Origin of the sequence: Roseovarius nubinhibens ISM (genome assembly GCF_000152625.1) — a bacterium.
Taxonomy (GTDB): Bacteria; Pseudomonadota; Alphaproteobacteria; order Rhodobacterales; family Rhodobacteraceae; genus Roseovarius; species Roseovarius nubinhibens.
Genome location: NZ_CH724156.1, coordinates 1,960,060 through 2,183,904 on the forward strand (window position 1 = coordinate 1,960,060; position 223,845 = coordinate 2,183,904).

Below are 223,845 nucleotides of genomic sequence, written 5' to 3' on the forward strand. Positions count from 1 at the left end.
CGATGCGCAGGGCTGGGCGGCGCGGGCGCAGGCGGCGCTGGCCAAGCTGCCGGCGCATCCGGTGCGCGATATGCTCGGCGATCTGTCGGATTACGTGGTGGCGCGGGTCAGCTAGGCCGGTGGGTTAGCTGGCCTTGTCCTGACGGTCGAGCCAGGCGCGCATCGCGGCCTCGAACTCGCGCGGTTTGTCGGCGTGGAGCCAATGGCCGGCTTCGGGGATTTTCACGAAACGCGCCTGCGGGAAGAGCGCGGTGATGCGCGGCCGATCTTCGCGGCTGACATAGTCGGAGGCGGCCCCGGTGAGGAAAAGCGTCGGACCGGAGAAGCTGCCGCTCATCTCGGGAAACTCCATGATCTTGGGCATTTCACGGGCCAGCGTGTCGAGGTTGAGCACCCAGGATTTCGTTTTCACATCCACCGATTGCAGAAAGAACGGCACCAGCGCCGGATCGTCGATGACCGGCTCGAGGAGCGCCTGCACGTCCGAGCGGCGTTCGATCCCCGACAGGTCAATCCCGCGCATCGCCTCGGCATATTTGAGCTGCGAATGGCCATAGGCCACCGGCGCGATATCGGCGACCGTGAGGCTCGCGATCAGCTCGGGCCGGGTCAGGGCCAGTACCATCGCCGCCTTGCCGCCCATGGAATGGCCCATCACATGCATCGGCGCGCCATGGGCCTCGATCACCTCGGCGAGATCGGCCGCCATGTCCGGATAGCTGTGGCTCTCGGTGCGGGGGCTGGCGCCGTGGTTGCGCTGATCCACCGCCACCACCTGTCGGGCATCCGACAGCCGTTTGGCGATCACGCCCCAATTGCGGGCGGAACCGTAGAGCCCGTGAACGATTAGGAGGGGGCGGGCGGCGGTCGGGGTGCCATGTGTGATCTGGTTCAACATGGGCCCAGCTTTACCGTGTGTCGCAAATCGCGTAAATCGCGGAATATGCGTGGAAGGGATGCAAGATGATCGATCAGGCCGTGTTTGATGCCAGGGTGTCGCGCCTCGAAGACGCGCTGCATAAGAAATGCGGCGTGGGCGGGCGTGATCTGCGGGCCAAGCTGCGGCGGGCGGGTCGGCGGCTGCCGAAACGGGTGCAAAAGGCGGGGCGGATGCTCACCGAGGCGCAGGCGCGGCGCGGCATCCCCAAGCTCTGGCTGCAGGTCGATGGCGAGGAGACGGACCGCGCCTTTGACACGTTTGACCGCCATCTTGAGACGGTGAACCCGGTGGAGCGGCGCAAGGGGCTGGCCCTCGCGCTCACCGGGACGATCGTGTTCAACCTGTTGCTGGTGCTCGGCTTTCTGATCTTTGTTCTGAAGTGGCAAGATCTGATCTGAGCAGCGGCTGGCGGCTCAGCGGGCGGCGGACGACGAAGGTCACCGTGACGAAGGCCACATAGAGCAGCAGATACCACGAGCCGAGTTTGCCCAGGCTCACCAGTTCGAGCCGCGCCTGACCGGAATAGACCCAAGTGCCGGTCATCGTGCCGATATTCTCGGCGATCCAGAGGAAGATGGCCGAGAGAAACGCGGCGAGCGGCAGCGGCATCCAGTAGAGATTGTCGCCGATCCGGTACCAGATCCGCGTCCGCAGAAAGAGCAGCACCGTGGCGGCAAACAGCCCCAACCGGATGTCGGGCAGGAAATGGTGCGAGAAGAAATTCACATAGATCGCCACCGCGAGGACGAGCGTTGTCCAGAACGGCGGGAAGGGGGCGAAGCGCATGTCGAAGACGCGGATCGTCCGGGCCATGAAGCTGCCGACGCTGGCGTACATGAAGCCCGAGAAGAGCGGCACGCCATAGAGCTTCAAAAGCCCCGGTTCGGGATAGGACCAGGACCCGGCATGGACCTTGAAGATTTCCATTGCAGTTCCGGTGAGGTGAAAGAGCAAGATCACCCGCGCCTCTTCCCAGGTTTCGAGCCCGAGCCAGAGAAAGGCCGCCTGAAGCCCGACCGCCACGACGACGAGTAGGTCGTAGCGATAGACCGGCATCGCATCGGACCAGATCGCGCGGGTGCCGATGATGGCGAGCAGCAGGCATATCCCGAAGATCGCCGACCAGCCCATCTTGAGCGCAAACATCACAAGTTCTGCGGCCCAGCCGGGAAGCCGGGCGCGCATCCAGTCGCCGAGCTGGCGTTCTATCCGGCGTGTCGTACTCATGTTCCGGATATGACAAGGGCGGCGCCGGTCTGTCCAGCGCCGCCCTCAAGATCAGGTCGATCTGTGGCCTAACTGTGGCTTAGTGGTTCGGGTAGAGCGGGAAGCGGGCGCACAATTCGGCCACTTCCGCACGGACCTTGGCCTCGACCTCGTCATTGCCATCGGGACCGTTGGCGGCAAGCCCGTCCACCACTTCGACGATCCAGTCGGCGATCTGGCGGAACTCGGCCTCTTTGAAGCCACGGGTGGTGCCGGCGGGGGTGCCGAGACGGATGCCCGAGGTCACCGTGGGCTTTTCCGGGTCGAACGGGATACCGTTCTTGTTGGTGGTGATATGGGCGCGACCGAGGGCCGCGTCGGTGATGTTGCCGGTCACCTTCTTGGGGCGCAGGTCGACGAGCATGACATGGGTGTCTGTGCCGCCGGTGACGATGTCGAGACCGCCCTTGATCAGCTGATCGGCGAGCGCGTCGGCATTGGCGCGCACCTGTTTCATGTATTGTTTGAACTCGGGGCGCAGCGCCTCGCCAAAGGCCACGGCCTTGGCGGCGATCACATGCATCAGGGGGCCGCCCTGGATGCCCGGGAAAATGGCCGAGTTGACCTTTTTGGCGATTGCCTCGTCATTGGTGAGGATCATGCCGCCACGGGGGCCGCGCAGCGTCTTGTGCGTGGTGGTGGTGGCCACATGGGCATGCGGGAAGGGCGAGGGATGTTCGCCTGCCGCGACGAGACCGGCGAAATGCGCCATGTCGACATGCAACAGCGCGCCGACGCTGTCGGCGATCTCGCGCATCTTGGCAAAGTCGATGACGCGCGGGATGGCAGAGCCGCCGGCGATGATCAGCTTGGGCTGGTGTTCTTTGGCCAGCGCTTCGACCTCGTCATAGTCGATCAGATTGTCCTGTTTGCGCACGCCATATTGCACGGCGTTGAACCATTTGCCCGACTGGTTGGGGGCCGCGCCATGGGTCAGGTGACCGCCCGAGGCGAGGTTCATGCCGAGGATCGTGTCGCCGGGCTGCAGCAGCGCCTGGAACACGCCCTGGTTGGCCTGGCTGCCCGAGTTGGGTTGCACGTTGGCAAATTCGCAGCCGAAGAGCTGTTTGGCGCGGTCGATGGCGAGGTTCTCGGCCACGTCGACATATTGGCAGCCACCATAGTAGCGGCGGCCCGGATAGCCTTCGGCGTATTTGTTGGTCATGACAGAGCCCTGGGCCTCCATCACGGCGGCCGAGACGATGTTCTCGCTCGCGATCAGCTCGATCTCGTCGCGCTGACGGCCCAGTTCTTGGGTGATGGCGTCATGCAGCTCGGGGTCGCGCTGGCTCAGGGATTCGGTGAAGAAACCGGAATCGGACATCTGTTATTGCTCCGTCTAACAAGTGCAGTCAGGCGATTTCCTATCGGAAACCACCCGGCCTGTAAGCCTTTATTTCGACAATTGTGCTTGCGACAACGACACTGATGGTGCAGGTCGAGGGGAAGTGGCGCTAATCCGCCCCGGATTGTGCCTATGGGAAACAGGAGCCATGGCCCAATGACCGATCGGATCGCCTTTGTTGCCAGCGATGTCACGAGCGCCAAGCGCGCCCGCACGGTGCTGGCCAAGCGCTATGGCGATGTGCCCGAGGCAGAGGCGGATGTGATCGTGGCGCTGGGGGGCGATGGGTTCATGCTGGCGACGCTGCATCGGACCCAGAGCCTCGATGTGCCGGTCTATGGGATGAACCGGGGCACCGTTGGTTTCCTGATGAATGAATATGGCGCCGAGGACCTTCCGGCGCGGCTCGCGGTGGCGGGGGAAGAGGTCATCAACCCGTTGCGGATGCGGGCGCGGACGACCGATGGGCGCGACTATGAGGCCTTGGCGATCAACGAGGTGTCGCTGTTGCGGGGCGGGCCGCAGGCGGCCAAGCTCAGGATCACCGTGGATGGGCACACGCGGCTCGATGAGCTTGTCTGTGACGGGGCGCTTTTGGCCACGCCCGCAGGCTCAACCGCCTATAATTACAGTGCCCACGGGCCTATCCTGCCTATCGGGTCGGATGTGCTGGCGCTGACCGCGGTGGCGGCGTTTCGGCCGCGGCGGTGGCGGGGGGCTTTGCTGCCGAAAGCGGCCAAGGTGCGGTTCGATGTGATCGAGCCCGACAAGCGCCCGGTGATGGCCGATGCCGACAGCCGGCATGTGGAAAACGTGCTCTGGGTCGAGGTGGCGTCAGAGCCGAAAATCGCCCATCGCATTCTCTTTGATCCCGGTCATGGGCTCGAAGAGCGGCTGCTGCGCGAGCAGTTCGTCTGAGGCATAACCCCCTCGAAAACAGCGCAAAACGGCCTGTCGGTAATGCGTCGGTATTTCGACGGTAAAGCGACAGTGCGCAAAATGGCGCTAATTTAGCCTGAAATCGCGCCATCGGGCCGTGCAGTCCCGCCAATCATCGACGCAGCTTTTCGCCGATCCCCTGCCAAGCCCGGAACTTGCCGAGGGGCTCCGGGTTGATCCCCCGAGAGCATGACGGCTCTCGCGACAAAGTATGATTTTGGAAACGTGTGAAGGAGAGCACCATGAATTGGGATCAAGTCAAAGGCAACTGGAAGCAGATGACCGGTCAGGCCCGTGAACAATGGGGCAAGCTGACCGATGACGACCTGCAAGAGGCCGCGGGCGAGCGCGAGCAGCTCATCGGCAAGCTGCAGGAGAAATACGGCATGGCCAAGGAAGAGGCCGAGCGCGAGGTCGATGACTTCGCATCGCGGATGTAAGTCAAGCCGACCGGCCAAGCCGAGCTGTCCCGCCGAGTGACGCCGTTTTGACACGCAGGCCCGCCCTTTTCGGGGCGGGCCGTTGAATTTCTTTAAAGAAGTGCTAACATCCCTAAAGCCGAGGTGAGGCGCGGCTGTGTATTTTATGAGTGTCGAGCAGCGGAAAAATCCGCCCGTTAAAATCAAAAACAAAAGAACATGCCCGGCCCCGGCGCGCGGAAGATGTGCGAGGGACGTGCTGCAAGGGTAAGAGGCAGAGATGCCGGCATATTTTAGCTACGACAACACGATCCGGGGCACGCAGAGCACCGTGAACGGCAATTCCTTTGCCTATAACGTGGCGCCTGCCAACGGGTCGACATGGCAATGGTCGGGCTCGAGCTTTACCCATACGGTCTACGAACAAGACCCCAACGCCAGCTATTACAACGGCGACCCGACCAACGAAGAGACCCAATCCACCATGCGCGTCGGGCAATCCGGCGAGCAATCGGTCGAGATCGATGGCACGGCGCGGGCGGTCATCTATGATTATACCTTCCGGGTGCGCGATGCGTCCGGCAACACCTATGACGTCGCGGTGATCGACGTCGATCTCAACAATGATGGCGATCTGAATGATACGGGCGAGGACGGGTATTATCTCTTGTTCCTCGGCACGCCGCCGCCGGCCAACACGCCGCTGACCTCGCAGGGCATTGTCGACAACAGCGACAACCGCACCCATGCCAGCATGGGCGGGCAGGCGGTCTGTTTCGCGGCGGGCACGCTGATCCAGACCATCGACGGGCCACGGGCCATCGAGACGCTGCAACCGGGCGACATGATCTTTACCCGCGACGAGGGCTATCAGCCGCTGCGCTGGCTCGGGCAGCGCACGGTGGTCGGCCACGGCAATTTTGCGCCGGTGCTGATCCGCGAAGGCGCGCTGGGCAACAGCCGCGATCTCTGGGTGTCGCCGCAGCACCGGATGCTCATTGCCGACTGGCGGGCCGAGCTCTGGTCCGGCGAGCCGGAGGTTCTGGTGGCGGCCAAGCGATTGGTCAATGACCGCACGATCCTGCGCCAGCCGGTGGCACGGGTCACCTATTGTCACATGCTTTTCGACAAGCATCAGATCGTCATGGCCGAAGGCTGTGCCTCGGAGAGCCTGCACCCGGGGCGTCAGGCGATCCTTGGCCTCTCGGACGAAAGCCGGGCCGAGCTCTTGGCGCTGTTTCCCGAGCTTGATCCAGAGCGCATGGGGCAGGGCGAGCGCGAGACTGCGCGGCCGGTGATCCGTGGGGCGCTGGCCGAGATGATGGGCCAACAGGCGGCCTGAGCGGCGGCGCAAACGGCCAAGACGCGCCCATTGCCGCCGTTTGTAGAAGAACGAGCAGACCGTTCGTGGGGAAACGAGCGGGCGATCTGCGGTGCCTGAGTGCGCCATTTTCACCTTATTTCCGACATTTTTTTGGGCTAGTCAGCTCTGGTAGGCGCTGCTGTTTCCGGCGCTAGGTAACGTGTGAGTGACGATGGCAATCTTTTTTTCCTATTCCCAGGTGATCCGGGGAACCCAATCGACCGTAAACGGGTCGTCGTTTAACTATAGCAACGCTCCGCCAAGCGGCGGGACATGGTCCTATAGCGGCAGCATGTTTCAGACCAATGTCCGCGAGGAGCGCAATGACGCGACTCAGTTCAACGGCGACGCCGACAATGATAACGAAGGCTTTAGCGCCCAGCATAATATCGGCGGCAACAGCCAGCAGACGATGAACATCAACGGTGTCGACCGCGCCGCTATCTATGATTTCAGCTTCACCGTCAGCGATGGCACGACCAGCTATGAGGTGGCGGTCATCGACATCGACCTCGATGGGGATAGCCGATCTGACAGCGCGGGCGAGGATGGCTATTACCTCATTTTCATCGGCACCCCGCCGCCGCCCAATACCAATCTGAACGTGACGCAGTCGATCACGGACAACACCAGCACCCGGGCGCATAGCAATATGGGCGGGCAGGTTGTCTGTTTCCTCAGCGGCACCTTGATCCACACGGCCAAAGGGCCGCGCCCGATTGAAACGCTGCGGCCCGGTGATCTCGTCCAGACCTATGACAATGGCTATCAGCCGCTGATGATGATGGCGATGCGTCGGGTGCCGGGGCGCGGTGCCTTTGCGCCGGTGCGCATCCGCGAAGGCGCTTTGGGCAACAGTCGCGATCTCTGGGTCTCGCCGCAGCACCGCATGCTCTTGTCCGATTGGCAGGTCGAGCTGGCCTTTGGCGAAAGGGAGGTGATCCTGCCCGCGACCTCGCTCGTCGGGCGCAACGGGATCACCCGGCAACCGATGCCCGAGGTTCTCTATTGTCACATGCTGTTCGAGGCGCATCAGATCGTCTTTGCCGAAGGCGCCCCGTCGGAGAGCCTGCATCCCGGGCCGCAGGCGATGGCCGGCATGGCCAAGGAGAGCGTCGCCGAGCTGCGCCGCTTGTTTCAGGATCTCGATCCCAATGATCCGCTCTGTGGCGAACGCTATGGGCCCTTGGCCCGGATGGCGCCGCGAGCGCATGAGGCGCGGGTTTTGCGCTTCAGCTAATCGAATTTTAAGCTAAACATGGTGACCTGTCCCCGATCAGTCGGAGGCAGGCCACCATGCCCATCTATTTCAGCTATGCGCAGACGATTCGCGGCACCCAGACCACCTTGAACGGTGGGTCGGCCAATTATGGGCTCTTTGCGAATGTCGGGGATACCTGGTCCTGGACCGGGAGCATGACCCGAACCAATGTCCGCGAAGAGCGCACTGATGCGACCCAGTTCAATGGCGATCCTGACGCCGATAACGAAGGGTTCGCCGCCCAGCATGACATTGGCGGCAACAGCCAGCAGACGATGAATATCGCCGGTGTCGACCGCGCGGTGATCTATGATTACAGCTTTTCGGTCACCGATGGCACCAACACCTATGAGATCGCCGTGATCGATGCCGATCTCGATGGCGACAGCCGCGCCGACAGCGCTGGTGAGGATGGCTATTACCTGATCTTCATCGGCACGCCGCCGCCGCCCGATACGGTGCTGACCGTCGCTAACGCGCAGGTCCACAACAGCGACACGCGCGCCCATTCCGAGATGGGGGCGCAGGCGGTCTGTTTCATGGCGGGCACCCTGATCGCGACGGATCGCGGGCCGCGCCGGATCGAGACGCTGCAGCCCGGGGACCGGCTGCGCACGCTGGACCATGGCTGGCAACCGCTGCGCTGGCTGGGGCAGATGGAGGTGCTCGGCGTCGGGCGGCTTGCCCCGGTGCGGATCGCGCGCGGGGCGCTGGGCAATGACCGGACGCTCTGGGTGTCGCCGCAGCACCGGATGCTGGTGTCGGATTGGCGGGCCGAGCTGCTGTTCGGCGCGTCAGAGGTGCTGGTGCCCGCCATCGCGCTGGTGGACGGGCAGCAGATCACCCGCGTGTCGCGGCGGGGGGTGAGCTATTGCCATCTTCTCTTCGACCGCCACCAGATCATTCATGCCGAAGGCTGCCTGTCGGAAAGCCTCTACCCCGGCGAGATTGCCCGGGGCGCGCTTGGGCTGGCGGGGCAGCTGGCGCTGCGGCAGGCGCTGCCGGGGCGGGATCTGAGCCCCGAGGCCTATGGCCCGCTGGCGCGCCCGACCCTGCGGGTGCGGGAGGGCGCGCTGCTGCGGCTGCGTGGCTATGCGGCACATGGCAGGGATCGCCGCGGCTGTGCCGCGTAGGCCGGGCCGCTGGGAGGGCCAGGATCAGCCGCGCGGATAGCCGATGGTTTTGAGCGCCTCGGTGATCTCGTCGAGAATGGCGGGATCGTCGATGGTGGCGGGCTGCTTGTAGGGTTTGCCGTCGGCGATGCTCACCATCGTGGCGCGCAGGATCTTGCCCGAGCGGGTTTTCGGCAGCCGGTCGACCACGCAGGCCAGTTTGAACGCCGCCACCGGGCCGATCTTTTGTCGCACGCGCTGTACCACCTCGGCGCAGATCTCTTGCGGATCGCGGTCGCAGCCGGAGTTGAGGCAGAGAAAGCCCACGGGCATCTGCCCCTTGAGATCGTCCGAGACGCCGATCACCGCACATTCGGCCACGTCCGGGTGACCCGCGAGCACCTCTTCCATGCCGCCGGTCGAGAGCCGGTGCCCGGCCACGTTGATCACGTCATCGGTGCGCGCCATGATGTAGAGATAGCCGTCCTCGTCGATCATCCCGGCATCGCCCGTCTCGTAATAGCCGGGGAAGGTGGTGAGATAGCTTTTGCGAAAGCGGTCCTCGGCGTTCCACAGCGTCGGCAGCGTGCCCGGCGGCAGCGGCAGTTTGATCGCGATGGCGCCGAGCGTGCCGGGCGCGACCGGATGGCCGGCCTCGTCGAGAATTTGCACGTCATAGCCGGGCATCGCCACGGTGGGCGAGCCGAGCTTGACCGGCAGCGCCTCGATCCCGGCCGGGTTGCCAGCGATGGTCCAGCCGGTTTCGGTCTGCCACCAATGGTCATAGACCGGTTTGCCGGTCATCTTCTGCGTCCATTCGATCGTATCGGGATCGGCGCGTTCGCCCGCGAGATAGATCGCGCCTAGGGCCGAAAGATCGTATTTGTGCAAGAGCTCGCCTTTGGGGTCGTCGCGTTTCACGGCGCGAAAGGCGGTGGGGGCGGTGAAGAAGCTCTTGACCTTATGCTCGGAAATGACCCGCCAAAAGGTGCCGGCATCGGGGGTGCCGACGGGCTTGCCCTCGAAAACGATGGTGGTGTTGCCATGAATCAGCGGCCCGTAGCAGATGTAGCTGTGGCCCACGACCCAACCGACATCGGAGGCGGCCCAGAACACATCGCCGGGATCGACATTGTAGATGTTCTTCATCGACCAGTTGAGCGCCACCAGATGGCCCGCGGTGGGGCGTACCACGCCCTTGGGCGCGCCGGTGGTGCCGGAGGTGTAGAGGATATAGGCCGGGTGATCGCCCTCGACCGGCACGCAATCGGCGGGGATCACGTCGCGCTGAATTTCGTCCCAGTCGAAATCGCGGCCCTCGACCAGATCGGCGGTCTCGGGTTCGCGTTGAAAGATCACGGTGAACTCGGGCTTGTGCCGGGCCTCGTCGATGGCCCCGTCGAGCAGCGGTTTATAGGGCACGACGCGCCCCGGTTCGAGCCCGCAAGAGCCGGCGATGACCGCCTTGGGCTTTGCGTCGTCGAGCCGCACGGCGAGCTCGGAGGCGGCAAAACCGCCGAAGACCACGGAATGGATCGCGCCGAGCCGGGCACAGGCCAGCATGGCGACCAGCGCCTCGGGCACCATCGGCATGTAGATCACCACGCGGTCGCCCTTGGTCACGCCCTTGTCGCGCAGCGCGCCTGCGAGGCTGGCGGTGCGCGATTGCAGCTCGGCAAAGGTGATCTTGGCCTTGGTGCCGGTGATCGGGCTGTCGTGGATGATCGCCACCCGGTCGCCATGGCCTGCGTGCACATGCCGGTCGGCGGCGTTGTAGCAGGTGTTGACCCGCGCGTCGGCGAACCAGTCATAGAGGTGATCGCCACGCTCGAAGAGCGCCCGTGTCGGTGCGCGATCCCAGTCGATTGCCTCGGCGGCCTGCATCCAGAACGCCTCGGGGTCGGATTTCCACCCGTCGTAAACAGCCTTGTAGCCCATGTCTTTCTCCTCGCTCCCGGCCCAATAGGTAGGGGAGAAGCGCCGCCAACAGCAAGCCCGTTCCGGGTCAGACCGGCGGCAGCGGCGGATTAATTCAGCGCGGGCCGGGGTTTGGGCGGTGCCGCTTTGCAAAGGGCGGGCGGCGGTGTCTTGTCGTTGCAAAGGGGGCGGAGAGCTTGCAAAGTTGCAAAATGATCTGGGCGCGGGAGGGGCCATGATCGACAGTCTCTATGTGGTTCTCGCGATGGCCTTTGCCCTCGGTCTGGCGCTGCGCGCCGGGTCGGTCTGTCTGGTGGCGGCGACCGAGGCGCTGCTGCGGCGGCGCAACCCGGATCGGATGCTGCTGATCCTCGAGGGCACGGGCTGGGCGCTGGTGGCGCTGGTGCTGCTTGGCGCCTATCCCATCGGCATGAGTTTCAGCCAGCCGGTGGTGATCGGGCTTTTGGGCGCCTTTGTCTTTGGGGTCGGCGCGGCGGTGAACGGGGCCTGTGCCTTTGGCGTGATCGCGCAGATCGGCACCGGGCGGTTCGAATATTTCCTGACCGGGCTTGGCCTCTGGATCGCGATGCAGGGGGCGGTATTTCTCGACCTTGAGGCGGCGGCGATGCGCGCGGGGCCGGTGCTGCCATGGTCGCTGGCGCTCTGGGCGATTGCGGCGCTGTTTCTCGGGCGGCTGGTGCTGCTCCATCTGCGCGGCGCGGTCAATCTGGGTCGGGCGGTGACGGGAAGTCTGGCGATTGCGGTGGCGGCGGGATGTTTCACCTCGCTCGCGGTGCTGCATCGGGAGTTTCCGTGGATCACCCTGCTTGCCGATCTGTCGATGGCCGATCTGTTGTCGGTGCTGATCGCTGCGCTGGTGGTGGCGGGGGCGATTGTGGCGGGGCTTTTGATCCCCGACGGGTTCGAGCTGCGCTGGCCCGGCTGGCGGCGGTTGGCCAAGCGCTTTGCCGGCGGGTTCCTGATGGGGCTCGGCGGTGTTCTCTTGCCGGGGGGCAATGACAGCCTGCTGTTTTTCGGCCTCACCACCGGCGCGCCGATGGCGGTTCTGGGGCTCTGCGCGGTGATCGCGGGGATTGTCGCGACGAGCCTGATCAGCGGGCGGCGGCTCTCGCCCTTTTTGCGGCGGGCGGCGGAAATCTGCGGCCTGGCAGACCGTCGCTAGCCCGCCTGTTTTCGACATTTCCGAGGTCGAAAATGCACCAGAGCAGAGGGTGATTCCATGGTAGTTCTGAAGGCAGGGTGCGGCGCGGTGCCGCCCCGTTTTTGCACAGGGTGCAGTTGCCATGGGCGACAAAAAGGCAAAGCCGGCGAAACCCGGCACAAAACCGACCAAGAAGTGATTCAGAGTGTGTGTAGCAGAGAGCGCCCGTTTTTAGGAGAGACCCGGCCGCCTCTCTTTATGTGTTCAGCCGTATTCGGCACCGGTGTCCCGGCGATGGCCGACATGTTCAGAAGGCCGCGCGCGGTGACGCCCGGGGTGACGATGTTGGCGCGGTTGCCCATGCCCATCAGGATCGGCCCGACTTCGAGCCCGCCGGCCTTCATCTTGAGAATGTTGCGCACGCCCGAGGCCGCGTCGGCATTCGAGAAGATGAGCACATTGGCGGCGCCCTCCATCCGGTTGTCGGGCAAGAGCCGCGCACGCAGATCGGCGTCGAGCGCGGCGTCGATATTCATCTCGCCCTCATAGCAGAAATCGCGGGGTTTCGCGTCCAGCAGCGCAATGGCGGCGCGCAGGCGCTTGCCGGAATCGCTGCCTTGGTTGCCGAATTGCGATTGCGAGCAGAAGGCGATCTTGGGCTCGATCCCGAAGCGGCGGACATGGCGGGCGGCGCCGATGGCGGTTTCGGCCAGTTCCTCGGGCGTCGGGAAGACGCGGACATGGGTGTCGGCGATGAAGAGCGGCCCGTCCTCGAGGATCATCAGCGACAGCGCGCCATGCGGGTGGTGATGGGCGTCGCCGAGCACCTGGGTCACATAGTTGAGATGCCAGCGATATTCGCCGAATGTGCCGCAGATCATGCTGTCGGCCTCTTCGCGGTGGACCATGACGGCGGCGATGGCGGTGGTGTTGGTGCGCATCACCGCGCGGGCGAGATCGGGGGTGACGCCGCGGCGCTGCATGATGGCGTGGTAGCTGCCCCAATAGTCGCGGTAGCGCGGGTCGTTTTCGGGGTTCACCACGGTGATAGCGCCGGGGCGGATGACGAGGCCGAGCCGTTCGCAGCGGGTTTCGATCACCTCGGGGCGGCCGATGAGGATGGGCTGTTCGCTGGTTTCCTCGAGCATCGCCTGAGCGGCGCGCAGCACGCGTTCATCCTCGCCCTCGGCAAAGACGATGCGGCGGCTTTCATGGCGGGCGGCCTCGAAGACCGGGCGCATGAGCAGGGCCGATTTGAACACCGAGGCGTTGAGCTTGGCCTTGTAGGCGGCGATGTCCTCGATCGGTCGCGTGGCGACGCCGGTTTCCATGGCGGCGCGGGCGACGGCGGTCGAGACGATGCCGACGAGGCGCGGGTCGAACGGTTTCGGGATCAGGTAATCGGCGCCGAAGGTGAGCTGTTCGCCCTTGTAGGCGGCGGCGGCTTCGGCGGAGGTGGTGGCGCGGGCCAGTTCGGCGATGCCCTCGACACAGGCGAGCTGCATCGCGTCGTTGATCTCGGTCGCGCCGACGTCGAGCGCGCCGCGGAAGATGAACGGGAAGCAGAGCACGTTGTTCACCTGATTGGGGAAATCGCTGCGCCCGGTGGCGATGATCGCATCGGGGGCCACGGCGCGGGCGGCGTCGGGCATGATTTCCGGCGTCGGGTTGGCGAGGGCGAAGATGATCGGCTTGGGCGCCATTTTCGCGACCAGTTCGGGGCTCAGCACATTGGGGCCGGAGAGGCCGAGAAAGAGATCGGCCCCGTCCATCACATCCGCGAGGGTCCGTTTGTCGGTCTTTTGGGCAAAGCAGGATTTCTGCGGGTTCATATCCTCGGTGCGGCCTTCATAGACCAGCCCGTGAATGTCGCAGAGCCAGATGTTGTCGCGTTTCACCCCGAGCTTGAGCAGCAGGTTGAGACAGGCGATGCCCGCCGCGCCGCCCCCGGTCGAGACGATCTTGATGTCCTCGAACCGTTTGCCCGCCACATGCAGCGCGTTGGTGGCCGCCGCGCCGACGACGATGGCGGTGCCGTGCTGATCGTCGTGAAAGACCGGGATGCCCATCCGTTCGCGGCAGAGTTTTTCGACCACGAAGCAATCGGGGGCCTTGATGTCCTCGAGATTGATCGCGCCAAAGCTCGGCTCGAGCGCGCAGACGATATCGGCGAGCTTTTCCGGATCGCTTTCGTTCACCTCGATGTCGAAACAGTCGATGCCGGCGAATTTCTTGAAGAGCACGGCCTTGCCCTCCATCACCGGTTTGGAGGCCAGCGCGCCGATATTGCCGAGACCGAGCACGGCAGAGCCATTGGTGACGACGGCCACCAGATTGCCGCGCGCGGTATAGCGCGAGGCGGTGGTGGGATCGGCCTTGATCTCAAGGCAGGCCTCGGCCACGCCGGGGGAATAGGCGCGGCTCAGATCGCGCCCATTGGCCATCGGTTTGGTGGCGCGGATCTCGAGTTTGCCGGGGGTCGGAAACTCGTGATAATCGAGCGCCGCTTGGCGGGCAGGATCACGGGGAATGTCATCACGGGGCGTGTCGGTCATGGGGCCTCCTCGGGCGGAACTGAAACTTGGTTTAACATTAAACCATTTTTTGGCACATGCAATTTTTGCCGTGATGGTTGCCGCGAGATTGCCCGAAGGCGGGCGTGGGCGCAATCGCGCAGAGGCGGCGTGGGCGGTATCCGGAGGCGCAGGGAGGACGCAACGGCGCTGCAATCGTCATGTTGCCCTTTGCCCGCGCATCTGGGTAAGAGGGGGAAGCGCCAGTTTTCTACCGGAGGGGTTTCATGGACCAGCATCTGACCGTCGTTGAGCATCCGCTCGTGCAGCACAAGCTCACCCTGATGCGGGACAAGCACACATCGACCGCGGTGTTCCGGCAGCTTCTGCGCGAGATCAGCCAGCTTCTTGCCTATGAGGTGACCCGCAATCTCGACACCGAGATGCGCCGCATCGAGACGCCGATGGTGGAAATGGACGCGCCGGTCGTGGCCGGGCGCAAGCTGGCGCTGATTTCGATCCTGCGGGCGGGCAATGGTCTTTTGGACGGGATGCTCGAGCTGATCCCCTCGGCGCGGGTCGGCTTTGTCGGTCTTTACCGTGATGAAGAGACGCTGCAGCCGGTCGAGTATTATTTCAAAGTGCCCGAGCGGCTCGACGAGCGGCTGGTGATCCTGGTCGATCCGATGCTCGCCACCGGCAATTCGAGCGTGGCGGCGGTGGACATGGTCAAGAAGGCCGGGGCCAAGGATATTCGCTTTTTGTGCCTGTTGGCAGCGCCTGAGGGCGTGCAGCGCATGAAAGAGGCGCATCCCGATGTGCCGGTGGTGACCGCGTCGCTGGACGATGGGCTCAATGAGCAAGGCTATATCCTGCCGGGTCTGGGCGATGCCGGGGACCGGATGTTCGGCACGAAATAGCCGATGGCGGGGGCTCTGACCCCCGTGATTTATAGTTTACGGCGTCCGCTTTTTAAGGCAAGCTACCCCTACATCTTGTGGGGGCAATATGAAACTGACCAGAGTGATTGCGATTGCCGTGATCGCCGCATCCGGAGTCCTGAGCGTTGCTCAGGCGAAATCCATCCGCGAAGTGGGCGAGCCGGCCGAGTTTCCGCCAAGTTCCTATACGGGACGGCAATATGTCGACAGCAATGGCTGCGTGTTCATCCGCGCGGGCATTGATGGCAACGTCACCTGGGTGCCGCGCGTGGCGCGAAGCCGACAGGTGGTCTGTGGATATCAACCGACATTTGCGAAGGCACCGGCCCAGAACGTGCCGGTGATCGCCGATGCGCCGACGCCGCAACCGGCCCCGGCGCCCAAGCGGGTGGTCAAGGCCAAGCCCGCGCCGCAGAAAACCGTCGTTCAAGCCGCACCGCGTGCCAAGCCCGCGCCCCAGCCGGTGCGCCGTGTTGCCCCGGCCCAGACACAGACCCGCGTAGTGCAGACGCGCCGCGTGGCGGTGGCCCCGGTTCTGGTGCGTCCCACAGCCCCGGCCGAGCCGAAGCCGCAGGTGCAGGTCGCACCCGTCGCCAAGAAAACCGTCACGCCCACCGCGACCCGTCGCGTGGTCTCGAGCTGCCCCGGTCTGAGCGCCACCTCGGCGCGCTATATGGCCTCTTCGGGCCGTGCGGTGCGCTGTGGCCCGCAGGCCGAAGCGCCGCATAATGGCGTGGTGCGCGGCAAGACGGTCGTGCAAGCGGCGCCGGTTCAATCTGGGCAGGTCCGGTCGGTGCCGGTGCGTGAAGCCCGCGGCCAGCAGCCCTATTACCCCGGTCGTCAGGTATTGGTCGGCGGGTCGGGCTATAATATCGCGCCGCAGCCCTATCAGCCCGCCGACAGCGCCTATACCCAGCGTCTGCCGGGGCGTCAGGTGATGGTAGGTGGCACCAGCTATGGCGATGCCGCCGCCGTGCAGAGCCCGCCGGTGCGGGTGGTGCCGCGTCACGTCTATGCGCAGCAGCGCGTCGCGCGTCAGGGCCTCTATGTGCCGCAGGGCTATGAGCCGGTGTGGGAAGATGACCGTCTCAACCCCTATCGCGCCCAGCAGTATTTCCAGGGCAAGCGCCAGATGGAGCTGATCTGGACCAAGACCGTGCCGCGCAAGCTTGTCGTGCGGCAGACGGGTCGCGTGGTGACCGAGGCCTATCCCGGGCTGCAGTATCCCTATACGAGCTATGCCCAGATGGAGGCGGCGGGCGTGCAGGTGGTGTCGACCCGCAACACGCGCAGCAAATCCCGGAGCGCGCCCGTGGTGTCGAGCCGTGGCGGCATCCGGCCCAAGGCGGGCGGGTCTGCCAGCCTCGGGGTGAGCGCCGTGGTTCCGGCCCGGGTGAGCACCAAACAGGCCAACGTGCAGAGCAGCGAGCCGATCGCCAAGAGCTATGTTCAGGCCGGTGTCTTTGCCAGCCGCGATGCGGCCAAGGAGGCGGCGCGTCAGGTGGTTCTGAGCGGCGAACAGGCGCGGCTCGGGACGCTGACCAAGGGCGGGCAATCCTATGCCATCGTTCTGGCGGGGCCCTATACCGATCAGGCCCGGCTCAGCACCGCGCTGACCCGCATCCGCAACGCCGGGTTCGGCAATGCGAAAGTGCGCCGCTGAGGCGGGGCACGGGTGTCTAAAACAGGCGAGGGGCGTCCCGGTGGGGCGCCCTTTTTCTATGGTGGGGGTTACTGGCCGCAGATGCCCTGCAGGCGGATCCAGTCGCCATCGTCGAGCACCGGTTCCAGCGATTGCCCGGCGAAAGGATCGGCCTCGATCAGCGACAGGGTGGATTCGCCAGAGATGTCGCGGGCATAGGCATAGGGGCTTGAGCGGACGGAGCGGGATTTGAACGTCTCGAGCAGCAGGGTCGCGTCGAGATTGGCGGTGGGGCGCGACAGGATATCCTTGGCATAGTCGCGCAGGCTGCCCTCGGGCATGTCGCCGGTGGTCAAGAGATGCGCGGTCGAGAGCGGGCCGGTGGCGAGGAGCATCCGGTTGAGCGCGTCCTCTTTCTGGCTGCGCAGGCTTTCGGCGATGATGAACCCGGCGAGCACGTCGGGATCCTCGTAATCCTCGACCAACGCGCGGCTGATCAGGATGATGCCGCCCGGCAGGCTCACCGTGTCGCGCACCCCGTCGGGCAGCACCAATAGCCGCGGCGGCCCGTTCGGACCGGCGAGGCGCAGGGCGAGCCGGGCGAGGGCGGCCTGACCCGAGGGGTCGTCGCAGGCGGGGCCGGTGATGCCGCGCATCGCGTCGACCAAGAGATCGCCGATCTCTTCGCGTTTGACATCGGGCACCACGGTGACGGCATGGCGGCGCAGCTGTCCGGGCAGCCAGAACAGGATGAGCGCGGTGACCGAGGCGAACATGCCGAGCATGATCAGCCGGCGCAGGCGGCCCGGCTGAGGGCGGGCGCGGCCGATGGCGCTGCGCAGTTTCTCGATGGCGGCGACCATTTCGGTCTCGTTCTCGGCCAGTTCCAGTGTTTCGCCGGGGTCGCCATCGGGATGGTAGAGCGCCGGGGTGTCGCCGGGATTGGCGCGGTGCAGCGCGGGCAGCGACCAATGGGTCAGCGGCCGGTCGTTCATATCGCTGATGACGAGGGTGGCATCGCCGATCGACACGATCACCTCGAGCCGTTGCGCGCCGGGCTTGGCGCGCCAGAGGCCCGAGGCCTCAAGCCGTTGGTATTCGCGAAATGCCGTCATATGCCCTGGGCCTGCTCTGCCTCATTGGCGGTGACTGTAGCAGGGGCGGCGCGCAGCGGCAATTGTTTCGGCACGGGTGCGAGGCCGCTTGCCCTTGGGCGTGACGCGGCCTAACACCGTGACATGAGACTTTTATTCTTGGGCGATGTGATGGGGCGGGCCGGCCGCAAGGCGGTCTCCGAACAGCTGGGGCGGCTGCGCGCGGCGTGGCGGCTCGATTTCGTGGTGGTCAATGGCGAGAACGCGACCAATGGCATGGGGCTTAGCGCCGGTCATGCCACTGCGCTGTTCGAGGCGGGGGCGGATGTGGTCACGCTCGGCGATCATGCCTTTGACCAGAAGGACATGCCGCAGCATATCGGCCAAGAGACCCGGATCATCCGGCCGATCAATTTCGCCCCGGCCGCGCCGGGACAGGGCGCGCGGGTGTTCCAGGATGGGCGCGGGCGCAAGATCCTCGTGGCGCAGGTGCTGGGCCAGGTGTTCATGAAGCGGCCCTTCGACAACCCGTTCGCGGCGCTCGATGGCGCGCTCAACACCCATCGTCTCGGCGGTGGGGTGCAGGCGGCGATTGTCGATATCCATTGCGAGGCAACCAGCGAAAAGATGGCCGTTGGTCAATATTGCGATGGCCGGGCGAGCCTTGTGGTGGGCACCCATACCCATGTGCCGACGGCGGATGCGATGATCCTGCCCAAGGGCACCGCCTATCTCAGCGATGCCGGCATGTGCGGCGATTACAACAGCATCATCGGCATGGACAAGGCCGAACCGATGCGCCGCTTTGTCACCGGCATGCCGAAGGCCCGGTTCGAGCCGGCGCTTGGCGAGGCGACGCTGTCGGGGGTCTATGTCGAGACCGATGACAAGACCGGGCTGGCCACGCGGATCGAGATGGTCCGGCAGGGCGGACGGTTGCAGCAGGCGGGGCCGTCCCCGGTCGAGTGAAGGAAGGGCGCATGTCCGAGAAACTGTGGCTCTATGCGATGCTTGTGGCCATGGGGGCGGGCTGGGGCGCATCGATCCCGCTGGCCAAGATCGCGGTCAGCACCGGGCATCAGGCTTTTGGCCTTATCTTCTGGCAGATGGTCATCGTGTTGATGATCAGCGGCGGCATCATGATGCTGCGCGGCAAGCGGCCGGTGATCGGGCGGGCGCATCTGCGGCTGTTTCTCATGGTGGCGGTGTTTGGCACGGTGATGCCGGATATCTTCTACTATAGCGCCGCGCGGGAATTGCCCGGCGGGATCATGTCGATCGTCACCTCGTCGGTGCCGATGTTTTCGCTGCCCATCGCGATCCTCATGGGCAATGAGCGGTTCAGGCCAAAGCGCCTCTTGGGGCTGATCTTTGGCATGGTGGGGATCGTGCTGTTGATCGGGCCGCAGGCGAGCCTGCCGGGCGGTTGGGCGGCGGGCTTCGTCCTCCTCGCGCTTGGCGCGCCGCTGTTTTACGCGACCGAGGGCAATCTCGTGTCGAAATGGGGCACTGGCGGGCTCGACCCGTTGCAGGTGGTGTTTGGCGCGTCGCTTCTGGGGCTGCCGATTTGCCTCATGCTGGCGCTCGGCACCGGGCAGTGGATCGACCCGACAGCGGGGCTTGGCCGGGCGGAGGGCGCGCTCATCCTGTCGGCGAGCATTCACGCGCTGGTCTATGCCGCCTATGTCTGGCTCGTCGGGCGGGCGGGGTCGGTGTTTGCGGCGCAGACCTCTTATGTGGTGACCGCCACCGGGGTGCTGTGGTCGATCTACCTGTTGCAGGAGAGCTATTCCGGCTGGGTCTGGCTGGCGCTGGCGGTGATGATGCTCGGTATGTTTCTCGTGCAACCACGTGCGCCGAGAGTTCTTGTGCCGGGGCGGGCCATGGAGGATGATGGTTCGAACCAAGAAGGGGCTGTTGCCAAGTGATTGCTTATCTAGACCTGTCCCAGACCACCGTGGCGTTGATGACGCTGGGCGTGGTGGCCGTGATGTTTTTCCTGTTCATCCGCGAGATCTACCCGACCGAAGTGGTGGCGCTTGGCGGCGCGGCGGCGCTCTTGCTGATGGGGGTTCTGCCCTATGATGCGGCGCTGGAGGTGTTGTCGAACCCGGCGCCCTGGACCATTGCGGTGATGTTCGTGATCATGGGAGCGATGGTGCGCACCGGTGCGCTCGAAGCCTTTACCGCGCTGGCCGAGACCCAGGCCAAGAGCAACCCCAAGCTGGCGGTGGCGATGCTGCTCACCCTGGTGGTGTTGGGGTCGGCGGTGATGAACAACACGCCCGTGGTGGTGGTGATGATCCCGGTGTTCGTCCAGATCGCGCGGACCATGGGCATTCCGGCGTCGAAAATGCTCATCCCGCTGAGCTATGCGGCGATCCTTGGCGGCACGCTCACCCTGATCGGGACCTCGACCAACCTGCTGGTCGATGGTGTGGCGCGGGCCGAGGGGCTCGAGCCGTTCACCATCTTTGAGGTGACGCCGCTGGCCGTGGTGCTGGTGATCTGGGGCATGGTCTATCTGCGGTTCATCGGGCCCTATCTGCTGCCGCATCGCGACAGTATGGCGGATATGCTGTCGGATCGGTCGAAGATGAAATTCTTTACCGAGGCGGTGATCCCGCCAGATTCGAACCTGATCGGGCGCGAGGTTCTGGGGGTGCAGCTCTTTAAGCGCGAGGGGGTGCGGCTCATCGACGTGGTGCGCGGCGATCAGTCGTTGCGGCGCAATCTCGAAGGGGTGGAATTGCAGGTCGGCGACCGGGTGGTTCTGCGGACGCAGATCACCGAGCTTTTGAGCCTGCAGACCAACAAGAGCCTTAAGCGCGTCGATCAGGTGTCGGCGGTGGAGACCAAGACGGTGGAGGTGCTGATCACGCCGGGCTGCAAGATGGTGGGGCGGTCGCTCGGCTCGCTGCGGCTGCGGCGGCGGTTCGGGGTCTATCCGCTGGCGGTGCATCGGCGCAACCAGAACATCGGGCGGCAGCTTGATGATCTGGTGGTGCGGGTCGGTGATACGCTGCTGCTGGAAGGGGCGCCGGATGACATCATGCGGCTCGCCAATGAGATGGATCTTGTCGATGTCTCGCAGCCCTCGGCGCGGGCGTTTCGCCGGGGTCATGCGCCACTGGCGATCCTTGCCCTTCTCGGCATCGTGGTGCTGGCCGGGCTTGGCGTGGCGCCGATCCTTCTCTTGGCGGTGATTGCCATGGCCTTTGTCCTGCTGGCGCGCTGTATTGATGCCGATGAGGCGTTTTCCTTTGTCGAGGGTCAGCTCTTGGTGCTGATCTTTTCGATGCTGGCGGTGGGGGCGGCGTTGCAGGAAAGCGGCGCGGTGGCGCTTATCGTCAATGCGATTGCGCCCTATCTCATGCTGTTGCCGGGGTTCCTGGTGATCTGGGCGATCTACCTGCTCACCTCGCTCTTGACCGAGATGGTGAGCAACAACGCGGTGGCGGTGGTGGTGACGCCGATCGCCATTGGCCTCGCCGAGGCGATGGGGATCGATCCGCGGGCCTTGGTGGTGGCGGTGATGGTGGCGGCGAGCGCCAGTTTCGCCACGCCCATTGGCTATCAGACCAACACGCTGGTCTATGGGCCGGGGGGCTATCGGTTTACGGATTTCCTGAAAATCGGCGTGCCGCTCAACCTCAGCATCGGGGTGCTGGCCTCGGCGTTGATCCCGGTGTTCTGGCCCCTCTGAGAGAGGCCAGAACGGGAGGGATCAGAGACCGATCCACATCACATAGCCGAGCGCGATGCCCAAGAGGAACAGCGTCTCGATCACCAGGATCGCGCCATAGCTCGGCTTGACCCCGACGATGGTGGCGAGGTTGGTTTTCATGCCGAGCGCCGAGATCGCGATGACGAGGAACCAGCGCGACGCCTCTTTGATCAGCTCGCTCACCGCCTGCGGAATGAGGCCGGTGTTGGCCAGCACCGCCAGCGCGATGAACATCACGAGGAACCACGGCAGCGTCACCTTCTGGTTCTGTGCGCCCCGGAAGGAGAGCATGACGATGATCATCACCACCGGCAGCAGCGCCACGCGCAGCATCTTGACGAAAGTGGCGATGACGCCCGCCTCGTCGCTGATCGAGTAGCCCGCGCCGACCACCTGCGCCACGTCGTGGATCGTGGCCCCGATGAGAAAGCCGCTTTCGAGATCGGACAGCCCGAGCCCCTGAAAGAGCACCGGATAGGCAATCATCGCGATGGTCGAGAGCGCGGTGACGCCGATGACCACGAAGAGCACATCCTGATCACGGCCAGCGCGTTGCGGCAGCACCGAGGTAATGGCCAGCGCCGCCGAGGCCCCGCAGATCGCCACCGAGCCCCCCGCGAGGAGGCCAAAGGCCATGCGCCGCCCGAAGATAAAGGACAGCAGCGCCCCGCAGGCGAGCGTCGCGAGGGTAAAGCCCACGACGGCGGCAACGGCGGTGAAACCGATGCTTTCGACATCGCCGATGGAGAGGCGCAGGCCGAGAAGGCCGACGCCGAAACGCAGCAAGGTCTTGGCCGAGAACTCGATCCCTTTGGCGCAGGATTCATGCGTCGAGAGAAAGTTGAACGCCATGCCGATGAGCAGGGCAAAGAGCATCACGGGCGCGCCGTAATGCTCGGAGAGGAACGTCGCCGAAGCGGCGATCACACAGGCGAGAAAAATCCCGCCGGAATGGCTTTCCCAGCGGGATTTGAAAGAGGTCAGCATCAATTCTGCCTTGAAAATGGGGCCGGAGCGGCCTCAGCCGACCCAGCGGGACGAGAAATCAAACGCGCCATCATAGCCGAACAGGGCTGCGGCCCCGCCGGTGTGGAGGAACACGACGCGCTCGCCCTTCTTGAAATGCCCTTTGCGGATCAAGTCAATAAAGCCTGCCGCGCCTTTTGCGGAATAAACCGGATCGAGCAGGATCGATTCCAGCTCGGCGAACATCTTGATCGCTTCCATGCCGCTTTCGGTCGGGATGCCATAGCCCTGGCCGACGTAATCGGTGTTGGCGACAACATCTTCGCGGGCGACGACGCCGGGGCAGCCGAGCTTTTCAGCCGTGGCGCAGGCGAGGTTGTAGACGTTTTCTTCCTGCTTCGGTTTGGGGGCGCGCACGCCGATGCCGAGCAGCGGGATTTGCGCATTCATCGCCTTGAGGCCGGTGATCAGACCGGCCTGCGTGCCGGCGCTGCCGGTGGCATGCACGATATGGTCGATCTTGAGACCGCCATCATTGGCCTGGGCCAGCAGTTCGAAGGCGCAGTTGACATAGCCGAGCGCGCCGGTCGGGTTCGAGCCGCCGCCGGGGATCGTGTAGACTTTCTTGCCGTCGGCACGCCATTCATCGGCGAGCTTTTCCATCTCGGCATTCATGTCACCGCCGCCGGGGCGCTTTTCGGTGGTCGCGCCGTGCAGATGGTCGAGCAGCACGTTGCCATTGTGGTTGTAGTTCGCCTCGTTCGAGCCGGTGCGGTCCTCGAGCAGGATGTGGCATTTCATGCCGAGCTTGGCGGCGAACGCGGCGGTCTGACGGGCGTGGTTCGACTGGGTCGCGCCTTGGGTCATGACGATCTCGGCGCCTTGCAGTTCCGCCTCGGCCATGAGGAATTCCAGCTTGCGGGTCTTGTTGCCGCCGGTCGAGAGGCCGGTGCAATCGTCGCGCTTGATCCAGATTTCCGGGCCGCCGAGTTCGGCGCTCAGACGGTCGAGACGTTCGAGCGGGGTGGGCAGGTGGGCGATGAAGCGGCGGGGGAAACGGGCGAGATGCATTGGAAGCTCCTGATAAGGCGTTTTCGGCAACTTACAGTGCCGAGACCGGCTGATCCAATGCGAAATGGGTGGTCTAAATTGCAGGAATTGCATTTTAGGGCGCGACACGCCATGATCGCGCCATGCAGTTGGATTGGATCGACGATATTCTTGCGGTGATCGACACCGGATCGCTGGCGCAGGCGGCCGAGCGGCGGTTTCTCACGCAATCGGCCTTTACCCGGCGGGTGCGGGCGATCGAGGAAAAGCTCGGGACGCGGCTCTTTGATCGGTCGCGCAAGCCGGTGGTGGCGCTGCCGGGTGTGCGCGCGCTCGAGCCGGAGCTGCGCGAGATGAGCGCCCGGCTGCGGCGGTTGCAGCTCAACCTGCGGGTCTCGGACAGTCAGGCGGGCGAGGCCTTCACGCTGGTCTGCCAGCACGCGATCACCGCGACCATTTCGCCCTGGGTGGTGCGGCAATTGACGGCGCGCGGCGAGGCCTCGGTGCGGGTGCGGTCGGGCAACCGCGATGAATGTCTGATGATGCTGCTGTCCGGCGAAGTTGAATTTGCCATGGCCTATGAGGCCCCTGACGAGCGGCGTCAGACCTTGGTGCGGGGGCTGGAGGCGACGGCGCTTGGCGCGGATCAGCTGGTGCCGGTGGCGGCGCCGGAGCTCGCGGCGCAGGCGGCGACGGGAGGGGCGGATCACCTGCCGCTCATTGGCTATCCGCCGGATGTGTTTCTGGGCCGAGTCTTTGGGCAATATATCGTGCCGCGGCTGCCCGAGACCATGGTGCTGTCGCTCAAGGCGGAAACGGCGCTCACTCTTGCGGCGCTCGAATATGCGCTGAGCGGGATCGGGGTCGCCTGGCTGCCGCGCACGCTGGTGGCGGGGCATCTGACGGCGGGGCGGCTGCGGCATCTGGACGGGTTGCCCGAGCAGGAGCTCAGCATCACGCTCACCCGGCTGGCGGGTCCGCAACATGCCCATCACGATGCGCTCTGGCGCGATTTGGCGGCGCATCCCGAATTCCCGGGCGTCTTGCCGGGCTGAGCCCGGGGATCTGGGTATTTGCCACCAGAAAGAGCGGCAAAAGACTGCGCCCCGCAGCCGGAAGGCCACGGGGCGCGAGAGGGGTGAGGCGGCGAGCCCGCCTCGGTCCGGATCAGTTCACGGCCTTGGCGTCGACCACGTCCTTGTCGGTCGCGCTGTCGACGCTGGTGATCGCGATGCGGCGCGGTTTGAGCGCTTCGGGCACTTCGCGGACCAGATCGATATGCAGCATACCGTCGGTATGGCTGGCCCCGGTCACGCGCACATGATCAGCCAGCTGGAAGCGGCGCTCAAAGGCGCGGGTGGCGATGCCACGGTGCAGATAGGTGCGCTCGCCCTCTTCTTCGGATTTGCGGGCCGAGACGATCAGCGCGCCATCCTTCACCTCGACGGCGAGATCGGCATCGGAAAATCCGGCGACCGCGACCGAGATGCGATAGGCGTCATCGGCGGTTTTCTCGATATTGTAAGGGGGGTAGCTGGGCGTAGAGACGTCATTGGTCAGGGCACGGTCCATCAGATCCGCGATCTGATCAAAGCCGATGCTGGCCCGGTAAAGCGGTGCGAAATCAAGGTTACGCATGGGTTATCCTCCGTTGAGCGATACCAATATGTGAAGCCTTCCCATCCGGGACAGGCCGAGAGTGTTCCGGCCCGCATTGGGCACCGGAACAGGCTTGATTTGGGCAATCGCGCGGCGATTTCAAGAGGTCATGGGCGGGCGAATTTCGCGCTGGTGCCGGAACGGTCCTGTCCGACGCGCAGCCGTTTGACCGTGGCGGGGGCCGGGGCCATGGCGGTGGTGCCAGCGCGCCGCAGATCGGCCTTGAGCCGGTCCACCACCTCGGGCAGGTCCATGCCGTAGGAAATCCGGCGGCCCTCATATTGGCCGCCGCCGCTGATCAGCGACAGGATGCGCGGCCGCCCGTTTTCGCGCAAGAAGACCGGGGCGCCGGACGAGCCGAAGGTGACATTGCAATCAAAGGCCATCCAGCCGTCGCGGGCGGCGAGCACGCCGCAATCACGCTGCCACGAGAGGCTGGTGTCGCGGCCACGGCCGAAGGAGACCACGCTCACCCTCTGGTCACTCGCGTCCGAGCGGGCGAGGGCAAAGGGGCTTGCCGTGGCGCTGGGGATCGGGGTGGCGAGACGCAGAAGGGCGACATCATGGCGGATGTTTTCGGCATCGAGCGCCTTGGTCGGTTGGTAATTCGCATGGGCGGCCACGGCGGCGACGCCGCTTTCCGAGATGAAGTGATCGCCGCGCAGACCGGCGCGAAAGGTGAACTCGGCGACCGCATGGCGATTGCCCTCGTCGTCATAGACGCAATGCGCCGCCGTCAGCACGAGATCGGGGGCGATAAGCGCACCGGTGCAATAGCTCGCCTCGCCGACCATCACCTTGCCCACAGCCTCCCAGCCGAAGATATCGTCGCGCTCGGTCAGGCTGACCAGCCCGCTGCCCGCTGTGGCGGCGAGCGGCAGCGTCGCGATCAGGCTGGCAAGCAAAAGATATGCGGCGCGGAGCCTCATGGCTTGGCGAATTTGGCCGAGGTCGACCGCTTGCTGGTCACCGGTGAGATCATCGGGCTGCTGCTCGGCAAGAGCCCCTCGCCCTGATCGAGCATCACCCGCAAGAGGCCCAGCGGGGTTTCGAGATCGGTGCCGAGCGAGACCTTCTGGCCGTCGACCTGGGCCTTGGCGGAAACCACCGAAACGACACGGGGCAGGCCGCCGTCGTCAAAGCTAAAGATCGGCGCGCCGGAGGCCCCGAAATCCACGTCACAGGACATCACCAGCACGCCATGTTGGCGCGCGATGACTTCGCAGACCTCCTGCAGGGAAGGCGCATCTTCGCGCCCCCGCGCGTAGGAGACGACGCCGATGCGCTGGCCGGCGCGGGGCTGATGGTCGGTGGTGAAGGGGATCACGCGGGTGTTGCGGATCGGGTGGTGCAGCTCCAGCAGGGCGAGATCATGGCGCACGCGCAGCGCGGTGGTTTTCTCGTCAAAGCGGTAGTCGGGATGCAGCACGGCGCGGCGCACCCAGCGATAGGCCTGCGCCCGGCCATTGCGCCATCCGGCGAGAAACTCGATCCGGGCGGGATCAATGCGCGCGCCGCTTTCCTTGTCATAGAGGCAATGCGCTGCGGTCAGGACCAGATCGGGGGCGATGAGCGCCCCGGTGCAAAACCCGCGCCCGTCGAGATCGAGCCGGCCCACGGCCTCCCAGCCCCGGCTGTCGTCGCCGGTCTCAAGACGTTTGAGCGCCGTGGCTTGCGCCTGCGCAGACCCAGAGACACCGATCAGACACAGGCCCAGAAGAGCCAGAATGGCGAGACGCATGGAATTTCCTCAAGTGACAGAAATCCCGGCTATCAAGGTAATTTGTCAGAAATTTGGCGAGACTCTGAAAATCAGGCGCGGGGCCTGCGCTCTTTCTGGGTCAAAATACCCAAAATCCGCGCTCACCGCCCGCGCCGCGCCTGCAGATTGTCCCAGCCATCCACCCAGGTGCGATACCACAGATCCGCCGCCTTGAGGAAATGCGGCTTTTCCATGACATGGAGCGCGTGACGGCGCAGCGGCGTGGCGGCATAGGCGGTTTTGCCGCGCGCGTCGCCCAGCGCCCGATAGGCCGCCTTGGCCCCGAGATAGGGCGCCATGACCGTGCCAGAGCCGGAAAAGCCCAGCGCGTAATGCAGCCCGTCCTCTTCGCCGACATGGGGCATATGGGTGAAGGAATAGCCGGTGTAGCCGGTCCAGACATGGCTCAGCCGGACATCGGCGAGCTCGGGCCAGATCTCGGCCATGGTGGCCTGTTGGCGGCGTGCGGCGCGGTCGAGCGGGATGTCCCGCATCGCGGCGCGGCCCCCAAAGAGGATGCGCTTGCCATCGGGCGAGAGCCGGAAATAGCTGTGGCGGGCGCGGGTTTCGACCATCATGCGCCGCCCCGGTGCGAGCTGACCCAAGAGGTTTTCCGACAGCTCTTCGGTGGCGATGAGAAAGGACGGTAGCGGGAACACCCGCGCCATGTGCCAGCGGAAGGGCCGGGTGGTATAGCCATTGGTGGCGAGCACGACCTTGGCGGCGCGGATGGTGCCGCGCGGGGTGGTGGCGACAAAGCCCGCGCCGTCGCGGTCGAGCGCGGTGACCGGGGCGTTGGCGCTCACCGGGATGCCGCGCGACAGGGCGGCGGTCCAGAGGCCCCGGTGAAACTTGGCCGGATGGATCGCGCCATGATCGGGAAAGAGCAGCCCGCCATAATAGCGCTCGGTGCCGATCTCGCGCCGCATGGCGGTTTCATCGACGGTCTCAATGCGCACGTCGCTCTTGCTGCGGACGCTTGCGGCGAGGGTTTTCTGGCTCTCGGCATGGGCGGGGGTCCAGGCGAGCTGAATACGCCCGGTCGCCTGATAATCGCAGTCGATCTCTTCGCGCTGCATCAGGTCACGGACAAAGGCAAAGGCCGGGCCGGCCTCGGCAAAGAGCGCATCGGCCGTCTCTTCGCCAAAGAGCGCGGTGAGTTTCGGATGGCTGAGCCGTGGGTGCGCGCCGAACATGCCGCCGTTGCGGGTCGAGGCGCCACAGCCGGGATTGCCCGCATCGACCACCGCGACGCGGGCGCCTGTATCATGGGCGGCGATCGCCGCCGAAAGCCCGGTGAACCCGGCGCCGATGATTAGCAGATCGACCTTGGCGGGGGGCGCGGCATCCTCGGGGTCGGGCGTGTTCTTGAACGCCTCCCACCAATAGGGAAATCCCTGCGGCGCCTCGCCTGTCCAGCTTACCATTTACCTTGCCCTTCAGTCCGGGCGGTCTTGCGTCACATCACGTTGGCAAAGGACGTCTCGACCGCGTGCAGGAATGACTGTGCCGAGGAGCTTGCCGAGAGCAAGCGGAAACTGTCCGTATCGGTGCGAATTACGATCACGCCGAGATGTTCCATCGTGGTGCGCGCCAGACTGCCTATTGTGAAGGCATCGGGATGCAGGTCGATGGGGCAGATCCGCTCCAGCGCGCGGCGGCAATCGGGGCCGGTCACATCGAGGGCGCACCAGACATCGGTCTGATCCGTGGTATAGGCCGCGCCGCCGAGCTTGGCCGCGACAACGCGTTCGGCATCGGGCGTGGCATGGGTGAACATCACAAAGCCCTGATCAATACCCAGCCGCAGGAGCGTGGTGCTCCCATCGCTGGCCGCGGCGCTCTGGCCGATGTCGGGCAGGGCGGTGCCAAAGGCCTTGGCGATGGCCTTTTGCGCCGCGTCTTCGCCGCCGAGCGGCAGGGCGAGCGACACAAGGGCCAGATCGGCGGGCGCGGTGATCCGGCACGTGCCAAAGCGCAGGTCGGTCCCGGCCAGAGGCGGGGTGGAGATGAGCGAATAATCAGCCACGGAGCCGGTCTCCTTCGGGGTCGATGAAATGGGCCGAGACGATCTCGACCTCCATCTCGGTGTCATGGACGGGGCTCATGGCGCGGACGATTTCGCCCATCCGCTCATGGCCGCGTTTGATAAAGCCGAGGCCGATGGAATGGCCGAGGCTTGGCGAATAGGCGACCGAGCTCATCCAGCCCTGATCATTGTCCATGATCGCCTCGTCGCCCTTGGTGATGAAATGCGAGCCTGCGATGAGCTTCTTGCTGCGGTCCACCGGGCGGAAGCCCACCAGCCGGATCGCGTCGTCGCGGTTCATCTCGGGGCGTTTCGACAGGGTTTGGCCGATGCAGTCCTTTTTCTGGCTGACCATGCCGCCGAGCCCGAGGTTGAGCGCGGTGGTCTGACCGTTGAGCTCATTGCCTGCGGCGTGGCCCTTTTCGATCCGCATCACGCCCAGCGCCTCGGTGCCATAGGGCACAGCGTCAAATTCGCGCCCGGCCTCCATCAGCACATCCATCATCGAATTGCCGTAACGCGCCGGCACCGCCACCTCATAGGCCAATTCGCCCGAGAAGGAGATGCGGAAGAGCCGCGCGGGCATGCCGCCACAGACCGTGACTTCGCCACAGGCCATGAAGGGGAAGCCCTCGTTCGAGAGGTCATGCGCCTCATCCACCACCTTGCGCAGCAGGTTGCGGGCGTTGGGACCGGCCACGGCGAACTGTGCCCAGCCATCGGTGGTCGAGATCAGGTGCACGTCGAGACCGGGCCAGAGGCATTGCCGGGCAAATTCGAGCCGCCGGAAGACCAGCACCGCATTGGCGGTGGTGGTGGTCATCACATAGTGGTTCTCGCTCATCCGGGCGGTGGTGCCATCGTCATAGGCGATGCCGTCTTCGCGCAGCATGAGACCGTAGCGGACCTTGCCCACCGGCAGCTTCAGGAAGGCGTTGGAATAGACGCGGTTGAGGAATTCAGCGGCGTCGCGGCCCTGAATGTCGATCTTGCCCAGCGTGGTCACGTCGCAGATGCCGACCGATTGCCGGGTCTGCAGCGCCTCGCGGTCCACCGAATCGCGCCAGCCCTGTTCGCCGGGACGGGCATACCATTGGGCGCGGAGCCAATTGCCGACCTCGACAAAGGTCGCGCCATTCTCGGACGCCCATTTATGCGAGGGGGTGAGGCGATAGGGGCGGAAATCCTTGCCCCGTGCGCGCCCGGCCAGCGCCCCGATCGGGATCGGCGTATAGGGCGGGCGGAAGATCGTGGTGCCGACCTCGGGGATCGGCTTGCCCGCGTCCTCGGCGAGGATGGCGAGCCCGGCGATATTCGAGGTTTTGCCCTGATCGGTGGCCATGCCCATGGTGGTATAGCGCTTGAGCAGTTCGACCGAGCGGAAGCCTTCGCGGTTGGCCTGTTTGATGTCCTTGACGGTCACGTCGTTCTGTAGATCGACCCAGGCACGCTTGGCGCTCTCCTTCACATGCCAGAACCCGGCGCAGTCGCGCGGCTCGTCCTCGGCCTGCGGGGCGCTGCCCTTGGCGGTGAGGCCGAGCGCGTCGAGCTGACGGGCGGCTTGTGCATGGCCTTCGGCCAGAGCCGCGCCCAGCGTCATCGCGCCATTGGCGGCCCCGGCCACCTGCATGCCGACGGGCAGGCTGTCGCCCGGCACGAAGGCCTGCAGATCGTCGCGCCAGTTCGGGCGGCCGCGCTGGTGGCAGGTCAGGTGGACGTTGGGGTTCCAGCCGCCCGAGACCGCGAGGCAATCGGTGGGGATCACCTGTCCGTCGGTGAGGGTGACGGATTTGAGCGCCTTGCGCCCGACCGTGTCCTTGACCGCCGCGCCGCGGATATGGCGGGCGCCGGGCACGTCGCAGACGGCGGGCTTGTCGCGGCTGTCGATGATCGCCACGACGCTCACCCCACGGGCGGCGAGATCGGCGGCGGTGCGCCAGCCGTCGTCATTGTTGGTGAACACCGCCACCTGCTTGCCCGGTGCCACGCCGAAACGGTTCACATAGGTCCGCACGGCGCTTGCCATCATCACGCCGGGGCGGTCGTTATTGCCAAAGGCGATGGGGCGCTCGGTGGCCCCGGCCGCCAGCACGGCGCGTTTGGAATAGATCCGCCACAGTACCTGACGTGGCTTGCCGCCACTGTCGGCGAGGTGATCGGTGCAGCGTTCGAGCGCGCCATAGGTGCCGTGATCATAGGCCCCATAGACCGTGGTGCGGGTCATCAGCCGCACATTGGGCAGGCTGGCAAGCTCTGCCACCGCCATGCGCGCCCAATCGGCCCCGGCCATGTTGTCGACCGACAGGGTTTCCGAATTGAGCCGCCCGCCGGGGGTGAAATCCTCATCCGCGAGGATGACCCGTGCGCCCGAGCGTGCCGCCGTCAGCGCTGCTGCCAGCCCCGAAGGCCCGGCCCCGATGACCAGAAGATCGCAATGCAGGAAGCCCTTGTCATAGTGATCCGGGTCGTCCTGCATCGAGAGCCGCCCAAGACCGGCGGACGAGCGGATCGCGGGCTCGTAGAGCTTTTCCCAGAAGGCGCGGGGCCACATGAATGTCTTGTAATAGAAGCCTGCCGAAAGGAACGGCGAGGCGAAATCCGTCACCGCCATCAGATCGAATTCGAGCGGGCCGCGGTGGTTCTGACTGGTGGCGGTCAGGCCATCGAACAGCTCGGTCACCGTGGCGCGGGTGTTGGGCTCTTGCCGGGCACCGCTGCGCAGCTGTACCAGCGCGTTGGGCTCTTCCGAACCGGCGGTCAGGATGCCGCGCGGACGGTGGTATTTGAACGAGCGCCCGACGAGGATCTGGCCATTGGCCAGCAGCGCGGAGGCGAGCGTGTCGCCCGGGTGGCCGTGCATTTCACGCCCGTTGAAGGTGAAGCTCAGCAGTTTGGAGCGGTCGATCTGGCCGCCGTCGATCCGGTTGATCTGGCTCATTTGTCGCGTCCCCGTGCCTTGGCCACGTCGCGGGCCAGTTCCACCTTGGTAATTTCATGGCTCAGCGTGTCGCGGGTCACCACGAGCCAAGACCGATCGCCCTGTTCGTGATACCAGAGCTCCTGATGCTGGCCCGCAGGATTGTCGCGCAAATAGCCGTATTCATAGAATTTCTCAGCCGCGTCCGGGTCTTGCCAATCGGGGCGGTCGATGAGGCTCGCATCGCCGAGATAGACGAATTCCGCCGCGTCGCGGGGGCCGAGCAAAGGGTGATTGATGATCATCTGCTGGCGCTCCTCAATGCAGGTTGGGCTGATTGCCCTGACCTTTTTCGTCGATCAGGTGGCCGCGTTTGAACCGGTCGAGCCGCATCTCGGTGGCCACCGGGTGCGGCACGTCGCGGGCGAGAAGATGCGCGTAGCAATAGCCCGAGGCGGGCGTCGCCTTGAACCCGCCGTAGCACCAACCGCCGTTGAAATAGAGACCGTCGATATGGGTCTTGTCGATGAAGGGCGAGCCGTCCATCGACATGTCCATGACGCCGCCCCAGCTGCGCAGGAGGCGGGCGCGTCCGATGATCGGCATGATCGCCATGCCGCCTTCGGCCACGTCTTCGACCACCGGCAGGTTGCCGCGCTGGGCATAAGTATTATAGCCGTCGATGTCGCCACCGAAGACCAGCCCGCCCTTGTCGGACTGGCTCACATAGAAATGGCCCGCGCCAAAGGTGATGACGCCGGGCAGCACGGGTTTGAGACCTTCGCTGACAAAGGCCTGCAGCACGTGGGATTCGATCGGCAGGCGCATCCCGGCCAGGGCCGCCACCCGCCCCGACGAGCCGGCGACGCACATCGCCACCTTGCGGGCGCGGATCGGCCCGCGCGAGGTCTGCACGCCGCGCACCACGCCGTTTTCGACGTCGATGCCGGTGACTTCGCAATTCTGGATGATGTCGACGCCACGGCTGTCGGCGCCACGGGCATAGCCCCAGGCAACCGCGTCATGGCGCACGGTGCCGCCGCGCCGCTGATAGAGACCGCCCTTGATCGGAAAGCGGGCATTGTCGAAATCGAGGAAGGGCAGTTCGCGGCGCAGCTGGGCCTCGTCGGCGAGCTCGGCATCGGCCCCGGCGAGGAACATCGCGTTGCCGCGCCGCACAAAGGCGTCGCGCTGTGCGTCCGAGTGAAACAGGTTCAGGATCGAGCGCTGCGACACCATGGCGTTATAGTTGAAATCCTGCTCGAGACCTTCCCAGAGCTTGAGCGACATTTCATAGAAATGCTCGTTGCCGGGCAGCATGTAGTTCGAGCGGATGATCGTCGTGTTGCGCCCGACATTGCCCGAGCCAATCCAGCCCTTTTCCAGCACCGCCACATTGCGCACGCCAAATTCCTTGGCGAGGTAATAGGCCGTGGCGAGCCCGTGACCGCCGCCGCCGATGATGATCACGTCATAATCGGGTTTGGGATCGGGCTCGCGCCAGACCGGTTTCCAGCCTTTGTTGCCGGTCAGCCCTTCGCGGAGAATCCGGAGTGCAGAATAGCGCATGATGCGGTGCCCCTGTGTTTGATCGCGCCTAGCATCGTGGAAAATCCCGGAATGGACTTTTCCAATATGGTCGATTATTTGTCCGATATGGACATGTCCGCCCTTCCTTCCCGGCCCGCACTACGGATCGGCATTCTGCCGCTGCCGGGGTTTGCCATCCTCTCCTATGCCGCCACGGCCGAGATGCTGCGCGCCGCGAACCTGCAGGCGCGCGCGCCACTCTATGATGTGGTCAATATCGCGGTCACCTTGGGCGAGGCGGCGCAGAGTTCCGGGGCGGCGCAGGTCACCTGTCAGGCGCAGGTGGGCGAGGATCTCGACCTCGAATATCTCTTTGTCATCGCCGGCGGTGACCCGGTGAGCTTCGACGACAGACGGGTTCTGTCATGGCTGTCGCGCATGGCCCGCAAGGGCACCAAGATGGGCGGCGTGTCGGGCGGGCCGGTGATCCTCGCCAAGGCGGGGCTCATGGAGGGGCGGCGGATGACGGTTCATTGGGAACATGCCGAGGCGCTGGCCGAGATGTCGCCGCATCTGATGATCGAACGTTCGCTCTATGTGATCGACCGCGACCGGGTGACCTGTGCTGGGGGCACGGCGCCGATGGATCTCATGCATGCGCTGATCGCGAGCCATCATGGCGCGCAATTCGCCCGGATGGTCAGCGACTGGTTCATGCATACCGAAGTGCGCCCCTCGGCCGGGCCGCAGCGCGCCGGGCTGGTGGAACGGGTCGGCAGCCGGGTGCCCGCCATTCTCGACGCGGTGGAGATGATGGAAAGCCATGTGGCCGATCCGGTGACGCTTGCCGATCTGGCGGGGATCGCGGGCGTGTCGCCGCGTCAGCTCAACCGGCTGTTTCGTGACAAGCTCGGCCAGAGCACGATGGTCTATTACCGCGACCTGCGGCTGCGCACGGCGCAGGCACTTTTGCGCAACACGCCGCTCAGCCTGACGCAGGTGGCGCTGGCCACCGGGTTTGCCAATTCGGCGCATTTCTCCCGCGCCTATGCCCAGAGCTTTGGCGAGCCGCCCTCGGCCTATCGCTGATCGGCGATGACCCGTGCGGCGCGGCCTGCGATGGCCGCTGCGCCCTTGACCGAGGGGTGGATCATGTCGGGGGCGTGAAAGCTCGCATCGCCATGGGGCACGAGATCGGCAATCGAGACAAAGGTCACGCCCGGGTCGCGGCTGGCCATCAGCGACACGCGGCCTTCGAGCGCGTCGGCTTCATTCTTGCAATGCTCGATGGGCGAGCCGCGCCCGGGGCTGCGCAGATAGCCGAGATAGATCACCCGCGCGCCGCTCTGGCGCAGTTTGCGCACGAGATCGGGGATATGGCCGCGTTCGCCATCGGGGGTGATCAGGCGGCTGAGCCGAGGTCCGCAGCGCCCGCACCCACAGCCGAACCACAGGTCATTGCCACCACCGTTGAGCACCACCCAGTCCCAGGGCCCGGGGCGGTACTGGCTGGCGATCTTGACGCCGAGGCTGCCGGAAATCGGCAGGTTGTAGATATAGCGCGCCCCATAGACCGACCGGTCGGTGACGGTTTCGCCCAATTGCCGTTCAAGGACGTGACCGATCGAGCGCCCCGACATCTGATGGGTGGCAAGCATACTGTCGCCCATCACCAGAATGCGGGATTTGCCCGCGCTCGGGACGGCTTCGGTACAGGCGGCGAGGCCCAGACAAGTGATCAGAATAAGGAAAAAGCGCATCAGTCTCTGTTTTACGGGGAAAATTGCGGGCTAGCGGCGGCTGGCTGGCGCGAACAACAGGAACTGATCACAATACACGGCCTTTTTGCTCGATCTGGAGGGGTTTGTCTGCTAAAAAATGTAGCATAGCCAAGATGGGGCGGTCCTAGCGGACCAGCCCCTTGATCGCGGCAGCATGGGCGTGGCTGGCCGAGAGCGTGTCCTGGGCCAGCTCATGCGCTATGTCGATCTGTGTGCCCGGTGTCACGATCCGGTCGACCAGACCCCAGTCATAGGCGGTGGCGGTGTCGATCTTTTGCCCGGCCATCAGGATCATCTTGGCCCGCGCGGGGCCGACCAGCGCGGCGAGCCGGGCCGGGTCAGACGGCTGGGGCAGAAAGCCGAGCTTCATCACCGGGTAAAAGAACTTGGCCCCTTCGGCCGCGATGCGGATGTCGCAGGCGAGCACCATGCCCATGGCGCCGCCCGCCACCGTGCCATTGAGCGCGGCGATGGTCAGGCAGGGCAACGCGGCGAGCGCAGCGGAGAGCCGTTCCCAGACCGCGCTCGTGGCAAGCCCGGCGCGGGCGGCCTCGAGATCGGCCCCGGCGCTGAACACCTTGCCGGCACCGGTCAGGATCAGAACGCGGGCCGCGTCTGGCGCGGCGGCGGCCTCGGCGATATCGGCCAGCTCCGAGAGCATCGCCTCGGTGAGCGAATTGGCCTTGTCCTGCCGGTCGATGGTGGCGGTCCAGATGCCGCCCGTTTTGTCGAGTGTGATCATGTCAGCCCCACGGTTTTGCGAATGTCGGGATCGCGCAGTGAAATTTCTTGTCCCAGCCAGGCATCCGCCTCTGGGCCGCACATCCATAGAAGCGCGCGGGCGGGCCAGTCGGGCGGCACGTGATCCGACCAGTCGAGTGTGCTCACCGGGTTGAGACCGCTGGCCTTGATCGCCACCTGCATATCGGTGGCCACCGTGCCGGGCGAGAGCGCCAGGATGCGCAGGCCCTGACCTGCGGTTTCGAGATGCGCCGCCTCGGTGAGCATCGCGGCCCCGGCCTTGGAGGCGCAATAATGGCTCCAACCTTCGAGCGCGCGATGGGCCGCACCCGAGGAGATCGTGATGATCGTGCCACCGCCGGAGTTGAGCATCACCGGCATGGCGGCGCGCATCCCGTGGTAGATCCCCTTGAGATTGATATCGATGGCACGACCCCAGCCCGCCGGGTCGCTCTCGGCCAGGGGCGCGATCGGGTCGATCACCCCGGCATTGCCGATGAGCACATCGAGCCCGCCAAAATGCGCCACGACCTTTTGAATGGCCGCCTCGTAATCGGCGTAATCCGCCACGTCGCAGGGCAGGGCCAGCGCTGCGTCGCCGATTTCCTGCGAAAGCTCGGCGAGCTGATCGGTGCTGCGCGCCAAGAGGGCGACATTGGCCCCTTGGGCGGCGAAAATCCGCGCGGCTGCGGCCCCGATCCCACGGCTTGCGCCGGTGATCAGAACCGTTTTTCCTTCAACTGTCATGGATTGCCCCCATATTGTGTTTGCAAATTGGTATCGTGTGCAGGCATCGAAGGTCCAGCAGGAACCGCCTGGTTCCAGACGCGAGGGATGGCCGCGCCCAAACTGGATTTGGCGCCGCGAATTGGTGAACGAAAGGATTAGGTCATGAGTTTTCAGAAGGTTATTGGTGGAGGGGCGATGATTTTGGCCCTGTCGGGTCAGGCAAGCTGGGCCGAGGTGAGCCCGCGGGACGTCTGGGCCGATTGGACCACCTATATGGAAGCCTATGGCTATCGGGTGAGCGCGACAGAGACCGACCGGGGCGACCGATTGGTGCTCAGCGATATCGAATTGCAGGTCGAACTGCCCGAAGGCGAGACCGAGGGCGGCGTCACCATCGCGCTTGGTGATATCACGTTGGTGGGCATGGCGGGCGGCACGGTCAGTGTCGATATTCCCGACCGGATGCCCATTCTCGTCACGTTCACCGGCGAGGATGGCAGCGGCGAGGCCAAGCTCGACTATACCACCGAAGGCTATGAGATGATCGTCTCGGGCGCGCCGGAAAAGATGGTCTATGATTACAAAGCCAGCTCCGTTGGTCTGGCATTGACCGAGTTGACCGGCGCGGAAGACGCGCTCGAGATCGCCACGGCCAGCGTGACGGTGGCCGATGTTGTCGGGCAGTCGCGCTCGGAAACCGGTGATCTGCACCGCATGACGCAAGAGATGACCACCGGTGCCGTGCGCTATGCGGCGGATTTCAAAAGCGCCGAGAAGAGCGAGCGATTCGTCTGGGACGGCGAAAGCGCCTCGATGACGTTCAACAGCCGCTCGGACGTGCCGCAATCGCCGGATTGGTCGGATATGCCTGCCCTGTTAAAAGGCGGTTTTGCCGTCTCGGGCGATTTTGGCTTTGGGGCCGGCCGGAGCAATTTCACCGTCACCGAGGACGGCGAGACCGTGCAGGGCAAATCGAGCAGCCAGGGCGGTACTCTGGCGATGCGGATGAATGGCGAGCGACTTGGCTATGAAGGCCGGTTCGACAGTCTCGCGATGGAGATCGTCGGTGGCGACCTGCCGTTCCCGGTGGCCTTTGATGCGGCGAAGGCGGGGTTCAACCTCGGCATGCCGCTGAGCAAGCAGGACGCGCCGCAGAAGTTTGATCTGGGCCTGCTGCTGGGCGATTTCACCATGTCGGATTTCATCTGGGGCCTGTTTGATCCGGCGGCCAAGCTGCCGCGCGATCCGGCCACGCTCGCGATTGATCTGAGCGGCACGATGACGGTGCTGACCGACCTTCTCAGCGAAGAGAATATCGCCAGCGACGATGTGCCCGGCGAATTCAACTCGGTAAGCCTGAACGAGTTCCGGCTGAGCCTTGCCGGGACCGAGCTGACCGGGCGGGGCGCGGTTGAGATCGATAACAGCGACCTGAGCAGCTATGACGGCATGCCGAAACCGGTGGGCGATGTCGAGCTGACGCTCAAGGGCGGCAATGCGCTGCTCGACAGCCTTGTCGAGATCGGGCTCATCCCGCAGGAGCAGGCGCTTGGCGCGCGTCTCATGATGGGCATGTTCACCGTGCCGGTGAGCGGGCCGGATGACCTGAAATCGCGTATCGAATTCACCGAGAACGGCCAGGTTCTGGCGAATGGCCAGCGCATCAAGTGACAGGCCAAGTCAGCGCGCCTTCGGCGTCTGAATGACCTGACGATGACCCCGGAAGGGCCGCCCGATCCCGGCGGCCCTTGCTCCTTTGGGGGCGAGGGGCTACCTCCGTGGTGAGCAATCTGGAAAGGCCCGAGATGAGCGTGACCCCCGATCTATTGACCGAACACTTGTTGGACGCGGCCCGGCGGGCCGGTGCGGATGCGGCGGATGCCATGGCCATCGCCGGTCAGTCGCTGGCCATCGATGTGCGGGCCGGACAACTGGAACAGGCCGAGCGGGCCGAAGGCGTCGACATCGGGTTGCGGGTGTTGGTGGGGCAGCGGCAGGCGAGCGTGTCGGCCTCGGATATTTCAGCCTCGACAATCACGGCGCTGGCAGAGCGGGCCGTTGCCATGGCCCGCGAAGCCCCCGAAGACCCCTATATCGGGCTGGCCTCCGACGATTTGCTTGCCAAGGATTGGGACATCGCGGCGCTCGACCTCTGCGAGGACGCGCCCGAGCCCGAGCCCGCCGCGCTGCAAGAGGCGGCACGGGCGGCGGAGGCCGCGGCACAGGCGGTGGCCGGTGTGACCCAGGTGCAATCGGCAAGTGCGGTCTATGACCGGCGGCAGATTGCGCTGGCCACCAGCGCCGGCTTTGCGGGGGGCTATACGCTCACCGATCATGGGCTGTCTTGCGTGGCGATTGCCGGGCAGGGCGCGGGGATGGAGCGCGATCACGACGGCGATGGCCGGGTCTATCACGCCGATCTGCGCAGCCCCGAAGAGATCGGCCGCCTCGCGGGCGAACGGGCGGTCGAGCGGCTTGGCGCGCGCAAACCGCCGACCGGGGCCTATCCGGTGCTCTTTGACGAGCGCGTGGCGCGGTCGCTCATCGGGCATCTGCTGGGCGCGGCCAATGGGGCCTCGGTGGCGCGCGGCGCGTCCTGGCTGCGCGACCGTCTGGGCGAGCAGGTGCTGCCCGAGGGGATGGATATCGTCGAAGATCCGCATCGGCCCCGGGTCATGGGCTCGCGCCCCTTTGATGCCGAAGGCCTGCCGACGCGGCGGCGGTCCTTGGTGGAAAACGGCGTGCTCACGGGCTGGATTCTCGATCTGGCCAATGCCCGCAAGCTCGGGTTGGAGCCCACCGCCAATGCCAAGCGCGGCGTCGGCAGCCCGCCGAGCCCCGGCAGCTGGAACATCGCCCTGACGCAAGGCACGAAGAGCCGCGACGAATTGCTTCGGGACATGGGCACAGGGCTCTTGGTGACCTCGATGATCGGTTCGACCATCAACCCCAACACGGGCGATTATTCGCGCGGCGTATCGGGCTTCTGGGTCGAGAATGGCGAGATTTCTCATGCCATCAACGAGGGCACGATTGCGGGCAGCCTGCCCGAGTTTCTGCGCCGCATGACCCCGGCCAATGACGCGCGCACGCATCTGTCGCATGTGGTGCCGTCGCTTCTGGTGGAGGGGCTGACCCTTGCCGGGGCGTGATCTCGACCTGCTGAGCGAGGCGGCGCGCGAGGCCGGCGCCATTGCGCGGCGGTTCTTTGAGGCGGGCACGGCCGAAAGCTGGGACAAGCCCGATGCGGCGGGTCCGGTGACCGATGCCGATCTGGCGGTGAACGGGATGCTCAGCGCCGAGCTGCGCCGCGCCCGGCCCGACTATGGCTGGCTCTCGGAAGAGAGCGAGGATGGCGCGTCGCGTCTCGCAGATGAGCGGGTGTTCATCGTCGATCCCATCGACGGCACCCGCAGTTTCATCGCGGGCGAAAAGGCCTGGGCGCATTCGCTGGCGGTGGTCGAGCGGGGCGAAGTGGTGGCGGGGGTCGTCTACCTGCCGATGATGGACAAGCTCTATGCCGCAGAGCGGGGCGGTGGCGCGACGCTCAACGGGGCAGCGATAAAGGTGGCACGGACCAAGGATCTGTCAAAAGCGACGGTGCTTTCGGCCAAGCCGAATTTCGCAGACAAACATTGGAAGAAGGGTCAGGCGCCCGAGGTAAAGCGCGCCTATCGCCCGTCGCTCGCCTATCGGCTGTGCCTCGTGGCGGAGGGGCAGTTCGACGCGATGCTGACCCTGCGCCCCACGTGGGAATGGGATATCGCCGCCGGCGATCTCATCCTGCGCGAGGCGGGGGCGGTGACGGGCGACCGGACGGGGCGTGATCTGCGGTACAACAACCGTCTGCCACAGGTCGATGGTGTGGTGGCGGGCAACGCGGCGCTGCATGCCGCACTCACCAAAGCGCTGGCCTAACTCAGCGGCGCACTTCGGGATCAGGTCGCAGGGCGAGCACGAAATCGACCACCTTCTGCGCGGGCATCTCGCAGGGTTTGAGCCGCGCGCCGCTCGCCAGCCGGTAGAGGTTGAGCGAAATGTAATCCGTGCCGCCCAGCTCTTCGGCCACCAGTTTCTGTACCTTGTCGCCGGAAAACCCGCTGCGCGTCACCACATAGCGCCGCCCATCGGCCGTGCCGGTAAAGCTTCCCTCCGGCAGCGCGTCGAACGCGGCAAGGAAGGCTTCGATCATTTCTTGCCGATCTTGGGCTCGGTCCCGGCGCGTAGCCGCGCGATATTGTCCTTGTGCCGCCAGAAGATGATGCCGCCGAGGATCAGGCTGAGGATGAGCATCTCGCCATGACCGAGGACCATGATCCAGACCGGGGCGAGCGCCGCCGCCATCAGTGCCGAGAGTGACGAGATGCGCGCGATAAGTGCTGTCACCAGCCATGTGGCGCAGGCCGCGATCCCGACGGGCCAGGCCAGCGCCAGCAAGAGGCCGAGAAATGTCGCCACGCCTTTGCCGCCACGAAAGCCGAGCCAGACAGGGAAGCAATGCCCGGCAAAGGCCATCAGCCCCGCGATCTGGGCCGCGTCTTCGCCCGCCATGGCCCGCGCCAAAAGCGCCGCCACCGCGCCCTTGGCCCCGTCGAGCACCAGCGTTGCAAGCGCCGCCCCCTTTGAGCCGGTGCGCAGCACATTGGTCGTGCCGATATTGCCAGAGCCGATTTCGCGCAGATTGCCGAGCCCCATGGCGCGGGTGATGACGATGCCAAAGGGGATCGAGCCCAGCAAATAGCCGAGCATGGCCCAGAGCAGCAGCATGAGCGGAGCGGTGTCGATGGGGGGCATCAGGAGGCCTCGAATACAGGGGTGCCAGCCACATAGGTCGCGAGAACCTTACCCTGCATGCGCGCGCCGTCAAAGGGCGTGTTCTTGGATTTGGAGTTGAGCTTCCAGCGGTCGAGAACAAAGGGCGCGTCCGGGTCGAAGAGCACCAGATCGGCCGGCGCGCCTTCGGTCAGCCGTCCGCTGGCCAGCCCGAGCCGCTTGGCCGGGTTGAGCGACATCGCCCGGAAAAGTTCGGCCAGCGTCAGATCGCCGGAATGGTAGAGCCGGAGCGCGGCAGGCAAGAGCGTCTCGAGCCCGACCGCGCCGCTCGCGGCCTCCTCGAAAGGCAGCCGTTTGCTTTCCTCATCCTGCGGGGTGTGCATCGACGAGATGATGTCGATGAGCCCGTCGCGCAGCGCTTCGATCACCGCCTGCCGGTCCTCTTCCGAACGCAGCGGCGGCTTGACCTTGAAGAAGGTGCGATAGTCGGCGATGTCGAGCTCGTTCAACGTCAGGTGATGGATCGACGTGCCCGCCGTGATGTCGAGCCTGTTGCGCTTGGCCCGGGCCAGCGCGGGCAGGGCGCGGGCGGTGGTGATCTGATCCGCGTGATAGCGCGCGCCGGTCATCTCGAGCAGCGCGATATCGCGGTCGAGCCCCATCCGTTCCGCCATCGGCGTCACCGCCGGAAGGCCGCGCAGCGAGGCGAACTTGCCCGAACTCGCGGCAGCCCCTTGCGACAGGCCCGGCTCTTGCGGATGCGCGATGACCAGCGCGCCACAGGCGCGGGCATAGGTGAGCGCGCGGGAAAATACCTTGCTCGAGGTGATCACATGATCGCAATCGGTGAAGGCCACCGCGCCCGCATCCATGAGAAACCCGATCTCGGTCATCTCGCGGCCCTCACGCCCCTTGGTCAGCGCCGCCATCGGCAGCACGTTGACCGGCGCGGCCTCATTGGCGCGGCGCGCCACAAATTCGAGCGTTTCGGGGTTGTCGATTGCAGGCAGCGTGTCGGGACGGGTGACCATGGTGGTGACCCCGCCCGCCGCTGCCGCCCGCCCGGCAGAGCGATAGCTCTCCTTGTGCCGCTCGCCCGGCTCGCAGACCTTGACGCCGATGTCGACAATCCCCGGCGCGAGGCATTTGCCACGACAATCGACCGTTCTGTCAGCCTTGGGCGGCGCGTCTTGCCCCGTGGCCGCGATACGCCCCTGATCGATCAAGAGCCAGCCTTGCGCCTCCTCGGCGCTGTCCGGATTGATCAGGCGGGCATTGGTCAAAAGGGTCGTGGTCATGCGGGCATCCCCTTGCTGAATGGCTCGCGGGCCGTAATGCAACGTTTTCGCGCCAAGAGCCAGACGCCTTTGCGCCTAACCCGCATCGGAGGTTTGGGCGTCGCGCTGCACCTGCCGCATCAGGTGATTGATCCGTCAGGCGATCCAGACCATCAGCGCCGTCAGCGCAAAGAGCACCAAAAGCGCCACCATGGCGACCCGGCCCAGAATGGCGTTGTTTGAGGGTGTCTTGACCGGGGCGGTGTGCACCGCGCCCTGTGCGCCACCGGCGGGCAGGGGCGTGAACTCGACCGCTTGGCCCGCTTCGCGCCAGGTCCCGACCCAGCGCAGCGGCGCGCGCGGGCGCAGCGTCTCGGCCCGGCCCTCGAAAGCGCCCGAACTCAGCACCAGAACATGGCCATCGACCGCGTCGATCATCGCACGGTCCTGCGCCAGATCCTCGGGCGCCACGCCCAGCCCTTCGGTGAGATAACCCACGAGCCCCAGCCCGGTGAGATCGCTCACCGGAAAGACTTCGACATATTCGGGATCGAGCCTGTCGACCCCAAGTGCGGCTGCGAGCGCCGGGCCCTCGCCCGCCAACCCGGCAAATTCGGCGATCTCCTCGGGCGGCAATTGCACCCGAAACAGACGGATGACGCCATGTTCCTCGGCCGGGATCTGGATCGTGTCGCTCATACCATCACCTCCTTGGGGCGGGCGCGCAGGTTGCGGGCCAGCAGGTCCATCGCGGCCATGCGTACGGCCACGCCCATCTCGACCTGCTCCTGAATAACGGAACGGTTGATGTCGTCGGCAAGTTCCCCATCGATTTCCACGCCCCGGTTCATCGGCCCCGGATGCATGATGATCGCATCCTCCTTGGCGTGGCTGAGCTTTTCGGCATCAAGCCCGTAGCGGTGGTAATATTCGCGCTCCGACGGGATGAACCCGCCATCCATCCGCTCGCGTTGCAGACGCAGCATCATCACCACATCCACATCTTTGAGCCCCTCTTTCATGTCGTCGAACACTTCGACGCCAAATTCGCCGATCCCCGACGGCATGAGCGTCGGCGGCCCGATGAGACGCACGCGGTTCTCCATCTTGCCCAGTAGCAGGATGTTCGACCGTGCCACCCGGCTATGGGCGATGTCGCCGCAAATGGCGATCGACAGACGATGCAGCCGGCCCTTGGCGCGCCGGATCGTCAGCGCATCGAGAAGCGCCTGCGTCGGATGCTCATGCCGCCCGTCGCCCGCGTTAAGCACCGCGCAATTCACCTTCTGCGCCAGCAGATCCACCGCCCCGGAATGCGGATGCCGCACCACCAGAAGATCGGGATGCATCGCATTGAGGGTGAGCGCCGTATCGATGAGCGTCTCGCCTTTCTTGATCGAACTGGCCTGCATCGCCATGTTCATCACATCCGCACCAAGCCGCTTGCCCGCCAGCTCGAAACTGGCCTGGGTGCGGGTCGAGTTCTCAAAGAACATGTTGATCTGGGTGAGCCCGGCCAGCGCGTCGGAATGTTTCATGTCGCGCCGGTTGAGATCGACATATTGATCGGCCAGGTCGAGGATCGTCGTGATCGCGGCAGGCGACAGGGGTTCGATCCCCAAGAGATGACGGTGATCAAAGGACATGGCGCACTCCGAGCGGCTTGAGGGGCGGAAAATTGTCCGGGTTATAGGCCCGGATGCCCCCTGCGGCAAGGCATAGCCCAAAGAGCCGCCGCGCCTCTTTCTGGGGGCAAATATCCATAGGGCAACCGCGACCACAGGCACCACGCCCGCGCAGGAGGCGCTTTCAAGTGACGGGCAAGCGCGGTAGCTTGGGCACATGGATTCGGCGCTAGATTTTCACACCGCCCGCGCCCTGCTCGAATGGCAGGTCGAACTGGGTGCGGACGAGGCCATCGGGGATAGCCCGGTGGATCGCTACGCGCTTGAACCGCGGGCGCCAAAACCCGCGACGCCTGCCGCCGCGCCGAGCCCGGCGGAGGCCGCGAAACTGCCGCCCGTCGCCGCCCCCAAGACCGATCCCGTGGCCGAGGCCCGCAAATCTGCCCTCGCGGCGCAGGATCTGGCAGGGCTCAAGGCGGCGATGGCGGGCTATGAGCATTGCGAACTCAAGCGCGGAGCGCGGCAGCTGGTGTTCTCGGACGGCCATCCCGGCGCGCGGGTCATGCTCATCGGCGAGGCGCCGGGCCGTGACGAGGACCGCGCGGGCAAGCCTTTCGTCGGGCAGGCGGGGCAGATGCTCGACCGGATGCTGGCGGCCATCGGGCTCGACCGCGGATCCGACGATCCCGGCCAGGGCGCCTATATCACCAATGTGATGCCATGGCGGCCGCCGCAGAACCGCGACCCAAGCCCCGAGGAAATCGCCATGATGGTGCCCTTCATGGAGCGGCATGTGGCGCTGGCCAATCCCGATCTGCTGCTGCTGGTGGGCAATATTTCTTGTCAGGCGGGGCTTGGAAAACGCGGCATCACGCGGCTGCGCGGCAACTGGACCGAGGCCTATGGCAAACCGGCGCTGCCGATCTTTCACCCGGCCTATCTGTTGCGCATGCCGAGCGCCAAGCGCGAGGCCTGGGCCGATCTCTTGAGCCTCAAGGCACGGCTCCAAGGCCTCACATGAAAATCCTGGCCTTCTCCGATCTGCATGGCGCGCCGTCGCGGGCCGCAGAGCTCGTCGAGGCGGCGCAAGAGGCCGATCTTGTGCTCGGGGCGGGGGATTTCTGCAATCATCGCAACGGTCTGGCCGAGGCGCTAGCGCTGCTCGACGGGATTTCTGCGCCACGGGTCTTTGTCCCCGGCAATCATGAGAGCGCCGAGGAATTGAGCCAAGCCGCCGGACCCGGCGTCACGGTGCTGCATGGCGCGGGCTGTGAGATTGCCGGGCTGCGGATCTTCGGGCTGGGCTATGGCGTGCCGGTCACGCCCTTCGGCGACTGGTCCTGCGACATGACCGAAGACATGGCCGAGGCACAGCTCGCGCCCTGCGCGGCGGCCGATATCCTCTTGCTGCATTCGCCGCCCAAGGGGCTGGCGGATCGGACGGGGCAACGGCAATCGGTCGGCTCGACCGCCATTCATGCGGCCATTGCCCGCATTCAGCCCCGGCTTGCGCTCTGCGGTCATATCCATGACAGCTGGGGCGTGCGGGGGCGGATCGGCGCGAGCGAGCTGGTCAATCTTGGCCCCGTGCCCAATTGGTTTGAACTGGAGTGACCCGAGCATGAGCCGCATCGACGAGAGCCGCGATTTCATCCCCGTGCGCATCGCGCTTTTGACCGTGAGCGACACCCGCCAGGCGGGCGACGACCGGTCGGGCGATGTGCTGGCGGCTCGGCTCGGCGAGGCCGGGCATGTGCTGGCCGCGCGCAAGATCCTGCGCGACGAACGCCACGAGATCGCCGAGCAGCTGCGCGTCTGGGTCGCCGATCCGGAGATCGACGTGGTGATCAGCACCGGCGGCACCGGGCTCACCGGGCGTGATGTCACGGTCGAGGCGCATCGCGACGTCTATGAAAAGGAAATCGATGCGTTCGGCACGGTGTTCACCATCGTGTCGATGCAAAAGATCGGCACCTCGGCGGTGCAGTCCCGGGCCACCGGTGGCGTGGCGGGCGGCACCTATCTCTTTGCCCTGCCTGGCAGCCCCGGCGCCTGCAAGGATGCCTGGGACGAAATTTTGGTCAAACAGCTCGATTACAGGCATATGCCCTGCAATTTCGTTGAAATCATGCCCCGTCTCGACGAACATTTGCGCCGAAAATAAAAAACTGTGACGGAAGCCGCGGCCTCGGCCGTATAAGCTCTGTCCGACAGTCCTATCCAAGGCCATTTGCAATGCGTTTTCTGCGTCAAAGCCTCACCGGCTTGATCCTAGCCTCTATCACCTTGGCGTTTCTGGCGCTGGCCGTGCACATGGTCTGGAGCGCCGTGTCGGAGCGATTGGCGAGCGAGCCGCGCGCCGAGCCGCGCCGCGAACGGGTGTTTGCGGTCCATGTGGTCGAGGCCGTGGCACGCGAGGAACAGCCGGTGCTCATCGCCTTTGGGCAGGTGCAGAGCCGTCGGACGCTCGAAATCCGGGCGCAGGTCGCGGGCACACTCATTGCTCTGTCGGAAGAGTTCGTAGAGGGGGGCGAGGTCACCAAGGGTCAGTTTCTGGCGCGGATCGATCCCGCCGATGCCGAGGCGGCGCTGGCGGGGGCAGAGAGCGATCTCGCCGATGCGCAGGCCGACCGGCGCGATGCGGAGCGCAGCCTCGTGCTCGCCCGCGATGAAGAGGCGGCGGCGCGCGAACAGGCCGAGCTGCGCCAGACCGCGCTCACCCGTCAGCAGGATCTAGAGGCGCGCGGCGTCGGCACAGCGGCCACGGTGGAAACCGCCGCCCTTGCCGCCGCACAGGCGCGTCAGGCGGTGCTCAGCGCCCGTCAGGCCGTGGCCAGCGCCGAGGGCCGCATGGATCAGACCGCCAACGCCCTGACCCGTGCCAGATTGGCCCGCGACGAGGCGGCGCGCCGTCTTGCCGAGACCGAGATCAGGGCCGAGTTCGCCGGGCGGCTGAGCGGGGTGGATGTGGTCGAGGGCGGCATCGTGTCGACCAATGAACGGCTGGCCGATCTGATCGACGCCGAGACGCTCGAAGTGGCCTTCCGGGTCTCGACCCCACAGTTTTCGCGGCTCTTGGGGCCGGACAACCGGCTGCTCGACGCGCCGGTGCGGGTGACGCTGGACGCCTATGGGGCCAATATCACCGCCGAGGGGCGGCTTGTGCGCGCGAGCGCGGCTGTGGCCGAGGGCGAGACCGGGCGGCTGGTCTTTGCGCGGCTCGCAGCGGCGCAGGGGCTCAAACCCGGCGATTTCGTCACCGTCGCGGTGAACGAGCCGCCGCTATCCGACGCGATCCGCCTGCCGGCCACGGCGCTCGGTGCCGATGGCGCGGTGCTGGTGCTGGGCGATGATGACCGGCTCGAAGCGGTGCCGGTGCGTTTGCTGCGCCGCCAGAGCGACGAGGTGCTGGTGGCCTCTGACAGGCTCTCGGGTCTGCGGGTGGTGGCCGAACGCTCGCCGCTGCTCGGCGAAGGTATCAAGGTGCGGGCGCTCGGCAGTGACGGGGCGCAGGCAGCGGAGGTGCCGCTCACCGATGCGCGGCGGGCGCGGCTCATCGCCTATGTGCAAAGCGCGCCGAATATTCCGAGCTCGGAACGCGACCGGCTCTTGCAGCAATTGGAGCGCGAGCAGGTGCCTGCGGGGCTTGTCCAGCGGCTCGAAACCCGGATCGGAGGCTAGGCCATGGCGCGCGACATCCCTCCGGCGGCGGGCGGTATCCTGTCCTATTTCACCCGCCACCGGACGGCGGCGAACCTGCTTTTGGTGGTGATGGTGGTGCTCGGCCTCGCCGCGGCCCCCAATATGCGGGCGCAGTTCTTTCCCGATGTGGTGGTCGAAACGGTCAGCGTTTCGGTCGAATGGGAGGGTGCCGGGGCCGAGGATGTGGACGCGGCCATCGTGCAGGTGCTCGAGCCCACGCTGCTGGCGGTCGAAGGCGTCGAGACCGGCAGCTCGAGCAGCAGCGAAGGCCGCGCCTCGATCACGCTCGAATTCGAGCCGGGCTGGGACATGGGGCGCGCCGCCGATGATGTGCAGAGCGCGGTCGATCTGATCACCACCCTGCCGGAGGCCTCGGAAGAGCCGAGCGTGAGCCGGGGCGCCTGGCGCGACCGGGTGACCGATGTGGTGATCACCGGGCCGGTGGGCAGCGAGCAGCTGGGCCGGTTCGCAGACGAGTTCGTCTCGCGGCTCTTTGAAGTGGGGGTCACGCGGACCACGTTGCGCGGCGTCTCGGCGCCGGAAACCATCGTCGAAGTGCCCTCGGTCAATCTCATGGCTTATGACATCACCATGGCCGAAATCGCCGCCAGGGTGGGGTTTGAGGTCAACGCCACCCCGGCGGGCGATGTGGCGGGGGCCAACAGCCGGGTGCGCACCGGCGTTGAAAAGCGCAGCGCCGCCGATGTGGCGGGGATCGTGCTGCGCACCAATGCCGATGGCTCGACCCTCACGGTGGGCGATATCGCCACGGTCCGGACCGAGGGCATCGCCCGCGAACGCAGCTATTTCGTCGGCGACGATCCGGCGATTTCGATCCGTGTCGACCGCAGCGCCAGCGGCGACGCCATCGGCATTCAGACCACCGTCGAAGAGGTCGCCCGCGAGATGCAGGCGAGCCTGCCCGAGGGGGTCAGCGTCGACCTGATCCGCACCCGGTCCGAGCTTATCTCGGCGCGGCTCAACATCTTGTTGGAAAACGGGCTTATGGGGCTCGTGCTGGTGGTGGCGTTGCTGTTTCTCTTCCTCAACACGCGCATCGCCTTTTGGGTCGCGGCGGGCATTCCGGTGGCGATGCTGGCGGCGATTGCCTTTATGTATATCGCGGGGCTCACCTTCAACATGATCTCGCTTTTCGCGCTGATCATCACGCTCGGCATCGTGGTGGATGATGCCATCGTGGTCGGCGAACATGCCGATGCGCGGGCCCGGAAATTGGGCGAACGCCCCATGGTGGCGGCGGAAAACGCGGCGCAGCGCATGGCGATGCCGGTGTTCAGCGCGACGCTGACCACGCTCATTGCGTTTTTCGGGCTGACGGTGCTCAGCGGGCGGTTCGGCTCGCTCATCTCCGACATGCCCTTTACGGTGATCGCGGTGCTGCTGGCGTCGCTGGTCGAATGTTTTCTCATCCTGCCCAACCACATGGCCCATGCGCTCACCCATTCCGGCGAACGGCATTGGTATGACGCGCCGAGCCGGATGGTGAACCGGGGCTTTATCCGGGTGCGCGAGCGGCTGTTTCGGCCTGCCATGAGCTTTGTCGTCTGGGCGCGCTATCCGGTGCTCGCCTTGATGCTGCTGGCGCTGGCGTCGCAGCTCGCGGTCTTTGCCCGGGGCGACGTCAACTGGCGGTTTTTCAACGCGCCGGAGCGCGGCAGCGTGACCGGCAATTTCGCCATGGCGCCGGGGGCGGAACGGGCGGATTCGCTCGAGATGATGCGCGAATTGCAGCGCGCGACCGAGGCGCTGGGCAAGGAATACGAGGCAAAGCACGGCCGCAATCCGATCAGCTATGTCATTGCAGAGGTTGGCGGAAATGCGGGCCGGGGCCTTGCGGGGACCGAGAGCAAGGATGCCGATCAGCTGGGCGCGATTTCGATCGAGCTCATTGATGCGGACCTGCGGCCCTATTCGAGCTTTGCCTTTGTGGCCGATCTGCAAGAGGCGGTGGAGGCGCATCCGCTGGCCGAAACGGTGAGCTTTCGCGGCGCGCGGTCAGGGCCCGGGGGCGATGCGCTCGACGTGCAGTTTTACGGGGCCACGGCAGAGCAGCTCAAGGCGGCGTCGCAGGCTCTGAAACAGGCGCTTTCGGCCTATCCCGAGGTCTCGGCGGTCGAGGATGACATGGCCTATGACAAGGACGAGCTGATCCTCGATCTGACACCGCAGGGGCAGGCGCTCGGCTTTGACATCGATGCGCTGGGGCGGGTGCTGCGCAACCGGCTGGGCGGGATGACGGCGGCGGAATATCCCGATGGGCCGCGCAGTGCCGAGATCCGGGTCGAGCTTCCCGAGGACGAGCTGACGGCGGATTTTCTGGAGGGGATGCAGCTGCGGACCCCGTCGGGCAGCTATGTGCCGCTGGCCGAGCTGGTGAGCGTCGAGCGGCGGGCGGGGTTTTCCACGGTGCGGCGCGAGAACGGGCTGCGGCTCATTTCAGTCACCGGCGATATTTCCGAGGACAACCCGGCACGGGCGCAAGAAATTATCGAGGCGCTGGAAGGGGATATCCTGCCGCGCATCGCCAGCGAATTGCAGGTCGAATGGCGGCTGTCGGGGCTGAGCGAGCAGGAGGACACGTTCCTCAAGGAGGCGCGGCTTGGCCTGATCCTGACCATGACGGGGATTTACCTCGTGCTGGCCTGGGTGTTTTCGAGCTGGACGCGGCCGCTTGTGGTGATGGCGATCATTCCCTTTGGCCTCGTCGGGACGATCTATGGGCATCACCAATGGGGCGTGCCGATGTCGATTTTCACGGTCGTCGGGCTGATCGGGATGAGCGGGATTATCATCAACGATTCCATTGTCTTGGTCACCACGGTCGACGATTACGCCAAGGAGCGTGGCCTCATCCCGTCGATCATCGACGGGGCGGCGGACCGGCTGCGGCCGATCATGCTCACCACCTTGACCACGGTGCTTGGCCTTGCGCCGCTGCTCTTTGAGCGGTCGCAACAGGCGCAGTTCCTCAAGCCGACGGTGATCACGCTGGTCTATGGGCTCGGTTTTGGCATGGTGATGGTGCTGCTGGTGGTGCCGGCGCTGATGGCGATGCAGCAGGATGTGGCGCGGCAATTCGCGGCGCTGCGCCATGGGCTGCGGTTCCGTCAGGCGCCGGTGCGGCTGGCGCTGACGCTGGCGGTGGGCGGGATCCTTGGCTGGTTCGTGGTGACGTTGGGGGCGGCGCTTACCACCGGGGCGGCGCTCGTCGGCGCGCCCGGGACAGGCCCGGCGCTGGGCCTGTTCATCGCGGGTAGCGTGTTGATTTCCCTGCTGGTTTTCGCGGTTCTGGCAATCGGACAGATGCGCCGTCAGGGGGCGGGGCAGCCCTGAATATCCACCGCCTTTGACGCGCCGAGCACCGTGAGCCGCAGGGCGGAGCGGTCAATCGCGAAGGGGCGGCCTTCGACATGGGTCATGTAGCTCTGCACCGTGAGGCTCTGGCCTTGGCGGCTGGCCTTGGCAGGGGCGACCCAGATCAGCGGGTTGCCGGCCTCCATCACCACGGTTTCGGCGCCGCCGGTGGTGGGAAGGGTGAGGCGGGCGGTGATGCTCATGCCGTCCTTGGCGGGGGTGATCTGGCAGGAGACATGGGTGAGCCCGGCCTCGCGGGCGGTCAGCGGCTGGGCCGCGAGGGCGGCGGCGACGCGTGGATCGGGGCGGGTCGTGGCGCGGTCCAGAAGGCCCGAGACCTCGACCTGCGCCGGGATGCAAATGTCTTCGCACACGCCGAGATCGACCACCCCGCGCAAGGTCACGTCACCGCCGGATTTGCGCGGTTTGACATGCAGGGGAAGGGTCACTTTTTCCTTGTATCCTATGGACTTGAGCCCCGCCTGATCAATGATGCGCGGGCGCGGCCAGAGCACCTCGACCCCGGCCAGATTGCCCGATCCGCGCCAGTCGAACTGGGGCGGGATACCGGCGTCGCCGGGGGCGCGCCAATAGGTTTTCCAGCCCGGCGCGAGGGTGAATTCGATCCCCGCCATATGGCTGCCGTCGGCGAGACGCCAGCCGGGCAGGATGCGGGCCGAAATGACTTCGCCGGACTGGGCGGAAAGCGGGCTGGCGGCGAGGGCCAGAAGGAGGGAGAGGAGACGTATGATCATGGGCGCGAGGATGGGGCAGGGGGGCGGGAATGCCAATTCACAATCGCGACAAGGGCCAAATGCGGCATCGGATTGCCCACGAATGCAGCCTCTGCTTGCAACCCCGCGCGGGGCAGACCATTGTTGAGATATGAGCAGCGAAACCGATCTCACGGGCAAGCTTTTGATCGCCATGCCGGGCATGGGCGATCCCCGGTTCGCGCATTCCGTCGTGTTGATGTGCGCCTATTCGCCGGAGGGCGCGATGGGGCTGATCATCAACAAGGTGACCGACGAGTTGCGGCTCGATAACCTGTTGGAACAACTGTCTATTCCCAAGTCCCCCATGGCCCGCGACCTGCCGGTGCATTTCGGCGGTCCGGTGGAGCATGGGCGGGGTTTCGTGCTGCATGATCCGTCCTATGAATCGGCGATTTCAACGCTCGAAGTGACGCCCGAATTCTCGATGACGGCGACCATGGATATCCTTGAGGATATGGCGCAGGGGCTGGGGCCGAGCGACGTGATTTTGGCGCTGGGCTATGCCGGGTGGGGGCCCGGGCAGCTCGAGGGGGAGATCGCCGGGAATGGCTGGCTCGTCTGTGATGCGACGCGGGATTTGGTGTTCGCGGCCAAGGATGGCGAGAAATGGGAGGCGGCGCTGGCGAGCCTTGGAATTTCGCCGCTGATGCTCTCGGCGGAGGGCGGCCGGGCCTGAGCTGCGACTCAGGGTCGAAACCCCTTGGTTAACAGGCGAAATTGCCCCGAAATGGCACATCGGCAGCACGTCGGTATTGCGTCGGTAAGACGACAGTGCGGATTTCGGGAACTGGCCCCGGTTACAGCACCGCGCGCGGCGTTAACCGGTAAATTTCGGGTTACACCACCGTTTTCGTAAATAAAGTCTGAAGAATGCCCTAGCGCGGCGCGGCGGCGCGGCGGAGCCGGTCGTTGATGGCGAGGCCGAGCCCGGTGTCGGGCACCGGGGCCACGGCGATGCCGTCAGGCGCGCGGGCGTCGAGCGCGTGCAGGTGGCCAAAGAGGTTGGCCGCCGCCTCGGTCAGATCGCCCGAGGCCGAGAGATTGAGATCGCAGTCCATCGGGCCGAAGCCGAGGAACAGCTCGCCCGGTTCGGCGGCGCGGGCGTTGAGCCGCACCGAGGCACCCGGCGCGTAATGCGAGGCCATCTGGCCGGGGGCGACCAGCGGATCGCCGGTGCTGTGATGGACGAGCGCCATGCCGAGCGCCGCCTCGATCGGCCCGGTGGGCAGACCGCCGGGACGCAGGAGCGTCGGGCTGCGGCCAAGGCCGAGAATGGTGCTTTCCAGCCCGACATCGCAGGCCCCGCCATCGAGCACGGCGGCGATGCGCCCGCCGAGACCGGCGAGCACATGGTCGGCGGTGGTCGGGCTGATCCGGCCCGAGGGGTTGGCTGAGGGGGCAGCAACGGGACCGGCAAATTCCGACAGCAGCCGTTGCGCCACCGGATGCGCGGGCAGGCGGATGGCCAGCGTCGGCAGATCGGCAGTCACCAGCGGCGACAGCCCGGCATCGTCGCGCAGGGGCAGCACGAGGGTGAGCGGGCCGGGCCAGAAGGCCTGGGCCAGCCGGTCGGCCTGATCCGACCAATGCACGTAAGCTTGGGCGCGGTCGATACTGTCGACATGGACGATGAGCGGGTTGAAGCGCGGCCGGCCCTTGGCCTCGAAGATGCGGGCCACGGCCATATCATTGCGCGCGTCGCCGCCAAGCCCGTAGACGGTTTCGGTGGGCAGCGCGACCAGCCCGCCGTCGCGCAGGATGGCGGCGGCGCGGGCGTGGCCCTCGGCATCATCGGCAAGTCGGAGCGTTTCCAGATCAGAGGGGGTCATTTGTGACGCGGCGTTTCGATTGATGGTGACTGTGAGGGGCTTAGGCTAGATTGCAAGGGAATGCAAAGCCGGGACGGGCTGGGACGCAAGGAGTGCAGCATGACATATCGTGCGCCGGTTGAGGATTATCAGTTCATTTTTGACCATGTTGTGGGTCTCGAACAGGTGACCGGGACAGAGCGATTCGCCGAGGCGACGCCGGATCTGCGGGCGGCGATTCTCGGCGAGGCGGGGCGCATGTGCGAAGAGGTTCTGGCGCCGTTGCAGCGGGCCGGGGATCTGACGCCGGCGCGGCTCGAGAACGGGGTGGTGCGGACGAGCCCGGGCTTTGCCGAGGGCTATCGCGCCATTGCCGAGGGCGGCTGGGTGTCGATTGCGGCGGACCCGGCGCATGGCGGCATGGGCCTGCCTGCGAGCCTTGCCACGGCGGTCAATGAGATGATGAGCGGCGCTTGTCTCAGCCTGCAGCTCAGCCCGTTGATGACGCAGGGCCAGATCGAGGCGCTCGAACATCATGCGAGCGACGAGATCAAAGAGGTCTATTTGCCCAAGCTGGTGAGCGGCGATTGGGCCGGGACGATGAACCTGACCGAGGCCCATGCCGGATCGGATGTGGGCGCGCTGCGCACCAAGGCCGAGCCGCAGGGCGATGGCAGCTATGCGGTGACCGGGCAGAAGATTTTCATCAGCTGGGGCGACAATGACATCACCGAGAATGTCTGTCACCTCGTGCTGGCGCGGCTGCCGGGGGCACCGGAGGGCACCAAGGGGATCAGCCTCTTCATGGTGCCGAAATATATCCCCGATGAGGCGGGCAACCCGGGTCAGGCCAATGATCTGCGGGTGGTGAGCCTCGAGCATAAGCTCGGCCTGCATGGCAGCCCCACGGCGGTGATGCAGTTCGACGGGGCGCGCGGCTGGCTCATCGGCGAGGAGGGCGGCGGCATGAAGGCGATGTTCACCATGATGAACAACGCCCGGCTTGGTGTCGGCGGGCAGGGGATCGGCGTCGCCGAGGCCGCCTGTCAGACCGCGCTCGCCTATGCCGAGGAGCGGGTACAGGGCCGCAGCGCGGGGCCGGAAAAGGCGATCATCGGTCATGCGGATGTGCGCCGGATGCTGGCCGAGATGCGGGCCGATACCTTTGCCGCGCGGTCGATTGCGCTCGCCTGTGCGGTGGCGATCGACATGGCCCATGCCACGGGCGGCGCGGACTGGGCGGCGCGGGCGGCGTTTTTGACGCCTATCGCCAAGGCCTTTGGCACCGAGACCGGCATGCGGGTGGCCGAGTTGGGCGTGCAGGTGCATGGCGGCATGGGCTTCATCGAGGAAACCGGGGCCGCGCAATATAGCCGCGATGTCCGGGTCACCGCGATCTATGAGGGCACCAACGGCATTCAGGCGATGGACCTTGTGGGCCGCAAGCTCATGGATGGGGGCGAGGCGGCGGCGGCGATCCTGGACGAGATCGAGGCCCAGGCCGAGGCGGCGCGGGCCGAGATGCCGGAGCTGGCCGAGCCGGTCTGGCAGGCCGCCGAGAACCTGCGCGAGGCGATGGAATGGATGCTCGCGCAGGGCGAGATGACCGAGCGCTTTGCCGGGGCGGTGCCGTTTCTCATGGGGTTCGGCCGGGTTCTGGGTGCGCATTATCACCTGTCGGCGGCGATGGCCGAGGGCGAGGAGGGCAAGCGGCATCGGCTGGCGCGGTTCTATATCCGGCGGCTGTTGCCGCAGAGCGCCGCCTATCTCGCCCATGCCACGGCGGGGGCCGAGGGGGTGATGGCGCTCAGCCCGGACGATCTGCGTTAGGACAGGCTCTGGGCGTAGCGTTCGAGCTGATCGGCGACGGTGCCCCAGCCGTCGTGAAACCCCATGTCCTCATGGCTCTTGCGGGCCTCTGGCGAGCGGTGGCGCGCGGTCGCGGTGTAGAGCGTGCCGCCCGCGCCATCGTCTTCGAGATCGAGAATCGCGGTCATGAAGGGATCGGGGGCGGGTTTCCAGCCCTCGCTATAGCCATCGGTGAAGACCAGCCGGGTCTGTGGCACGACCTCGAGATAGACGCCGGTATTCTCCATTTCCTGCCCCTCGACGAGGAAGGTGGTGTTGAACCGGCCGCCGACGCGCAGGTCGATGTCGCAGCGCGTGACCTGATGCGGCGCGGGGATGAAGAAATGCGGGATATGGTCGGGCGAGGTCCAGCACTCCCAGATCAGCGCCCGGGGTGCGGCGAGGCGGCGGGTGAAACTCAGGTCGGTCTTGGGGTCGAGCATCATGAGCTGCGGTCCTTCATCAGGGTTGTGACATAGCTGTCGAGCCGGTCGAGACGGCCCTCCCAGAGGCTGCGCTGGGTGGCGAGCCAGTCGGTGGCGGGGGCAAAGGCCTCGGGGGCGAGCGCGCAGAGCCGGCTGCGGCCCTGCTTGCGGGTGGTGATGAGCCCGGCGGCCTCGAGACGGGTCAGATGCCCCATGAAGGAGGGCAGCGACATGTCATGCGGCGCGGCGAGCTCGCTCACGCTGGCCTCGCCCCGGGCGAGCCGTTCGAGAATGCGCCGCCGCGTCGGGTCGCCCAGCGCGGTGAAGCAGTCGGAGAGGGTCGAATCATACTTAGCCATGCGCCTAAGTATTGGCGGCGGGCGCGTGCGGTCAAGGGAAAACTTAGGCCCGAGCCTAAGTGACGCGACGCTGTGGCGGCGGGATAGGGCAGGCGGGTTGACCTTGCCGCACCTGCGGGGTCTGTTGGGCGCGAACCGGGGCAGCGCGCCCCGAGGCGCAGAGGGGGCCTCCGCAGATGCAAGACATGACCAAGCCGCGCGGCATTCAGATGCCATGGCCCACGCCGCCCGCCGAGGGCGAGGCCGTCGAGATCGCGCCCGGGCTGCTCTGGCTGCGGCTGCCGCTGCCGATGGCGCTCGACCATGTGAATATCTATGCGCTGGACGAGGGCGAGAGCTGGACCGTGGTCGACACGGGCATTCATTCGAAACGGGCGGTGGCGCTCTGGGAGAAGATCCTCGCCGGCCCCCTGGCGGGCAAACCGGTCAGTCGGGTGATCCTGACCCATCATCACCCGGATCATATCGGCATGGCGGGCTGGCTCATGGAGCGGTTCGGGGCGGAGCTCTGGATGTCGCGCACTGCCTGGCTCATGGCGCGGATGCTCATCCTCGATGTGGAGGAGGTGCCGACCGAACAGGCGCTCGACTATTGGCGCAGTGCCGGGATGGACCCAGAGATTTTCGAGACGCGGCGCACGGGCCGGCCCTATAATTTCGCCGATACCTCCTATCCGCTGCCGGTGGGCTATCGCCGCCTGCGCGAGGGCGAGGTGATCCGGGCGGGCGGGCGCGACTGGGATGTGCGGCTTGGCAATGGCCATGCGCCGGAGCATGTCACGCTCTGGAGTCGCGACGATGCGCTGGTGATAGCGGGCGATCAGATCATCAGCTCGATCAGCCCCAATATCGGCGTCTATCCGACCGAGCCGGAGGCCGATCCGCTGGCCGAGTGGCTCGAATCCTGCGAGCGGCTGGCGGGGTTTGCGCGCGAGGATCATCTGGTGCTCAGCGGGCATAAGCTGCCCTTTACCGGGCTGCCGCATCGGATGCGGCAATTGATCGACAATCACCACGGGGCCTTGCGCCGTCTCGAGGCGCATCTGGCGACCCCGCGCACCGCGGCGGAGTGTTTCGCGCCGCTCTTCAAGCGGCGGATCGATGCCGGCACCTATGGGCTGGCGCTGGTTGAAGCGGTTGCACATCTTAACCATCTCTATCAGGCTGGCCGCATCACGCGGGCGCGGCGCGCCGATGGGGCGTGGCTGTGGCAGGCACAAGAGGGCTGCAAGAAAGGCTGAGCGATGGAAGACGAAATCAGGACATCCGCCGAGGCGATGGAAGCGGCCGCGATCCCGCGCTGTCGCGAGGTTCATGCCGATCCCAAGCGCTGTCGTGGCGGCGAGGATGTGGTGGAAGGCGTCGAGCTCGAACCTGTCGAGCAGAAAAGCCCGGCGCAATGGGCCTATGAGCGGCTCATCCTCTATATCCAGAATTTCGAGAAGACCCTCGATAATGAACATGAGGTCGCCATGGGCTTTGCCGGGGATTCGACCGGGGTGATCCGCATCGAGGGCATGGGCTATTTCGACCCGGATATCGTGACCTTTTACGGCAGTGATGCGACCGGGGCCAAGACCCAGCTCATCCAGCATGTGACGCAGCTCAGCGTGATGCTGCGCGCCCTGCCGAAACAGGTTGAGGAAGAAGAGCCGACACGCATCGGGTTCCGGCTGGCGCAGGGGCTCAAACCCGAGTGAGGGGAGGGCGATTTTCGCCCGCCCTGCGACAGCATGGGGCGTGACAGCCCGCGGCAAATGCAGTAACAGGCTGACCAACACGCGATTTGAAAAGGATTTGGCACGATGGCCGAGTACAAGCATGGCGAAATGGACATCACCGTTCAGGAAAAGACCTTTGAGCAATTCATCAAATGGTCGATGCGCGTTGGCATCTTTTCGATCGGGGTTCTGATCTTCCTCGCGATTTTCAACGGCTGATCCAGCTGCTGATCTGACGGCGGCCCCAGAGCGGGCCGCGTCGCAGTTCTTGGGGGACGGGACATGCGCCCAATCGGGTTTGCGCTTTGCGCGATGCTGGCGCTCGGCGGGTGCGCGGGCGAACGTGTCTGGGCCCCGGACGAGGCCGTCAAGGCCGCGGCCTATCGCCATGACGGGCCGCCGCGCCTGACCCTCTTTACCATGCTCAACAACAAGACCGGGGCGGGGGCGCATACCTCTCTCATGGTCAATGGCTCGCAGCGGATCATTTTCGATCCGGCGGGGTCGTTCGGGCATGAGACGATCCCCGAGCGCAATGACGTGCTCTTTGGCGCGACGCCGCCGGTGGTCGATGTCTACACCCGCTATCACGCGCGCGAGACCTATCACGTCAAGATCCAAGAGCTCGACGTGTCGCCCGCCGTGGCGCAAAAGGCGATGGCGCTGGTGCAGGGCTATGGCGCGGTGCCGAGCGCGCAATGCGCGCGCAGCACCTCGAGCGTTTTGGCCGAGCTTTTCCCCGGTCAGATCGCGGCGACCTGGTATCCCAAGCAGCTCGCCGAGCAGTTCGGCCAATTGCCCGGCGTGCGCGAGCAGGTGCTGCATGAATATGACAGCGACGACAATTCCAAGGTGCTGGCCGCCTGGGACCCTGCCAAGGTGAATTGAGGCGGGGCCTCTGTTTTTTCAAAGAGTTAGCATGAGGTGGGCAGGGCCGGGAGGCTCCTGACCATTTCTGTCGTGCGCGGCGGTTAGGTCGGGGCAATGTTCATTTTCAGGAGCTTGCCATGCCCACGCTTTACCACGCCCCGCAGTCCCGGTCCTCGTCGCTTCTCGTGCTGGTCGAGGAGATGGGGATCGGCGATCAGATTGATGTCGTCGAGGTCCATGTCCGCCGCCAAGATGGCAGCGGCGGTCCCGATCCGCGCAATCCGCATCCCGAGGGAAAGGTGCCCTATCTGGTGGCGGGCACGGATCATCTGCGCGAGCGTGGGGCGATCGTGGCCTATCTCACCGACCGCTTTCCCGAGGCGGGGCTTGGCCGGCCTGTCGGGCACCCGCAGCGCGGCACCTATCTCAGCTGGCTGTTCTATTATCAGGGGGTGATGGAGCCGGTGCTGGTGCTCGACTGGGCCAAGGTGGATCACCCGGCGGTGCGGGCGACGTTTCGCGATCTGGAGACGGTGTTTGCGCGGCTGTCGGAGGCGCTGACGGATCAGCCCTATCTTCTCGGGAAAAGCTATTCGGCGGCGGATCTACTGCTCTCGAGCCCGTTTCAGTGGCTGCCCGAGGCGTTGCCGGAGGACCCGGCGATCCGGGCGTGGGTCGCGCGCTGTGCCGACCGGCCGGCGATTGCGGCGGTGGCGGCGCGGGAGGCGGCGCTGGTGTGAGCCCGGCAGGTGCGGCCCATAAAAAACGCCCCGTGAAACTCACGGGGCGTTGCCAGGTGCAGGGAGGGTATTGGATCAGCCGAAGACCTTGGTTAGGGCCTTGTCGGTGGCCTCGATGATCTGGTCGATGTCGTCCTTGGTGGCGATCAGCGCGGGCGAGTAGCACAGCGTGTTGTTGAAGCCCGGGATCGAACGGTTGGTGACCCCGATGATCACGCCTTGGGCGCCACAATCGCCGACCACGGCCTGAGCCTGCTTTTCGTCCACCGGCTCTTTGCTCGACCGGTCGGCGACCAGTTCGGCGCCGAGGAAGAGGCCCTTGCCGCGGACATCGCCGATGACGGCATGCTTGTCCTTGAGCGCGTGCAGCTGGTCGAGCATGTAGGCGCCCATGGCGTTACAATTGTCGAGCAGGTTCTCTTCTTCGATGATCGCCATGTTTTCCAGCGCCGCGGCGGGACCGGCGGTGCAGCCGCCAAAGGTCGAGATGTCGCGGAAATAGTTCAGCGGATCGCTGGCGTCGTCCTTGAAGAGCTCGAACACGCGCTCGGAGGTGACGCAGCAGGCGATGGCGGCATAGCCGGAGGCGACGCCTTTGGCCATGGTCACGAAATCGGGCTTCACGCCGTAATGCTGATAGCCGAACCAGGTGCCGGTGCGGCCGACGCCGCAGACCACTTCGTCGATATGCAGGAGGATATCGTATTTCTCGCAGATTTCCTGCACGCGGGGCCAGTAGCCTTCGGGCGGCACGATGACGCCGCCGCCGGCGGTGATCGGCTCGAGGCAGAGCGCGCCGACGGTGTCGGGGCCTTCGGCGAGGATCACCTCTTCGATCGCATTGGCGGCCGCGATGCCGTATTCCTCGCCCGAGAGATCCCACTGGGCGCGGTATTCAAGGCAGTGCGGCACACGCACGAAACCGGGCACATAGGGGCCGTATTGCGCGCTGCGCTCGTCCTGACCACCGGCCGAGAGCGTGGCGATGGTGGTGCCGTGATAGTCGCGGTCGCGGTAGAGGATCTTGTGCTTTTTGCCGCCATAGCGTTTGTGCGCGATCTGGCGCACCATCTTGAACGCCTTCTCATTCGCCTCGGAGCCCGAGTTCGTATAGTAGACGCGGGTCAGGCCGGGCATTTTCGAGATCAGTTTCTCGGAGAAGAGCGCGCCGGGGATCGAGCCTGCGGAGCCTGCGAAATAGGGCAGTTTCACCAGCTGGTCACGCACCGCGTTGGCGATCCGTTCGCGGCCATAGCCCACGTTGACGGTCCAGACGCCGCCGGAGACCGCGTCGACATATTCCTTGCCCTTCTGGTCCCAGACGCGCATGTCCTTGCCTTCAAGGATGATCCGCGGCTCGCCGGTTTCGAACGGCTTGTGCTGGGTCAGGTGGTGCCAGACATGGGCGCGGTCAGCGTCCACGATTTTTTCGATATCGTTATCGAGGAATTTTCCGTCCATCATGAAACTCTCCATCGGGATGGGACGCGGCAGCGGCCGGTCGCGGGGTCTTTGCTATTCGATCCACCTGTTTGGCCTCAGAATCGGGAAATGCGATAGGGCCAGAGGGCGTATACTTATAACACCAGATGGAGCCATACCCTAATCCTGGCCCTGCCACCCCACGGGTTTGCGCCAGAATATGCCGGGATTTCGTCAGTCGGGACCTGCGGGCTCAGCGCCCGTCATAGCCGCGTTTCTGCGCCTTGTAGAGCTGGGCATAGAGGCCGTTCTCGGCCAGGAGCTCGTCATGCTGGCCGTCTTCAACGAGACGCCCGCCTTCGAGCACGAAGATCCGGTCGGCGTCCGAGATCGAGCTCAGCCTATGGGCCACGATGATGGTGGTCTTGCCCTTGGTGAGCCGGGTCAGCGCCGCCTTGATCCGTTCCTCGGTGGCCTGATCGAGCGCCGACGTCGCCTCGTCCAGCAGCAGGATCGGCGCGTCGCGCAGGAAGGCGCGGGCGATGGCGATGCGCTGTTTCTGGCCGCCCGAGAGCTGGGCGCCCTTGGGGCCGACGGGGGTGTCGCCGCGACGGCGGATCAGCTCGGCGATGTCGGCATCCTCGGCGGCCTGCCAGACCTCGGCCTCGGTGGCGTCGGGGCGCACATAGCGGATGTTGTCCCAGATCGAGGCGTTGAAGATCACGATATCCTGGGCCACCACCGAAAACGCGCCGCGCAGCGATCCGACCTTGAGCCGATCGATGGGCGTGTCGCCGATGCGGATTTCGCCGCCTTGCGTGTCATAGAGCCGCGACAGCAGCGACAGGATCGTCGTCTTGCCCGAGCCGGTGGCGCCGACGATGGCCGAGACCTTGCCGCCGGCGAATGTCAGGTCGAGCCCGTCAAAGAGCGGCTGTTCCGGGTCATAGGCAAAGCGCACCTTGTCCAGCGTGATGTCGGCGCGGGTGTCGAATTCGGCCAAAGCCTCGGCGTGGTCGGCGATGGTGGGGGTCTGATGGAAGAGGCCGCGCACCCGGTCGAGCAGCACCAGATTGGCCTGCAACCCGCCGAAGAACTGCGCCAGGAGCCGGGCCGGATCGAACACCATGACCATGCCGAGAAGGAAGGTGATGATGCCCGCGCCATCGACGTCGAATTCGGGGCGGAGCACCATATAACCGCCGCCGCCGATCACCAGCACATAGACGAAGGCCGAGCTCAGGTCGATCGAGGGCATGACCAGCGCCTGGGTGATCTGCACCCGGTTGAGCAGGTCGCGGATGGATTTGGTGCCCTGCATCAGCCGCGAGACTTCCATATCCTCCTGGCTCGAGATCTTGACCGTGCGCATGCCGGTCACGGTTTCCTCGATCCCGTTCATATAGTTGGCGATGGCGGTTTCGGCCTCGCCCTGCGCCTGTTTCACCCGGTCCGAGACATAGTTCATCACCCAGATGATGAAGGGCAAAACCACCACGGCGGTGCCAAAGAGAATGGGGTTCTTATAGATCAGATAGCCCGAGACGATGATCACGGTCACCGCGTCGCGCACCGCATTGGCGACGCCGAGGCCGACGAACATGCCAAGCGTCTGGGTCTGGCTCACGATACGCTGGATGATTTCGCCGGATTTGGTGCGCTCGAAATAGGCGAGGTCGAGCTTCATCAGATGGGTGAGCATGTCGCGGCGCATCTCGAAGATCGCTTGGTTGGCCATGCGCACCGTGACCAGCGGCACCAGATAGGACATCAGCCCGCGCACCGCGAAGAGGAAGAAGACCGCGAGACAGACCATCGCCAATTCGCGCAGCGTGCCGCGCTCGAAGATCACCCTGAGGCCGTTTTCGGTCATCGACAGGAATTGCTGGAACACCACGCCCTGCACGAGGATCATGGCGAGCACGATCAGCAGCTTGCCCATATGTTTGCGCAGGTAGTTCGACCAGAACCAGCGCATGTTGTCGCGATCTGCCTGGGAATAGAGCGGGCCGCGTTTCTCTTTGGGGGTGTCGGTCATGAAAGGGCCTGATTGCTATGCGGAGCGGGGCAGCGTGAGAGGCCCGGGGGGACCCGGGCTTGGCTGCTCTTACCCGGTCTGGCGGCGGAGGTCACGCCTTGGATCGCCTGAGAGCGCCCTGACGCCCTGGCGTGGCCCCCTCCTGCATCATTCCCAGCAGCTGACCAGCACGGTCATCCGCCCGGCGGCATCGCTCAGCGCATCGGCGGGAAGCCGGTCGAGCGTGCCCGCGGCGGCGGGGGTGATCCCGGCCTCTTGCAGGATCTTGGTCAGCGCGTCGGTATTGGCGGCGAGGCTCACCCCATCGGGGAGCACCCGGTCAGCCCCGGCCCCGGGCAGGAGCATGCCGAGCACCGCGCCGCCGGTGTCGACCACCGGCCCGCCCGCATCCCCGTCGAGCGCATTGAGCGCCAGCCGCTTCATCCCCGCCTCGCCATTGAGGCCGCGAATATCCTCGAGCTGGCCATAGGTGAGGGTCGGTGCGCCGAGCACGCCGCCGAAGGAATAGCCAGCGACCGCGATCTCGGATTTGAGCCGGGGGGTGACGGTCTGAAACTGGGCCACGGATTGCGGCGCGAGCTGATCATTGGGGCGCAGCACGGCGATGCCGGCCGCGTCATCGCGGGCGGCGATGGTGGCGCGGTGGTCATCCTCGATGGTGACATAGCCGCAGCCCTCGAGCGCCTCGGTGGTGGTGACGACGCTGCCCGCGTTGTCGACGTAAAAGCCCGAGCGGCTGCGCAGCGGTTTGCGGATTTCGAGCCCGGAGATGAGATCGACGCTCTGGGCGTCGGCATCGCCTGCGCGGGCGTCGAGCACGCCGTCGATCCGCGCAAAGCTTGCTTGCATTTCCGCGAGGACGCGGGCGCGGCGTTCTTCGTCCCCGGCGGGCCAGACGAGGGTAAAGCCCTTGATCCGGCCATTTTTGAGCGAGGCGACGGTGTGGGAAATCTGGGTCGCGCCTTCGCCGATCAGCTCGAAACTGTCGGATTTGCGTTCGCGTGGGCCGTCGAGCGGCACGATCTCGAGGGTCTGCATGATGTCATAAAGACCAAAGAGCGTGTCCTGATCGCCTTCCTGGCTGATGAGGAGCACCTTGGCGGGGATGTCGCCCTTGGCCTCGTAATGGGCGAAGGGCGGCTCGAGCCGGGAGAATTCCACCACGCCGAGCGGCAGTTTCATCCGGATGCCGGTGGCGGAATCATCGACCACCTCGAGCCCCATGCCCTTGAGCACGGCGTTATATTGGTCGAGCAGGTCGGCGCGCTGGGCGGTGGTGAGAATGCCGGTGGCGTCGTAATTATTGGCCTCCTGCCAGGACGCCATGGAGCGCCGGGTGCCCGCGCCAAAGGCCGCGTCGATGCGGCCATCATAGTGACCGGCCCATTGCAGGGCGACCTGCAGCGCGGCGCGTTCGTCATAGCTCAGCTCGCGTTCGCTGCGGCGGGCCTCGGCGGGGGTTTCGTCCACCGGTTCGGGCTCGGGCAGGATCGGCACTTCGGCGACGGTGGTGTCGGTCGTGCCGGTGGTTTCTGCGGTGTCGGTTTCTTCTGTGGCTGTCTCGGCGGTGGTCTCGGGCGTGGTCTCGGGTGCAGTGACCGGCGCCTGACCGAGAAGCTGGGCCAGCACGGTGCTGCCGACCGGCCAGATCTGGCGGGAATAATCCTCGCTGTCGGCGATATAGCTGTCGCGGGGGATGCGGCCTTCGGCGCGGAGCACGCGCAGCACCTGGTTGGCATCCTCGCGGCGATAGGGGCCGAGCGCCACGGCGAACCAGCCGCGGCCAAGGTCGAACCCGTTCACATCCTCAAGCTGGGCCGCGCGGCGGCGGAGCGCCTCATTGGCCTCGGCGAGGCTGGGCTGGGCTTCGATCTGGACCCAGACGAGAGCATCGTCATTCGACTGGGCCGAGGCGGTGGAAATAATAGCCGCCAGAGCGAGAACCGCCGCGAGAAAATAACGCATCATGAGAGTAAGAATTCCTTGGCCTGTCGTTTTATCGTTGGTCTGCACCCTGTTTTATCAAATCTCAGGGGGGATGCATCTAAAATTAACCTCTTTATGCTGTGCCGCTTTGGCCGATTGACCCTGTGCGGCCCTCGCCGTAGGTAGGGGGCGAATTTTCAGGGGTTTCAGCATGGCCGACGCAATCGACAAACCGCGCTCTTTCCAGGAAATCATCCTGCGGCTGCAGAGCTATTGGGCAGCCAAGGGCTGTGCCATCATGCAGCCCTATGACATGGAGGTCGGCGCGGGCACGTTTCACCCGGCGACGACGCTGCGCTCGCTCGGCTCGACGCCTTGGGCGGCGGCCTATGTCCAGCCCTCGCGGCGTCCGACCGACGGGCGCTATGGCGAGAACCCGAACCGGTTGCAGCATTACTATCAGTATCAGGTGCTCATCAAACCGAGCCCGCCCGATCTGCAGGAGCTCTATCTCGGGTCGCTCAAGGCGATCGGCATCGACGCGGCGCTGCATGATATCCGCTTTGTCGAGGACGATTGGGAGAGCCCGACGCTCGGCGCTTGGGGTCTCGGCTGGGAGGTCTGGTGCGACGGGATGGAGGTGAGCCAGTTCACCTATTTCCAACAGGTCGGCGGCCATGATTGCCAGCCGGTCTCGGGCGAGCTGACCTATGGGCTCGAACGGCTGGCGATGTATGTGCTCGGCATTGATCACGTGATGGACATGCCGTTCAACGATCCCGACGCGCCGATCGCGCTCAGCTATGGCGATGTGTTCCGCCAGACCGAAGAGGAATATGCGCGCTGGAATTTCGACGTGGCCAACACGCAGGTGCTGCTCAAGCATTTCGAGGAGGCCGAGGCGGAATGCGAGGCGATCCTCGCGCAGGAGGATGTGGACCCGAAGACCGGCAAGCGCATCGTCATGGCGCATCCGGCCTATGATCAATGTATCAAGGCGAGCCATATCTTTAACCTGCTCGACGCGCGCGGCGTGATCAGCGTCACCGAGCGGCAGGCCTATATCGGCCGGGTGCGGGCGCTGGCCAAGCAATGCGCCGATGCCTTCGTGCGTACCGAGGCCGGGGGATACAAAGCCGGGGAGCAGGTCGCCTGATGGGCAAGTTTCTCGCCATATTGCTGGTTGGCTGCGCGGTGATCGCGGGCGGCGGCATGTATTACCTGCAGGTCTATCACTATTATGACGAGGTCGTGTCGATCCCCGGCACCGATGTCGCGCTCACCCCGCAGGGATCGAGCGACGCCGAGCCGGTCTCTTATGACAATTTCCAAGGCATCGATGCCGACAGCAGCCCGATCCGCTATCGCGCCTGTTTCACCACCTCGCTGAGCCATGCGACGCTCGACAAGACCTATCGCAGCTACAAGCCGGCCGAGCCGCGCGTGGCGCCGGGCTGGTTCGATTGTTTCGACGCGTCGGAGGTCGGTGAGGCGCTCGAGAGCGGCGAGGCCAAGGCCTATCTCGGCACCGAGAATGTACAATATGGCATCGACCGCGTCGTTGCCATTCATGAGGACGGGCGCGGCTTTGTCTGGCATCAGATCAACCGCTGCGGCGAGATCGTATTCGATGGCCAGCCTGCGCCCGATGACTGCCCCACACCACCCGAAGGGTACTGAGACATGCCGGATCTTCTGATCGAACTTTTCTCCGAAGAAATCCCTGCGCGGATGCAGGCCAAGGCCGCCGAGGATCTGCGCCAGAGGGTCACCGATGGGCTGGTCGAGGCCGGGCTGACCTATGCCGGGGCGGCAAGCTTTTCCACGCCGCGCCGTCTGACGCTGGCCATCGAGGGGATGCTGGCGCAGTCGCCGACGCTGCGCGAGGAACGCAAGGGCCCGCGCGTCGATGCGCCGGAGAAGGCGATTGAAGGCTTTCTGCGCGGCGCGGGGGTGAGCCGGGATGAGCTTGAGGTGCGGGATGAGAAGAAGGGTCAGGTCTATTTCGCGGTGATCAGCAAGCCGGGCCGCCCGGCGGAAGAGATCGTCGCCGAGGTGCTGGAGCAGACGATCCGCAATTTCCCCTGGCCGAAATCCATGCGCTGGGGCGCGGGCAGCCTGCGCTGGGTGCGGCCGCTGCATTCGATCCTGTGCCTGATGACCAATGACGCGGGCGAGGCCCACATCGTGCCGATGGATGTCGACGGCATCACGGCGGGCGACAGCACCGAAGGCCATCGGTTCATGGCGCCGGGGCGGTTTGCCGTGACCTCGTTCGAGGATTACGCCGCCAAGCTCAAACGCGCCTATGTGGTGCTCGACCCCGAAGAGCGGGCGCAGGCGATCTGGCAGGAGGCGAGCAATCTGGCCTTTGCCGCCGGGATGGAATTGGTCGAGGACAAGGGTCTCTTGCGCGAGGTGGCGGGGCTTGTGGAATGGCCGGTGCCTCTCATGGGGGCGATTGACGAGGCGTTTCTCGGGCTGCCGCCCGAGGTGCTGCAGACCTCGATGAAAGAGCATCAGAAGTTTTTCTCGGTGAAGAACCCCAAGACCGGGCGGATCGAGAAATTCGTGACCGTGGCAAACCGCGAGACCGCCGATCACGGCGCGACGATCCTTGCGGGCAACCAGAAGGTCCTGTCGGCGCGGCTGGCGGATGCGAAATTCTTCTGGGAGAATGATCTGCGCGAGGCGGAAGCGGGCGGCACGGCCTGGCTTGCGTCGCTCGACAATGTGACCTTTCACAACAAGCTTGGCAGTCAGGCGGCGCGGATCGACCGGATCGCGGCACTGGCCCGCGAGATTGCCGGGGTCACCGGCGCCGATGCCGATCTGGCGGAACAGGCGGCGCGCTGGGCCAAGGCCGATCTGAGCTCGGAAATGGTCTATGAATTCCCCGAGTTGCAGGGTTTGATGGGGCGGTACTATGCCGAGAAGGCCGGGCTTCCCGCCGAGGTGGCCGGGGCTGCGCAAGAGCATTACTCGCCGCTCGGCCCGTCGGATGATGTGCCGACCGCGCCGGTGTCGGTGACCGTGGCGCTGGCCGATAAGCTCGACACGCTGACCGGGTTCTGGGCGATTGACGAGAAACCCACCGGCTCGAAAGACCCGTTCGCGCTGCGCCGTGCGGCGCTGGGGGTGATCCGGCTGGTGTTGGAGAATGGGCTGTCGCTCAACATGGATGAGGCGATTGCCAAGGGGCTTGGCCAACAGCCCGGCGCGACTGATGGCGCGGCGGCGGACCTCCTGTCCTTCATCCATGACCGGCTCAAGGTCTATCTGCGCGACGAGGGTCTGCGCCATGATGTGATCGACGCCTGCCTTGCCATGGAGGGCAATGACGATCTGGCGCTGGTGGTCAAACGGGCGCGGGCGCTGGGCGAGATGCTCGGCACCGAGGATGGCGAGAACCTGTTGCAGGGGTTCAAACGCGCCAACAACATCCTGAGCCAGGCCGAGGACAAGGACGGTGTCGAATATTCCTATGGCGCCGATGTGAAATTCGCCGAGACCGAGGAAGAGCGCGCGCTGTTCGCGGCGCTCGATGCGGCGGAGCCCAAGATCGCGGCGGCGCTCAAGGCGCAGGATTTCAACGCGGCGATGGCGGCCATGGCGGCGCTGCGCGCGCCGATCGATGCGTTTTTCGAGGCGGTGCAGGTCAACACCGACAAGGACGTGGTGCGGCGCAACCGGCTCAACCTGCTCAGCCGCATTCGCGGGCTGGTGGGATCGGTGGCCGATCTGACCCGCGTCGAGGGCTAATCGACGCCGCCGCGCCCCGGTCTGGCAGGGGCGCGGTTTTCCTTGCCTTGTTCGGTGCGACCCCTATGCTGCGCGGACAGCAAAGGATGTGCCGCAATGCAGCATAATGACCCAGACATCACCCTGATCACCCCGGACGCGCCGATGGCGGCCGAGACCCATGGCGGGCGGGCGAAATGCCTGCAGCGTCTGGTGCGGCTCGACCTGCCGGTGCCGACGACGGTGGCGCTGTCGTTCAAGGCGGTGCGGGCGATTGCGGCGGGCGATATCACCTGTGCCGAGGCGTTGCTCCGGCCCTTTGGGGCGCATCCGCTCCTATGCGTGCGGCCCTCGTCGGAAGACCCCGATTGGGGCGGGCCGCGCGCGGTGCTCAACATCGGGATGAACGATGCCCAGTTCGAGGCCCTGTCAGAGCGGATCGGGCGCGAGGCGGCGGCCAAGCTCTATCTGCGGTTCGTGCAGAGCTATGCGATCCATGTGGCGCGGCTCGACCCGGATGATCTCGACGATGTGAGCGACGCGCCGGTGAAAGGGCTTCAAGAGGCGCTCGATATCTATGAGGATGAGGCCGAGGAGCCGTTTCCGCAGGACCCGGCGGTGCAGCTCATCGAAGTGCTACGGTCGATGGCGCGGGCTTGGGAAGGCACCACGGCGCGGCTCTTGCGGCAGGCCAAGGGGGCACCGGCGGATGCCGGGCTCGGCCTTGTGGTGCAGTCGATGGCGCTGGGCGTCGGGCAGGGCGAATGCGGCTCGGGGGTGATGCAGCTCGTCAACAGCGTGTCGGGCGAGCGCAAGATCACCGGCCGTTACCTGAGCCAGAGCCAGGGGCGCGATGCGCTCACCTCCGGGGCGGGGGCGATGTATCTCGAACGCGATCCGCGTGGTCCCTCGCTCGAGGAATTGGCGCCCGAGGCCTTTGCCCGGCTCAAATCCTATACCCAGCTCATGCGCGAGAAGCTGCGCGAAGAGATGCAGGCCGAGTTCACCATCGAGAATGGTGAGGTCTTTTTGCTCGACGGGGTGCGGGTGGTGCGCAATGCGCGGGCCGCCGTCGGCATCGTGGTGGCGCTGGCCGAGGACAAGATCATCAGCCGCGAAGAGGCGTTGATGCGGATCGAGCCGCGGGCGCTCAATGAATTGCTGCACCGGCAGGTCGACCCGGAGGCGCATCGCGATGTGCTGGCCAAGGGGGTTGCGGCGAGCCCAGGTGCCGCGAGCGGTGTCATCGTCTTTAGCCCCGAGGCGGCGCAGGCCCATGCGGCGCAGGGCGTGGCCTCGATCCTCGTGCGGCGCGAGACCAGCCCCGAAGACATTCGCGGCATGCATGCGGCGGCGGCGGTTCTGACCGAGCGCGGCGGCATGACCAGCCACGCGGCGGTGATCGGGCGCGGCATTGGTCTGCCCTGTGTGGTGGGGGCCTCGTCGCTGCGGTTCCAGACCACCCGCAAATTGTTGACCGCGCCGGATGGCCGGGTCTTCCGCGAGGGCGACAAGATCACCATCGACGGCACCAATGGCGAGGTTCTGGCAGGCGAGCCGGCGCTTCTCGAGGCGGGCAATCTCGACAGTCTGCGGGTGCTGATGGCCTGGGCCGATGCGGTGCGCGACATCGAGGTGCGGGCCAATGCCGACACGCCGCGCGATGCGGAGACGGCGCGCTGGTTCAATGCCGAGGGCATCGGGCTGTGCCGGACGGAACATATGTTCTTTGAGGCGGACCGGCTCATCGTGATGCGCGAGATGATCTTTGCCAAGACCAGCAAGGACCGGGCCGCCGCGCTCGAGCGGCTGTTGCCGATGCAGCGGGCGGATTTCGCCGATCTCTTCCGCATCATGGAGGGCAAGCCGGTTTGTATCCGGCTGCTCGACCCGCCGTTGCACGAGTTTCTGCCCACCGGGCGCAGCGGCCATCGCGAGCTGGCCGAGGCGCTCGATCTGCCGCTGTCGGATGTGACGCGGCGGGTGGAGGCGCTCGGCGAATATAACCCGATGCTGGGGATGCGGGGCGTGCGTCTCGGCATCACGGTGCCGGAGATTTACGAGATGCAGGCGCGGGCGATTTTCGAGGCGCTGCTGAGCCAGGGCGAGGGGCGCGATCCGGTGGTGCCGGAAATCATGATCCCGCTGGTGTCGGCGAGCCGCGAGGTCGATCTCGTCAAGAGCCGGATCGACGCGGTGGCGAGCGCCGTGCGCAACGAGAGCGGCCGGGAATTCACCTATCGTCTCGGCGTGATGGTCGAGACGCCGCGCGCCGCGCTGCGGGCCGGAGATATTGCGCCCAAGGTGGCCTTCCTGAGCTTTGGCACGAACGATTTGACCCAGATGACCTATGGGCTGTCGCGCGACGATGCGGGGCGGTTCATGTCGGATTATGTGCAGCAGGGCGTCTATCCCGAAGACCCGTTCCATTCGCTCGATGTCTACGGGGTGGGCGAGCTGCTCAGTCTCGGGGCGGCGCGGGCGCGGGAGACCAATCCGAACCTCGTTTTGTCGATCTGTGGCGAGCATGGCGGCAACCCCGAATCGATTGCCTTCTGTCGGGCGGCCGGATTTGACTATGTTTCCTGCTCTCCCTTCCGGGTTCCGGTGGCGAGACTCGCCGCGGCGCAGCTCGCCATCAAGGACAAGATCGGGTAGGTTCCCCCTTAATTTCACACTGTATCTAGTGGTCTCGCGCGGGTTTTCGCCCTTGCGACATTCCGCCCCCTGCCACATGGGTGGACGAATCTTGCCACATTGATTAAACGCCCCGGATCGCCGAAGGCCGTGCCCGTGTCGGGCTAGGAGGACCGGAATGCTGATGAGAGTTATGACGATACTGCTTTTGCTGGCGGGGCAGGCACATGCCGAGTCGACCGCCGCCGAGCTGATCGGGCAGGAGAAACGCGCCCTGCAGAATATGAAAGAGGACCGTCTGGCCTCGCTTCTCAAACCCGGTGCGGGCAAGTTTGCCTATTCGCGCCAATGGGTCGATGCCCAGAAAGCCGTGAAGGGCGATGCCGAATGGCGCTGCCTCTCCGAGGCGCTCTATTTCGAGGCACGGGGCGAGAGCGTGAAGGGCCAGTTCGCCGTGGGCGAAGTGATCCTCAACCGGGTGGACAACCCGAATTATCCCAACACCGTCTGTGGCGTCATCAATCAGGGCACGGGGCGCAAATACGCCTGTCAGTTCACCTATACCTGTGACGGCCATAAGGAAGTGATCGGCGAGCCGCGCGCCTTTGAGCGGGTCGGCAAGATCGCCAAGCTGCTGATCAGCGGTGCGCCGCGTCAGCTCACCGATGGGGCGACCCATTACCACACCCGCGCGGTCAACCCGCGTTGGGCGCGGATTTTCCCGCGCACCGCCACCATTGGCGTGCATCATTTCTATCGGCAGCCCACGCGCCTGTCGCAGAACTGACCCTCTGCGTCGTCAATCCCGTTTGTTGAGCAGCGCGGCCCGTGCTAAGGCGCGGGTCTGTTACCACGAGCCGCAGGGGCGAGACACGCGATGAGCAATGAGACCAGCCTGGCATTCGATCATCCCGAAGCGCGGGCCAAGGCCATGGCCGGCGATGCGCCGCTGGATCGCATTTCGGTGCGCGACCATGTGGTCGAGGTCGAGATCGGCGCCTTTCAGGCGGAACGCGGTCTGACCCAGCGGGTGTCGTTCAACGTGGTGGTCGAGGTCCGGCCTGTCGATGCCGAGCTCGACGATGATGTGGATCGTATCCTCTCCTATGACCGGGTGACCGAGGCGATTGCCGGGGCGCTCGCCGAAGAGCGGCTCAACCTTCTTGAAACCCTGGCCGAACGTGTCGCCGAGCGGATCCTTGGCGAGCCGCAGGCGATGCGGGTCTTTGTGCGGATCGAAAAGCTCGACCGGGGGCCCGGGGCGCTTGGCGTCGAGATTGTCCGCGCGGTGGATGAGCATCACGCGCGCCCGGCCACGCCGCAGGCCGACAGCACGCCGCATCCGCATGTGGTCTTTCTCAGCAATGACGCGATCACCTCGGCCAATCTGGGCCGCTGGCTCGATCAGCTCGAGGCGCGGGCCGAGCCGGTGATCCTCTGTGTCGGGCGGGCGGCCGCGCAGCCGCCGCAGACCGGCCATAAGATGACCCAGCGGCGGGTCGATCTGCTGGCCATCGAGCAAAATGCCTGGTGCCTTGGCGGGCGCGATGATCGCTGTGTCGTGGTGGCGACGCGGACCGAGCTCGACTGGGCGATGAAGAACGGTCAGATCAGCGTCTGGGCGCCGTCGAAGATCGTGCTCGACGCGGTCGATGGGCCGCGCGTCGGGCCGGAGGATCCGGTGGCGCTGGCGGCGTGGTTCGCGGGCCATATGGAAGCCTCGGATCTGATGGTGATCGGGGCCGAGCCGCCGCACGCGGCGCCGGTGGACATCATCGTGCAGGATATTACAGAATCCGGGCTATGAGCGTCTATTACCGTCCCATTCTTCGCCATGATCCGATCCGGCCCGAGGGCGCGCTGACGCTCGGCGGCGGCTGGTGCTGGTTCGATAGGGTCGAGCTGCTTGAACGCGGCGGGCCGGGGCGGGTTGTCCCCGCCTCCGAGCTGCCCGAGGAGATGCGCGCGCGGCTCTGTGCGCCGCGGCCAGAGATTGCGGGGCTGAGGTTTGACGCGCCGCGGCTGATGGGCATTCTCAACGTGACGCCCGACAGTTTTTCCGATGGCGGGCTGCATTTCGACCCAAGCGATGCGCTGGCGCACGCGCGGCAGATGCGCGACGAGGGGGCCGAGATCATCGACATCGGCGGCGAGAGCACCCGGCCTGGTGCCAGCGAAGTGCCGGTGGCGGAAGAGATCCAACGCACTGCGCCGGTGATCGAGGCCATTCGGGCCGAGATGGACCTGCCGATCTCGATCGACACGCGCAAGGCCCCGGTGGCCGAGGCCGCCCATGCGGCGGGGGCCGATCTGGTCAATGACGTGGCGGGGTTCACCTTTGATCCGGCGCTCGCGCCCTATTGTGGGGCGGCGGGGCTGCCGGTCTGTGTGATGCATGCGCAGGGCACGCCGGATATCATGCAAAAAGACCCGCGCTATGATGATGTGGCGCTCGATGTCTATGACTATCTGGCCGAGCGGATTGCGGCGCTCGAGGCGGCGGGGGTGCCGCGGGCGGCGATCCTCACCGATCCGGGCATCGGCTTTGGCAAGACGCAGGCGCATAACCTGACGCTGTTGCGCAACCTGTCGCTGTTTCACGGGCTTGGCTGTGCCATTCTTCTCGGCGTGTCGCGCAAGCGGTTCATCGGAGAGATTGGCGGCACCGGCGAGGGCGCGGAGCGGATGCCGGGATCGGTCGCCGTGGCGCTGGCCGGGGTGGCGCAGGGGGTGCAGGTCTTGCGGGTGCATGACGTCGGCGCCCATCGCGCGGCGCTGGCGCTGTGGCGGGCTTCTACCGGGATGGGATGAGGGCGCTCAGCCCTTGAGGAAGAGCCGTTTGAGCGCGCCGAGCTGGCTCAGCGCGACGCCGCCGAGGATCAGAGGCAGGGCGAGCGCCATGCCGTCGGGCAAGTCTTCGCCCAGGATCATCACGCCAAGCGCCACCGACCAGAGCGGCACCTGATAATTCACCAGACTCATGAACACCGGCCCTGCGTCGCGGATCACCTGCACCGCGAGCAATTGCGCCAGCCCGGTGGGCAGGAGCCCGAGGTAGAGCAGCGCCACGAGGCTCGGCAGGGGGATGCTGTCGGGCAGGTCTTCCATTGAGATGGCGTAGGGCACGAAGAGCACCGCGGCGAGTGTCAGCGCGGCGGCGGCGAGGCCGATCATGTCGGCGGGCGGGCAGAGCCGGGTGACGATGGCCCCGATCCCGTAGCAACAGGCGGCGGTGACACAGGCGAGACGGGCGAGGCTCTCCATATCGCTGCCGGTGGAGCGAAAGGCGTCGGGACCGATCAGCACCGCCACCCCGAGCGTGCCGATGCCAAAGCCGATGAGGCGGCGCAGATGCATGGTTTCGCCCGGCACCAGAAGATGCGCGAGCGGCAGGATGAAGAGCGGCACGGTGGCGGTGAACACCCCGGCAAAGCCCGAGGCAACATGGGTCTGGGACCAGGTGAGCAGGGTGAAGGGCAGGGCGTTGGAAAACAGCGCAATGGCCAGCGCCGCGCCCCAGATGCGACCGGCGTTCGGGCCGCGCAGCGACGGCAGGCCGGTGCCGCGCAGATAGGCGAGCCCCAGCAGGAAGCTCGCCCCGAGGCTCAGCCGGACGGCGACCACGGTCAGCGGGCCGACGCCCTTGAGCGCCACCGAGGCCGCGAGAAAGGCGCCGCCCCAGATCAGCCCGAGAAAGGCGAGTTTCAACCAGTTGATCGGATGCACCACCATGGGCCTGCTTTCGTGAGAAAATGCGAAGGGGCGCCCATAGCGGACGCCCCTTGCCTGTCCGTCTGATCAGAGGCGATCAGTTCTTTTCTTTGTCGACCATCTTGCCGGCCGAGATCCACGGCATCATGCCGCGCAGCTTGGCGCCGGTTTCTTCGATCAGGTGCTCGTCATTGGCACGACGCGACGCCTTGATCGTGGGCTGACCGACGGCATTTTCCAGCATGAAGTCACGCACGAACTTGCCTTGCTGGATGTCGGAGAGAACTTCTTTCATCCGGGCTTTGGTTTCGTCGTATTTCAAGATGCGCGGACCGGTGACATACTGGCCGTATTCCGCGGTGTTCGAGATCGAGTAGTCCATGTTGGCGATGCCGCCTTCATAGATCAGGTCGACGATCAGCTTCACCTCGTGGAGGCATTCGAAATAGGCCATTTCCGGCGCGTAACCAGCCTCGACCAGGGTCTCGAAACCGCAGCGGATCAGCTCGACCAGACCGCCGCAGAGCACGGCCTGTTCGCCGAAGAGGTCGGTTTCGCATTCTTCGCGGAAGTTGGTCTCGATGATGCCCGAGCGGCCGCCACCGATGGCCGAGCAATAGGACAGGCCGATTTCCAGCGCCTTGCCGGAGGAGTCGCGGTCAACCGCCACGAGGCAGGGCACGCCGCCGCCTTTGGTGTATTCGCCGCGCACGGTGTGACCGGGGCCTTTGGGGGCCATCATGATCACGTCGATGCCTTCTTTGGGCTCGATCAGGCCGAAATGCACGTTGAGGCCGTGGGCGAAGGCGATGGCCGAGCCGGGGCGGATGTTGTCATGCACGTATTTCTTGTAGGTCTCGGCCTGCAGTTCGTCGGGCATGGTGAACATCATAAGGTCGCACCATTCGGCGGCCTCGGCGATGCCCATGACCTTGAGGCCTTCGCCTTCGGCCTTCTTGGCGCTGGGCGAGCCTTCGCGGAGTGCGACGACGAGGTTCTTGGCACCCGAATCGCGCAGGTTCAGCGCATGGGCGTGGCCTTGGGAGCCATAGCCCAGGATGGCCACTTTCTTGTCCTTGATCAGGTTGATGTCGCAGTCACGGTCATAATACACGCGCATTTTGTCGTCCTTTCGGCATGTGATGTCTTTGCAGGCACTCTACGCCGACCCCGGTGAGAGAGTTTTCATTAATCATTGGAAAACCCGTCTGGGTGAGATAATTATTCGCGATACGTGAAATTGGCGGTAAATTCATGCTAGACGACATCGATAGGCGGCTCTTGCGCCAATATCAGCACGCGCCCGATCTCAGCCCGGCAGAGCTGGCCGAGCGGGCGGGGGTGACGCCGGCCACCTGTGCGCGGCGGCTCGACCGGATGCGCGAGCAGGGGATCATTCGCGCGATGCGGGCGGTGATCGACTGGCGGGCGCTCGGCTATGAGGTCGAGGTGAGCCTCAGGGTGGCGCTCGACAAGACGCAGCCGCGCGCCTTTGAAGAGTTCACCGACGCCGCGCGGCAGGTGCCGGAGGTGGTGGAAATCCAGACCTTTCTTGGCCGGGTCGACCTGCGCCTGTCGGTGATCGCCCGCGACATGGCACATTATCAGCAGATCTATCGCAGCGCGATCCTGCCCCTGCCGCATATGGCGGATGTCGAGGCGCTCATGCATGTGGCGCGGATCAAATCCGACGAGGTGCTGCCGGTATGATTGAGCTCGACACGATGGACCGCGCCATTTTGCGGGCGCTGGTCGCCGATGCCACCCAAAGCGCCAGCGCGCTTGGCCGCAAGCTCGGCCTGTCGCAGCCCGCCACATGGCGGCGCATCCGGCGGCTCGAAGAGGCGGGGGTGATCACCGGGCGGCGGCTCGAGCTTGATGCCGAAAAGCTCGGGTTCGGGGTGACGGTGTTTCTGGGCGTCAAGCTTGCCACCAAGGGGCGGGTCAGCCTCGAGGATTTCGAGCGTGCCATCAGCGCCATCCCCGAGGTGCAGACCGTCGAGCATATCCTCGGGGTCTTTGACTACCGGCTGCGGGTGGTGGCGCGCGATATCACCGATTTCGAACGTATCCTGCGGCGGCGGATCATGATGTTGCCGGGGGTGGGGGATGTGGAGGCCAATGTCCTGTTGAGCGAGGAACGCCGCCCCGGACCCATCGGATAAGGCGCTGCGCGGGCCTTGGTGACGAAAACGGGGCGGGCGGTGACGGGAATGGGATGCATGGTTTGGCGCGGCCTGCTATGCGGGGAGAAACGCAACAGGAGACAGCCGATGACCGCCCTTCTTGATAATGTCGATCCCGATGGCCTTTTGGAATTTTCCGTGGTGTTCACGGACCGCTCGCTCAACCATATGTCGGCGGCGTTTCAGCAGGTGATGCGCGACATCTCGGGGATGCTCAAGGATGTCTATAGTGCCGATGCGGTGGCGCTTGTCCCCGGGGGCGGCAGCTATGGCATGGAGGCGGTGGCACGGCAGTTCGGCCATGACGCCCATGCGCTCATCGTGCGCAACGGCTGGTTCTCCTATCGCTGGAGCCAGATTTTCGAAGCGGGCGATTTCGCCGCCAAGACCACCGTCTGCATGGCGCGGCAAGCGGGCAACGATGTGACCGCCCCCTTTGCGCCCGCGCCCATCGACGAGGTGGTGTCGAAGATCCGCGCCGAAAAGCCCGATGTGGTCTTTGCGCCCCATGTGGAAACCTCGGCCGGTCTCATCCTGCCCGAGGAGTATGTCACCGCGCTGGCGGAGGCCGCGCATGAGGTCGGCGCGCTCATGGTGCTCGACTGTATCGCCAGCGGCTGTGCCTGGATCGACATGAAGAAGACCGGGGTCGATGTGCTCATCTCGGCGCCGCAAAAGGGCTGGTCGGCCTCGCCTTCGGCGGGTCTGGTGATGATGTCCGAGCGCGCGCTCGAGCGGCTCGAGAGCAGCAGTTCCGACAGTTTCGCCATCGATCTTAAGAAATGGCACGCGATCATGCAGGCCTATGAAAACGGCGGTCATGCCTATCACGCGACCATGCCGACCGATGCGCTGCGCGCCTTCCGCGACACGATGGTCGAGACCCGCGATTATGGCTTTGAACGGCTGCGCGAGGCGCAATGGGCACTCGGCGACGGGGTGCGCAAGATGCTCGCTGAGAAGGGCATCAAATCGGTGGCGGCCGAAGGCTTTGGCGCACCGGGCGTGGTGGTCAGCTATACCAGCGATCCCGAGATCCAGAACGGCAAGAAATTCGCCGCCGAAGGCATGCAGATTGCCGCCGGTGTGCCGCTCGCCTGTGACGAGCCGGAAGGGTTCCGCACCTTCCGTCTGGGGCTCTTTGGTCTCGACAAGCTCTATGATGTGCCCGCGACGCTGGGTCGGTTGAAAACGGTGCTCGACAAAGTGCTGTAAGAGCTTCGGGGCGCCAGATCGGCGCCCCGTTTCATTTGCGCCAGGTGCTTGGCCTAGCCGCGCATTCCCAGCCCCATCTGCATCAGCATCCGCCGCACCGGCGTCATGGCATAGAGCGCATCGAGCGTCGCGGCGCGCATGTCGCGAAGCGGCTGGGCATGGAGCCGCGAGGCGCGGTTCAGGAGGTTGATCCCGGTCACCCGCGTCATGATCTCGCCGTGGCGGGCGGCGTGATAGGCGTCGAGCATGTCGCGGTCGCCGAGCGCCTCGGGACGCGCCAGCGCCAGATCGCGCAGGCAGGCGAGATCGGCCAGCGACATGTTGAGCCCCTGCGCGCCGATGGGCGGCAGCACATGGGCGGCCTCGGCCACCAGCGCCAACCGCTCTCCCGAGAGCCGGGTGGCGGTCTGGCTGATGATCGGCCAGAGGCTGCGGCGCGAGGCGAGGCGGAGCGGGCCGAAGAGGGCGCAGGACCGGTCGGTCATGGCGGCCTCGAATTCGGCCTCGGGCAGGGCGGCGAGGCGGGCCGCCTCGGGGCCGTCCTCCATCCAGACCACGGCGGACGACGGCTGACCCTCGCGGTCCGGCAGCGGCACGAGGGTGAAGGGCCCGCCCGAGCGGTGGATTTCCGTCGAGACATTTTCATGCGGGATCGGGTGGGTGACGGCGAAGGCTAGCGCCTTTTGGCCGCTGCGGGTGGTTTTCACCGCGATACCGGCGGCCTCGCGCATCGGCGAGTTACGGCCATCGGCGGCGATCACCAGCCGCGTGCGGACCCGCGCGCCATCGCTCAGCGTGACGCGGGCCTCGGCCTCGCGGGTAAAGAGCGCGGCGGTGCCGGTGCCGGGGCGGAAATCGACATTGGGCAGCTCGGCCAGATGGGCCACCAGCTCGCGCCGCAAGAGCCAATTGGGCAGGTTCCAGCCAAAGGGCGCGTCGGAAATATCGGCGGCGTCGAAATCGCGGATGGTGCGCGGTTCGGGCTCGGGGCCGCCAGCGTCGACGATGCGCATGATCTGCAGCGGCGCGGCATGGGGCGCGAACCGGGTCCAGAGACCGGCCTCGTCGAGCAGCTTTTGGGCGGGTTGCAGGAAGGCGGTCGAGCGCAGATCTGAGCCGGGGCGGTCGGCCTCGGTCACCGGCGGGGCGGGATCGACGCAGAGGACAGAGAACCCGGCCGCGCCAAACAGCGCCGCCGCGGTGAGCCCGGCCACACCGCCGCCCGAGACGAGGATGTCACACTCTTGCAGCGCAGGTTTTGTCATCTCGGGCTCCTCTCTTGGCTCTGAGTGAGCTAGCGCAGGGCGGGGCGGCTGACCAGTGTTCAGACGAGCTGCGACAGAAAGCCGCCGAGATCGTCGGTATGGTGGTGGATATGCGGCGCGGGGGCGGGATCGGGCGCGACATGGACGGTGCGCAGCCCCATCGCATGGGGAATGGCGAGATTGCGCGGATCGTCCTCGAACATGGCGGCGCGGGCGCGGTCGAGCCCGTCGGCGGCAAACACCGCCTCAAAGGCGTCTTCGCGCGGCTTCGGCGCATAGCCCGCGTGTTCGATCCCATAAACTGCATCGAAAAGGCCCGAGAGGCCGCGCGCCTCGATCACCCGGACGGCATAGGGGGCGGTGCCATTGGTGTAGACGACGCGGCGGCCGGGCAGCGCCCGGATCGCATCGCGCAGCGCCGGGTCGGGGCTCAGCACGTCAAAGCTGATGTCATGCACATCGAGCAGAAAGGGATCGGGGTCGAGATCATGTTCGGCCATCAGCCCGGCCAGCGTGGTGCCGTGATCGCGCCAGTAGATCTTGCGCAGATGGTCGGCCTCGGCGCGGCTGACGCCGAGCGCCTCCATCACGAAACGGGTCATCCGCGTCTCGATCTGGGGAAAGAGCTGCATCTGCGGCGGGTAGAGCGTGTTGTCGAGGTCGAAGACCCAGGCAGACACATGTGCGAATCGATCTCGTGGCATGACAAGGGTTTTACGCCGCCCAAGTGTCGCAGCAAAGTGGATAACTGGCGGGTTGTCGCTTGCTTGCAGGGGTTCGGGACGGGTAGGGTCGCGGGATAGTTGCAGAAATCAGGACCGCGCCCCATGAAACCCGTTCAGAAAGACGCCTACACGCTCATCCTGGAGGCGATCGATATGGGCATCTACCGGCCCGGGGACCGCCTCGTCGAGAGCGATCTGGCCGAGCGGTTCGGCGTGTCGCGCACGCCCATTCGCGAGGCGTTGCAGCGGCTCGAGACGCAGAGCCTCTTGGCGCGGGATGGGCGCAGTCTCATCGTGGCCTCGCTCGACCACAATCAGCTGGCCGAGCTCTATGTGGTGCGGGCCGAGCTCGAAGGGCTGGCGGCGGGGCTGGCGGCGCGCCATGCCACCGACGAAGAGGTGCGGGTGCTGCGCGACATGGTCGAGCAGGATCGCGGGCTCATCGGCAATCCGGCGGCGATGGCGCGGGCCAACCGGCGGTTCCACAAGCAGATCCATCTTGCCTCGCACAACCGGTTTCTGGTGCAGCAGCTCGACCTCGTGCATCGCTCGATGGCGCTGATGGCGACCACCTCGCTGGCGGCCAAGGGCCGTGACGAGGTGGCCTTGGCCGAGCATGACGAGATCGTGTCGGGCATCGAGGCGCGCAATCCGGAGGCGGCGGGCGCGGCGCTCAAGACCCATATCTCAAAGGCGTTTGTGACGCGCCTCAAACTGGATTCCGGTGAGGTTGACAGCACCCTTTGATCCCAGGGCGGGCCCGGCGGGGCCGAATTCCGTCAGCCCATGTTGGGTCTTGTCCCAGTAGAAGGGTTTGAACACCATCTCATAGAGCGCCTTGTAGGCGGCGATTGTGCCCAGCGGCGTGTAGAAATGCATGAGCGGGGTCCAAGGGGTCAGGTGCCGGTGGAAGGGCCCCGAGACGGCGCTCGTGTAGATCAGGATACTGATCACCTCGACGGCAAAGAACAGTTTTCCCAGGGCCACCAATATCTCGCGCGGCAGATGCGCCTCGATGGGATGTGGCAAGCCGAACAGCACCAGCCAGAAGGTCCACAGGAAAGGCGCCAGCAGGAATTGCGACAGGGCGGTGAGGAAATGGGCCTGAAACCCCCAGAATTTCCGTGGTCCCAATTGCTGATGCAAGAGGCGTGGCCGCCGCATATGGACGAGATAGGTGGTCATATAGCCCTTGAGCCAGCGCGACCGTTGCTTCACCCAGGGCCAGAGGCGGAAATTGGCCTCTTCGCCGGTGACCGTGCTGATCATCTCGGTGCGATAGCCATGACGGGCCAGACGAAAGCCGAGATCGGCATCCTCGGTCACGTTATGCGCGTCCCAACCGCCCAGCTCTTCGAGCGCGTCCCTGCGGAAATAGAGCGTGGTGCCGCCCAGCGGGATCGCCAGCCCGAGCCGCGTCAGCCCCGGCAGCATGACCCGGAACCAGGTGGCATATTCGATGGTGAAACAGCGCGAGAGCCAGTTTTGCTTGGGGTTGTAATAGTCGAGGATGCCCTGCAGGCAGGCCACCTCTGGCGGTGCGGTCTGAAAGCGGCGCGCGACCATGGTGATCTGATCGGGGTCGGGCGCATCCTCGGCGTCGAAAATCCCGATGATGTCGCCGTGGCAGAAATCGAGCGCATAGTTCATCGCCCGCGGCTTGGTCCGGGGCTGACCGTCGGGGACGATCACCGCACGCATCCAAGGCGGCAGGTCGATCTCGGCGAGGGTCTTGCGGGTGGTGTCGTCCTCTTCTTCGAGGATCAGGATCACTTCGAGCAGGCTCTTGGGGTAGGTGAGGCGGCTGAGCCGGGTGACCAGCGCATGAGCAATCTCAGTCTCGCGAAAGAGCGGCACCAGCACCGAGACCTTGGGCAGGCGTGTCGCCGCACCGGGCGGCGGCAGGGCGAGCCGCGCGGGCGGGCGGGTCATATGCGCCACGAAGGCCGCAATCCGCAGCGTTGCGGCCACGATCAGCGTGAACGCGGCCCAGCCTACGAAGAGCGCCAGAACCGGTGTCGGAAAGGCGATGGTCAGCAGTAGGATCGCGAGCAGAACACTGACCACGCTGACCAGCCTGCGGGTCGGGTCGGCGGACCAGCTGCGGCAGCTTTCCATTTCGGGGACACGGGCGCGGGCGAGATCGGTCAGGGTGGCGCGATGCTCGCGTGCCACCGCCTCCTGTATCGCCGGTTCGGGGGCCATGGCCGGCGGCAAGGCGAGCAGGCTGGCGGGGAGTTTGCCGGTGAGCCGCGCGCCCAGAGCGGGCGAGCCCATGGCGAGGCAGGTGTCGCCCCTCGGTCCGATCACCGGGGCCACCCGGTATTTCAACAGCTGTCTCGGGTCGATGCCGTGGTCCATCGGCGCGCCCTGCAAAGGCTGCGACGGATCGAGCGGCACAGTCCCCGAGAGACGGGCATGGGTCGAGAGGATATCGTCCTTGGTGACCAGGCCTTCGGCCTGCAGAATATGTTCGAGCGAGCTGTCGCAATGATCCTCGACCAGCTGGGCGAGATAGGCGTCATTCTGCGAGATCAGCCCTGCCTCGACCATGGCCGCAATATGGGGGGGTAAGCGCCGCCGGGACGTGCCAGCCTTCCCCTTGATCGAACGTAGTTCAGAAACGCCCATTTTGGTCCTCCTGCCAATGAAGGCAGGGCGAGTATGCAAGGGCAGTATTAATAGACGGTAAATAAGGTATTAACCGTATTTGAAAAGGAAAACGGGCCGGTCCGTGAGGACCTGCCCGTTCCGTAAAGCTCAGGTTTTCAACCCCTTGGCTCAGCCAGCCATGGAGGCGGCGAAGCGTTCAAAGAGGTAGAAACTGTCCTGCGGGCCGGGGCTCGCTTCGGGGTGGTGCTGAACCGAGAACACCGGGCGGTCTTCCATCCGGATGCCACAGTTCGACCCGTCAAAGAGCGAGATATGGGTCTCGATCACGCCCTTGGGCAGGGTCTGGCTGTCGACGGCAAAGCCGTGGTTCATCGACGTGATCTCGACCTTGCCGGTCTCGTTGTCCTTGACCGGGTGGTTGGCACCGTGGTGGCCGTGGTTCATCTTGATCGTCTTGGCACCGAGCGCCAGGGCGAGCATCTGATGACCGAGGCAGATGCCGAACATCGGCTTGCCGGCCTCGAGCACGCCTTTGATCATCGGCACCGCATAGGCGCCGGTGGCGGCCGGGTCGCCGGGGCCGTTCGACAGGAAGACGCCGTCGGGCTCATGCGCCAGCACCTCGGCGGCGGTGGCGGTGGCGGGCAGCACGGTCACATCGCAGCCCGCCGAGGCGAGGCAGCGCAGGATGTTGCGTTTGGCGCCGAAATCAATGGCCACGACCTTGTGCTTGGGCGCGGTCTGACGCGGGTAGCCATCGGGCCAGGCCCAGCGCATTTCATCCCAGCGGTAGCTCTGGCTGCAGGTCACGTCGAGCGCCAGATCGAGCCCTTCGAGGCCGGGGAAAGCGCGGGCCTGTTCAACCAGCGCATCGGTGTCGAAATTGCCGTCGGGATCATGGGCGAGCGCCACATGCGGTGCGCCCTGCTGGCGGATGGCGCGGGTGAGGCGACGGGTGTCGAGCCCACCGATGGCGATGCGGCCCCGCTTGGCCAGCCAGTCCGAGAGCGTCTCGGTGGCGCGCCAGTTCGACGGCTGGGTCGGGTCCCATTTCACCACCATGCCGGCGGCGACCGGATCGGCGGTTTCGTCATCCTCGGGATTGACGCCGGTGTTGCCGATATGGGGGAAGGTGAAGGTCACGATCTGCCCGGCATAGGAGGGATCGGTCATGATCTCCTGATAGCCGGTCATCGCGGTGTTGAAGCAAAGCTCGGCCGTGGTCACGCCGGTGGCGCCAAAACCGTAGCCGTAGAAAATCGACCCGTCTGCGAGGGCCAAGCAGCCGTCGGACAGGGCTGGGACGAGGAGGCCATGCGCGCATTCTCCGGGCGTAAACAGGTGAAAATCGGGATGTACCTAATGGGCTGTGCCGCAAGGGTCAAGGGCCAAAGACATTGGCGCGGAGCATTGCACTGCCGAAGCAAGCGGCGCATCTGGCCCCTGTTGCCATGGGCACGGGTTATGCGATAGGGGTGTTGTCTTGCGACAGAACCAAGGATGACCATGTCATGACTTTGCGTGAACGTGTGAACGCGGCCTTGAAACAGGCGATGAAGGACAAGGCGGGTGCCCGTCTGGCGACCCTGCGCCTGATCAATGCGGCGATCAAGGATCAGGATATCGCGGCCCGCAGCGGCGATAATCAGGAAGGCGTCGGTGAGGCCGAAATCCTTGCGATCCTTGGGAAAATGGCCAAGCAGCGCCAAGAAAGCGTGCGCGCCTATGAAGAGGGCGGGCGGCTCGATCTGGCCGAGCGCGAGCGCGAAGAGATCGCCATCATCGCCGAGTTCCTGCCCAAGCAGCTCGACGAGGCCGAGGTTGAGGCCGCGATCGAAGCGGCGATTGCCGAGACCGGTGCCAGCTCGATCCGGGACATGGGCAAGATCATGGGCGCGCTCAAGGCGAAATACACCGGCCAGATGGATTTTGGCGCGGTGGGCCCGGTGATCAAGGCGCGGCTGAGCTGATCCGCGCCTAACCCCTTAAAAATTGACGCGGCAAGCCAGAGCTTAGGCCAGAGACTAGGCCAGAGGGATCATCCCCATGGCAATGGCGCGGGCCACGGCATGCGGCGTGTTCACCGCCCCGAGCTTGTGCCGGGCGGTTTCGATATAGCTGCGCAACGTATGTTCCGAGATGGCCAGTTTCGTGGCGATCTGGCCGCGGCTATCGCCGCGCGCGAGAAGCGTAATAACGTCGGTTTCCCGGGGGCTTAGCCGTGGTGCGGGCGGTGTCGCGGCGGCGCTGTCGGGGTCTTCGCCGAGACCGGCATCCGGCTGGCTCATGATCTTGTGGTGGAGCGCGTGGGCCGCGAGAATCAGCGCGAAGCGATTGGCGCGGGTCAGGTCCGTCCAGGTGGCATCATCGCGATCCGCGGTGATTGACAGCAGCGCGAGCTGACCGTTGGGGCCATGGGCGGGGATGGTGAAGCCTTGCGGCCCGATCCCATGCGCCACGGCATCGGCGCGCAGGGCGCGGGCGGCGGGCCGTTGCCAGTCGAGAGGACGCCAATCGAACGGGGTGACCCGTCGCTGCGCTTCGGCGCGGACCGGGTCGATGCGGTGATAGCCCTGCTGCGCATAGCGGGCGGTCCAGCCGGGGGGGAGGGTGTGCCAGTTCTGAGAGCGGTCTGGCCCGGTGGAGGAGCAAAACAGGATCTGATCGACCTTGAGCGCCCGGCGCAGCGCCTCAACCGTCGCCGGCAGGCTGGACAGGCCTGCCTCGGTGTCGAGGCGCGACAGGATCGTGGTCAACCGCTCCGTTGCCAGCTTTTTCATGCGCCACTCGTCCTTGCCCAAGGGATGCCAGCTCGGCCAGTGCGATCATCTGCGCCTCGCCCAAGTGATCTGCCAGGGTTTGCAACCTGTTGGCTTGGGCGAAGCTGCGCATGTCGGCGAGCACATCCAGTATCCATTCACTTCGCATAACCAACCTCTTTTGCCCGTGTTAAAACATGGTTAATTCAACCTTAGCATGTGGAGGTTTTTGCCCGTTACCCACCGAATCCAGCCCGGTCAAAATAGCGGGGCGGGCGGCGAAAACCGGGCGTTTGGCGCGACGCAACAGACCACGAAAAACCGCGCCGTTCGGGGGAACGGCGCGGGTCGGTAACCTGTCGGTATTGCGTCGGTAAGACGACTGTGGCGAAAATCGCCCTTAGCCGCGGGCTTTGAGCACCTCTTCGACGGTCTTGAGACCGGTCTTTGGGGCCTGAACCAGAACCGACATATTGCCCGGCTTATGCTCGTTGCGGCGCATCTTGACATGGGCCGCGGGAATTTCATCCCAGGTGAAGCATTCGGACATGCAGGGGTCGAGACGGCCTTCGATCATCAGCTGGTTGGCGGAGGCCGCCTGTTTCAGATGGGCGAAGTGGCTGCCTTGGATGCGCTTCTGGTGCATCCAGACATAGCGCGCGTCCATGGTCAGGTTGTAGCCGGTGGTCCCGGCACAGATCACCACCATGCCGCCGCGTTTCACCACGAAGGTCGAGACCGGGAAGGTCGCCTGACCGGGGTGTTCGAAGACCATGTCGACATTGACGCCCTTGCCGGTGATGTCCCAGATCGCCTTGCCGAATTTGCGGACCTCTTTGAACCACGCGTCATATTCCGGCGTGTTCACCTCGGGGAGCTGGCCCCAGCAGTCGAAATCTTTACGGTTGAGCACGCCCTTGGCACCGAGGCCCATGACGAAATCGCGCTTGTCCTCTTCCGAGATCACGCCGATCGCATTGGCACCGGCGGCGGTGGCGAGCTGGATCGCGTAGGAGCCGAGACCGCCCGAGGCACCCCAGACCAGCACGTTCTGCCCCGGTTTGATCTCATGCGGGTGGTGACCGAAGAGCATCCGGTAGGCGGTGGCGAGGGTCAGCGTGTAGCAGGCCGATTCTTCCCAGGTCAGGTGCTTGGGGCGCGGCATGAGCTGCTGGGCCTGCACGCAGGTGAACTGGGCGAAGGAGCCATCGGGGGTCTCATAGCCCCAGATGCGCTGGGTCGGGGACATCATCGGGTCGCCGCCGTTGCATTCCTCGTCATTGCCGTCGTCCTGGTTGCAGTGGATCACAACCTCGTCGCCGACTTTCCAGCGGGTGACTTTGGAGCCCACGGCCCAGACCACGCCCGAGGCGTCGGAGCCTGCGATGTGATACTCGGCCTTGTGCACGTCGAAGGGCGAGATCGGGATGCCGAGACCGGCCCAGACGCCGTTGTAGTTGACGCCAGCCGCCATGACGAGAACGAGCACTTCATTGTCGTCGGGCTTGGGGCAATCCACCACTTCGAGCTGCATCGCCTTGTCCGGCTCGCCGTGACGTTCGCGGCGGATGGCCCAAGCGTACATTTTCGCGGGCACATAGCCGAGGGGCGGCAGTTCGCCGACCTCGTAGAGATCTTTCTCGGGTGCGTCATAGGGGGCGATGCCGCCGTTTGTGTCCAAAGCCATGGGAGCCTCCTTTGGAAGTCAGGTTATGCCGCAACGCAGAATCGCGGCTTTGGCCCATGGATAAAATCGCATGAGTAATAATGCAATCCTATTTTGCCAGAAATTGTAATTTTATGACCCAGCAGTTGCAGAAACTACTTTGCGGATGCAGCATCGCCTGAAGTTTCAGCATCTTGCGCATTGTCCTTGGGCAGGGCAGTCGGCCCCGGGCTGGCGGGCACGGGTGGGAAGAAATGCGCGATGGAATTGGCGTAGTAGCGCAGCACCGGCAGTTCATCGGGATTGGCCGCCCAGCCCTCAGAGCTGTGCAGGATCAATTTGCGCCGGGCCAGCCGTTCGCAGGCGCGGCGGGCGCGCAGGCCCATGTCTTCGACCGGTTCGAGGGCGGCGGTGTCCTCGGCGGCGCGAAAGGCGGCCTCGGTGCGGGCGATGAGATCGGCTTCGGGGATCGGCGCCTCGGCCTCGAGCAGGATCTTGGCCATCAGCGGCATCGACAGAAGCGGCATCCCCGCCTGAATGCGGCGCATGAGCTCTGCGCCGAGCGTCTCGGGGTCGGGCTGGGCGCCATAATGGCTCAGCGCCAAGGGCTCGCCAAAGACCACGGCAGCGGTGCCGAAGGGCCGGTAGGTGCCCCAGAGCCTGCGCCAGATCATCCGCAGCACGAAGAGAAAGACCACGCCCATGCGGGCGCGAAAGCGGCGATTGCCGGCCTCGCCCGCCGAGACGAGGATGCGATCCTCGAGCACCCGGTCGTAATTGATCGCCACCGGCACGAAGACGAGATCGCGCCCCTCCGGGTCCCAGCCCTCGGTGACATAGGCGAGCAGGCCGAGCTTGGGCGGTTTGAGCGCGCCATCGAGGCTCAGCCCGCCTTCGGGAAAGATCGCCTGGGTGACGCCGCCGGCGGTGGCCATCTGCACATAGCGGGCGAGCACCTTGCGATAGAGCCCGCCGCGCGATTTGCGCCGGATGAAATAGGCCCCCATGGAGCGGATGAGACGGCTCAGCGGCCAGACCCGTGCCCATTCGCCCACCGCGTAGCTCAGCGCCGAGGCGCGGGCGGCGAGCATGGTGACCAGCACGTAATCCATGTTGGAGCGGTGATTCATGATGAAGATCACCGTGGCGTCGCGGTCGATGCTTTCGATGATCTCGGTGTTGCGGCGGCCGGTTTTGACGCCATAGAGCGCCCGCACCAGCCAGCGCGCCAGACGCGTGCCGAGGCCGAAATAGGCGAAGGCGCTAAAGCTCGGGACGATTTCGCGGGCATAGCGGCGGGCGGTTTCAAAGGAGACGTCTTCGCGCACGCCATTGCGGCGGGCGTGTTCGACGATGGCCTGGGTCACCTCGGGGTCGTAGACGAGGCGCTGGATCATGTCGTGACGGCGGGCGAGCTTGAACGGTTCGATCGGGCGGGTCAGGCGGCGGTTGAGCCGTTCGACGGCGCGTTCGAGACGGCGGCGAAAGAACCAGCGCACCGAGGGGAAGAGGAAATGCGAGGCAAAGGTCACCGCCGCAAACAGCACGATGAGCACGAAGAGCCAGACGGGCAGGGTGATCTGTCCGGTCACGCGGAATGGCCCCGGTGAGAGCGGTTCCGGTGAGAGCAGACCCGGCGCGGGGGACGGGCGGCAGAGGGGCAGGACAGGGACATGGCACTCGCAAGATGGTGATTCGTCTCTTCAATCTACAGGCGGCGGGCTGCCGGGTCATGGGCCGGGTGCATTCGAGGCTTGTCACCGCGCGGGGGAGCGGTGATTTATCCCCTATGAGAGGTTTTCACATCCGCCCCGGCATCCCCGCAGACCAGCGTGATCGCGCCGCCGCGCTCTATTGGGAGGCCTTTGGGCCGAAACTGTCGCGTGTGATGGGGCCTGCGCCGCGCGCCGAAGGCTTTCTCAGGGATCTCTTTGATGCGCGTTTTGCCTTTTCGGCGGTGGATGAGGCAGGGCAGCTTCTGGGGCTGGCAGGCTTCAAGACCCATGAGGGCAGTTTGACCGGCGGCGGGCTGCGCGATCTGGCGCGGAGCTATGGCTGGCCCGGGGCGCTGTGGCGCGGCGGGCTGCTGGCGCTTTTGGAGCGTGAGACGCTGCGCGATGTGCTGTTGATGGATGGGATCTGTGTGGCGCAGGCGGCGCGGGGGCAGGGGGTCGGGTCGGCGCTGCTCGATGCCATTCTGGCCGAGGCGCGGCGGCATGAGCTGCCCCGGGTGCGGCTCGATGTGGTGGCCGAGAACGCGCGGGCGCGGGCGCTCTATGAGCGCAAGGGCTTTGTGGCAGAGGGCGACAGCGAGCTGGGCCTCTTGCGCCATGTCTTTGGCTTTGACCGGGCGACGGCCATGTACCGCAGCGTCAGCTAGGTGTGCGCGGATCGGCTGCGCATCATTATTACAAAACGGGTTGCATGGGGGTAATTTGATAACCTATGCTGCGCCGCAGCGCCCATCGCGACAGTGACAGAGGAAGATTCGCCATGACCCAGACCGAGACGCCCCAAAAGGACCGCCCCTGGCTCATCCGGACCTATGCCGGCCATTCGACCGCCAAGGCGTCGAACGCGCTCTATCGCTCGAACCTCGCCAAGGGGCAGACGGGCCTGTCGGTGGCCTTCGATCTGCCGACGCAGACGGGCTATGACAGCGATCACGTGCTGGCGCGGGGCGAGGTGGGCAAGGTCGGCGTGCCGGTCTGCCATCTGGGCGACATGCGGACGCTGTTCGACGAGATCCCGCTCGAGCAGATGAACACCTCGATGACGATCAACGCGACGGCGCCGTGGCTCTTGTCGCTCTATATCGCCGCCGCCGAAGAGCAAGGCGCCGATATTTCCCAGCTGCAGGGCACGGTGCAGAACGATCTCATCAAGGAATATCTCAGCCGCGGGACCTATATCTGCCCGCCCGCGCCGAGCCTCAAGATGATCGGGGACGTGGCCGAATATTGCTACAAACACGTGCCGAAATGGAACCCGATGAACGTCTGTTCCTACCATCTGCAAGAGGCGGGGGCGACGCCGGAGCAGGAGCTGGCCTTTGCGCTGGCGACGGCGGTGGCGGTGCTCGACGAGCTCAAGCCGCGGGTGGCCGACGAGGATTTCCCGGCGCTCTGCGGGCGGATTTCCTTCTTTGTGAACGCGGGCATCCGGTTTGTGACCGAGATGTGCAAGATGCGCGCCTTTGTCGATCTCTGGGATGAGATCCTGACCGAGCGCTATGGCGTCGAGAACCCGAAATTCCGCCGCTTCCGCTATGGGGTGCAGGTCAACAGTCTGGGCCTCACCGAGCAGCAGCCGGAAAACAACGTCTACCGTATCCTGATCGAGATGCTGGCGGTGACGCTCAGCAAGAAGGCGCGGGCGCGGGCCGTGCAGCTTCCGGCGTGGAACGAGGCGCTGGGCCTGCCGCGGCCTTGGGATCAGCAATGGTCGATGCGGATGCAACAGATCCTCGCCTATGAGACCGATCTTCTGGAATTCGACGATCTCTTCGATGGCAACCCGGCGGTGGATGCCAAGGTCGAGGCGCTCAAGGACGGTGCGCGGCACGAATTGGCCAATCTCGACAGCATGGGCGGGGCGATTGGCGCGATCGACTATATGAAGGGCCGTCTGGTCGACAGCAATGCCGAGCGGCTGGGCCGGATCGAGCGCAACGAGACCGTGGTTGTCGGCGTCAACAAATGGACCGAGGGCGAGCAAAGCCCGCTGATGACCGGCGATGGCGGCATCATGGTGGTCGATCCCGCCGTCGAGGCCGAACAGATCGCCCGGCTCGAGGCCTGGAAGGCAGAGCGCGACAGCGCCGCCGTGGACGAGGCGCTGCGGGCGCTGCGCGAGGCGGCGGCAAAGGGCGAGAATGTCATGCCCGCCTCGATCAAGGCGGCGCGGGCCGGGGTCACCACCGGCGAATGGGCGGCGCAGATGCGGGCCGTCCATGGCGAATATCGCGGGCCGACCGGTGTCTCGGCCAGCCCGTCGAACAAGACCGAGGGTCTCGACGATCTGCGCGATGCGGTGGATATGGTGAGCGACCGTCTCGGGCGGCGTCTCAGCTTTCTCATCGGCAAGCCGGGGCTCGATGGCCATTCCAACGGCGCCGAGCAGATTGCCTTCCGCGCCCGCGATTGCGGCATGGACATCCGCTATGAGGGCATCCGCCTGACGCCCGAAGAGATCGTCAATGCGGCGCTTGAGGACAAATCCCATGTGGTCGGCCTGTCGATCCTGTCGGGGAGCCATATCCCGCTGGTGGAAGAGCTGATGCGGCGGATGCGGGAGGCGGGGCTTGGCGATGTCCCGGTGGTCGTCGGCGGCATCATCCCCGAGGAGGACGCCCGCCGGTTGCGCGAAATGGGCGTGGCGCGGGTCTATACGCCGAAGGATTTCGAGCTCAACACCATCATGCGCGATGTGGTCACCTTGGCCGATCCGCAGGCGGTGGCGGCGGAATGAGCTTGGCTCTGACCATCCGGCCGATTGGCGTCGGTGACAAACAGGCGTGGCGTCCGCTCTGGACCGCCTATCTCGAGTTCTACGAGAGCTCGGTCGCCGATGAGGTCTATGACACCACTTTCGAGCGGCTCTGCGATGGCGGGCATCCGGATCAATGCGGCCTCTTGGCCTTTGATGGCGAACGGGCGGTGGGGCTCGTCCATTACATCTATCACCCGCATAATTGGCGGATCGAGAAGACCTGTTACCTGCAGGATCTCTATGCCGATCCGTCGGTGCGCGGGCAGGGGGTTGGCCGGGCGCTCATCGAGGCGGTCTATGCGGCGGCGGATGCGGCGGGCTGTCCCTCGGTCTATTGGATGACGCAGGAGTTCAACGCCGAGGCGCGCAAGCTCTATGACCGGATCGCGACGCTGACGCCATTCATCAAGTATCAGCGTTAGGCCCCGGAGGCGCGCGGTCTGCGACATCGGGCCTCGGCCCCGATGATGGCTCTTTTCTCGGCGGGCGCAGGCGCTACTATCTCGGTCATGCCCTATCAATGGACCCCTGCCCCCGGCACGGCCCCCCGGACCTGCCTTATCCTCTGGCCGCATCGGTCGTTGCCGCGCTGGGGCTTTGTCCTCTTTATCGGGATCACCTGTGCCATGCTCTTGGTGCCCTTGCTGGCGCTTCTGGGGACCGGGGCGCTCTGGGGGTTGTTGCCGTTTCTGGCGGTGGCGGTGGCGGCGGTCTGGTGGGCCATATCGCGGAGCTATCGCAGCGGCGAGACGCGCGAAGAGCTCTGCATTGATCCCGAGCGCGCGGTGCTGATCCGCAGCAATCCCGATGGGCGCGAACAGCGCTGGCAGGCCAACAGCTATTGGGTGGAGGCGCGGATCTACCCGAAGGGCGGGCCGGTGCCGCAATATATCACGCTGCGCGGCGAGGGGCGGGAGGTCGAGCTTGGGGCGTTTCTGTCCGAGCCGGAGCGGGCGCGGCTCATAACCGAGCTGACCACGGCGCTCAGCCACGCGCGGGCGGGCGGCTGAGCGAAGGGCGGGGGCGTCAGGCGGTCCGGCGCGCCCAGTCCCAGTAAAGTTCGCGGGTGCGCCGCGTGATAGGGCCGACCTGATACTGGGTGTCGTCAAAGGCGGTGACCGGGGTCACCTTGGACATGTTGCCGCTCAGGAAGATCTCATCAGCGTCGTGGAACTCGTCAAAGCTCATGATCTTTTCCACCACCTCGACCCCATCGGCGCGCAGGTTCGAGATATGGCGCGCCCGGGTGATCCCGGCGAGGAAGGTGCCGTTGGGAATGGGGGTGAAGACCACGCCATCCTTGACCGCAAAGACATTGGCGGTGGCGGTTTCGGCCACATTGCCCATGGCATCGGCCACCAGCGCATTGGTAAAGCCCTTGGCGCGGGCCTCGGCCAGCATCCGCGCGTTGTTGGGATAGAGCGCGGCGGCCTTGGCATTGACCACGGCGTTTTCCATCACCGGGCGGCGGAATTGCGTGCGGGTCAGCGTGGCCGAAGCCCCCTCGGCCGGCATCGGGATTTCCTCGAGCGAGATGGCAAAGCCGGTCTCGCCATCCTCTTTGGGGACGATGGCGGAATAGCCGCAATCCTTGGCCCAGTACATCGGCCGGATATAGACGGCGGCGTCGGGCGCATAGCGTTTGAGCCCCTCGCGCACGATGGCGACCATATCGGCGGTCTCGACCGTGGGGGTGACCATGAGGGCGCGGGCCGAGGCATTGGCGCGGGCGCAGTGCAGGTCGAGATCGGGGGTCAGCCCATAGGCAAAGCGGGCGCCGTCGAAGATATTGCTGCCAAGCCACATGCCGTGATCCGCGCCGCGCATGATGGCGATGTCGCCCTCGTGCCAGGCGCCTTCGAAATAGGTGTGGATATTCGTGCCGGTTGCCATGTTCTGATCTCCTTGTCGGAGCCGACACTAGGCCGGGTCAGCGAGGGCGTCCAGTAGCGCCGCGTAATCCTTGAGCCCGTGCTCGGCCTCCATCGTCTCGGACCAGCGCAGATCGAAGGCGGCGCGCACCGCGGGGCCGATGAGCTCGGCCTCGCCGCCGACCTCGCCGGAATGCACCTTGGTCGCGGCGCCGCCGGGCGGCAGGCCGCAGGCGGCGTCGCGGCTCTCGCGCACCAGATGGTCGTCGAACTTGGCGCTATGGGCCTTCATGAAATCAAAGCTCGCCTGCCGCGTGGCGATCTCGATCCGGGCGGGATCGTCGATGCCGATGAATTCTGCGACGCGGGCCACGGTGCCGGGCAGATCGCGGCCCATATGTTCATAGGCGAGGATCAGCACCTCGTCGCGGTGCCGCTGACCCCACCAGGAGGCGGCATGGGTCCAGTAATTGTCCTGATCTTCGCGGTTGAGGAAATGGCAGGCAAATTCGGTGACCGAAATGCTGCCCGGTTCAAAGAACCAATCCTCGAGAAAGCGGTAGAGCGAGCGGGCGGCGTCGAGCGGGTCGCGCATCACCACGATATAGCGGCCGCCCTTGGGGATGTCGTGCCAGCTCAGATGGCTCTTGAAGGCGCGGGGGCTGGGCTGATCGCCGGGGATGGCGAGCCCGAGATCATGGGCCAGTTCGATCCAGGGCACGACTTGGGTGATCTCGCCGAAGGACATGTCGCCGCCGCTGCGCAGCCCATGCACGATCTGCTGCATCCAGGTGGTGCCGCATTTGGCGAAGGGCGCGATGAAGACATCGCTCGGCTCGGGGCGGTAGGCGAGCCCCGCAGCAACCCCTTCGGGCGTCGCGAAGCGTTCGGAAATCTCGCGCAATTCGTCAAGATTTGTGGCACGCATCCAGCTCTCCTTGGCAACAGTCATGGGCATATTGGCGTAGCATCCTCTGGCCTAGCGGGGGAATTGGGTATTTACGACCAGAAAGAGGCGCGGGGGCAGGAACCTGCCCAAATCCGCACATCCGACGTGCCCCCGGGAGCGGGAGGGGAGGGTCAGGAGGTGACCATCCCCATGATTTCGTAGGTTTGCCGCACGATCGGCTGGGCGATGGCGCGGGCGCGTTCGGCGCCGCGGGCGAGGATCGCGTCGATCTCCGAGACATCCTGCATCAGCCGGGACATTTCGGCGGTGATCGGCGACAGCTGATCGACGGCGAGATCCGCGAGCGCCGGTTTGAAGGCGGAGAACTCGCGCCCGCCCATGTCGCGCAGCACCTCGTCGACGCTTTGGTCGGCGAGGGCCGCGTAGATATTGACGAGGTTGCGCGCTTCGGGCCGGGCCTCGAGCCCTTCGGCCTCGGAGGGCAGCGCCTCGGGGTCGGTTTTCGCCTTGCGGATCTTCTTGGCGATGGTTTCGGCATCATCGGTGAGGTTGATCCGGCTCATGTCCGAGGGGTCGGATTTCGACATTTTCTTGGACCCGTCGCGCAGGCTCATGACCCGGGTGGCGGCGCCTTCGATGCGCGGCTCGGTCTCGGGGAAGAAATTCACGCCATAGTCATGGTTGAACTTGGCGGCGATGTCGCGGGTCAGTTCGAGATGCTGTTTCTGGTCCTCGCCCACCGGCACTTCGGTCGCGTGATAGACGAGAATGTCGGCGGCCATCAGCGCCGGGTAGGCAAAGAGGCCGAGCGAGGCGTTTTGCGCGTTCTTGCCGGCCTTGTCCTTGAACTGGGTCATGCGCTGCATCCAGCCCATGCGGGCGATGCAGTTGAAGACCCAGGCCATCTGGGTGTGCTCGGGGACCTGGCTCTGATTGAAGAGGATCGACCGGTCCGGGTCGATGCCCGAGGCGATGAAACCTGCCGCCAGTTCGCGGGTGGCGCGGGTGAGATCGGCCGGGTCCTGCCAGACGGTGACCGCATGCAGATCGACCATGCAGAAGAGCGACTCGATCCCGCGCTCTTGCGAGGCGGCAAAGCGCTTGAGCGCGCCAAGGTAGTTGCCCAGATGCAGGTTGCCCGAGGGCTGAATGCCTGAGAAGACACGCGGGGTGAAGGCGGTCTCGGTCATATGATGTCTCCGACTGGAAATTCCGGCTCGCCTCGCTTACCCATGCGGTCGAGCGCCGTCAAGGCAAGCCCCGAGGAGAGGCCCATGAGTGAAGAGCATATGACCGAGCGCGGAGCGCCAGCCCCGATCAACCCGTTGCCGCCAGTGGTGGTGGCGCTGTTTCTGATGATCCTCGGGTTCGAGGCGGCCTATACGCTCGGCAGTCAGGGGATCGTTGGCGGGCCGCAGGCGGTGGGCTGGCGGCAGGCGGCGATCCAGACCTATGCCTATAACGCCGATATTCAGCGCTGGATGCTGGCCAATGGCATCTACCCGTTCGAGCATGTGATCCGCTATATCACCTATCCCTTTGTGCATGCGTCCTTTACCCATGCGGCTTTTGCCGGGGTGATCCTGCTCGCCATGGGCAAGTTCGTGGGCGAGGTGTTCCGGCAATGGGCGGTGGCGGCGGTGTTTGCCGGATCGGCCATATTCGGCGCCCTGGCGCATGGCATGGTGGCGCATGAGCAGCCCTGGCTCATGGGGGCCTATCCCGGCGTTTATGGGCTGATCGGGAGTTTCACCTATCTCATGTGGCTGCGGCTCGGCGAGCTCGGAGAGCGGCAGGTGCGGGCCTTTTCGCTCATCGGGTTCTTGATGGGGTTGCAGCTCTTGTTCGCGCTGCTGTTCGGTGGCGACAGCATGTGGATCGCCGATGTGGCGGGGTTCTGTTTCGGCTTTGCCCTGTCGTTCTTCGTGGCGCCCGGCGGCTGGACCAAGATCCGCGCCAAGCTGCAGCAGCGCGGCTGATCGGGGGCGCCGCCGGGTCAGGCCGAGCGGCGCAGGCGGGATTTGAGCTCGGCCAGGCTAAAGGCGCGGGTCAGCGTGCCGAAGGCGAAATAGCTCAGCCCGCCGAGCCCGATCAGCGCCAGCAGCGCCAGCCAGCGCAGCCCCGGCATGCCAAAGAGCGGCCCGAGCAGGAGCATCAGCCCGGCGAGCACCAGACCCATCAGCGCCGAGGCCAGCGCGATGCGCCAGGCGCGGGCGCGAAAGCGGGCGTCGAACCGGGTGGTTTCGCCGAATTTCCGCGCGCCGAGCACCAGCAACAACAGCATGGCCCAGGCCGCCACGGTGGTGGCCAGCGCCGCCGCGAACCAGCCGATCACCGGGGCGAGCCCGACGGCGATCACCGCGTTCACCACCATGGCGACGATGGCGTAGCGAAACGGGCTGCGGGTGTCTTCGCGGGCGAAAAACACAGGCTGGACAACCTTTTGCAGCACGAAGGCCGGCAGGCCCAGCCCGTAGATCGCCACCGCCAGCGCCGTGGCGGCGGTGTCATCGGCGGTAAACGCGCCGCGTTCGAACAGGACCGAGACCAGCGGCAGCGGCACCACCACCAGCGCCACGGCGGCGGGCAGGGTGAGGGCCAAAGACATCTCTCCGGCGCGCGACAGGGCCTCGCGGCTGCCGGCCTCGTCGCCCGATTTGAGGCGGCGCGAGAGGTCGGGGAGGAGCACGATGCCGATGGCGATGCCGACCACGCCGAGGGGCAGCTGATAGAGGCGGTCGGCGGCGTAGAGCCAGCTCACCGCGCCGGAATAATTGGAGGCGACCAGCTGACCGACGAGGAGGTTGATCTGCACCACGCCGCCGGCTAGGGCGGCGGGGACGGCGACGGCGATGAGGCGGCGCATGTCGGGCGAGAGCCGGGGTCGGGTTGGTCGCAGGCGAAGCCCGGCGTGACGCAGATCGCGCCAGACCCAGACCAGCTGGGCCACGCCAGCGAGCGGGATCGTCCAGATCAGCGCCTCGACCACGCTGACATATCCGGTGAGCGCGGCGAGCCCCATGGTGACGCAGAGCATGACGTTGAGCAGCACCGGCGCGGCGGCGGCGGCGGCAAACCGCCCGGCGGCGTTGAGCATCCCCGAGACCAGCGCCGCGAGCGAGATGAAGAAGATGTAGGGAAAGACGACGCGGCCGAAATCCACAGCCATATCAAAGCGTTCGTCGCCGTAGAAGCCTTCGGCGGTGACCCAGATGAAGCCCGGCATGAAGATCATGGCGAGGGCGCAGAGGAGGATCAGCACGAGGGCGAGGCCGCTCATCGCCTGGGCCGCGAAGCCTTCGGGGTCGTCGCCCGCTTCGAGCCGTTTCGAGAACATCGGCACGAAGGCCGCGTTGAAGGCGCCTTCGGCAAAGAAACGGCGGAACATATTGGGCAGGCGGAAGGCCGCGACGAAGGCATCCATCACCGGGCCGGGGCCGATCAGGTTGGTGATGAACACGTCCCGGACAAAGCCCAGAAGCCGGCTGAGAAGGGTCCAACCGCCAACGGTCAGGACGGAAGAGAGCAGGCGGACGGGTTTCATGAGCAGGCCTTTGGATGCGTGATTGCCCCAGAGTTACCGGAAGCCGCGGGCGGGGGGAAGAGCGCCGCCGCGGGTGGGCCGGGGCGACCGGCGGAAACCCCCGCGTTAACCAAGGCGAGGGGCGAAAATGCCCCGTCGGTGGCACGTCGGTATTACGTCGGTAAAGCGACAGTGCGGGGTTTGGGGGGCTGTGATGGGGGCGCGAGACGTTACCGGAAACGTACTTAGGATTCATGAAAATTTAATATTTAGAAGAGAGGTTGATTGGGTCACAGTTGGTGACATGCGCCTTGACGAATGCTCAGATGGTCCACAAATTGTGGACAAGGACGCTGGTAGACGTTTATAGCTCAAGGTGCCGACGATGGAGCTTTTGCCTTTGAGATACGTCGCCCTGGCGTGTGGCCGATGAAAAATCGAGGTAGTTGCAATGAAAAAGAACCTTAAGATGAGACCCCGTAGTTTGTGGGCCTTTCAGGATTGCTATACCATCGACCCAAGCAAGAGCATGCGTGCTTGGGAGGGCCTTAGCCTCAATCAACAGGGTGCAGAACTGGGGATGCTCCCTAAGATTCTTCATCTTTCATTACTGGAAACTTTGAAAGAGCGGCAAAGTCTTGACGGACGCAGAAGATCAAAACCCCTCCACAGGGGAAGTATTGGGGCCTGAACAGGCGTCTGACGGACCTGTCGGTGATAACTACATTGCACTAATCTCTCAGTATACTGAGAGACCTGACCTTTTGCTGGAGACCTTGGAGAAGAACGATCCAGGTTTCATTAAACGAATGAACGCAAAAGCAGAGGAGCGCTCTGAGAGAATGAGCGAAGCTCGTTTTCGCTTCGGGGGCATACAGGCATATTCAAGCTTGGCAGTCTCGGTGATTGCAGCGTTAGTTCTCTTGGGCCTGACCGTTTATATGGTTGTGAATGAGATCGCCTCTTTTTGGGCGATAATTGCGTTGATCGTCTTCTATGCTGTCTCGCAGAGCGGTCCTTCTGGGTTCTTCGAACTTTGTCGCGGTATAGCGGATTTCTTCCGGCGCAATGATAGGAAGCCAGATTAAGACACGCTTGTCTTTGCTTGCCTGATAAACGACGGCACAAAAAAGATCTTACCCGCCGAACCCCAGTGCGTCGAGCGAGGCGCGGTCGGGGGCGCCGGTTTGGGGGAGGTCTTGGGACTGTTGAAAGGCGCGCATGGCGCGGCGGGAGCCGGGGCCCCATTGGCCGTCGGGTTTGCCCGCCTCAAAGCCTGCCTTGTTCAGCAAAGCCTGGATCTGGTGGTAATCGTCCGAGCTCAGCACCACGGTGGTGAAGCCGCAGGCATTGGCCACGGCCTCGAAGGCGGCGGTCTGACCGGCGAGCGAGAAGAGCGCGTCATGGGTGCGGCCATTGCGTTCGGTGATCCGCAGAAACACCTGACCCGCGTCATAGATGGCGCGGATCATCTCTTCGGCCTCCTCGCCAAAGACGCCCGCGCCCTTGTTGGTGGTGAGGCCGCTCCAGCGCAGGCTGCGGGCGGCCTGGGTGCCGATGCGCAGCGTCACGTCAAAGCTGTTCCGGCGCAGGTCCGGGATCAGGTAATCATCCTGCACATAGATGAGCGCGGTTTCGCCCTCGGTGCAGCGGACCACCAGCGCGGTGAGCCCGGTGAGATCGCGCGGGTCATAGGCGGAATAGTTGATCGCGGTGACCTCGGGGCTGTCGTCGACAGCGGCGCGGCCGGTCTCGATCGTCCACCAGCCGGAGATCTGATGAGCGGTCGCGTGGGCGAGCTCGAACGGGGCGAGCCGATAGTCGATCTCGGGATGCTCGGGATCGGCCCAGACCGGCGGGCCAGTGTCGGCAGCGGTCTCGGAGGGCGCCGGGGTGCTGGTGGTTGCGGCAGGCGCTGTGTCGGGCTCGGGCGCGGCGCCGGGCGTCGTGGGGGCGGGGGCGAGCATCGGAAAGCTGATCCCGTATTTCGCCGAAAGCCAGCCCATGCGCAGACCGGCCAGCGTCAGCCGTTCGGTTTCGAGCCGCGACTGCACCATGGTGGCGAGGAGCCCATCGGCGGCGCGCAGCTCGCGCTCGGCGGTGGCGATGCGGGCGCGGGCGCGGGCCATTTCCACCATGAGCCGGTCGGCGCGGGCGGGATCGGGCGTCAGCGCGGGGGTGGTGGCCTCGAGCGGGGCGGCGCCGTCCAAGGCGAGCTGACGGTTGCGCAGAAGGGTGTGCGAGAGCCGCAGCGCGTCACGCAGCGCCGCCTCGACCGGCGTCGGGGTCTCCGCAAAGCGCGCCTCGAGCGCGGAAAGCTCGGCCTCGATCTGGGCGAGCTCGGTGGTGAGCTCGGCGGCGAGGTCAGTGGCCTCGGCGGTACTCTGGGCGGTGGTCTGGGCCTGGGCCGCGCTGGTCAGAGGCAGCAGCGATCCGGCCAGCGCGAGGCAGGCGGCCAGCGCTGGGGCTAGGGCAACTCGGGCGGGGCGGGCGCGGGCCGGTAGGCCCTGCGCCGGGGGGAACTCTGTCATCGGGCGTCTCATATCTGTCGCGCCCGTCGATGCAGGCGCAATGCGGCAGGCAGATGGCCAAGACGGGGTGGTTTCCCGGCGGCCCGTCACCGGCTCAGGACTCGGCGCGTTCGACACCGGCCGAAATCGCCTCGCGCAGCTTGCGGTCGAGCGACCGTTGCTTGGCCTCGGAGTGGAATTTCAGCCCGAACATGTCCTTGACATAGAAGGTGTCGACCACCTGTTCGCCATAGGTCGCGATCACCGCCGAGTTGATATAGACATTGAGCGCCGCCAGCGTGCGCGTCAGGTCATAGAGCAGCCCGGGGCGGTCGCGCGTGTCGACCTCGATGATCGTGTAGATCTCGGACCCGTCATTGTCGAAGGTGATATGGGTCGGCACCCGGAAGGCGCGTTCGCGTTTCTTGATCTTGTCGCGCGATTTGATCGCCTCGCGCGGGATCACCTCGCCGCGCAGCGTCTTGTCGATCATCTGGCGCAGGCGGGGCAGGCGGTCGGCCTCGAACGGGTGGCCGTCGGCATCCTGAATCCAGAAGGCCGCCGTGGCAAAGCCGTCCTTGGAGGTATAGGTGCGGGCGTCGACCACATTCGCGCCAACCAGCGCCAGCGCGCCCGCGAGCCGCGAGAAGATGCCGGGATGGTCGGCGAGTGCAAAGCAGGCGCGGGTCGCGTCGCGGTCCTTGTCCACGGCGAGATCGATGGCGATCTCGTTCTCGCCCAGGTCGCGCAGGAGCCGGGCAAAGACCACATGGGCGGTGACATGCAGCCCCTGCCAATAGGCCGGGTAATGGCGGGTGGTTTCGAGCTTGATGTCGCGGCTGTCCCAGTCGGGCAGGGCCTGACGCAGGTTGCGTTTCGCCTCGGAGCCGCGCTGTTCGCGGTTGAGCGCCTCGAGCCCGCCTTCCATGGCGCGGCGGGTCTGGCGATAGAGCGCCCGGATCAGCGATGCCTTCCAGTTGTTCCAGGTGCCGGGGCCGACGCCGTTGATGTCGCAGACGGTGAGCACGCAGAGCAGATCGAGCCGCTCGCGGGTCTGCACCAGCTTGGCAAAGTCGCGCACGGTGCGCGGGTCGGCGATGTCGCGCTTCTGCGCCATGTCGGACATCAGCAGGTGATAGCGCACCAGCCATTCGACCGTGTCCACCTCCTTGGGCTTGAGCCCGAGACGGGGCGCGACGCGGCGGGCGATCTGGGCCCCGAGGATCGAGTGATCTTCGGGGCGGCCCTTGCCGATGTCATGCAGGAGCAGCGCCACATAGAGCACCCGGCGGTTCACCCCTTCCTTGAGGATCGACGAGGCGACGGGCAGCTCTTCGATCAGCTCGCCGCGTTCGATCCGGGCGAGGTAGGAGATGCATTGGATCGTGTGCTCGTCCACCGTGTAATGGTGGTACATGTTGAACTGCATCATCGCCACGATGGGCTCGAACTCGGGGATGAAGGCCGAGAGCACGCCCAGCTCGTTCATCCGGCGCAGGGCGCGTTCGGGATTGCCGTGTTTGAGCAGGAGCCCGAGGAAGAGTTTGCGCGCCTCGGGGGCGTCGCGCATCTCATTGTCGAACATGTGCAGATTGGCCGTCACCAGCCGCATCGCGTCGGGGTGGATCAGGAGACCGGTGCGCAGCCCTTCCTCGAAGAGCCGCAGGAGATTGACCCGGTCGCTGAGAAACTCGGTCTCGTCGGCGATGCCGAGACGGCCGTGCACCTCGACATAGCCGGGTTTGAGCTTGCGCCGCCGGCCAAAGATCCGCTGCAGGATCGGCTCGGCCTTGACATGCATCGCTTCGAGCTTGGTCAGGAAGATGCGGGTCAGCTCGCCCACCGCATTGGCGTGGCGGAAATAGGCCTGCATGAAATGTTCCACGGCGCGGCGGCCGCCGACATCGACAAAGCCCATGCGCGAGGCGACCTCGACCTGCAGATCAAAGCTCAGCTGGTCATTGGGCCGTCCGGTGGCCAGATGCAGGTGACAGCGCACCGCCCAGAGGAAATTCTCGGCCCGGGCAAAGCGGTCGAACTCTTCCTCGGTGAACATGCCGAGCGCCACCAGCTCGGACACATGCTGCACCCGGTGCAGGTATTTGGCGATCCAGAACAGCGATTGCAGGTCGCGCAGCCCGCCTTTGCTTTCCTTCACATTGGGTTCGACCACATAGCGCTGGCCGCCCTGTTTCTCGTGGCGCTGGTCGCGTTCCTCGAGCTTGGCCTCGATGAATTCGCGCGCCGAATTGCGGAAGAGATCGCGCCAGAGCCGGTGGCCGAGATCGGCGCAGAGCTTGGCATCGCCGGTGATGAAACGGTGTTCCAGCAGGGCGGTGCGGATGGTGAAATCCTCGGCCCCGAGCCGCAGGCAGTCGCGGATGGTGCGGCTCGCATGGCCGACCTTGAGCCGCAGATCCCACAGGATGTAGAGCATGCTCTCGATCACGCTCTCGGCCCAGCCGGTGATCTTGTAGGGGGTCAGGAACAGCAGGTCGACATCCGATTGCGGGGCCATTTCGCCGCGCCCATAGCCGCCCACCGCCAGCAGTGCCAACCGTTCCGACTGGGTCGGGTTGGGGCGCGGGTGCAGGTGTTTGGTGGCGGTGTGATAGGCGGCGAGCACCAGACAATCGGTGAGCCAGCAATAGCTGCGCGTCGCCTCATGGGCGGCAAAGGGATGATCCGCGAGCGCTGCGGCGATGGCGTCGCGCCCGGCCTTGCGGCGTTCGGTCAGAAGGCTCACCACCGCGCTGCGCAGATCGCGCGGATCGGGGATCGCCTCGGCGGTGGCGTCGATGGCGGTGAGCGTTCCGGGGAGGTCGAAAATTTCGGCGGCGTCGCAGATCAGGGTCTGCGGCGCCGCCTCGACGTCTTGCACGATCATGTGCGGGAGGTCCGGATCAGAAGCCCGCACCACCGAACCCGCGCGGGGCAGGGTCGACGATCACCATCCGGCCGCCTTGCACGGTGGCCACGGCCAGCGCCCGCTGGTTGCTGCCATTGGGCAGCAGGCGGAAGGCGCCGCCGGTGCCTTGAAAGCCCGAGCTTTGCGTCAGCGAGCCACGGCTCAGCGCGTCGCCCCGGCCCGAGCGGGCCAGCGCGCCGATGGCGGCGATCCCGTCATAGGCCAGCCCGGCGATGGCGTGGGGGCTGCTGCCATAGGCGCCTTGGAAACGATTGTTGAAGCTCGCCATGCGGCCGGTGTCGGGCACGGCGAACCAGCCGCCCTGGATGCCCGGCAGGCTCAGCGTCTGGGCCGGTTGGTCCCAACGGGTCAGGCCGACATATTGGATGACCTCGGGCGAGAGCCCGGCCTCGGGCAGCATCTGCGCGAAGAGCGGCAGCGCGCCGGCGGTGTTGGAAGTCAGGAAGAGCATGTCGGCATTGGCCTGACGCGCGGTCTGGGTGATTTTCGGCACGGCCGCGACGACCCCGTCTTGCGAGAAGCCATAGCGCACCCGCCCGGCCAGCGAGATGCCATTGGCGGCGGCAGCGCGCGCGATGGCCTCTTGGCCAACCTCGCCCGCGAGATTGTCGGAACTGACCACCAGAACCCGCGATTTGCCCTGTTTGCGGGCATAGCTCATCATCCGGTTGGCGGTGTTGTCAAAGGTATGGCCCAGCACGAAAAGATTGCCGCCGGCGATGGTCGGGTTGTTGGAGAAGGCCAGCACGTTGACGTTTTTCGGCGCCATGGCGATGGCCACCGCATTGGCGGATTCCGCATGCAGCGGCCCGAGAATGATTTGCGCCCCGTCGGCCACGGCGTTGAGCGCCGCCTGACGCGCCTTGGCCGGGTTGCCCGCGGTGCCATAGACCCGCAGGTCGATGCGCACCCCGTCGAGATCGGCCACCGCGAGCTTGGCCGCGTTTTCCAGATCGCGGGCCAGCGCCGCCTCGCCAGGGGCGGCCGAGCCATGCGGCACCAGAAGCGCCACCGGCACCGGTTTGCCCGGGTCGATTCTCTTCCCGGTGCCGCCGCCGGCGCTTGGCAGCATCGCATCGTCACAGGCAGCGAGCCAGAGCAGCGAGAACAGGACGAAAAGGCGGCTCAGCACCTTGCGGGCGCTCGGCAAAACGGCAAACATGGGTGTTCCTCACTTTGTCAGGGCGGCGGGCTGGTCCTGCCGCGATGTCACAGCTCATAATAGTGTTACCACGGGGCGGGTCCAGAGATGAATCCCAGGACAGAAAGATTGGCGGCGGGTCTCTACCTTGTCGCCGTACCGATCGGCACGGCGCGTGACATCACGCTGCGGGCGCTCGACATCCTGGCCTCGGCCGAGGTGCTGGTGGCCGAGGACACGCGCAGCCTGCGGCATTTGATGGAAATCCATGGCATTAGCCTCGGGGATCGGCCGCTCTGGGCTTATCACGATCACAATGGCGGCAAGATGCGACCGCGCATCATGGCGGCGCTGACCGAGGGCCGGTCGGTCGCCTATGCCTCGGAGGCGGGTACGCCGATGATTGCCGATCCCGGCTTTGATCTGGTGCGCAGCGCCCGCGACGAGGGGCTGGGGGTGATCGCCGCGCCGGGGCCCTCGGCGGTGGTGACGGCGCTGACCGTGGCGGGGCTTCCGACCGACCGGTTTCTCTTTGAGGGGTTTTTGCCCAACAGTGCGAGCCAGCGCAAAACCGCGCTGCGCGAGATCGCCGGGGTGCAGGCGACGCTGGTCTTTTACGAATCGCCCAAGCGGGTGGCGGCGATGCTGCGCGATGCGGCGGAGGTGCTTGGCCCGGACCGCGAGGCGGCGCTCTGCCGGGAGCTTACCAAGAAATTCGAGGAGGTGATCCGCGCCCCGCTGGGGCAATTGGCCGAGGAGGTGGGCGCGCGCAGCCTCAAGGGCGAGATCGTGGTGCTCATCGACCGGGGAACGGCGATTACCGTCGATGAGGCCCATATCGAGGCGCGGCTGCGCGTGGCGCTCGAGAGCGCATCGGTGCGCGATGCGGCGGATAAGGTGGCGCAGGAGACCGGCTGGAAACGGCGGCAGGTCTATCAAATGGCGCTGCAGATCGAAAAGGGCGAATGATTAGGTGAATATTAGGTGATTTGTGCGACCGTGAGATCGGTTGTTTTTTTGTGATTCTCGGGACGCGCGCGATGCCTTTTGACCTTTTCGACTATGCCGATCAACAGGCGGCGCTTGGGGATGCGGCGCCAATGGTCACGCCACCGGTTGCGGCCCGGCAGCGGCGCGGTCGGTGCGCCTATGATCGCGGGCGGGCGGCGGAAGAAACGGTGCTGCGCCGCTATGAGGCGCGGGGCGCACGCTGTTTGGCCCGGCGTTGGCGTGGGCAATCCGGCGAGATTGACCTCATCTTTCGCCACCAGGGCGTCATCCTCTGTGTCGAGGTGAAATCCGCCGCCACCCATGAGCGCGCGCTCGAAAGCCTCAGTACGGCGCAGATGGCGCGGATCTATACGGCGGCGTCGGAATTCCTCGGTCAGGTGCCCGAAGGCCAGCTTGCCGAGCTGCGTTTCGACGTGGCGACGGTGGACGGGATGGGCGTGCCGCGCATCCTTGAGAACGCTTTTGGGCATTTGTGAATTGAACATGGGCGCGGGCTGACGCATGTAGGTTTCATCCAGAACGAGGGATGAAGCATGAAGATCGCCTTTCAGATGGACCCGATCGGCCCCATCAATATCAATGCCGACAGCACGTTCCGCATTGCGCTCGAGGCGCAGGCGCGGGGGCATGAGCTGTTTTACTACACGCCCGACCGGCTCGCCTATGACGAGGGGCGGGTGACGGCGCGGGGCTGGCCCCTACGGGTGCAGCGGGTCGAGGGCGATCATTACAGCCTCGGCGAGGAGCAGGTGGTGGATCTGTCGGAATTCGACGTGGTCTGGCTGCGGCAGGACCCGCCTTTTGACATGTTCTACATCACCACGACCCATTTGTTGGACCGGTTGGCACCCGGCACGCTGGTGGTCAATGATCCGTTCTGGGTGCGCAATTATCCTGAGAAACTGTTGATCCTCGATTTTCCCGATCTCATGCCGCCGACGACCATCGCGCGCGATATCGAGACGCTGCGCGCCTTTAAAGAGCGCCATGGCGATGTGATCCTCAAGCCGCTCTATGGCAATGGCGGGGCGGGGGTGTTCCTGCTGCGCAAGGAAGATCGCAACCTCACCTCGCTGCATGAGACCTTTGCCAGCTTCAGCCGCGAGCCGTTGATCGTGCAGAAATACCTGCCCGATGTGTCGAAGGGCGACAAGCGGGTGATCCTCGTCGATGGCGAGCCGGTGGGGGCGATCAACCGGGTGCCCGCGGCGGGGGAGACCCGGTCGAACATGCATGTGGGCGGACGGCCCGAGAAGATCGCGTTGAGCGAGCGGGACCGCGAGATCTGTGCCCGGATCGGGCCGCTCTTGCGCGAAAAAGGCCAGGTGTTTGTCGGCATCGATGTGATTGGCGACTATCTCACCGAGATCAATGTGACCTCGCCCACCGGCATTCAGGAGCTTGAGCGGTTCGACGGTACCAATGTGGCCGAGATCATCTGGGAGGCGATCGAGCGCAAGCGCGGATGAGCCTTCGGATGCGCCTCATGGGCGGGCTGATGCGGCCCGTCATGCGGGTCATGATGAACCGGGTCGAGCGGCCCGAGCCGCTGCGCTGGCATCTGGATGTTTCGGCGCGCTGGGTGTTTCGGCGGGTGCCGGGGATGGAGACGCGAGAGCTGCGCTATCCGGGCGGTCGGGCGCTCTGGGTCAATGCCGGGCCGGTGCGCGAGGAGCGGGTTCTTCTTTATGTCCATGGTGGCGGGTTTATCGCCGGGCGGCCCGAGACCCATCAGAAGATGGTGGCGCGGCTCTGTCGGATGACCGGGATGCGGGCCTTTATGCCGGCCTATCGGTTGGCGCCGGAGCACCCGCTGCCAGCCGCGCAGGAGGATGTGCGTCGCGCCTGGGACTATCTGCGGGCCGAGGGCCATGCGCCGGAGCAGATCATCATCGGGGGCGATAGCGCGGGCGGCGGGCTGGCGCTGTCGCTCTTGGCCGAGCTGGGCCGGGAGGGGCAGCGACCGGCGGGGGTTTTCGCCTGGTCGCCCTGTGCCGATCTGAGTTTTTCCGGCGCGTCGGTCCAGAGCAATGACGCGACCGAGCATTTCTTTCCGGCGCGGCGGGTGCATGATCTGGCGGCGATGGCGCTGGGCGATATGGCGGCGAAAGACCCGCGCGTCTCGCCCCTCTTTGCGGAGTTTTCCAACTGTCCGCCGGTTCTGATCCAAGCGTCGAAGAGCGAGATCCTCTTGGATGACGCGCGGCGCATGGCAGAGGTTTTGCGTCAGGCCGGGGGCGCCGTCGAGCTCGAGACATGGGCCAGCGCGCCGCATGTCTGGCAGATTTTCGACGGCTGGTTTCCCGAGGCGCGGGCGGCGATTGCCAGCACGGCGCGCTGGATCAGCTCTCTTTCAGACCGGTGATGCGGTAGCTCACCGCTTCGGCCACATGCGGGCGGGCGACGTGATCCGATCCGTCGAGATCGGCGATGGTGCGGGCCACGCGCAGGATGCGGTGATAGCCGCGTGCGGTGAGGCCGAACCGTTCGGCGGCGCGGGTCAGAAGTGCCCGGCCCTCGGCATCGGGCGTGGCGATCTCTTCCAGCACGTGGCCCTCGGCATCGGCGTTGAGCCGGGTTGTTGGATGTTCGGCAAAGCGGGCGGCTTGCACCTCGCGGGCGCGGGCGACGCGGGTCGCGACCTCGGCCGAGCTGTCGCCGCTGGCGGGCAGGTCGAGATCGGCAAATCCCACGGGCGGCACTTCGAGCCGCAGATCGAACCGGTCCATCAAGGGCCCGGAGATGCGGCCCAGATAATCCTCGCCGCACATCGGCACGCGCGAACAGGCGCGGGCGGGATCGGGCAGATAGCCGCATTTGCAGGGGTTGGCGGCGGCCACCAGCAGGAAGCGGCAGGGGTATTTCACATGGGCATTGGCGCGGGCGACCATGACCTCGCCGGTCTCGATCGGCTGGCGCAGGGTTTCGAGCACGGCGCGGGAAAATTCGGGAAACTCATCCATGAAGAGCACGCCATTATGGGCGAGGCTGATTTCGCCGGGGCCGGCGCGGCGCCCGCCGCCGACGATGGCCGCCATCGAGGCGGTGTGATGCGGTTCGCGAAAGGGCCGGGTGCGGTTGATGCCGCCCTCGTCGATCAGACCGGCGAGCGAATGGATCATCGAGGTTTCGAGCGCCTCGGCGGCCCCGAGCGGCGGCAGCAGACCCGGCAACCGGGCGGCGAGCATGGATTTGCCCGAGCCGGGCGTGCCGATCATCATCAGGTGATGACGGCCTGCGGCGGCAATCTCGAGCGCCCGTTTGGCGCGTTCCTGTCCCTTGACGTCGCGCAGGCAGCGCAGGCCCGGATCGGCGCGGACCTCGCCTGGCTCGGCAGGCGAAATCGGCGACTGGCCAGTGTAATGGCGCACCACCTCGGCCAGATCGCGGGCACCGAGCACGCGGGCATCGCCGACCCAGGCGGCCTCGGCCCCCGACGCGCGGGGGCAGAGCAGGGTGCGCTCATGTTCGGCGGCGGCCAGGGCCGCAGGCAGCGCCCCCACCACCGGCACAAGTGAGCCGTCGAGCGACAGCTCGCCCAGCGAGGTGGTGTCGGCCACCGCATCCGCCGGGATGATCTCGAGCGCGGCCAATAATGCCAGCGCGATGGGCAGGTCGAAATGGCTGCCCTCCTTGGGCAGGTCGGCGGGGCTCAGGTTGATGGTGATGCGTTTCGAGGGCAGCGCGATGGACATCGACGTCAGCGCCGCGCGCACCCGGTCGCGCGCCTCGCTCACCGCCTTGTCCGGCAGGCCCACCACCGAGAAGGCGGGCACGCCCGCGGCCACGGCGCATTGCACCTCGACTGTGCGGGCCTCGATCCCCTCAAAAGCGACGGTATAGGCGCGGCAGACCATCGATATCCCCAATCCCGTGAAGAGGTTAACGGTAGCGCGCGAGAGGTTGACGAATTGTTAACCACTCTCCTCGGCGCGGGGCCGGACGTTATATTTTTGCAATATCTGCGCCGGTGGGCGCCCCCGCTCCTTGTTTCGGGGGCGGTGGCATTCTACATCGGCCACATGACATTCTGGGAACGCTTGAAATCCGCCTTGCCCTGGCGCCGGTCGCGGCCGCGCGTCGCTGTGGTGCGTTTGGCGGGCACAATCGGATCGGGGCCGCGTGCGGCGCTCAGCGACGAGGCCATCGGGCCCGTCATCGACAAGGCTTTTGCGCGGGGCAAGCCCAAGGCGGTGGCGCTGGTGATCAATTCGCCCGGCGGCTCGCCGGTGCAATCGGCGCTCATCGCCGCCCGAATTCGTCGCCTGTCCGAGGAAAAAGGCGTGCCGGTGCATGCCTTTGTCGAGGATGTGGCGGCCTCGGGCGGCTATTGGCTGGCGGTGGCGGCGGATGATATCTGGGTCGATTACGGCTCGATCCTCGGCTCTATCGGAGTGATCTCGGCCGGGTTCGGGGCGCATGTGTTCCTTGCCCGTCAGGGCATCGAGCGGCGGGTCTATACGGCGGGGGAGTCGAAATCGACGCTCGACCCGTTCCAGCCGGAAAAGAAGGAAGACGTGGCGCGGCTCGAGAGCCTCTTGGCGCAGATGCACACCGGGTTCATCGACCATGTGAAGGCGCGCCGGGGCGACAAGCTCAGCCGCGATGAGAAGCTCTTTACCGGCGAGTTCTGGATCGGGCGGCAGGCGGTTGAGCTGGGGCTTGCCGATGGCGAGGCGCATCTCGAGCCGAAGCTCAAAGAGCTCTATGGCGACAAGGTCAAGCTCTTGCGCTATGGCCGCAAGAAGGGCCTGTTTCAGCGGTTCGGGGCCTCGGTCGTCGAGGATGCGTTGATCGCGGTCGAGGAGCGGGCGGAGTTCGCGCGTTTCGGTATCCGTCAATGATCGTCAAGATCGTCGTCTTGTTCCTCATCGGCATGGGGGTGCTCGCCATGTTTGGCAAGCTGCGCTTCCCAGGCCAGAAAACGCTCTCATCTGCGAAATGCAAAGGCTGTGGCCGCTACCGGATCGGTCGCGGGCCCTGTGCCTGTGGAAAGGATAAGTTGAAATGATGGTTTGGCTCTATGCGGGACTGGGGCTTCTGATCCTGCTGCTGGCGGGCGACAGCCTCGTCAAGGGCGCGGTGAACCTGAGCCTGCGGGTCGGGATTCCGGCGCTGATCGTGAGCCTGACCATCGTGGCCTTTGGCACCTCGGCGCCTGAACTGTTGATCGCCATCAACGCGGTGATCGAGCAGAAGGCGGGGCTGGCGCTCGGCAATGTGGTGGGGTCGAACACCGCCAATGTCCTCTTGGTTCTGGGTCTGCCGGCGATCCTGTCGGTGGTCCATACGAGCCATTGCGACAGCCGCAAGACCTATAGCCATATGATCTTTGCCACGGTTCTGTTCATCGCGCTGGCCTTTCGCGGCATCTTTGACATCTGGGCGGCGATCGTCCTGTTGGCGGCGCTGTCCTTCATGCTCTTTGATGCGGCGCGGGATGCGCATCGGCACCGCAAGGCGAGCTGTAGCGCGGCGGCGACCGAGGCTGATGAGGTCGAAGGCGCGGACCCGGACATGCCGTGGTGGCAGATCATCATGTTCCTCGTGCTGGGGCTGATCGGCCTGCCGCTCGGGGCGGATCTCTTGGTCGACAACGCGTCGATCATCGCGCGGCAATATGGCGTGAGCGATGCGATCATCGGTCTGACGCTGGTGGCGCTGGGCACCTCGCTGCCCGAGCTTGCGACGACGGTCATGGCGGCGCTGCGCAAACAGGCGGATGTGGCGCTTGGCAACGTGATCGGGTCGAACATGTTCAACCTGTTGGCGATCATCGGGGTTGCGGCGCTTATCGGGCCGATCCCGGTGGATGCGGAATTCCTGCGCTTTGACCTCTGGGTGATGCTGGCCGCGTCGCTGGTTCTCATTCCCTTCGTGTTCTGGAAATGGGACATCGGGCGGATCTGGGGCGCGGGCTTTAGCGCGGCCTATCTGATCTATATCGCGGTATTGCTGATCTAACGGAGGGCGGTCATGTCACGGGCATTGGTCACGGGAGCGGGGCATCGGCTGGGCCGGGCGATGGCGCTGGATCTGGCGAACAAGGGCTATGACGTGGCGGTGCATTACGCCAGTTCGGAAGGCGCCGCCTGGGAGGTGATGCGCGAGATCAACCAGATCGGCCAGCAGGCCTCTCCGATCCAGGCGGACCTGACCCGCGAGGACGAGATCCAGAGCCTCGTGCCGCGCGCCATGGAGGCGCTGGGCGGGCCGATCGAGGTGCTGATCAACAATGCCTCGGTGTTCGAATATGACACGCTGCACAGCGCCACCCGCGAGAGCTGGGACCGGCATATGCAGAGCAATCTGCGCGCGCCTTTCGTCCTCACTCAGGCGGTGGCGGCGGCGATGCCCGAGCCGTCGATTGACCTCAATGGTGAACCGGTGGCGCGGGGGCTGGTGGTCAATATGATCGATCAGCGGGTGCGCAAGCTCACGCCTGAGTTCATGACCTACACGCTGGCGAAGATGGGGCTCTGGGCCTTTACCCGAACGGCGGCGCAGGCGCTGGCGCCCAAGGTGCGGGTCAATGCCATCGGCCCCGGCCCGACATTGCAGGCGGCGCGGCAGAGCGACGAACATTTCGCCCGGCAACGGGCGGCGACGGTGCTCAACCGTGGGTCAAATGTCGACGATATTCTGGGCGCGCTGCATTACCTTCTCTATGCGCGGGGCGTCACCGGTCAGCTCATTTGTACCGATGGCGGGCAGCATCTGGGCTGGCAGACCCCTGACATTTTAGGGCCGGAGTAAACCCTACCGCGCGGTTCGCGCGGCTGAGTTGTGCACCCGCGTGAGGGCACGTTACAGAACCGTTAAAAAAGTGTAATGTTTTCAGGAGTTTGGATAATCTGAAGATTTTTACTTATGAAAATCAATACGTTACAATACTGCCTAAAAAATAAGCAGTTCAACGAAGCGTGCTGTATACAAGGTAAAAATCCCCTTCGCAGAATGTTATCTACGGGGTTATCCACAGAAAGCGGGGATTTGTTTGCCCTTGATCCGGGCGAGATAAGATGCTGATGAACCCTCCAGAATCATCTTTGTAGGCAAATGACTGAAACCAACGCGCCAGAAACCGGGCATGACGTGATCCGGGGTTACCTCAGGTCACTCGATGGCTCGCCCGGCGTCTATCGGATGCTGGATGCGCAGGCGCGGGTTCTCTATGTCGGCAAGGCGCGAAACCTGCGGGCGCGGGTGAGCAATTATGCCCGGCCCACCGGCCATACCGGGCGCATTCAGCGGATGATCCGTGACACCGCCTCGATGATGTTCCTGACCACCGCGACCGAGACCGAGGCGCTGCTCTTGGAGCAGAACCTGATCAAGCAGCTCAAGCCGCGCTACAACGTGCTGCTGCGCGACGACAAGAGCTTTCCCAATATCTTGGTCACCAAGGCGCATGACTATCCGATGATCAAGAAACACCGCGGCGCGAAGCGCGAGAAGGGGGCCTATTACGGCCCCTTCGCCAGCGCCGGTGCGGTGAACCGGACCTTGGCGCAGCTACAGCGGGTCTTCATGCTGCGCAATTGCAGCGACACGATGTTCGAAGGGCGCACGCGGCCCTGCCTGCAATATCAGATCAAACGCTGCACCGCGCCCTGTGTCGGCTATATCTCGCGCGAGGATTACGCGGCGCAGGTGAGTGATGCCGAGCGGTTCCTGTCGGGGCGGTCGACGGAAATTCAGGAAAAGCTCGCGCAGGATATGCAGGCGGCCTCGGACGAGATGGAGTTCGAGAAAGCCGCCGCGCTGCGTGACCGGATCAAGGCGCTGACCCAGGTGCAGACGGCGCAGGGGATCAACCCGCGCACCGTCAAGGATGCCGATGTGATCGCGCTCCATCTGGAGAAGGGGCAGGCCTGTGTGCAGGTGTTCTTTATCCGGGGCGGGCAGAACTGGGGCAACCGCGATTTCTATCCGCGCGTCGGTGTCGATGTCGAAGAACCCGAGGTTCTCGAGGCCTTTATCGGCCAGTTCTATGACAGCAAGGAGCCGCCGCGGCAGCTCATCCTGAGCCATGCGCTTGAGGATAATGATCTGATGGCGGCGGCGCTCGGCGAGCGTCTGGGGCGCAAGGTCGAGATCCTCGTGCCGATCCGGGGCGAGAAGGCCGAGCTGGTCGATGGCGCGCTGCGCAACGCGCGCGAGAGCCTCGCCCGCAAGATGGCCGAGAGCGCGACGCAGGCCAAGCTCTTGTCCGGGCTGGCCGAGGCCTTTGGGCTCGACGCGCCGCCGGGCCGGATCGAAGTCTATGACAACAGCCATATTCAGGGCGCCCATGCCGTCGGCGCGATGATCGTGGCGGGGCCGGACGGGTTCCTGAAAAACCAGTACCGCAAGTTCAACATCCGGGGCGACGAGCTCACCCCGGGCGATGATTTCGGCATGATGAAAGAGGTGCTCAAGCGGCGGTTCAAGCGGCTCCTCAAGGAGGACCCGGAGCGCGACAAGGGGCTCTGGCCCGATCTGCTGCTCATCGACGGGGGCGCGGGGCAGGTGAGCGCCGTGGCCTCGATCATGCGCGAGATGGGGGTTGAGGATATCGCCATGGTGGGGGTCGCCAAGGGGGTGGACCGCGACCATGGCAAGGAAGAGTTCCACCGTGTCGGCACCCGGCCGATGGCGCTGCGGCACAATGATCCGGTGCTTTACTTCGTACAGCGGCTGCGCGATGAGGCGCATCGGTTCGCCATTGGCACCCATCGCGCGAAACGGTCGAAAGCGGTGAGCGCCTCGCCGCTCGACGAGGTGCCGGGGGTTGGCGCGGCACGCAAGCGGGCGCTCTTGGCGCATTTCGGCTCGGCCAAGGCGGTGAGCCGGGCGGCGCTGGCCGATCTCAAGGCGGTGGAGGGCGTGTCAGAGGCGCTGGCGCAGCGGGTCTATGACCATTTCCACGACAAGGGGTAAGCGGATCATGCGGATCGGAGGGCGTGCGAGAAACGGGCTTTCCCCGTTCCGGTTGCCGGGGTAGACAGGCGGTATGAGCATGACGATCCCCAACATCCTGACGATCCTGCGTCTTTTGGCGGCCCCCGCGATTGCGGTGATGTTTCTCTATTTCCATCGGCCCTGGGCGGATTGGTTTGCCCTCATCCTCTTTGTGGGGGCGGCGATCACCGATTGGTTCGATGGCTACCTGGCGCGGAGCTGGGCGCAGGAGAGCAAGCTTGGCGCGATGCTCGACCCGATTGCCGACAAGGCGATGGTGTTGATCGCGCTGATGGTGATCGTCGGCTATTCCTCGATGTCACCCTGGCTGGTGCTGCCGGCGACCTTTATCGTGTTCCGCGAAGTGTTCGTCTCGGGCCTGCGCGAGTATCTCGGCGATGTGGCCGGGACGCTCAAGGTCACGAAGCTCGCGAAATGGAAGACCACGGCGCAGATGGTGGCGATTGCCTGTCTCTTTGCGCAGGGCGTCTTCGAGCATTATCTTGGCATGTCGGTCTTTGGCATGGATGAGGCGATGGTCGCGGAAATCCTCGCGGGGCGTGAAGAGGATCTTCTTGGCCTGTGGTGGAAATATGAGGGGATGATCTGGGCCGGGCGGCTGGGGCTGTGGCTCTTGTGGCTGGCGGCGGCGCTGACGCTGATCACGGGCTATGATTACTTCCGCAAGTCTGTGCCCTATCTGAAGGAGGACGCATGATGGACGTTCTGTATTTCGCCTGGGTGCGCGAGCGGGTCGGCCTGCCGAAAGAGCGGGTCGAGACCGGGGCCGCCACAGTGCGCGAGCTGGTGGCCGAGCTCAAGGCGCGCGAGCCGCGCTATGAGGCGGCCTTTGCCGATGAGGGCGCGCTGCGCGTGGCGGTGGATCAAGAGCTCACCGATTTCGACGCGAGCCTGACGGGTGCGCGCGAGGTGGCGTTCTTTCCACCGATGACCGGCGGCTAGGCCGATGGATATTCGCGTCCAGGAGAGCCCTTTTGCCTTTGGTGCCGAGGCCGAAGCCTTTGCCGCGCGGCAGCGGGGCATGGGCGCGGTGGTCACCTTTACCGGCATCGTGCGCGATCTGCCGGGGGGCATGGCCCATATGGAGATCGAGCATTACCCCGGCATGACCGAGGCGGCGCTGCGCAAGATTGCCGAAGAGGCGCAGGCGCGGTGGGATCTGGGTGATGCGCTCATCATTCATCGGCACGGGCGGCTTGGACCCGATGAGATGATCATGATGGTGGCCACCGCCGCGCGGCACCGGGTGGCGGCGTTCGAGGCGGCGGAATTTCTGATGGATTTCCTCAAATCCCGCGCGCCGTTCTGGAAGAAAGAGCATCTCTCCGAGGGCGCGCAATGGGTCGCGGCCAAGGAGGAAGATGAGGCGGCGCTTGACCGCTGGGCGCCGAAAGAGGGCGCGTAACGCAGGGTCACGGATTGCCGGGGGCGGCGCGGCGGGGCAGGCTATGCCCGTGCCGAGAGACGCGCCCGAGGAGCCCGCCCATGTCCCAGATCATTGATGAATATGTGAGCCTTTTGACCCCCCGCGCGCAGGGCGCGATCAAGGGTGTGGCGCGGCTCGATATCGAGGGGGAAGGCAGCGTGATGCTCGACGAGACGGGCGCACGGGCGGGGGCAGAAGAGGCCGATGTGGTGCTCATGGCGCGCGACGAGGTGTTTCGTGCGATCCTGAGCGGCGATCAGAACCCGGTGACGGCCTTCATGACCCGCAAGCTCAAGGTCGAGGGCAATGCGCAGCGCGCGCTCAAGGTCTCTGCGATCCTCGTCGGCGAGGGCTGATCAGCCGGGCAGCTCGTCGACGGTGGCCTGCATCGCCTGCAGGATGAGGATGAGCGCGTCGGACTGATTGCGCGGCGCGGGCATGGTGAGCGCGGCCTTCATCAGCTCGGGCGGGTTGCCGAGCAGCGCCTGCAGCGCCTCGCCGGTATAGGTCAGGGTCATCCGGCAGGAGAGATCATTGTAGAAGGAATCGTTGAGATAGCCCGCGAGCCGCGACACGCGCGGGTCCTCGGCCCCCATCAACGCATCCTGCACGGCGATCTTGAGATCGAAATCGAGCGCGACGCAGGGGTTCGCCTGGGCGGCGCCTGCGGTGAGAGACAGAGCCACGAGGCTTGCGGTCAAGAGATGTTTCATGGCCTGGGCATCCTTTGTTCGTGTCTTGTCAGCCGGTGGGGCCGGATTTGGTGGCGCCAACATTTTTGCGAATCTGGTCCAGATACTCGGAAAAATACCGCTCGACGACCCCTTTGGAGCGGATAATCTTGGAAAAATACGGAGTTTCCAAGCGGCTGATATAACCGGCCTGTTCCAGCGCCTCGATCACCCGCCGCCCGGTTTCGGGGGAAAACAGCAAGATCGTCAGGCGCTGGATGTCCGCCTGATCGAGCCCGGGGGTGGCGGAGAGGAGGTTTGCCTTGGCCTTGTGGAGCTGAATGGCAGAGAAAAGCCCGCGATTGAGACGTGGCACTTCGAGCCCCAGAAGGCGGCGTTCCTCGCGGTTGTCGATCAGCGCCTGCAACTGCCGGTTATGGGCCTCGATATAGGTTTCGAGCCGTGCCGGATCGGACAAAAGATCGAAGGCCTCGAGCAGAAAGAGGAATTCCGAGAGCACGAAAGTATTCTCGCTGCGCAGGGATTTGAGCAGCAAAGGATCGGGATCGGCCGAATTTTGACAGAGTTTATTGTGGAATTCTGTCTTGGCTCGGCGCAAGCTCTCAAGGGTGCGTATGTCGGTTGTCGGTGTCATGCCCCTGTAGGAACAGGAATTAGGGCGCCGATTCAAGTCTGGCTGGGCACCTAATTTATAGTTGGGCTGCTGATATCTTGCTGGCCCACCCCGGATTGAGTGCATTTGGCACTTGGCCTAGTCTGATCCCTGTAACGTGACATGCAGGGCCACGAAAGGCACCGGACATGACGATGATTGATAAGACGATTGCGACGACCAGTGATGGAACGCCGAGAGATTTTCAAGGAGCGGGCATGGGGCAACGGGTGTTTGGAATGGGTGGGATCGGACGGATCGCCGTGGCCGGTCTGGCGCTGATCCTGCTGCAGGCCTGTATGATCGGCGGGATTTATCCCGATACGCAGGGCGATGGCAGTGCCATCGCCGCGACCGCAGACGAGGGCGACGCGCCTGCGACGCCCGTCAAGCCGGTGACACAGGCAGGGTCTAAATCAGCCGCGAAACCAGTGGCGAAGCCGGCCAGTAAAGCTGCCAGCAAACCAGCGACGACACCGGCCAAGCCTGCCGCCACGGCGGGCAGTGCGGCGACTGTGCGGGATAGCGATGTGACCGAGACTCGGACCCAGATTGATCTCAGCGTGACCTATCTCGTGCGTCTGCTGGTGCCGACTGGGTCCAAGCTCGACCTGGTGGCCAAGGGGCCGGGCGGCACGGTGACGCGCAGCATCTATACCGGCCGCTATGGCCCGCCTTATGCGGTGAGCCTGCCGGTCGGGGCCGAGGCGCAATTCCCGTTGGAGATCACCGCCACGCTGCATTCGGCGGCGGGCCATGTGCTGCGCGGCAAGACAGAGATTGCCGCCATGCCGCAAGAGACGGTCGAGATCGTGATGATGCCTTCGGGCGCAGAGTAGGAGGTGCTGATGTTGAGAGTGACCGGATGGATCACGGCCGGGATGCTGGCCACCGCGCCGCTGGCGGCAGAGGCCAGATGTATCGACGCCTTTATGACCGGGCTTGCCGAGTTTGAGGCGGGGCAGCAGACCTCGAAGCCGAGCTTTCGCGTCAATGAGCTCTTGGTGCTGTGTTTCGTGCCGCAGCAATCGGGCTATGTCGCGATTTTTGACGCGCCGATCAAGGGCGATTTTCAGCAGCTTTACCCCAATGCGCTCAGCCATCCCGAGGGGCAGACCTCGGCCGAGGTGAGCGCCGGAGAGCGCTATTGCTTTGGCACGCGCGAGACATTTCCGCTCTACCATCCGCCGGAAGAGGGCGTGGGCCTTGGCAAGATTTCCATCGCGCTGACCAGCCGCGAGGAAGATCAGCTTGCCGAAGAGGATTACGCCATTCCGGGGCAGAAAGTGTCGCGGCAGAAGATGCAGCTGCATCTGGGGGCCTATCAGCGGTCGCAGGCGAAATGCGCGGCGCGCGATGTCACCTATCTCGACTATCGGATCACGCAATGAGGGGGCGCGGGATGAGAGCCGGAGTTGCAAAGGCGCTGATGGGTGCGGTGCTGGCCATGGGAATCGCCGGCGGCGCGGTGGCGCAGGCACAGATGGAATGTATCGAGCCCAAGTCGGATCAACCGGTGCTGCGCATCGTCAATGGCGACCGGGCCAAGCCGAGCGACTGGCCCTTTATCGTCGGGCTCTATCATCAGGGGGCCAAGACGCAGTTTTGCGGCGGCTCTCTCATCTCGCAGAACTGGGTGCTGACGGCAGCGCATTGCTGGGGCGAGGCGCGGCCGCAGGATGTGAGCATTCACCGCGCCGGGAGCGATGGGCGGCTTGACCCCAAGGGGCGCAGGATTGCCAAGCTCATCGCGCATCCGGGCTATGACCCGGCGGATATGAACCTGCATGATGTGGCGCTGCTCAAACTGGCAGAGCCGTTTGATATTCCCAACAGTCAACTGGCGATCCTGCCGTCGAAAACGGTCGAGGCCAAGTTGGCCGATGTGCGGACCTGTTCCGAGGTGGCGGGCTGGGGCGCGCTGCAATCGGGCGGCGCGGCGTCGGCCTATCTGATGGCGGTGAATGTGCGGCAATTGCCGACCGAGACCTGCCGCAAGGGCTATGGTCCGGGCATCCGGCCGGGGCAGGGGCCGCATCTCTGCGCGGGCTATGAAGAGGGTGGCAAGGACAGCTGTCAGGGCGACAGCGGCGGGCCGTTGATCGTGCGCGACGGGCCGACCGGGTTCTTGCAGGTGGGTGTCGTGAGCTTTGGCAAGGGCTGTGCCTGGAAAGGGTTCCCCGGGGTCTATGCCCGGGTCTCGGACCACCGTGACTGGATTTTCAGCACGGTCGAGGCGCATTGAGACGATGGCGCGGCGGCGCGCATATCTCTCCTGGGCGTTCTGGGCCGTGCTGAGCGTCACGTTCCTTGGCGCAGGGCAGGGGGCCTCGGCCCAGACGGGATGCGGGGGAGAGTTTCAATATCCGGCGGATGAGATCGAGAGCGACATCATGCGCCAGATCCTTCTAGGCGCGCGGGGGGATATCGAGGAGTTTTTCAACTTCCGCTTTGACGCCTTCTGCATGGATGACGAGGAATACGGCGCCTATTACGATGTGCAGGGCAATTATCTCGTGGTGGGGAGCGAGTTTTTCCTCGATATCGCCAACCCGCCCGGCAACATCAACCGGGCGATTGCGGTGCTCGCCCATGAGGCGGCACATGCGTTTCAGGCCAAGCACGGGCTGCTCAACATGCTGGTCGAGACCAACCCGCACCGCGTCAAATGTATCGAATTGCACGCAGATTTTCTGGCCGGGGGCTATATGGGCTGGCGGGCGAAGAAATATAATGTCGATGCCCGCAATCTGACAGAAATGTTCTACGATCTTGGGGATGAGTTGGCGGGGGCGGATATTCACCATGGCCGCAAGGCAGAACGGTTCATATCCTTCCGACAGGGGTTTTTGACGGAAACGACAGACGAAATTACACTTTCAAGCGTGGGGATTGCCTATGTTTCACAAGCGAAATGCGATGAGTAAATTTCTGGGGCTCGCGGGGCTGGCCTTGGCCGGGCTCTGGGCCGGGCTTTGGGCGGGGCCGGGAGAGGCGCAACAGTTCAAGATGAACGTGGGCTGTCCGACGCTCGGCAGCGCCGACATTGGCAAATACACGATCGATGAGTTGAACAAGCTCTGCCACAACTCGGCCGGGACCAGCGCCGGGGGCACCGCACCGAGCCAGACCCAGATGGCCACCGCCGAGGGTGGCGCATCGCTGAGCTGTGGGCAGCACAAGGCGCTGGCGGCTTTTGCGCGGATGAACCCCGGCTTTGTCGAGGGCGAGACGAGCCAGGCGGTGGTTGAGAAATACTGCGCGGGCAAGCCCGATGACGCGGTGCCCGGCGGCAGTCAGGTGGGCGGCAATCTTCTCTCCGGGGTGTTCCGGTTCGAACGCGGCTATCACGGCAGCTATAGCGGGGCCAAGGCGCGGATCTGCAAACCGTATTACTCGGGCGATGCCTATCTGGAGCGGGGCCATATCACCTTTACCTCCGGCGGGCATACGTGGCGCGGCACGATCAGCGACAACAGCTTTCTGTCGATTACCCGCGAGGGCGTGACGCCGCGGCCCAAGAACCCGACCTCGATCAGCGGGCCGATGCTCGAGGCCGAGCTCTATAATGGTTACTGCGGGCGGGGATTTTTCCGCCTGTCGGCAAAATGAACCCAATCAGGGAGCAGGCAATGAGCAAGGTGATCGCATGGGGGGCGCTGGCGTGGCTGGCGCTGGGGCAGATGGCGATGGCGCAATCGGGCGAGGGCTGTCTCGCGCCGGATCAGCTGCGCGACAAGGACGTGCGCCGCCATGCGGCGCAGCTCGCTCGGGATGTCTGTATCTCGGAAATCGAGATCGCCGAACATGGCGTGCCGTGGCGGTTCACCGTGATCGAGAACAGCAAGCATCAACAGGGGCCGACGATTTTCCTGCTGCATGACAATGAGAACTCGGCCTTTGATACGGCGCTCTACGCGGTGCGCAAATATGGCGGCAAGCTTGTCGCGCTGGAGACCGGTGACAGCCGCGACTATCAGGGGCAGGATCCGAACCGCAATTTCGGTGCGACCGCGCAGGCGACCGCGCCCTGTGCCCAGATGCGGCGCAAACCGGCGCCGATCTTTACCAAGTTTCTCACCGACCTGCGGGGCCGGCGGCCGGGGTTCGTGCTGACACTGCACAACAACGCCAATGGCCATACCGGCAATGGCGGCTCGGGCGGCATCAGCGCGGCGCGGCAAAGCACGGTGATGAAGGGGCTGCCCGCGCCGGGCGGTGGCGACGAGGATGACGCGATCCTGCTGGCGGGCACGCAGCCCTTTGAGCAAAACGGCGCGGCGCAAAAGCTCGTGGCGCAGCTGCACAAGGCGCAGGTCAATGTGATCTATGAACATGTCCGGCCCGAGGGCAATGATTGCTCGTTTTCGAACTACATCGTGCTCAATCAGCTGGGCGATTACTACAATATCGAGGCGCAGCACGGCCACACCGGGCCGCAGAAGCGGATGCTCGATATTCTCATGGGGATTGAACGGGTCAAGGTGCGTGACCGGGGCGTGAAGTAACCCGGTCAGCGCATGAGATCGGGCAGGTCGCCGGTGAGTCCGGCGGCTTCGCGGATCAGCCCGCGGCGCAGCGGCGGCAGCGCGTTGACCAGCCCCATGCCAATGTCACGGGTCAGCCGCGCCAGAGGATTGTCGTTGGAAAACAGTCGGTTAGTCAGGTCCGTCGTCATCGCCAGCGTGGTCGTATCAAAGCGCCGCCATTGCTGATAACGACCGAGAACATCCGGCGCGCCGATGTCTTCGCCGCGCGCCTGGGCCTCGCGCAGAACCTGCACCAGGGCCGCCACATCGCGCAGTCCCGCGTTGAGACCCTGTCCCGCAATCGGGTGCAGCCCATGCGCCGCGTCGCCGACCAGCGCCAGCCTCGTGTCGGTGAACCGCTCTGCGAGGCTCAGCGCGAGCGGGTAGCTGTAGCGTTTGCCGCGCAGCCGGATGTCGCCCAGAAAATCGCCGAACCGGGGCCGCAGCATGTCGAGAAACCCGGCATCATCGAGCGCCATGAATTCGGCGGCGGTGTCGGCGGTCTCGCTCCAGACGATCGAGCTCACCCGGCCGGGCAGCGGCAGGATGGCGAGCGGGCCCGAGGGCATGAAGAACTGATGCGCAATGCCGTGATGCGGCGCGTCATGTTCGATGGCGGCGACAAGCGCGGTCTGCCCATAATCCCAGCCGCGCCGGGGGATGCCCGCGCGCGCGCCGGTGCCCGAGCTGCGGCCATCCGCGCCGACAAGCACCCGCGCCGTGAGGCTGCGCCCCGAGGCCAGCGTCACCTCGGCGCGCATGGCATCGCAGGACTGGGCCACGACGGTTTCGCCCGCGAGATGGGTGATCTTTGGCTCTGCCTCGAGCGCGTCGAGCAGGGCACGGCGCAAAAAGCGATCTTCGAGCATATGACCCATCGGGCCTTCTTCGATCTCGGCATGGTCGAAATGCAGAAAGAACGGCGAGAGCGGGCCTTCGCCCGCGCGCCCGTCGGAGACCTTGATCTCGAACATCGGCTGGGCGTTGTCCTCCACCCGGTCCCAGAGCCCGAGCCGGTCGAGCAGCCGCACCGAGGCCAGCGCCAGCGCATAGCTGCGCCCGTCGAAATCGGCGGCCTCATGGGCGGAGAGCGGCGCGGCGTCGATCACCGTCACAGTGAACCCGGCCTGCGCCAGCCCGAGGGCCAGCGCCGGGCCGCCAAGACCGCCGCCGACGATCACGATGTCGCTGTCGAAACTCTGTAAATCCGTCATGTGCCAAATATGGCCCAAGCTGTGGGATTGTCCATGCGCGCCAACCCGTCTAGCGTCGTTTCGACGCAAGAATTTACCGGGACGCGAAGGGGCGGGACATGCAGGAATGGCTTTCGATGAGCGCGGCAGAGCTGGGCCGGGGGATTGGCCGGGGTGAGATCGACGCCGAGGCGCTGTGCGAGACCTATCTGCAGGCGATTGCCGCCCATCCCTATGCCAAGCGCATCTATTCGGTGGTGACCGAGGATCGCGCCCGGGCCGAGGCGCGGGCGGCGGCGCGGCGGGCGCAACTCGGCCAGCGGCTGGGGCCGCTCGACGGGGTGCCGATCAGCTGGAAAGACCTGTTTGACAGCGCCGGCGTGGCGACCGAGGCGGGCTCGCAACTGCTCGCAGGGCGGGTGCCGGGGACGGATGCGGAAGTGCTGCGCAACGCGACGATGGCGGGGCTCGTCTGCCTTGGCAAAACGCATATGAGCGAGCTGGCTTTTTCCGGGCTCGGCCTCAACCCGCGCACGGCGACGCCGCCCTGTATCAATGATCCCGAGGCGGTGCCGGGCGGGTCGTCGTCGGGGGCGGCGGCGAGCGTGGCCTTTGGTCTCGCGGCCTGCGGGATCGGCAGCGATACCGGCGGCTCGGTGCGCATTCCGGCGGCGTGGAACGATCTTGTCGGGCTCAAGACCACCTCGGGGCGGCTCTCGTCCAAGGGGGTTGTGCCGCTTTGCGAACGGTTCGACACGGTGGGGCCCATTGGGCGCAGCGTCGAGGATTGCGCGCTCATGCTGGCGGCGCTCGATGGCAGCGGCACACCGGTCGATCTGCGGGGCGCGCGGCTCGAGGGGATGCGCTTTGCGGCGCTGCAGACCACGGTTCTCGACGAGATCCGCGACGCGCCGCGTGCCGCCTATGAGAATGCGGTAGAGCGTCTGCATGCCGCCGGTGCCAAGATCGAGCGGCTCGACGCGCCGGAAGTGGCCGAGGCGATGCCGCTCTCGGGGCTTTTGTTCACCGCCGAGGCCTATGGCATCTGGGGCGAGACGATCGCCGCCAATCCCGAGGTCATGTTCCCGCCGATCCGCGAGCGGTTCGAGGGCGGGCGCGATGCGCTGGCCTCGGATTACATCGCGGGCTGGCGCAAGCTCAACGCTCTGCGCGAGGCCTGGGCCGCGCGGGTGGCGGGCTATGACGCGGTGCTGATGCCGTCGTCGCCGATCCTGCCGCCCAATGCCGAACGGCTCTTGACCGACGACAGCTATTACGTGACCGAGAACCTTTTGGCGCTGCGCAACACCCGGGTGGGCAATCTCATGGGGCTCGCGGCGATGAGCCTGCCCACCGGCGTGCCGAGCTGTGGCATCATGCTCTGCGGGGCGGCATTCGGCGAAGAACGCCTCTTGCGGGTGGCGGCGGCGGCCGAGGCGGCGCTGTCCTAAGGGGTTGGAAACAGGGTCTTTTGGCCAGATTAGGGCCGGTCTCGCCCAAAATGCCACAATTTGAGGCAAGCCGCGTGGTTTTGCTGGACCTGAGAGGGATCGGCAGGTAGATTCACAGGAAACGGGGCGACAATGATCCCGTAACCTGAGGCAGTTTTCTGATGTTTCCCGAGCGGTTTTCAACCCTGCCGGAATACGCATTCCCGCGTCTGCGCGCCCTGTTGGACGTGCATGAGGCCGGGGGTGAGCCGGTGCATATGACCATAGGCGAGCCGAAACACGCGTTTCCGGCCTGGGTCACGGATGTGATCGCAAAGCATGCCGAAGGCTTTGGCCGTTACCCGGTCAATGAAGGTATTCCCGAGCTGCGCGCAGAGATTGCCGCCTGGATCGCCCGGCGCTATGGCGTGACGGTCGATGCCGAGCGCGAGGTGATGGCGCTCAACGGCACGCGCGAAGGGCTCTATAACGCGATGATGGCGCTTTGCCCCGAGGCCAAGGGCAGCGCGCGGCCCAAGGTTCTGATCCCGAACCCGTTCTATCAGGTCTATATGGTCGGCGCGCTGAGCGTGGCGGCCGAGCCCGTGTTTCTCAACGCGACGGCAGAGACCGGGTTTCTGCCCGATTTCGGCGCGGTGGCGCCCGAGGTGCTCGATCAAGTGGCGGTGGCCTATCTCTGTTCGCCGTCGAACCCGCAGGGTGCGGTGGCCGAGAGATCCTATTGGGAGCATCTGATCGGCCTCGCCGAAAAGCATGATTTCTATATCTTCGCCGATGAATGCTATTCCGAGATTTACCGGGGCGAGGCACCGGTGGGGGCCTTGCAGGTGGCGCGCGAGATGGGCGCAGATCCCGAACGCGTGGTGATCTTTCATTCGCTGTCGAAACGGTCGAACCTGCCGGGGCTGCGCAGCGGTTTCGTGGCGGGCGGGCCGAAGAGCATCACCCGCATCCGGCAGCTGCGCAACTATGCGGGGGCGCCGCTTCCGATGCCGCTGCAACATGCCGCCGCCGCCGTATGGGCGGATGAGGCGCATGTGATCGAGAACCGCGCCGCCTATGGCGAGAAATACGCGCTCGCAGATGAGATCATGGCGGATTTCCCCGGCTACCAGGGTCCGCAGGCCGGGTTTTTCCTGTGGCTGCCCGTCGAGGATGGCCAGGCGGCGGCGCTCAAGCTTTGGACAGAAACCGGCGTGCGGGTTCTTCCCGGCGCCTATCTGAGCCGCGACACGGACGGGGGTAACCCCGGCAAGCACTATATAAGAGCCGCGTTGGTGGCTCCAAAAGACGAGATGGCACAAGGGCTTATCCGCCTGCGTGACTGTCTCCAGAGATGACGAGGACGAGGGCAACATGGCTTATCAGGCACGAGGACGTGATCCGCTGTTGGACAGCAACATGGCTGAGGTGATCGAGCGACGCGGCAAGGAATTGCTGGGCTTCGGGCTGATTGTGGCCGGCCTGATCGTGGCGTTGATGTTCGGCTCCTACAGCCCCGACGATCCGAGCTGGATGTCGGCGGTGGATGCGCCCGTGCAGAACTGGCTCGGGGCCTTCGGGGCCAAGCTCTCGGCGGCGCTGTTCATGATCATCGGTCTCGGAGCCTGGGGCTTTGCCGCGCTGCTGGCGGTCTGGGGCGCACGGTTTGTGCTGCACCGGGGGCAGGAACGCGCCATGAACCGGCTGATCTTTGCGCCGATCTGGATTGCGGTGCTGTCGATCTATTGCACCACGCTCACCCCCGGCGAAGTCTGGGGCCAGGTCCATACCTTTGGCCTTGGTGGGCTTTTTGGTGACACGATCTTTGGCGTTCTGGTCAATATTCAGCCGATGTCCGGCAGTTTTGCCTTCCGCTTCTTCTCGCTGCTCTTGGGTCTGGCGGCGCTGGGCATGGGGGCCTTTGTTCTGGGCTTTGACCGCGATGAGCTGGGCCGGATTGGCCGCTATCTGCTGGTCAGCCTGATCATGACCTACAATTGGATCATCACGATGATGGGCCGGGGCGCGACCGGCGCGGCCTTTGTCGCACGCACCGGGGCCGAGAAACATGCCGAACGCCGCGCCCGGCGCGCCGAGGCACGCCCGGCGATGGCGGCCTCTGGCCCGCGTGACGCGCGGATCAGCGACGAGCCGCGCGTGACCATCGTGCCGCCGCGTCTCACCCGGGGCACGGCGCGGGATTATGAAGAACAAAGCGATCTCAGCGATCTGATCGAGCCGACGCAGGCCAGCCATGGCGCGCCGCGCATCGTGGCCCAGCGCGGCGCCGCCCCGGCGCCCGCCGCACCCGAGGCACCGCAGAAATCCGGCGGGCTGCTCGCCCGGATGCCGTCGCTCATTCGTCGTCCCGAGCCCACGCCGGAACCGGTCCTGCAAGCGGCCCCCGTGATGGACAGCGCCGAGCCGATGGGCGAGGACCGCATTCGCGCCAAGATCGCCGATGTCATCAAGACCCGCGTGCGTCAGAGCCCGTCGCTCCGCGTCGAAAGCGTCGCGCCGCTGACCAAGGGCCGTGGCCGTGGGCCGATCCCGCTGGTGCTCGACACCTCTGCGCCGCGCCGGGGTCTGCCGCCGGAACCGCCGCTGACCGCCCCGGCCGCCGGGCTGCCGCCCGAGCCGCCGCTCACCGCAGCACAGCGGCCCGCGATGCCGCATCCGGCACCGACCTATGCCGCGCCTGTTTATGCAGAGCCGGCCTATGCCGATATGTCCCATGCCGAGCCGACCATGGCGGACGCGGGCTATGATGCGGGTTATGTTGAGGCAGGCTATGCCGAGGCGGGCTATCTCGAGGCCGATCTCGACGATCTGCCCTATGGCGACGATCCCTATCAAACCCAGCCGGACGAGGCGCGCTATGCGCCCGCCGCCGCGGCCGCACCCAATGTTGCCGCCACTGCCGCACCCGTGACGCCGCGCATCCCGGTGCCGGAGCCCAAGAAAGTCGTGCAGCATCCGCCGCGCAAGGCGATGCAGCCCTCGACCCGTGCCGCCGCCGAAGCCCAGCCGAGCCTCGAGTTCGAAGAGCGTAACGCGGTGCAATATGAACTGCCGCCGCTGAGCCTGCTGCGCAGCCCGGAAACCATCCAGCGCCATCACCTCAGCGATGAGGCGCTCGAGGAAAACGCCCGGATGCTCGAAGCAGTGCTCGACGATTACGGCGTCAAGGGCGATATCGTCAGCGTTCGCCCCGGCCCCGTCGTCACCATGTACGAGCTCGAACCTGCGCCGGGTCTCAAGGCGAGCCGGGTGATCGGGCTTGCCGATGATATCGCGCGGTCGATGTCGGCCCTGTCAGCGCGGGTCTCCACCGTGCCGGGTCGTTCGGTCATCGGCATCGAACTGCCCAATGACAACCGCGAGATGGTGGTGCTCCGCGAGATCCTCGCGACCCGCGATTTCGGCGATGGCAACCAGCAACTGCCGCTGGCGCTCGGCAAGGACATTGGCGGCGATCCGATCGTCGCGAACCTCGCCAAGATGCCTCACCTGCTCATCGCCGGGACCACCGGCTCGGGCAAATCGGTGGCGATCAACACGATGATCCTGAGCCTTCTCTATAAGCTCACCCCGGATGAATGCCGGTTGATCATGATCGACCCGAAGATGCTCGAACTGAGTGTCTATGACGGCATTCCGCATCTGCTGAGCCCGGTGGTGACCGATCCCAAGAAGGCGGTTGTCGCGCTCAAATGGGTCGTGGCCGAGATGGAAGAGCGCTATCGCAAGATGTCTAAGATGGGCGTGCGCAACATCGCGGGATATAATGGCCGGGTGGCTGACGCCCAGGCCAAGGGCGAGATGTTCTCGCGCACCGTGCAGACCGGGTTTGATGACGAGACTGGCGAGCCCGTGTTCGAGACCGAGCAATTCGCGCCCGAGAAAATGCCCTATATCGTCGTGATCGTCGACGAGATGGCCGACCTGATGATGGTGGCGGGCAAGGAAATCGAGGCCTGCATTCAGCGTCTGGCGCAGATGGCGCGGGCGAGCGGCATTCACCTCATCATGGCGACACAGCGGCCCTCGGTCGATGTGATCACCGGCACGATCAAGGCGAACTTCCCGACGCGGATTTCCTTCCAGGTGACGTCGAAGATCGACAGCCGCACCATCCTTGGCGAAATGGGCGCCGAACAGCTTCTGGGCATGGGCGACATGCTCTATATGGCGGGCGGGGCGAAAATCACCCGGTGCCACGGGCCGTTCGTCAGCGACGAAGAGGTCGAGGAAGTGGTCAACAACCTCAAGGCCTATGGCCCGCCCTCCTATATCGGTGGCGTGGTCGAAGGCCCGGACGAGGAAAAGGCCGAGAGCATCGACGCGGTGCTCGGCCTGTCGACCGGCGGCAATACCGATGGCGAAGACGCGCTCTATGATCAGGCGGTGCAGATCGTCATTCAGGACCGCAAATGCTCGACCTCCTATATTCAGCGCAAATTGGCCATCGGCTATAACAAGGCCGCGCGCCTTGTGGAGCAGATGGAGGAAGAGGGGCTCGTCAGCTCGGCCAACCATGTCGGCAAGCGCGAGATCCTCGTCCCCGAGCAGTAATGCGCCAATAAAGAGCTGAACCTTTTTCGCGCCCGGGCGTTGCCCCCCAGAGTACAGCACTTGGTACACCACTTGGGGAAGAGGCGCGGGGAAGGGTCATGGCGGAGATGCATGAAGCCACCGATATGGTGGAAGAGATGCAAGATCTTGGCGAACAATCCGATGAGGTTTCGGTGCGCGACATGGTCGAGGCGCTGGGCCATCGCGGCTTTGGGCCGCTGATCTTTGTCCCCGCGTTGGTGGTCGTGTCGCCGCTCGGCGGCATTCCGGGGCTGCCGTCGCTCATGGCGCTGGTGATCGTGCTCATCGCGGCGCAGATCCTCGTCGGGCGCGACCATTTCTGGCTTCCCGACTGGATTGGCTGCCGCGCGGTGAGCGATGACAAGGTCGACAAGGCCACGCGCAAGATCCACGCCGCGGCGGAATGGCTCGACCGGCATGTGGGCGAGCGTCTGCCACGGTTCACCGGCAAGGTGGCCCAGATGGTCGGCGCGCTGGCCGTGATCGTGCTGTGCATCATGGTGCCGCCGCTCGAATTCCTGCCCTTTGCCGCTGTGATCCCGATGCTGGCCATCGCCATCATTGGCCTCGCGGTGACGGTGCGGGACGGCGTTTTGATGCTGGTCGGTCTGACCGCCGCAGTGGCGGCCTTGATTGGCGGGCTATACATGCTGATATCCATGTAAGCGGGGTTTGATATCGCATAACAGGGGCCAAGACCCCAGATTGAGCCTCAAGGTGCCGCCCAGAGCAGAGACTGCAACAGCGGCATCAGGTATGAAGGAGTAGAACAGTCGATGATGAACCGCAGACAGATACTGGCCACCGGGGCCGCCTGTGTGGCACTGGCCGCACCGATCCCGGCCACCGCCGCCGAAAAGCTCTCGCTGGGCGAGATTTCGCGCTATCTCAACGGTATCACCACCGCCAGCGGCGATTTCACCCAGATCAATGACGATGGCACCGTGAGCAAGGGCCGGGTGATCATCAAACGCCCCGGTCGGGTCCGCTTCGAATATGCGCCGCCCGATCGCACGCTCGTGGTCTCTGACGGCTCGACCGTGGGGGTCATCGACGGCAAATCGAACGAGCCGCCGCAGGGCTTTCCGCTCAACCGGACGCCGCTGTCGATCATTCTGGCGCGCAATGTCGATCTGACCCGCGCCCGCATGGTCACCGGCCACCGTGTCGATGGCGCGAAAACCATCGTGCAGGCGCAGGATCCCGCCCATCCCGAATATGGCAATATCGAGCTGGTCTTTACCGGCTCACCGGTCGAGCTGCGGCAATGGATCATCAATGATGGCGACGGCGCCCGCACCACCGTGGTGCTCGGCGGGCTGCGCAAGGGCGGCAATTTCAGCAATGACAAATTCGTCATTCCGGGCCTCAAGCCGGGGGCGGCCAGGGACCGCTAAGCGACAGCTGATCCGTTTGGAACACGAAAAACCCCGGCAGGGCGGCGGCCCGGCCGGGGTTTCTCTTTGTGTCGCGTCTGGCGCGGGGTATCAGCTACAGCTGCGCAGCTGACGCCGGTAGGTTTCGGCACGGTCGGCCACTTTGGAGGCCACGCCCACCAGCCACGGCTTGCCGTTATAGGTGCCGCGTTTGTAGCCGGTGCGCCCCTCGTGATAGGCGAGATATTGGTTGCGCGCGTCATGCAGCGGGATGCCGAGCCGATCCCGGGTGCCGACCATGTACCAGCCCATGAAATCGGTGGCGTCGCGGATGTTGTCGCGCCGCGCCCGGTGCTGGCCGCGCTCTTCGACATATTCTTCCCAAGTCCCGTCGAGCGCCTGGCTATAGCCATAGGCCGAGCTGATCCGCCCCATCGGGATCACGCCCAGCGTATAGCGGAACGGCGTCCGCGCATCGCTGTCGAACTTGCTTTCTTGATAGATCGTGGCCATCTGCACATGCACCGGAACGCCCCATTTGCGTTCGGTCGCCTGGAAGGCGCGAAGATAGCCCGGTCGTTGACTGAGAATCGTGCAGGCATTGTCCAGCCCGTCGGGGGATTCCCCAACGCCGCCGCCCCGGCCACAGGCCGCAACAAGTGTCAACAATACCAGCGCGTAAAGACGTCTGCTCATCTGCCTCTCGCTTTCATTATATTTTTTTAGCATTTTAGCGCATTTCGCGGTGACATGAAAACGGGAATTTTGCGTCCCGCGCGTCTTTGCGCCGCTCAGATCAGCACCGACAGCAACAGCGACAGAAATGGCACGGCGAGCAGGGTCGAGACCACCACCAGCCCGGCGACCGCCTCGGCATCGGCCTCGTATTTCGTGGCCAGAAGATAGCCGGTGACCGCCACCGGCGTAGCCATCTGCAGCACTAGCACGCCAAAGGCGACGGGGCCCAGCCCGAACCAGTGGCCGATGCCCCAGCCGACCCCGGCGCAGACCGCGAATTTCACGACGCTCAGCGCCACGGCAGGGCCGATCCTGCCGGGGGACAGCCGCCCCACCGCGACGCCAAGGGTGATGAGCATGAGCGGGATCGCCATTTGGCCCAGCAGGGTCAGCGTCTTGGTCACGATCTCCGGCGTCTGCCAGCCCTGCCAGAGGCAAAGCGCCCCGGCGAGCGTCGCCCAGATCATCGGCTCGCGCAGCATCCGAAGCCCGGCGCCGCGCCCCGCCACCAGCTTGATCCCAAAGGTGAAATAGCCCAAGGCCGAGATCGCCAGCACCACCACCGCGATCTCGAGCCCCTCTTGCCCAAAGGCAAAGAGCGCCAGCGGCAGGCCGATATTGCCGGTGTTACCAAAGAGGAAAGGCGCCAGATAGGTGCGCAGGTCATAGCCCAGCCCACGCAAGAGCCCCCAGCCCACCAGAGCCACCGCCAGATGCGCCAGCACGGCGGCCAGCGCCACCCGGCCCAGCGCCGCCAGATCGGCCTCGGCCTGCATCAAGGCGGTAAAGACCAGCGCCGGCACCGCGAGGTTCATCGCCAGCCGCGAGACGAACTGCAACGGGTAGTCGAACCCCAGCCGCATCCAGCCAAATCCGATGCCCGCGAGCAAGAAAACAGGGGCGACGACGCCGATAACTGTCACGACGAGGTTCACAGACTGTTTCTCATCTTTCCCGGCTTCTCCATTGGACAAATCCCCCTTGAAACCTTTAGGATCACTGGTTAGGGGCTGCAATGATATGTTAAAAACACGCGCGAAATATAATCTCGGACAGGTTGTCCAGCACAAGAAACATCCCTTTCGCGGTGTTGTCTTCGATGTCGACCCTGAGTTCTCGAACACCGAGGAATGGTATGATTCCATTCCCGAAGACAGCCGCCCGACCCGGGATCAGCCCTTCTATCATCTGCTCGCCGAGAATGATCAGAGCTACTATGTCGCCTATGTGAGCGAACAGAATCTGATCGCCGATTACTCTGGCGTGCCGGTGGAACATCCCGACATTCCCGATCTCTTCGGGCCGTTCGAAGACGGGCAATACCCGCTCCATTTCCATCTGAACTAGGCGGCGCGACCGGGGTTAACCTGGGCCGCGCCACTGTTGCTTGTGCCGGGGCGCGCCGGGCCTCAATAGCCCAGCGCGCAGCCGTCCTTGCGCGGGTCCGACCCGCCGATCAAGAGCCCGTCGGGCCGGGCCACGATGGCCTGTGCGCCGCCGATGGCGGTCTCGGGGATTTCCACCTCATGCCCCATATCGGCGAGCTTGGCGCGCACGCTGTCGTCATAGCCGCGTTCCACCTGCATCTTGCCGCCCGCCGCAAAGGCCCGGGGCGCGTCGATGGCGGCCTGAATATCCATGTCGAAATCCAGTAGGTTGGAGACGAGCCGCGCATGGCCGTTGGGTTGATAGGCGCCGCCCATCACGCCAAAGGGCATCACCATGCCGCCCGCATTGCGCAGCACGCCCGGGATGATCGTGTGCATCGGCCGCTTGCCACCCTTGAGCTCGTTCGGATGGCCCTCGGCGAGGGTAAAGCCCGCGCCACGGTTCTGAAAGCCGATGCCGAAGGTCTCGGAGGCGAGCCCCGCGCCAAACCCGTGGAAGGTCGAATAGATGAGCGACACCGCCATGCGATCACGGTCGATCACGGTGATATAGATGGTTTCCTTATGCACCGCCTCGGTGAGCCGCGAGACATGGGTCATGGCGCGGGTCGGGTCGATAAGCGCCGCCAGACCGTTGGCCAGATCCTCGCTCAGCATGAATTGCACCCGCGCCGTATGGTCGGGGTCGGCGATGATCCGGTCGCGCGCGTCATAGGCGAGCTTGGCAGCCTCGGCCTCGATATGGGCGCGTTCGGCACCCCAGGGGTCCATCCCGGCGATGTCGAAACGCGACAGGATATTGGCCATGAGAATGCCCGTGGCGCCCTGGCCATTGGGCGGATGCTCGACGATCTCATGGTCCTTGTACTGGCCCGAGATCGGCGTGGTGTCATTGCCCCGATGGTTGGCAAAATCGTCGAGCGTGTGCACGCCGCCCGCCGCGCGCAGGGCGGCGACCATGTCCTCGGCCACGGGACCTTCGTAAAACCCGGCCCTGCCAGAGCGGGCCACATGGCGCAGCGCCTCGGCCTGGCCCGCGCTCTTGAAGATCTCGCCTTCGCGGTAGGGCTGGCCGTTGTTGAGGAAATGGGTCTTGCCATGACCCTTGAGGGCGCTGGCGGCGATGGGCCAGTCAAAGGCCACGCGCGACGCGACCGGCACGCCCTCGTCGAAATAGCGGATCGCTGGCGCGAGAAGCCGGTCGATGCCGAGCTTGCCTTCGGTTTCGGCGAGGCTGCAGAAGGCCTCGACCGCGCCGGGGATGGTCACCGCTTCGACCTCTTGCAGTGGCACGGTTTTGAGCCCGCGGGCGCGCAGATCAGCAGCGTCGAGCGCAGCGGGCGCGCGGCCCGAGCCGTTATAGCCCTTGATCGCCTCGCCGGGGCGGCCCCAGAGCACAAAGCAATCGCCGCCAAGCCCGGTCATCTGCGGTTCGCACAGGCCGAGCAGCACCGCCCCGGCAATCGCCGCATCCATTGCATTGCCGCCGTCTTGGAGAATCGACACGGCGACCTGTGCGGCCAGTGGGTGCGACGTGGCGCACATCCCGTTTTGGGCCAGAACGGGGGAACGGCCGGGCCGTTGAAAATCTCGCATGAAAGGCTCCTTCCTTGTCTTGGGAGGGAGACTAGGCGCGCGCGCGGGAAAAGCCAATTGCCGCCGCGCAGATATCCGGGGATCGGGCGGGGCGGGCAGGGGGTTCATATCTGTGCGAATGAAAAAAGGGCTGGCGCGGGAGGCGCGCGAGCCCGGGGAGATGCATAAAACCTCGACGCCGCGTACTGGGTGGGGGCTGTTAAACGCGGCGCCGAGGGAAGCCTTATGCAGCTACAGGATCCTGTATGCCGGTGATTCCTGACCGCAATAGGGGCAGAGTTTGACCAATTTGCGGCAGAGTTAACTTTCCGCCGCGCCCCTGAGGGTTGTGATCTCTCCTGTCGGGGAGATCAGCGTCATGGGCCTTGGGCCGCAGGATCAAAGGAACAAGGCCGCGCCCGTCCCAAGGGCAGGGCGGGTTCAGCCGTCGCGGGGCAGGCGGGTCTCGGGCGAGATGGTAAAGCCGAGGATCAGGCAGTTTTCCTCGCCCTCGCGGCGATAGGTCAGCGTATCGGCGAGGCTGCGGATCAGGTGCCAGCCAAACCCGCCCTCGGGCAGGCTGGCCCGGTCCTCCCCCGGTTCGGGGGGCGGCGTGTCGGGCAGGCGATGGTCGGGCATCGCATGCCCCTTATCGCGGATCTCGATATAGAGAATGTCGCCAAAGGGCCGCGCGACCAGCGAAAACCCCGCCTCGCGCCGCCGGTAATAGGCATGTTCCACCACGTTGTTGAGCGCCTCGGCGACCGCGATCTCGACCGTGCTGCAAAACGCTTCGGTCAAGCGACGCGAGGCGAGCCAGCCGCGCGTGTCGGCCAGCGCGGTGCGCACGGCCAGCGGGTTCGCCCGAAGGGCAAGCGCAAAGCCGATGGGATCCGATTGATCGGTCATCTCTCAACCGGGCCGCATGAGGGGCCGGATGAGGGGCCGGGGCAGGGCGCTGGCATCAGTCATCTGCGTGCATCACCCGGCCAATTGCGCGCTGGCATCGCTGGCATGCGCGTGGATGGCGAACACGGTGTCCATCCGTGTCAGGCGAAACACCTTGTCCACATCCGCCGTCAGCCCGGCGAGATGCATATGACGGTCGGCCTCGAGCGCCTTCATCGCGCCGACAATCGCGCCAAGCCCGCTCGAATCAACAAAGCTCACCTGCGAGAGGTCGAGAATGACATCGCCCGCGCCACCCGCGGTGAGCCCGCGCATCGCGTCCTTGAACTGAATGGCGACCGAGGCATCAATGCGCGCGGCATTGACCGTGATCACCGTGGCCCCCGCGCCGCCGGGCGGCCCGGGTATCGGATTGCTGGACAGCTCCATGTCACCTCCGCACATAGGTACTAGTACGGCTGAGGCTAGACCTAAAACCTTACCATTCGGTATTCAGACCCAAACGAGGAGGATGAGATCATGAAAGACGTGGTGATTGCCGGGGCGGCGCGGACGCCCATGGGGGGATTTCAGGGCGCCTTTGATGGCGTGCCGGCGGCGACGCTCGGCGGGGCGGCGATCCGCGCCGCGCTGGCTGATGCCAAGGCTGCAACGGTGGACGAACTGCTGATGGGCTGTGTGTTGCCCGCGGGGCAGGGCCAGGCGCCGGCGCGGCAGGCGGGCTTTGCCGGGGGGCTGGGCGAAGAGGTGCCGGCGACCACGCTCAACAAGATGTGCGGCTCGGGCATGAAGGCCGCGATGATGGGCTTTGACCAGATCGCGCTCGGCCATGCCGAGACGATGATCGCGGGCGGCATGGAGAGCATGTCGAACGCGCCCTATATGCTGCCCAAGATGCGCGGCGGGGCGCGGATCGGCCATGGCGAAGTGGTCGATCACATGTTCCTCGACGGGCTCGAAGATGCCTATGACAAGGGCCGGTTGATGGGCACCTTTGCCGAGGATTGCGCCGAGCATTACCAATTCACCCGCGAGGCGCAGGACGCCTATGCGATCGGCTCGCTCGAAGGGGCGTTGGCGGCGCAGAAATCCGGTGCTTTTGCAGGCGAAATCGCGCCTGTGACCCTGTCCTCGCGCAAGGGCGATGTGACCGTGTCGGAGGATGAGCAACCGGCCAAGGCGCGGCCCGAAAAGATCCCGACGCTGCGGCCAGCGTTCCGCGAGGGCGGCACGGTGACGGCGGCCAATTCGAGCTCGATCTCGGACGGGGCGGCGGCGCTGGTGCTGGCGTCACGGGCGGCGGCAGAGGCGCAGGGGCTCAACATCCGGGCGCGCATCGTCGGCCATGCCAGCCATGCGCAGGCGCCGGGCTGGTTCACCACCGCGCCGGTGCCTGCCGCGCGCAAGCTGCTCGACCGGATCGGCTGGTCGGTGTCGGATGTCGATCTGTGGGAGGTGAACGAAGCCTTTGCCGTGGTGCCGATGGCCTTCATGCATGAGATGGGCCTGCCGCGCGATGTGGTGAATGTGAACGGCGGGGCCTGTGCGCTCGGCCATCCGATCGGGGCCTCGGGGGCGCGGATCATGGTGACCCTGCTCAACGCGCTCGAGACCCGGGGGCTCAAGCGGGGGGTGGCGGCGATCTGCATCGGTGGCGGCGAAGGCACGGCCATCGCGATCGAGCGCGACTGAGCGATCACACCGCCCTTGGATCAGCGGTGGGATGGGCGGAAAGCGCTGGTTTTTCAGCAAAGAATCGCCCATCCTGCCGGCAAACCAAGGGAGATCACGATCGTGAAAAAACAATTTTGGCTAATGGCCTGTGCCCCTGTGCTGCTGGCGGCTTGTGAGCCGATGCCGCAGGCCAACACATCGCCCGAGGGCTTTCTCAACGAACTGCCGCCCAGCCTGATCGAGATGGCGGCGCCGAATCAGGATCTGACGGCGGTGAGCATCGATCCCAATGACGGCTGCTATCTCTATCGCTATCGCGGCCCGGTCGAGACGACGATGCTGCCGCTGCGCGCGCGCAATGGTCAGCCGATCTGTTCGCGCCCGCCGGAATCCGTCTGACCGGCGACACGGGGTCGTTCAGCGGCCTCTAAGAAACGCAAAAGGCGCGCCCCGTGGGACGCGCCTTTTTCATGTCTGGCTGGATCAGACCTCGGGGGCGTAGAGATGCGCCGTGGCGCCGATCTTCACATGCTCGTAGAGGTCGTTGATATGGGCCATGACCATGCGCACGCAGCCCGAGCTTGCCCGGCCACCGATCGAGCGCTGGTTGGGCGAGCCATGGATGCGCAGATAGGTGTCGCGATTACCGACATAGAGGTAAAGAGCGCGTGATCCCAAGGGGTTATTGGGGCCGGCGTCCATGCCATCGGCGTGCTGCGCATAGAGATGCGGATCGCGTTTGATCATGTTCGCGGTGGGCGTCCAGGTCGGCCATTTCGCCTTGCGCCGGATCGAATAGGTGCCCGGCTCGTAGAGATTGCCGCGGGCGATGGCCACGCCATAGCGCATGGCGGTTCCGTCGGGCTGAATGTGATAGAGATAGCGGGCCACCGCATCGACATGGATGTCACCCGAACGCAGCCCGTCATTGGCCTCGACCACCTGCGGCAGAAAGCGCGGGTGCAGGCCCCAGGGGTTCGAGGTGAAGGGGTCGTAATCGGCGGGTGTGACCTGGGCATCCCATTGCGACCATTTCGACCGGTTCGTCGTCGGTGCGGCCAGCGCGGGGCTGGCGATGGGGGCCGAAAACATGGCTGCCGCCGAAATCACGAAATGGCGTCTGGTCAACATGGGTTAAGTCCTCGGTTGCGGCGTTTACAAAACTGTCGGGTTTAAAAATATGGTGCCTGTTGTCATAGGTCCAGTCACCACCCCGTGTGCAATGAGAAAAGCGCATAAAGACGGTGATTGGTTCCCAAATCCGTGAATTTGGTGGCAGAAATGTCAAACTTTGACAGGTCTCCGGGGCGAATCGCCTGAGGAATCAGACCCTCTGAAAGGGCGTTTTCGGCGCTCACATCCAAGGTTTCGGTACCACGTCGGTATTACGACGGTATCGCGACAGTATGGCCCCGGCCCGCGCGGGGCAGGCCGGGACCGGGTTGAAACAGCAGATTTATTTCGCCGTCTTCGGTTTTATTTTGCCGCCACCGGAATTTTCTGCGGCGCGATGTTGTGATTGGCCCGGAAGAGATTGCCGGGGTCATGGCGCGCCTTGATCTCGGCCAGCCGGGCGAGATTGCCGCCATAGGCCTCGGCGAGGCGGCCCGGCTCATCCTCGGGGATGAAATTCACATAGACGCTGCCCGCCGCATGCGGCGCGGTGGCGTCAAAGAGATCGCGCGCCCAGCCGATACAGGCGCGGTCCTTGGCCGGGTCCTCCCAGCGGGTGTGCACATTCATGGTGAAATGCGCCTGCCGCTGGGGAAAGGCGGTGGCGTCGCTGGCGACCCGCGCCATGGCTCCGCCGACATGGGCGATGAAAACCTCCGAGGCCGGATCGGGGAGATCGGCGGCAGCGGCGAGAATCGCGTCGATGGCGGCGTCGCTCAGCGCGGTGAAATCATGGCTCTTCCAGTAGTTCCGCGCCCCCGGGGTGAGCAGCGGATCAAAGGCCGCCTGCCAGCCGGTGAAAGGATGCGGCGAGATCACATCGGCAATCGGCGCGCCAAGGCCGCGCAGCTCTGCCATGGCGGCCTCGCCCTCGGCCATGTCGCCGGCATAACAGGCGCCAAAGATCAGCACCTCGCGCCCGTGCCACGCCTCGGGCAGGAAGGGCAGCGGCGGCGCCTTGCGCATCACTGCCCAAACGGTGAGCTCGTCCGGCGCCCGGTCGCAGATGCCGCGAAATTCCTGCAAGAGTTCCCGCGCCTCGGCGAAAGGATGCACGATCAGCCCCGACAGGACCTCGGGCCCGAGCGGATGCGCCTGAAACTCGAAGGCGGCCACCACGCCGAAATTGCCGCCGCCGCCGCGGATCGCCCAGAAGAGATCGGGGTTCTCCTCGGCGCTCACATGGCGGAGCTGACCGTCCGCGGTGACCAGCTCGGCCGAGACGAGATTGTCGACGGTCATGCCGAATTTGCGGGTGATCCAGCCAAAGCCGCCGCCCAGCGTCAGCCCCGAGATGCCGGTGGTGGAATTGACGCCCGAGGGCACCGCCAGCCCATAGAGCTGGGTCTCGCGGTCCATATCACCCAAAAGCGCGCCGGGATCGACATGCACCCGCCGCCGCGCCGCGTCGACATGGACCGAACGCATCTGCGACAGGTCGAGCAAGAGCGCGCCGTCGATCACCGCCAGCCCGGCGATCTGATGCCCGCCCGCGCGCACCGCCATCAGCAGATCATTGTCACGGGCGAAATTCACCGCCATCTGGATGTCGCCAGTGCCGAGCGCCCGGATCACCAGACCGGGCCGCCGGTCGATCATCCCGTTCCAGATCGTGCGCGAGACGTCATAGCCCGCCTCGTCCGGCGCGATGAGCGCCCCGCGCAGCCCGCCTGCCAGCGCCGCCAGCGTCTCTGCCGCGAGCTCTCGCGTGCCGCCGCTCAGCGTTTTCAATGTCACACTCATGATCCTATCCTCTCCTGATATCCCTGTGGGATGTGAAAGCCCGGACAGCATCGCAGAGAGGGGCGGCGGCCAGATAGTGCAGGGTCTGTACCACGAGGTCCAGTTTCTGAACTGGAGCGGGGAGGCGCGAGAACGCTAGGGTTGTGCTATACTCGCCGCCATGCGGCCCGCCTCTTCGGCCTGTTCATTCGGCACGTGGAGGGCCAATCGGCACGTGGAAGGGCGGGGCGCGACAATGGTTTCCGAGTGAGGGAGAACCCATGGCCCATAGCAGTTACCGTCAATTTTGTCCCGTCGCGATGGCGGCGGAAATCCTCTGCCGCCGCTGGATGATGCTGGTCATTCGCGAACTGGTGGCAGGCACCACCCGGTTCAACGACCTGCGGCGCGGGGTGCCGAAAATGTCGCGCAGCCTGTTGGCGACGCGGCTGCGCGAGCTCGAAGATTTCGGCGTGATCGAGCGCCATCTTCTGTCGCATCAAAGCGGCGTGCATGAATATCGGCTCACCGAAGCGGGGCGGGATCTCCTGCCGGTGGTCGAGGCGGTGGGCAATTGGGGGCAGAAATGGGTGGAATCGCGGCTGTCGCTGCGCAATCTCGATGCCTCGCTGTTGATGTGGGATATGCACCGCAATCTCGACCCTGCGCCGCTGCCGAACCGGCGCTGTCTGATCCAGTTCTGCTTTCCCGAACTGCCGCCGCGACAACAGAATTATTGGCTGGTGGTCGAGCCCTCGGGCGATGTCGAGCTCTGCCGCGATGATCCGGGGTTCGAGCTCGACCTGCTGGTGACCACCGATCTGCACAGCATGACGATGATCTGGATGGGGCTGGCCACGGTGCAGGAGCTGCGCGAGCGGCTCGATCTGTCGGGGGACCGCGAGATTGCGGCAAGGATGCAGACCTGGCTCGGGCTGAGCCCCTTTGCGCCGACGGAACGCCGGGTGTCCTGATCCCCGGCTGTCTTATGCAGGAGGCTCAGGCCGGTCAGGTCAGTCCTTGGCGAGCATCCGGCCGAGCATCCGGCCGCCGAGGATGTGCAGATGGAAATGGGGCACTTCCTGCACGCCATCCTCGCCGCAATTGGTGATCGCGCGATAGCCCGCCCCGGCGGCCCCCGGCGCCACGCCGGTCATCCGGCAGACATCGGCGACGCTGCGGTTGAAGTCGACGATTTCGGCATCGCTGGCGGTGCTGGCGAAATGGTCATAGCAGACATAGGGCCCCTTGGGGATCACCAGCACATGCACCGGCGCCTGCGGCGCGATGTCGTTGAAGGCAAGGCTGTGCTCGGTCTCGAGCACGGTGTCGTTGGGGATCTCGCCGCGCAGGATCTTGGCAAAGATATTCTGGTCATCATAGTCGTAGGGCATGCAGGTCCTTTCGCGGTCAATCCGCGTAGAGGTGATCGGTTTGCGCTATTTCAATGGCCTTGTCGGCCGAGATGTCAAGGAAGCGGGCGATCTTGGCGGCGTTTTCCTCGGTGCTGTCGGACTGTCGCATGGTGAAGTGATTTTCGAACTCGGCATCGCGGATGCGGTCGCTCTCAAACGTCATGTCCGAACGGATCGTCGGCAACAGCCGTTCCAGCGTTTCCTGCGGTGTCTGTTCACCCGCGAGCCCGACGCGCATGGCATGGCCGATGAGATATTCATCGGTGAAATCGCATTGCACCTCGAGCAGCCGGGTCACCGACCGGTCGCCGCAGAAATCCTGCAAGAGATCGAGACTGGCGGGATCGAGACAGATGATCATCTGATCGGTCTCGTAATAGTCGAACAGCATCCGCATCAGCGCCCGGCGGTGGCGGTGGCGTTTCTCCATCGTCGACTGAATGCCGCCGAGATCGGGCAGCGGCGTGCTGTCCTCGTTGAAGAGATATTCGATCGCGGTCAGGTTTGTCGCCTGCCGCACCGCGGTCAAAAGCCGCTTGGCCACATGCCATTTCTTGCAGACCACGATCATCAATTCGCGCTGCCGGCCGAGCGTGCTCTCGGTCTCCCAGAACCGCATGGCAAAGCGCCGCCCGATGCGGCCGCGCCCGGTGAGGAATTTGAACAGCGACCGCCCCTCGTTGGAGATCTTGAACGTCGCCGCTTCGTCGGAATAGAGCGCGCCGAGCCGCTGTTTGAGCTCGGTCGCCTCGGGGCTGATCTTGCGGGCAAAGAGGAAATCCTGGCTCAGCAGCAGATCATAGTGATCATTGTAAAAGGTCTGCGGCATCCCGTAATCGGTGAACATCAGAAAGGTGAGCGTGCGCGTCTCGATCTCGTGATCGGGGACGACATGGCGCACCAGCGTCTGAAAGAAGGTCTCGTCAGGGATCCAGGTGGTGCGGAAGAACCGCATCACATCACGCCGCCTGCGGGTAAACTCGAGAATCCACTCGATGGTGCGGCGGCGCAGGCACCACCATTGGCTGCCGATCATCACTTGGATATCGGCGGGGATCGCGCGCGACAGGCCAAGCCGGCGCTGCAGGTTCATCGAGGCGTAGAACAGCCTCTTGCTGTTGCGCTCGTTGAAATAGTGGCGATAGATCAGCCGCTCTTCCTTGATGCCGGTCTTGATCCAGTCGCTGTCGAAATAATCAAAGCTTTCGATGTAATCGACATCGCGGGCATCGAGAAACTCATGCGCGTAATGCGCCGATTTGATCGCCGCGCAATCGCCCGAGAGCATGTAGAAATGCGTGGCCCGGGGAAAAGCCTCGACCGCCGCCTCGACCGCATAGAGCGTCGCCTGCACCAAGGACCATTCGCCCCAGCCGCATTTGATCCGCTTGCGGGCAAAGGCCACATTGGGATTGTCGGCCAGCGCCTCGCGGATGCGGGCGAAATGTTCGGGCTTGGCGCGGGCGTCGAAATGGATGGCGATATAATCCCCCGCCGCCGTCAGCATCTCGGCCTGACCGATGATGGCCTCGGGGTCTTTGTGACACAAAAGGATATATGCGATTTTCGCCATACTGGAAACGACTGGCCCTCAGTTTTAGGATTGTTTACAGTGATAGTGCTGAATAAGCATTGAATAAACAGGCATTTCGGGTTTTTTTGTTGAATGGAACATGGACGGCGCAACGGAGCGGTCCGTGGTTGGAGGTGAGGAATATGGGCTTTCCCGGGACATGGATGACCGAGAGCGAAAGTGTGGTCTATCGAGTGGTGCCGAAATGCGCCTGCTCGACCATCGGCCAGATCATGTATTACTCCGATCACGGGACCTTCTTTGATGGCGACATCCATGACGCCAAGGGCGGCATGCACAAATGGGCGCTGGACGAGAGCCAGGCGCTGATCACCCGCAACGTCCAGGCGCATGATTCCTACGCCTTCACCTGCGTGCGCAACCCCTACACCCGCATCCTGTCCTCCTTCTTCGACAAGATCTGCGGCATTCAGCGCAATGGCAGCCGCTATCGCGGCAAGCTGGTGCCTTTGTTGATCCAGAAATACGGCATCGAGGTCGGCGGCGAGGACGGCAAGCAGGAGTTCGACCAGATCAAGAGCTTCCGCCGCTTCCTGCTCTTTGCCCGCGACACCATCCGCTGGCGCCGCCCGATGGAGCCCGACATCCACTGGTCGGCCCAGGCCGGCCATATCTCGACCTTCATCGTCAACGGCGGCCGCTACGACAAGATCTTCTGGACCGAGAAGTTCAACGAGGGCATGGGCGAGGTGCTGAGCGCCATCGAGACGCCGAAACAGGTCGATCTCGACACGATCCCGCGCTTTAACGAAAGCGAAGGCCACGGCCCGAAACGCGCCCATCCGGTCGAAGACTACTTCGACGATCTGGCGATGCATCTCGTCTACGAGATCTATCACCGCGATTTCGAGCTGTTCAAATACGATTTTGAAGACCCGTCGAACAAGATGCCGACCGGCGAGATCGATCTCGACGAGGTCCACGCCAAGCTCGGCGACTAGAGGCAAGCGGGGAAGAGGGGCGCGGCCCCTCTTGGCCTTGCGGCCAATTCACCCCGGGATATTTCAAGCCAGAAGATGCGCCTCTTTCTGGGTCCAAATACCCAAATCCGGCGGCTGCCGCCGGGCTCAGACGGGGCTCAAACGAGCCCTTCGGCGCGGAACATCTCCAGCACATCCGCCTCGGGGCGCGCGCCATAATGGGTGATCACCTCTGCCGCCGCGATACAGCCCATGCGCCCGGCCACCGCCATCGGCACGCCGGAGACGAGCCCAAAGAGGAAACCGGCGGCGAATTGATCGCCCGCGCCGGTGGTGTCGAGCGGCTTGATCGGGGTGACGGGCACCTCGGTCACATCCTCGCCCCGGTGGATCGTCACCGCATCGCCTGAGCGGGTGCAGACCACGAGCCGGGTGTCGCGGCTGGCCTGGGTCAGGGCGGCGTCGAGATCCTCGGTCTGGTAGAGGGCGCGCCATTCGTGATCATTGCCGATCACATAATCGAGCTCGCGCAGCAGGGCGCGGAAATCGCTGCGGTGGCGGTCGACGCAGAACGGGTCCGAGAGCGAGATCCCCGCCAGCCCGCCCGCCTCGCGGCAGATGCGCGCGGCTTCGGTAAAGGCCGCTTTGCCGCGCGGTTTGTCGTAGAGATAGCCTTCGAGCAGCAGCAGGTCGCATTCACCCGCGACACTGTCATCGACATCTTCGGGGCCGAGCTCGGTCGAGATGCCGAGATAGGTGTTCATCGAGCGTTCGCCATCGGGCGAGACGAAGATCATCGAGCGCGAGCTGGTCTGGTCGCCGCCGGGCACTGGCGCGTTGACGAAATGGCTGCCCACATCGCTCATCGCCTTGGCGTAGTAGCGGCCGAGCGCGTCGTCATTGACCCGGCCGATGAAGCCGGTGGTGAGGCCCAGCGCGCCCATGCCCGCCACCGTGTTGGCGACCGAGCCGCCGGGGGCCTGGGTGCGGTTCTGCATTGCCGCATAGAGCGCCTCGGCGCGGTCCTGATCGATCAGCGTCATGACGCCTTTTTCGATGCCCATCTCTTGCAGAAACGCGTCCTCGCATTGCGAGATCACATCGACAACGGCATTTCCGATGCCGACGGCCTGATAGGTGCTCATAGGGTCTTGTCCTCGAATTGGCAGAGATCGCGGATGATGCAGGTCGGGCACATCGGTTTGCGCGCTTTGCAGTGATAGCGCCCGTGCAGGATCATCCAGTGATGGGCGTGATGTTGGTAATCGGCGGGGATCTGGTCCTCGATGGCGCGTTCCACCGCCACCACATCCTTGCCCGGGGCGATGCCGGTGCGGTTGCCAACGCGAAAGATATGGGTGTCGACGGCCTGGGTGGGCAGGCCCCACCACATGTTGAGCACCACATTCGCGGTCTTGCGGCCGACGCCCGGCAGGCTCTCGAGGGCGGCGCGGGAATTGGGCACCACCCCGCCATAGTCGTTGACGAGGATTTCCGACATGCGGATCACATTCTTGGCCTTTTGCCGGAAGAGCCCGATGGTCTTGATATGCTCGGTCAGCCCCTCGAGCCCGAGGTCGAGCATTTTCTGCGGCGTGTCGGCAATCGGCCAGAGCGCCCGGGTGGCGCGGTTGACGCCCGCATCGGTGGCCTGCGCCGAGAGCGCCACCGCCACCACCAGCGTATAGGCGTTGACATGTTCGAGCTCGCCCTTGGGTTCGGGCTCGGCCGCGTGGAAGCGGGCAAAGATCTCGCGGATCGTGTGATAATCGAGCTGCTTGGCCATGGCCAAAGCTATGACCGGATTTGCCGGGATGCGCAATATTCGGGTCGCGCGGGGGGGCGGCGGCGGGCTAATCTCTTCATGAGACCTGCCCCAAGACTGCCCGAAGGAGTGTCGGATGAGTGAGCCACAGGGATATCATTATCAGGTGATGCGCCGCGCGATTGATCTGATCGACAGCGGCGCGGCGGGGCAGACGCTCGATGAGCTGGCGGCGGCGATGCATATGAGCCCGGCGCATTTTCAGCGACTGTTCTCGGCCTGGGCCGGGGTCTCGCCGAAACGGTTCCGGCAATATCTCACGCTGGGCCATGCCAAGGCGCTCTTGGATGAGCGGTTCACCATGCTCGAGACCGCCGATGCGGCGGGGCTCTCGGGGGCGGGGCGGCTGCATGATCTTTTTCTGCGCTGGGAGGCGATGAGCCCCGGTGACTATGCGCGTGGCGGGGCCGGGCTCTGCATTCGTTGGGGCTGGTTCGACAGCCCCTTTGGCGAGAGCCTCGTGATGGGCACCGAGCGTGGCATTTGCGGCATCGGCTTTGCCGCCGAGATGGGGCGCGAGGCCACGATGGAGGATCTGCGCGGGCGCTGGCCCGAGGCCCGTTTCGTGGAGGACCCGGAGGCGCTGCGGCCTTGGGTCGAGACCGCCTATGGGCTGCGCGAGGGCGGCGAGGCGCCGCTTTACCTGATCGGGGCACCTTTTCAGATCAAGGTCTGGGAGGCGCTGTTGCGGGTGCCGTCGGGACAGGTCACCACCTATTCCGAGATCGCCCAGAGCATCGGCCGCCCCAAGGCGGTGCGCGCCGTGGGCACCGCCGTCGGGCGCAACCCGATCAGCCTGCTCATCCCCTGCCACCGGGCCTTGCGCAAATCCGGCGGGCTGGGCGGCTATCACTGGGGCTTGCCGGTAAAACGGACGATCCTCGCCTGGGAAAGTGCGCGGGCCGAGGCGGGGTAGCGGGCTCAGAACAGCCCGTTCTCATGGGCGGAAAGCCCGGTGATCACCTGCAGCACGTCCCAATGTTCGACGATCTTGCCGCCGGCATCGAAACGGAAAATATCCATGCCCGCGTAATCATCCGAGCCGGGCCAGATCTGGTGGCAATGCAGCACCACGAGATCCTCTTCGGCGACGGCGCGTTTGATGATCACTTTCTTTTCGGGAAACTCGCGCGCCATGCGTTCGAAATAATCGATAAACCCGGCCTTGCCGTCGCGCACATGCGGGTTGTGCTGAATGTAATCCGCGCCGACATAGGCCTCGACCGCGCGGCGGGGATCGGCCTGATTGAACATCAGGTCATAAAAAGCGATGGCGGTTTCTTTGTTGCGTGTCTCAGAAATACGGGTCTCTGGACTGTGCTGTGCTTGGCCGGACATGGCGGGTATCTCATACGTGAATGCGTGGTCGTGATAATCAACTTGTCATGCGCGAATTGCCGCTTATTTCCCCCTGTCAAATACTTGGGGATCGGCAATCCTAAGCCTATACTTAGCACAGACCCAGTCAATTGGGCCCTAAAATATGCGCCCAAGAGTTTGGGCAATGGAGCAAGAGGCAACGCCATGATGCGAGCAAAACAGATTATCACCTGCATGGCAGGGACGTCCCTTCTTTTGGTTACGGCCTGCGCGGAGCCTGCGCATCTGCAAGGCAATGACCCCAACGCCCGCGCCAAGCAGGGCGCGCTGATCGGCGGTGTGGTGGGCGCGATCACCGGCGCTGCGGCCAGCGACAAGAAGGGCAAGGGCGCGGTCATCGGCGGCGCCATCGGGGCCCTCGGCGGCGCGGCCATCGGCAATGCGCTGGACAAGCAGGCGGCCGAGCTCGAGCGCGATCTCAACAATGACAGCGTGACCGTCAACAACACCGGCGACCGTCTCATCGTAACCATGCCGCAGGACATTCTCTTTGCCATCGACAGCTCGACGGTGAATTCGGGCCTGCGCGGCGATCTGCTGACCGTGGCGCGCAGCCTGCAGAGCTATCCCGACACCACGGTGCAGGTGGTCGGCCACACCGACAACACCGGCTCGGCCGCGCATAACCAGGCGCTGTCGGAGCGCCGGGCCAATGCGGTGGCGGATGTGCTGATGAATGGTGGCGTCGCCTTCAGCCGTATTCAGACCTATGGCCGTGGCGAAGATCAGCCGCTCGCCTCGAACCTGACGGCAGAGGGCCGCGCCCAGAACCGCCGGGTCGAGATCGTGATCCTGCCCAACGCCTGATCGGCCACCGGGCGGGAAGCGGGCGAGACCCGGGCGAGACCGGGGCGAGACCCAACCAAACCCAACAGGGCCCGTCCGGCAGACGCCGGGCGGGCCTTTTGCATGGGGCGCACAGGCGCGGACGGCAGGCTGGGCTTCCTTGACGACCCCCACGCCACGCGCTACGCGGTTGGGCAAGAAATTTTACCATCAAAAAAGGACTGCCCAGATGAGCACACCTTCGCTTCTTATCCTGCCCGGCGACGGGATCGGCCCCGAGGTCATGACCGAGGTGCGCAAGGTCATCGACTGGTTCGGCGCCAAGCGCGACCTGGCCTTTGATGTGAGCGAGGATCTGGTGGGCGGCGCGGCCTATGACAAGCACGGCGTGCCGCTGCATGACGACACGATGGCGCGCGCCCAAGAGGTCGACGCGGTGCTGCTCGGCGCCGTGGGTGGCCCGAAATACGACGAGCTCGATTTCTCGGTCAAACCCGAGCGCGGCCTGCTGCGCCTGCGCAAGGAAATGGACCTTTTCGCCAACCTGCGCCCGGCGCAATGCTTTGACGCGCTGGCCGATTTCAGCAGCCTGAAAAAGGACGTGGTCGCCGGTCTCGACATCATGATCGTGCGCGAGCTGACCTCGGGCGTCTATTTCGGCGAGCCGCGCGGCATCTTCGAAGAGGGCAATGAGCGCGTCGGCATCAACACCCAGCGCTACACGGAGAGCGAGATCGAGCGCGCCGCCCGCGCCGCGTTCGAGCTGGCGATGCGCCGGAACAAGAAGGTCTGCTCGATGGAGAAGGCCAATGTGATGGAGAGCGGCATTCTCTGGCGCGAAGTCGCAACCCGCGTCGGCAAGGACTATCCCGAGGTCGAGCTGTCGCATATGTATGCCGACAATGGCGCGATGCAGCTCGTGCGGGCGCCGAAACAATTCGACGTGATCCTCACCGACAACCTCTTTGGCGACATCCTGTCGGATTGCGCCGCGATGCTCACCGGCTCGCTCGGCATGCTGCCCTCGGCCTCGCTCGGCGCACCGATGGCCAATGGCCGGCCCAAGGCGCTCTACGAGCCGGTGCATGGCTCGGCCCCCGACATCGCGGGTCAGGGCAAGGCGAACCCGATCGCCTGTATCCTGAGCTTTGCCATGGCGCTGCGCTACAGCTTTGATCAGGGCGACGAGGCGACCCGTCTCGAGAACGCCATCGAAGCGGTGCTCGCCTCCGGCGCGCGCACGGCCGATCTCATGGGTCCCGAAGGCGGCACGCCGCTCTCGACCGCCGAGATGGGCGACAAGGTGATCGAGGCGCTCGACCAGAGCCTCTAATCCGCGCTCGGCGTGATGCTGATCCGCCCCCGGTGCCCCGCGCACCGGGGGTTTTTATTTGCGCTGTCGCGGGGCTGGGCGCGGGGCTGGGCGCTGGGCAGGGCCGCCCGCAGCCCGCCCAAAGACCGCTCAGAAGATTCTCGCAACTCGCGTCTTGCAAAGCCCGCGCTTTGCCAGTAACTGGTGCGCCACGGTCGGAGTGTAGCTCAGCTTGGTAGAGCACTGTCTTCGGGAGGCAGGGGTCGGAGGTTCGAATCCTCTCACTCCGACCAGATTATCCAACATATGCCATCAGGCCCAACCTGACCCTCCCGTCAGATCGCTGAGGCGGATGGCGCGTCAGGGCCACAGGCCCAAGGCCTTGCCCCTGTGGCGGCTGGACCCATCATCCCCCGAAAAACATCTCTTTCACCTGGGCGATGCGCAGCTGCTGATCATGGCTGAGCGATTGGCCGCCAAAGGCTGCGATGATCTCGTCATAGGGGTCGGTGAGGCGCTGGCTGGTGCCGGCGAGGGTTTCGAGCACGGCAAGCCCGCAATAGGGCACATATTGCGGGGAATAGCCGCCCTCATGGGTGACGATGATCCGACCCCCCGCATGGCGCGCGGCGAGCTCCATGAGCTGACCCATCATCCAGGCGTAATCGCTCGATTTCAGCATCTGCATGCCGAGCGGGTCCATGGCGCAGGAATCAAACCCGCTGGCCACCACGATCAGCTCGGGCGCAAAGGCGTCGAGCGCCGGCAGGACCAGCTCTTCGAAGGCGTGTTTATAGCCGCCGGTGCCGGTGCCGGGGGGCAGCGGGATGTTGAGGTTATGGCCAAGCCCCGCGCCTGCGCCCAGCGCCTCCATCGGGCCGGAGTGGAGCGGAAAGAGATTGTCCTGATGCAGCGAAATCGTCAGCACCGAGGGGTCGTCGTAAAAGATCGCCTCGGTGCCATTGCCGTGATGCACGTCCCAATCGACCACCGCGACGCGGCCGATGCCATGCCGCTCTTGGGCGTATTTCGCGCCGATGGCCGCATTGGCAAAGAGGCAAGACCCCATCGCCTTGTCGGGCAGCGCGTGATGCCCCGGCGGACGGCAAAGCACATAGCCATTGTCCCAGTCCCCCGTCATCACCTCATCCACCGCCGCGGTGACCCCGCCCACCGCCAGCCGCGCGATCTCAAGGCTCGCGGGGCCGACCGGGGTGAGCTCGCCCGCGTCGCCGCCGCCCGCGGCACAGATCTTGGCGAGATGGTCGATATGGCTCTGCGGATGGACGAGGCGGAGGATCTCGTCGCCCGCCGGCCGTGGCCGGTGCGATGCGAGCTTGGGCGCAAGCTCGGTCGCCTCCACGAGGTTTTGCAGGCGGCGCTTGGTCTCGGGATGCTCAAAATGCAGCCCCGGCTGCATCTCGAGCCCGGGCTCGAGGAAACCGCACCAATTGAGCGTGTCATGCCAGTAATAGAGCTCGGCGGTCACAAACCCGGTGCGATGGGCGCAGGTGGTGTCGGCGTGAAACTGCATCTCGGTCTCCTTGGTGGGGTTCTTTCGTCATAGCATGGCGGGCCGGTCGGGGATCGGCCAAGAAGGCGCTTCCTAAGCCACGGATCGGCTCGTCCGAACCAGACCCGGGGCGGGGCGCTAGTCACAGCTCACGCTGGCCGCGCCGATCTCGCCCATCTGGGCGACGATCTGGGCCAGCAGGGTCTGCTGGGACATCTTGGCAAATTCCTGTGGCAGATCGTGCAGCTCTCCCTTGCGGGACACGACGGTGAGGGTCCGCGACAGGCCCGGCACCGGCAGATCGCGGATGCGCAGGCTCATGTTCTCCACCAGCCCATCGATAAGCAGCGTCGGCGTCAGCAGGCTGAACCCCTGACCCGCCGCGACGCAGGAGGTCACCATGCTCGACCGGTCCGCCTGAATGACCTTGCTCGGCTCGAACCGCAGGCGCCGCAGATGCTGGGCAATCTGGCGTCCGGCATGGGTCGTGTCGCCAAACCGCACCAGTGGCAGCCGCGACTGGATCGTCTCGAGACTGTCCTCGGGGCCGCTGTAATCCTTGGGCAGCACCAGAAGATACTGCTCGCTCAGCACATGATGCCGTTCGAGCCCGTCCATATCGAGAAACGGGTTGGAGGTGATCGCGAGATCGGCCTGTTTGGTGCGCAAGAGCTGTTCGTGATTGCCGCTTTGCCCGGCATAGAGCGTCATGTCCTTGACGCCAAAGGCGTCTTGCGCGAGGGCGATGAGCGGCGGGGTGAGCGTGGTGGCGATCGAGGCCTGCAGCCCCACCCGCAAGAGCGAGAGCGATTTCTGCCCGACATGGCGCAGCTCGGTTTCCATCTCGGACACCGCGTCGAGAATCTTTTGCGCCTTGAGCAATAGCCGCGCCCCGGCATGGGTCAATCGCGCGGGCCGCGTGCCACGATCAAGAAGCCGCGTGCCAAAGGCCTCTTCCAGCGCCGCGATATGCTGGGACGCGGCCGGCTGCGACAGGTTCAAGAGCTTGGCCCCGGCGCGCATCTGCCCGGTGGCCGCCACTGCAAGGAACACTTCGAGAGAGCGCATGAGCCCCGGAGGGAAGCCGGTTCGATCCAGCATGGCGCATCCTTAGTATAAGAGATTTCAATACTGAGGGGAATTTCTTGGCTTGTGTCAAGCGCCGTAGCAACGTGATCCCATGAAACGAACCCGAAGCTCCCGGCGCCGTGGCGCCCACCCCCAGCACACGGCGTCAGAGCCGCGCGCCCCCTTCATCCTGCGCAAGCTCTCGACCTTCAATGTGCTGAGCGAGGCCGGGCTCGAACAGATCGAAGCCAATGCCGACACGATCCTCGCCGAGACCGGGATGGAGTTTCAGGGCGATCCCGAAATCCTCGACATCTTTGGCCGGGCGGGCTGTGATGTGGATGGCACGCGGGTGCGTTTCGCGCCCGGGTTCTGCCGCCGGACCATCACCGCCACCGCGCCTGCGCAGTTCATCCAGCACGCGCGCAACCCCGCCAATTCGGTGCAGCTCGGCGGCGAGGCCAGCGTGCTCTGCCCATCCTGGGGTCCGCCCTTCGTGCATGATCTCGACCGCGGGCGGCGCTATGCCTCCTACCGGGATTTCATCGATCTGGTGAAGCTGCACCACACGCTGCCATGGCTGCACCATTCCGGCGGCGTGGTCTGCGAACCGGTGGATCTGCCGGCCAACAAGCGCCATCTCGACATGCTCTATGGCCATATCCGCCATTCCGACCGGGCCTTTATGGGGGCCTTCATCGGGGCCGAGCGGGCGGGCCATGCCATCGACATGGCGCGGATCGTGTTCGGGGCCGAATTCATGGCGGAGAACGCCGTGCTCTATTGTGTCTCCAACACCAACGCGCCGCTGGTCCTCGACAGCCATATGTCCGGCGCGCTCAAGACCTATGCCCGCGCCGGACAGCCGGTGGCCTGCACGCCCTGGGTTCTGACAGGTGCGATGTCGCCGGCCACCGTGGCCGGGACGCTGGCGCAGATCCTCGCCGAAACCATGGCCACCATGACGCTCACCCAGCTGGTGAACCCCGGTGCGCCCTGCCTGATGGGAAGCTTTGCCTCCACCATGTCGATGAAGACCGGCGCGCCGACCTTTGGCACGCCCGAGGCGGGGCTCTTGGTGCTGGCCGCTGGGCAATTGGCGCGCCGGCTGGGGGTGCCTTTGCACACCGTCGGCACGCTCAGTTCGTCCAAGCTCCCCGATGCGCAGAGCCAGCAAGAGGCGGCCTGGGGTCTTCTGATGTCGATGTTTGCCGGGGCCAATCTGATCAACCACGCGACCGGCTGGCTCGAAGGCGGGTTGGTCACCTCGTTCGAGAAAACCATCATCGACCATGATCTCTGCGGCAAGATCGGGCGGTTTTTCGACGGCATCGACATGAGCGAGAACGCGCAGGCGATGGAGGCGATCGCCAAGACCGGGCCGGGGCAGCATTTTCTGGGCTCCGAGCATACGCAGGCCAATTACATGAGCGCGCTCTTCCGGCCCTGGACGCCGGATGACAACGCCTTTGAACATTGGCGCGCCGCCGGGGAAAAGGACGCGGGCGCGCGGGCCAATGCGCTCTGGAAGTCGCAGCTCGAGAGCTATGAAGACCCCGGTCTCGACCCCGAGATCGACGCCGCGCTGCAGGAGTATATCGCGGCGCGGAAGGCCGAGAAACCCGATCAGGATTACTATTGATGCGCCGGGTGTTGATCATCGGCGGCGGTGCCATCGGCCTCTCAGTGGCCTATCATCTGGCCAAGCGCGGCGCGGCGGATGTGACGCTGTTGGAGCGCAACCGCCTGACCTCGGGCACCTCGTGGCACGCGGCGGGCATCGTCGGCCCGCTGCGCGCCACGCCGAATATGACGGCGCTGGCCTCGGCCGCCTTGGAGGTCTTCCCGGAGCTCGAGGCCGAGACCGGCATGGCCACCGGCTATCGGCGCACCGGCGGCTATTGGCTGGCCCGCGTGCCCGAGCGGCTGGACGAGCTGCACCGCATCGCCGATCTGGGCCGCACGCAGGGGCTGACGCCTTCGGTCATCGCCGCCGAGGAAGTGGGTCTGCCGATGCTCGATCTGTCGCAGCATGTCGGCGCGCTGCATGTGCCCGAGGATGCCAATGTGAACCCGGTCGATCTCTGCATGGCCTATGCGCGGGGTGCGAAAAATCGCGGCGTGACCCTGCGCGAAGGCGTCGAGGTCGCGCGGCTCTTGGTCGAGGGCCACCGCGTCACCGGGGTCGCCCTCGCCGATGGCCGCGAGATGCAGGCCGATCAGGTGGTGATCGCCACCGGCGCCTGGTCGCGCGAGCTTGCCGCCACGGCCGGTGTCGCGCTGCCCCTGCAGGCGGTCGAACATATGTATGTGGTGACGGAAATCATCCCCGATCTGCCCGATCCCTTCCCGGTGATCCGCGATCTGGATCGCGGCATTTACCTCAAGGGCGACGCGGGCAAGCTGGTGATCGGCGGGTTTGAACCGAAGGCCAAATGCTGGGATCCCTATGGGCCCGAGGGCAACCGCGCCTTTCTCGAAATGGCCGAGGATTGGGAGCAGTTCAGCCCCTTCATGGAGGCGGCGCTCGATCTTTGCCCGGGGTTGGCCGCCACCGGCATTCAGCATTTCATGAACGGCCCTGAGAGCTTTACCGCCGACACCCGGCCGCTGGTGGGCGAGACCTCGGTCGACGGTCTCTTTGTGGCGGCGGGGATGAATTCGGTCGGAATCATGTCCTCGGCAGGCATTGGCCGGGCGCTGGCGGATTGGATGGTGGACGGCCATCCGCCGATGAACATGTGGGAGGTCGATGTGGCGCGGGTCGATCCGGCGCGCGCCGCCCCGGCCCATATGGCGGCCCGCATGGACGAGGCGGTGGCCGATCTCTTTGCCCTGCATTGGCCCTATAAACAGCCCAAGGCGGGCCGCGATCTGCGCCGCTCGGCGCTGCATGACTGCTGGGCCAAGGCGGGGGCACAGTTCGGCCAGACCGCCGGGTGGGAGCGCGGGCTCTGGTATGGCGCGGCCCAGCCCTATTCGGTGGGGGCGCAGCCCTGGTGGCCCGCAGCCGAGTCAGAGGCCGCCCAGATGGCCCAGGGCGCGGCGCTCATCGATCTGAGCCCCTTTACCAAGATCGACCTGCGCGGGCCGAACGTGGCGCAAGCGCTCAATGATCTGTGCACCGCGCAGATGGATGTGCCGCTGGGCCGCGCGATCTATAGCCAGATCCTCAACCCGCGCGGTGGGATCGAGATGGATGTCACCGTCTCGCGCCTCGCCGAGGATCATTTCCACATCACTTCGGGCGCCGCCACCCGCGCCCGCGATCTGGCCTATCTGCGCCGCGCCCTGCCCAGCGCCGTGACCCTCACCGACCGCACCGAGGCCTATTGCACGCTCGGCGTGATGGGGGCAGGGGCGGCGCATATGCTGCGCGCCTGGGACGCGGACACTGCCTGGGCCGCCGCGCCCTTGGGCGAGCTGCGCGATCTGCTGATCGACGGCCACCGCGCCCGCGCCACGCGGATCAGCTTTGTCGGCGAATACGGCTGGGAACTGACCCTGCCCAACAGCATCGCGCCGCGTGTCTTCGACAGGCTCTATACTGCCGGGGCCCGGCCGCTTGGCCATTTCGCCCTTGATGGCTGCCGCATCGAGAAAGGGTTCAAACATTGGGGCCATGACCTCAGCCCCGCGATCACGCCGCTCGAGGCGGGGCTTGGCTTTACCATCGACTGGCGCAAGTCGTTCACCGGCAAAGAGGCGCTCGCGGCGCAACAATCCCAAGGCCTGCGGCGACGGCTTCTCTTGCTGCAGGTCACCGGCGCCCCGCTTCTCTTGCATGACGAGCCGGTCTTCGAGGCGGGCCGTCACGTGGGCTTTACCACCTCCGGCGCGCGCGGCCCGCGCACCGGGCTCAACCTCTGTTTCGCGCTGATCGACACCGAGCCGGGCGAGACGCTGGACGACAGCTGCGCGCGAAATTTCACCGTCAGGATCGCCGGGCAGGACCATGCGGCCACGCCGCTCCGCCGCCCGGCCTTTGATCCCACTCATGAAAGGATGCGCGCATGACCAAGGTGCAAGTGGTCATCATCGGCGGCGGCGCGATGGGCGTGTCGCTGCTCTACCATCTGGTCAAGGCCGGATGGCGCGATCTGCTGCTCGTTGAAAAGAACGACCTGACCCATGGCTCGACCTGGCATGCGGCGGGGCTTTGCACCCATTTCGCCCATAACGCCACCATTCAGGAGCTGCGCGCCACTTCGGTCCGGCTCTACCGGGACATCCTGCCGCAAGAGACCGGCCGCGATTGCGGCTTTCACCGCTCGGGCGCGATGCGCATCACCCGCAACCCCGACCGGATGGACGAGTTCCGCCATGTCGCGGGCCTGTCAGAGTTCACCGGCTATCCGCTCGAGGTGCTGACACCTGACCGCATCGCAGAGCTGCATCCGCTGGCGCGTCTCGACGGGCTGATCGGCGGCATCTACGAGCCCGACGATGGCCATGTCGACCCGACGCTCGCGACGCAAGCCATGGCCGAAATGGCCCGCAAGGGCGGCGCGCAGATCTGGCGCAACTGCCCGGTGGAGGCGATCCGCCAAACTCGCGGCCGCTGGCGGATCGACACCGCCAAAGGCCCGGTCGAGAGCCTGCATGTGGTCAATGCCGCCGGCACCTGGGGCTGGGAAGTGGGGCAGATGATGGGGGTGAACATCCCCTCCGTGCCGGTGCTGCACCAATATCTGGTGACCGACACCATCCCCGCCGTGGCCGAGAGGATCGCGGGCGGCCTGCCAGAGCTGCCGATGATCCGCGACCCCGAGGAAAGCTGGTACGTGCGCCAGGAACGCGACGGGCTGATCCTTGGGCCTTATGAAAAAGAGGCGCAGGTCTGGTCCGTTGATGGCGTGCCGCCCTCCTTTGGGGCCGAGCTGATGCCGCCCGATCTCGACCGTGTCGCCCATATCATCGAGGCCGCGATGGCGCGTCTTCCGGCGCTCGAAACCGGCGGTGTGAAAACCGTGGTCAACGGGCCGATCACCTTTACCCCCGACGCCAACCCGCTCATCGGTCCGGCCCATGGCCACGACACCGCCTGGCTTTTGACCGGCTCGTCGATGGGGGTGATGGAGGGCGGCGGCGCGGGCTGGTTCCTCGCCCATTGGATGACCCATGGCGCGCCGCCGATGGATGCGCTGGCCGTCGACAGCCGCCGCTTTGGCGCCTGGGCCGACCGCGACTATCGCGTGGCCAAGGCGGTGGAATGTTTCGGCCTGCAATTCGGCGTGCATTACCCGCATGAGGAACGCCCCGCCGGGCGCGGCCTGCGCCTGTCGCCGCTGCATGACCTGATGATCGCCCGTGGCGCGGTGATGGGGGCGGCGCATGGCTGGGAACGGCCCAATTGGTTCTCGGAGACGCCAAATGCGAGGCCTGAGGAAAGCTTTCGCCGCGCCAATTGGTTCGCGCCAGTCGCCCGCGAGGTCAGCGCCGCCACCTCGCGCGTGGCCATGGCCGATCTCTCGGTCTTTTCCAAGTTTGAGATCACCGGCGCGGATCTGGCCCCGTTTCTCGAAACCCTCGGGGCGAACCGCGCGCCAGATCTGGGCCGCATCGGGCTTTGCCATGGGCTGACCCCGGCGGGCGGTGTTCTGTCGGAATTTACCGTCACCCGGCTCGCCGAGGACCACGCCTATCTGACCTCCGCCGCCGCCGCCGAAGAGATCGACCTCGACCTGCTGCGCCTCAGGGCCAAAGGCATGGATGTCGAGATCCGCAATGTCACCGACGATCTGGCGGTGATCGCGGTGATGGGGCCCAAAGCGCCCGAGACCTGCCCCGAGCTGGCCGATATGCCCTGGCTCAGCGCCCGCGAGACGACGCTCGACGGCATCGCCATACGCGCCCTGCGCCTGTCTTACATCGGCGAATGCGGCTGGGAGCTGCATGTCGCGCGCGGTGCCGCCACCACGCTCTTTGAGGCGCTGGAGCGCCGGGCGACGCCCCATGGGTTGGGCTTCTACGGGGCCTATGCCGCCAACTCCATGCGGCTAGAGAAGGGCTATCGCGGCTGGGGCAGTGACCTGACCACCGAGCGCAGCCCGCTCGAGGCGGGGCTGACTGCCTTTGTCCGCAAGGACCTGCGCGACGGCCTCACCCGCGACCCGGCATGGGATATGGTCCTGCTGGAGATTGCGACGGGCGAGGTTGATCCGTTTTACGCCCATAGCGTCTGGCAAGGCGACCGGCCGGTAGGCATCGTGACCTCGGGCGCCTATGGTCATCGCACCGGCAAGGTTCTGGCGCTGGCCTATCTGCGCGACGCCACCGCGCGCGACGGGCTCAGCGTCTCTATCCTCGGAACGCGCCGCGCGGCCACGATCCTGCCACAGGCGCCTTTTGATCCTGACGACACCCGCATGAAACCCGGAGCAACGCCATGAATGAACATCCCCTGCACACCGACTGGAATTTCGACAGCACCGCCGCGCGGCGCGATCAATATTACGCGGCCTCGCTCACCCGGTTCACGCCCTTCCGCGATCCCATCGTGTTCAAGAAGGGGCAGGGCCAGTATCTGTGGGACACGGAGGGGCGCAAATACACCGATCTTCTTGGCATGAATGTCTGTATCTCGGTCGGCCATTCGCACCCGCGCGTCGTCGCCGCCGCCATGGAGCAAGCACAAGAGCTGACCCATTGCACCACCATGTTCTACCACCCGACGCCCGCCCATCTCGCCGAGGAACTGGCCGCGACCATGCCGAAAGGCCATGACTGGGTGGTGCATCTGACCAATTCAGGCTCCGAGGCCATCGATCTCGCCATGACCATGGCGCGCACCTATACCGGCAATCTCGACCTGCTGGCGCTGCGCACCGCCTATCACGGGCCGACGGCGGCGGCGCAATCGATCACCGGCATCGCGGGCTGGCGGCATCCGGGGATGCCGGGCAACGTGGCCTTCGTGCCGGAGCCCAACCAATATCGCGGCATCTTTGGCGAAGGCACCGCGCCCTATCTCGACGAGATCACCCGCACCATTCAGACCGCCACCTCTGGCAAGCTCGCCGGCATCTTTGTCGAAAGCGTGCAGGGCTATGGCGGCATCATCGCAATGCCGCCGGGATATATGTCCGGGGCCGCCGACCGGGTGCGCGCGGCGGGCGGGCTCTATATCGCTGATGAGGTGCAATCGGGCTTTGGCCGCACCGGCGATCACTTCTGGGGGTTTGAGGCGGATGGCGTCGTGCCGGATATCGTGGTGATGGCCAAGGGGCTCGGCAATGGCTTTCCCATCGGCGCGGTGGTCGCCAGAAAAGACGTCGCCGCGCCAATGGCCGAGAAATTCATGTTCCACACCTATGGGGCCAACCCGACCTCTGCCGCCGCCGCCCGCGCCGTGCTCGCCGTGATGCGCGACGAAGGCCTGCAAGAGAACGCGCGGGCCGTTGGGGCCAAGCTCTTGGAACGGCTGCAGGATCTCAAGGACAAGCATTCCGCCATCGGCGATGTGCGCGGCAAAGGGCTGATGCTGGCGCTGGAATTTGTCACCGACCGCGACAGCAAGACCCCCGACAAGGAGATGACCGCAGAGGTCTTCGAGGCCTGCCGCGCCGAGGGCATCATCCTGTCGAAATCCGGACCGTTTCAGCAATGCCTGCGCATGGTCCCGCCGCTCTGCCTGTCGCAAGAGGACGTCGACCACGTGACCACCAGCCTCGACGGCGCCCTCTCCGCCGCCGCCAATCTGCGCCGCTAGCGGGGCGGGCGCAGGGCGTTCGCCCCGACCGCTGCCCACTGGCGGGGCGGCACCGGATTGCGTAGAACAGAGCAAACGCAAGGGGGGGCGCCGTGGCGATCAAGACGGAAATGTTGCGGTGTTTCGTCACCGTCGCGCAGAGCGGCAATTTGGCGGATGCGGCAGAGCTTCTAGGCCGCACGCCTTCGGCCGTGTCGATGATGCTCAAACAATTCGAACAGCAGCTGGGCAGCCCGCTCTTCGAGAATGAGCGCAAGAACCGGCTCACCGCGCTGGGGCGGTTCGTCTTTGGCGAGGCCCGGCGCGAGATCGACCATTTCGACAAGGTGGTGAATGCCATCGAAAGCTATGCCCGCGCCGATGCCGGGCTTGTGCGGATCGCGGCGATTCCCTCGGTCGCCACCACGATCCTGCCCGAGGCGCTGAGCCGCTTTCTCAAACGTCATGGCGAGGTGCGTGTCCATATCCGCGAGATGGAGACGAGCTATGTGCTGCGAGAGCTCGAAGAGGGCGATGCCGACCTCGGATTTGCCTCGCTCTTGCACCCGATCGCGGGCCTGACGGGCGCGCCGCTCTTTACCGACCGCTTTGGCGTGGTCTGCGCCGCCGATCACCCGCTCGCCCAGAGCGGTGCGCCGGTGCGCTTTGATCAGCTCGCGCAGGAACGGCTCATCGTCAACAGCGTCTGCCAGCAGATCCGCGATCCGGAGTTCAAGGCGCTGCTCGACCGCTCGCAGCTCTCGGTGATGAGCACCCATGCCAATCTCTCGGCGGTGCGGCGCAAGGTCGGCATCACCGTGCTGCCCGAGCTGGTGCTGGCCGAGTTTGGCGACGATCTGCGCTTTGTGCCGCTGGCCGACAAGACGCTCACCCGCACGGTGCAGGAGATCGGCCATGCCCATCTGGCGCTGTCCCCGGCGGCGCTGGCCTTTCGCGACGTGGTGCGGCAGGTGGTGGGCGAAACCCTCCCGAAAACAGGTTAAGCAACCCTGAAGCTTAGCTAAGAAGTTTGCGATTGATAGAAGTTGCAGCCTGTGGCGTCATAGGCCGCGACCGTTAGACCACGATCAACACACCGCTCACAGCCCGCAAGGGCAGGAACAGCCGCCCGCGAGGGCAAGATCAGCCGCCCGCAAGGGTATGAAAGGACATCGATATGACCCATTTCCTGACCCGCCGCCAATGCCTCAAGAGCGCCCTGTCGGCCTCGGTGGCCACCGTCGCCGCCGGTCTGCCGCTCGCCACACGGGCGCAAGGGCTCGATTTTCTGACCATCGGCGGCGGCCCCTCGGGCGGCGTGTTCAACATCGTCGCGACCGGCCTCGCCAATGTGCTGCGCCAATCCTACCCCGAGGCGATCATCGACGTGCAGCCCGGCGGCTCTGGCCCCAACCTGCTGCGCGTCTCGGGCGGCAAGGCCGATCTCGGTATCACCTCGGCCAGCAACGCCTTTGACGCCTGGAATGGCCGCGACCCGGCCACGCCCGAAGCCCCGATCAAGAACGTGCGCGGGTTGATGACCATCATGCAAAGCGCGGTGCAAATCTGGGTCGATGGCAATTCCGACATTCGCTCGATCCAGGATCTGCGCGGCAAACAGGTCAGCGCCGGTCAGCCGGGTCAGACCTCCTGGCTCGCGTTCGAGCGTCTGCTGGCCGCGGCTGGCATGACCATGGAGGATATCGAAAGCGACGGCGGCAAGATGAACAAGCTGAGCTGGTCGGAATCCCACAACGCCCTGCGCAATGGCGAATTGGACGCGGTCATGTGGCTGTCGCTCTGGCCGCACCCCACCGTGCGCCAGAACGAAACCGTGCGCCCGATGCGCGCCCTCTCCTTCGACGATGCCGTGCTCGAGAAATTCCTCGCAAGCTCGGGCGGCTTTGAACGGGTGACCCTGCCCGCCGGTCTCTTTGAAGGTCAGGCAGAGGCGGCCAATACCGTCGGCACCAACACGATCCTCTTTGCCTCGGACAAGATGTCGGACGAGCTGGCCCAGAACATCACCAAGGCGATCTGGGACAATCTCGAAGAGTTCAAGGCGACCCATGCGCTCTTGGGCAACCTCTCGGCCGAGACCGCGGGCAAGGGCATGGTCGTGCCGCTGCATCCGGGCGCCAAGGCATTCTACGACGCCCAGGGCATCGCCTATGACGCGAGCTCCGAGCTCGCCGAATGACAAGCCTGCGCCAAACTGCTGGCGTGGTGACGCGGGACCGGATGATTTCCGGTCTCGCGCTGCTTATGCTGGGATTTCACCTGCTGGCCGCCTCGCCGCTCTGGCTCGCGCCCAATCTCGTGCTGCGCGCCGGTCATATGCTCTTTGCGGCGCTAATCGTGATCCTGCTCTTTCCGCTGGCGCGCACTGCGCTGGGCCGGATGGCCGATATCGCGCTGGCGGCGTTGTCCGTGGTCAGCATCGGCTATGCGGTGGTCTTTGCCCCCGATATCGTGGTGCGCCCGCCCTGGACGCTGACCGCCAGCCCGTTCGAGATTTTCGTGGCCCTCGGCACCGTCTTCGTGGCCCTCGAAATCACCCGCCGCAGCCTTGGGGTCATGATCCCGGTGCTGTGCCTGATCTTTATCGCCTATGCCTTTGTCGGGCCCTATCTGCGTTTTGTGGATGTGCTGCGCCCGCTGGCCCATGGCGGCGTCGACCTGAGCGAATTCGTCGACCAGATGTATTTCAGCTTTGAAGGCATCTTTGGCACCGCGCTCGGCGTGTCGGCGGAATATATCTTTCTCTTCGTCATGTTCGGCGCGGTGCTGCAAGTGGCGGGCGGCGGCGACTTCTTCATCGCCATGACCCGCGCCGTGACCGGCACGAGCCGCGGTGGCCCGGCCAAGATCGCCGTCGTGGCGAGCGGGCTCATGGGCATGATGTCGGGCAGCTCGGTGGCCAATGTCGCGACCACCGGATCGCTCACCATCCCGATGATGAAGAACCTCGGCTATCCCGCCCGCTTTGCTGGCGCAATCGAGGCCATCGCCTCGACCGGTGGCCAGATCACCCCGCCGATCATGGGGGCCGCGGCCTTTCTCATGGCGGCGATACTCGGCATCGAATATGTCGAGGTGGTGCTCGCCGCCTCGCTGCCGGCGCTGCTCTTCTTCGGCTCGCTGCTGATCAGCGTGCATCTCATGGCGCTGCGCCACAATCTCGCGCCGCTGCCCCGCGCCGAGGCCGGGTCGACCCGGCGCATCCTCGCGGGCGGCTGGACCTTCCTGCTGCCGGTGGCGGTGCTGGTGGTGCTGATGCTGCAGGGCTTCACCCCGAGCTATGCCGCCTTCTTCGGCCTGCTCGCGGCGCTTGCGACGCCCTTCCTGCGCCGCTCGACCTTTATCTCGGCGGATCAGCTGAGCGCCGGTGTCCGCTCCGGCGTCGAGGGCGCGGTGGTCGTGGCCGCCGCCTGTGCCTCGGCCGGGATCATTGTCGGCATCGTGCAGATCTCGGGCCTCGGCTTTCGGTTCAGCGCGCTGGTCACCGATTTCTCCGGCGGTTCGCTCAACGTGGCGCTGGTGCTGGCAATGCTCGCGGCTTTCATCTTTGGCATGGGGATGCCGACCACGGCCGCCTATATCATTCAGGCGACGCTGGTCGCGCCCGCGCTGATCAAGCTCGGCGCAGACCCGCTGGCCGCGCATATGTTCGTCTTCTACTTCGCGGTCCTGGGCCAGATCACCCCGCCGCTGGCGGTGGCGGCCTATGCGGCGGCCCCGATCGCGGGCGAAAGCGCCTCGCGCGTCGGCTGGGCCGCCTTTGCCATCGGCCTGCCGATCTACATCATCCCCTTCCTCTTCGTGCTCGACCTGTCGCTGCTCTATCCGCAATGGACGCCGGATCTCGCCTATACGTTCCTGAGATCGGGCGTGGCGCTCTTTTGCATGTCCTCGGTGATCGTCGGCTGGTTCGGCCGGTCACGGCTGGCCATACCGCTGCGGGCGGGCATGTTCGCGGTGGCGGTGCTGATGATCCATCCCAACATCTGGTCGACCGTGGCGGGGCTCGGGATTCTGGCGGGGATTTACGCCCTGCAGATCGCCCTCGGCCGGGGTCACAAGGAGGAAACCCGCGCATGAGCCTCGCAGAGAACACGGCCCCCGCCTATGGCACCACCTATGCCTATGAGCTGGCGACCCGCACCGATGACATGATCTTTCTCGCGGGCCAGATCGCCAAGATCAGCGCCACCGAGATCCATGCCGCGGGCCGCTGCGGCGACACGATCGATGTTGAGACCGCCAAGGACAGCGCCCGCCTCGCCGCCCATCAGGGCATCGCCTGGCTGGGCAAACACTTGGGTCCCGGTGAGCGGATCGAAAAGATCCTGCGCGTCGATGTCTTTGTCGCGGTGACGCCCGAGTTCGATCACATCTCAGAGGTGGCCGACGCCGCCTCCGAGATCTTCATCGAAGCCTATGGCGACGCCGGCCGCCATGCGCGTTCAGTCCTCGGCGTCACCCGCCTGCCACGCAACGCGCCTGTTCTGCTGGAAATCACGGTGAAATACGCGCCGACCAGATAAGTGCGTGACGCAGGCCCCAGGGGTCTCCGTCAGAGCACCATCTTCTGCCGCCGGTCGCGGGCAATGAGCCCGCGGATCTGCGCCACGATCTGATCGGCATGATCGGACGCCAGCCGATCGGCGAGCTCCACATCGCGGGCCTCGATGGCGGCGATGATCTCTTCATGTTCGGTGGCATAGGCCTGCGGCAACCGGTCCTCGAAGGAGGAATAATAAAGCCGCAACAGCCGCCGCCCCTCGTCGAGCACCCGCAGGCACAGCCCTTCGAAATAATGGTTGCGCCCCGCCGCCGCGATGGCCGCGTGCAGCTCGCGGTTGGTGGCGATCATCGCCAGCGCATCCTGCTCGGTCACCGCCTGCACGAACCGCGCCTGCCATTGCCGGATGGGATCGAGATCCTCGGGCTGATGATACTGCGCCGCGAGCCGCGCGGTGACCCGGTACATGAGCGTGATCGTGTCGAAAAACGTGTGCAGGTTGAGGAAATCGATATTGGCCACCACCGCCGTCCGGTTCGGCAAGGCGGTGACGAGCCCTTCGCCCGCCAGCCGCACCAGCGCCTCGCGAATGGGCGTGCGCGACATCGACAGCCGCTCGGCCAGCTGCGCCTCGTCAATCGGGCTGCCCGGCGCACGGGTGAGCTCGATGATCTCGTCGCGCAGCACCTCATAGACCGTCTGCGCCCCCGACCCGCGCTTGCGGAGCTTGGCCTTGGTGACGGGTTTGGAACACATGAAACACCCTCCGGTAAACAGCCATGACATAGGCGCGGCCCAGGCCCGATGACAAGCCGCGAGAAGACGCAACCTGGGCGAGGCGACCCCGCCCAAGCCTGGGATCAGAACCCGACGATCCGCTCTGGCAGCCAGGTCACCAGCGCCGGGAAGAGCGCGATGAGGATCAGCGTGAACACCTGCATCGCGATAAAGGGCAGCACGCCGCGGCACATCTGGCCATAGGTCATGTCCGGCGGCGCGATGGATTTGAGGTAGAAGATCGACGACGCCATCGGCGGCGTGAGATAGCCGGTCTGGATCACCACCAGCACCATCGTCGCGAACCAGATCGGATCGACCCCGGCCTCGCGGATGAACGGGGTGAAGAGCGGCACACAGATGAGCACATTCGCCGTCCAGTCGAGGACAAAGCCCAGCACGAACACCACCAGCAGAAAGAACATCAGCATCTGCGCCGTGCCGAGCCCCGCGCTCTCGATGAAATCGCGGATCATCCGCGCCCCGCCATTGGCGGCAAAGCTGCTCATGAACATCGTCCCCGCCGCCACGATGAGCAGGATCATCGCCGAGATCCGCACCGTCACCTGCAGCGACGCGCCGAGCATCGGCAGCGAAAACCGCCCATTGGCGAGGGTGAGCAACAGCGCCCCGGCCGCCCCCACCGCCGCCGCCTCGGTGGGCGAGGCGATCCCAGCCAGGATCGAGCCGAGCACCGCGAAGATCAGGCCAAAGACCGGCACCATCACCTGCGCCGTGATCCAGAGCTTTTCGCCAAGCGGGCGGTCGCATTCGTCACGCGTCTCAGGCGCCAGAGGCACCGGACGCAACAGCCCATGCACAAAGATATAGGCAAGGAACAGCACCACCATCAAAAGCCCCGGCAGCATCATCCCCGCCAGCAGCTTGCCCACCGACATCTGCGCGAGCGAGGCATACATCACCGCGATCACCGAGGGCGGGATCATCGTCCCGAGCGAGCCACCGGCACAGATCGTCCCGGCGATGAGCACATTGTCATAGCGCGCCTTCTGCATGGCCGGAATGGCCATCATGCCGATCATCACCTCGACCGCGCCGACCACACCGGCGGCGGCGGCAAATACCGCGCCCATGGCAATCGTCGCAATCGCCAGCCCGCCGGGCAGACGGCCAAGCCACATGTTCATCACCCGGTAAAGACGCTCGGCAATCCCCGAGCGTTCGAGCAGCGCGCCCATCAGGATGAACATCGGAATCGCCGACAGGATGAAATTGGTCGAGGCGGTGTAGAATGAGCCATAGAGCTGGTTAAAGGCCACCGGCCCAAAGGCCGTGATCGCCGCGCCCACGGCCACGATGGCCAGCGAAAAAGCGATGGGCAGGCCCAGAAGGATCAGCGCGAATAGCGCCGGGAACATCAATGCTGCGATTTCCATGGGTCAGGCCTCGGATTTGGGGGATGTGGCGGTGTCGAATTTGGGCAGGTCGAGCGGCGGCGCGTCATGCGGGGCGGGCGGCTTGCGCTGCCCCGCAAAGGCGCGCCAGCCTTCCGCCGCGAGCTGCAGCGTCAGCCCCGCCATGCCCAGCGCCAGCACCGTATAGAACGGCCACATCAGCGGCGCCCAAGGGCTCACATGTTCGACCTCGCCATGGACATAGGCGCGCAGCGCCCGCTCGCCCGCGATCTTGCTGAGCCAGCCCATGATCGGCGCCAGCACCAGCAAAAATGCCACCCCGTCGATCATGTCGCGCAGCCGCGCCGGCATCCGCGACGACAAAAGATCGACACGCACATGGGCATCTTCGCGCAGCGTCTGGGCACAGCCCAGAATGAACAGCGTGCCGGTGCTCATATAGGCGATGTCAAAGGCCCAGAGGGTCGGCGCGCCAAACAGATAGCGCGCCGCAACTTCATAGAGCATCGAGGCAATCAGGATGAGCACCATGGCCTGTGCCGCATAATCCAGCAGGCTGGATATCCGGTCGACGAGTTTGAGGATCATCTGCATCCCTCTGCCTCCCTTGCTGGATCAGTGGCCGTTGCGGATCAGATACCCGCTCTGCGCGGCCCAACGATCCTTATAGGCGAGATATTCGTCGAGAATGGCGGCCATACCAGCATCTTCGGCGGCTTTCTTCTTGATCCAGTCGACGCCCGCGGCAGAGAGCTCGTCCTGCACCGATTGATCCAGCTCGATCACCTCGGCCTTGCTCCCGGCAAAGGTCTCCATCGCCTTCATGTCCTTGTCATAGAAGTTGAGAAGGGCCTGCAGCGTGGTCAACTCGGCCGCCGCTTCGATCTTGGGCTTGAGCGCCTCGTCGAGCGCGTCCCAGGTTTCCTGCTTGAGAACGACTTCCCACAGGAAGGTGGGCTGATGGATGCCCGGCGTGATGATATAGGGGGCCGCTTCGTGGAACCCTTCGGGCAGGTTGGCCGAGGGCGGGGCCCATTCGATGGCATCGACGCCGCGACGCTCGAGCAGCGTATAGATTTCTCCGGGGGGCACCACGGTCGGCACCGCGCCGAAATAGTCGCGCATCACTTCGGCCCAGGGGCCAGAGGTCCGGTACTTGAGACCCTTGAGGTCCTCGGTGCTGCGGATTTCCTTGTTGCTATGCGCCATGATCTCGGACGAGCCGATGCCGACGATCAGCGACTTGAGCCCCTCTTGCGCGCGCAGCTCCGACAGCTTCTCTTGACCGCCCGCCTCATAGATCCAGGTCACATAGGCCTCGGGGCCCATGCCGCCGGGAAAGCCTGCAAAGATCGCGTTGACCGGATTCTGGTTGACCAGATAGCTCGGCGTCGAATGGCCGGCCTCGACGATGCCGTCCTTGACCCCGTCATAGACCTGCAGCGCGGGCACGAGGATACCGGCGCCAAAGGGCTGCACCTCGACCGCGCCATCGGTCATCAGCGTCACGTTGTCGGCAAAGCGTTCCAGGAAATTAACATAGAAGGGCGAGCCTTCGGGCACCGAGGTCGGCACGCGCCAGGTCACATCCTGGGCCAGCGACGCCGACCCGATCAGCGCCAGCGCACCGGCGGCGGCAAGGGTTTTCAGGGTGAAGTTCATGGTCGTCTCCTCTGTTGGGCTGTCCGCGTCACCTTCTCCGGGCGCGGCAGATGTATCCAATATACATATGGTCGAAATTGAGTCGACACAAAAAATACATGATGCGGTTTTCGGGGGCGCGCACTGCCGGAAACTCGGGCTGCGGGTCTTGCCAATGCCGCCAATATCGCCACAGTCGCGTTACCGTCGAAATACCGACGTAGTACCGACACGACAGGACAGCCCGATGAAAGCCATTTTCGACGACCGCCAACGCCGCCACGATCCGCAGTTCCGCCTGCTCGATGGCAAGATCATCGAAAACCCCGATCGCCCGGCGCGTGTCGATGTTCTGCTCGATGGTGTAGGGCGGGCGGGCTATGCCCTCACCTCGGCGCAAGACCATGGAATCGCTCCGATTTCTGCGCTGCATACGCCGCGCTATATCGACTTTTTGCGGACGATTCATGCCCGCCGCTCGGCCCTCGTGGGCGATCTGCCCGAGGTCGTGCCAAGCCGCACCTGCCCGGACCGCAGCATGAATTACTCCTATGACACCGAGGCCCTGATGGCCTTTCACAATGCCGACACCTCCTGCCCGATCTCGGCCCAATCCTGGGAGGCGATCTACTGGTCCGCCCAGACCGCTGTGACCGGGGCCAAGACGTTGCTTTTGGGGGATAAAACCGCCTATGCGCTGTGCCGTCCCTCGGGCCATCACGCCTATGCCGAGCTGGCGGGCGGCTTTTGCTTTCTCAACAATTCCGGCATCGCCGCCGAACAGCTGCGCCAAGCCGGTCACCGCCCCGCGATCCTCGATATCGACGTCCACCACGGCAATGGCACCCAAGGCATTTTCTACGACCGCGACGACGTGCTGACCGTCTCTCTCCATGTCGATCCCGCCCAGTTCTACCCCTTCTTCGCCGGCGCCGCCTGCGAGACCGGCCAAGGCCGCGGCGCGGGCTTCAATCTCAACCTGCCGCTGGCCCGCGGCCAGGGCGATGCCGACTACCTCGCCACGCTCGACCGCGCCTTGGCCCATATCGACGCGTTCGGGGCCTCGGTCATCGTTGTGGCGCTGGGGCTCGATGCCCATGAAGGCGATCCTTTTCAAGGGCTTAAAGTCACAACCGACGGGTTCGCCGAGATCGCCCGCGCCATTGCCAGCCTCGGCCTGCCGGTGCTCAACGTCCAGGAAGGCGGCTATATGCAGCCCGCGCTGGGCGACAATCTGGCAAGCTACCTTGGCGCGATGGGCGCGGCTGTCTAACCCAGCGGCACCCCTGCGGGCTGGCTCTCATGTTCGTCCATCACCTGTGACACTTCCTTGACGAAATCCGACGCCAGCCGCGGCAGCGCCGTGTCCTTACGCGTCAACAGGCAGGCATTCATCTGGATCGACGGCGTGAACGGTTTCACCACGAGGTCCATTTTCGCAATCATTGCAGGGGTATAGCTGTCGACGATGGCGATCCCAAGCCCGGCATTGGCGAGCACCGCCGCCGAATGGCAATAGCGCACTTCGACCGCCGGACGATAGGGCGCATTGGCCGCCTCGAACGCCTGCCGCAGCAGCACGCCGAGCCGCGACCCCCGGTCGAGCCCGAGCCCCATATGCCCATGCTCGGCGCAGTCGCCCGCCGTGACAAAGGGCTTGGTCGCCAGCGGGTGATCCTTGGCCAAAAGCGCCACCATCGGCGTCACTTTCATCACCGTGACATCAATGCCCGGATGCGATTGCATCCCCAGCAAAAAGGCGAAATCCACCGTGCCCGCCTCGACCGCCTCGATCACATTCTCCATCCGGCGGATGTCGAACTGAACGCTAACGCCTTGACGTGTCTTGAGAAATCTCTTGAGCGCCAGCGGCATGACCGAATGACCAAGCGGCGGGGTGGCAAGCACCCGCAGCACGCCTGACCGGCCTTCGCGCAGGTCGCGCACGCGGGTCTCGAGACTGCGCAGGTTGAGGAAAATCGGCTCGATCTCGGTGAAGAGAATGCGCGCCTCTTGCGTGGGCACAAGCCGCCGGTTGCGCCGTTCGAAGAGCTGAAACCCAAGCTGTTCCTCGAGCTGCCGGATCGCCAGGGACACGGCAGGCTGTGAAATCCCCAGATCCTCGGCCGCCTGCACCGTGGTCTGATGGGTCATCATCGCGCCAAAGACCTCGAGCAGGCGAAGCGACAGGTCATTTTTGCGCGAAATTTTCATATATTGGCCGCCAACACAGTGCCAAGCGCCATGGCTGTCGCCGCCTGCACCGGGTCGATCACCACGACGCCCAGCGCCTCTTCGAGGGGCTTGCGATGCCGCGCCATCCCGGCACAGCCCAGCAGGATCGCGCCCGCGCCCCGGTCGCGCAGCGCGCCGCCCGTCTCGACCAGCCGGTCAAAGGTGCCCGCGCCGCGTGCCGTTTCATCGACGCTCATGTTGAGGGGAATTTCGCCCACCAGCCGCCCCAGAACGCCCATCCGCGCCATGGTCCGCCGGTGCCGCGCGATGGAGGGCTCGGCCACCGCGATCACCCCAAAGAGATCGGCCCGCGCCATGGCGGTGAGCACGCCCGCGTCCTGGATGCCAAAGACCGGCACCGGGCTGATCGAGCGGCAGGCGTCGAGCCCGGGATCGGAATAGCAGGCGATGACATGGGCCGAGGCATCGGGGCGCGACTGCACCAGCCGGGTGAGCGGCAGGATCACGCTGTCGCTGTCGATCTGGCTCTGGATGCCGAATGGCCCTTCCGCGAGGGTCAGACATTCGATCTCGGGCCCGTGCGGCGTGGCAAAGGGGGCCAGCGCATCGACGAGCCCGTCGGTCACATGGGTGTTGGAGTTCGGGTTGATGACGAGGATCGGGCCGGGGCGGGTGTCGGGCATGGTTCGGCTTTCTGAGGGGCGCGGGGTCAAGTGTCGAGCGCGGCGAGCTTTTGGTCAAGCCGCGCCATGAGGCGGGTGAGATCGGCATGGTCGGCGGCGCTCATCACGGGGCCGGGGGCGCGGACCTTGGGCGAGGCGAGAACGCCGCGCCGGTGCAAGATTTCCTTGCGAATGGCGAGGCCGAGCCCGAGCTGTTGTTCGTAGCGGACCATCGGCAGATAGGCGTCAAAGAGGTCTTCGGCCCCGTCCACATCGCCCGCCTGATGACGGCGCACCACCTCGACCAGCATCTCGGGATAGGCAAAGCCCGTCATCGCCCCATCGGCGCCGCGCTGCAATTCCTGCGGCAAGAAGAGGGCCGCATTGCCGACGAGGATCGAGATCCGGTCGATCTGATCGGAGCCGGTCTCGGCGCGCATCCGGTCGAGCTTGTTCAGCCCCGGCCAGTCCTCATGTTTGAGCATGATGATCTGCGGATTGTCGCGGAAGATGTCGAGCAGGGTCTCGGTCGAGAAATTGACCTTGGTGGTCATCGGATAATCCTGCAGGCAGATCGGCACATCGGGGCCGAGCGTCTGGCAGACCTGCGCGAAATACTTCTTCTGCTGGGCATCGGTTTGCAGGCTCGGCATCGGGGCGACCATGACGCCCGCGGCACCGGCCGCCATCACCCGGTCGGTCAGCGCCTTCATCGGGTCGAGCCCGGCCCCGGAGACGCCCACGATCACCGGCACGCGGCCCGCTACGCGATCCAGCACACGGGTTGCAAATTGGGCGGATTCCTCGCCCGAGAGCTTGGGGGCCTCGCCCATGATGCCGAGAATTGTCATGCCCGTGACACCGCAGTCGAGATAGAAATCGACCATCCGGTCGGTGCTCTCGAGGTCGAGACTGCCATCCTCGGCAAAGGGGGTGGCGGCGATGATATAGACGCCCTGGGCGTGGCGGTCGAAACGATTGGTCATTCTGTCCTCGTTGAGCTCTCGGCCAAAGGGGCCGGAATGGTCAGGCGATCACTTTCCACCAGCCGCGCATAGCGGTCGGCAAAGAGCCGCGCGGTGGGCAGGGTCTCGCCCCAGTTTACATAGCAGGTGTCAAGATCGATGAGCCCGTCACGCGCGCTGATCGCCAGCGCCTCGCCGACGAGAATGCAGCGCTCGGGGCTAAGCGACAATCCGACGGTCTTGCGGCATTCGAGCGCCACGGGCGCAAGGGCAAGCCGGGGCGGCGCGACCATTTTGGAGGGCTGCGTGGCGAGGCCAAGCGCCTCGGTCTCGCTCGCCCCCGGCGCGTATCTGGCAGCGCTGTCGACCATGACAGCGTTGAGATCGGGGGTCAGCATATGGACCACGAACTCGCCCGTGCGTTCAATATTGCGGGTGGTGTCCTTGGGCGTGCCATCCGCGTGATGTTCAAGCCCGAGGATCACGGTGGCCGGATCGGCGCCGAAAACATTGAAGAATGAAAAGGGCGCGAGATTGGTCGAGCCGTCTGGGTTGCAGGTGGTGACCCAGGCAATGGGCCGCGGGATCACCACACCGCACAAGAGCTTGTAGCGGTCCCGCGGGTCGAGCTTGCCAAGGTCGATGTCCAGCATGTCAGGCGCTCAATCCGGCAAGACGACGCCGGTCTGACTGCAGATCAGCCCGTAATGTTCGATCCGGCGATGGCGCGCGAAATCAAAGATGGTCGATTTGCCGAAGCTGCAGGCGTCCATGTCACAGGCATGCACGATCAGTTCATCGCCCTCGGTTTCGGCCCGGGCCATCACATAGCCATTGGGATCGACAATCATGCTGCCCCCCATGAGCGGATGACCGTCCTCGTCGCCCGCCTTGGCCACGCCGACCACCCAGGTGGCGTTTTGATAGGCCGCCGAAGTCATCGACAGTTCCGAATGGTAGAGCCGCTTTTCCAGCCCTTCGACCGAATCCTGCGAATTGACCGAGGGCGTGTTATAGCCAAGCATCACCAGCTCGACCCCTTGCAGCCCCATCACGCGATAGGTCTCGGGCCAGCGCCGGTCGTTGCAGATGCACATGCCCATGATCGCATCCATGTTGCGCCACACCTGAAAGCCGGTGTCGCCCGGTTCGAAATAACGCTTTTCAAGATGCTGAAAGGCGCGATCATGATCGAATTCGGAATGACCGGGCAGATGGGTCTTGCGGTATTTGCCGACGATGTTGCCGTCGCGGTCGGTGAGGATCGAGGTGTTGAAATGGCGCCCCTCGGGTGTCAGCTCGGCATAGCCGAAAGAGATCGCAATCTGTGCCTCGCGGGCGGCGGCAAAGAGCGGCGCGGTGGCGGCATTGGGCATTTCGCGTTCGAACCATTGGTCGACCTCGGCCTGATCTTCCATGTACCAGCGCGGAAAAAACGTGGTCAGGCAGAGTTCGGGAAACACCACAAGATCACAGCCCGCCCCTTTGGCCTGCTGTAACAGGGCGATCATCCGGTCGACCACCTCCTCGCGCGTGTCGGCCTTCTGAATAGGGCCCATCTGGGCGCCGCCAATGACAATCTCACGCATCTGCGTTTCCTTCCTTCAACTGGTCTAATGAGCGATGCGGCGTTCGAACCGGCTGACAAGCCGGACGAGGGGCCACAAAATGACGAGGTAAATGCCTGCCGCGAGCACGAGCGGAGAGGCGCTATAAGTGACCGAGCGCGCCATATCGGCGGCATAGAGCATCTCGGCCAGCGACACGACAGAGGCGAGCGAGGTGAGCTTGACCACTTCGATCGTGTTGGAGATGAGATCGGGCAGCACGTTGCGCACCGCCTGCGGCAGCACGACATAGGCCATGGTCTGGGACGCGCCGAGCCCGGTGGAGCGCGCGGCCTCGGTCTGACCCGTGCCGACCGAGCCGATGCCGGCGCGAAAGATCTCGCCGTAATAGGCCGAGTTGTTGAGCAAGAAGGCAATCGCCACGGCGGCAAAGGGCGACAGGCGCAGCCCGGCAAAGGGCAGGCCGGAGTAGACAAAGATCAGCAGCACGAGCGGCGGGATCGCGCGGAAAAAGTCGACAAACCCCACCGTCGCCCAGCGCAGCGCACGGTTCTGGCTCAGCATGCCGAGCGCCGCAAAGAGCCCACCCAAAAGCCCCATGGGAATGACCACGGCACAGATCGCCAGCGTCATCCAGAGCCCGCGCAGGATCGTGGGCCAGGCGGCGATCATGATCTCGATATTGAAGAATTGTTCGATCAACTGGTCCATCGGATCACGCCTTCTTCCACGAGTAGCGCCGTTCGAGCCAGCGCGACATGATCACGAAGGGCAGGAAAAGCAGCACATAGGCCAGCGCCGCCAGCAGGAGGGGCGAGGCGTTGCCGGAAAAGCTCTGAGCTGTGGTGGCCTGATTGAGAATGTCGGGCACCCCGATCACCGTGCCGAGGGCGGTCATCTTGGTGATGGCGATGGCACGGTTGGTGAGCGGCGGGATCGCAAGGCGCATCGCCTGCGGCAAGATCACATAGCCGAGCGTCTGGGTAAAGCCGAGCCCGGTCGAGCGCGCGGCCTCCCACTGGCCCTTGTCGACCGAGGTGATGCCCGCCCAGAGGATTTCCTCGGCAAAGGCCGCGAGGATCAGCGTCAGCACCACAAAGAGCACCATGAAGGCCGACAGGTATATGCCCGCATTGGGCAGGCCGAAAAAGACCAGAAGGATCACCACCAGAGGCGGTAGGGCACGGAACACATCGGCAAAGACCACGATGAGAAAGGAGAGCGGCCCGACGCGGTACGCCCGCAGGCAGGCCAGAAGCGTGCCGAGCGTCATGCCGACGAGGATGATCAGCACCGACAGCCAGACGGTGACCCCGACCCCGGCGAGGATCGACGGGGCGTATTTGACCAGCACCTCCCAGTTGAGAAAGGTCTGGGCAAAGCGTTCGAGCCCGCTGAGCGCCTCTGTTTCCATCTCAGGCGCCCCCGGTGACGCGGGACAGGAAGCTGCGCGTGCGGGCGTGGTTCGGGTTCTCGAAAATCCGCTCGGGGCTGCCCTGTTCGACGATCTGCCCGTCATCCATGATAATGACGCGGTCGGCGGCCTCGCGGGCGAATTGCATTTCATGGCTAACGACCAGCATGGTCATGCCGGTCTCTTTCAACTCGCGCATCACGGCGAGCACATCGCCCACAAGCTCGGGGTCGAGCGCCGAGGTCGGTTCGTCAAAGAGCATCACCTGCGGCTCGAGCGCGAGGGCGCGGGCGATGGCGACGCGCTGTTGCTGACCGCCGGACAGGGCGGCGGGCAGGTTTTCGGATTTATCGGCGAGCCCCACCTGTTCGAGCGCCGCCATGGCGCGGGCATCCGCCTCGTCGCGCGACTGGCCGAGCACCTTGCGCAGGGCCAGTGTCACGTTGCGGCGCGCCGAGAGATGCGGGTAGAGGTTGAAGGATTGAAACACCATTCCAATACGCTGGCGTATGGCATTGAGATCGACGCCTTTGCCGGTGACCGGATCGCCTTCGAGAAAGATGTCGCCCGCGTCCGGCTCTTCGAGCCGGTTACAGCAGCGCAGCATGGTGGATTTGCCTGATCCGGACGGCCCGAGCACAAAGACCAGCTCGCTATGTTCGACGCTGATATCGACGCCCTTCAGCGCGTGAAAAGTTCCGAAATGCTTGTGCAGGCCGCGAACCTCGAGCGAGGGGCGTTGCGTGGGGGCGTTCATGAGGGCAGGTCTTTCGGCTGTGTTCGGACGGGGCGGTAACGGGGCGGAAAAGGGCTCCGCCGCACTGGGCGGCGAAGCCAAGTCTCGGGGAGAGAGAGGTTAACAGCTGGGGGTGTGCCCATCCTCGGCATAGCCATCGAAACCGGGCTGGCCATGGCCGGGCAGCGGCGTCAGCGCGACCGAGCCTTCGGCGGGGGGCATGCCGAACCATTTCTCATGCATGGCCGCGATCGTGCCGTCGATCTTCATGCATTCGATCACGTTTTCGACCGTATCGCGCAGTTCGGTGTCTTCCTTGCGGAAGGGCATCCCCCAGACCTTGCCGGTGGAATAGAGAAAGCTGGTCTCGATATTGGGGTTCTTCTTGGCGGCCCAGGCCGACACGGTGTTGCCCGCGACATTGGCAAAGGCGCGGCCCGAGATGACGGCTTGGACGGCGTCGGTGTTGCTGCCAAAGCTTTCCACGGTCCAGCCGATTTCATCGGCCAGCTCGCGCGCCCAGCTGTCATAGGCCGAGCCCTTGTTCACGGCGATGACCTTGCCATTGAACTCCTTGAGATCGGTGATCTCAGGGGTGCCGGCTTTGACCACGAACTGAAAGTCGGTGTTCAGATAGCCCTCGGAGAAGAGCAGGTTGTTGGCGCGCTCCTCGGTGATCGTGGTGGGGGCCACGACGAAATCATAGGTGCCGGCCTGCAGCCCCGGCAGGATGCCCGAGAATTGCGTGGCGACGATATTCATCTCGGCACCGAGACGTTTGCCGATTTCATTGGCCAGATCGACGTTAAAGCCTTCGATCCCGCCGTCGAGCTTGGGCATGGCATGGGGGGCGAAAGTCCCGTCGAGGGCAACGGTATAGCTGTCCTTGGCGAGCGCTGGCCCGGTGATCATCGCGGCCGTGATGGCCGCAGTCGCGAAGAGGCGCGTAAACATGGTTGAACTTCCCTGTGATTCATTATGATTGAGGTCATAACTATAAATTTCACGCGGTCTGGTCATAGAAATAATGGTGCCAGCCTTATTAAACTTTCGATATGTCTATATGCACATCTTATAAATGCGGTCAAAAAACGTTTTTGATTAATTGATGTGCAGGAGCGAATTGAGCGCTTAAATATTTGACTTTGCTTGGGTATTCCTCCCAACGGGCGCGATATCGCGATGGTCACCCCCGGTGGCTTGCCCTAATTTTGACCAGCGGGGCAACGGCTTGACCTCTGCCGCGAAACTGCCAGTCATGGGGCAAAGCGAAAACCACCGGGCCGCAGGGCGGCACCGGCAGCAGGGAGATGGAGATGGATCTGGGATTGAGCGGCAAGGGCGCGCTGGTGTTGTCATCCTCGCGCGGGCTTGGGCTTGGGATCGCGCAGGCGCTGGCCGAGGAAGGGGCGAATGTCCTGCTCACCGGGCGCAACGCGCAGGCGCTTGCCGCGAATGCGGCGGCGATCAACGCGCGCGGCAAGGGCACGGCCCATACCCATGTCTTTGATCTCAATGACGCGGGCGCGGTGCCGGGTCTCGTCGCGGCGGCGCGGGCGGCGCTGGGCCGCATCGACATTCTTGTGAACAACACGGGCGGGCCGCCGCCGGGCCGGATGGCGGATGTCGATCCGGCGCTTCTTGCCACGCATTTCGATGCGATGGTGCTGCGGCTGGCCGAGATCACCCAGGCGGTTCTGCCCGATATGCGCGAGGCTGGCTGGGGCCGGATCATCACCGTGGGCTCGTCCGGTGTGGTGCAACCCATTCCCAATCTCGGGCTTTCAAACGCGCTGCGCTCGGCGCTGGTGGGCTGGTCGAAATCGCTGTCGAATGACCTCGCGGGCGAGGGGATCACCGTCAACATGCTCTTGCCCGGCCGTATCCATACCGACCGTGTCGACGAGCTTGACGCCGCCGCTGCCAAACGCACGGGTCAGGACGTCGACGCCGTGCGCAAGGCGTCGCGGGCCGCGATCCCGGCGGGGCGTTATGGTAAGGTGGAGGAGTTCGGCGCGGTGGCGGCCTTTCTCGCAAGTGCCCAGGCCAGCTATGTCACCGGAAGCCTGATCCGCTGTGATGGCGGGTCGATCAAATCGGTCTGAGGAGGATGGAGATGAGTTACGATCTGGTCATCAAGAACGGCACATTGGTCACCGCCTCGGAGAGCTACAAGGGCGATCTCGGCATTCGCGACGGGCGTATCGTGGCACAGGGCGAAGGGCTCAGCGCGGCGGATGAGATTGACGCCACCGGCAAGCTGGTGATGCCCGGCGGCATCGAGGCCCATTGCCATATCGCACAGGAAAGCGCGACCGGCGGCATGACGGCGGATGATTATCGCAGCGGCTCGATCAGCGCGGCCTATGGCGGAAATTCCTGTTTCGTGCCCTTCGCGGCGCAGCATCGCCATATGGGCGTGCTGGAAACGCTCGACCTTTACGACAGCCGGGCCGAGGGCGCGTCGGTCATCGACTATAGCTATCATCTCATCGTTGCGAACCCGAGCGAAGAGGCGCTGACCCGCGAATTGCCCGAGGCGTTTCGGCGCGGCATCACCTCGTTCAAGGTCTTCATGACCTATGATCTGATGAATATCGACGACAGCCAGTTTCTCGACATCCTGACCGTGGCCAAGGCCCATGGCGCGCTGACCATGGTGCATGCCGAGAACAATGGCATGATCAAATGGATGTCCAAACGCCTTTTGGACAAGGGGCTGACCGCGCCGCGCTATCACGCGGTGAGCCACCCGGCGCTCGCCGAAGAAGAGGCCATTCACCGCGCCATCAGCCTGGCCAAGCTGGCGGATGCGGCGCTGATGATCGTGCATGTCTCGACCAGCGAAGGGGCGGATCTTGTGAGCCGCGCGCGGCTCGACGGGGCGAAGATCCATGCCGAAACCTGCCCGCAATATCTCTTTCTGACGCGGCAGGACCTGGACCGTCCCGGCATGGAGGGGGCGAAGTTCATGTGCTCGCCCCCGGTGCGCGACGAGGCCACGCAGGCCGCGCTCTGGCGTCATCTCGAGGCGGGCACCTTCACGGTGTTTTCCTCCGATCACGCGCCCTATCGCTTTGATGAGACCGGCAAGCTCGCCAACGGGCCTGAGGCCACGTTCAAACAGATCGCCAATGGCATGCCGGGGATTGCGCTGCGCCTGCCGCTGCTTTTCTCGGAAGGGGTGGTCAAGGGCCGGATTTCCGCCAGTCAATTTGTCGCTCTGTCGAGCACCAATGCCGCGCGGCTCTATGGCATGCTGCCCACCAAGGGCACGCTGGCCATCGGTGCGGATGCCGATATTGCCATCTGGGACCCGAAAGAGACCCGCAAGGTGACGGTCGAGGATCAGTATGACAATATGGATTACACGCCCTTCGAGGGGATCGAGCTGACCGGCTGGCCGACGACGGTGCTCACCCGTGGCATCCGGGTGATCGACAACGGCACGCTCATGGTCGAGCCGGGGCATGGCCGGTTCGTTGCCCGCGCGCCCGGCGATTTCGGGCCGCAACCGGGCCATCGCGCGCCCGAGCTTGACCCGGCGCAGAATTTCGGCGCCGATATCGCGCCTTAAGATCTGGCCCGCGCTTCCCCCGTGCGCTGCCCATTGTGAACGGGCGGCGCGCGGGCTATCACAGGGGCCGCAACGAGACGCGCCAGTGGTGCCGAGATTTTGCGTTGCGACGAGAATGCAGGACGCCGACCCGATGAGCCGCCGCGACATATCCCCGACGACCCCCGCCAAGGATTACTGGGCGATGCATTTCGACCGGGGCGGTCAGGGGCCTGCGCGGTTTGTCTTTCTGCTTCTCGATAATTTCTCGCACCTGTCGCTGACCACCGCGCTCGAGGCGCTGCGTCAGGCCAATAAGGTGCTGAAATTTCAGCAATTCAGTTGGGCGCTCTGTGGCGAAGGCGGGCTGTCGAAACAATCTTCTCTGGGGTTTTCCGCCGCGCTCGACATGGGGCTCGAGGATCTGCGGCCCGGTGACACGCTCGTTGTGGTCGGCGGGGTCGAGGTCGACGCGGGCAGCACCGACGCGGTTCTGGCCTATCTGCGGCGCATGGCGCGGCGGGGCCTGCCGGTGGGCGGGCTCTGCACGGCGGCGCATACGCTGGCCAAGGCGGGGCTGATGGATGATCGGCGTGCGACCATCCATTGGGAAAACAGCGAAAGTTTCGCGGAAATCTTCGACACCGTGCCGCTCTGTGATGAGTTCTACGTGCTCGAGGACGGCTATTTCACCACCGCAGGCGGGACCACGGCAATCGACCTGATGCTGGCGCTGTTCACCCGGGCGCTGGGCGGCGAGGTGGCGACCGGGGTCGCGGCCAACATGAATTACACCAACATCCACGCCATTCAGCGCGAAACCCGGATGACCGCCGCCGAGCGGGAGAGCGTCCGGCATCCGGTGGTGGTCAAGGCGCTCAACGTCATGGAGCGCGAGATCGAGATGCCGCCGACGCCCTCGGAGATTGCCGAAGAGGTGGGGATTTCCACCCGGCAGCTTGAGCGGTTGTTCAAACATCACCTCGGGCGGTCGCCCAAGCGCTATTACAACGAATTCCGCGTGCAAAAGGCCTATCGGCTCATCCTGCAGACCGATCTCACGGTGATCGAGATCGCCATGGCCTGCGGCTTTAGCTCGGCCTCGCATTTCTCCAAAGTGTTCCGGCAGATCCACAATTGCTCGCCGCTGAGCCTGCGCCGCGAGCGCGGCGCAGAGGGGCATCTGATGGCCCAGATGACCGGCTATCGCGTCTAAGCCAGGCCATCCCGGGCGCTGCCTGTGGTGTTATGGCAGGCGTTATCAAAGTCGAGCGTCTCTGCCTCAAGCGCTGTCAGCAGCCGCGCCGCATCGAGACGAAAATCGGCATGAACCACACGCCCCTCAGGGTCAATCACGGTGAACCATGGCGTGCCGCCGGATCGATAATCCTCCATAAAGGTCGGGTAGCGTTCGCCTTCGGGCGGGAGATCGTGACCAAAGGGCATTTTCAGCCCGTACTGCTCTTGGTTCACGCGCAGTTTGTCCGCCGTGTTCACCTCGGCCCCCTCGAACACCGTTTGGATCACGGCAAAGCCCACACTCCTATCGGCTAGCCGGTCCTGCAGCAGCCGCAGCGTCGGAAAGCCGCGCGAATGGCAGCCGGGGCACCAGTGTTGAAAACAATAGAGTATCTTGTATCCGGTCCCCAGATCGGCCAGCCGAAGCGGGCGATCTAGGGGGGCACCCTTGGCGTCGATCCAGTGGGTGACGCGCAGCTCGGGCGCGGTTTGATGAAGTCCTCCAAATTGCATGGCACGTCCTCTCTGTTTGCCGAAAGCGGGGGCTTTCGGACAGTTGGGGCGAGGCGGGGCGGCATGGGCCGCCCGGCCATATGTCATTTATGCGCTCAGGCGGCGCTGTCGGCCTTGCGCTTGGGCAGCACCCAGTCGGGGCGCGGGAAATGGCAGGTATAGCCAGTGGGGAAGCGCTCGAGATAATCCTGATGCTCGGGTTCGGCCTCCCAGAAATCGCCCACCGGCTCGACCTCGGTCACCACCTGGCCCGGCCAGAGACCGGAGGCGTTCACATCGGCAATCGTGTCGAGCGCCACCTGTTTCTGGGTCTCGTCGACATAGTAGATGGCCGAGCGATAGCTCGCGCCCATGTCATTGCCCTGACGGTTGGCGGTGGTCGGGTCGTGGATCTGGAAGAAAAACTCCAGCAGCTCGCGAAAGCTCGTCTTGGCCGGATCGTAGTGAATTTCGATCCCCTCGGCATGGGTGCCGTGGTTGCGATAGGTTGCGTGGGGCACGTCGCCGCCGGTATAGCCGACGCGGGTGGAAATAACGCCGGGAAGCTTGCGGATAAGGTCCTGCATGCCCCAGAAACAACCGCCAGCGAGTACAGCACGTTCAGTCATCGGATATCCTCCACTTGATCCAGATAGTCGCCGTAGCCTTCGGCCTCCATCTCGTCGCGAGGGATGAACCGCAGGCTGGCGGAATTGATGCAGTAACGCAGGCCGCCGGTCTCCGCCGGCCCGTCGGGGAACACATGGCCCAGGTGGCTGTCGCCATGGGATGAGCGCACCTCGGTGCGGATCATACCATGAGTCGTGTCGCGCAGCTCATTGATATGATCGGTGACGATCGGCTTGGTAAAGCTGGGCCAGCCGCAGCCGGATTCGTATTTGTCCGAGCTGGCGAACAGCGGCTCGCCAGAGACGATATCCACGTAGATACCAGGCTCTTTATTGTCGAGATATTCACCGCTTCCGGGGCGTTCGGTGCCGTTTTCCTGGGTCACGCGGTATTGTTCGGGGGTGAGGCGGGCGATGGCGTCTTGGTCTTTGCGATAGGTCATGTCGGTCCTCCGTCCGTCAGTCATTGGGTTGAGCCGAATATGGGGCCGGTGGCGGCAGAATCCCACTGTTGAGGCCGGATCGTTTCAACAGCCTCTCTCAAACGTGAGAGGATTGCACGAGGATTGCGCGGCGGAAATACCGTGTGGGACAAAGGGTTAATTCGCCGAAACCCTGCGAAAATGGCCTGTCGGTGACACGTCGGTATCACGTCGGTAACCCGACAGTGCGGGTTTTGCGGCCCGGACCAAGGGTTAACAGGTCCGGGCGGGTGCTGGGCCGAGGGGCCGCTCAGGGGAATTTCGGCGCGGGAATGGTCTCGATCTCGACATTGACGCAGGCGGGCAGCCCGCTCGCCAGAGCGGCGCGGAGCGCCGGTTCGAGATCCTCGGGGCGGGTGACATGGGCGCCAAAGCCGCCCAGCGCCGCGACCGCCAGATCATAGCGCGCGCCCGAAAGCTCGCAGCCATGGGTGCGGTCACTGCCATAGTCGCGCTGCTGGATGAGGTACTCGGCGTTCCAGCGATGGTCATTGCCGATCACCGCCACGAAGGGAAGGTTTTCGCGCAGGGCGGTTTCGAACTCGGGCAGGTGAAAGCCGACGGTGCCGTCGCCCATCATGGTAAAGACGCTCGCCGTGGGATCGGCGGCGCGGGCCCCGAGCGCATAGCAGAGCCCGCCGCCGATGACGCCGGAGACGCCATTGGTCAGCATCCGGGGCGCGCGGATGAGCGCCTGCGCCCATTGCCCGAACTCGCCGCCGTCGCGGATCACCACCGGGTTGGGGCTGTCCTGGGCGACGCGCTGGATGGCGTGGCAGACCGAGGCGCTGTCGAGCAGGGCGCTATCGGCGGCCTCGGGCACCTGGGCCGCGATGAGGGTGGTCACATGGTCGACCCAGGCGGCCCGGTCGGCGGTGGGTTTCGCCTCGGTGAGCGCCTGCGCCACGGCGCGGGGATCGGCGGACCAGAGCTGATCGAGCCTGTCGCCAAGATTGCGGCGCGCGATCCCGGCGTCGCGCGCGTCCGGTGTCACCACATGCCAGCGGGCGATGGGGGCGTTGTCGGTTTTGCCAAAGCCGAGGGTCACATCCACCGGTTTGCCCAGCGAGACGACGAGATCGGCCTCGCGCAGCGCCTCTTTCCAGCGGCCGAGCATCGGGTCGTTGAGACCTCGGGGGCTTTCGACACAGAAGACCGGCGCGGCGAGCGCGCGGCGGAGCGTGTCGGCGAGATCCGGGTAGCGGGTGTCCGACAGCAGCGGGCCGAGGATCACCAGCGGCTTTTGCGCGGCCCCAAGCGCCGTGGTCAGCCGGTCGAGATCGGGCGTGGCGCTGCTGGGCAGGTCGGTGGCCGGAAGCGTTACCTCGGGATAGGGCGCGGGCGCGGGTGTTTCGATCCGCAGCATGTCATCGGGCAGCGACAGATGCACCGGGCCGGGGATGCCGTCGCGGGCGATGGAGAGAAGCCGCGCCACGGTTGCGGGAAACTGCGCCGGATCGGTGATCCGTTCGCTCGCCTTGGTGAGCGGCCGGGTGAGGCCGATCTGATCCATCTCCTGAAAGGCGCCGGTGCCGTCGCCCGACACCGGGCTGTCGCCGGACATGAGCAGGATCGGCGTTTGCGAATAGGTGGCGGAGATCAGTGCGGTGAGCGCATTGCCGAGCCCGCCGCCGGCGGTGACCATGGCGACGCCGACCTCGCCGGTCATCTGGGCATAGGCCTCGGCCATGAAACCGGTCGCGCCCTCGTGGCGGGTGTGATGGAGCCGCAGTTCGGTGCCAAGCGCGGCATCGAATACCGGCATGATCTGGTTGCCGGACAGCGCGAAGACATGGCGCACACCGGCGCGGATCAGGGCGGCGACGAGATGGTCGGCACCGCGTTTCTTATCTTGGGTCATTCAGCTGTCTTTCTGGATCGCGTCCGGTTGGGCCACATGGACCACGGTTTTCTGCACCGCATTATTGGCAAAGCCCGCCATGTCGAAGGGCGGCTCGATGGGCTGGGTGCGGCCCTCGGCATCGGTGGCGCGGCAGGCGAGCACATGGCGGCCGGGCGTGGCCTGCCAGTCGAGATGCCAGCCGGTCCAGGCGTAGCGCCCGACGGGGGCATCAAGCGTCGCCTCTTGCCAGCCCTCGGGGGTTTCCACCTCGACCCGGGCGATGGGCGTGCCGCCACCGGACCAGGCGCGGCCGCGCAGCGTCACGCGCCCCGGTTCGAGCCAGCGTTCGCGGCTGATCCAGTCGGGCACGCCCGGCGGCGCCATCAGCGATTTGACGCGGATCGTGGTCACCGGGCGGCCCGGGTCGTTTTCATCCTTGCGAAAGCGGTAGGTCTGCACCTGTTGGAACCCGTCATAGCGGGTGGTCAGCGCCGAGATGTCGGTGAGCCATTTGACCGAGGCCATGCCATACCAGCCGGGCACGATGAGGCGCAGTGGCGCGCCATGTTGCGGCAAGAGGGGCTGGCCGTTCATGCCCCAGATGAGCATCACGTCGAGCGCGGCCAGCTCATCAGGTGTGAGCGAGCGGCCAAAGGCATGGGGCTGGCCCTTGTCAAAGCCGAAATCAGCCCCGGTGAAGGCGAAATCCTGCACGTCATTCTGTGGCTTGGCCCGGGCGATGAGCGGCGCGAGCGGCGTGCCGGTCCATTCCGAGGTGCCGACCGCCTCATACATCCAGGGCATCGAATAGGCGCGGGGGCTGACCCCGGCGCGGCCATTGCCGGCGCATTCGAGCGTCACCGGCAGGGTTTCGGTGGGCAGCGCGCGGATCTCGTCCATCGTCAGGCTATAGGGCGCGTCGAAAGCGCCGGAGAAACTGAGCCTGTGCTCCGCCTCGTCGATCAGCGGCACGTCGAAATGGTTGAGCAGGTAATGCGCCCCGGTGGGGGTGATGTCACGGGTGAGCGTTTCGAGAAGCAGCCCGGAATTGCGGTTGGCGAGCCCGACTTCGGCGGCGGAAAACACGCCCTCGGTGGTCTTGGGGCGTTTGGTGTCGGGGGAAAAGGGGTTGGGCGTCATGATCTGTCCGAAATGGGAGGGCGGCGGGGCAAAGGCCTGCCGGGCTGGGCGCAGGGTAGCACCCGGGATCGCTTACCAAAAGTGGATTATCCTAACCATTTGTGTAAGCTAAGCTTTCGCTCGGCGGGCTGTCGCGCGGGTGGCAATCGCCGCTTGCCAAAGGGGGCGGGCGGGGATCATATTCATGAAATGGAATAAATATCTGGCCTGCGGCGCGGGTCATATGGGTCACACGGGTCATAGGGGCCATGCGGGCCAAAGGGGGGATCAAATGGCGAGCACACGCAGAGAATTTCTGGCGCTGGCGGGGGCGGGGATGATGCTTGGCGCGTCCGGGCGGCTCTGGGCGCAGGTCAGCACAACGGTGGGCGACTGGCAGGTGACGAGCGTCAGCGATGGCCATCTCAGCCTGCCGCGCGGGTTTTATTTCGACGGGCTGCCCGAGGCCGAGCTGGCCCCGATCCTTGAGGCGCAGGGGCTCATGGGGGATATGATCGCCTCGCCCTGCAACGTGACGCTGGCGCGGCGCGAGGGGGCGGTGGTGCTCTTTGATTGCGGCGCGGGGCCTGCGTTCATGGAGAGCGCCGGGGAACTCATCGAGGCGCTCGATGTGATCGACGTGGCGCCGCAGGATGTGACCCATGTGGTCTTTACCCATGGTCATCCCGATCACCTCTGGGGGGTGCTCGATGATTTCGACGAGCCGGTGTTTTCGGAGGCGGCGCATCTGATGGGGGATGCCGAGTGGAACTATTGGCGCGACCCGGAGACGGTGGAGACGATCGGCGAGGCGCGGGCGAGTTTCGCGGTGGGCGCGGCGCGGCGGCTCGAGTTGGTGGAAGAGCGGATCACGGCGGTGGCGGATGGCGAGGAGATCTTGCCGGGGCTGGTGGCGCTGGCGAGCCATGGCCATACGCCGGGGCATATGTCCTTTGTGCTGCAGGGCGGGAGCGAGGCGTTCTTGGTGGCGGGGGATGCGATCGTCAACGGTCATGTGGCGCTGGCACGGCCGAGCTGGGAGCTCGGCTCGGATCAGGACCCGGCGCAGGGGGCGGCGACGCGGCTGCGGCTGCTCGACATGCTGGTGACGGAGGAGATGCGGCTCATTGGCTATCACCTGCCGGACGGCGGGCTTGGCCGGATCGAGCGGGCGGGCGAGGCCTATCGGTTCGTGGCGGAGGGCGCGTGATGCGGGGGGCGATGATGGTCGCGCTGCTCTGGGCCGGTATGGCGGGGGCGAGCGAGGAGATTGCCGACAAATACCCCGGCTCGATGCTCTATGACAAACCGGTCGAGGTGATCCCGCATGTGTTTTCGGCCATCGGGGCCACCGCGCCGCCGACCTATGAGAACGCGGGCCATAACAACAACCTGAGCTTTATCGTGACCGGCGATGGGGTGGTGGTGGTCAATGCAGGCGCGTCCTATGGGCTGGCGAAGGCGCTGCATGACGAGATCCGCGCGGTGACCGATCAGGAGGTCAAGCTGGTGCTGCTCGAGAACGGGCAGGGCCATGCGATGCTGGGCAGCAATTACTGGGCCGAGCAGGGGGTCAAGGTGGTGGCCCATGAGGAGGCCGCCGCAGAGATCGAGGAGTATGGTGCGCAGGTGCTACGCGGGATGCGGGCCTATGCCGGGGAGCAGGGCGAGGGGACCGAGATCCACCTGCCCGACGAGAGTTTCAGCGACGAATACATTGTCGAGATGGGCGAGATGCGGATCGAGGCGCGGTATCTCGGCCCGGCGCATAGTCCCGGCGATATCGTGGTCTGGCTGCCCGGGCAGAGCCTTGTGATCTCGGGCGACATGGCCTTTCACGAGCGGATGCTGCCGATTTTTGAGCACACCTATACCGCCGATTGGATCGAGACATGGGAGACCGCCTTCGAGCCTCTGGGCGCGACCTATGTGATCCCCGGCCATGGCCATCCGACCAATATGGCGCAGGTGCGCCGCTATACCCGCGACTACCTCGTCTATCTGCGTGAAAAGATTGGTGAACATCTCGAGGCGGGGGGCGATCTGTCTGAGGCCTATTATGTCGATCAGTCGCCCTATGCCCATCTCGACACGTTCGAGGAGCTGGCCACCAAGAACGCCGGTCGGGTGTTCGAGCAGATGGAATTCGAGTGAGCGCAAAATAGGACGGAAATGACGAGGGCGGCGCGGCGGGCCGGGGCGCTTTGGTCATGAATGCCACCAGATCGGAATGATATTCCTCAAGGGGCGGCCCTATGGGAATGATGTCCCGTAGGACCGCTCTTGACCCCTGTATATAAAGTACGATGTAAGGGCGGACTTCGAAATTCACTCGAATCCCCGGAGGCGAGACCGCCATGTTGTTCGAAACCTATGATCTGCCGTTTGACGCGCAAGGGGCGCAGCTCTTTGTCGGGCTGGCGCTTGGCCTGCTGTTTGGCGTGGCCGCCCAGATCAGCCGCTTCTGTCTGCGCCGTGGCCTTGTGGCCGGGTCGGATCAGCGCGCGGCGCTGGGCACATGGCTCAGCGCGCTGGCGGTGGCCGTGGCCGGCACCACGGCGGCGATTGCGCTGGGCTGGGTCGATCTGTCGGATCACCGGCTCATGGTGAGCGAGCTGCCGCTGCTGGCGGTGGTGGTCGGCGGGCTGAGCTTTGGCGTCGGCATGGTTCTGACCCGGGGCTGCATCAGCCGTCTGACAGTGCTGGGCGGCACCGGCAACCTGCGGGCGCTGACGGTGCTGTTGATCTTTGCCGTGGTGGCCCATGCCACGCTCAAGGGCGTGTTTGCGCCGCTGCGCGTAGCGCTGGGCTCGGTCACGGTGGACACGGGGCTGGCTTCGCTCGCCGAGCTGCCCGGTGGCGCGGTGACCTGGGGCGCGGTTCTGGTGGCAGCGCTGGTCGCGGCGGTGGCCTGGCTGCGTCCGCGTCCGCTGCATGTGGCGCTGGCGGCGGTGATCGGCCTCTTGATCACGGCGGGCTGGGTGGCGACCGGGCTTCTCTTCTTTGATGAGTTCGAGCCGCAGCCGGTGCAATCGCTGGCCTTTACCTCGACCTGGGCTGACAGCCTGTTCTGGACCGTGGCGAGCAGTTCGATCCCGGCGGGCTTTGGCGTGGGCCTTGTGGGCGGTGTCTTTGGCGGCGCGTTCCTGTCGGCGCTGCTGCGCGGCGAGCTGCAATTCGCGAGCTTTGAGACTGCCGGTCAGACGCTGCGCTATGCGGCGGGGGCGGCGCTGATGGGCTTTGGCGGCGTGCTGGCCGGGGGCTGCACCGTGGGGGCGGGTCTCTCGGGCGTGTCGATGCTCAGCCTTGCGGCGCTGGTCGCGCTGGGGTCGATCGCGGCGGGGGCGCTTGTTGCTGACCGTGCGCTCAACCGTGGGCCGGTGCTGCAACCTGCGGAGTGACGCGGGGTGCATAGAGATTGGAGGGCGGTCCTTGGGGCCGCCCTTTTTTGTTGGGGAGAGGAGGCCCGGGACAAGGCGCGTCGCGCCGCCGGGCAGCGCCCGTCCGCCCCCCGGGCGGGCGCTTTGGCACGGTCCTATGGGTCGGTGAGGTCGGGTTGGGGTGGCGAGATAAACTGGCCTGCACGAGGGATGTGCGCCCCCCCGCGGACGGGCTTGCCCGGCTCGGTGATCGGGCGCTGCCCGGCGGTGCTGCGCACCTTGTTCCGGGCTTGGCGATGTCGGGCGGTTACTCCGCCGCCTCGGTGGCGATCTCGGACAAGAGCGCCTGCACCTCTTGCATCGGGCCTTCGGGGAAGGTGCGATGGCCGATGACCACCTCGCCCTCGCGCTCGTAGACGAAGACCGAATAGGGGCAATGGGCGATATTGGTGGGATCGGCCTCCATCACCTTGCGCGACAGGGCCGCCGAGCAGAAGAGAAAGATATCCGCCTCTTCAAAGAGCTTTACGTCCGAGCCGACATCGGCGGCGGTCCGGGCCAGCATTTCGCCCGCGTGGCTCACGTAATCGACGACGAGGCCGCGCCCGATGATGGCGTTTTCCACGGCAAAGGTCGCGTCATCGAAACTGCCCTTATAGGGCAGCAGCACGGCGTGATCCCCGGCCGAAGACGGCCCGGCCACGAGGGCGGCGAGGGCTGTGGCGAAGAGCGATGTGGTGATCCGTGTCATGGCGACATCTCCGGTGGTCAGAGGGGCCGGCCCCCCGGAGGGAGCCGGTGTCAGTATCGCAGATCAGTCGTGAAATGTCGAAAGATAGGCGATGATCGCGTCGAGCTCTGCGTCTTTTTTGAAGCCGGCAAAGCTCATCTTGGTGCCTTTCACCACATCCTTGGGCTTGGTCAGGAAGGCGCGCAGGGTGGCGTCATCCCAGGTCAGCCCGTCTTCGGCGGCGGAGACCATGCCCTTGGAGTATTTGAACCCGTCGACCGTGGCCGCGGCGCGGTCCACCACGCCGTTGAGGATCGGGCCCGAGCGGTTTTTCGCCTTGTCGCCGACCTGATGGCAGGCCTTGCATTTGCGAAAGAGCTTTTCGCCTTCGGCCACGAGGGCCGGATCGGGGGCGGCAGGGGCTTCTGCGGCTGCTGGCGCTGCCTCGGCGGCGGGCTCTGCCTTGGGCTCGGCCTCGGCTGCGGGCGCGGGGTCGGCGGCGGCCTTGGCCGGGTTGCGCGGGTTGGTCGCGTCGACCAGCTGCTGCACCTTCTTGGCCTTGGTTTCCTCGGGCGTCACGTCGAGCACGGCGGCGCGCATGGTGATCTCGACCGCGTCCTTGCAGCCGGTCATGCAGGGCTCGCCCGCGAAACGCGGGTATTCCGTCTCGGCCCGGTCATCGATGATGAACCCGTCGGCATTGGGCATCTCGACCTCGAGGAAATTGTCGCGGCTGAGCACGAAATCCTCTTCGACGATATAGTTGGAATAGAGGATATAGGCGACGATGGCATAGACCTCGTCATCGCTCAGCGTCTGGGCATTGCCGAAGGGCATCGAGCGGTGGACATAATCCCATGTGGTCGACAGATAAGGCCAGTAGCTGCCCACGGTCTTGAGCGGGTCCTTGTCCGCCAGCGTGCCATCGCCGCCCGCCAGTTTCGGCCAATTGTCGACGCCCTCGGCGAAATCGCCGTGGCAGATCGCGCAGTAATCGGCAAAGAGCGCCTCGCCATCCTCGACCGAGCCGGAGCCCTCGGGCAGGCCGGTGCCATCGGGCAGAACGTCGAGATCCCAGGCTGCGATTTCCTCGGGCAGGGCGGGGCGGCCAAGGCCCAGAGTATCGGCCCCGGCAGTGCCGGCCAGGCAGAGCAGCGCAGCGGTGAGTTTAAGAAATTTCGACATTTTCTGCCTCCCCATTGGGTTTTACCCACCATGTCTGGATGCCATTGTTGTGATAGATCGAGTTTTCGCCGCGCACTTCGCGGAGCTGATCCTTGGTCGGCTGGACATAGCCCGTTTCGTCCATGGCGCGGGCCTGCAGGAGCATCTCGCTGCCGTCCCAATCGGTGTCGAGATAGAAGCGCGACATCGCCATCCGTTCACCGGGCTTGGCCAGCCGGGCGGTTTCCCAGGTGATGCCACCGTCTTTGGAAACATCGACGCGGGTGATGGCCCCGCGCCCCGACCAGGCCAGCCCGGTGATCACCAATGGCCCGGTTCCGTGAGTGATGGGGGATTGCGGGCTCGGTGAAGTGATGACGGATTTGGCGTCCATCTCCCAGGTCCATTTGCGGCTGGTGCCGTCGGCCAGGGTATCGGTGTATTTCGAGGTCTCTTCGCGGCTTTCCACCGGCGCGTTGAGCACTTCGATGCGGCGCAACCATTTGATCCACATATTGCCTTCCCAGCCCGGCACCACGAGCCGCACGGGATAGCCATGTTCCTTGCGCAGCGCCTCGCCATTGGCCTTGAACGCGACGAACACATCGTCGAGCGCCTTCTCCATCGGGATCGAGCGGCCGTTCGACGAGGCATCGGCGCCTTCGACATAGACCCATTTGGCCGAGGCATCGAACCCGGCCTCTTCGAGCAGGGCGCGCAGCGGCACGCCGGTATATTCCATGTTGTGGATCATGCCATGGGTGAACTGCGCGCCGTTGAGCTGGGCCCCGGCCCATTCCATGCCGGAATTGGCCGCGCATTCGCAGAAATACACATGATTTTCGCGCGGGAAGCGTTCGAGATCCTCATAGGTGAAGACCAGCGGCCGGTCGACCAAGCCGTTGATCATCAAGCGGTAATCCTGTTTGCGCAGCTCGATCGCACCGGAATGGTGGCGTTCAAAGGCGCAGCCCTGCGGCGTGATCGTGCCGTCGAGCGCATGGATCGGCGTGAAGTTGATCGAGCTGATCGTATCGGCGGTGAGCCATTCGACATTGCGGCGGATCACATCCGCCTCAAAGCGGATCGGCAGGCTATAGGGCGTGGCATCGACACCGTCGCCGAGACCGCTGGCCCAGGGCTGGACCTCGGTGATCAGCGGATCGGCGGATTGCGCCCGCGCCGAGGTGGCGAGCGCCCCCGCGCCAGCGGCGGCGGCGGCAGAGCCGCGCAGGAACGCGCGGCGGGAGGTCGGTCTTTGGGACATACGATTGCTCCTTTACGGGGGGTATCAGAGGCCGGTGACGGTAACAGAAGTGTTCTCGGCGGGAGAGACGGTGCCGAGATTGCGGATATGCTCTTCGACCACATCCCAGATCGGCGGGCCTTCGGTGCCTTCATTGACGCTCGCCCAGCCGGCCACCACATAGTTGCGGGCCGGGTCGATGGCCTCGCCGGTGGCGAGCAGCGTCATGTCGGTGATCCGTTCGCCCTGCGGCTTGGAGATGTCGATCTTGTAGCCGAGCCCGCCGGTGCGGACCATGTCGCCGCCCTGCTGGTAATAGGGGTCGGGGTTGAAGATATTGTCGGCCACGTCTTCGAGCACGATCTTGAGAAACTCGCCGGTCATCTCGCTGCGATAGGCCTCGGGGTAGGTCATCGAGGTGACGCCCCAGATGTCTTCGCGGGTGATGTCCTGACCGGGGATCAGCGACGGGCCCCAGCGGACGCCGGGCGAGAGCGCGATCTCGGCCTCGCGACGGGTCAAGAGCGCGTCGCAGATCAGATCATCCCAAGAGCCGTTGAAATTGCCGCGCCGGTAGAGCAGCCCGTCGGTGCGCCCGATCACCTCGGCCAGCGCCTCGGCATGGGGCGCGCGCTGTTCGTCGATGAGCGCCGCGATCTCGGCATCGGGGGTGATGACATCCGAGAAGATCGGGATGAGCTTGTGCCGAAAGCCCATCATCCGCCCGTCGCGCACGTCGAGATCGACGCGGCTCACGAATTTGCCGTTCGAGCCGGAGGCCACGATGATCGTGTCGCCGACCTGCACCGGTTCGGGCAGGGCGTCATGGGTATGGCCCGAGAGGATCACGTCGATGCCGGTGACGATGCCGGCCATCTTCTTGTCCACGTCAAAGCCATTGTGCGACAGGCAAACCACCAGCTCGGCGCCTTCGGCGCGGACCTCGTCGACCATCTGCTGCATATGTTCGTCGCGGATGCCGAAAGAGTATTCCGGGAACATCCAGCCGGGGTTGGCGATCGGCATATAGGGGAAGGCCTGACCGATGACGGCGATTTTCACGCCGCCACGCTCAAAGAATTCGTAAGGCTTGAAGAGCTCCGCCGGTTCGTCCCATTCGGCGTCAAAGATGTTCTGGCCGAGTGCGGCATAGGGCAGGCCTTCGACCAGCTCGGTCACCCGGTCGGAGCCGAGGGTAAATTCCCAATGGAAGGTCATCGCGTCGGGTTTGAGCGCGTTCATCACATTGACCATATCCTGCCCCTGGCTGTGGTAGCAGGTGTAGGAGCCGTGCCAGGTGTCGCCGCCATCGAGCAAGAGCGCGTCGGGCCGGTCGGCGCGGATGGCGTTGATCACGGTGGCGACCCGGTCGAGCCCGCCGACGCGGCCATAGCCCGCGGCAAGGGCGGCGAAATCGCCCGAGCTCAGCGCGTAATGGGCGGGGCTGCCATCGTCGATCCCGTAGAGACGGCGGAAATCGGCGCCGGTGACATGGGGCACCTCGCCCTTGTTCGGGCCGACGCCGAGATTGACCGAAGGTTCGCGGAAATAGATCGGCTTGAGCTGGGCGTGAATGTCGGTGACATGGATCAGCGAGACATTCCCGAACGTGTCAAATTCCAGAAGCTGATCCTGGCTCAGCGCCTGTTGCGCCGCGAGCCGCGCCCAGCTGCCAAAGCCCGATGTCCCGAGCAGCGCGGCCGCCGCCATGCTCGTTTGCAGAAAATCACGCCGAGAGATCATATCGTCCTACCCATCGCACATATGCGGAAAATTGAATGTTTTCGGAGGCAAAAAAGCCTCGCGCCACGGCAAAGCGGCGCGAGGCTCTTGCAGGTTAGTTGCGGACCGACGGCCCTTCGACCGAGAGACCATTGCCGCGCGAGGCGACATAGAGCTCGAGCGCCACGAACTCGGGGCTGCCGGGGGCAAAGGTTTCCGCGCGGGTGTCGCGGATACAGCCTTTGAACCGGTCATGCGCCGCGTTCAGCTTGGTGTTCTTGAGCCGGTAGACCGGAAAGCCGTTGATCTGGCCCTGGCTCAGGTGGTCGGCGCGGATCATGTTACCGTAATTGTCTTCGTGGCAATTCGCGCAGGCCAGTTCGAGCTGACCGAAACGGGTGTAGTAGATCTCCTTGCCCTTTTCCCAGGTCTCCTGGGCCGGGCCGTCGATCGCCACATTGACGGGCATGCCGCGCGACACCGAGGAAATCAGGGCCACCATCGACTGCATCGGAACGCTGGTATATTTCAGCTCTTCCGCGCCCATCTGGTTCACCCGGCAGTCATTGACCTGCATTTCCAGCGTGCGCACCTCGCCCGCCTCTTCATTCCATTTCGGATAGACGGCGCGGACGCCGGCGAGGCTCTCGGGTTCGTTGTGGCAGGAGGCGCAGGATTTGCCCTCGGTGCCTTCGACCTCACCCCAGGAATCGCGGGCCTGTTCGACGAAGATCATGCCGGGATTGTCGAAATCATCGGCTTGCATCAGGCGGGTTTCATCGCCGCGGAAATGCCAGCCTGAGATCACCTCGTCCATCACGTCCGACAGATGTTCGGGCGCGGCGGTGCGGGTGGTCATTTCGATCTCGTCATTGACCACGAGCGTGTCATCGACCGGTCCGGCCAGTGCCGGGGCTGCCGCCAGAAGCAGCGACCCCAAAGCGCCCAGTGCCACGGTTCTTTTTATCATTGGTATCCTCCCTGAATGACCGGCGCTTATCCGATTTCGATTGCTTTCTTGTCCTCGTAAACCGATCCGTCATCGTCATGCCAGGTGAAGTGGAATTCGCCGGCTTCCGGGACGGTGGCTTCGAATTCGAGGAACGGGTTGGTCGAGATCGCCGGTTCCAGCGTCACGTCGATCACGTTCTCTCCGTTGAAATCGCAGGTGAAGCGATTGATGATCGAGCGCGGGATCACATTGCCATCGCCATCTTTGCGCTGGCCGCTTTCCATCTTGTGGCTGATCAGCGTCTTGATGGTGATGCTCTCACCGGCGGCGGCCTTCTTGGGCACCTTGACGCGTGGTTTTACATCTTTTGCCATCTTCTAAATCTCCTGAATTGAGGATCAGCCGCCGCAGCCGCCGATGGTAACCTTGACGGTGCTCGATGCCTTGGCAAAGCTGCCGTCCGCCATTTTGGCGATGGCCACGACATCCTGTGTTCCGGCGAGGCGGATACGGGTGGAGGCGTGTTGGCTCGCGGCGAGCGGGCCGAATTTGAACGTGGCCACGGGCGGCACCGGGTTGCCGAGCGCCAGCACCATGATCTCGGTCGCGCCGGGGGCGGAGACCTCGATCGGAACGGTGTTGCCGTTTTCGGCGATCTCGGGGGCGGTGAGGGTGATGCCGGTGTCGGCCATCTCCGCGCCGCCGGTGAAGGCGGCGATTTCATCCTCGCCCTTGGCATTGGCGCTCATGGGCAGGCCGAAGGCGACAAAGGCGCCGGTGCCCATGATCATCACATTGCGTCGTGAAAGCTGCATTTTAAACTCCTGGAATCCTTGGTCCAGCCGCGACGGGCCGGGCCGCAATCACTCTTTGAGGGTTGTCAGATAGGCGACGACATCCTCGATCTGCTGGGCCGTCAGGATCGGACCGAACGTATCGTCTGCGGCTTTGCCGGTATAGGCCTTGCCGGGGCGGATGAAGCCTTCGGTCTTGTAGAAGGAGGGCATCATCGAGCCGTCGAACATCATCTTCGCATTGGCGACGATGCCGCGCAGCTCTGCCTCGGACCAGCGTTCGCCCGCGCCATCGAGCGGCGGCCCGATTTCACCGTGGAACGGCACTTCGGCCTGATCGCTGATCATGTGACAGGCAACGCAATTGCCAAGGCTCTTGTTGCCGACGATTTCGCGCCCTCGCGTGGCATCGCCTGCCGCACCGGAGAGCGACTGCGCCACAGCGCCGTCCTCGTAGGTGACATCGCTGGGTGCGATTTCCGCGGCGGAAACGCACGTAGCAGCCAATGCCAGCCCTACACTAAGGGTAAGTGTCTTTGCCATGTGTCCTCCCAAACATATTCATTTTTTTGTATATCAATACGCAGGCTCTGTATAGCGGGCAAGATGAAATCGCAGCCCGCCGCTGCCGCGCCATGGGTCGTCAGTCGGTGCTTCCGTTGTCACGCTCCTGGATGCGGCGGGCGTGGTAGCGTTGGAAATCCTCCCCGTTATCAAGCTCATAACGCTTTTCCGCCACCCAGGTGAACATGTCGATCGTGGTGCCGAGCCCAAAGGCGCCGGGCATCACCGCCACCGCAGATTGGGCGGCGGTCTGATCCTCGGGCACCTCTTCCGGCAGGAAGAGAATCGTCGGGGTGAAAAGCATCCCCCATTTGCGCGCCGCCTGTTTTTCGCTCAGCGCTTCGCCGTCGAAATCGGTCACTTCGGTATCGCCATGCAGGTTCATCTGCACGACGAAGAAATTGTCGCGGATATAGTCGGCGAGCACCGGCTGCGGAAAGATTTCCTCATGCATCTGGGTGCAGTAGACGCAGCCGCGCTGTTCCATGATGATGGCGAGCCGTTTGCCTTCGGCATTGGCCTCGGCGAGGTCTTCGCGCAGGTCCTTGAACGTGTCGCGCATCCAGTCGGTCTTGTGCAGACCGTCATCGCCGAGCTCGACAGCGGCGGCGGTGGTGGGAAGCGCGGTGGTCAGGCCCAGAGCGAGCAGGGCGGCGGCGGCGAGCGCGAAGAGACGGGGCATGGCATGTCCTTTCGAAAGAGGCGCGGCGCAGAGGGCGCGCCGGAAGGGCCGCGGTCAGAACCCGCTTCCGATCTTCTGGAAGGCGGGGAAGGCGGTCAACATCCAGTTGGCGATCAGGTTAATTGTATCAGTTGCGATGAGCGCCGCAAAGACCAAGAGCAAGAGGCCCATCGCCTTTTCCACCTTGGGCAGGTGGCGGCGGAACCGCGCGGCAAAGCGCAGGAACGGCCCGATAAAGAGCGCGGCCACCACGAAGGGCGCGGTCATCCCGATGCCGAAGGTGATCAGCAAGATCAGCCCGCGCAGCGCAGTCTCTTCGGTGCTGGCGGTGAACACCACGGCGGTGAGCACGCCACCGACGCAGGGCGTCCAGCCCGCCGCGAAGGCGAGCCCGACCACATAGGCGCCGAGCACCGACATATTGGAGGTGTCGCCCGCCTCGAGCTGTACCATGCGGTTGAGAAAACCGATGCGGATCACCCCGAGGAAATGCAGCCCCATCAGCGCCACGACGATGGCGGCGAAGATGCGAAATTCGGTCTGCAAGCCGCGGAAGGTCTGGCTCAGCCCATAGGCGGCGGCGCCGAGCAGCACAAACACCGTGATGATGCCCAGCGAGAACATCACCGAGGCCAGCACGGCGCGGCGGCGCAGCCCCGGCGCGAGGCGGCCATCGGCGCTGATCTCGGCCATCGAGGCCCCGGCCATATAGCTCAGGTAAAACGGCACGATGGGCAGGACGCAGGGCGAAAAGAACACCAGAAGCCCACCGAGCATCGCACCAAGGATGGAGACATCGAACATGCGGGACCTCGCCGGTTGGCGGCTATCACGGAGCCGTGGCTTGATCATATTCCAGAATAAGAATATTTTAGCAAGAACAACCCTCGGGCGATCCGGGTGGGACAGGCGCGGGGAAGAGCCAGGGTGCATAGGGCGACGGGAACGATGCGGGCTGTGAGGCCGCAAAGGATAGCGTGGGCCGGACGGGCGCGCGTGGTCTTGGTGTCGGCGCTGTGCGCGCTGATCACGACCCAGCCGCTGCGCGCCGCCGAGCTGGTGATGGTCGAGCAGGTTGGCTGTCCCTGGTGCGAGGCCTGGGACCGCGAGATCGCGCCCGCCTATCCCAAGACCGAAGAGGGCAAGCGCGCGCCGCTGCGCCGGGTCGATCTGCATGATCTGCCCGAGGATCTGGAGTTCAAGAGCCGCCCGGTCTTTACCCCGACCTTCGTGTTGATGGAGGAGGGGCGCGAGCTGCAGCGCATCGAAGGCTATGCCGGGGATCAGTTTTTCTGGTTCCTGCTGGGGCAGATGCTCGAGGCGCATCCCGAGGCCACGGCCCTGCCTGACGAAGACGCGACGGCCCTGCCAGAGGCGGGGGCCACGGCCCTGCCAGAGGCGAAAGAGGAGGTGCCGCAGTGAGGCGCGAAATCCACGACGACCCGGCAATGCAGGCGGCCAACCCCCAAGATTCTTGCGATATGGCGGGGGCTGCGCTACCCATCGCGGACCCCGACACAGCCAAGGCGGCGCGCATGAACTTGCCTCTCATCTCCAAGGATATGTCCGATGAGGACATCACGCGGATGATGAAAAACGCCTGTGATGCGTCGAATTTTCTCAAGGCGATCAGCCATGAGGGGCGGCTCATGATCCTGTGTCACCTGGCCAGCGGCGAGAAATCCGTGACCGAGCTCGAAGAGCTTTTGTCGTCGCGGCAGGCGGCGGTGTCGCAGCAATTGTCTCGGCTGCGGCAGGAGGGTCTTGTCCGGCCTCGGCGCGAGGGCAAGGTGATCTATTACGCGCTGAGCGATCCACGGGCGGTGCGGGTTCTCGACGTGGTCTACGACATTTTCTGCAATCCGGGCTGACGGGCCGTGCTGAGCGCTGCCTTGCCCGATCCGTTTCTCGTCGCTCTTGTCGGGGGCGCGGGCGGTATCGTGCTGGGTCTGGCGGCGCGGCTGGGGCGGTTCTGTACCCTCGGCGCGATCGAAGACCTGCTCTATCAGGGCAGTTCGCTGCGGCTGCGCATGTGGCTGATGGCGATGGCGGTCGCCGGGCTCGGGGTATTTTTGCTTATGGCGCTGGGGCTCATGCCGCTGGGGCGGACGATTTACCATATGTCGCCGTTTTCGCCGCTGGCCGCGGCGCTGGGCGGCGGGCTCTTTGGCTATGGCATGGCGTTGGCGGGCAATTGCGGCTTTGGCGCGCTGGCGCGGGCGGGGGGCGGCGATCTGCGGTCCTGGGTGATCGTGCTGGTGATGGGGATGGCGGCCTATGCGGCGATCTCGGGGCCCTTGGCCGGGCTGCGGCTGTGGCTGGTGCATGGCACGGCGCTCGATGTTCAGAGCCGCGATCTGGCGGCGCTCTTGGGCTGGGTCACCGGGCTGCCGGTCTGGGCGGTGGGCCTCGGCCTCTGGACGCTGGCGGTGATGGCGCTGCTCGTCTCGCCGGTGTTGCGGGGCGACCGGCGGGCGCTTTTCTGGGCGGTGGCGGTGGGGCTGGCGATTGTCAGCGGCTGGGCCGGGACGGTGCATCTGGCGCGGGGCGGGTTCACCCTCATCCCCATCGAGAGCCACAGTTTCACCGCGCCGCTGGGCGAGACCATGCTCTATGTGATGACCAGCAGCGGCGGCGGGCTCAGCTTTGGCGTGGGCTCGGTGCTTGGCGTGCTGGCGGGGGCGCTCTTGGGCAGTGCGATCAAGGGGCATTTCCGCTGGGAGGCCTGCGAGGACCCGCGCGAGCTGCGCCGGCAGATCCTTGGCGCGGTGCTGATGGGGTTTGGCGCGGTGCTGGCGATGGGCTGTACTATCGGGCAGGGGGTCTCGGCCATGTCGGTGCTGGCCTATAGCGCGCCGGTGACCTTCGCGGCGATCCTGGCCGGTGCGGCGCTCGGGCTGCGGCAGCTCATCAGCGGCTTTTCCCGCATCGTCTGAGCGCTTGATCCCGGCGGGGAAACCCGGCAAACCCGTGCCGAGAGGCAATCCGGGAGAGACAGGATGAACAGCGCAGAGATTTTGGACCGGCTCATCGGCTTTGACACGGTCAGCCGCAACCCCAACATCGATTTGATGCGGTTCATTCAGGGACTGCTTGCCGACGTGGGCGTCGAGGCGGAACTGATCCCCGACAGCGATGGCAAGAAGGCCAATCTGCTCGCCACCATCGGGCCGCGCGATGGCCGGGGCGTGATGCTCTCGGGGCATACCGATGTGGTGCCGGTGGATGGGCAGGATTGGACCAAGCCCGCCTTTCGCCTGACCCAGGAAGACGGCAAGTATTTCGGGCGCGGCACGGCGGATATGAAGGGCTTTGTCGCCTGTGCGCTGGCCGCGGGCCTCAAGGCCGCGAAACGCGAGCTCAAGACGCCGCTGCACCTGGCCTTTTCCTATGACGAGGAGATCGGCTGTCAGGGGGTGCGGTCGATGATCGACCTGTTGCGCGATGCGCCGGTGCGGCCTGCGATGTGTATCGTGGGCGAGCCCACCAGCCTCACCGTGGCCACCGGCCATAAGGGCAAGATCGCCCTCAAGGCGCGCTGTGTCGGGCGCGAAGGGCATTCGGCGCTGGCCCCGCTGGCGATGAACGCGCTGCATCTGGGCTGTGATCTGGTGAGCGTGCTGCGCGAGGTGCAGGATGATCTGCGCGAGCGCGGGGCGCAGGATGGCGATTACGACGTGAGCTATACCACCGTGCATGCGGCCAAGATGCAGGGCGGCGTGGCGCTCAACATCGTGCCAAACCTCTGCGAGGTGGATTTCGAGATCCGCAATCTGGCGCAGGACGACCCGCAGAAGATCCTCGCCGGTATTCGCGACCGGGCCGACGAGATCGTCGCCCGGGTGCGCGACCACGCGCCGGAGGCCAGCATCGAGATTTCCGAGAACTTCTCCTACCCCGGTCTCGACACGCCGGGCACCGCCGAGGTGGTGGGCTTTGTCAAATCGCTGACCGGCGGCAATGCGACCTGCAAAGTGGCCTTTGGCACCGAAGGCGGGCTCTTCTCGCAAGAGCTCAGCATTCCGACCGTGGTCTGTGGGCCGGGGTCGATGATGCAGGGGCACAAGCCCGATGAGTTCGTCGAAGTGAGCCAGATCGAGCGCTGCGACAGCATGCTCGACACCTTGCTGGATCGGCTCGAAACCGGGCTGTGAGCCGGGGCTGGACCGCCCTGAAGGCGGTCCAGATTTCAAGTGATCGTGAGTGTTACGGACGCGGCTGACCCGGCGGCGGCAGGGCGGCGCGCAGGGCGTCTTCGCTGATCCCAAGCGTGGCTGCGGCGGCGGCGAAATCGGGCGGCATGGAGGTGCCGAGCGCGTCGCGCAGCGCCTCTGTGCTGATACCGAGCGTGGCTGCGGCCGCGGCGAAATCCGGGCCGCCACCGGGGGCACCCTGCTGTGCGGTGACCTCGATCTCGCCATGGTAGCAGTCGATCATATAGGGCGCTTCGTCCTTGGTCAGGTGATAGTGGTAAATGCCCTGGGGAAATTCCGGCGTCGCGCCAAAGTGGCCGCTGCACTCGTCGAGATCGGCATTGGTAACGATCGCGCCCTCGGCGTCCTGATTGCCATAGACCGGGAACCCGTCCTCGATCACGCCGATCATCACGGAATGGCTGCCCTGGGTCTCGAGATCATCGGTGATGCAGACCGGCACGCCGTGGTAATGGTAACTTGTCCCATCGGCGAGCGTATGGCCGTTGCACGCGTCGAGAAAGGCCACGTGGTCATGCACGACCTGATCGTCCTGTGCCACGACGGAACGTTCGAAGTTCTCGTAATCGTTGAAGATCTGCGCCCCGCTGATGGCCACGCCGATGCGGCCGAGCGAGGTGTCGGTGACCTCCTCCGTATAGGTCGGGCGTGTGGTGATCGTGGTGTCGACCGGCGAGGGTTTGAAATACTCTGCCGAACTCACCGGGGTAAAGGCCTCGGCGGGCTTGTCCGAGAAGGGCTGTTGGGCCGGATTGTTGGGGATCAGGTATTTCTCGGCAAAGCCATGGCTCGGCATGCCGTCGGATTGAAACCGGAAGGTCTGGGCGGCCTGATCGATGGTGATCGTGACATTGTCGGACCATTGGGCGGCCTCGACGGCCTGCGCGGTGTCGACCACGGGAATGGGGGCGTCATGGGCGGCGAGCGGGGTGATCTGCAACGCGGCGAGGGCCACGGTGCCGAAGAAAAGCTTGGATCTCATGCGGCGGCTGTCCTTTTGGCCCGTGGCCCGGGGCGACCCGCGTGGGGGCTCCGGGGGCGGGCGGTGTTGCGCTATGTCTTTGATACGCGAACGCCGCCCGGTTCCGTCGGTTCCGGGCGGCGTTTTTTCCAGATCGCCCGGCGCAGGCGCGCGCGGTGTCAGCCGCCGTTCACCCGCGCGTTGAGATATTGCGCGAAATCATAGTTCGGGCGTTCCAGATGGCTCAGATGACCGGGGGTGGCCATGTCGGAGCAAAGCCCGTTGTAGACCTTTTCGGTGCAGCCGCGATCCTCGACATTGACGTCATCCAAGAGCGCCTTGAGCGCGTTGAAATGGCTCTGCGCCTCGGGGTCGTTGACAAATTCCGGGGCCATGCCGCCGCCAAAGCGGATCTCGACCTGACCGACCCCATGCGGGTGCAGCGACAGATACCAGAAATAGCCGGGGGTCAGCGTGATCAGCAGGCTCGGGTAGATCGCCAGCAGAAAGGTCGTGCGCCGGCGTTCCCCGCTGAGCCGGGTGTTGGTCGGATGGGCGTTGCCCAGCACGAAATCCGGCTCTTTCAGGATCCAGTGATAGTTGAACGCCTCTTCGCCCGGCGGGCAGACCATTTCCTCGAGCTTCGACAGCCCGCCGATGGTGCCCGCGTGGCAGACCGGCAGGTGATAGCTTTCCATGAAATTCTCGGCCAGCACCTTCCAGTTTGTGTCCCAGCGGTGGGTCTCGAAAAAGGTCTGCTGGTAATTCTCCATCTCGTAATCGCCGACCAGATCGGCGACGCCGGCGAGCGTCTCGGACACTGGCGGGGCATCGGGGTTGAGCGTGATCATCACCCAGCCGAGCCATTCCTCGCAGCGCACCTGTGGCAGGGCCTGACCGTCCTTGCAGAAGGCCTCGTTGAGGGTCATCGCGGGCGCGCCGCGCAGCCGCCCGTCGAGATTATAGGTCCAGGCGTGATAGGGGCAGACGATGGCGCGGGTGTTGCCCGAACCTTCGAGCAGGGTCGACATGCGGTGCAGACAGACGTTGGACTGGGCGCGGAGCTGACCTTCGCGGTCGCGGATCACCATGATCGGCTGACCGGCGAGTTCGAGCGTGGTGTAATCGCCCGGATTGGGCAGCGCATCGGCGCGGGTGACGCAGAACCAGTCCTGCTTGAACACATTCTCGATCTCGGCGGCGAGAAACTCCTCGCTCGTATAGACCGATTTCGGCATGGCGCGGGCGCGTTCAAAGGGCTGGGCCACGTTGGAGGCCAGTTCGGCGAGGGGCGAAAGCGTGCTGTCATGGCGGGTCATGCGGGGCGTCCTTTGCTGCGCGGTCCGGGTGGGACGAGCATAGGGGTGGTCCGTGAATAATCAAAATTCATTCTTTTTGGGATTGGCATAGTCATATACTATGTAGTCATGCAGGATTTCACGCTCAGACAGCTCGAATATCTCTTGGCGGCGGTGGACGAAGGCTCGGTCGCCGGGGCGGCGGCGCGGCTCAACGTGTCGCAGCCGACGATTTCCGTGGCGCTGGCCAAGATGGAGGCGCAGCTCGGCGTGCAGCTCTTGTTGCGGCAGCACGCGCAGGGGGTGACGCCCACCGCCTCTGCACGCGCCATCCTGCCCGCCGCGCGAAGCCTTTTGGCCCATGCCGGAGAGCTTGGCCGGGCGGCGCGGGATGCGGGGGCGGGGCTTGCCGGTGAGCTGACCATCGGGGCGGTGTCGACGCTGGCCCCGCTGGTGCTGCCGGCGCTGATCGCGCGGCTCGGGCGGGACTATCCCGAGCTGCGGCTCGCGGTGCGCGATGGCTCGCAGGCGGCGATGCTGGCGGCGCTGGAGGCGGGGGCGGTGGATATGGTGCTGCTCTACGATATCGACCTGCCCGAGAGCGTTGCCGCGCGGGTGTTGGCGGCGCCGCAGCCCTATGCGCTCTTGCCTGAGGGGCATCGGCTGGCGGGACAGGCGGAGGTGCGGTTGCGGGATCTGGCGGCAGAGCCTTTGATCCTGCTCGACATGCCGCCGAGCCGGGATTGGTTTCTGGGGCTTTTCCGGGCGGCCGGGGTGGAGGCCGATGTCGCCCATACCTCGCCCTCGATGGAGCTGGTGCGCGGCATGGTGGGGCAGGGGCTTGGCTATTCGGTGCTGGTGACGCGGCCGCGCCATGATCGGACCTATGACGGGCGGCGGGTGGTGGCGCGACCGCTCAGCGACAGTCCGACGGCGGGGCGCGTGGTGATCGGCCATCTGCGCGGGCATCGGCAGACCCGGCTGATGCAGGTCTTTGCCGAGGCGGCCGCCGCGCATTTCGCGCAAGAGGCGTGAGGGATCAGGCGCGAGCGGTCGCAACCTCCCAAAGGATCTCAGAGACCCCGGCGAGACGGGCAAAGCGGGCGAGTTCCGCGTCGAGACGGTCATAGCGGGCGGCCCCCCAGCGAATGGAGGGCTCAGCCCAAAAGCCGGTCACCCGCATCTGGCCCTTGCCGCGATCTGCCTTGAGCTCGATCCGGCCCACGAAACGATCGCCTTCCAGCAACGGGTAGACGTAATAGCCCCAGCGGCGTTGATCCGGGGGCACGAACATTTCATTGCGATAGGCAAAGCCGAAGAGCCGCTCAAGCCGTATCCGGTCGCGGATGGCGGGGTCGAACGGGTTGAGCAGGCGGAGCCGGGTGCTCGGGGCCGGGGTGTGCGCGAGCCGTGCCTCGATGTCCGCAGGCGCGAGGGCGGCGGTCCAGCGGCGGTCGGCGCTCTCGACCTCGACCGGGACGAGATCGGTGGCGTGTGAGACCCAGTCCCGCGTCTCGCTCGCGTCCATCGCCGCCCAGAAACGCTGTACCTCGCCCGGCGTCGCAAAGCCCAGCCGGTCGAGCGCCGCGCGGCAGAGCCAGTCCACGGCAGAAGGGTCGGGATGGGCGTCGCGCAGGGGGGCGGGAAAGACCCGCTCTGGAAGGTTGTAGAATTTGACGAAATTCTCGCGGTAGCAGGTGGCGAGATCGCCCGCGTACCACATCTGATCCAGCGCCTTTTTATGCGGCGGGCGGGCCCACATTTCGCGGCTTTCCGCCTTGGTTTCAAAGGCATGGGTCGAGAGCGGGCCCTCAGTCTCGATCCGGGCGCGGATGCTGGCGATCTCGGCCTGGGCGAGCCCCGATTGAAACCACGCGGCGCGCCGCGCCTTGGCGCCGAGCCGGTCGAATTGGCGCTGCCAATAGGGCAGAACCTCCATCGGCAAGAGCGAGGCATCATGGGTGAAATGTTCAAAAATCGCCCGGTCCCGGCCCAGAAGCGGCCAGAGCATGCCCTCGCGGTAGTTCTGATTGCGCGACCACAGGATGTGATTATGGGCGCGGGTCACGTTGCGGATCGTGTCGATCTGCACAAAGCCGAGCCGCCGTATCGTCTCGAGCACATCGAGCGGCCCGGTGGGCGTCGGACCGAGCCCGGTGACATCGAGCCAGAGCCGCCGCGCGGCGCGGTTGTCGATGCGTAAAGGCGCGGTCATCGGGAAAGAGCGGTCAGGATCATGGCGCAGAGTTTCGTGACGCCACGGCCCGCGTCAAGGGCGCGGGGCGGTTTTTCGTGGAAATCGCGTGGCGGAATTGCTAGGCATCGCTGCAACGCGGCGTAACTGCCGGTCTGGGAGGACAAAAGATGAGTGCCACAGCGAGGAAAACCGCGCCTATGCCCGATGATATACGGGCGATGAAGGGCGGCACGCCGATTGTCAGCCTGACCGCCTATACCACGCCTATGGCCAAGATGATGGACGCGCATTGCGATTTTGTCCTCGTCGGCGACAGCCTCGGCATGGTGGTGCATGGGCTGCCCTCGACCCTCGGTGTGACGATGGAGATGATGATCCTGCATGGGCAGGCGGTGGCCCGTGGGCTCAGCCGGGCGATGATGGTGATCGACATGCCGTTCGGTTCCTACGAGGAAAGCCCCGAGCAGGCGTTTCGCAACGCCGCGCGGCTCATGGCCGAGACGGGCGCGGGCGCGGTCAAGCTCGAAGGCGGCACCCATATGGCCGAGACCATCGCGTTTCTCGTGGCGCGGGGCGTGCCGGTGATGGCGCATGTCGGGCTCACGCCGCAGTCGATCAACACGCTCGGTGGCTATAAGGTGCAGGGGCGCGACGCGGGGGCGGAGAAGCTCTTGGCGGATGCGCAGGCGGTGGCCGAGGCCGGGGCCTTTGCCGTGGTACTGGAAAAAGTGCCCGCCGTGATGGCCGACCGGATCACCCAAGAGGTCGCAATCCCGACCATCGGCATCGGCGCCTCGGCGGGCTGTGATGGGCAGATCCTTGTCGTCGATGACATGCTCGGGCTCTTTACCGCGTTCAAGCCGAAATTCGTCAAACGCTATGCCGATCTCGGCACCCAGGGTGAGGCGGCGATTGCCACCTATGCCGACGAGGTGCGGGCAAGGCAGTTTCCGGCCAGCGAGCATACCTTTGCCGCCGAACAGCCCCAAAAGGCCGCCAAATGACCGCGCCGATCATTCGGAGCCTCGCGGAGCTGCGCGCCATGACGCGGGGCTGGCAGATGGCCGGGGAAAAGATCGGCGTGGTGCCCACCATGGGCGCGCTGCATGACGGGCATCTGTCGCTGGTGAAGGCGGCAGAAGAGAGCTGTGAGCGGGTTATCGTGACGATTTTCGTCAACCCGAAACAGTTCAACAATCCCGAGGATCTCAAGAATTATCCGCGTACCGAAGAGGATGACGCGCGCAAGCTGCGGCGGTTCTCGGTGGATGCGATCTATGTGCCCGATGGTGACGAGATGTACCCCGACGGCTTTGCCACCACGGTCAGCGTGAGCGGGCTCACCGATGTGATGGACGGCACCTATCGGCCCGGCCATTTCGAGGGGGTGGCCACGGTCGTGGCCAAGCTGTTCCTGCAGACCTCGGCCAGCGATGCGTTCTTCGGCGAAAAGGATTTCCAGCAATTGCAGGTGGTTCGGCGGATGGCGCGCGATCTCGATATTCCGATCACCGTGCATGGCTGTCCGACGATCCGCGAGATCGACGGGCTTGCGATGTCGTCGCGCAACCTGCTCTTGTCCGACAGGGCGCGGGTGACAGCGCCCCGGCTGCATGAGGAAATGGAGCGGATTGTCGAAGGGTTCCTTGGCGGGCAAGACCCGGCCGAGCTCACCCAGGCGGCGATCAAGCGCCTGCAGGCGCAGGGCTTTGGCGATGTGGATTACATCGACATTCGCGCCAATGACGACCTGAGCCTTGTCACCGCCCCCGATCCGGCCCGCCCGGCGCGGCTTTTTGCGGCGGCGTGGCTCGCCGGGGTGCGGCTCATCGACAATATCGCGGTGGAGTGACGGCTAGGCCGGTTTCGGGCCAAGCAGGTCATGGAGGCTCAGCGCCATGACCTGCGCCGCCTCGACCATGTCGTCGATGCCGACATATTCATCGGGCTTATGCGCCAGATCGAGAATGCCCGGCCCATAGGCGATGCAATTCTTGAGCCGGCCGATCCGGTCGATATGTTTCTGATCATAGGTGCCGGGCGAGACCACGTAATCGGGCGCGCGGCCCATCACCTCTTCGACCGCGCGGGCGACCGAGGTCACGATCGGCGCGTCGCGGTCGGTCATGCTCGGCAGGACCCGGTGCAATTCGCGCAGACCATAGTCGAAATTGGCGCGGCTCGCGCCGATCCGGTCGAGAAGATCGGTGATCTCGGCCTGCACCTCGTCGATGTTCTCCTCGATGAGAAAGCGCCGGTCGACCACCATCCGGCAGCGGTCGGGGACGCAGGGCGAGGGCAGGCCGGTGTAATCAGCCTCTTGCTCCGGCTCGCCGCCATGGATCGAATTGATGTTGAGCGTCGATTGCCGCGCGCCTTCGGGGACGACGGGCATCTCGGTGCGTTTGCGGGCGAGCGCCGGGAAGAGGCTGCGCTCCATCTCGTCGAGCACCGCCCCCATGTGGCGCACGGCGCAATCGCCGAGAAAGGGCATCGAGCCATGGGCGATCTCGCCGCGCGTCTCGATCTCGGCCCACCAGACGCCGCGATGGCCGAGGCAGACGCGGTCCTTGTTGAGCGGTTCGGGGATGATCACATGCTGGACGCGGGCGGGATCGAAATAGCCGCGTTCGGCGAGATAGGCGACGCCGCCGAACCCGCCGGATTCCTCATCCGCCGTGCCGCTGATCTCGATAGCGCCGGAAAAGTCGGGACAGAGGTCGACAAAGGCCTCGGCGGCGATGATCGACGCGGCCAGGCCGCCCTTCATGTCACAGGCGCCCCGGCCATAGATGCGCCCGTCGATCACCGCGCCGCCAAAGGGATCGGTGGTCCAGCCATGACCGACCTCGACCACATCGGTATGCGAATTGAAATGCACGCAGTCGCCGGGATGTTTGCCCGCACGGCGGGCGACGATGTTCCAGCGGGGGTATTTGTCGCTATCGCCCGGGGCGCCCGTGGCGCGGATCAGCTCGGTCTCGAATCCCGCGTGCAGCAGTCTGCGGTCGAGATAGTCGCAAATGTCGCGGTAATGGCGGCCCGGCGGATTGAGCGTCGGGATGCGGATCAGATCCTGCGTCAGCGCGATCAGATCTTCGCGTCGCGCCTCGATCTCTGCCCGTAGCCTGTCTTTCATGTCACCGCCCCCGCCTGTCGCTGCCCGAAGGTTAGGGCGCGAAGGGCGGGGGCGGCAAGGGTCTGTGCGTCAGGCCACGTCGAATTGCAGCGGACGGACCTGTTTGAACATGCCGGTGTCTTCGAGCTGCTTGATCACCGGGGCGGGGACTTCGGCATCGACATAGAGAAGCGCGATGGCCTCGCCGCCGGCCTGCGAGCGGCCCAGGGTAAAGTTGGCGATGTTGACGCCGTTCTGCCCCATGGTCTGACCCAGCATGCCGATGATGCCCGGCTCGTCCTCATTGGTGGTGTAGAGCATGTGCGCCCCGATCTCGGCGTCGATATTGATGCCTTTGATCTGGATAAAGCGCGGCTTGCCATCCGAGAACACCGTGCCACCGATCGAACGTTCCCGCTCGGCCGTCACAACGGTGAGCTTGATATAGCCCTCGAAGACCCCCGATTTGTCCTGATGGGTGGTCGAGATCTTGACGCCGCGTTCCTTGGCGATGACCGGGGCCGAGACCATGTTCACCTCGGGGTTGACCGATTTCATGATGCCCGCGACCGCCGAACAGGTCAGCGCCTCGAGGTTCATCTGCGACACCACCCCGTCATAGAGGATGTTGATCGCCTTGATCGGCTCGTCCGTCATCTGGCCGATGAAATTGCCCAGATGGCCCGCGAGCTTGATCCAGGGGCCCATCACCTTGGCCTCTTCGGCGGTGACCGACGGCATGTTGAGCGCGTTCGACACGGCCCCGGTCAGCAGATAGTCGGAAATCTGTTCCGCCACCTGCAGCGCCACGTTTTCCTGTGCCTCGGTGGTGGCGGCGCCCAGATGCGGGGTGCAGACCACGTTGGGCAGATCGAAGAGCGGGTTTTCGGTCGCCGGTTCCTGCGAGAAGACGTCAAAGCCCGCGCCCGCCACATGGCCGGATTTCAGCAGCTCCGCCAGCGCCGCCTCATCGACCAGACCGCCCCGGGCACAGTTGATGATGCGCACGCCCTTCTTGGTCTGGGCGAGCCGTTCAGCGGAGAGGATGTTGCGGGTCTGATCGGTCAGCGGCACATGCAGCGTGATGAAATCGGCGCGCGCGACGAGCGTGTCGAGATCGACCTTTTCGACGCCCATCTTGTCGGCCTTTTCCTGGCTCAGGAAGGGGTCATAGGCCACGACCTTCATCTTGAGGCCACGGGCGCGGTCGCAGACGATGCCGCCGATATTGCCCGCGCCAATGACGCCGAGCGTCTTGCCGGTGAGCTCGACCCCCATGAATTTCGACTTTTCCCATTTGCCGGCATGGGTCGAGGCAGAGGCTTCGGGCAGCTGACGTGCCACGGCGAACATCATTGCGATGGCATGTTCGGCGGTGGTGATCATGTTGCCGAAAGGCGTGTTCATGACGATCACGCCCTTTTTCGAGGCGGCGTCCTTGTCGATATTGTCGGTGCCGATCCCGGCGCGGCCGATCACCTTGAGATTGGTGGCGGCGTCGAGAATTTTCTCGGTGACCTTGGTGGCCGAGCGGATGGCGAGACCATCGTATTGGCCAATGATTTCAGCGAGCTTGTCCTTGTCCTTGCCCACGTCGGGCAGGAAATCCACGTCGATGCCGCGGTCGCGGAAAATCTGGACGGCGGTTTCAGAGAGCTTGTCGGAAACGAGAACTTTGGGAGCCATGTGTCTGGTCCTTCATTGCAGATGTTGGGAGCGGGCCGGGCTCTTGAAAAGAGCCCGGACTGATTTCTTTGCAAGAAATCGGGTCACGCGGGCTGCGACAGCGCCTCGATTTCCGATTGGAAGGCCCAGTCGATCCAAGGCAAAAGCGCCTCGATATCGGAGGTTTCCACCGTGCCGCCGCACCAGATGCGCAGACCGGCCGGCGCGTCGCGATAGGCGCCGATGTCATAGGCCACGCCTTCGGCTTCGAGCCGCTTGGCCACCGCCTTGGCAAAGCCTGCGCCATCGGTGATCCGCGCATCGGCGAATTTCAGACAGACCGAGGTGTTCGAGCGGGTGGCGGGATCTTGGGCGAGGTTCTCGAGCCACGGGGTGGCTGCGACAAATTTGGCAATCGCCCCGGCATTGGCATCGGCCCGGGCGACGAGCCCTTTGAGCCCGCCATTGGCGCGCGCCCAGTCGAGGGCGAGAAGATAGTCTTCGACCGCCAGCATCGAGGGGGTGTTGATCGTCGCCCCTTCAAAGATGCCTTCGATGAGCTTGCCGCCCTTGGTCAGGCGGAAGATCTTGGGCAGCGGCCAGGCTGGGGTATAGCTCTCGAGCCGGGCGACGGCGCGCGGGCTGAGCACGATCATGCCATGGGCGGCCTCGCCCCCTAGCACCTTTTGCCAGGAGAAGGTGGTGACATCGAGCTTGTCCCAGGGCAGGTCCTGCGCGAAGGCGGCGCTGGTGGCGTCACAGATCGTCAGGCCGTCGCGGTCCGATTTGATCCAGTCGCCATTGGGGACGCGCACGCCGGAGGTGGTGCCGTTCCAGGTGAACACCACGTCCTTGTCGGTGTCGACCTCGGCAAGGTTCACGATCTCGCCATAGGGGGCGTCGCGGACCACGGCGTCGAGCTTGAGCTGTTTGACCACATCGGTGACCCAGCCTGCGCCAAAGCTTTCCCAGGCGAGCATTTCGACCGGGCGTTCACCCAGCAGGTTCCACAGCGCCATTTCGACGGCGCCGGTGTCCGAGGCGGGCACGATGCCGATGCGGTAATCGGCGGGGATGCCGAGAATTTCACGGGTGCCTTCGATGGCGGATTTGAGCCGCTCCTTGCCGACGGCTGCGCGGTGGCTGCGGCCCAGAGGCGCGCCCGACAGTTTGGACAGATCGAAGGTGGGGATTTTGGCGCAGGGGCCAGAGGAAAAACGCGGGTTGGCCGGCCGCGTTGCCGGGTAGTCAATAGCCATTGATGCTATCCTTCCAGATAAGCGCCCTTCGTTGGGGAAGGGTGTCCCGCGGATAGGGTTAGGGGGATTTCTGCGCCGCTGCAACAGGGAAAATGACGCCCATGCGGCGGTTTGGGGGTGAATTGCGACGCGAAGTGGAGCGGATCGGAAACTTGCGCCCGGCTCTGTGGCGTGGCTGGCATCTGGTCAAAGGCGGCGTTCTAGGCTAGTCGAAGCCCAAGCAACGAGAGGATTTCCGCCCATGTATGTCGTTTCCCTGATCGCCGCCAAAGGCGGGCTTGCCCCGGCCCTGGTCGAGAGCCTGCGCAATGCCTGGGGCGGCGGCGATGCCCAGTGGCTGGCCCCTGATGAAGCGGCGGAATTCACCCTGGCGGAGGTGCCGGGGAATCGCTGGGACGTCTGGGCCGATCTGCAGAAAGAGCGGGTCGACATGATCGTGCAACCGGCTGAAAACAGACAGAAATCCATGCTCTTGGCGGATATGGACAGCACCATGATCGCGCAGGAATGTATTGACGAGCTGGCCGAGGAGGCAGGCGTCGGCGAGCATGTCAAAGCGATCACCGCGCGGGCGATGAATGGCGAGCTCGATTTCGACGGGGCGCTGATCGAGCGGGTGGCGCTGATGAAGGGGCTCGATGAGGCGGTGATCGACAAGGTTCTGGGCAGCCGGATCACCTATGTCGAAGGCGGCCGGACCCTCATCGCGACGATGCGCGCCAAGGGCGGCTATGCGGCCTTGGTGTCGGGCGGGTTTACCGCCTTTACCGCCCATGTGGCGGCCGATCTGGGCTTTGACGAGAATCGCGCCAACACGTTGATTATCAGCGACAAAAAGCTTACCGGAGAGGTCGGGATGCCGATCCTTGGGCGCGAGGCCAAGGTGGCGGCGCTCGAAGAGATCACGGCGCGGCTCGGCATTGCCGAAGCGGATGTGATCGCGGTCGGGGATGGGGCCAATGATCTCGGCATGTTGCACCGGGCCGGGGCGGGGGTGGCGATGCATGCCAAGCCCAGCGTGGCGGCGGAATGCGACATTCGGATCAACCATGGCGATCTGACCGCGCTCCTTTACCTTCAGGGCTATGCCAAGAGCGATTTTGTGACCGTCTGACGGGGTCTCACAGAAACTCTTCGCGGCAAAAACGCGATGTCGGTATCCTGTCGGTATCACGTCGGCATCGCGACAGTGGCGATTTTCGCCTCTGGCGGGGTGCGGGCGACCCCCTTTGCAAGGAGATACGGTCATGCCGAAATTCATCTTCGCCTATCACGGGGGCAGCGCCCCCAATCCCGATGACGATGCCGAGATCGCCCGGATCATGGGCGCGTGGCAGGGGTGGCTCGAAGGGATGGGCGCGGCCTGTCTCGACATGGGCAACCCGGTGGGCCTGTCCAAGACGGTGACGGCGGACGGGCTGCGCGACGATGGCGGGGCCAACCCGCTTTCGGGCTATACGATTGTCGAGGCCGCCGACATGGCGGCGGCTTGTGATCTGGCGCAGGGCTGTCCGATCCTCGAAGGCGGCGCGGGCAGCGTCGAGGTGGCACCGATCGTAGAGATGTGAGTCGGGTTTAGGCCGGGGCTACGCCGGGGCGTGGCGGGCGAGAAACTCGGCCGCCTCCGCAGGCGTGGGCGGCGTGCCGGCGAAAAGCTCGACATAATGCTGAACCCGGGCGAGCCGTTCGGCGCGCGGCTCGGTGATGTCCATCGAGCTATAGCCGATCTGGGTCAGCATGACGGTGAGTGCCCGCACCTGAGCCTGTTCCGGCGCAAAGCCGTGGCGCAGGAAGAGGTCGCGCACCGCCCCGATGCGGCGGGTATCGGCGGCGGTGACCCGCGCCAGCAGGGCCGCATCATTGCGCGCCCAGTTGCGAATCGCGAGATCGAGCCGCCCGTCAAAGAGCGCCGGATCGAGCCAGCAATCCATCACATGAAACAGCGCCGCACAGAGGCTGTCGGCGGGTTTTTCGCATTGCGCCACCAGCGCGTCGGTGTTGCGGTTCTGCCAGCGTTCGATCATCGCCGCGTGCAGTTCGGCGAGATCCTTGAAGAACCAGTAAAAGCCGGTGCGCGTCAGGTTGAGCCGCTTGGCCAACGGCATGATTTTGACGGCCTCGATCCCCTCGGAGATCAGCATCTCATAGGCGGCGTCGAGCCAGAGGTCTTTGGAGCCGCGTTGACGCTGGCGGGGGGCGGGTCTGGTCATGGCGCCATGCTATAAGACTTGACACATATGTCAATTGTGGCGCAGGCTTTCTCCTGACACCTGTGTCAAGCCTGCCAGAACCCCAGATTTCCGAGCCCAGTTTCCCAGCCCCAGAACCCCCAGGTACCGAGACCCAGATCATGAGCACAGACCCCCTGCTTCAGCCCTATCAGCTCAAACATCTCACCTTGAAGAACCGGATCATGACCACCAGTCACGAACCGGCCTATCCCGAGGATGGGATGCCCAAGGACCGCTACCGCGCCTATCACGAGGAGCGGGCGCGGGCCGGGGTGGCGCTGGCGATGACGGCGGGATCGGCGGCGGTGTCAAAAGACAGCCCGCCGGTCTTCAACAATGTGCTCGCCTATAAGGACGAGGTGGTGCCGTGGATCCAGAACCTGACCGATGCCTGCCACGAACATGGCTGTGCGGTGATGATCCAGCTCACCCATCTGGGCCGTCGCACCACCTGGAACAAGGGCGATTGGCTGCCCTCCGTGTCGTCGAGCAAACATCGCGAACCGGCGCATCGCGCCTTTCCCAAGCTCATCGAGGATTGGGATATTGACCGGATCATCACGGACTTCGCCGATGCCGCCGAGCGGATGCAGGCGGGCGGCATGGATGGTATCGAATTGCAGGTCTACGGTCATCTTCTCGATCAGTTCTGGTCGCCGCTGACCAATGATCTGGTGGGGCCTTATGGGGCCGATACGCTCGAGAACCGGATGCGCTTTCCGCTCGATGTGCTGGCGGCGATCCGCAAGCGGGTGGGACATGAGTTCATCGTTGGTTTCCGCTATACGGCGGATGAGGCGCAAAAGGGCGGCATCACCCCGGAGGAGGGGCTCGAGATTTCCGAGAAGCTGGCGGCGACCGGGCAGCTCGATTTTCTCAACGTGATCCGGGGACGCATTCACACCGATCCGGCGATGACCGATGTGATCCCGGTGCAGGGGATGCCGAGTGCGCCGCATCTCGATTTCGCGGGCGAGGTGAAAAAGCGCACCGGGATGCCGACCTTTCACGCGGCGCGCATTCCCGATGTGGCGACCGCGCGCCATGCGGTCGAGGCGGGGCTCTTGGATATGGTGGGGATGACCCGTGCCCATATGGCCGATCCGCATGTGGTCAAGAAGATCATGGAAGGGCGCGAAGAGGATATCCGGCCTTGCGTCGGGGCCACCTATTGTCTCGACCGGATTTATCAGGCGGGCGAGGCGCTCTGTATTCACAACGCCGCCACCGGGCGCGAATTGTCGATGCCGCACACGATTGCGCCGGCCAAGACACGGCGCAAGATCGTCGTGGTCGGCGCCGGTCCGGCGGGGCTCGAGGCGGCGCGGGTGGCGGCGGAGCGCGGCCATGATGTCACCGTCTTTGAGGCGCAGCCCGATCCCGGCGGGCAGGTGCGGCTCACCGCGCAGAGCCCGCGCCGCCGCGAGATGATCTCGATCATCGATTGGCGGATGGCGCAATGCGCGGCGCGCGATGTGACGTTTCGCTTCAACACCTGGGCCGAGGCCGAGGATGTGACGGCGCTCGACCCGGATGTGGTGATCGTGGCCACCGGCGGGCTGCCCAATCTCGAGCTCTTCGAGACCGGGCAGGAGGCCGCGCATGTGGTCTCGGCCTGGGACATCATCGCGGGCGATGTGAAACCGGCGGGCCATATCCTCATCTATGATGAGAGCGGCGATCACCCGGCGCTGCAGGCGGCGGAGATCGCGGCCAAGGCGGGGGCCAAGGTCGAGGTGATGACGCCGGACCGCACCTTTGCCCCGGATATCATGGCGATGAACCTAGTGCCCTATATGCGGGCGCTGCAGGACAAGGATGTCACGTTTACCGTGGCGCGGCGGCTCTTGGGGGTGGACCGGTCGGGCAATCGGCTCACCGCCACCATCGGCACCGATTACAGCGATTTCAGCCGTGAGCAGAGCTATGATCAGGTGGTGGTGAACTATGGCACGCTGCCGCTCGATACGCTCTATTTCGATCTCAAGCCGCTGAGCCGCAATGGCGGGGCGGTGGATCACGAGGCGCTGGTCGCGGGGCGGCCGCAGGAGATCCTGCGCCATGAGGCGGGGGCGTTTCAGCTTTTCCGGATCGGCGATGCGGTGTCGGCCCGCAACACCCATGCGGCGATTTACGACGCGCTGCGGCTGGTCAAGGATCTCTGAGCCGGGTCAGGCGGCGAGCGGCAGATCGATGTGAAAGACGGTGCCCTGGCCGAGCACGCTCTCGTAGGAGATCGCGCCGCCCATCCGTTCGATCAGCACCTTGGCGATATGCATGCCGAGCCCCGAGCCGCCATGGGTCGGGGTCAGGTCGCTTTCGATCTGGTGGAAGCGGCCGAACACGCGGTCCTCGGATTTGGCCGGGATGCCGATGCCGCTGTCGCGGACCGAGAGGCGGAGCGCCTCGGGTTTGAGCTGCACCGAGAGATCGACATGGGCGCCCTCGGGGGAGAACTTGATCGCGTTGGAGATCACATTGCCGACCACCTGCCGCACCCGGTTGGGATCGACATGGACCTGCTGGCCGATCTTGTCGGAGACGATGGTGAGCCGCACCTTGGCCTGATCCGCCTGACCGGCATGTTCCTCGAGCAGATTGGCGAGAAGTTCATCCATGTCGAGCGCCACCGGGTGCAGGCGCAGCGTGTTGAGATCGAGCTTTTGCAGGTCGAGCACGTCGTCGATGAGTTTGAGCATCCGCATGCTGTTGCGCTGGGCGATGTTGAGAAGCTTGCGGATGGGTTCGCTCGGCTCGCCGGGAAAGCCGTTGAGCGCCAGATCGAGCCCGCCCTTGACCGAGGTCATCGGGGTGCGCAGCTCGTGGCTGATCATGGCGATGAATTGCGATTTGGCGTGATTGGCGGCCTCGGCCCGCACCAGCGCCTCGCGCAGGGCCTGGGCCGAGTGTTCGCGTTCGGTGATATCGACGAGTGAAATGGTCCAGCCGAGCAGGTTGCGGCGGGTGCGAATGGGGCTCTCGATGGGCAGGATGCGGGGTTCGAATATGCGATCGGCGAGCGGCACCGGCGCGCCGCGTGCGGTGCTCTGATCGCGGTCGAGCGTGTTGAGGATCGGGGCGAGGGCGAGCAGGCTGCGCAGCGAGCCGCCGGGTTTCGGCAGCAGCGGGCCAAAGATCTCGGTCGCGGCGGGATTGGCGCCGGTAAAGCGGAACTCGGAATCGGTGATCAGCACCGGGTCGCTGGTGGCATAGAAGATCAGGCTGCGGCCCTGCGCCTCGGTGTCCATCATCGTGTTGTTGGTCAAAAGCCAGCTGAAGGCGAGCAGCGCGGCGGTGAACATGAACGGCGTCGGATCAAAGCCGAACACCGTGAAACCCCAGACGATATAGGCGAAATTCGCGCTGAGCGGTGCTGCGGTGATGACCAGCAGCACGCCGAGAAAGGGCCGGATCGCCACGGTGGCGCGGTGGAAGGCATAGAGCAGCACACCGAGCGAGCTCAGCACAAAGACATAGAGCCCGGCCGCCACCGCATAGAAGAGCGGCCCGTGATCGAATACCACATAAGGATGCGCCGCGTCTTCGACCAGATAGGTGGCCTCGGTGTAGAGCATATGGGTCTGGCCATTGGTGAGCGCCACGAGGCTCACCACGAGCGGCACGCCGATATAGGTATAGGGGCGGCGGCGTTTGCTGTGGCGGTCGGGGTTGAGCGTGTAGTCAAAGAGGAAAAAGGCCCAGGCAATCGGCAAGAGCGCGATACCGGGCCAGGCGGCGAGCGACCAGGCGACCTTGCAGTCGAGCCCGACAGAGGCGAAATCCGCCGCCACGGTGAAGAGCCACCAGAGCATCGCGGCAAAGGTCAGGATAAAGGCGGGTTTGCCGGCAAAACGATGCGACCGGGCGACCCAGATCAGCACCAGACCCGAGACCGCCCAGAGGGCCAGCACCGAGAGCGATACGGTGGAGACGTCGAAATTGGTCAGGCAGCTCATGCGCTCATCTTTGTAAAACTCTTTGTCGTCTTTTGGGCGGGGCCGCCCGTCTCAAGGCGGCCCGGTGCCGGTGGTTCGGTTTCTCGCACGCAACAATGGGACAATTTTCAATTGAAAGCAGGGACCTACGTGGCCCTGATTTGGCCGCAGCCTAGCCGAAACTTTGGTGGGTGTGGATGTAAATTAGCCACGCTGCGAGATATTTGCGAAAAAAACGGGCAGGGACCCGTGTCACGAAAAACGCCCCCACAGCGGACTGCGGGGGCGAGAGGCCTGTCGGCACGGGGAGAGCCGGATCAGGCGGGTTGGGGATCTGCCAAGGCGGGCTCTTCCGCCTCAAGCTCGAGCGCCTTGGGCACCGAGAGCCAGAGCGCGATGACAAAGCCGCAGATGCCGCCGCCGAGCTTGCCCAGCAAGAGCGGCAGGATGATCGACGGTTGGAAATTCGCGGCAAAGGCCAGATGGTCGCCAAAGGAGAAGGCGGCACAGACGCAGAACGCGATGGCCAGCACCTTGTCGCGGGCCGGCATGTCGCCGATCAGCCGATACATGGCGAGCACATTGGCCGCCGCCGCCAGCAGACCCGCCGCGCCCCGGGGCGAGACGCCGATGGCATGGCCCATGGCCTGCATCGGACCGGCGAGATATTTGGTGATCAGGTAGACCATCGGGAAGGCCCCGGCGAGCATGATGCCGATATAGCCCGCGATCTCGAGGGCGCGGAACTGATCGGCCTCGTCGGCGATGATCGGGTCAAAGCCCCAGCCGCCGAGCACATTGGTGAAGAGCCCAGTGAAATATTCCACGATGGAAAACACCAGCACCAGCGTGATGCCCGCATACATGATCTTGCCGAACCACAAAAAGCCCCGGATCATCGCATTGGGCGCAAAGCGCAGGCCAAGCGCGATGGCGACACAGAAGATCGCCAGCGGCGCGAGGTTGCGCAGGATCGAGCCCATCCCGAGGGCGAGCGACAGGGTGGCGTCGCCGCTCGCGGCAATATCGGGGCGCACCTGCACATCGCCAACCATGATCAGCATGGCCGAGATGAACACGCCCAGAGGCACGCTCAGGATGCCCGACATGATGCCGAGCGCCATATATTTGTGATCGGATTTCTTGAGCATGGCGAGCCCGACCGGGATCGAAAAGATGATCGTGGCCCCCGCCATATAGCCCACCAGCGAGGCGATGATCCACGCTTCACGGCTCTGCGCCAGCACATCGGCGAGCTGATAGCCGCCCATGTCGATGGCGATGATGGTGGTGGCGGCGATGGCCGGGTCCGCGCCGATCAGCATGAAGAGCGGGCCGACCACGGCGCTGACGAATTCCGACAGATAGGGGATCGCGGCCATGATCCCGGCCACCGGCACGAAGATCGGGCCGATGGAGTAGAGCCCTTCTTGGAATTCCTTGCCGAGACCGCTTTCGGGGTTTCGGATATAGGCGAATGCGCCGAGCACGGCGCAGGCCATGATGATGTAGATGATTACCGTCCCTATCATTTCCATAGGTCTGTCTCCATGTTGCAAAATGATGCGGCCGCTTGATCGGCCTTGTCGTCATTTGGATCGGGCCGGGGCGTACCCCGGACCGGTCAGGTCTTATCCGCCGGGGCGTGGTGCCGGGGCGGGGTGATCTTTCAGGATGTCGAGCACCTCTTCGTGCAATTCGGGCGTGGCGGCCGAGACGACCGGGCCTTCGTAATCGAGCCCCGGGGTGCGGCCCTGCCAATCGGTGAGCACGCCGCCCGCGCCGGTCACCACCGGGCGCAGGGCGAGGAAATCATAGGGTTTGAGATCATAGTCGATGACCACATCCACATGCCCCGCCGCCAAAAGCGCGTGGGGGTAGCAATCATAGCCAAAGCGCCGGGTGCGGCCCAACCGCAGGAGCTTTTGAAAGAGCGCGGGATGATGCGTGGCGATCTTGTCGCCCTCGTTGATATAGACCGTGGCGAGGCCGAGCATCGTCTGATTGGAGGCGCGGATCGGTTTGCCATTGCAGCTCGCCCCGCCATCGCGCAGGCCGAGGTAGGTCTCGCCCAGCATCGGCATGCCGATGAGCCCGAGCTGTGGCACGCCTTGGTCGAGATGGGCGAGCAGAAAGCCAAAGAGCGGATGGCCCGAGATGAACGACCGCGTGCCGTCGATCGGGTCGATGACCCAGATCCGGCCGCGATCCGCGCCTTCGATCCCGTGCTCTTCGCCGACGATGCCGTGATCGGGATAGCGCGCCGTGATCCGGTCGCGCACCAATGTCTCGATCGCGCGGTCGGCCTGGGTGACGGGGCTTTCATCCGCTTTGAATTCCACCCCGATGGGGCGGCGAAAGAACCGTTTGGCCGTCTCTGCCGCCTCTGCCGCGAGGGCGAGGCAGAATTCGGTGGGGATGCTTGTATCGTCGGATTTGGTCTTGGCTGTGGTCATGCGGGGCTCCGGTATAGATGCGCCCGGAACCACCTTCCGGGCGCCCCAATGGCGCGGGCGGAGAGAGGCCCGCGCCAGTCAGGATCTGTTTGGGTCGGGCTCATGCCTTGACCCGTGTCATGGCGGGATCGTAGAGCGGCGTCATATGGACCTCGCAGGCCACCCGTTCGGTGCCGACCTCGAGCTCATAGCTGCCGCTTTCGACGAAATCGCGGGTGACGCCATCGGGGTGGCGCACATAGCCATAGCCGATGGATTTACCGACCGTGTAGCCATAGCCGCCGCTGGTGAGCCAGCCGACCCGCTCGCCATTGCGATAGATCGTCTCGCGCCCCAGGAGCACCACCTCTTGATCGGTGGTGAAACAGGCCATGAGCTTTTTCACGCCACCCTCTTTCTGGGCCTTGGCCGCGGCGCGCCCCTTGAAGGGGATGTCCTTGCGCAGCTTGACCGCCCAGCCGAGACCGGCCTCGAACGGCGTGTGATCCGGCCCGATGTCCGAGCCCCAGGCGCGATAGCCCTTTTCGAGCCGCAGCGAGTCAATCGCGCGGTAGCCCGCGTTGATCAGCCCGTGATCGGCCCCCGCCGCCATCAGCGCCTCATAGACCGTGGTGGCAAATTCGACCGGCAGGTGCAGCTCCCAGCCGAGCTCGCCCACGTATGTGACGCGCAGCGCATCGACGCGGCAGCCGGCGATGCCGATGGGTTTGAGCGTGCCAAAGGGGAAGGCCTCGTTGCTCACATCCTCCGAGGTCACCGCCGCGAGAATGTCGCGCGATTTCGGCCCCATCAGCGACAGCACCGCGCGGGACGAGGTGATGTCGAAGAGCTGACAGTTGAGACCCTCGGGGATGTTGCGGCGGATCCAGTCGAAATCATGGGTGGCAAAGCCGGTGCCGGTGACGATGTAGAACTCGTCCCGCGCCACCCGGCCGACGGTCAGATCGCATTCGATGCCGCCGTGATCGTTGAGCATCTGGGTGTAGGTGAGCGTGCCGACCGGCTTGTCCACGTCATTGGCGGCGATCCAGTTGAGCGCCTCGACGGCATCCGGGCCTTTGAGGGCGAATTTGGCAAAAGAGCTCTGGTCAAAGAGCACTGCCGCCTCGCGCGCGGCGCGGTGTTCGCACCCGACCGCGTCGAACCAGTTCTGACGCCCGAAGGTGTAGATGTCGCGCGGCTCTTCGCCCTGTGAGGCATCTGCGAACCAATTGGGTCGCTCCCAGCCGAGCTTTTCGCCGAAACACGCCCCCTGTGCCGCCAGCCGGTCATAGAGCGGCGATTTGCGGCAGGGCCGGCCCGAGCGGTTTTCCTCATGCGGCCAGCCCATCGTGTAATGCTTGGCATAGGCCTCGATGGTGCGGGTGCGGACCCAATCGGTGTCGAAATGCGGCGCGCCGAAGCGGCGGATGTCGGCGGACCAGAGGTCGAACGGCGGCTCGCCCTTGTGGACCCATTCCGCCAGCGCCATGCCCGCGCCGCCCCCGGCGGCGATGCCAAAGGCGTTGAACCCGGCACCGACATAGAAATTCCGCAGCTCGGGCGCTTCGCCGATGATGAAATTGCCATCGGGGGTAAAGCTCTCGGGGCCGTTGGTCAGCGTCTTGATCCCGGCGCTTTCCAACGCCGGCACCCGGCCGAGCGCCAGCTCCATCAGCTGTTCGAAATGGTCGAAATTGCTGTCGAGCAGGGAGTAGTGAAAGCCCTTGGGGATGCCGGTCTTGGCCCAGGGGATCGGGTTCGGCTCGTAGCCGCCCATCACCAGACCGCCGACCTCTTCCTTGTAATAGGTGAGCCGGTCGGGATCGCGCAGGGTCGGCAGATCGGAGGTCACGCCCTCGATCGCCTCGGTGACCATATATTGGTGCTCCATCGGCACCAGCGGCACGTTGACGCCGAACCGCGCGGCGAAATCGCGGGTCCATTGCCCGGCGCAGCAGATCACCTTTTCGCATTCGATGCGGCCCTGATCGGTGATCACGGCGCGGATGCGGCCATCCTCGATCTCGATATCGGTGACCTTGGTGTCCTCAAAGATCGACGCCCCCGCCATGCGCGCGCCCTTGGCCAGCGCCTGAGTGATGTCCGAGGGGTTGGCCTGACCGTCGGTCGGCATATAGGCCGCGCCCACCACGTCATCGACATTCATCAAGGGCCAGAGCTTTTGCGCCTCCGACGGCGTCAGAAGCTCCATCTCGAGGCCGAAACTATGGGCGGTGGTGGCCTGACGCTTGACCTCGGTCCAGCGCTCTTCGTTACAGGCGAGGCGCAGGCCGCCGTTCATCTTCCAGCCGGTGCCGAGCCCGGTCTCTTCCTCGATCTTGTTGTAGAGATCGACGGAATAGCCCAGCAGCTGGGTGATATTGGCGTTGGAGCGCAGCTGGCCGACAAGACCCGCCGCGTGAAAGGTCGTGCCCGAGGTCAGTTTCTTGCGTTCGAGCAGCACCGTATCGGTCCAGCCCAGCTTGGCCAGGTGATAGGCGGTCGAAACGCCGACGATGCCGCCGCCGATGATCACGGCCTTGGCTGAGGTTGGCAGGTCAGTCATCCAGTAGGGTCCTTACATAGTCAGGAAATCGGTATGGGATTGCCGGAAGGCGGCGAGGTTATCGGCGGTGTAGGCGGCGTAGTCGAAATCGAGCTCGGAGGTGAGTTCCGACACCATGCTCCACATGGTTTCGCGCAGGAGCGAGGCGCATTTCATCGCCGCATAGCGGTGCAGCAGATCGCCGGTGACGGGGGCCTCGAAATAGTGTTCGAGACAGGCCACTTCCTGCGCCTCCGAGAGGCCGTTGTTCGACGCCAGACCGCCGAGATCGAAGAGCGGGCTGTTGAACCCTGCGTAATCGTAGTCGATGAGCCAGAGCCGCGTGCCATCGTCGAGCAGATTGGCCGCCAGCAGATCGTTATGGCCAAAGACCATGTCGAAAGGCCCCGCCGCCTCTTCGAGGCTGTTGCCGAGCGACACCAGCTCGTCGATCAGGGGCCCGTGCGGGCTCTGCCGTTCGGCCAGCGTCGCGCCATAGTCGCGGATCACATGAAACACCCAGAAGATGAGCGCCGGGCCGCGCAGATGTTTCGGCGCGTCGCGGTGGCAGCGTTTCACCAGATCGATGATGCGCGGCAGCATCTCGGGCGCGCGCACATCCTCGGCGGTGAGCGTATGGCTGTCGACGAAATCGAGCACGGTGACCGAGGGCTCGGCATATTTCACCGCCGGGGCGACGCCCGCCGCATAGGCCGCGTGCATGGCGCTCAGCTCGTTGAAGCGCATCACGTGATGTTCGGGAATGTCCGAGCCCACCCGCACCGCATAGCGGCCCGCCGCATCCTCGGCGAGGTAGTTGAGATTGGTGATCCCACCTTCGAGCGGCGACAGCGTCACCTCGCCCGTCCAGCAGGGCAGCGCCATGATGCGACGCATACGTTCTTGTTGGTTCAAACCAGCCTCCCATGTTGCAAAATGTTGGGTTTTCGCCGCAACACCGCAAGTCTCCCGGGAAAACCGTGCAATACGACTCGGGCACCTGTCAATAAAAACCACAGTTTGCCACATCATTTAATTTTCCAGCGGTTTGGATTTGGCATTTTGTGGCAAACTGCCTAGTCTGGCCTCCCCGATCCTAGTGAAATGGCCCGATCCCGTATGAGTAGCCTCGCGAAAACCACAAATCAGCGCGAAGAAGAAATCCTCACCGAGCTGCGCCGCGCCGGTGGCTCCTGCCGGGTGAGCTTTCTCGCCGAGCGGCTTGGCGTGTCCAATGAGACGATCCGGCGCAATATCCGCTCGCTCGAGGACAATGAGGTGGTGCGCAAGGTGCATGGCGGTGTGCATCTGGTGCATCGGCTCAACGAGGCGCCGTTTCAGAACCGGATGGACACCCAGGCCGAAATCAAGACCCGGCTCGCGGCGCGGGTCGCCGCGACGATCAGCGATGGCGATTCGGTGTTTCTCGATGTGGGATCGACCACCGCCTATGTGGCGATGGCGCTGCGCAGCCACAAGAACCTCTATGTGGTGACCAATTCGATCTTTGTGGCGCAGACGCTGGCAACCCGGAACGGCAACCGGGTGTTTCTCGCGGGCGGCGAGCTGCGGTCGCATGACGGCGGCGCGTTT

General features: G+C 65.0%; 211 protein-coding genes and 1 tRNA gene (2 of these 212 cut by a window edge). 107 read left to right on the top strand and 105 right to left on the bottom strand.

Annotated features, from left to right (window positions below):
• Positions 1-115: the final stretch of a polyprenyl synthetase family protein gene (locus tag ISM_RS09390; protein WP_009813915.1), read on the top strand. 887 nt of this gene lie to the left of the window's left edge; the window shows 115 of its 1,002 coding nt (coding positions 888-1,002); its start codon lies beyond the left edge, outside the window; the stop codon is at positions 113-115.
• Between the two features lie 9 nt (positions 116-124).
• Here ISM_RS09390 and ISM_RS09395 read toward each other — a convergent pair whose 3' ends face one another.
• Positions 125-898, bottom strand: coding sequence for an alpha/beta fold hydrolase (locus ISM_RS09395; protein WP_009813916.1), 774 nt, complete (start codon positions 896-898; stop codon positions 125-127).
• A 65-nt stretch (positions 899-963) separates the two neighbouring features.
• On the opposite strand from ISM_RS09395, the gene ISM_RS09400 reads away from it, so the two are divergent.
• Complete coding sequence (locus ISM_RS09400; RefSeq protein WP_009813917.1) at positions 964-1,338, top strand: hypothetical protein; 375 nt, start codon at positions 964-966, stop codon at positions 1,336-1,338.
• On the opposite strand, the gene ISM_RS09405 is transcribed toward ISM_RS09400, so the two are convergent.
• Together ISM_RS09405 and glyA are read right to left on the bottom strand one after the other, a co-directional pair.
• A complete protein-coding gene (locus tag ISM_RS09405) occupies positions 1,277-2,167 on the bottom strand; it encodes a DUF817 domain-containing protein (protein WP_040617992.1) in 891 nt (296 codons plus the stop codon). The two genes, ISM_RS09400 and ISM_RS09405, sit on opposite strands and share 62 nt — an antisense overlap.
• 79 nt (positions 2,168-2,246) lie before the next feature.
• Positions 2,247-3,530 (bottom strand): serine hydroxymethyltransferase, encoded by a 1,284-nt coding sequence (glyA, locus tag ISM_RS09410; RefSeq protein WP_009813919.1) that lies wholly within the window; start codon positions 3,528-3,530, stop codon positions 2,247-2,249.
• A gap of 177 nt (positions 3,531-3,707) precedes the next feature.
• Between glyA and ISM_RS09415 the strand changes: the two genes are divergently transcribed.
• From ISM_RS09415 to ISM_RS09435, 5 genes are all read left to right on the top strand, one after another.
• Entirely contained in the window at positions 3,708-4,469 is a 762-nt protein-coding gene (locus ISM_RS09415) for an NAD kinase (protein ID WP_009813920.1), read from the top strand.
• A 263-nt stretch (positions 4,470-4,732) separates the two neighbouring features.
• Complete coding sequence (locus tag ISM_RS09420) at positions 4,733-4,930, top strand: CsbD family protein (RefSeq protein WP_009813921.1); 198 nt, start codon at positions 4,733-4,735, stop codon at positions 4,928-4,930.
• A gap of 259 nt (positions 4,931-5,189) precedes the next feature.
• The gene (locus tag ISM_RS09425; protein ID WP_009813922.1) at positions 5,190-6,251 is read left to right on the top strand and encodes a Hint domain-containing protein; all 1,062 of its coding nucleotides are present in this window, start codon (positions 5,190-5,192) and stop codon (positions 6,249-6,251) included.
• 313 nt (positions 6,252-6,564) lie between these two features.
• Positions 6,565-7,512, top strand: coding sequence for a Hint domain-containing protein (locus ISM_RS09430; RefSeq protein ID WP_009813923.1), 948 nt, complete (start codon positions 6,565-6,567; stop codon positions 7,510-7,512).
• A gap of 56 nt (positions 7,513-7,568) precedes the next feature.
• On the top strand, positions 7,569-8,666 hold the full coding sequence (locus ISM_RS09435) for a Hint domain-containing protein (protein ID WP_009813924.1): 1,098 nt from the start codon (positions 7,569-7,571) through the stop codon (positions 8,664-8,666).
• A gap of 24 nt (positions 8,667-8,690) precedes the next feature.
• Here ISM_RS09435 and prpE read toward each other — a convergent pair whose 3' ends face one another.
• The gene (gene prpE, locus ISM_RS09440; protein ID WP_009813925.1) at positions 8,691-10,583 is read right to left on the bottom strand and encodes a propionate-CoA ligase PrpE; all 1,893 of its coding nucleotides are present in this window, start codon (positions 10,581-10,583) and stop codon (positions 8,691-8,693) included.
• 214 nt (positions 10,584-10,797) lie between these two features.
• Here prpE and ISM_RS09445 point away from each other — a divergent pair, with 214 nt between their 5' ends.
• Positions 10,798-11,745, top strand: coding sequence for a YeeE/YedE thiosulfate transporter family protein (locus ISM_RS09445; RefSeq protein WP_009813926.1), 948 nt, complete (start codon positions 10,798-10,800; stop codon positions 11,743-11,745).
• Positions 11,746-11,924: 179 nt separating this feature from the next.
• Here ISM_RS09445 and ISM_RS09450 read toward each other — a convergent pair whose 3' ends face one another.
• On the bottom strand, positions 11,925-14,279 hold the full coding sequence (locus ISM_RS09450; RefSeq protein WP_009813927.1) for an NADP-dependent malic enzyme: 2,355 nt from the start codon (positions 14,277-14,279) through the stop codon (positions 11,925-11,927).
• Positions 14,280-14,524: 245 nt separating this feature from the next.
• Between ISM_RS09450 and upp the strand changes: the two genes are divergently transcribed.
• The gene (upp, locus tag ISM_RS09455; protein ID WP_009813928.1) at positions 14,525-15,157 is read left to right on the top strand and encodes a uracil phosphoribosyltransferase; all 633 of its coding nucleotides are present in this window, start codon (positions 14,525-14,527) and stop codon (positions 15,155-15,157) included.
• A gap of 88 nt (positions 15,158-15,245) precedes the next feature.
• Positions 15,246-16,841, top strand: coding sequence for an SPOR domain-containing protein (locus ISM_RS17730; protein WP_009813929.1), 1,596 nt, complete (start codon positions 15,246-15,248; stop codon positions 16,839-16,841).
• A 68-nt stretch (positions 16,842-16,909) separates the two neighbouring features.
• Here the strand turns inward: ISM_RS17730 and ISM_RS09465 are convergent, their stop codons facing one another.
• Positions 16,910-17,935 carry a hypothetical protein gene (locus tag ISM_RS09465; protein ID WP_009813930.1) on the bottom strand — a complete coding sequence of 342 codons (1,026 nt, stop codon included), beginning with the start codon at positions 17,933-17,935 and terminating at the stop codon, positions 16,910-16,912.
• A 123-nt stretch (positions 17,936-18,058) separates the two neighbouring features.
• Between ISM_RS09465 and ISM_RS09470 the strand changes: the two genes are divergently transcribed.
• From ISM_RS09470 to ISM_RS09480, 3 genes are read left to right on the top strand one after another with little or no spacing between them, the layout of a single operon-like run.
• On the top strand, positions 18,059-18,883 hold the full coding sequence (locus ISM_RS09470; RefSeq protein ID WP_040617994.1) for a TIGR00282 family metallophosphoesterase: 825 nt from the start codon (positions 18,059-18,061) through the stop codon (positions 18,881-18,883).
• Between the two features lie 11 nt (positions 18,884-18,894).
• Positions 18,895-19,842 carry a DMT family transporter gene (locus ISM_RS09475; protein WP_009813932.1) on the top strand — a complete coding sequence of 316 codons (948 nt, stop codon included), beginning with the start codon at positions 18,895-18,897 and terminating at the stop codon, positions 19,840-19,842.
• A gap of 38 nt (positions 19,843-19,880) precedes the next feature.
• Positions 19,881-21,620, top strand: a complete 1,740-nt coding sequence (locus ISM_RS09480; RefSeq protein ID WP_009813933.1) for an SLC13 family permease — start codon at positions 19,881-19,883, stop codon at positions 21,618-21,620.
• Positions 21,621-21,641: 21 nt separating this feature from the next.
• Here ISM_RS09480 and ISM_RS09485 read toward each other — a convergent pair whose 3' ends face one another.
• Positions 21,642-22,628 carry a YeiH family protein gene (locus tag ISM_RS09485; protein WP_009813934.1) on the bottom strand — a complete coding sequence of 329 codons (987 nt, stop codon included), beginning with the start codon at positions 22,626-22,628 and terminating at the stop codon, positions 21,642-21,644.
• A 33-nt stretch (positions 22,629-22,661) separates the two neighbouring features.
• Positions 22,662-23,678 carry a D-cysteate sulfo-lyase gene (gene cuyA / locus ISM_RS09490; RefSeq protein WP_009813935.1) on the bottom strand — a complete coding sequence of 339 codons (1,017 nt, stop codon included), beginning with the start codon at positions 23,676-23,678 and terminating at the stop codon, positions 22,662-22,664.
• Positions 23,679-23,800: 122 nt separating this feature from the next.
• Between cuyA and ISM_RS09495 the strand changes: the two genes are divergently transcribed.
• Positions 23,801-24,712, top strand: coding sequence for a LysR family transcriptional regulator (locus ISM_RS09495; protein ID WP_009813936.1), 912 nt, complete (start codon positions 23,801-23,803; stop codon positions 24,710-24,712).
• Positions 24,713-24,824: 112 nt separating this feature from the next.
• On the opposite strand, the gene ISM_RS09500 is transcribed toward ISM_RS09495, so the two are convergent.
• From ISM_RS09500 to ISM_RS09535, 8 genes are all read right to left on the bottom strand, one after another.
• Positions 24,825-25,295, bottom strand: coding sequence for an Hsp20 family protein (locus tag ISM_RS09500; protein ID WP_009813937.1), 471 nt, complete (start codon positions 25,293-25,295; stop codon positions 24,825-24,827).
• Positions 25,296-25,423: 128 nt separating this feature from the next.
• The gene (locus ISM_RS09505; RefSeq protein ID WP_254655674.1) at positions 25,424-26,221 is read right to left on the bottom strand and encodes a trypsin-like serine peptidase; all 798 of its coding nucleotides are present in this window, start codon (positions 26,219-26,221) and stop codon (positions 25,424-25,426) included.
• Positions 26,222-26,241: 20 nt separating this feature from the next.
• Complete coding sequence (locus ISM_RS09510; RefSeq protein ID WP_009813939.1) at positions 26,242-27,057, bottom strand: trypsin-like serine peptidase; 816 nt, start codon at positions 27,055-27,057, stop codon at positions 26,242-26,244.
• Positions 27,058-27,179: 122 nt separating this feature from the next.
• Entirely contained in the window at positions 27,180-28,505 is a 1,326-nt protein-coding gene (locus ISM_RS09515) for an NAD(P)/FAD-dependent oxidoreductase (RefSeq protein ID WP_009813940.1), read from the bottom strand.
• Between the two features lie 32 nt (positions 28,506-28,537).
• Positions 28,538-29,107, bottom strand: a complete 570-nt coding sequence (locus tag ISM_RS09520) for a sarcosine oxidase subunit gamma (RefSeq protein ID WP_009813941.1) — start codon at positions 29,105-29,107, stop codon at positions 28,538-28,540.
• Positions 29,100-32,045, bottom strand: coding sequence for a sarcosine oxidase subunit alpha family protein (locus ISM_RS09525; RefSeq protein WP_009813942.1), 2,946 nt, complete (start codon positions 32,043-32,045; stop codon positions 29,100-29,102). The genes ISM_RS09520 and ISM_RS09525 overlap by 8 nt, the downstream gene beginning before the upstream one ends.
• Positions 32,042-32,329 carry a sarcosine oxidase subunit delta gene (locus tag ISM_RS09530; protein WP_009813943.1) on the bottom strand — a complete coding sequence of 96 codons (288 nt, stop codon included), beginning with the start codon at positions 32,327-32,329 and terminating at the stop codon, positions 32,042-32,044. Before ISM_RS09530 ends, ISM_RS09525 begins: the two co-directional genes overlap by 4 nt.
• A 13-nt stretch (positions 32,330-32,342) precedes the next feature.
• Positions 32,343-33,593, bottom strand: coding sequence for a sarcosine oxidase subunit beta family protein (locus ISM_RS09535; RefSeq protein ID WP_009813944.1), 1,251 nt, complete (start codon positions 33,591-33,593; stop codon positions 32,343-32,345).
• Positions 33,594-33,686: 93 nt separating this feature from the next.
• On the opposite strand from ISM_RS09535, the gene ISM_RS09540 reads away from it, so the two are divergent.
• Entirely contained in the window at positions 33,687-34,643 is a 957-nt protein-coding gene (locus ISM_RS09540) for a GlxA family transcriptional regulator (protein ID WP_254655675.1), read from the top strand.
• On the opposite strand, the gene ISM_RS09545 is transcribed toward ISM_RS09540, so the two are convergent.
• From ISM_RS09545 to ISM_RS09555, 3 genes are all read right to left on the bottom strand, one after another.
• Positions 34,634-35,314 carry an SGNH/GDSL hydrolase family protein gene (locus ISM_RS09545; protein WP_009813946.1) on the bottom strand — a complete coding sequence of 227 codons (681 nt, stop codon included), beginning with the start codon at positions 35,312-35,314 and terminating at the stop codon, positions 34,634-34,636. The genes ISM_RS09540 and ISM_RS09545 overlap by 10 nt on opposite strands.
• A gap of 145 nt (positions 35,315-35,459) precedes the next feature.
• Complete coding sequence (locus ISM_RS09550) at positions 35,460-36,077, bottom strand: enoyl-CoA hydratase/isomerase family protein (RefSeq protein ID WP_009813947.1); 618 nt, start codon at positions 36,075-36,077, stop codon at positions 35,460-35,462.
• On the bottom strand, positions 36,074-36,823 hold the full coding sequence (locus ISM_RS09555; RefSeq protein ID WP_009813948.1) for an SDR family oxidoreductase: 750 nt from the start codon (positions 36,821-36,823) through the stop codon (positions 36,074-36,076). The genes ISM_RS09550 and ISM_RS09555 overlap by 4 nt, the downstream gene beginning before the upstream one ends.
• Positions 36,824-36,967: 144 nt before the next feature.
• On the opposite strand from ISM_RS09555, the gene ISM_RS09560 reads away from it, so the two are divergent.
• From ISM_RS09560 to ISM_RS09570, 3 genes are all read left to right on the top strand, one after another.
• Complete coding sequence (locus ISM_RS09560; protein ID WP_040617995.1) at positions 36,968-38,476, top strand: DUF2125 domain-containing protein; 1,509 nt, start codon at positions 36,968-36,970, stop codon at positions 38,474-38,476.
• A gap of 134 nt (positions 38,477-38,610) precedes the next feature.
• Positions 38,611-39,957 carry a TldD/PmbA family protein gene (locus ISM_RS09565; RefSeq protein WP_009813950.1) on the top strand — a complete coding sequence of 449 codons (1,347 nt, stop codon included), beginning with the start codon at positions 38,611-38,613 and terminating at the stop codon, positions 39,955-39,957.
• Positions 39,944-40,723 carry an inositol monophosphatase family protein gene (locus tag ISM_RS09570; RefSeq protein WP_009813951.1) on the top strand — a complete coding sequence of 260 codons (780 nt, stop codon included), beginning with the start codon at positions 39,944-39,946 and terminating at the stop codon, positions 40,721-40,723. Before ISM_RS09565 ends, ISM_RS09570 begins: the two co-directional genes overlap by 14 nt.
• Position 40,724: 1 nt before the next feature.
• On the opposite strand, the gene ISM_RS09575 is transcribed toward ISM_RS09570, so the two are convergent.
• The 5 genes from ISM_RS09575 to ISM_RS09595 form a co-directional block, all read right to left on the bottom strand.
• Positions 40,725-40,997: a hypothetical protein gene (locus ISM_RS09575; RefSeq protein ID WP_009813952.1), complete on the bottom strand. Its 273-nt coding sequence runs from the start codon at positions 40,995-40,997 to the stop codon at positions 40,725-40,727.
• Complete coding sequence (gene plsY, locus ISM_RS09580) at positions 40,994-41,599, bottom strand: glycerol-3-phosphate 1-O-acyltransferase PlsY (RefSeq protein WP_009813953.1); 606 nt, start codon at positions 41,597-41,599, stop codon at positions 40,994-40,996. The genes ISM_RS09575 and plsY overlap by 4 nt, the downstream gene beginning before the upstream one ends.
• Positions 41,599-42,876, bottom strand: coding sequence for a dihydroorotase (gene pyrC / locus ISM_RS09585; RefSeq protein ID WP_009813954.1), 1,278 nt, complete (start codon positions 42,874-42,876; stop codon positions 41,599-41,601). Before pyrC ends, plsY begins: the two co-directional genes overlap by 1 nt.
• A 135-nt stretch (positions 42,877-43,011) precedes the next feature.
• A complete protein-coding gene (locus tag ISM_RS09590; protein ID WP_009813955.1) occupies positions 43,012-43,554 on the bottom strand; it encodes a hypothetical protein in 543 nt (180 codons plus the stop codon).
• Positions 43,551-44,501 carry an aspartate carbamoyltransferase catalytic subunit gene (locus ISM_RS09595; protein WP_009813956.1) on the bottom strand — a complete coding sequence of 317 codons (951 nt, stop codon included), beginning with the start codon at positions 44,499-44,501 and terminating at the stop codon, positions 43,551-43,553. Before ISM_RS09595 ends, ISM_RS09590 begins: the two co-directional genes overlap by 4 nt.
• A 196-nt stretch (positions 44,502-44,697) precedes the next feature.
• Here ISM_RS09595 and ISM_RS09600 point away from each other — a divergent pair, with 196 nt between their 5' ends.
• The 5 genes from ISM_RS09600 to ISM_RS09620 all read left to right on the top strand — a co-directional run bounded on the left by ISM_RS09600 (position 44,698) and on the right by ISM_RS09620 (position 51,536).
• Positions 44,698-45,501 carry a uracil-DNA glycosylase gene (locus ISM_RS09600; RefSeq protein ID WP_009813957.1) on the top strand — a complete coding sequence of 268 codons (804 nt, stop codon included), beginning with the start codon at positions 44,698-44,700 and terminating at the stop codon, positions 45,499-45,501.
• The gene (locus ISM_RS09605) at positions 45,498-46,094 is read left to right on the top strand and encodes a metallophosphoesterase family protein (RefSeq protein WP_009813958.1); all 597 of its coding nucleotides are present in this window, start codon (positions 45,498-45,500) and stop codon (positions 46,092-46,094) included. The genes ISM_RS09600 and ISM_RS09605 overlap by 4 nt, the downstream gene beginning before the upstream one ends.
• Before the next feature lie 7 nt (positions 46,095-46,101).
• Positions 46,102-46,644: a molybdenum cofactor biosynthesis protein B gene (moaB, locus tag ISM_RS09610; RefSeq protein ID WP_009813959.1), complete on the top strand. Its 543-nt coding sequence runs from the start codon at positions 46,102-46,104 to the stop codon at positions 46,642-46,644.
• A 71-nt stretch (positions 46,645-46,715) separates the two neighbouring features.
• Entirely contained in the window at positions 46,716-48,161 is a 1,446-nt protein-coding gene (locus ISM_RS09615; protein WP_009813960.1) for an efflux RND transporter periplasmic adaptor subunit, read from the top strand.
• Positions 48,162-48,164: 3 nt separating this feature from the next.
• Positions 48,165-51,536, top strand: a complete 3,372-nt coding sequence (locus tag ISM_RS09620; protein WP_009813961.1) for an efflux RND transporter permease subunit — start codon at positions 48,165-48,167, stop codon at positions 51,534-51,536.
• On the opposite strand, the gene ISM_RS09625 is transcribed toward ISM_RS09620, so the two are convergent.
• Positions 51,515-52,312, bottom strand: coding sequence for a protein-disulfide reductase DsbD domain-containing protein (locus tag ISM_RS09625; protein ID WP_009813962.1), 798 nt, complete (start codon positions 52,310-52,312; stop codon positions 51,515-51,517). The genes ISM_RS09620 and ISM_RS09625 overlap by 22 nt on opposite strands.
• Before the next feature lie 130 nt (positions 52,313-52,442).
• On the opposite strand from ISM_RS09625, the gene ISM_RS09630 reads away from it, so the two are divergent.
• A complete protein-coding gene (locus ISM_RS09630) occupies positions 52,443-53,009 on the top strand; it encodes a YqgE/AlgH family protein (protein ID WP_009813963.1) in 567 nt (188 codons plus the stop codon).
• A gap of 199 nt (positions 53,010-53,208) precedes the next feature.
• On the opposite strand, the gene ISM_RS09635 is transcribed toward ISM_RS09630, so the two are convergent.
• Entirely contained in the window at positions 53,209-54,162 is a 954-nt protein-coding gene (locus ISM_RS09635; RefSeq protein WP_009813964.1) for an L-threonylcarbamoyladenylate synthase, read from the bottom strand.
• A gap of 99 nt (positions 54,163-54,261) precedes the next feature.
• Between ISM_RS09635 and ISM_RS09640 the strand changes: the two genes are divergently transcribed.
• A complete protein-coding gene (locus tag ISM_RS09640) occupies positions 54,262-55,971 on the top strand; it encodes an acyl-CoA dehydrogenase (protein ID WP_009813965.1) in 1,710 nt (569 codons plus the stop codon).
• Here ISM_RS09640 and ISM_RS09645 read toward each other — a convergent pair.
• Complete coding sequence (locus ISM_RS09645; protein WP_009813966.1) at positions 55,968-56,435, bottom strand: SRPBCC family protein; 468 nt, start codon at positions 56,433-56,435, stop codon at positions 55,968-55,970. The two genes, ISM_RS09640 and ISM_RS09645, sit on opposite strands and share 4 nt — an antisense overlap.
• Positions 56,432-56,773 (bottom strand): ArsR/SmtB family transcription factor, encoded by a 342-nt coding sequence (locus ISM_RS09650; protein WP_009813967.1) that lies wholly within the window; start codon positions 56,771-56,773, stop codon positions 56,432-56,434. The genes ISM_RS09645 and ISM_RS09650 overlap by 4 nt, the downstream gene beginning before the upstream one ends.
• A 176-nt stretch (positions 56,774-56,949) precedes the next feature.
• Here ISM_RS09650 and ISM_RS09655 point away from each other — a divergent pair, with 176 nt between their 5' ends.
• The 5 genes from ISM_RS09655 to ISM_RS09675 all read left to right on the top strand — a co-directional run bounded on the left by ISM_RS09655 (position 56,950) and on the right by ISM_RS09675 (position 60,104).
• Complete coding sequence (locus ISM_RS09655) at positions 56,950-58,014, top strand: MBL fold metallo-hydrolase (protein WP_009813968.1); 1,065 nt, start codon at positions 56,950-56,952, stop codon at positions 58,012-58,014.
• 3 nt (positions 58,015-58,017) lie between these two features.
• Positions 58,018-58,473 (top strand): DUF6173 family protein, encoded by a 456-nt coding sequence (locus tag ISM_RS09660; protein ID WP_009813969.1) that lies wholly within the window; start codon positions 58,018-58,020, stop codon positions 58,471-58,473.
• Between the two features lie 105 nt (positions 58,474-58,578).
• A complete protein-coding gene (locus ISM_RS09665; protein WP_009813970.1) occupies positions 58,579-58,713 on the top strand; it encodes an aa3-type cytochrome c oxidase subunit IV in 135 nt (44 codons plus the stop codon).
• Positions 58,714-58,776: 63 nt separating this feature from the next.
• Positions 58,777-59,382, top strand: coding sequence for a hypothetical protein (locus ISM_RS09670; protein WP_040617996.1), 606 nt, complete (start codon positions 58,777-58,779; stop codon positions 59,380-59,382).
• Between the two features lie 119 nt (positions 59,383-59,501).
• The gene (locus ISM_RS09675; protein WP_009813972.1) at positions 59,502-60,104 is read left to right on the top strand and encodes a glutathione S-transferase family protein; all 603 of its coding nucleotides are present in this window, start codon (positions 59,502-59,504) and stop codon (positions 60,102-60,104) included.
• Between the two features lie 75 nt (positions 60,105-60,179).
• Here the strand turns inward: ISM_RS09675 and ISM_RS09680 are convergent, their stop codons facing one another.
• The 3 genes from ISM_RS09680 to ISM_RS09690 all read right to left on the bottom strand — a co-directional run bounded on the left by ISM_RS09680 (position 60,180) and on the right by ISM_RS09690 (position 65,532).
• Positions 60,180-61,565, bottom strand: a complete 1,386-nt coding sequence (locus ISM_RS09680) for an aminotransferase family protein (RefSeq protein ID WP_040618437.1) — start codon at positions 61,563-61,565, stop codon at positions 60,180-60,182.
• A 214-nt stretch (positions 61,566-61,779) separates the two neighbouring features.
• Positions 61,780-63,564 (bottom strand): ABC transporter ATP-binding protein, encoded by a 1,785-nt coding sequence (locus ISM_RS09685; protein ID WP_009813974.1) that lies wholly within the window; start codon positions 63,562-63,564, stop codon positions 61,780-61,782.
• Positions 63,565-63,711: 147 nt separating this feature from the next.
• The gene (locus ISM_RS09690; protein ID WP_009813975.1) at positions 63,712-65,532 is read right to left on the bottom strand and encodes a trypsin-like peptidase domain-containing protein; all 1,821 of its coding nucleotides are present in this window, start codon (positions 65,530-65,532) and stop codon (positions 63,712-63,714) included.
• Positions 65,533-65,701: 169 nt separating this feature from the next.
• Between ISM_RS09690 and ISM_RS09695 the strand changes: the two genes are divergently transcribed.
• The 7 genes from ISM_RS09695 to folP all read left to right on the top strand — a co-directional run bounded on the left by ISM_RS09695 (position 65,702) and on the right by folP (position 74,679).
• On the top strand, positions 65,702-66,646 hold the full coding sequence (locus ISM_RS09695; protein ID WP_009813976.1) for a glycine--tRNA ligase subunit alpha: 945 nt from the start codon (positions 65,702-65,704) through the stop codon (positions 66,644-66,646).
• The gene (locus tag ISM_RS09700) at positions 66,646-67,170 is read left to right on the top strand and encodes a DUF6446 family protein (protein ID WP_009813977.1); all 525 of its coding nucleotides are present in this window, start codon (positions 66,646-66,648) and stop codon (positions 67,168-67,170) included. Before ISM_RS09695 ends, ISM_RS09700 begins: the two co-directional genes overlap by 1 nt.
• A gap of 3 nt (positions 67,171-67,173) precedes the next feature.
• The gene (glyS, locus tag ISM_RS09705) at positions 67,174-69,252 is read left to right on the top strand and encodes a glycine--tRNA ligase subunit beta (protein WP_009813978.1); all 2,079 of its coding nucleotides are present in this window, start codon (positions 67,174-67,176) and stop codon (positions 69,250-69,252) included.
• 96 nt (positions 69,253-69,348) lie between these two features.
• Positions 69,349-71,889, top strand: a complete 2,541-nt coding sequence (locus tag ISM_RS09710; RefSeq protein WP_009813979.1) for a putative PEP-binding protein — start codon at positions 69,349-69,351, stop codon at positions 71,887-71,889.
• A 157-nt stretch (positions 71,890-72,046) separates the two neighbouring features.
• Positions 72,047-72,655 carry a cell wall hydrolase gene (locus tag ISM_RS09715; RefSeq protein WP_050754132.1) on the top strand — a complete coding sequence of 203 codons (609 nt, stop codon included), beginning with the start codon at positions 72,047-72,049 and terminating at the stop codon, positions 72,653-72,655.
• A 90-nt stretch (positions 72,656-72,745) separates the two neighbouring features.
• Positions 72,746-73,675: a dihydroneopterin aldolase gene (locus ISM_RS09720; protein WP_009813981.1), complete on the top strand. Its 930-nt coding sequence runs from the start codon at positions 72,746-72,748 to the stop codon at positions 73,673-73,675.
• Entirely contained in the window at positions 73,672-74,679 is a 1,008-nt protein-coding gene (gene folP / locus ISM_RS09725) for a dihydropteroate synthase (protein ID WP_009813982.1), read from the top strand. Before ISM_RS09720 ends, folP begins: the two co-directional genes overlap by 4 nt.
• Before the next feature lie 6 nt (positions 74,680-74,685).
• On the opposite strand, the gene ISM_RS09730 is transcribed toward folP, so the two are convergent.
• Together ISM_RS09730 and ilvC are read right to left on the bottom strand one after the other, a co-directional pair.
• Positions 74,686-75,600: a DMT family transporter gene (locus tag ISM_RS09730; RefSeq protein ID WP_009813983.1), complete on the bottom strand. Its 915-nt coding sequence runs from the start codon at positions 75,598-75,600 to the stop codon at positions 74,686-74,688.
• A 76-nt stretch (positions 75,601-75,676) separates the two neighbouring features.
• Positions 75,677-76,699 (bottom strand): ketol-acid reductoisomerase, encoded by a 1,023-nt coding sequence (gene ilvC, locus ISM_RS09735; protein ID WP_009813984.1) that lies wholly within the window; start codon positions 76,697-76,699, stop codon positions 75,677-75,679.
• A gap of 134 nt (positions 76,700-76,833) precedes the next feature.
• On the opposite strand from ilvC, the gene ISM_RS09740 reads away from it, so the two are divergent.
• The 3 genes from ISM_RS09740 (at position 76,834) to ISM_RS09750 (ending at position 78,980) form a co-directional block, all read left to right on the top strand.
• The gene (locus ISM_RS09740; protein ID WP_009813985.1) at positions 76,834-77,289 is read left to right on the top strand and encodes an Lrp/AsnC family transcriptional regulator; all 456 of its coding nucleotides are present in this window, start codon (positions 76,834-76,836) and stop codon (positions 77,287-77,289) included.
• Positions 77,286-77,744 (top strand): Lrp/AsnC family transcriptional regulator, encoded by a 459-nt coding sequence (locus ISM_RS09745; RefSeq protein WP_009813986.1) that lies wholly within the window; start codon positions 77,286-77,288, stop codon positions 77,742-77,744. The genes ISM_RS09740 and ISM_RS09745 overlap by 4 nt, the downstream gene beginning before the upstream one ends.
• Positions 77,745-77,852: 108 nt before the next feature.
• Positions 77,853-78,980 carry an aminotransferase class V-fold PLP-dependent enzyme gene (locus tag ISM_RS09750; protein ID WP_009813987.1) on the top strand — a complete coding sequence of 376 codons (1,128 nt, stop codon included), beginning with the start codon at positions 77,853-77,855 and terminating at the stop codon, positions 78,978-78,980.
• Positions 78,981-79,033: 53 nt separating this feature from the next.
• On the opposite strand, the gene ISM_RS09755 is transcribed toward ISM_RS09750, so the two are convergent.
• Together ISM_RS09755 and ISM_RS09760 are read right to left on the bottom strand one after the other, a co-directional pair.
• Positions 79,034-80,245: a UbiH/UbiF family hydroxylase gene (locus ISM_RS09755; RefSeq protein WP_009813988.1), complete on the bottom strand. Its 1,212-nt coding sequence runs from the start codon at positions 80,243-80,245 to the stop codon at positions 79,034-79,036.
• 59 nt (positions 80,246-80,304) lie between these two features.
• Complete coding sequence (locus ISM_RS09760; protein ID WP_040617997.1) at positions 80,305-80,949, bottom strand: pyrimidine 5'-nucleotidase; 645 nt, start codon at positions 80,947-80,949, stop codon at positions 80,305-80,307.
• 123 nt (positions 80,950-81,072) lie between these two features.
• Between ISM_RS09760 and ISM_RS09765 the strand changes: the two genes are divergently transcribed.
• Positions 81,073-81,717, top strand: coding sequence for a GntR family transcriptional regulator (locus tag ISM_RS09765; RefSeq protein WP_009813990.1), 645 nt, complete (start codon positions 81,073-81,075; stop codon positions 81,715-81,717).
• Here the strand turns inward: ISM_RS09765 and ISM_RS09770 are convergent.
• Together ISM_RS09770 and carA are read right to left on the bottom strand one after the other, a co-directional pair.
• The gene (locus ISM_RS09770) at positions 81,658-83,523 is read right to left on the bottom strand and encodes a glycosyltransferase (protein ID WP_009813991.1); all 1,866 of its coding nucleotides are present in this window, start codon (positions 83,521-83,523) and stop codon (positions 81,658-81,660) included. The two genes, ISM_RS09765 and ISM_RS09770, sit on opposite strands and share 60 nt — an antisense overlap.
• A 228-nt stretch (positions 83,524-83,751) precedes the next feature.
• The gene (gene carA / locus ISM_RS09775; protein WP_009813992.1) at positions 83,752-84,864 is read right to left on the bottom strand and encodes a glutamine-hydrolyzing carbamoyl-phosphate synthase small subunit; all 1,113 of its coding nucleotides are present in this window, start codon (positions 84,862-84,864) and stop codon (positions 83,752-83,754) included.
• Between the two features lie 230 nt (positions 84,865-85,094).
• On the opposite strand from carA, the gene ISM_RS09780 reads away from it, so the two are divergent.
• A complete protein-coding gene (locus ISM_RS09780) occupies positions 85,095-85,553 on the top strand; it encodes a GatB/YqeY domain-containing protein (RefSeq protein WP_040618000.1) in 459 nt (152 codons plus the stop codon).
• A 54-nt stretch (positions 85,554-85,607) separates the two neighbouring features.
• Here ISM_RS09780 and ISM_RS09785 read toward each other — a convergent pair whose 3' ends face one another.
• From ISM_RS09785 to ISM_RS09795, 3 genes are all read right to left on the bottom strand, one after another.
• Complete coding sequence (locus tag ISM_RS09785) at positions 85,608-86,363, bottom strand: helix-turn-helix transcriptional regulator (protein WP_009813994.1); 756 nt, start codon at positions 86,361-86,363, stop codon at positions 85,608-85,610.
• A 379-nt stretch (positions 86,364-86,742) separates the two neighbouring features.
• Positions 86,743-88,029 carry a crotonyl-CoA carboxylase/reductase gene (gene ccrA / locus ISM_RS09790; RefSeq protein ID WP_009813995.1) on the bottom strand — a complete coding sequence of 429 codons (1,287 nt, stop codon included), beginning with the start codon at positions 88,027-88,029 and terminating at the stop codon, positions 86,743-86,745.
• A 134-nt stretch (positions 88,030-88,163) separates the two neighbouring features.
• Entirely contained in the window at positions 88,164-89,600 is a 1,437-nt protein-coding gene (locus ISM_RS09795) for a 1-acyl-sn-glycerol-3-phosphate acyltransferase (RefSeq protein ID WP_009813996.1), read from the bottom strand.
• Positions 89,601-89,797: 197 nt separating this feature from the next.
• On the opposite strand from ISM_RS09795, the gene ISM_RS09800 reads away from it, so the two are divergent.
• The 4 genes from ISM_RS09800 (at position 89,798) to ISM_RS09815 (ending at position 93,509) form a co-directional block, all read left to right on the top strand.
• Positions 89,798-90,388 (top strand): GNAT family N-acetyltransferase, encoded by a 591-nt coding sequence (locus ISM_RS09800; RefSeq protein WP_009813997.1) that lies wholly within the window; start codon positions 89,798-89,800, stop codon positions 90,386-90,388.
• A gap of 113 nt (positions 90,389-90,501) precedes the next feature.
• Positions 90,502-92,478, top strand: coding sequence for a protein meaA (locus ISM_RS09805; RefSeq protein WP_009813998.1), 1,977 nt, complete (start codon positions 90,502-90,504; stop codon positions 92,476-92,478).
• The gene (locus ISM_RS09810) at positions 92,475-92,921 is read left to right on the top strand and encodes a GNAT family N-acetyltransferase (protein ID WP_009813999.1); all 447 of its coding nucleotides are present in this window, start codon (positions 92,475-92,477) and stop codon (positions 92,919-92,921) included. Before ISM_RS09805 ends, ISM_RS09810 begins: the two co-directional genes overlap by 4 nt.
• Positions 92,922-93,008: 87 nt before the next feature.
• On the top strand, positions 93,009-93,509 hold the full coding sequence (locus ISM_RS09815; protein WP_009814000.1) for a DUF2244 domain-containing protein: 501 nt from the start codon (positions 93,009-93,011) through the stop codon (positions 93,507-93,509).
• Between the two features lie 16 nt (positions 93,510-93,525).
• Here ISM_RS09815 and ISM_RS09820 read toward each other — a convergent pair whose 3' ends face one another.
• The 3 genes from ISM_RS09820 to trpS all read right to left on the bottom strand — a co-directional run bounded on the left by ISM_RS09820 (position 93,526) and on the right by trpS (position 96,470).
• The gene (locus ISM_RS09820; RefSeq protein WP_009814001.1) at positions 93,526-94,392 is read right to left on the bottom strand and encodes a branched-chain amino acid aminotransferase; all 867 of its coding nucleotides are present in this window, start codon (positions 94,390-94,392) and stop codon (positions 93,526-93,528) included.
• Between the two features lie 27 nt (positions 94,393-94,419).
• Complete coding sequence (locus tag ISM_RS09825) at positions 94,420-95,298, bottom strand: sulfotransferase domain-containing protein (protein WP_198011661.1); 879 nt, start codon at positions 95,296-95,298, stop codon at positions 94,420-94,422.
• Between the two features lie 152 nt (positions 95,299-95,450).
• On the bottom strand, positions 95,451-96,470 hold the full coding sequence (gene trpS / locus ISM_RS09830) for a tryptophan--tRNA ligase (RefSeq protein ID WP_009814003.1): 1,020 nt from the start codon (positions 96,468-96,470) through the stop codon (positions 95,451-95,453).
• An 84-nt stretch (positions 96,471-96,554) separates the two neighbouring features.
• Here trpS and ISM_RS09835 point away from each other — a divergent pair, with 84 nt between their 5' ends.
• Entirely contained in the window at positions 96,555-97,259 is a 705-nt protein-coding gene (locus ISM_RS09835) for a rhomboid family intramembrane serine protease (protein WP_254655676.1), read from the top strand.
• Positions 97,260-97,276: 17 nt separating this feature from the next.
• Here ISM_RS09835 and murJ read toward each other — a convergent pair whose 3' ends face one another.
• Positions 97,277-98,824 (bottom strand): murein biosynthesis integral membrane protein MurJ, encoded by a 1,548-nt coding sequence (gene murJ / locus ISM_RS09840; protein ID WP_009814005.1) that lies wholly within the window; start codon positions 98,822-98,824, stop codon positions 97,277-97,279.
• Positions 98,825-99,441: 617 nt separating this feature from the next.
• Here murJ and ISM_RS09845 point away from each other — a divergent pair.
• Entirely contained in the window at positions 99,442-99,891 is a 450-nt protein-coding gene (locus ISM_RS09845) for a hypothetical protein (RefSeq protein ID WP_156783363.1), read from the top strand.
• A 48-nt stretch (positions 99,892-99,939) separates the two neighbouring features.
• On the opposite strand, the gene ISM_RS09850 is transcribed toward ISM_RS09845, so the two are convergent.
• From ISM_RS09850 to ISM_RS09860, 3 genes are all read right to left on the bottom strand, one after another.
• The gene (locus tag ISM_RS09850) at positions 99,940-101,334 is read right to left on the bottom strand and encodes a peptidoglycan-binding domain-containing protein (protein ID WP_009814007.1); all 1,395 of its coding nucleotides are present in this window, start codon (positions 101,332-101,334) and stop codon (positions 99,940-99,942) included.
• 94 nt (positions 101,335-101,428) lie between these two features.
• Positions 101,429-104,200: a [protein-PII] uridylyltransferase gene (locus ISM_RS09855; RefSeq protein ID WP_009814008.1), complete on the bottom strand. Its 2,772-nt coding sequence runs from the start codon at positions 104,198-104,200 to the stop codon at positions 101,429-101,431.
• A 16-nt stretch (positions 104,201-104,216) separates the two neighbouring features.
• Positions 104,217-105,404, bottom strand: a complete 1,188-nt coding sequence (locus ISM_RS09860; protein WP_009814009.1) for a penicillin-binding protein activator — start codon at positions 105,402-105,404, stop codon at positions 104,217-104,219.
• Positions 105,405-105,491: 87 nt separating this feature from the next.
• Here ISM_RS09860 and rsmI point away from each other — a divergent pair, with 87 nt between their 5' ends.
• The 4 genes from rsmI to ISM_RS09880 all read left to right on the top strand — a co-directional run bounded on the left by rsmI (position 105,492) and on the right by ISM_RS09880 (position 108,759).
• Entirely contained in the window at positions 105,492-106,352 is an 861-nt protein-coding gene (gene rsmI / locus ISM_RS09865; protein ID WP_040618003.1) for a 16S rRNA (cytidine(1402)-2'-O)-methyltransferase, read from the top strand.
• A 71-nt stretch (positions 106,353-106,423) separates the two neighbouring features.
• The gene (locus tag ISM_RS09870; RefSeq protein ID WP_050754180.1) at positions 106,424-106,870 is read left to right on the top strand and encodes a YraN family protein; all 447 of its coding nucleotides are present in this window, start codon (positions 106,424-106,426) and stop codon (positions 106,868-106,870) included.
• A gap of 57 nt (positions 106,871-106,927) precedes the next feature.
• Positions 106,928-107,863, top strand: a complete 936-nt coding sequence (gene gshB, locus ISM_RS09875; protein WP_009814012.1) for a glutathione synthase — start codon at positions 106,928-106,930, stop codon at positions 107,861-107,863.
• Entirely contained in the window at positions 107,860-108,759 is a 900-nt protein-coding gene (locus ISM_RS09880; protein WP_009814013.1) for an alpha/beta hydrolase, read from the top strand. Before gshB ends, ISM_RS09880 begins: the two co-directional genes overlap by 4 nt.
• Here ISM_RS09880 and ISM_RS09885 read toward each other — a convergent pair.
• Entirely contained in the window at positions 108,737-110,251 is a 1,515-nt protein-coding gene (locus tag ISM_RS09885) for a YifB family Mg chelatase-like AAA ATPase (RefSeq protein ID WP_009814014.1), read from the bottom strand. The genes ISM_RS09880 and ISM_RS09885 overlap by 23 nt on opposite strands.
• Before the next feature lie 183 nt (positions 110,252-110,434).
• Here ISM_RS09885 and ISM_RS09890 point away from each other — a divergent pair, with 183 nt between their 5' ends.
• From ISM_RS09890 to ISM_RS09930, 9 genes are all read left to right on the top strand, one after another.
• Positions 110,435-111,238, top strand: a complete 804-nt coding sequence (locus tag ISM_RS09890; protein WP_420806191.1) for a S49 family peptidase — start codon at positions 110,435-110,437, stop codon at positions 111,236-111,238.
• A complete protein-coding gene (locus ISM_RS18415) occupies positions 111,235-111,405 on the top strand; it encodes a hypothetical protein (RefSeq protein ID WP_009814016.1) in 171 nt (56 codons plus the stop codon). Before ISM_RS09890 ends, ISM_RS18415 begins: the two co-directional genes overlap by 4 nt.
• Entirely contained in the window at positions 111,402-112,358 is a 957-nt protein-coding gene (locus tag ISM_RS09900) for a calcium/sodium antiporter (RefSeq protein ID WP_009814017.1), read from the top strand. Before ISM_RS18415 ends, ISM_RS09900 begins: the two co-directional genes overlap by 4 nt.
• A gap of 12 nt (positions 112,359-112,370) precedes the next feature.
• Positions 112,371-113,150, top strand: coding sequence for an SDR family oxidoreductase (locus ISM_RS09905; protein WP_040618004.1), 780 nt, complete (start codon positions 112,371-112,373; stop codon positions 113,148-113,150).
• Positions 113,151-113,453: 303 nt separating this feature from the next.
• Positions 113,454-115,316, top strand: coding sequence for an excinuclease ABC subunit UvrC (gene uvrC, locus ISM_RS09910; RefSeq protein ID WP_009814019.1), 1,863 nt, complete (start codon positions 113,454-113,456; stop codon positions 115,314-115,316).
• A 73-nt stretch (positions 115,317-115,389) separates the two neighbouring features.
• Positions 115,390-116,055: a CDP-diacylglycerol--glycerol-3-phosphate 3-phosphatidyltransferase gene (gene pgsA / locus ISM_RS09915; RefSeq protein ID WP_009814020.1), complete on the top strand. Its 666-nt coding sequence runs from the start codon at positions 115,390-115,392 to the stop codon at positions 116,053-116,055.
• Positions 116,055-116,300 (top strand): molybdopterin converting factor subunit 1, encoded by a 246-nt coding sequence (moaD, locus tag ISM_RS09920; protein WP_009814021.1) that lies wholly within the window; start codon positions 116,055-116,057, stop codon positions 116,298-116,300. Before pgsA ends, moaD begins: the two co-directional genes overlap by 1 nt.
• Positions 116,301-116,304: 4 nt before the next feature.
• On the top strand, positions 116,305-116,763 hold the full coding sequence (locus ISM_RS09925) for a molybdenum cofactor biosynthesis protein MoaE (RefSeq protein ID WP_009814022.1): 459 nt from the start codon (positions 116,305-116,307) through the stop codon (positions 116,761-116,763).
• Positions 116,764-116,843: 80 nt separating this feature from the next.
• Positions 116,844-117,140, top strand: coding sequence for an SCP2 sterol-binding domain-containing protein (locus tag ISM_RS09930; RefSeq protein ID WP_009814023.1), 297 nt, complete (start codon positions 116,844-116,846; stop codon positions 117,138-117,140).
• On the opposite strand, the gene ISM_RS09935 is transcribed toward ISM_RS09930, so the two are convergent.
• Positions 117,141-117,497, bottom strand: coding sequence for a hypothetical protein (locus tag ISM_RS09935; RefSeq protein WP_009814024.1), 357 nt, complete (start codon positions 117,495-117,497; stop codon positions 117,141-117,143). It lies immediately after the preceding gene.
• A gap of 28 nt (positions 117,498-117,525) precedes the next feature.
• Positions 117,526-118,011, bottom strand: a complete 486-nt coding sequence (locus ISM_RS09940) for a hypothetical protein (RefSeq protein WP_040618005.1) — start codon at positions 118,009-118,011, stop codon at positions 117,526-117,528.
• Positions 118,012-118,346: 335 nt separating this feature from the next.
• Between ISM_RS09940 and ISM_RS18420 the strand changes: the two genes are divergently transcribed.
• From ISM_RS18420 to ISM_RS09970, 6 genes are read left to right on the top strand one after another with little or no spacing between them, the layout of a single operon-like run.
• Complete coding sequence (locus ISM_RS18420) at positions 118,347-118,967, top strand: hypothetical protein (protein WP_198011698.1); 621 nt, start codon at positions 118,347-118,349, stop codon at positions 118,965-118,967.
• A 9-nt stretch (positions 118,968-118,976) separates the two neighbouring features.
• Positions 118,977-119,519, top strand: coding sequence for a hypothetical protein (locus ISM_RS09950; protein WP_156783364.1), 543 nt, complete (start codon positions 118,977-118,979; stop codon positions 119,517-119,519).
• Positions 119,520-119,530: 11 nt separating this feature from the next.
• On the top strand, positions 119,531-120,373 hold the full coding sequence (locus ISM_RS09955) for a serine protease (RefSeq protein ID WP_198011662.1): 843 nt from the start codon (positions 119,531-119,533) through the stop codon (positions 120,371-120,373).
• 4 nt (positions 120,374-120,377) lie between these two features.
• A complete protein-coding gene (locus ISM_RS09960; protein ID WP_009814029.1) occupies positions 120,378-121,055 on the top strand; it encodes a hypothetical protein in 678 nt (225 codons plus the stop codon).
• Positions 121,048-121,740 carry a hypothetical protein gene (locus tag ISM_RS09965; protein ID WP_009814030.1) on the top strand — a complete coding sequence of 231 codons (693 nt, stop codon included), beginning with the start codon at positions 121,048-121,050 and terminating at the stop codon, positions 121,738-121,740. Before ISM_RS09960 ends, ISM_RS09965 begins: the two co-directional genes overlap by 8 nt.
• Positions 121,741-121,760: 20 nt before the next feature.
• Positions 121,761-122,636 carry a hypothetical protein gene (locus ISM_RS09970; RefSeq protein WP_009814031.1) on the top strand — a complete coding sequence of 292 codons (876 nt, stop codon included), beginning with the start codon at positions 121,761-121,763 and terminating at the stop codon, positions 122,634-122,636.
• A 5-nt stretch (positions 122,637-122,641) separates the two neighbouring features.
• Here ISM_RS09970 and ISM_RS09975 read toward each other — a convergent pair whose 3' ends face one another.
• Positions 122,642-123,871 (bottom strand): UbiH/UbiF/VisC/COQ6 family ubiquinone biosynthesis hydroxylase, encoded by a 1,230-nt coding sequence (locus ISM_RS09975; protein WP_009814032.1) that lies wholly within the window; start codon positions 123,869-123,871, stop codon positions 122,642-122,644.
• Positions 123,872-123,969: 98 nt separating this feature from the next.
• Here ISM_RS09975 and ISM_RS09980 point away from each other — a divergent pair, with 98 nt between their 5' ends.
• The 5 genes from ISM_RS09980 (at position 123,970) to ISM_RS10000 (ending at position 131,276) form a co-directional block, all read left to right on the top strand.
• On the top strand, positions 123,970-125,301 hold the full coding sequence (locus tag ISM_RS09980; protein WP_009814033.1) for an amidase: 1,332 nt from the start codon (positions 123,970-123,972) through the stop codon (positions 125,299-125,301).
• Between the two features lie 161 nt (positions 125,302-125,462).
• Positions 125,463-126,641, top strand: coding sequence for an aminotransferase class I/II-fold pyridoxal phosphate-dependent enzyme (locus ISM_RS09985; RefSeq protein WP_009814034.1), 1,179 nt, complete (start codon positions 125,463-125,465; stop codon positions 126,639-126,641).
• A gap of 16 nt (positions 126,642-126,657) precedes the next feature.
• A complete protein-coding gene (locus ISM_RS09990; RefSeq protein ID WP_040618006.1) occupies positions 126,658-129,858 on the top strand; it encodes a DNA translocase FtsK in 3,201 nt (1,066 codons plus the stop codon).
• A 98-nt stretch (positions 129,859-129,956) separates the two neighbouring features.
• Positions 129,957-130,544, top strand: a complete 588-nt coding sequence (locus ISM_RS09995) for an exopolysaccharide biosynthesis protein (protein WP_009814036.1) — start codon at positions 129,957-129,959, stop codon at positions 130,542-130,544.
• Positions 130,545-130,655: 111 nt separating this feature from the next.
• On the top strand, positions 130,656-131,276 hold the full coding sequence (locus ISM_RS10000; protein WP_009814037.1) for a LolA family protein: 621 nt from the start codon (positions 130,656-130,658) through the stop codon (positions 131,274-131,276).
• 90 nt (positions 131,277-131,366) lie between these two features.
• Here ISM_RS10000 and ISM_RS10005 read toward each other — a convergent pair whose 3' ends face one another.
• Complete coding sequence (locus ISM_RS10005; protein ID WP_040618446.1) at positions 131,367-131,951, bottom strand: transglycosylase SLT domain-containing protein; 585 nt, start codon at positions 131,949-131,951, stop codon at positions 131,367-131,369.
• A gap of 95 nt (positions 131,952-132,046) precedes the next feature.
• Positions 132,047-132,928, bottom strand: coding sequence for an AEC family transporter (locus ISM_RS10010; protein WP_009814039.1), 882 nt, complete (start codon positions 132,926-132,928; stop codon positions 132,047-132,049).
• 85 nt (positions 132,929-133,013) lie between these two features.
• Here ISM_RS10010 and hspQ point away from each other — a divergent pair, with 85 nt between their 5' ends.
• Positions 133,014-133,340, top strand: a complete 327-nt coding sequence (hspQ, locus tag ISM_RS10015; RefSeq protein WP_009814040.1) for a heat shock protein HspQ — start codon at positions 133,014-133,016, stop codon at positions 133,338-133,340.
• 62 nt (positions 133,341-133,402) lie between these two features.
• Here hspQ and ISM_RS10020 read toward each other — a convergent pair whose 3' ends face one another.
• From ISM_RS10020 to ISM_RS10030, 3 genes are all read right to left on the bottom strand, one after another.
• Positions 133,403-134,977 (bottom strand): gamma-glutamyltransferase family protein, encoded by a 1,575-nt coding sequence (locus ISM_RS10020; RefSeq protein WP_040618007.1) that lies wholly within the window; start codon positions 134,975-134,977, stop codon positions 133,403-133,405.
• Positions 134,978-135,397: 420 nt separating this feature from the next.
• Positions 135,398-135,865, bottom strand: a complete 468-nt coding sequence (locus ISM_RS10025) for an ATP-binding protein (RefSeq protein WP_009814042.1) — start codon at positions 135,863-135,865, stop codon at positions 135,398-135,400.
• A 72-nt stretch (positions 135,866-135,937) separates the two neighbouring features.
• The gene (locus ISM_RS10030; protein ID WP_009814043.1) at positions 135,938-136,294 is read right to left on the bottom strand and encodes an STAS domain-containing protein; all 357 of its coding nucleotides are present in this window, start codon (positions 136,292-136,294) and stop codon (positions 135,938-135,940) included.
• Between the two features lie 90 nt (positions 136,295-136,384).
• On the opposite strand from ISM_RS10030, the gene ISM_RS10035 reads away from it, so the two are divergent.
• Positions 136,385-137,557: a thiolase family protein gene (locus tag ISM_RS10035; protein WP_009814044.1), complete on the top strand. Its 1,173-nt coding sequence runs from the start codon at positions 136,385-136,387 to the stop codon at positions 137,555-137,557.
• A 102-nt stretch (positions 137,558-137,659) separates the two neighbouring features.
• A complete protein-coding gene (locus tag ISM_RS10040) occupies positions 137,660-137,938 on the top strand; it encodes a hypothetical protein (protein ID WP_254655677.1) in 279 nt (92 codons plus the stop codon).
• Positions 137,939-138,022: 84 nt separating this feature from the next.
• Here ISM_RS10040 and ISM_RS10045 read toward each other — a convergent pair whose 3' ends face one another.
• Together ISM_RS10045 and ISM_RS10050 are read right to left on the bottom strand one after the other, a co-directional pair.
• Positions 138,023-138,670 carry a L,D-transpeptidase gene (locus ISM_RS10045; RefSeq protein WP_009814046.1) on the bottom strand — a complete coding sequence of 216 codons (648 nt, stop codon included), beginning with the start codon at positions 138,668-138,670 and terminating at the stop codon, positions 138,023-138,025.
• Between the two features lie 345 nt (positions 138,671-139,015).
• The gene (locus ISM_RS10050; RefSeq protein ID WP_198011663.1) at positions 139,016-140,455 is read right to left on the bottom strand and encodes an FAD-binding oxidoreductase; all 1,440 of its coding nucleotides are present in this window, start codon (positions 140,453-140,455) and stop codon (positions 139,016-139,018) included.
• Positions 140,456-140,754: 299 nt separating this feature from the next.
• Here ISM_RS10050 and ISM_RS10055 point away from each other — a divergent pair, with 299 nt between their 5' ends.
• On the top strand, positions 140,755-141,408 hold the full coding sequence (locus tag ISM_RS10055) for a winged helix-turn-helix transcriptional regulator (RefSeq protein ID WP_009814049.1): 654 nt from the start codon (positions 140,755-140,757) through the stop codon (positions 141,406-141,408).
• A gap of 39 nt (positions 141,409-141,447) precedes the next feature.
• Here ISM_RS10055 and ISM_RS10060 read toward each other — a convergent pair whose 3' ends face one another.
• A complete protein-coding gene (locus ISM_RS10060) occupies positions 141,448-141,828 on the bottom strand; it encodes an HIT domain-containing protein (RefSeq protein ID WP_009814050.1) in 381 nt (126 codons plus the stop codon).
• A 16-nt stretch (positions 141,829-141,844) separates the two neighbouring features.
• Entirely contained in the window at positions 141,845-143,422 is a 1,578-nt protein-coding gene (locus tag ISM_RS10065; protein ID WP_009814051.1) for a DUF5928 domain-containing protein, read from the bottom strand.
• 143 nt (positions 143,423-143,565) lie between these two features.
• On the opposite strand from ISM_RS10065, the gene ISM_RS10070 reads away from it, so the two are divergent.
• Complete coding sequence (locus tag ISM_RS10070; RefSeq protein WP_040618009.1) at positions 143,566-144,384, top strand: sulfotransferase family protein; 819 nt, start codon at positions 143,566-143,568, stop codon at positions 144,382-144,384.
• Positions 144,385-144,521: 137 nt separating this feature from the next.
• Here ISM_RS10070 and ISM_RS10075 read toward each other — a convergent pair whose 3' ends face one another.
• Positions 144,522-145,508 (bottom strand): adenosine kinase, encoded by a 987-nt coding sequence (locus ISM_RS10075; RefSeq protein WP_009814053.1) that lies wholly within the window; start codon positions 145,506-145,508, stop codon positions 144,522-144,524.
• Entirely contained in the window at positions 145,505-146,149 is a 645-nt protein-coding gene (gene nth, locus ISM_RS10080) for an endonuclease III (protein WP_009814054.1), read from the bottom strand. Before nth ends, ISM_RS10075 begins: the two co-directional genes overlap by 4 nt.
• A 115-nt stretch (positions 146,150-146,264) precedes the next feature.
• Here nth and ISM_RS10085 point away from each other — a divergent pair, with 115 nt between their 5' ends.
• Positions 146,265-147,104, top strand: coding sequence for a methylated-DNA--[protein]-cysteine S-methyltransferase (locus ISM_RS10085; protein WP_009814055.1), 840 nt, complete (start codon positions 146,265-146,267; stop codon positions 147,102-147,104).
• Positions 147,105-147,109: 5 nt separating this feature from the next.
• Here the strand turns inward: ISM_RS10085 and ISM_RS10090 are convergent, their stop codons facing one another.
• Entirely contained in the window at positions 147,110-147,526 is a 417-nt protein-coding gene (locus ISM_RS10090; RefSeq protein WP_009814056.1) for a nuclear transport factor 2 family protein, read from the bottom strand.
• A gap of 186 nt (positions 147,527-147,712) precedes the next feature.
• Between ISM_RS10090 and ISM_RS10095 the strand changes: the two genes are divergently transcribed.
• From ISM_RS10095 to ISM_RS10105, 3 genes are all read left to right on the top strand, one after another.
• Entirely contained in the window at positions 147,713-148,375 is a 663-nt protein-coding gene (locus tag ISM_RS10095) for a YiaD family glycine zipper/OmpA-like lipoprotein (RefSeq protein WP_083780922.1), read from the top strand.
• 208 nt (positions 148,376-148,583) lie between these two features.
• A complete protein-coding gene (leuB, locus tag ISM_RS10100; RefSeq protein WP_009814058.1) occupies positions 148,584-149,687 on the top strand; it encodes a 3-isopropylmalate dehydrogenase in 1,104 nt (367 codons plus the stop codon).
• A 195-nt stretch (positions 149,688-149,882) separates the two neighbouring features.
• A tRNA-Pro gene (locus tag ISM_RS10105) sits at positions 149,883-149,959 on the top strand.
• A gap of 113 nt (positions 149,960-150,072) precedes the next feature.
• On the opposite strand, the gene ISM_RS10110 is transcribed toward ISM_RS10105, so the two are convergent.
• Both ISM_RS10110 and ISM_RS10115 read right to left on the bottom strand, forming a co-directional pair.
• Positions 150,073-151,200, bottom strand: a complete 1,128-nt coding sequence (locus ISM_RS10110; RefSeq protein WP_009814059.1) for a class II histone deacetylase — start codon at positions 151,198-151,200, stop codon at positions 150,073-150,075.
• A 117-nt stretch (positions 151,201-151,317) separates the two neighbouring features.
• Entirely contained in the window at positions 151,318-152,280 is a 963-nt protein-coding gene (locus ISM_RS10115; RefSeq protein WP_156783365.1) for a LysR family transcriptional regulator, read from the bottom strand.
• Positions 152,281-152,359: 79 nt separating this feature from the next.
• Here ISM_RS10115 and ISM_RS10120 point away from each other — a divergent pair, with 79 nt between their 5' ends.
• The 8 genes from ISM_RS10120 to ISM_RS10155 all read left to right on the top strand — a co-directional run bounded on the left by ISM_RS10120 (position 152,360) and on the right by ISM_RS10155 (position 164,484).
• Complete coding sequence (locus tag ISM_RS10120; protein ID WP_009814061.1) at positions 152,360-153,889, top strand: trimethylamine methyltransferase family protein; 1,530 nt, start codon at positions 152,360-152,362, stop codon at positions 153,887-153,889.
• Positions 153,889-156,264, top strand: coding sequence for an FAD-dependent oxidoreductase (locus ISM_RS10125; RefSeq protein ID WP_009814062.1), 2,376 nt, complete (start codon positions 153,889-153,891; stop codon positions 156,262-156,264). The genes ISM_RS10120 and ISM_RS10125 overlap by 1 nt, the downstream gene beginning before the upstream one ends.
• Positions 156,261-158,639, top strand: coding sequence for a GcvT family protein (locus tag ISM_RS10130; RefSeq protein WP_009814063.1), 2,379 nt, complete (start codon positions 156,261-156,263; stop codon positions 158,637-158,639). The genes ISM_RS10125 and ISM_RS10130 overlap by 4 nt, the downstream gene beginning before the upstream one ends.
• Entirely contained in the window at positions 158,636-159,958 is a 1,323-nt protein-coding gene (locus ISM_RS10135; RefSeq protein WP_009814064.1) for an aspartate aminotransferase family protein, read from the top strand. Before ISM_RS10130 ends, ISM_RS10135 begins: the two co-directional genes overlap by 4 nt.
• A gap of 92 nt (positions 159,959-160,050) precedes the next feature.
• Complete coding sequence (locus ISM_RS10140) at positions 160,051-160,941, top strand: LysR family transcriptional regulator (protein ID WP_009814065.1); 891 nt, start codon at positions 160,051-160,053, stop codon at positions 160,939-160,941.
• Between the two features lie 173 nt (positions 160,942-161,114).
• Entirely contained in the window at positions 161,115-162,137 is a 1,023-nt protein-coding gene (locus tag ISM_RS10145; RefSeq protein WP_009814066.1) for a TAXI family TRAP transporter solute-binding subunit, read from the top strand.
• On the top strand, positions 162,134-164,038 hold the full coding sequence (locus tag ISM_RS10150) for a TRAP transporter permease (protein WP_009814067.1): 1,905 nt from the start codon (positions 162,134-162,136) through the stop codon (positions 164,036-164,038). Before ISM_RS10145 ends, ISM_RS10150 begins: the two co-directional genes overlap by 4 nt.
• On the top strand, positions 164,035-164,484 hold the full coding sequence (locus ISM_RS10155; RefSeq protein ID WP_009814068.1) for a RidA family protein: 450 nt from the start codon (positions 164,035-164,037) through the stop codon (positions 164,482-164,484). The genes ISM_RS10150 and ISM_RS10155 overlap by 4 nt, the downstream gene beginning before the upstream one ends.
• A 29-nt stretch (positions 164,485-164,513) precedes the next feature.
• Here ISM_RS10155 and ISM_RS10160 read toward each other — a convergent pair whose 3' ends face one another.
• The 4 genes from ISM_RS10160 to dctP all read right to left on the bottom strand — a co-directional run bounded on the left by ISM_RS10160 (position 164,514) and on the right by dctP (position 168,277).
• Positions 164,514-165,218, bottom strand: coding sequence for a GntR family transcriptional regulator (locus tag ISM_RS10160; RefSeq protein WP_009814069.1), 705 nt, complete (start codon positions 165,216-165,218; stop codon positions 164,514-164,516).
• A gap of 104 nt (positions 165,219-165,322) precedes the next feature.
• Positions 165,323-166,636: a TRAP transporter large permease gene (locus tag ISM_RS10165; RefSeq protein WP_009814070.1), complete on the bottom strand. Its 1,314-nt coding sequence runs from the start codon at positions 166,634-166,636 to the stop codon at positions 165,323-165,325.
• 3 nt (positions 166,637-166,639) lie between these two features.
• Positions 166,640-167,209 carry a TRAP transporter small permease subunit gene (locus tag ISM_RS10170; protein WP_009814071.1) on the bottom strand — a complete coding sequence of 190 codons (570 nt, stop codon included), beginning with the start codon at positions 167,207-167,209 and terminating at the stop codon, positions 166,640-166,642.
• Positions 167,210-167,230: 21 nt separating this feature from the next.
• A complete protein-coding gene (dctP, locus tag ISM_RS10175; RefSeq protein ID WP_009814072.1) occupies positions 167,231-168,277 on the bottom strand; it encodes a TRAP transporter substrate-binding protein DctP in 1,047 nt (348 codons plus the stop codon).
• Between the two features lie 226 nt (positions 168,278-168,503).
• Here dctP and ISM_RS10180 point away from each other — a divergent pair, with 226 nt between their 5' ends.
• Positions 168,504-169,529, top strand: a complete 1,026-nt coding sequence (locus ISM_RS10180) for a histone deacetylase family protein (RefSeq protein WP_009814073.1) — start codon at positions 168,504-168,506, stop codon at positions 169,527-169,529.
• Here ISM_RS10180 and ISM_RS10185 read toward each other — a convergent pair.
• The 9 genes from ISM_RS10185 to ISM_RS10225 form a co-directional block, all read right to left on the bottom strand.
• Positions 169,526-170,470 (bottom strand): LysR family transcriptional regulator, encoded by a 945-nt coding sequence (locus ISM_RS10185; protein WP_009814074.1) that lies wholly within the window; start codon positions 170,468-170,470, stop codon positions 169,526-169,528. The genes ISM_RS10180 and ISM_RS10185 overlap by 4 nt on opposite strands.
• Entirely contained in the window at positions 170,467-171,135 is a 669-nt protein-coding gene (locus ISM_RS10190) for an aspartate/glutamate racemase family protein (RefSeq protein ID WP_009814075.1), read from the bottom strand. The genes ISM_RS10185 and ISM_RS10190 overlap by 4 nt, the downstream gene beginning before the upstream one ends.
• A 26-nt stretch (positions 171,136-171,161) precedes the next feature.
• Positions 171,162-172,100, bottom strand: coding sequence for a dihydrodipicolinate synthase family protein (locus ISM_RS10195; RefSeq protein WP_009814076.1), 939 nt, complete (start codon positions 172,098-172,100; stop codon positions 171,162-171,164).
• On the bottom strand, positions 172,097-172,732 hold the full coding sequence (locus ISM_RS10200) for a flavin reductase family protein (protein ID WP_009814077.1): 636 nt from the start codon (positions 172,730-172,732) through the stop codon (positions 172,097-172,099). The genes ISM_RS10195 and ISM_RS10200 overlap by 4 nt, the downstream gene beginning before the upstream one ends.
• 9 nt (positions 172,733-172,741) lie before the next feature.
• A complete protein-coding gene (locus tag ISM_RS10205; protein WP_009814078.1) occupies positions 172,742-173,668 on the bottom strand; it encodes an N-carbamoyl-D-amino-acid hydrolase in 927 nt (308 codons plus the stop codon).
• A 24-nt stretch (positions 173,669-173,692) separates the two neighbouring features.
• Positions 173,693-174,358, bottom strand: a complete 666-nt coding sequence (locus ISM_RS10210; protein WP_009814079.1) for an amino acid ABC transporter permease — start codon at positions 174,356-174,358, stop codon at positions 173,693-173,695.
• Between the two features lie 4 nt (positions 174,359-174,362).
• Positions 174,363-175,061 carry an amino acid ABC transporter permease gene (locus ISM_RS10215; protein ID WP_009814080.1) on the bottom strand — a complete coding sequence of 233 codons (699 nt, stop codon included), beginning with the start codon at positions 175,059-175,061 and terminating at the stop codon, positions 174,363-174,365.
• 1 nt (position 175,062) lies between these two features.
• Positions 175,063-175,818, bottom strand: a complete 756-nt coding sequence (locus ISM_RS10220; RefSeq protein ID WP_009814081.1) for an amino acid ABC transporter ATP-binding protein — start codon at positions 175,816-175,818, stop codon at positions 175,063-175,065.
• Positions 175,819-175,917: 99 nt separating this feature from the next.
• On the bottom strand, positions 175,918-176,751 hold the full coding sequence (locus tag ISM_RS10225) for a transporter substrate-binding domain-containing protein (protein WP_009814082.1): 834 nt from the start codon (positions 176,749-176,751) through the stop codon (positions 175,918-175,920).
• A gap of 362 nt (positions 176,752-177,113) precedes the next feature.
• Between ISM_RS10225 and ISM_RS10230 the strand changes: the two genes are divergently transcribed.
• From ISM_RS10230 to ISM_RS10240, 3 genes are all read left to right on the top strand, one after another.
• On the top strand, positions 177,114-177,902 hold the full coding sequence (locus tag ISM_RS10230; RefSeq protein WP_040618011.1) for an SDR family oxidoreductase: 789 nt from the start codon (positions 177,114-177,116) through the stop codon (positions 177,900-177,902).
• A gap of 11 nt (positions 177,903-177,913) precedes the next feature.
• Positions 177,914-179,374: a dihydropyrimidinase gene (gene hydA, locus ISM_RS10235; protein WP_040618455.1), complete on the top strand. Its 1,461-nt coding sequence runs from the start codon at positions 177,914-177,916 to the stop codon at positions 179,372-179,374.
• Positions 179,375-179,489: 115 nt separating this feature from the next.
• Positions 179,490-180,569 (top strand): GlxA family transcriptional regulator, encoded by a 1,080-nt coding sequence (locus ISM_RS10240; RefSeq protein WP_009814085.1) that lies wholly within the window; start codon positions 179,490-179,492, stop codon positions 180,567-180,569.
• Here ISM_RS10240 and ISM_RS10245 read toward each other — a convergent pair.
• From ISM_RS10245 to ISM_RS10265, 5 genes are all read right to left on the bottom strand, one after another.
• Positions 180,566-181,105 (bottom strand): peroxiredoxin family protein, encoded by a 540-nt coding sequence (locus ISM_RS10245; RefSeq protein ID WP_009814086.1) that lies wholly within the window; start codon positions 181,103-181,105, stop codon positions 180,566-180,568. The two genes, ISM_RS10240 and ISM_RS10245, sit on opposite strands and share 4 nt — an antisense overlap.
• 95 nt (positions 181,106-181,200) lie before the next feature.
• Positions 181,201-181,713, bottom strand: a complete 513-nt coding sequence (gene msrA / locus ISM_RS10250) for a peptide-methionine (S)-S-oxide reductase MsrA (protein WP_040618012.1) — start codon at positions 181,711-181,713, stop codon at positions 181,201-181,203.
• Positions 181,710-182,156 carry a peptide-methionine (R)-S-oxide reductase MsrB gene (msrB, locus tag ISM_RS10255; protein WP_009814088.1) on the bottom strand — a complete coding sequence of 149 codons (447 nt, stop codon included), beginning with the start codon at positions 182,154-182,156 and terminating at the stop codon, positions 181,710-181,712. Before msrB ends, msrA begins: the two co-directional genes overlap by 4 nt.
• A 289-nt stretch (positions 182,157-182,445) precedes the next feature.
• Positions 182,446-184,056 (bottom strand): thiamine pyrophosphate-binding protein, encoded by a 1,611-nt coding sequence (locus ISM_RS10260; protein WP_009814089.1) that lies wholly within the window; start codon positions 184,054-184,056, stop codon positions 182,446-182,448.
• Positions 184,057-185,178 carry a sulfite oxidase gene (locus ISM_RS10265; protein WP_009814090.1) on the bottom strand — a complete coding sequence of 374 codons (1,122 nt, stop codon included), beginning with the start codon at positions 185,176-185,178 and terminating at the stop codon, positions 184,057-184,059.
• A gap of 271 nt (positions 185,179-185,449) precedes the next feature.
• Between ISM_RS10265 and ISM_RS10270 the strand changes: the two genes are divergently transcribed.
• From ISM_RS10270 to ISM_RS10280, 3 genes are all read left to right on the top strand, one after another.
• Positions 185,450-186,367 (top strand): MBL fold metallo-hydrolase, encoded by a 918-nt coding sequence (locus tag ISM_RS10270; protein ID WP_009814091.1) that lies wholly within the window; start codon positions 185,450-185,452, stop codon positions 186,365-186,367.
• Positions 186,367-187,311 (top strand): MBL fold metallo-hydrolase, encoded by a 945-nt coding sequence (locus tag ISM_RS10275; RefSeq protein ID WP_009814092.1) that lies wholly within the window; start codon positions 186,367-186,369, stop codon positions 187,309-187,311. The genes ISM_RS10270 and ISM_RS10275 overlap by 1 nt, the downstream gene beginning before the upstream one ends.
• 203 nt (positions 187,312-187,514) lie before the next feature.
• Positions 187,515-188,558 (top strand): YeeE/YedE family protein, encoded by a 1,044-nt coding sequence (locus ISM_RS10280; RefSeq protein WP_009814093.1) that lies wholly within the window; start codon positions 187,515-187,517, stop codon positions 188,556-188,558.
• A 286-nt stretch (positions 188,559-188,844) separates the two neighbouring features.
• Here the strand turns inward: ISM_RS10280 and ISM_RS10285 are convergent, their stop codons facing one another.
• The 10 genes from ISM_RS10285 to ISM_RS10330 all read right to left on the bottom strand — a co-directional run bounded on the left by ISM_RS10285 (position 188,845) and on the right by ISM_RS10330 (position 197,195).
• Positions 188,845-189,288 (bottom strand): DUF302 domain-containing protein, encoded by a 444-nt coding sequence (locus ISM_RS10285; RefSeq protein ID WP_009814094.1) that lies wholly within the window; start codon positions 189,286-189,288, stop codon positions 188,845-188,847.
• A 63-nt stretch (positions 189,289-189,351) separates the two neighbouring features.
• The gene (locus tag ISM_RS10290; protein WP_009814095.1) at positions 189,352-190,452 is read right to left on the bottom strand and encodes a c-type cytochrome; all 1,101 of its coding nucleotides are present in this window, start codon (positions 190,450-190,452) and stop codon (positions 189,352-189,354) included.
• Entirely contained in the window at positions 190,436-191,698 is a 1,263-nt protein-coding gene (gene soxC / locus ISM_RS10295; RefSeq protein ID WP_009814096.1) for a sulfite dehydrogenase, read from the bottom strand. Before soxC ends, ISM_RS10290 begins: the two co-directional genes overlap by 17 nt.
• Positions 191,699-191,722: 24 nt before the next feature.
• Positions 191,723-193,420, bottom strand: coding sequence for a thiosulfohydrolase SoxB (soxB, locus tag ISM_RS10300; protein WP_009814097.1), 1,698 nt, complete (start codon positions 193,418-193,420; stop codon positions 191,723-191,725).
• A 94-nt stretch (positions 193,421-193,514) separates the two neighbouring features.
• Complete coding sequence (gene soxA, locus ISM_RS10305) at positions 193,515-194,369, bottom strand: sulfur oxidation c-type cytochrome SoxA (protein ID WP_083780923.1); 855 nt, start codon at positions 194,367-194,369, stop codon at positions 193,515-193,517.
• A 26-nt stretch (positions 194,370-194,395) separates the two neighbouring features.
• Positions 194,396-194,725, bottom strand: a complete 330-nt coding sequence (soxZ, locus tag ISM_RS10310; RefSeq protein WP_009814099.1) for a thiosulfate oxidation carrier complex protein SoxZ — start codon at positions 194,723-194,725, stop codon at positions 194,396-194,398.
• Between the two features lie 24 nt (positions 194,726-194,749).
• On the bottom strand, positions 194,750-195,166 hold the full coding sequence (gene soxY, locus ISM_RS10315) for a thiosulfate oxidation carrier protein SoxY (protein ID WP_040618013.1): 417 nt from the start codon (positions 195,164-195,166) through the stop codon (positions 194,750-194,752).
• A gap of 48 nt (positions 195,167-195,214) precedes the next feature.
• Positions 195,215-195,688 carry a sulfur oxidation c-type cytochrome SoxX gene (soxX, locus tag ISM_RS10320; RefSeq protein ID WP_040618014.1) on the bottom strand — a complete coding sequence of 158 codons (474 nt, stop codon included), beginning with the start codon at positions 195,686-195,688 and terminating at the stop codon, positions 195,215-195,217.
• A gap of 100 nt (positions 195,689-195,788) precedes the next feature.
• Positions 195,789-196,391, bottom strand: a complete 603-nt coding sequence (locus ISM_RS10325) for a SoxW family protein (RefSeq protein WP_009814102.1) — start codon at positions 196,389-196,391, stop codon at positions 195,789-195,791.
• 54 nt (positions 196,392-196,445) lie between these two features.
• Entirely contained in the window at positions 196,446-197,195 is a 750-nt protein-coding gene (locus tag ISM_RS10330; protein WP_009814103.1) for a cytochrome c biogenesis CcdA family protein, read from the bottom strand.
• Positions 197,196-197,396: 201 nt separating this feature from the next.
• On the opposite strand from ISM_RS10330, the gene ISM_RS10335 reads away from it, so the two are divergent.
• The 4 genes from ISM_RS10335 to argE all read left to right on the top strand — a co-directional run bounded on the left by ISM_RS10335 (position 197,397) and on the right by argE (position 200,545).
• The gene (locus ISM_RS10335) at positions 197,397-197,813 is read left to right on the top strand and encodes a hypothetical protein (protein WP_338053150.1); all 417 of its coding nucleotides are present in this window, start codon (positions 197,397-197,399) and stop codon (positions 197,811-197,813) included.
• A gap of 113 nt (positions 197,814-197,926) precedes the next feature.
• Positions 197,927-198,262, top strand: a complete 336-nt coding sequence (locus tag ISM_RS10340; RefSeq protein WP_040618460.1) for an ArsR/SmtB family transcription factor — start codon at positions 197,927-197,929, stop codon at positions 198,260-198,262.
• Between the two features lie 6 nt (positions 198,263-198,268).
• Positions 198,269-199,327 carry a YeeE/YedE family protein gene (locus tag ISM_RS10345; protein ID WP_009814106.1) on the top strand — a complete coding sequence of 353 codons (1,059 nt, stop codon included), beginning with the start codon at positions 198,269-198,271 and terminating at the stop codon, positions 199,325-199,327.
• Positions 199,328-199,390: 63 nt separating this feature from the next.
• Positions 199,391-200,545, top strand: a complete 1,155-nt coding sequence (argE, locus tag ISM_RS10350) for an acetylornithine deacetylase (protein WP_009814107.1) — start codon at positions 199,391-199,393, stop codon at positions 200,543-200,545.
• Between the two features lie 52 nt (positions 200,546-200,597).
• On the opposite strand, the gene ISM_RS10355 is transcribed toward argE, so the two are convergent.
• Together ISM_RS10355 and ISM_RS10360 are read right to left on the bottom strand one after the other, a co-directional pair.
• A complete protein-coding gene (locus ISM_RS10355) occupies positions 200,598-201,587 on the bottom strand; it encodes a YHYH protein (protein WP_009814108.1) in 990 nt (329 codons plus the stop codon).
• A 158-nt stretch (positions 201,588-201,745) separates the two neighbouring features.
• A complete protein-coding gene (locus ISM_RS10360; RefSeq protein WP_009814109.1) occupies positions 201,746-202,885 on the bottom strand; it encodes an aromatic ring-hydroxylating oxygenase subunit alpha in 1,140 nt (379 codons plus the stop codon).
• 108 nt (positions 202,886-202,993) lie between these two features.
• On the opposite strand from ISM_RS10360, the gene ISM_RS10365 reads away from it, so the two are divergent.
• Positions 202,994-203,899: a LysR family transcriptional regulator gene (locus ISM_RS10365; RefSeq protein ID WP_009814110.1), complete on the top strand. Its 906-nt coding sequence runs from the start codon at positions 202,994-202,996 to the stop codon at positions 203,897-203,899.
• Positions 203,900-203,903: 4 nt separating this feature from the next.
• On the opposite strand, the gene ISM_RS10370 is transcribed toward ISM_RS10365, so the two are convergent.
• Entirely contained in the window at positions 203,904-205,079 is a 1,176-nt protein-coding gene (locus ISM_RS10370) for a winged helix-turn-helix domain-containing protein (RefSeq protein WP_009814111.1), read from the bottom strand.
• A 149-nt stretch (positions 205,080-205,228) separates the two neighbouring features.
• Here ISM_RS10370 and panB point away from each other — a divergent pair, with 149 nt between their 5' ends.
• Both panB and panC read left to right on the top strand, forming a co-directional pair.
• Positions 205,229-206,065, top strand: coding sequence for a 3-methyl-2-oxobutanoate hydroxymethyltransferase (gene panB, locus ISM_RS10375; protein ID WP_040618015.1), 837 nt, complete (start codon positions 205,229-205,231; stop codon positions 206,063-206,065).
• Positions 206,062-206,913 (top strand): pantoate--beta-alanine ligase, encoded by an 852-nt coding sequence (gene panC, locus ISM_RS10380; RefSeq protein ID WP_009814113.1) that lies wholly within the window; start codon positions 206,062-206,064, stop codon positions 206,911-206,913. The genes panB and panC overlap by 4 nt, the downstream gene beginning before the upstream one ends.
• A 3-nt stretch (positions 206,914-206,916) precedes the next feature.
• Here panC and ISM_RS10385 read toward each other — a convergent pair whose 3' ends face one another.
• From ISM_RS10385 to ISM_RS10395, 3 genes are all read right to left on the bottom strand, one after another.
• On the bottom strand, positions 206,917-208,200 hold the full coding sequence (locus ISM_RS10385; RefSeq protein ID WP_009814114.1) for an acetylornithine deacetylase/succinyl-diaminopimelate desuccinylase family protein: 1,284 nt from the start codon (positions 208,198-208,200) through the stop codon (positions 206,917-206,919).
• A 69-nt stretch (positions 208,201-208,269) separates the two neighbouring features.
• A complete protein-coding gene (gene serA / locus ISM_RS10390; protein WP_009814115.1) occupies positions 208,270-209,865 on the bottom strand; it encodes a phosphoglycerate dehydrogenase in 1,596 nt (531 codons plus the stop codon).
• An 83-nt stretch (positions 209,866-209,948) separates the two neighbouring features.
• Entirely contained in the window at positions 209,949-211,103 is a 1,155-nt protein-coding gene (locus tag ISM_RS10395) for a phosphoserine transaminase (RefSeq protein ID WP_009814116.1), read from the bottom strand.
• Between the two features lie 241 nt (positions 211,104-211,344).
• On the opposite strand from ISM_RS10395, the gene serB reads away from it, so the two are divergent.
• Together serB and ISM_RS10405 are read left to right on the top strand one after the other, a co-directional pair.
• Positions 211,345-212,217 carry a phosphoserine phosphatase SerB gene (gene serB / locus ISM_RS10400; RefSeq protein ID WP_009814117.1) on the top strand — a complete coding sequence of 291 codons (873 nt, stop codon included), beginning with the start codon at positions 211,345-211,347 and terminating at the stop codon, positions 212,215-212,217.
• Positions 212,218-212,350: 133 nt separating this feature from the next.
• A complete protein-coding gene (locus tag ISM_RS10405) occupies positions 212,351-212,671 on the top strand; it encodes a YciI family protein (RefSeq protein WP_009814118.1) in 321 nt (106 codons plus the stop codon).
• 18 nt (positions 212,672-212,689) lie between these two features.
• Here ISM_RS10405 and ISM_RS10410 read toward each other — a convergent pair whose 3' ends face one another.
• Positions 212,690-213,313, bottom strand: a complete 624-nt coding sequence (locus ISM_RS10410; protein ID WP_009814119.1) for a TetR/AcrR family transcriptional regulator — start codon at positions 213,311-213,313, stop codon at positions 212,690-212,692.
• Between the two features lie 140 nt (positions 213,314-213,453).
• Here ISM_RS10410 and ISM_RS10415 point away from each other — a divergent pair, with 140 nt between their 5' ends.
• On the top strand, positions 213,454-215,499 hold the full coding sequence (locus ISM_RS10415; RefSeq protein WP_009814120.1) for an NADH:flavin oxidoreductase: 2,046 nt from the start codon (positions 213,454-213,456) through the stop codon (positions 215,497-215,499).
• Between the two features lie 6 nt (positions 215,500-215,505).
• On the opposite strand, the gene ISM_RS10420 is transcribed toward ISM_RS10415, so the two are convergent.
• The 5 genes from ISM_RS10420 to ISM_RS10440 all read right to left on the bottom strand — a co-directional run bounded on the left by ISM_RS10420 (position 215,506) and on the right by ISM_RS10440 (position 223,167).
• Positions 215,506-217,290 (bottom strand): sensor histidine kinase, encoded by a 1,785-nt coding sequence (locus tag ISM_RS10420; protein WP_009814121.1) that lies wholly within the window; start codon positions 217,288-217,290, stop codon positions 215,506-215,508.
• 296 nt (positions 217,291-217,586) lie between these two features.
• Positions 217,587-218,807, bottom strand: coding sequence for an ethanolamine utilization protein EutH (gene eutH / locus ISM_RS10425; protein ID WP_009814122.1), 1,221 nt, complete (start codon positions 218,805-218,807; stop codon positions 217,587-217,589).
• Between the two features lie 93 nt (positions 218,808-218,900).
• Positions 218,901-219,725, bottom strand: a complete 825-nt coding sequence (locus ISM_RS10430; RefSeq protein WP_009814123.1) for an inositol monophosphatase family protein — start codon at positions 219,723-219,725, stop codon at positions 218,901-218,903.
• A gap of 100 nt (positions 219,726-219,825) precedes the next feature.
• Positions 219,826-222,273 (bottom strand): GcvT family protein, encoded by a 2,448-nt coding sequence (locus ISM_RS10435; protein ID WP_009814124.1) that lies wholly within the window; start codon positions 222,271-222,273, stop codon positions 219,826-219,828.
• 12 nt (positions 222,274-222,285) lie between these two features.
• Entirely contained in the window at positions 222,286-223,167 is an 882-nt protein-coding gene (locus tag ISM_RS10440; RefSeq protein WP_156783366.1) for a choline/ethanolamine kinase family protein, read from the bottom strand.
• 204 nt (positions 223,168-223,371) lie between these two features.
• On the opposite strand from ISM_RS10440, the gene ISM_RS10445 reads away from it, so the two are divergent.
• On the top strand, positions 223,372-223,845 hold the 5' portion of the coding sequence (locus ISM_RS10445) for a DeoR/GlpR family DNA-binding transcription regulator (protein ID WP_009814126.1). The gene runs 306 nt beyond the window's last position; the window shows 474 of its 780 coding nt (coding positions 1-474); its start codon is at positions 223,372-223,374; its stop codon lies beyond the right edge, outside the window.

Bases quoted from the DNA above. Each gene is read 5' to 3' on its own strand.
- ISM_RS10130 (WP_009814063.1), top strand. From the start codon at position 156,261: ATGACCAAGGTGCAAGTGGTCATCATCGGCGGCGGCGCGATGGGCGTG.
- ISM_RS09465 (WP_009813930.1), bottom strand. From the start codon at position 17,935: ATGACGGCATTTCGCGAATACCAACGGCTTGAGGCCTCGGGCCTCTGG.
- ISM_RS09785 (WP_009813994.1), bottom strand. From the start codon at position 86,363: ATGAAAAAGCTGGCAACGGAGCGGTTGACCACGATCCTGTCGCGCCTC.
- ISM_RS09960 (WP_009814029.1), top strand. From the start codon at position 120,378: ATGGCGCGGCGGCGCGCATATCTCTCCTGGGCGTTCTGGGCCGTGCTG.
- ISM_RS10415 (WP_009814120.1), top strand. From the start codon at position 213,454: ATGAGCACAGACCCCCTGCTTCAGCCCTATCAGCTCAAACATCTCACC.
- prpE (WP_009813925.1), bottom strand. From the start codon at position 10,583: ATGGGCTACAAGGCTGTTTACGACGGGTGGAAATCCGACCCCGAGGCG.
- ISM_RS09925 (WP_009814022.1), top strand. From the start codon at position 116,305: ATGGATATTCGCGTCCAGGAGAGCCCTTTTGCCTTTGGTGCCGAGGCC.
- ISM_RS10035 (WP_009814044.1), top strand. From the start codon at position 136,385: ATGAAAGACGTGGTGATTGCCGGGGCGGCGCGGACGCCCATGGGGGGA.
- ISM_RS09995 (WP_009814036.1), top strand. From the start codon at position 129,957: ATGGCGGAGATGCATGAAGCCACCGATATGGTGGAAGAGATGCAAGAT.
- ISM_RS09545 (WP_009813946.1), bottom strand. From the start codon at position 35,314: ATGCGCTTTTTCCTTATTCTGATCACTTGTCTGGGCCTCGCCGCCTGT.
- ISM_RS09720 (WP_009813981.1), top strand. From the start codon at position 72,746: ATGAGCAATGAGACCAGCCTGGCATTCGATCATCCCGAAGCGCGGGCC.
- ISM_RS09590 (WP_009813955.1), bottom strand. From the start codon at position 43,554: ATGAGCGACACGATCCAGATCCCGGCCGAGGAACATGGCGTCATCCGT.
- ISM_RS09630 (WP_009813963.1), top strand. From the start codon at position 52,443: ATGAGCAGCGAAACCGATCTCACGGGCAAGCTTTTGATCGCCATGCCG.
- plsY (WP_009813953.1), bottom strand. From the start codon at position 41,599: ATGCCCCCCATCGACACCGCTCCGCTCATGCTGCTGCTCTGGGCCATG.
- ISM_RS09810 (WP_009813999.1), top strand. From the start codon at position 92,475: ATGAGCTTGGCTCTGACCATCCGGCCGATTGGCGTCGGTGACAAACAG.
- gshB (WP_009814012.1), top strand. From the start codon at position 106,928: ATGAAGATCGCCTTTCAGATGGACCCGATCGGCCCCATCAATATCAAT.
- ISM_RS10280 (WP_009814093.1), top strand. From the start codon at position 187,515: ATGTTGTTCGAAACCTATGATCTGCCGTTTGACGCGCAAGGGGCGCAG.
- ISM_RS10060 (WP_009814050.1), bottom strand. From the start codon at position 141,828: ATGCCCTACGACTATGATGACCAGAATATCTTTGCCAAGATCCTGCGC.
- ISM_RS09595 (WP_009813956.1), bottom strand. From the start codon at position 44,501: ATGTCCTTTGATCACCGTCATCTCTTGGGGATCGAACCCCTGTCGCCT.
- ISM_RS10325 (WP_009814102.1), bottom strand. From the start codon at position 196,391: ATGCCCCGTCTCTTCGCGCTCGCCGCCGCCGCCCTGCTCGCTCTGGGC.
- ISM_RS10030 (WP_009814043.1), bottom strand. From the start codon at position 136,294: ATGGAGCTGTCCAGCAATCCGATACCCGGGCCGCCCGGCGGCGCGGGG.
- murJ (WP_009814005.1), bottom strand. From the start codon at position 98,824: ATGAAACCCGTCCGCCTGCTCTCTTCCGTCCTGACCGTTGGCGGTTGG.
- ISM_RS09430 (WP_009813923.1), top strand. From the start codon at position 6,565: ATGTTTCAGACCAATGTCCGCGAGGAGCGCAATGACGCGACTCAGTTC.
- ISM_RS09600 (WP_009813957.1), top strand. From the start codon at position 44,698: ATGGATTCGGCGCTAGATTTTCACACCGCCCGCGCCCTGCTCGAATGG.
- ISM_RS18415 (WP_009814016.1), top strand. From the start codon at position 111,235: ATGATCGTCAAGATCGTCGTCTTGTTCCTCATCGGCATGGGGGTGCTC.
- ISM_RS10370 (WP_009814111.1), bottom strand. From the start codon at position 205,079: ATGACCGCGCCTTTACGCATCGACAACCGCGCCGCGCGGCGGCTCTGG.
- ISM_RS10145 (WP_009814066.1), top strand. From the start codon at position 161,115: ATGACCCATTTCCTGACCCGCCGCCAATGCCTCAAGAGCGCCCTGTCG.
- ISM_RS09695 (WP_009813976.1), top strand. From the start codon at position 65,702: ATGGCCGACGCAATCGACAAACCGCGCTCTTTCCAGGAAATCATCCTG.
- ISM_RS10050 (WP_198011663.1), bottom strand. From the start codon at position 140,455: ATGAGTGTGACATTGAAAACGCTGAGCGGCGGCACGCGAGAGCTCGCG.
- ISM_RS09820 (WP_009814001.1), bottom strand. From the start codon at position 94,392: ATGGCAACCGGCACGAATATCCACACCTATTTCGAAGGCGCCTGGCAC.
- soxX (WP_040618014.1), bottom strand. From the start codon at position 195,688: ATGGCAAAGACACTTACCCTTAGTGTAGGGCTGGCATTGGCTGCTACG.
- ISM_RS10215 (WP_009814080.1), bottom strand. From the start codon at position 175,061: ATGGAAACAGAGGCGCTCAGCGGGCTCGAACGCTTTGCCCAGACCTTT.
- ISM_RS09635 (WP_009813964.1), bottom strand. From the start codon at position 54,162: ATGACCCCCTCTGATCTGGAAACGCTCCGACTTGCCGATGATGCCGAG.
- ISM_RS09770 (WP_009813991.1), bottom strand. From the start codon at position 83,523: ATGGTCGAGGCAGGGCTGATCTCGCAGAATGACGCCTATCTCGCCCAG.
- ISM_RS09975 (WP_009814032.1), bottom strand. From the start codon at position 123,871: ATGACGGATTTACAGAGTTTCGACAGCGACATCGTGATCGTCGGCGGC.
- ISM_RS09955 (WP_198011662.1), top strand. From the start codon at position 119,531: ATGAGAGCCGGAGTTGCAAAGGCGCTGATGGGTGCGGTGCTGGCCATG.
- uvrC (WP_009814019.1), top strand. From the start codon at position 113,454: ATGACTGAAACCAACGCGCCAGAAACCGGGCATGACGTGATCCGGGGT.
- ISM_RS09880 (WP_009814013.1), top strand. From the start codon at position 107,860: ATGAGCCTTCGGATGCGCCTCATGGGCGGGCTGATGCGGCCCGTCATG.
- ISM_RS10360 (WP_009814109.1), bottom strand. From the start codon at position 202,885: ATGACCCGCCATGACAGCACGCTTTCGCCCCTCGCCGAACTGGCCTCC.
- ISM_RS09835 (WP_254655676.1), top strand. From the start codon at position 96,555: ATGAGTGAAGAGCATATGACCGAGCGCGGAGCGCCAGCCCCGATCAAC.
- ISM_RS09660 (WP_009813969.1), top strand. From the start codon at position 58,018: ATGGAAGACGAAATCAGGACATCCGCCGAGGCGATGGAAGCGGCCGCG.
- ISM_RS09855 (WP_009814008.1), bottom strand. From the start codon at position 104,200: ATGATCGTGCAAGACGTCGAGGCGGCGCCGCAGACCCTGATCTGCGAC.
- ISM_RS09680 (WP_040618437.1), bottom strand. From the start codon at position 61,565: ATGGACGGAAAATTCCTCGATAACGATATCGAAAAAATCGTGGACGCT.
- ISM_RS09710 (WP_009813979.1), top strand. From the start codon at position 69,349: ATGCAGCATAATGACCCAGACATCACCCTGATCACCCCGGACGCGCCG.
- moaD (WP_009814021.1), top strand. From the start codon at position 116,055: ATGGACGTTCTGTATTTCGCCTGGGTGCGCGAGCGGGTCGGCCTGCCG.
- ISM_RS09625 (WP_009813962.1), bottom strand. From the start codon at position 52,312: ATGATCATACGTCTCCTCTCCCTCCTTCTGGCCCTCGCCGCCAGCCCG.
- ISM_RS17730 (WP_009813929.1), top strand. From the start codon at position 15,246: ATGAAACTGACCAGAGTGATTGCGATTGCCGTGATCGCCGCATCCGGA.
- ISM_RS10095 (WP_083780922.1), top strand. From the start codon at position 147,713: ATGATGCGAGCAAAACAGATTATCACCTGCATGGCAGGGACGTCCCTT.
- eutH (WP_009814122.1), bottom strand. From the start codon at position 218,807: ATGGAAATGATAGGGACGGTAATCATCTACATCATCATGGCCTGCGCC.
- ISM_RS09480 (WP_009813933.1), top strand. From the start codon at position 19,881: ATGACGCTGGGCGTGGTGGCCGTGATGTTTTTCCTGTTCATCCGCGAG.
- ISM_RS09485 (WP_009813934.1), bottom strand. From the start codon at position 22,628: ATGCTGACCTCTTTCAAATCCCGCTGGGAAAGCCATTCCGGCGGGATT.
- ISM_RS10150 (WP_009814067.1), top strand. From the start codon at position 162,134: ATGACAAGCCTGCGCCAAACTGCTGGCGTGGTGACGCGGGACCGGATG.
- ISM_RS09740 (WP_009813985.1), top strand. From the start codon at position 76,834: ATGCTAGACGACATCGATAGGCGGCTCTTGCGCCAATATCAGCACGCG.
- ISM_RS09615 (WP_009813960.1), top strand. From the start codon at position 46,716: ATGCGTTTTCTGCGTCAAAGCCTCACCGGCTTGATCCTAGCCTCTATC.
- ISM_RS09815 (WP_009814000.1), top strand. From the start codon at position 93,009: ATGCCCTATCAATGGACCCCTGCCCCCGGCACGGCCCCCCGGACCTGC.
- ISM_RS09755 (WP_009813988.1), bottom strand. From the start codon at position 80,245: ATGACAAAACCTGCGCTGCAAGAGTGTGACATCCTCGTCTCGGGCGGC.
- ISM_RS09805 (WP_009813998.1), top strand. From the start codon at position 90,502: ATGACCCAGACCGAGACGCCCCAAAAGGACCGCCCCTGGCTCATCCGG.
- ISM_RS09470 (WP_040617994.1), top strand. From the start codon at position 18,059: ATGAGACTTTTATTCTTGGGCGATGTGATGGGGCGGGCCGGCCGCAAG.
- ISM_RS10365 (WP_009814110.1), top strand. From the start codon at position 202,994: ATGCAGGATTTCACGCTCAGACAGCTCGAATATCTCTTGGCGGCGGTG.
- ISM_RS10155 (WP_009814068.1), top strand. From the start codon at position 164,035: ATGAGCCTCGCAGAGAACACGGCCCCCGCCTATGGCACCACCTATGCC.
- ISM_RS10165 (WP_009814070.1), bottom strand. From the start codon at position 166,636: ATGGAAATCGCAGCATTGATGTTCCCGGCGCTATTCGCGCTGATCCTT.
- ISM_RS10180 (WP_009814073.1), top strand. From the start codon at position 168,504: ATGAAAGCCATTTTCGACGACCGCCAACGCCGCCACGATCCGCAGTTC.
- ISM_RS10045 (WP_009814046.1), bottom strand. From the start codon at position 138,670: ATGTTGACCAGACGCCATTTCGTGATTTCGGCGGCAGCCATGTTTTCG.
- ISM_RS10135 (WP_009814064.1), top strand. From the start codon at position 158,636: ATGAATGAACATCCCCTGCACACCGACTGGAATTTCGACAGCACCGCC.
- ISM_RS09645 (WP_009813966.1), bottom strand. From the start codon at position 56,435: ATGATGCTCGACCCCAAGACCGACCTGAGTTTCACCCGCCGCCTCGCC.
- dctP (WP_009814072.1), bottom strand. From the start codon at position 168,277: ATGAACTTCACCCTGAAAACCCTTGCCGCCGCCGGTGCGCTGGCGCTG.
- ISM_RS10195 (WP_009814076.1), bottom strand. From the start codon at position 172,100: ATGACCAATCGTTTCGACCGCCACGCCCAGGGCGTCTATATCATCGCC.
- ISM_RS09525 (WP_009813942.1), bottom strand. From the start codon at position 32,045: ATGAGCCAGATCAACCGGATCGACGGCGGCCAGATCGACCGCTCCAAA.
- ISM_RS09515 (WP_009813940.1), bottom strand. From the start codon at position 28,505: ATGGTAAGCTGGACAGGCGAGGCGCCGCAGGGATTTCCCTATTGGTGG.
- ISM_RS09825 (WP_198011661.1), bottom strand. From the start codon at position 95,298: ATGCGTGCCACAAATCTTGACGAATTGCGCGAGATTTCCGAACGCTTC.
- ISM_RS10285 (WP_009814094.1), bottom strand. From the start codon at position 189,288: ATGACACGGATCACCACATCGCTCTTCGCCACAGCCCTCGCCGCCCTC.
- leuB (WP_009814058.1), top strand. From the start codon at position 148,584: ATGAGCACACCTTCGCTTCTTATCCTGCCCGGCGACGGGATCGGCCCC.
- ISM_RS10260 (WP_009814089.1), bottom strand. From the start codon at position 184,056: ATGACCCAAGATAAGAAACGCGGTGCCGACCATCTCGTCGCCGCCCTG.
- trpS (WP_009814003.1), bottom strand. From the start codon at position 96,470: ATGACCGAGACCGCCTTCACCCCGCGTGTCTTCTCAGGCATTCAGCCC.
- pyrC (WP_009813954.1), bottom strand. From the start codon at position 42,876: ATGACCACGACCCTTTTGACCAATGCCCGCCTGATCAATCCGGACAGC.
- ISM_RS09640 (WP_009813965.1), top strand. From the start codon at position 54,262: ATGACATATCGTGCGCCGGTTGAGGATTATCAGTTCATTTTTGACCAT.
- ISM_RS10290 (WP_009814095.1), bottom strand. From the start codon at position 190,452: ATGTCGAAATTTCTTAAACTCACCGCTGCGCTGCTCTGCCTGGCCGGC.
- ISM_RS10265 (WP_009814090.1), bottom strand. From the start codon at position 185,178: ATGACGCCCAACCCCTTTTCCCCCGACACCAAACGCCCCAAGACCACC.
- ISM_RS10240 (WP_009814085.1), top strand. From the start codon at position 179,490: ATGCAGGACGCCGACCCGATGAGCCGCCGCGACATATCCCCGACGACC.
- ISM_RS10075 (WP_009814053.1), bottom strand. From the start codon at position 145,508: ATGAGCACCTATCAGGCCGTCGGCATCGGAAATGCCGTTGTCGATGTG.
- ISM_RS09550 (WP_009813947.1), bottom strand. From the start codon at position 36,077: ATGATCACACTCGACAAAACGGGCGGCATCTGGACCGCCACCATCGAC.
- ISM_RS10020 (WP_040618007.1), bottom strand. From the start codon at position 134,977: ATGCGAGATTTTCAACGGCCCGGCCGTTCCCCCGTTCTGGCCCAAAAC.
- ISM_RS09435 (WP_009813924.1), top strand. From the start codon at position 7,569: ATGCCCATCTATTTCAGCTATGCGCAGACGATTCGCGGCACCCAGACC.
- ISM_RS10005 (WP_040618446.1), bottom strand. From the start codon at position 131,951: ATGAGCAGACGTCTTTACGCGCTGGTATTGTTGACACTTGTTGCGGCC.
- ISM_RS09950 (WP_156783364.1), top strand. From the start codon at position 118,977: ATGTTGAGAGTGACCGGATGGATCACGGCCGGGATGCTGGCCACCGCG.
- ISM_RS10070 (WP_040618009.1), top strand. From the start codon at position 143,566: ATGGGCTTTCCCGGGACATGGATGACCGAGAGCGAAAGTGTGGTCTAT.
- ISM_RS09650 (WP_009813967.1), bottom strand. From the start codon at position 56,773: ATGGCTAAGTATGATTCGACCCTCTCCGACTGCTTCACCGCGCTGGGC.
- pgsA (WP_009814020.1), top strand. From the start codon at position 115,390: ATGAGCATGACGATCCCCAACATCCTGACGATCCTGCGTCTTTTGGCG.
- ISM_RS09930 (WP_009814023.1), top strand. From the start codon at position 116,844: ATGTCCCAGATCATTGATGAATATGTGAGCCTTTTGACCCCCCGCGCG.
- ISM_RS09685 (WP_009813974.1), bottom strand. From the start codon at position 63,564: ATGACCGACACCCCCAAAGAGAAACGCGGCCCGCTCTATTCCCAGGCA.
- ISM_RS09605 (WP_009813958.1), top strand. From the start codon at position 45,498: ATGAAAATCCTGGCCTTCTCCGATCTGCATGGCGCGCCGTCGCGGGCC.
- ISM_RS10055 (WP_009814049.1), top strand. From the start codon at position 140,755: ATGGCGGCGGAAATCCTCTGCCGCCGCTGGATGATGCTGGTCATTCGC.
- nth (WP_009814054.1), bottom strand. From the start codon at position 146,149: ATGGCCAAGCAGCTCGATTATCACACGATCCGCGAGATCTTTGCCCGC.
- ISM_RS10000 (WP_009814037.1), top strand. From the start codon at position 130,656: ATGATGAACCGCAGACAGATACTGGCCACCGGGGCCGCCTGTGTGGCA.
- ISM_RS09985 (WP_009814034.1), top strand. From the start codon at position 125,463: ATGTTTCCCGAGCGGTTTTCAACCCTGCCGGAATACGCATTCCCGCGT.
- ISM_RS09475 (WP_009813932.1), top strand. From the start codon at position 18,895: ATGTCCGAGAAACTGTGGCTCTATGCGATGCTTGTGGCCATGGGGGCG.
- upp (WP_009813928.1), top strand. From the start codon at position 14,525: ATGGACCAGCATCTGACCGTCGTTGAGCATCCGCTCGTGCAGCACAAG.
- ISM_RS09870 (WP_050754180.1), top strand. From the start codon at position 106,424: ATGCCTTTTGACCTTTTCGACTATGCCGATCAACAGGCGGCGCTTGGG.
- ISM_RS09560 (WP_040617995.1), top strand. From the start codon at position 36,968: ATGAGTTTTCAGAAGGTTATTGGTGGAGGGGCGATGATTTTGGCCCTG.
- ISM_RS09510 (WP_009813939.1), bottom strand. From the start codon at position 27,057: ATGCGTCTCGCCATTCTGGCTCTTCTGGGCCTGTGTCTGATCGGTGTC.
- ISM_RS09575 (WP_009813952.1), bottom strand. From the start codon at position 40,997: ATGATCGAAGCCTTCCTTGCCGCGTTCGACGCGCTGCCGGAGGGAAGC.
- glyA (WP_009813919.1), bottom strand. From the start codon at position 3,530: ATGTCCGATTCCGGTTTCTTCACCGAATCCCTGAGCCAGCGCGACCCC.
- ISM_RS10220 (WP_009814081.1), bottom strand. From the start codon at position 175,818: ATGAACGCCCCCACGCAACGCCCCTCGCTCGAGGTTCGCGGCCTGCAC.
- ISM_RS10170 (WP_009814071.1), bottom strand. From the start codon at position 167,209: ATGCAGATGATCCTCAAACTCGTCGACCGGATATCCAGCCTGCTGGAT.
- serA (WP_009814115.1), bottom strand. From the start codon at position 209,865: ATGGCTCCCAAAGTTCTCGTTTCCGACAAGCTCTCTGAAACCGCCGTC.
- soxC (WP_009814096.1), bottom strand. From the start codon at position 191,698: ATGTCCCAAAGACCGACCTCCCGCCGCGCGTTCCTGCGCGGCTCTGCC.
- ISM_RS09690 (WP_009813975.1), bottom strand. From the start codon at position 65,532: ATGATGCGTTATTTTCTCGCGGCGGTTCTCGCTCTGGCGGCTATTATT.
- ISM_RS09730 (WP_009813983.1), bottom strand. From the start codon at position 75,600: ATGGTGGTGCATCCGATCAACTGGTTGAAACTCGCCTTTCTCGGGCTG.
- ISM_RS09745 (WP_009813986.1), top strand. From the start codon at position 77,286: ATGATTGAGCTCGACACGATGGACCGCGCCATTTTGCGGGCGCTGGTC.
- ISM_RS10410 (WP_009814119.1), bottom strand. From the start codon at position 213,313: ATGACCAGACCCGCCCCCCGCCAGCGTCAACGCGGCTCCAAAGACCTC.
- ISM_RS09530 (WP_009813943.1), bottom strand. From the start codon at position 32,329: ATGATCATCAATCACCCTTTGCTCGGCCCCCGCGACGCGGCGGAATTC.
- ISM_RS10270 (WP_009814091.1), top strand. From the start codon at position 185,450: ATGGCGAGCACACGCAGAGAATTTCTGGCGCTGGCGGGGGCGGGGATG.
- ISM_RS09655 (WP_009813968.1), top strand. From the start codon at position 56,950: ATGCAAGACATGACCAAGCCGCGCGGCATTCAGATGCCATGGCCCACG.
- ISM_RS09405 (WP_040617992.1), bottom strand. From the start codon at position 2,167: ATGAGTACGACACGCCGGATAGAACGCCAGCTCGGCGACTGGATGCGC.
- ISM_RS09760 (WP_040617997.1), bottom strand. From the start codon at position 80,949: ATGCCACGAGATCGATTCGCACATGTGTCTGCCTGGGTCTTCGACCTC.
- ISM_RS09900 (WP_009814017.1), top strand. From the start codon at position 111,402: ATGATGGTTTGGCTCTATGCGGGACTGGGGCTTCTGATCCTGCTGCTG.
- ISM_RS09535 (WP_009813944.1), bottom strand. From the start codon at position 33,593: ATGCGCTATTCTGCACTCCGGATTCTCCGCGAAGGGCTGACCGGCAAC.
- soxZ (WP_009814099.1), bottom strand. From the start codon at position 194,725: ATGGCAAAAGATGTAAAACCACGCGTCAAGGTGCCCAAGAAGGCCGCC.
- ISM_RS10090 (WP_009814056.1), bottom strand. From the start codon at position 147,526: ATGTCCGGCCAAGCACAGCACAGTCCAGAGACCCGTATTTCTGAGACA.
- ISM_RS09555 (WP_009813948.1), bottom strand. From the start codon at position 36,823: ATGACAGTTGAAGGAAAAACGGTTCTGATCACCGGCGCAAGCCGTGGG.
- ISM_RS09500 (WP_009813937.1), bottom strand. From the start codon at position 25,295: ATGCGTAACCTTGATTTCGCACCGCTTTACCGGGCCAGCATCGGCTTT.
- cuyA (WP_009813935.1), bottom strand. From the start codon at position 23,678: ATGCATCTCGCCCGTTTCCCCCGCCGCTTCATCGCCCACCTGCCCACC.
- hspQ (WP_009814040.1), top strand. From the start codon at position 133,014: ATGTTAAAAACACGCGCGAAATATAATCTCGGACAGGTTGTCCAGCAC.
- ISM_RS10210 (WP_009814079.1), bottom strand. From the start codon at position 174,358: ATGGACCAGTTGATCGAACAATTCTTCAATATCGAGATCATGATCGCC.
- ISM_RS18420 (WP_198011698.1), top strand. From the start codon at position 118,347: ATGGGGCAACGGGTGTTTGGAATGGGTGGGATCGGACGGATCGCCGTG.
- msrA (WP_040618012.1), bottom strand. From the start codon at position 181,713: ATGACTGAACGTGCTGTACTCGCTGGCGGTTGTTTCTGGGGCATGCAG.
- ISM_RS09965 (WP_009814030.1), top strand. From the start codon at position 121,048: ATGAGTAAATTTCTGGGGCTCGCGGGGCTGGCCTTGGCCGGGCTCTGG.
- ISM_RS10120 (WP_009814061.1), top strand. From the start codon at position 152,360: ATGAAACGAACCCGAAGCTCCCGGCGCCGTGGCGCCCACCCCCAGCAC.
- ISM_RS10245 (WP_009814086.1), bottom strand. From the start codon at position 181,105: ATGCAATTTGGAGGACTTCATCAAACCGCGCCCGAGCTGCGCGTCACC.
- ISM_RS09765 (WP_009813990.1), top strand. From the start codon at position 81,073: ATGAAACCCGTTCAGAAAGACGCCTACACGCTCATCCTGGAGGCGATC.
- ISM_RS09620 (WP_009813961.1), top strand. From the start codon at position 48,165: ATGGCGCGCGACATCCCTCCGGCGGCGGGCGGTATCCTGTCCTATTTC.
- ISM_RS10230 (WP_040618011.1), top strand. From the start codon at position 177,114: ATGGATCTGGGATTGAGCGGCAAGGGCGCGCTGGTGTTGTCATCCTCG.
- ISM_RS09800 (WP_009813997.1), top strand. From the start codon at position 89,798: ATGAGAGGTTTTCACATCCGCCCCGGCATCCCCGCAGACCAGCGTGAT.
- ISM_RS09990 (WP_040618006.1), top strand. From the start codon at position 126,658: ATGGCTTATCAGGCACGAGGACGTGATCCGCTGTTGGACAGCAACATG.
- ISM_RS10065 (WP_009814051.1), bottom strand. From the start codon at position 143,422: ATGGCGAAAATCGCATATATCCTTTTGTGTCACAAAGACCCCGAGGCC.
- ISM_RS09400 (WP_009813917.1), top strand. From the start codon at position 964: ATGATCGATCAGGCCGTGTTTGATGCCAGGGTGTCGCGCCTCGAAGAC.
- soxY (WP_040618013.1), bottom strand. From the start codon at position 195,166: ATGCAGCTTTCACGACGCAATGTGATGATCATGGGCACCGGCGCCTTT.
- panB (WP_040618015.1), top strand. From the start codon at position 205,229: ATGAGTGCCACAGCGAGGAAAACCGCGCCTATGCCCGATGATATACGG.
- soxB (WP_009814097.1), bottom strand. From the start codon at position 193,420: ATGATCTCTCGGCGTGATTTTCTGCAAACGAGCATGGCGGCGGCCGCG.
- ISM_RS09970 (WP_009814031.1), top strand. From the start codon at position 121,761: ATGAGCAAGGTGATCGCATGGGGGGCGCTGGCGTGGCTGGCGCTGGGG.
- ilvC (WP_009813984.1), bottom strand. From the start codon at position 76,699: ATGCGCGTGTATTATGACCGTGACTGCGACATCAACCTGATCAAGGAC.
- ISM_RS10420 (WP_009814121.1), bottom strand. From the start codon at position 217,290: ATGAGCTGCCTGACCAATTTCGACGTCTCCACCGTATCGCTCTCGGTG.
- ISM_RS09540 (WP_254655675.1), top strand. From the start codon at position 33,687: ATGTCCGCCCTTCCTTCCCGGCCCGCACTACGGATCGGCATTCTGCCG.
- msrB (WP_009814088.1), bottom strand. From the start codon at position 182,156: ATGACCTATCGCAAAGACCAAGACGCCATCGCCCGCCTCACCCCCGAA.
- ISM_RS10225 (WP_009814082.1), bottom strand. From the start codon at position 176,751: ATGTTTACGCGCCTCTTCGCGACTGCGGCCATCACGGCCGCGATGATC.
- ISM_RS10085 (WP_009814055.1), top strand. From the start codon at position 146,265: ATGAGTGAGCCACAGGGATATCATTATCAGGTGATGCGCCGCGCGATT.
- ISM_RS10330 (WP_009814103.1), bottom strand. From the start codon at position 197,195: ATGTTCGATGTCTCCATCCTTGGTGCGATGCTCGGTGGGCTTCTGGTG.
- ISM_RS09675 (WP_009813972.1), top strand. From the start codon at position 59,502: ATGCCCACGCTTTACCACGCCCCGCAGTCCCGGTCCTCGTCGCTTCTC.
- ISM_RS10200 (WP_009814077.1), bottom strand. From the start codon at position 172,732: ATGCTGGACATCGACCTTGGCAAGCTCGACCCGCGGGACCGCTACAAG.
- ISM_RS09860 (WP_009814009.1), bottom strand. From the start codon at position 105,404: ATGTTTGCCGTTTTGCCGAGCGCCCGCAAGGTGCTGAGCCGCCTTTTC.
- ISM_RS10110 (WP_009814059.1), bottom strand. From the start codon at position 151,200: ATGCAGTTTCACGCCGACACCACCTGCGCCCATCGCACCGGGTTTGTG.
- ISM_RS10395 (WP_009814116.1), bottom strand. From the start codon at position 211,103: ATGGCTATTGACTACCCGGCAACGCGGCCGGCCAACCCGCGTTTTTCC.
- serB (WP_009814117.1), top strand. From the start codon at position 211,345: ATGTATGTCGTTTCCCTGATCGCCGCCAAAGGCGGGCTTGCCCCGGCC.
- ISM_RS10115 (WP_156783365.1), bottom strand. From the start codon at position 152,280: ATGCTGGATCGAACCGGCTTCCCTCCGGGGCTCATGCGCTCTCTCGAA.
- ISM_RS09850 (WP_009814007.1), bottom strand. From the start codon at position 101,334: ATGACAGAGTTCCCCCCGGCGCAGGGCCTACCGGCCCGCGCCCGCCCC.
- hydA (WP_040618455.1), top strand. From the start codon at position 177,914: ATGAGTTACGATCTGGTCATCAAGAACGGCACATTGGTCACCGCCTCG.
- ISM_RS09395 (WP_009813916.1), bottom strand. From the start codon at position 898: ATGTTGAACCAGATCACACATGGCACCCCGACCGCCGCCCGCCCCCTC.
- ISM_RS09415 (WP_009813920.1), top strand. From the start codon at position 3,708: ATGACCGATCGGATCGCCTTTGTTGCCAGCGATGTCACGAGCGCCAAG.
- moaB (WP_009813959.1), top strand. From the start codon at position 46,102: ATGAGCCGCATCGACGAGAGCCGCGATTTCATCCCCGTGCGCATCGCG.
- ISM_RS10435 (WP_009814124.1), bottom strand. From the start codon at position 222,273: ATGACTGACCTGCCAACCTCAGCCAAGGCCGTGATCATCGGCGGCGGC.
- ISM_RS09495 (WP_009813936.1), top strand. From the start codon at position 23,801: ATGCAGTTGGATTGGATCGACGATATTCTTGCGGTGATCGACACCGGA.
- ISM_RS10275 (WP_009814092.1), top strand. From the start codon at position 186,367: ATGCGGGGGGCGATGATGGTCGCGCTGCTCTGGGCCGGTATGGCGGGG.
- ISM_RS10385 (WP_009814114.1), bottom strand. From the start codon at position 208,200: ATGAAAGACAGGCTACGGGCAGAGATCGAGGCGCGACGCGAAGATCTG.
- ISM_RS10205 (WP_009814078.1), bottom strand. From the start codon at position 173,668: ATGCGTGAGATTGTCATTGGCGGCGCCCAGATGGGCCCTATTCAGAAG.
- ISM_RS10405 (WP_009814118.1), top strand. From the start codon at position 212,351: ATGCCGAAATTCATCTTCGCCTATCACGGGGGCAGCGCCCCCAATCCC.
- ISM_RS09665 (WP_009813970.1), top strand. From the start codon at position 58,579: ATGGCCGAGTACAAGCATGGCGAAATGGACATCACCGTTCAGGAAAAG.
- ISM_RS09700 (WP_009813977.1), top strand. From the start codon at position 66,646: ATGGGCAAGTTTCTCGCCATATTGCTGGTTGGCTGCGCGGTGATCGCG.
- ISM_RS09980 (WP_009814033.1), top strand. From the start codon at position 123,970: ATGCAGGAATGGCTTTCGATGAGCGCGGCAGAGCTGGGCCGGGGGATT.
- ISM_RS09905 (WP_040618004.1), top strand. From the start codon at position 112,371: ATGTCACGGGCATTGGTCACGGGAGCGGGGCATCGGCTGGGCCGGGCG.
- ISM_RS09565 (WP_009813950.1), top strand. From the start codon at position 38,611: ATGAGCGTGACCCCCGATCTATTGACCGAACACTTGTTGGACGCGGCC.
- rsmI (WP_040618003.1), top strand. From the start codon at position 105,492: ATGAATCCCAGGACAGAAAGATTGGCGGCGGGTCTCTACCTTGTCGCC.
- ISM_RS10160 (WP_009814069.1), bottom strand. From the start codon at position 165,218: ATGTGTTCCAAACCCGTCACCAAGGCCAAGCTCCGCAAGCGCGGGTCG.
- panC (WP_009814113.1), top strand. From the start codon at position 206,062: ATGACCGCGCCGATCATTCGGAGCCTCGCGGAGCTGCGCGCCATGACG.
- ISM_RS09425 (WP_009813922.1), top strand. From the start codon at position 5,190: ATGCCGGCATATTTTAGCTACGACAACACGATCCGGGGCACGCAGAGC.
- ISM_RS10355 (WP_009814108.1), bottom strand. From the start codon at position 201,587: ATGAGATCCAAGCTTTTCTTCGGCACCGTGGCCCTCGCCGCGTTGCAG.
- glyS (WP_009813978.1), top strand. From the start codon at position 67,174: ATGCCGGATCTTCTGATCGAACTTTTCTCCGAAGAAATCCCTGCGCGG.
- ISM_RS09420 (WP_009813921.1), top strand. From the start codon at position 4,733: ATGAATTGGGATCAAGTCAAAGGCAACTGGAAGCAGATGACCGGTCAG.
- ISM_RS10185 (WP_009814074.1), bottom strand. From the start codon at position 170,470: ATGAAAATTTCGCGCAAAAATGACCTGTCGCTTCGCCTGCTCGAGGTC.
- argE (WP_009814107.1), top strand. From the start codon at position 199,391: ATGAACAGCGCAGAGATTTTGGACCGGCTCATCGGCTTTGACACGGTC.
- ISM_RS09935 (WP_009814024.1), bottom strand. From the start codon at position 117,497: ATGAAACATCTCTTGACCGCAAGCCTCGTGGCTCTGTCTCTCACCGCA.
- ccrA (WP_009813995.1), bottom strand. From the start codon at position 88,029: ATGGCTTTGGACACAAACGGCGGCATCGCCCCCTATGACGCACCCGAG.
- ISM_RS09450 (WP_009813927.1), bottom strand. From the start codon at position 14,279: ATGACCGACACGCCCCGTGATGACATTCCCCGTGATCCTGCCCGCCAA.
- ISM_RS09780 (WP_040618000.1), top strand. From the start codon at position 85,095: ATGACTTTGCGTGAACGTGTGAACGCGGCCTTGAAACAGGCGATGAAG.
- ISM_RS09715 (WP_050754132.1), top strand. From the start codon at position 72,047: ATGCTGATGAGAGTTATGACGATACTGCTTTTGCTGGCGGGGCAGGCA.
- ISM_RS09670 (WP_040617996.1), top strand. From the start codon at position 58,777: ATGCGCCCAATCGGGTTTGCGCTTTGCGCGATGCTGGCGCTCGGCGGG.
- soxA (WP_083780923.1), bottom strand. From the start codon at position 194,369: ATGATAAAAAGAACCGTGGCACTGGGCGCTTTGGGGTCGCTGCTTCTG.
- ISM_RS10190 (WP_009814075.1), bottom strand. From the start codon at position 171,135: ATGCCCGACACCCGCCCCGGCCCGATCCTCGTCATCAACCCGAACTCC.
- ISM_RS10430 (WP_009814123.1), bottom strand. From the start codon at position 219,725: ATGACCACAGCCAAGACCAAATCCGACGATACAAGCATCCCCACCGAA.
- ISM_RS09750 (WP_009813987.1), top strand. From the start codon at position 77,853: ATGACCGCCCTTCTTGATAATGTCGATCCCGATGGCCTTTTGGAATTT.
- ISM_RS09445 (WP_009813926.1), top strand. From the start codon at position 10,798: ATGATCGACAGTCTCTATGTGGTTCTCGCGATGGCCTTTGCCCTCGGT.
- folP (WP_009813982.1), top strand. From the start codon at position 73,672: ATGAGCGTCTATTACCGTCCCATTCTTCGCCATGATCCGATCCGGCCC.
- ISM_RS10340 (WP_040618460.1), top strand. From the start codon at position 197,927: ATGAACTTGCCTCTCATCTCCAAGGATATGTCCGATGAGGACATCACG.
- ISM_RS10125 (WP_009814062.1), top strand. From the start codon at position 153,889: ATGCGCCGGGTGTTGATCATCGGCGGCGGTGCCATCGGCCTCTCAGTG.
- ISM_RS10025 (WP_009814042.1), bottom strand. From the start codon at position 135,865: ATGACCGATCAATCGGATCCCATCGGCTTTGCGCTTGCCCTTCGGGCG.
- ISM_RS09885 (WP_009814014.1), bottom strand. From the start codon at position 110,251: ATGGTCTGCCGCGCCTATACCGTCGCTTTTGAGGGGATCGAGGCCCGC.